This window comes from Streptomyces sp. IMTB 2501, assembly GCF_001953885.1.
GTDB lineage: Bacteria > Actinomycetota > Actinomycetes > Streptomycetales > Streptomycetaceae > Streptomyces.
Genome location: NZ_MQUS01000020.1, coordinates 1 through 171,463, shown reverse-complemented (window position 1 = coordinate 171,463; position 171,463 = coordinate 1). Strand labels below are relative to the sequence as shown.

The following is a 171,463-nucleotide window of genomic DNA, read 5'->3' as shown; positions in this document are numbered from 1 at the left end:
ATTTTTGGCACGCTGTTGAGTTCTCAAGGAACGGTCGCTTCCTTTGTACTCACCCTCTCGGGCTTTCCTCCGGGCGCTTCCCTTCGGTGTTTCCGACTCTATCAGATCCTTTCGGTGTCTGATTCCCTGTCGGCGGGATGTCTTCGAGGTTTTCGGCTTTCGCCGTCCGCCCTTTCGACATTCACTACGTTAGCTCATTCTCTCGGCGACTCATAATCGAGTCTCGCGGCTTCGAATTCGGGCATACGGGCGCACCGAAATCGACCCCGCTGAGGGGCTGTAGCTGAGTAGTGGGGTGGCCGCTCCGGCTGCAGGCGATTGCCGTACCCGGTTCAGCGGCTCGGGATACGTTACGCACCTTCGCAAGGCGCGTCAACTTGAGCGGCGCCTCGGCACATGGGCCCGATAGGGGCTCACCGTCGGGTCGTTGGCCACCCAGTAGCGCCAGGGATGGATGTCCCCGTTCCCGCCGTCGCCGGAGACTCCGGTGCGCGGGCCGCTTCGTACCTGGTCAGCGGGTACGGGCGTGCCCGTCAGCATCCGCAGCGGGGTCTCGCCGCCGGCGCACGCGTCCGTGCCGTCCAGGGCGCGGTCGACTTCCAGGGCCGTCGCCAGGCGGGCCGGACCCTTGGCCAGTTCCTTGTCACTCCGGGCCGAAAGTCGCCGTTTGCGGGCCAGTTCGACGCCCTCGACGACCTCGCCGGCTCGGAGCAGAACGGCGCTCGCCCGGCCCTCTGGTCCGCAGACGAGGTTCATGCAGTGCCACATGCCGTAGGTGAAGTAGACGTACACATGTCCGGGCGGGCCGAACATCACCGCGTTGCGGGCGGTGCGGCCGCGGTAGGCGTGTGAGCCGGGGTCGTTCGGGCCGTCGTACGCCTCGACCTCTGTGAGGCGCAGGGCGATCGGGCCGTCGGGGGTCGTACGCACCAGGATGCGGCCGAGCAGGTCCGGTGCCACGTCGAGGACCGGGCGGTCGAAGAACTCTCGGGGCAGTGGCATACGGTCCGGGGGCGCGATCATGCCGACCGAGGGTAGTGCAGCCGGGGCACCGGGCCGGCGGAACCGGTCGAGGGCACATCGCGTTTGTAGGGGTCGAGGGTCCTTCGTAAAGGGAGAGTCAATGGCGTTCAAGAAGCTGCTCGCGAGCCTCGGTGCCGGTGGGGCGTCGGTCGAGACGGTGCTGACCGAGGTGAATGCCGTGCCGGGCGGTGTCGTCCAGGGTGAGGTGCGCATCCAGGGCGGTTCGGTGAACCAGGCCATCGAGGGGCTGTCCGTCGGACTGCAGGCCAAGGTCGAGGTGGAGAGCGGCGACCAGGAGTACAAGCAGGACATCGAGTTCACGAAGGTGCGGCTCGGCGGTGCCTTCGAGCTGCAGGCCGGTGCCGCGCACGCGGTGCCGTTCGGGCTGGAGATCCCCTGGGAGACGCCGGTCACCATGATCGACGGGCAGGCGCTGCGCGGGATGCACATCGGCGTGACGACCGAGCTGGCGATCGCTCGGGCCGTGGACTCGGGCGATCTTGACCCGATCAATGTCCACCCGTTGCCGGCGCAGAAGGCCATCCTGGACGCCTTCATCCGGCTGGGCTTCCGATTCAAGAACGCGGACATGGAGCGCGGTCACATCCGGGGCACGCGGCAGACGCTCCCCTTCTACCAGGAGATCGAGTTCCACCCGCCGTCGCGGTACCGGGGTCTGAACCAGGTCGAGCTGAGCTTCGTGGCCGACGAGCACGCGATGGACGTCGTACTGGAGATGGACAAGAAGCCGGGTCTGTTCACGGAGGGCTCGGACACCTACCGGTCCTTCCAGGTGGGGCAGCACGACTGGATGGGGACCGACTGGGCGGCTTATCTGAACCAGTGGCTGTCCGAGGTCGGCAGCAGGCGCAACTGGTTCTAGGCTCGGGAACTGCTGGTTCCAGATCATCGATCAGGAGGTACCGAGGTGACCGAGCTCAAGCGGCGGCCGCTCCCCCACGACTTCCATCCACCCGTGCCGTCGTTCACCGTGACGAGCGCGGACATCGAGGAGGGGGCGACGCTCAGGAGCGCACAGGTCCACGCGGAGGGCAACACCTCTCCGCAACTGCGCTGGGAGGGTTTCCCGCCGCAGACCAAGAGCTTCGCCGTGACCTGCTACGACCCCGACGCGCCCACCGGCAGCGGGTTCTGGCACTGGGTCCTGTTCGACATCCCGGCCTCCGTGACGGAGCTGCCGGCAGGCGCGGGCAGTGGCAAGTTCGAGGGCCTGCCCGAGGGCGCGGTGCATGTGCGCAACGACTACGGCTCGAAGGACTTCGGCGGTGCCGCGCCGCCGCCCGGGGACGGGCCGCACCGCTATGTCTTCACGGTGTACGCGGTGGACCAGGAGAAGCTCGGTCCGGATGCCGATGTCTCGCCCGCCGTCGTCGGCTTCAATCTGCGGTTCCACGCGATCGCGCGGGCCCAGCTCATCGGTGAGTACGAGAATCCCGCGCGGGGCTGACCGCATAGCAGGGCTGACCGCATAGTACGGATTCAGCCGAGCGTTCATTGAACGTTTGCCCGCCTCCGGTCTTGGAAGTGATCGGAGGCGGGCATTTTTTATTGCGTTGTCCATCTCGGCGCGCCCGTCCAGAGTTGATCCGAAGCCCGCCGGGGGGTGGGCAGGTGCGCACGGGAGGTGGGCTGGATGCGGGACACGCTGGTTCTGAACGCGAGCTTCGAGCCGCTGTCGACGGTGACGTTGAATCGAGCCGTCGTTCTGGTGCTCCAGGACAAGGCCGTCGTCGAGCAGGCCCATCCCGAGCTGCGTATGCGCGGTGCCGATGTGGACATACCCGCGCCTCGGGTGATCAGGTTGTGCAGATACGTACGGGTGCCGTTTCGAAGACAAGCTCCGTGGTCGAGGCGGGGTGTGCTGGTCCGTGACCGGCACCGGTGCGCGTACTGCGGGCGCAGGGCCACGACCGTGGACCATGTGCTGCCGCGGGCACAGGGTGGGCAGGACACGTGGCTGAATACGGTGGCCGCGTGCGCGGAGGACAATCACCGGAAGGCCGACCGGACTCCGCAGCAGGCCGGTATGGAGCTTCTCCGGGAGCCGTTTGAGCCGACGCCGGCCGATGCGATGTTGCTCGCGCTGGGCGCCGAGGAGTTCGAGGCTCTGCCCGAGTGGTTGGCTCGGGATGCTGCCTGACTATTCGCCCTGGAGGCGTGAGTCGTACGTCGGCTGCAGGTCGTATCGCGTTGCTCGCGCAGTTCTGCCGCGCCCCATCGAGGCGCGGCAGAACTCGGCGTCGTAGAAGCAGCCCTCAGTCGATGTTCGGCTTTTCCCAGCGGTCCGGGCCGTTGTTCTGGGGTGGGACGGACTTGCCGTTGTTGCCCGAACCGCCGCCCAGGGGGCCGAAGTTGCCCATGGCGCCGGAGAGGCCCTTGAGGGCGTCGCCGATTTCGCTGGGGACGATCCAGAGCTTGTTGGCGTCGCCCTCGGCGATCTTCGGGAGCATCTGGAGGTACTGGTAGCTCAGGAGCTTCTGGTCCGGGTCGCCGGCGTGGATGGCCTCGAAGACCGTGCGGACCGCCTGGGCCTCACCTTCCGCGCGGAGCGCCGCTGCCTTGGCCTCACCCTCGGCGCGCAGGATCTGGGACTGCTTCTCACCTTCGGCGGTGAGGATGGCTGCCTGGCGCGTACCTTCGGCGGTGAGGATCGCGGCGCGCTTGTCACGGTCGGCGCGCATCTGCTTCTCCATCGAGTCCTGGATGGAGGTCGGGGGCTCGATGGCCTTCAGCTCGACGCGGTTGACGCGGATGCCCCACTTGCCCGTCGCCTCGTCGAGGACGCCGCGCAGGGCGGCGTTGATCTCCTCGCGGGAGGTCAGGGTGCGTTCGAGGTCCATGCCGCCGATGATGTTGCGGAGCGTGGTGACCGTCAGCTGCTCGATCGCCTGGATGTAGCTGGCGACTTCGTAGGTGGCCGCGCGGGCGTCCGTCACCTGGTAGTAGATGACCGTGTCGATGTTGACGACCAGGTTGTCCTGGGTGATCACCGGCTGGGGCGGGAACGGTACGACCTGTTCACGTAGGTCGATACGGTTGCGGATGGTGTCGATGAACGGGACCACGATGTTCAGGCCCGCGTTCAGGGTCCGTGTGTAGCGGCCGAAGCGCTCGACGATGGCGGCGCTGGCCTGTGGGATGACCTGGATGGTCTTGATCAGGGCGATGAAGACCAACACCACCAGAATGATCAGGACGATGATGACCGGTTCCATCGTGTTCCCCGTACCCCTCTCCGCCTCGGCGCCTTCGGCAGATCACATGGTTGCAGAAGATCTTGCTGGTCGAGTCTGACAGACCTTCGCCCAACTCGTGGGCCGGATGCCTCAGATGACGATGGCGGTGGCCCCTTCGATGTCCACGACGTCCACTTCCTGACCCACCTCGTAGGCGCGGCCGGTGTCGAGGGAGCGGGCCGACCAGATCTCTCCGGCGAGCTTGATACGGCCGCCGGAGCCGTCGACGCGTTCCAGGACGACTGCCTGCTTGCCCTTCAAGGCGTCGACGCCGGTGGCGAGTTGGGGGCGTTGTCTGCTGTGCCGGGCCGCGATGGGGCGGACGACGGCGATGAGTGCGACGGAGACGACGACGAACGTGAGGACCTGGATCACGGCGCCGAAGCCGAGTCCGGCCACGACGGCGGCCGCGACGGCTCCCACCGCGAGCATGCCGAACTCGGGCATCGCGGTGACCACGAGCGGGATTCCGAGCGCCGCCGCGCCGACAAGCCACCACACCCATGCGTCGATGTCGTCCACACGGTCATGGTAGGGCCGTGGTCGGGCGGCGGACAGGGCGCGAGGCGAAGCGCCGAGGGGTCAGGACAGCGGCAGGCCCTGGGCGGTCCAGCGGTCGCCGACCTGCTCGACGACGAGCGGGAGGCCGAAGCAGCGGGAGAGGTTGCGGGAGGACAGTTCCAGCTCGATCGGGCCGGCGGCGAGGACCTTGCCCTGGCGGATCATGAGGACGTGGGTGAAGCCCGGGGCGATCTCCTCGACGTGGTGCGTGACCATGATCATCGAGGGGGCGATGGGGTCGCGGGCGAGTCGGCCGAGGCGGCGGACCAGGTCCTCGCGGCCGCCGAGGTCGAGGCCGGCGGCGGGCTCGTCGAGCAGGAGCAGCTCGGGGTCGGTCATCAGGGCGCGTGCGATCAGGGTGCGCTTGCGCTCGCCCTCGGAGAGGGTGCCGAACTTCCGGTCGAGGTAGTCGGTCATGCCGAGGCGGTCGAGGAAGGCGCGGGCGCGCTGCTCGTCGACCTCGTCGTACTCCTCGTGCCAGCCGGCGGTCATGCCGTAGGCGGCGGTGAGGACGGTCTGGAGGACGGTCTGGCTCTTGGGGAGCTTCTCGGTCATGGCGATGCCGGCCATGCCGATGCGCGGACGCAGCTCGAAGACGTCGACCTTGCCGAGGGTGTCGCCGAGGATGGTGGCGGTGCCCTTGCTGGGGAAGAGGTAGCTGGAGGCGACGTTCAGGAGGGTGGTCTTGCCGGCGCCGTTGGGGCCGAGGATGACCCAGCGCTCACCCTCCTTCACCGACCAGGAGACCTGGTCCACCAGAGCCCGGCCCTCGCGGACCACGGATACGTCCTGAAGCTCCAGAACATCGCTCATGAGCGCGTTGTCTCCCCTTGCAGTGTGCCGGTGTCGGCTGTCGCAGTCGCCAGTGGGTCGGTCCGCCACGCCGGTGGGCGCAGCCCTTATGAAATCTACGCCACGAGTGCGCCGGTCCATTCCTGCGGTCCGGTCCTTAGGGTGGGGGCATGCTCTCGGAACCGCGTTCAGGACGCCTCGCCGCTTGGGGAAATGCCCTTTTGGCCGGACTTGTCTCACCGGATGACGCCGTGCTCGCCATTGTGGGCGAGGACACGGTGCACCGAGTGGAGGGGCTGCCCGGGGAGTCCGCGCCGGTCGGGCTCACGCTCGCGCTGGGGCGGCTGCGCACGCTGGGGGTGACCGGTCTGCGGGTGGCGCTGCCCGCGCCGGGGCATCCACTGGGCCTGAGCGGGCCGCCGGAGTTCAACGCGCGGGCCCTGGACGCCGAGGAGGCGGTGGTGTGCTTCGGGGCCGCGTTCGGTCTGGTGCCTGAGGTGTACGAGGCCGGGCCCGTCGGTGATGTACACGCCGAGGTGGTCTGGCATGTACTGCCGGTGCGGGAGGCGCCGCCCGCGGACGTGCCCTCGCTGGGTGAGGCCGAGCGGGAGCTGGCGGAGGCGCTGCGCGAGGCGACCCTGGTGCTGTCGAAGCTGGATGTCGCCGGGTCGGGTCCGGTGGCCGAGGCGGCGATCGACGCGTACCGGGCGCGGGCCGAGCGCGGGCAGGAGGTGCTCGCGCCCGGTTATCCGCCGCGTGCGGTGCGGGTGTTGGAGCTGGCGCAGCGGGTCGCGCTGCTGGTGTCGCTGGCGTACGACAACGGGCACGGTGCGGCGGTCACGTCCGCCGAGATGGCCGCGCGGTCCGAGGCGCTGCGGCCGGTGGAGCGGACGGCCCGTCGGGCGCAGGTCGCGGCGTACAACTCCATGGTGGAGGAGCGGGAGCGGGGGGCGGGCTGAAGGCCGGCCCGCAGCAAGCCGACAGGCCTCCCGGTGTGCCCGGGAGGCCTGTGGTCGTTGGCTGCGGGACCTCAGTAGTTGATGCCGCTGTTGCCGAAGGCCGGGTTGAGCAGGCCGACCACGCTCACGCTGTTGCCGACCACGTTCACCGGGACGTGCACCGGGGCCTGGATGACGTTGCCCGAGACGACGCCCGGGGAGCCCTGGGCGTCACCGCAGGCGTGGGCGCCCTCCGTGGCGGAGGCCATCCCCGCTCCGGCGGCCACCAGGCCACCGGCCACCATCGTCACGGCCGCGACCTTCTTCAGGTTCTTCACTTTCCAACCCCTCCTAGACGTTCACCGCGGCGGTTCGCCGCAGCACGCACTGGAGAACGGCGGAGATCGGCGGTGGTTGCGCCGTCCGGGGGACATTCCCACGACGGTATGAATCTCAGTCCATAGCCTGACCCTTCCGGTTGCCCCCGGTGATGCGTTGGTGAGGGCGTATCAGCCGGTCACGCCATGGCGAACGGCCCACAGCGCCGCCTGCGTCCGGTCGGCGAGGTCGAGCTTCATCAGGATGTTGGAGACATGCGTCTTGACGGTCTTCTCGGACAGCACGAGGGCGCGGGCGATCTCGCGGTTGGAGCGGCCGTCCGCGATCAGGTCGAGCACCTCGCGCTCCCGCTCGGTGAGTGAACCGCCTCTGCTCTGGGCGGAGTTGTTCTCCTCCTGGGAGAGCAGGGCGCCGGCGACCTCCGGCTGGAGCAGGATGTGTCCGGCGTGCACGGAGCGGATGGCGCCGGCGAGGGCGTCGGGGTCCACGTCCTTGTAGACGTATCCGGCGGCGCCCGCGCGCAGGGCCGGTACGACCGTGCGCTGCTCGGTGAAGCTGGTGACGATCAGCACGCGCGCGGGGTTGTCGAGTTCGCGCAGCCGACGCAGGGCGTCGATGCCGTCCATGCCCGGCATCTTGACGTCCATCAGCACGACGTCCGGTCGCAGTTCCTCGGCGCGGGCGACGCCCTCGGCGCCGTCGGCGGCCTCGCCGACGACCTCTATGTCGTCCTGGACTTCCAGGAAGGTGCGCAGGCCCCGGCGGACGACCTGGTGGTCGTCGACGAGCAGCACCCTGATCGCGTCAGCCACCGGGGACCTCCATCTCGATCGTGGTGCCCTTGCCGGGCACCGATTCCACGGTCAGCGTGCCGCCGACACCGTTGGCGCGGTCCCGCATCGAGACCAGGCCCAGATGCCGGCCGGCGCGGCGGACCGCCTTCGGGTCGAAGCCGCCTCCGTCGTCGGTGACGCGCAGTACGGCTCCGCTGCCGCGCCGGCCGACGCTCACGTCCACGTGTGCGGCGCCGGAGTGGCGCAGTGCGTTGTGCAGGGCCTCCTGGGCGACCCGGAGCAGGGCCTCCTCCTGGGCGGCGGGCAGGGCGCGGAAGCCGTTGCCGGCGAAGGTCACGCGCGCGGTGTGGGCGCGGTCGAGCACCTGGATCTGGGTGCGCAGGGTGGCGATCAGGCCGTCCTCGTCCAGGGCGGCTGGGCGCAACTCCACGACGGCGGCACGCAGTTCGTCGACCGCCTCGGCGGCGAGGGCGGCGACCTGGTGCAGTTCGCCCTTGGCACGGGCGGGGTCGCGGTCGACGAGGGCCGCCGCGGCCTGGGCGGTCAGGCGCAGCGAGAAGAGCTTCTGGCTGACCGCGTCGTGCAGTTCATGGGCGAGGCGGGAGCGCTCCTCGGCGATGGTGAGTTCGCGGCTGCGTTCGTAGAGCCGGGCGTTGGTGAGGGCGATGGCGGCGTGCTGGGCGAGGGTGGCAAGCAGTTCCTCGTCCTCCTCGGTGAAGCCGCAACTCCCCTCCGGTTTGGGGCAGTTCTTATTGGCGAGGAACAGTGCGCCCATGACCTCGTCGCCGTCGCGGATGGGCAGGCCGAGGAAGTCGGCCAGGTCCGGGTGCGCGGCCGGCCAGCCTTCGAAGCGGGGGTCCTTGCGCACGTCGGCGAGGCGCTCGGGGCGGGCCTCGTGCAGCATCGAGGCGAGGATGCCGTGCTGCCGGGGCAGCGGGCCGATGGCCTTCCACTGGGCGTCGCTGACGCCGTCGACGACGAACTGGGCGAAGCCGCCGTGGTCGTCCGGGACGCCGAGGGCTGCGTACTGCGCGTCGAGCAGTTCGCGGGCGGAGGAGACGATCGTCTTGAGGACGTCGCGCACCTCCAGATGCCTGCTCATGGCCAGCAGCGCGGAACTGACCGCGGCGAGGCCGGACCGGGGGCCTTGACTCATGACCTCACGGTACCGGCGGGGTGTGACAGCGGGGATCGGACCTGTGACGGCCGGGCCCGGTCCGCTGGTCCTAGGGCCGCCGGGGTAGGTCCCCGGGCCCCGGGCCTGCGGTGTACGCCGAAGGGCCCCTCTGTTTTGCGGCCCGCGTCCGAGGCGGCCGGGGCGGTGCCGTTCCTACGTTGTGGTCACCGTCCGGCGGTGGACGGTGGGCGACGAGGGGACGGTAGTCATGCCGGTAGCGATCATCACGGGAGCCTCGAAGGGCCTCGGGCGGGCGCTCGCCGAGGCGCTGGCGGCGCGGGGCTGGGATCTGGTGCTGGACGCCCGGGGTGCCGCGGCCCTCAAGGAGGCCGCGGAGAGCGTCGCCGGGCACGGCACGCGCGTGGAGGCGCTGGCCGGGGATGTGACGGATGCCGGGCACCGGGCCGCGCTGGTGGCGGGCGCGGGCCGGCTGGGCGGTGTCGATCTGCTGGTGAGCAATGCGAGCGCGCTGGGTGCCGAGCCGCTGGTCCGGCTGGCCGAGCTGCCGCTGGAGGGGCTGCGGCGGGCGCTGGAGGTGAACGTGGTGGCCGCGCTGGGCCTGGTGCGGGAGGCGCTGCCGCTGCTGCGCGAGTCGCCGGCCGGCACGGTGGTCGCGGTCAGCTCGGACGCGGCGGCCGAGGCGTATGCGACATGGGGCGGCTACGGCGCCTCGAAGGCGGCCCTGGACCAGCTCGCGGCGGTGCTGGCCGTGGAGGAGCCCGGCCTGCGGGTGTGGGCGGTGGATCCCGGGGACATGGCGACCGGCCTGTACGCGGCGGCCGTACCCGACGACGACGATCCGCGTCCGGCGCCGGCCACGGTCGTACCGGCGTTCCTGCGGTTGCTCGAAGAACGGCCGGCCAGTGGGCGGTACGGGGCGCCGGCGCTGCTGGAGGAGCGGTGAGGACGTTCACGCGGGTGCCGGAAGGGCTGTCCGCGCGCGTGCCCGCCGAGCAGCGCGGTCCGGGGCTGGACCGGGACGCCGTACGGCTGCTCGTGTCGCGCGGTGAGGAGGTGACGCATCACGCGTTCCCCGAGTTGCCGCGGCTGCTGCGGGCCGGGGACCTGCTCGTGGTGAACACCTCGCCCACGCTGGCCTCGGCGGTGGACGGGCGGATCGGGCACGCGCGCGTGGTGGTGCATTTCTCCACGCGCGGGGACGACGGCCGGTGGGCGGTCGAGCTGCGGGAACCGGACGGGCGGGGCACCACGCGCGCGCGTACGGGTACGCGTGCGGGTACGGAGGTGGAGCTGCCGGGGGCGGGGCGGCTGGTGCTGGAGGAGCCGTTGAGCCCGCACGGGGAGCGGCTGTGGTGGGCGCGGGCGGCCGGGGACGTTCTCGGGGTGCTGCGCGCGTACGGGCGGCCCATTCGTTACTCCTATACAGAGCGGGATCAGCCGCTCTCGGCGTACCAGACGGTGTTCGCGCTGCCGTCGCCGGACGGGGTGGGCAGTGCGGAGATGCCGAGTGCGGCGCGGCCGTTCACCGCGCGGCTGGTGGCGGAGCTGGTGAGCCGGGGGGTGCAGTTCGCGCCGATCACGCTGCACACGGGGGTGGCGTCGGCGGAGGCGCACGAGCCGCCGTATCCGGAGCGGTTCGCGGTGCCGGAGGCCTCCGCGCGGCTGGTCAACGCCGTCAGGGCGGGCGGGGGAAGGGTCGTCGCGGTCGGTACGACGGCTGTGCGGGCCGTGGAGTCGGCGGCCGGTCCTGACGGGGTGGTGCGGGCGGCCGAGGGGTGGACCGACCTGGTTGTGACGCCGGAGCGCGGGGTGCGGGCGGTGGACGGGCTGCTGACCGGGCTGCACGAGCCGGAGGCCTCGCATCTGCTGATGCTGGAGGCGGTCGCGGGGCGGGCCTGGGTCGGCCGTGCGTACGAGGAGGCGCTGCGGGGGCTCTACCTGTGGCACGAGTTCGGGGACGTCCACCTCATCCTCCCGGAGGAGCACCCTCACACAGAGCGTTGCGACGGCAACTCCTGGTGAAACTGTTACGTCTTCGATGTGAGCCCGCACATAGGGCCCACATCACGTACGAAGGGCGATAGGAGATAAACCGCCCTTTATGAACGGGACAGACGGTCCAGTCTGTCCCGTTTTGCCCTTCCCTGATCCACTATCGGGGATCGTACGTCACACCTTTGCCTGGGCATTTTGCGGCCGCTAAGAATTGCTCCCGTCGCTCAGCGCCGCGGGTCATCGGACCCCGGTTCGTGCGGGAGGAACCGATTCCCCCGGCGGACGCAGGAGCGACCTCCGCGCTCACGAGAGGTCCATCAGCCATGCCCAAGAACGTTCTCAACCGAGCTCATAGTCGCGCCCTGACGAAGCAGGGCAAGATCGCCATCGCCGGTGTCGCCGCTCTCGGTGCAGCCGCCGTGGCCCTCTCGGCCGTCCCCGGCAACACGGGCACCGTCATCAACGGCGCCCCGGTCGCCGACGCGAAGGTCGCCACCGGCACGCAGCTGAAGAACGTCAAGGGCACGGTCACCGACCAGCTCGCCACCGAGTCGGTCAAGCTCGACACGTTCGCCGCGCAGAAGAAGGCCGCCGACGAGGCCGCCGCCTCGAAGAAGGCCGCCGACGCCGCTGCCGCGGCCAAGAAGGCCGCGCAGGAGCGCGCCGCCCAGCAGACGGCGAGCCGCTCCACCGAGCGTCTCGACATACAGCCCGTCGCCGCGAAGACGTACGCGGACAACCTCGACGGCTGGATCCGGCAGGCGCTGGACATCATGAAGCAGCACAACATCCCGGGCTCCTACAGCGGCCTGCACCGCAACATCATGCGGGAGTCCTCGGGCAACCCGATGGCCATCAACAACTGGGACATCAACGCCATCAACGGCGTCCCGTCCAAGGGCCTGCTCCAGGTCATCCAGCCGACCTTCAACTCGTACCACGTGTCCGGCACGTCGTGGAACATCTACGACCCGGTCGCCAACATCACCGCCGCCGCCAACTACGCGGCCCACCGGTACGGCTCGATGGACAACGTCAACAGCGCGTACTGAGGTCGGCGCGGACCTCTGACGTACGCGGAAGGGCGGCACCCCGTTGCGGGGTGCCGCCCTTCGGCATTGCGAAACCTGCGCAGCGGTTACTTGCGCATGACCTCCGGCTCGTGGCGGCGCAGGAAGCGGGCCACGAAGAAGCCGCAGATCACACCGAGCAGGATCAGGATGATCATGTCCATGGTCCAGGCGCCGGCCGTGTGGTTCCACAGCGGGTCGGTGCTGCCCGGGTTGTCGGTGTTCGGGGCGATGTTGTTGAAGTCCAGCGAGGTGCCGGCGGCGGCCACGCCCCAGCGCGACGGCATCAGGTACGAGACCTCGTCCACACCGAGCGTGCCGTGCAGGGTGAAGAGGCAGCCGGTGAACACGACCTGGATGATCGCGAACATCACCAGCAGCGGCATGGTCTTCTCGGCGGTCTTCACCAGCGAGGAGATCACCAGGCCCACCATCATCGAGGTGAAGCCGAGGGCCATGATCGGCAGGCACAGTTCCAGGAGGGTGGAGCTGCCGAGGATGAGTCCCTGGTCGGGGACGGCACGGCTGGAGAAGCCGATCAGGCCGACCATCAGTCCCTGCAGCAGGGTGACGGCGCCGAGCACGACCACCTTGGACATCAGATACGCCGACCGGGACAGACCGGTCGCCCGTTCGCGCTCGTAGATCACCCGTTCCTTGATCAGCTCACGCACGGAGTTCGCGGCGCCCGCGAAGCACGCGCCGACCGCGAGGACCAGCAGTACCACCGTGGCCGTGCTGTTGGGGACGTGGAGGCCGGTCTGCGGGTTGATCGCCCCGTTGACCAGCAGACCCTTGCTGTGCTGGATCGGCAGGCTGACCACGCCGAGGACCGCCGGCAGGACCACCGACAGCAACAGGAAGCCCCGGTCGGAGGCGATGACCGACACATAGCGCCGGATCAGGGTCAGCAGCTGCGAGCCCCAGGCCTGCGGCTTCGGGGGCCTGATGGCCTGCGGCGGAGGCATGTGGTGGACCGACTGCGGGGCGACGGAGTCAATGTCCGCGGCGTACATCTGGTAGTGCTGCGAGCCCTTCCAGCGGCCCGCCCAGTCGTAGTCGCGGTAGTTCTCGAAGGCCGAGAAGACATCGGCCCAGGTGTCGTAGCCGAAGAAGTTCAGCGCCTCCTCCGGCGGGCCGAAGTAGGCCACCGAGCCGCCCGGCGCCATCACCAGCAGCTTGTCGCACAGGGCCAGCTCGGCCACCGAGTGGGTGACCACGAGGACCGTACGGCCGTCGTCGGCGAGGCCGCGCAGCAGCTGCATGACATCGCGGTCCATGCCCGGGTCGAGGCCGGACGTCGGCTCGTCCAGGAAGATCAGCGACGGCTTGGTGAGCAGCTCCAGGGCCACCGAGACACGCTTGCGCTGGCCGCCGGAGAGGGAGGTGACCTTCTTCTCCTTGTGGATGTCCAGCTTGAGCTCGCGCAGCACCTCGTCGATACGGGCCTCGCGCTCCTGCGCCGTGGTGTCGGCGGGGAAGCGCAGCTTGGCCGCGTACTTCAGGGCCTTCTTTACGGTCAGCTCCTTGTGCAGGATGTCGTCCTGCGGGACCAGACCGATGCGCTGGCGCAGCTCCGCGAACTGCTTGTACAGGTTGCGGTTGTCGTACAGCACCTCGCCCTGGTTTGCGGGCCGGTAGCCGGTGAGCGCCTTCAGCAGGGTCGACTTGCCGGAACCGGACGGGCCGATGACCGCGACCAGGGACTTCTCCGGGACGCCGAAGGAGACGTCCTTCAGGATCTGCTTGCCGCCGTCGACCGTGACGGTCAGATGGCGCGCGGAGAAGGAGACCTCACCGGTGTCGACGAACTCCTCAAGCCGGTCGCCGACGATACGGAAGGTGGAGTGGCCGACGCCGACGATGTCGGCCGGGCCCAGCTGCACCGAGCCGCCCTTGGGGATCGGCTGGCCGTTGACGTAGGTGCCGTTGTGCGAGCCGAGGTCGCGGATCTCCAGGCGGCCGTCGGGCGTGGCGTGGAACTCGGCGTGGTGGCGGGAGACTTGCAGGTCGGAGACGACCAGCTCGTTCTCCAGAGCACGGCCGATGCGCATCACCCGGCCGACGGCGAACTGGTGGAACGTGGTCGGGCTGCGGTCGCCGTGAACCGGCGGCGCCCCCGCGCCACCACCGGGTGCCTGCTGCGCGTACTGATCGGCGGGAGCCGACTGCTGGTGCGGAAACGCGGGCGCCGCCTGCTGCTGCCAGTCCGGCTGCGGGGCCTGCGGCTGCGCCGGCGCCCGGTGCGGTACGGCCTGCTGCGGTACGGCCTGCTGGGGGGCCGGTGCCTGCGGCTGGGCTGCGGCTGCCTGCTGGGCCCAGCCCGGCGCACCGGCGCCCTGCGCGGCGTACGGCGCCGGCTCCTGTTGGCCCACCGCGGCGCCGGACAGGTTCAGCCGCGGTCCGTCGGTCGCGTTGCCGAGGTGCAGCGACGCGCCCGGCCCGATCTCCACCTGCTGGATCCGCCGCCCCTGCACGAACGTGCCGTTGGTGCTGCCGTGGTCCTCGATCACCCAACTGCGGCCGTTGAAGCTGACCGTGGCGTGCCGCCAGGACACCCTGGCGTCGTCGAAGACGATGTCACCCTGCGGGTCGCGCCCGAGGGTGTAAGGCCTGGACGGGTCGAGCGTCCAGGTCTGTCCGTTTGATTCCAGTACGAGTTCCGGCACTCCATGCCCCACTGAGTTGTCCCCCGAGTTACCCCCATCGCAGGGAGTCTAGGGATGTCGAACATCGTGGGGAACTATTTCAGGCTCCGCCCCCTGACCGAAAGCCGGGCCTTGTCACGAGCGCCCTCACGCGCTCCAACTCGCCCCGTGGACGGGGTTGAAACCGGGCCGGAGAGTGGTAATCCCGGCGAGGGGGACAGCCTCGGAGGCGGTGTCGCGCCGCGAACCGGGGGTCTGCGATGAGAGCGGACCGGGGAGTCCGCCGTGAAATCAGGGGGTCCGCCGTGAAAATCGGGGGGCTGTCATGAAGGCTGCCGCAAGTGGCGGGAGCGTGCGGCGCGCTGCGGCGGTGCCCTGGAAGGCCGTCCTGCTGTCCGCGATCGCCTCGGTGAGCTGGGCGTTGACGGGGATGACGGGCACGGCAGCGCTCGGCCTGCACCTCCTGAGGGCGAACGCAGCGGGCTCACCGGGCCCCATGACGGCCGCCGTTGTGGCACTCGGGGCAGATGGTTCGGTCGCACCGTCGGGCACTGTGTCCGCCTTCGGTGTGAAAGGCGACGACCTTCACACCACCATCGAAATCACGCCACTCGGGGTGAGCCCGGTCGGTGCCCTGCTGTTGTCCTGGTTCGTCCTACGGTCCCTGCACACAGCCGGAGTTGTCGTTTCCCCCGCCGAACTCCTCGCCCGCGCGGGCACGGTGGTCGTGCCCTTCGCGGGCGCTGCTGGGAGCTCTCGCCCGGGCCGGTCACGGCGTCGTCACCGTCGACGGCGGCACGCTCGGGCCGGAACGGATCGGACGTCTCGTCCATGCCAGGGCCGCGGTCGGCTTCACCATGGACACTGCGGCCACGCTCCTCGGCGGCGTGGGCTGGCGTGCCGGTGTCCTGCTGATGGCCCTGCTCGCCTCCCGCGCTTCCCGCCCGGCTGGTCCGCCGTGCACCGGGTGGTACGGCCGACGGTCTCGGCGCTCGTCACCGTGCTGCTGGTGGCCGTTGCGGCGGGGCTCGCGGCGGCGGCGTAGGCGGCGTAGGCGGCGATCGACGACGGCCATCCGGGGCGGATCGCCGGCGCGGCCCTGCTCGGCGCGCCGAACGGCGTCTGGCTCTGCCTCCCGCTCGGCCTCTTCGTCCCCTGGAACGGCCATGCCGCCGGCGCCCTCGCCGGGTTCCTCCCCACCCGCTGGACCAGTTCCTCGGCGCACGCTCCGACCAGCCTGCGGTGACGCTGGGCCGACTGGCCGAGCTGGACGGCCGGGGCTGGCTACTGGCCGTGACGGCGGCGCCGACCATGCTGCTGACCGGCGTCCTGACGGCCGTCCGCACGCCGGTGGTACGACTGCCGGATGACGCCCTCGGGCTACGGCCGTCCGACAGGGTCCTTGGGCTTGGGCCGCCGGGCAGCGCCTTCGGACCCGGGCCGTCCGACCGTGCCATCGGACTGCGACCGCCCGACAGCGCCCGCGGGCTGGCCGCTCGGTGCGCGGTGCGCCTCGGCGTCGCCACCGCGGTCGCCCTGCCCCTGCTCGCCCACCTGACAGACGCGTCCGTGACCGCGTCCTTGCCCGTGCCGGGCTTCGACGCTTTCGGCTCGGGCCTCGAACTGCACGGCCATCTCGGTACGGCCCTGCTGCTCGGCGCGGCGTGGGGCGCTGGCGCGGGGGCGTTCGGTGCAGTGGCGGCGTGGCGAGCGGCGCGGCGGGGGCGCGGGTGGTGTGGGAGCGGTGGGGGCGGAGCGGGGGGGTGATGATGACCGGGCAGGGCGAGGAGGAGGGGCTCGGACATCGAGGGGACACCTGCATGGGCGAGGGCGGAGGCTCGTCGAAGTACAGGGGCGCGGGGCGCGGGCGCCGGGGCGCCGGAGTGCCGGGGGTGATGATGACCGGGCAGGACGAGGAGGAGGGGCTCGGACATCGAGGGGACACCCGCATGGGCGAGGGCGGAGGCTCGTCGAAGTACAGGGGCGCGGGGCGCGGGCGCCGGGGCGGCGGGGGCGGCGGGGGTGATGGTGGCCGGGCAGGGCGAGGAGGAGGGGCTCGGACATCGAGGGGACACCCGCATGGGCGAGGGCGGGGGCTCGTCGGTGTACGGGGGCGCGGCGGGGTGCTCTCCCCGCAGCGGCTCCGGGGGCGGGAACGCCGGGCGCCATGGACACGGCGGCGGTCCCGAGCCGTACGTGCCGAGTACGCCGTATCGGCCGCCGACCCCGGACGCGAATCCCTGTCTCCGGATCCCGGAGGACCTCCAGGTGCCGGAGGACCTGCGCGAGGAACCGCCGGACGATGGACCGCCGGGGAAGCCGAAGCACCGCGGGTGACCGGCACCACACCCGCCTTCGCCCCGACCCTGCCCGTCAGGGCTTCTCGTGGCACAGTCGAGGTGGAGACGGGGGCCGCTGTGTGTCGGGCGCGGGCGTCTCCCGATGGCAAGATCCCTGACACCGGCGCGACATCCATTGTTCCGTGTCCGTCAGGCGGACCTCGGCGGCGGACGGCACTGGGTGCCGGATACGGTGGTGACACCATGAGCGCTTCGCAGACCTCTGCTTCACAGACCCCCGAGGTCCCCACTCTCCTCGTCAAGATCTTCGGCAAGGACCGGCCGGGCATCACGGCGGGCCTCTTCGACACCCTCGCCGCGTACCTCGTCGATGTGGTCGACATCGAGCAGGTCGTCACCCGGGGCCGTCTGGTCCTGTGCGCGCTGGTGACCCAGCCGCCGGCCGGTCTGGAGGGCGATCTGCGGGCCACCGTGCACAGCTGGGCCGAGTCGATGAAGATGCAGGCGGAGATCATCTCGGGGCACGGCGACAACCAGCCGCGCGGCCTCGGGCGTTCGCTGGTGACCGTCCTCGGCCATCCGCTGACCGCCGAGTCGACGGCCGCCATCGCCGCTCGGATCGCCAAGACCGGCGGCAACATCGACCGAATCTTCCGGCTCGCCAAGTACCCGGTGACAGCCGTGGAGTTCGCGGTCTCCGGTGTGGAGACCGCGCCGCTGCGCACCGCGCTCGCGTCCGACGCGGCGGCACTGGGTGTCGACGTGGCCGTGGTGTCGGCGGGGCTGCACCGGCGCGCCCAGCGGCTCGTGGTGATGGACGTGGACTCGACCCTGATCCAGGACGAGGTCATCGAGCTGTTCGCGGCGCACGCCGGCTGCGAGGACCAGGTGGCCGAGGTCACGGCGGCGGCGATGCGCGGGGAGCTTGACTTCGAGCAGTCGCTGCACGCGCGGGTGGCGCTGCTGAAGGGACTGGACGTCTCGGTGGTGGAGAAGGTGCGCAACGAGGTCCGGCTGACGCCGGGTGCCCGCACCCTGATCCGCACGCTGAAGCGGCTCGGTTACCAGGTCGGGGTCGTCTCGGGTGGCTTCACCCAGGTCACGGACGATCTGAAGGAACGGTTGGGCTTGGACTTCGCGCAGGCCAACACGCTGGAGATCGTCGACGGCAAGCTCACCGGGCGGGTCACCGGCGAGATCGTGGACCGCGCGGGCAAGGCGCGGCTGCTGCGCCGGTTCGCCGCGGAGGCCGGGGTGCCGCTGTCGCAGACGGTGGCGATCGGCGACGGTGCCAACGACCTGGACATGCTGAACGCGGCCGGTCTGGGCGTCGCCTTCAACGCCAAGCCGGTGGTCCGCGAGGCGGCACACACGGCGGTGAACTTCCCCTTCCTCGACACAGTGCTGTATCTGCTGGGCGTCACCCGCGAAGAGGTCGAGGCGGCCGACACGCACGACGAGGGCTGAGCGGGTCCGATCACCCGGCTACGGCAGGCCCGTCCGATCGCCCGGATCCGGCAGGGCCCGGTCCCGGCCGCGTGGCGCCGGGCCCTTGGTCCGTCGGCTGTCCGTCAGCTGTGCGGGGCCCAGAAATCGACCAGCTTGCCCACGCCGTGTTCCACGGACTTCCAGGAGCCCTCGAAGGTGAGCATCGCGTAGGCGGAGGTCGGGAAGCCGCTGCGGTTCATCCGCGCGAGGACATCGCCCTCGGCCTCTCCCGCGAGGGCGTCGGCGAGAGCGTGGACGCCCGGGTTGTGGCCGATCAGGACGAGGTTGCGCACGTCGTCCGGTGTCTCGTTGAGCAGGGCGATGAGCTCGCCCAGGGATGCCTCGTAGACCCGCTCCTCGTAGACGGTCCTCGGCCGCTGCGGAAGCTCCTGGACGGCGAGCTTCCAGGTCTCCCGGGTCCGGACCGCGGTGGAGCACAGAGCCAGGTCGAAGGCGATCCCGGTGTCCGCCAGCTTGCGGCCCGCGACGGGGGCGTCCTGACGGCCGCGCTCGGCGAGGGGCCGTTCGTGGTCGGCTTCCTGGCCCCAGTCGGCCTTCGCGTGTCGGAGGAGGACGATCCTGCGAGGTTCTTCAACGCTCATGGCGCCCAGCTTCGCATGAAACGGTCCATGCGGTGCAGGGAGTTGACATGCGGCTTCACCGCGCACAGGGGCTCCGGGTCAGCGCGCGAGGAGCTGCTGGGCGCGCTCGACGAGGTGCGTGATCGCCGGGTCGCCGCTCGCCGCGTGCGCGTCCGACGGGTTAAGTATCAGCACGAGCAGCGCGATGAAGGCGAGCGCGGGCAGGGCGAGAGCCCACCAGGGCAGCCGGATGTCCACGCCGCCCGTGGTCGCCGGATGGGGCCGGGAGTGGGTGCGGGCCGACATGATCGCCTCCGTGGGTCTTCGAGCGGGTCCGTGACCGCGTGCTGCGGTCACATCTCGAAGCTACGGAATCCGGGGCCGCCAACCCATCCGGACTTCCACCCAGTTGACCCTGACCCTCACCCCCTAGGGGATGGTGGGGCTAGCCCCACCGTCCGCGCGGAGACGCGGTCCGGGACACCGCCGTCACGGGGAGGCGAGGGTCGCGATGACGGCGATGATCACGAAGATGGCGAAGAACGAGCCGAAGACGAGCAGCATCTTCTTCTGACCGTTCTGCGGGTTCGGGTCGAGCACAGGCTGCATGCGCCCAGTCTCGCACCCTCCCTCCGGCCCCCGCCGGGAGGGGTCGGCGCGTCGCCCCTGCGAGCCCCTTCCGCGGTGGTCAGCGCGCCGCCGCGTCCAGGGTCCCCCGCAGGGTCAGCGCGTGGCTGCCTCGTCCTCCACCGTGCGGTCGCGGCCCGCCAGGAAACCGACCACCATCTGCGGCACCATCAGGGCCGCCATGAGGGCGATCGGCAGCCCCCAGCCGCTGCTCCGCTGGTAGAGCACACCGACCAGCAGCGGGCCGGGGATGGAGATCAGATAGCCGGTGCTCTGCGCGAACGCGGACAGCTGGGCCACACCCGGCCCACTGCGGGCCCGCATCCCGACCATCGTCAGGGCCAGCGGGAAGGCGCAGTTGGAGACACCGAGCAGCAGGGCCCAGGCCCAGGCGCCGGCGGCGGGCGCGAGGTACAGGCCGGCGTATCCGGCGAGCCCGCACACGCCCAGGACCAGCACGATCGGCCCCTGCTGGGGCAGCCGGGTGGCGACCCGCGGGATGACGAAGGCCAGCGGTACGCCCATCACCATGGTGACCGCGAGCAGTACGCCCGCGGTGCCGGCCGGAACACCGGCGTCCCGGAAGATCTGCGGCATCCAGCCCATGGTGATGTAGGCGGCGGTGGCCTGGAGACCGAAGAAGACGGCGAGCGCCCAGGCGGTGCGGCTGCGGGTGATACGCACCGGCACCTGCTGCGTCACAGGCGCCTGCTGCGTCACGGGCGCCTGCTGCGTCACGGGCGCGTGCTGTGCCTTCGCCGGACGGTCCTGCGACTGTGCGGGCGCGCTGCCGCGGTCCCGTACGAGCGGTAGCCAGGGCAGGACGGCGGCGCCCGCGATGACGGCCCACACGGCGAGGCCGGACTGCCAGCTGCCGCCCATCGCGTCGGTCAGGGGCACGGTCACCGCGGCGGCGAGGGACGTGCCGAGGGCGAGCGCCATCGAGTACAGGCCGGTCATGGAGCCGACCCGGTCGGGGAACCAGCGCTTGACGATGACCGGCATCAGCACGTTGCTGACGGCGATGCCCATCAGGGCGAGCGCGCTGGCGGCCAGGAATCCGGCCGTGCCGCCGGCGAAGGGGCGTATGAGCAGGCCCGCGGTGATGGCGGCCATGCCCGCGCACACCACGGCGGCCGCCCCGAAGCGGCGGGCGAGCCGGGGGGCAGTGACGCCGAAGACCGCGAAGCAGAGCGGGGGTACGGAGGTGAGCAGGCCAGCCACGCTGCCGCTCATGCCGAGCCCGTCGCGGACCTCCTCCAGGAGCGCGCCGAGGCTCGTGATGGCCGGGCGGAGGTTCAGCGCGGACAACACGATGCCCACGACGACCAGGCGGGTCGCCCACGCGCGCGTGCGGCCCGCGCCGGGCGCTGTCTCGGGTGTGTGCGTCGCGGGGGCCGTACCGCGTTCGGTCGGCGACATCGCCGTACGGGTCTCCACTGTCCTGGTTTCCTCACATGCCATGAAACCCATCATAGAATCATGGGATGATTGGTTGTCCATCCCCGGAACGTCCAGGCCCGGGACTGTCGTGCGAAGGTGTGCCATGCCCTTGAGCCATCCACGCCGTTCGGCCCTGTCCGAGCAGGTCATCGCCGCACTGCGAGGCCAGATCACCTCCGGCGAGTGGCCGGTCGGCTCGCGCATTCCGACGGAACCGGAGCTGGTCGAGCAGCTCGGTGTCGCCCGTAACACCGTCCGCGAGGCCGTCCGCGCGCTCGCGCACAACGGTCTGCTGGACATCCGGCAGGGCTCCGGCACCTATGTGGTGGCGACGAGCGAGCTGGCCGGTGTGATGCACCGCCGGTTCGCCGATGCCGACCCCCGGCACATCGCGGAGCTGCGCGCGGCTCTGGAGTCGGCCGCGGCGAAGCTGGCCGCCGAGCGGCGCACCGAGAAGGACCTCAAACAGCTGGACGCGCTCATGGAGCGACGCGAGGAGGCCTGGGAGAGGGGCGACGCGGAGGCTTTCGTGACGGCCGACGCCACCTTCCACATGGCCGTCGTGGCCGCCTCCCACAACGATGTGATGACGGCGATGTACGCCGATCTGGGCGAGGTGCTGCGGGACTGGCTGCGCGCGGACGTGGGCGCGGAGCTGACACCGGAGACGCACATGGATCACACACGCCTGGTGGACGCGATCCGTACCGGGGACGCGGAGGCGGCGGCCGCCGAGGCCGCGAGCTATCCGTTCCTGTGCCGGCCGGGCCGGTTCAGTGCTCGTTCTGGTGGCTGATCCAGGCCGAGCGGACTTCCTTCCAGCACCGGCCCTTGAGCCGTACGGTCATGGCGGGCCCGGTGTCGACCGGTGCGCTGTCGGTGTCGATGTCCCACCAGCGGGCGCACTCGATGTGCAGCCGCACGCGATCGGTGTCGACATAGGGATTGTGGCAGTAGGCCACCACATGGGAGCCGCGGACGGCCGTACGGCAGGCGGCCCCGAAGAGGCTCGGCGCGGGTGGCTCTCCGTCGTCCACGCGCGCGTAGGGCATCGCGTCGTACGGCAGGGAGAGCACGAGGGCCGCGGCCAGGGTCACCGGGGCCAGGCTGCGAGACAGGCGCAGGCGCACCAGGGGACCTCCTCGGCCGGGCTGCGAGGGGCGCGTGGATGAACGCGTAATTCAGAGTGCGCCGCCCGCACCGGTGGGCGCCCGGCCGGTGAACCGAACGAGTGACGCCCCGCTCCCCGCGCACTGCGGGAAACGAGGCGTCACCTGTGTTCTGCTGTGTTCTGCTGTGTTCTGCGAAGATCAGGCTCCGATGGCGTGCAGACCGCCGTCGACGTGGATGATCTCGCCGGTGGTCTTCGGGAACCAGTCGCTCAGCAGGGCGACGATGCCGCGGCCGGCCGGCTCCGGGTCCTTCAGGTCCCACTCCAGCGGGGCGCGGGAGTCCCACACGGAGGCCAGCTCGGCGAAGCCCGGGATGGACTTGGCGGCCATGGAGCCGATCGGACCCGCGGAGATGAGGTTGCAGCGGATGTTCTGCTTGCCCAGATCGCGCGCCATGTAGCGGTTGGTCGCCTCCAGGGCGGCCTTGGCCGGGCCCATCCAGTCGTACTGCGGCCAGGCGTACTGCGCGTCGAAGGTGAGGCCGACGACCGAGCCACCGTTCTGCATCAGCGGCAGGCAGGCCATGGTCAGCGACTTCAGGGAGTACGCCGAGACGTGCATGGCGGTGGCCACGGACTCGAACGGCGTGTTGAGGAAGTTGCCGCCGAGCGCGTCCTGCGGCGCGAAGCCGATGGAGTGCACGACGCCGTCGAGGCCGCCCAGTTCCTCGCCGACGATGTCGGCCAGCCGGCCCAGGTGCTCGTCGTTGGTGACGTCCAGCTCGATGACCTTGGTGGGCTTCGGCAGCTTCTTGGCGATGCGCTCGGTCAGCGTGGGCCGCGGGAACGCGGTCAGGATGATCTCCGCGCCCTGCTCCTGGGCCAGCTTGGCCGCGTGGAAGGCGATGGAGGACTCCATCAGCACACCGGTGATCAGGATGCGCTTGCCCTCGAGGATTCCACTCATGGTGATCAGTGACCCATTCCCAGTCCGCCGTCAACGGGGATGACGGCTCCAGTGATGTACGAGGCGTCGTCCGAGGCGAGGAACCGCACCGTCGCGGCGATCTCCTCCGGCTGCGCGTAACGGCCGAGCGGCACCTGCGAGACGATGTTCTGGCGCTGCTCGTCGCTGAGCACCTTGGTCATGTCGGTGTCGACGAAACCGGGCGCGACGACGTTGAAGGTGATGTTGCGCGAGCCCAGCTCACGGGCGAGAGAGCGCGCGAAGCCGACCAGGGCGGCCTTGGAGGCGGCGTAGTTCGCCTGCCCCGCGGAGCCGAGCAGGCCGACCACGGACGAGATCAGGACGACGCGGCCCTTCTTGGCGCGCAGCATGCCACGGTTGGCCCGCTTGACGACCCGGAAGGTGCCAGTGAGGTTGGTGTCGATGACCGAGGTGAAATCGTCCTCGGACATGCGCATCAGGAGCTGGTCCTTGGTCACGCCCGCGTTGGCGACCAGGACCTCGACCGGACCGTGCTGGTCCTCGATCTCCTTGTAGGCCTGCTCCACCTGCTCCGGGTCGGTGATGTCGCACTTGACGGCCAGAAAGCCGGCCGGCGGCTCACCCGAGCGGTACGTGATCGCGACCTTGTCGCCGGCGTCGGCGAATGCGCGGGCGATGGCGAGGCCGATGCCCCGGTTGCCTCCGGTGACGAGAACCGAGCGGCTCAACGGATCACCCTTTCGATAGCGGTCTGCAGATGTTCCGACACCCGCCCGAACACCTGGATGACAGGCGGCTTCATCGGAAACCTATCGGTCCGGCCGGGTCCGTGGGCAATCGGGCACCGACAGTGGCTCGGGGGAGTCGCTGTCGGATCCCTACAGAAACGCCCCCGCTCCGGGCCGGAAAGGTGTGGTCCGCCGGACCGCCGCCACGACATGATCGGACCGACAGGCCACGACAGCAGGGAGACCTCCGTGCCCCATTCCATCGACGAAGCCTTCACGGCGCTTCCCCTACGGGCCCTCGCCGACGCCGCGCTGGCACGCGCGCGTGCGCTCGGGGCCGAGCACGCGGACTTCCGGTTCGAGCGGGTGCGCAGCGCGTCCTGGCGGCTGCGGGACGCCAAACCCGCCGGATCGTCGGACACCACCGACCTCGGGTACGCGGTCAGGGTCGTGCACGGCGGTACGTGGGGCTTCGCCTCCGGTGTGGACCTGACCATGGACGCGGCGGCCCGGGTGGCCTCCCAGGCGGTGGCCATGGCCAAGCTGTCCGCGCAGGTCATCAAGGCCGCAGGGGCGGACGTGGGGGTACCTCCCACGCCTTTCGGGCAGTGGGGGAGGGTCGAGCTGGCCGACGAGCCGGTGCACACGGACCGGACGTGGGTGTCGTCGTACGAGATCGACCCGTTCTCCGTGCCCGACGAGGCGAAGGCCGCGCTGCTGGCGGAGTGGAGCACACGGCTGCTGGCCGCCAACGGCGTCAGCCATGTGGACGCCTCACTGCTCACCGTGCACGAGAACAAGTTCTACGCCGACACCGCCGGGACCGTGACGACCCAGCAACGGGTGCGTCTGCACCCGGAGTTGACCGCGGTGTCGGTGGACGAGTCGAGCGGCGAGTTCGACTCGATGCGAACCCTCGCGCCGCCGGCCGGGCGGGGCTGGGAGTATCTGACCGGCACCGGCTGGGACTGGGACTCGGAGCTGGAGCGGATCCCGGAGCTGCTCGCCGAGAAGATGCGGGCGCCGAGCGTGGAGCCGGGCCTGTACGACCTGGTGGTCGACCCGTCCAACCTGTGGCTGACCATCCACGAGTCCATCGGCCACGCCACCGAGCTGGACCGCGCGCTCGGCTACGAGGCCGCCTACGCCGGCACCTCCTTCGCCACCTTCGACCAGCTGGGCAAGCTGAGATACGGCTCCGAGCTGATGAACGTCACCGGCGACCGCACCGCCGAACACGGCCTCGCGACCATCGGGTACGACGACGAGGGCGTCGAGGCGCAGTCCTGGGACCTGGTGAAGGACGGCACACTGGTCGGCTACCAGCTGGACCGGCGGATCGCGCGGCTCACCGGGTTCGCCCGCTCCAACGGCTGCGCGTACGCCGACTCCCCCGCGCACGTACCGGTGCAGCGCATGGCCAACGTGTCGCTGCAGCCGGATCCCGCCGGGCTGTCGACCGAGGACCTGATCGGCGGTGTCGACCGGGGCATCTACGTGGTCGGCGACCGGTCCTGGTCGATCGACATGCAGCGGTACAACTTCCAATTTACGGGTCAGAGGGCATACATGATCCGGAACGGCCGCCTTGAGGGACAGGTTAAGGACTTTGCATATCAGGGGGTAACCCCCCAGTTCTGGGGCTCGATGGAAGCTGTCGGAGGCCCCCAGACCTACGTACTAGGAGGGGCATTCAACTGCGGAAAGGCCCAACCTGGGCAGGTCGCTTCCGTGTCTCACGGATGCCCGTCAGCAATGTTTCGGAGTGTAAATATCCTGAACACTGCGAACGAGTCCGGCCGCGCCTGAGAGGGCGACCGATCCGACTCGAAGTCTGCACTGGGTCGACACGCGATCACACCCAACCACCTACGCCACGTCGTCCCAGTCCTCGATGTCGTCCTCAGAGGGCGTCAGCGAGGGCGGGGCGATGAGGCCCTTGAAGGGCTGCAGCTTCAGCCCCAGGCGGTTGTGCATCGTGCGGGCCCCCCGGTCCATGGCACGGCGGACGAGGTGGCCGTAGACCAGCTCCGTGGTCCGAGTGGTCCGGTGACCGACCCACGCCGCCACCTCGAAGAGCGGGATCTGAGCGTGGATGGCCTCGGAGACGAAGAAGTGCCGGAAGCTCTTCGGGGTGTACTGCGGAGTCCCGGCCAGCTTGGCCGCAGCCTTGAACTGATCCAGAAACCAGTCATAGGACGGGTGGCGATCATTCAGCCGAGGAGACTCGAAGAACCAGCCCCGGTCTCCCCACGTCCCGAACGCGTCGAGCCGCACGGTGGTGGTGAACCGGTCCCACAGGCGCCCGGCGTGCGCGTGCCACAGCACGTGGCCCACGTAGTCGTAGCAGTCCGGGCACAGCGGCAGACCCACCAGGGGGTCATCCTCGGTGTGGGCCAGGCCGCAGCCGAGCCGCCGCCCATGCTCGCAGCGCGGATCATCACGGCGAGGACGGCAGGGTTCCCCGTCCAGCACGCGATGCACCGGCCCGAACGAGGGGGCAGTGAGCGTGACGAACAGCCGGGGGCGATCTTTCACGCCCTCGGGGACCCCCTTGCCGCCGGACAGGCCCGCACGAACGAGCTGGAACGTGTCCCCCGCGTGCAGGCGAGAGCACGGCTCACACACCGAGGCACGCCGGTTGCGGCAGCGCACGGCCAGCCGCTCACCAGGTTCCCCAGCGGTCGAGTAGGACGAGATCACCTCACCCGTAACCGCATCACGAGTGACCGTGGAACCGGACAGGTAAATCGGGTGGGCACAGCCACCGATGGCTTTGATCTGCTCCCGCCAGCGCGGATAGAGCGGATCACTGACGAGCCGTATGAGATCACGGTCCGCCTCTGAGAGAGCTTGTAGACGTAGTTCGCGTGCCAGCGCGCCGGAACGCTCGGCCGGAGCGGACGACGCGGCGGACAGGCGGGTTTTGCGTGTGGTTTCGTTGCCGGAGTCGGCAGACATGACGCGGCCTCCAGAGCCTCAAGTCGGGAAGTAGATAGCGGGTGTTCATGACTTTTCTCCTTTGCGCTTACAGGGCGCTTATCCTGCGTACGCCCTGACCAGGCGCAGCTAACTTGCCTTGGAATTATATGAGTTGCCACCGACAGGAGGCCTGTGATTTTCCGGGGCCCACGGCTCAGCGCAGCGTCCCGGACCGTGGGAAATCCGTACCAGAATCGGCCGGAGTAAGAACAGCATCAGCAGGTGCCGACTCAGGGCGGGGGCCGATTGTCAACCTGATTTCCGTCGCAGACAGGGCATCTGAGGGTGCGCCCGGAGAGAGAAAGTCGTACGGCCCGGTAGTGGTGAACTGAGCGTGTCTGTCTGGCCGGTTGCGCAACGTGCCATGCACCCATCGGGAGCCCGGAGCGGTCAGCGGTTCGGGGCGTGGCGGAATCTGGCTTTACTTTTTCCAGGGCGCGCCTTCGGCGCGCCGCCGCCCCGGCGCATACCAGGCGACCCCGCAGACGTGCGCCAGATCCAGCACGCCCCACCTTGCCCGCCCCGATCCCGAGAACTCTGGCCCGAGGCTCACGGCCTCCTGCAGGCCAGCCACCGATCCAGGCCGCGCCGCCCTCACCGGCAACATGCCTGTCCGACGGGTCGGGCGACTGGCTTGTACGTGGGCGCGTCAACAGCACGGTCCACCTTTCCCGAAGGAATGGGTTTGCGTTCCCGTTCAAGTGAGAGGCGTTTCTCGGATCATCCGACGGTGCAGAACCCGGGCGACCTACCACACAGGAGGAACCATGCGCGCACGCACCGTCTTTGCCACGACCGGCCTGATCGCAGCTGCTCTGCTGACCAGTACTGGATTTGCAATGGCCCATGGAGGAGCCAACGCCGACGGCAAGGCCGAACACTCCCCCGGCATCGTCTCCGGCAACCTTGTTCAGGCCCCCGTGCATGTTCCCGTCAACGCCACGGGTAACACACTCAACGTGGTCGGCCTTCTCAACCCGGATTTCGGCAACGAAAGTTCTAATTCCTGAGGTCGCGGGTAGACGCCGCATTGCCCCTGCCCAGCCCTACCAGCCGGGGACAGGGCGGGGGCACGCTCGTTGCGTAACACGGTTGCCACTACGTCCCGCAAGGGCATCAGGCTCGGACGGGCAGGTACCACGACTCGTCGGACGTCCCTAGCCCAAGAGCCCGTCCCGTGCAGTATCAGGCGACTCGACCCCGCTCCGGAGGGACGAGGCTGTGTTCACCCTCTGGGGCTGGGGCCGACGGCCTACGAGGCTTTTAGGCAGCCACCATGGGGCGAGCCTCGAAGAACAGGGAGCCGATCGGGCTACTGCGGGCAGGTCCCAAAGACTGCCCGATCCGCTGGCGAGCGTAAGGCCCCCTGTTCACTCGCCCCATGGCAGCTCCCGCCCAAAAGCCTCTACGGCCGGCGGCGTGCCCACAGCGCGCCATCACGGCACCACAGGTTCATGCGACAAAGACCGATAGGTGGCCCCGGCGGGGTTCGATAGGTGGCCCCCATGGGCATTGGGGCCGTTCACCCTCGCATTCCGACGCCACCCGCAGGCTGAACATCGATCCGCTCGGGCGGACCTGCCAGCAGGGGCATCGCCTGTCCGATCAGTTCCTTCACCCCGGCCACTGACAGCGAGTCCTCATGGTCAGCCGCACTGCGCCAGATCTCCGTGACCCACACCATATCCTCCTCGCCGGAGGCGGTATTCACTACGTACAACTCGCAGCCCGGAGCGCCAGCCATGAGGTCCGCAGCCCCTAGCAGCACCTTCACTAGGGCGTCGCGCTGCCCCGACTGCGCGCGGAATTTCACGTACAGACCGACCTTGGCCATACCTATCTCCACCTACCAACGTGCTCACCTTGGAGAAGCGATCCTCGCATGGGCCAACAATCGATCGGAGGGGCCGTCTATCGGTCTTCGTCACTGCTCAAACAGCGGAGAGCCCCGTCCGTGAACCACCGGATGCGAAGCTACGGTCGGGGAAGCCGACGCACTGAGTCCTGATTCGCCGTCACCCAGCGCGCCGGGGTCTACTCGTCTCGCATCACGTGGGCGTGATCGCCTACGACGCGGCCGTCCGGCAACGTCTTGACGTACGCAGGTGACGCCATCAGATGCGCCGCTACCCTCTGCACCACGTCAGCGTTCCACGTGCCCATGGCCACCATCGGACAGCCGTCCGGCGCTACGCGCGGAGCCAGCCAGCCAAGATCCCGCCTCGGAATCCCGATCGCCAACAGCGCCTGACACAGCATCTCGTGCGCGTCAGCAGCGGCCTTCTTGCTGCTCTTGTAGATCTCCATCGGGATCACTGCCCCGCCTCCTTCGGTGCGCAAGCCGTGTGCCAGTAGGCCACGATCGGAGACGAGCCCCGGCGAGCCAGCATCCCCCGGCGACAGCTCTCAAGGCCCTTGATCGGCTTCCCGCACGCCGGGCACGTCTCACCGCCGGGGGCATAGGTCGTGTACTCCCACTGACGCGCATCGGCATCGACCGTGGTCATGCACTCACGGACAGCTGTCTCTGCTGCTCTACCTTGGGTCGCCATGCATATGACGCTATGTAACGGCAGGAACACACCTCAATGGCACTTCGATGAGCGGCCAGCCTGAAGTGCCACACCAAGTCACACCGGTACGCCGATCGCGTCAGCCAGGTCCCGCATCTCCTGCGTGAGGGTGCGCCGACGCGCGATCACTCGGCCGAAGATGTCCCGCGCGTAGCGTTGGTTGGGCAGCCACTGTGGAGCGTCCGCGCGGATCCCTTGCAAGACCTCAACCGTCTTCGCGTAGTCACGCGACCGAGCATGTGCCTCTGCCACGTCCAGGAGGTGACGGTTGCGGTTGTTGGACGTGGGCCGCATACCGCTGGTCGGGATGCGCTTTGAGAGCTTGAGCACCAAGTCCGGCTTGTCGACGATCATGGCATTCTCGGCCCGCTTCAGAGCCACCGTGACCGGCCCGAACGCCTGCAAGAAGTCGTCGCGCGGAGCGAACTCCCGCCCCATCGCGACCGCCGCCGAGTTGGCGTAGCGCAACGCGTCTTCGGCCTCCCCAGGCCGGTTGTCCCGGATCGCAGCAGCGGAGGCCCGCAGCAGCAGCCAGCCCCACGCGCTCAGCTCCGCCGGAGTCGCCCGCGAAATACGGGGCTCGACCTCATCCGCCCACCGCGTCGCCAGCTCCCGCGCCTCAGCCAGCCGACCGCGCCGCAGCAAGAGCCAGCACTGTGTGCTCACCGTCGCCGCCGCCTGAAGCCGGTCCGACGACTCCTCCAGCGACCGGGACAGAGCGATGTCGGCCGCCTCGAACTGTCGAGTCTGGGTGAGCAGCCAGCCTGTGAGCTGTGAGAGCCGGACGCGTACGGCGCGCCCCTCCGGGCCACTTTCGGCGATCAGATCAGCTTCCCGCAGCAGGGGCGGAAGGATCACACTCAGCTCCGCGAAACGATCACCGGAGAAGAGCGGCAGGGCCGATTCCAGCGCGTCCCGAACACCGCCCACGGTCGGCTCTTCCGCCGTCCCGTTCGCCCGTACCGGCGCCACGAGCGCACGCCGGACAGCCTCCCAACGATCATCAGCGCCAGGCGCCGTCTCGGGATCGTCCTCATGATCAGCAATGAGGTTCGTCGTAGGCACTCGGAGGACCTTCGCCAGCCGACGCGCAGTCTCCAGGCGCGTGTCAGCCCGCTCCCCTTGCTCCAGCTTCCTGATCAAGGACAGGGACACGCCGGACTCGGTCGCTAGCTGACGCTGCGTCATGCCGCGTCGCTTGCGTACGTCCTGAAGCCGCTTGCCAATGTCGGCACTCATGATTCGAGCGTACGGCGCCCGCCGTCCGTCCGGGCAGCCTTCACCGCTCGTCACTCCCGCAGGCTGCCTTGTCATGTGGCTGGAGAGTCTGAGGTCAGGGCGATATTCGCATCCCAGTCCGGACCGCCGATGGGTAGTCTCTGATCCGATCTGGAGCCAGTCTCCAGGACCCGCCCCAGGTAGCCCCGAGGCGGGTCCCGGAGGTCGACACCAGGTCATCACCAGACCCCGTACAGTCCGGTTTCACCCCGTATGAACAGGGATTGAGGGCAGACCGTGAATGACCGCCTGACCTGCACGAACGCCGATCAGAGAGGTATGCCCCCTGACCCTGCTGTGAACTTCCAATTTACGGGGCAGCGCTTCTTCAGGATCGAGAACGGGCGGATCACCGGACAGCTGAAGGACGTCGCCTACCAGGCGAACACGACCGACTTCTGGGGCTCCATGGCGGCTGTCGGCGGTCCGCAGACGTACGTCCTCGGCGGCGCCTTCAACTGCGGCAAGGCCCAGCCCGGCCAGGTGGCCTCCGTGTCGCACGGGTGCCCGTCCGCCGTCTTCAGATCTGTCAACATCCTCAACACGACCCAGGAGGCCGGTCGATGAGCGCGCGTACCCACAAGCCGCACGAGATCGTCGAGCAGGCGCTGGCGCTGTCCCGGGCCGACGGCTGTGTCGTCATCGCCGACGAGCACTCCACCGCCAACCTGCGCTGGGCGGGCAACGCGCTCACCACGAACGGTGTGACGCGCGGTCGTACGCTCACCGTGATCGCGACCGTGGACGGCAAGGAGGGCACCGCCTCCGGTGTCGTGTCCCGCTCGGCGGTCACCGCGCAGGAGCTGGAGCCGCTGGTGCGGGCCGCCGAGACCGCCGCGCGCGGGGCCGGGCCCGCCGAGGACGCACAGCCGCTGGTCGGCGATGTGCCACCGGCAGCGGACTTCACGGACGCGCCGGCCGAGACCTCCTCCGCCGTGTTCGCCGACTTCGCGCCGGCGCTCGGTGAGGCGTTCGCACGCGCGCGTGCGGGCGGCCGCGAGCTGTACGGCTTCGCCAACCACGAGATGGTGTCGACGTACCTGGGTACGTCCACCGGGCTGCGCCTGCGGCACGACCAGCCCACCGGCACGCTGGAGCTCAACGCCAAATCGCCCGACCGTACGCGCTCGGCGTGGGCCGGCCGCTCCACGCGGGACTTCAAGGACATCGACGCGGGCGCGCTCGACGCCGAGCTGGCCGTACGGCTCGGCTGGGCCGAGCGGCGGGTGGAGCTGCCGGCGGGCCGCTACGAGACGCTGCTGCCGCCCACGGCCGTGGCGGACCTGCTGATCTACCAGCTGTGGTCGGCGTCGGGCCGGGACGCGGCCGAGGGCCGGACGGTGTTCTCCAGGCCGGGCGGCGGCACGCGCGTGGGCGAGAAGCTCTCCGGGCTGCCGCTGACGCTGCGCAGCGACCCGAACGAGCCGGGCCTGGAGTGCGCGCCCTTCGTGGTCGCCCACTCCTCGGGCGGCGACCAGTCGGTGTTCGACAACGGTCTGCCGGCCCGCGCCACCGAGTGGATCGGTGAAGGCGTGCTCAAGAACCTCACGACCACCCGGCACAGCGCCGCCCTGACCGGGCTGCCGGTGGCCCCGGCGCTCGGGAACCTGATCCTGGACGGCGGAAACGAGCGCTCGCTGCCGGACATGGTCGCGGACATGGAGCGCGGGCTGCTGCTGACCTGCCTGTGGTACATCCGCGAGGTCGACCCGGCGACGCTGCTGCTCACGGGTCTGACCCGGGACGGCGTCTACCTCGTGGAGAACGGCGAGGTGACCGGGCAGGTGAACAACTTCCGGTTCAACGAGTCGCCGGTGGACCTGCTGCGGCGGGCCGCGGAGGCGGGGCGTACGGAGAAGACGCTGCCGCGCGAGTGGAGCGACTGGTTCACCCGGGCCGAGATGCCCGCGCTGCGGATCCCGGATTTCAACATGAGCTCTGTCAGTCAGGGCGTATAACCTCGTAGTCGTTCGTGGTCGGGTGTCGCCCGGCCACCCGAAGATCACCGAGGAGACACGAGAACCGTGACGGACATCGTCGACGAGCTGAAGTGGCGGGGGCTCATCGCCCTCTCCACGGACGAGGACGCACTGCGCAAGGCGTTCGCGGACGGCCCCGTCACGTTCTATTGCGGCTTCGACCCGACCGCGCCCAGTCTGCACCTCGGCAACCTGGTGCAGATCCTGACGATGCGCCGCATCCAGCAGGCGGGCCACCGCCCGCTGGGCCTGGTCGGGGGTGCCACGGGTCTGATCGGTGACCCGAAGCCCACCGCCGAGCGCACGCTGAACGCGCCGGAGATCGTCGCCCAGTGGGTGGAGCGGCTGCGCGCGCAGATCGAGCCGCTGCTGGACTTCGAGGGCCCGAACGCCGCGGTCATGGTCAACAACCTGGACTGGACCCAGGGCCTGTCGGCCATCGAGTTCCTGCGCGACATCGGCAAGCACTTCCGGGTCAACAAGATGATCGCCAAGGAGGCCGTCTCCCGGCGGCTCAACTCCGACGCGGGTATCAGCTACACCGAGTTCAGCTACCAGATCCTGCAGGGCATGGACTTCCTGGAGCTGTACCGGCGGTACGGCTGCACGCTGCAGACCGGTGGCAGCGACCAGTGGGGCAACCTCACCTCCGGCACCGACCTGATCCACCGGGTCGAGCCGGACGCCGTGGTGCACGCGCTCGGCACCCCACTGATCACCAAGGCGGACGGCACCAAGTTCGGCAAGACCGAGTCCGGCACGGTGTGGCTCGACCCCGAGATGACCACGCCGTACGCGTTCTACCAGTTCTGGGTCAACGCCGATGACCGGGACGTCTCGAAGTTCCTGCGCATCTTCAGCTTCCGGTCCCGAGAGGAGATCGAGGAGCTGGAGCGGCAGACCGAGGAGCGGCCGCAGGCCCGCGCGGCACAGCGCGCGCTCGCCGAGGAGCTGACGACGCTGGTGCACGGCGCCGGCCAGACGGCAGCGGTGGTCGCCGCGTCGAAGGCCCTTTTCGGGCAGGGTGAGCTGGCGGAGCTGGACGGCCGGACGCTGGCCGCGGCGCTGTCCGAGGTGCCGCACATCCAGGTCACGGAGCTTGGTCCGGTGGTCGATCTGTTCGCCGAGGTCGGGCTCGTCGCCAGCAAGTCGGCTGCGCGGCGGACCGTGAAGGAGGGTGGGGCCTACGTGAACAACGTGAAGGTCGCCTCCGAGGACGCGCTGCCCTCCTCCGAGGATCTGCTGGACGGGCGGTGGCTGGTGTTGCGGCGGGGGAAGAAGAACCTTGCCGCGGTGGAGGTCACGAGCGCCTGAGCACCGTAGGGGCGTGGGTGATCTGGCGACTGCGGCTTCGTCGTGGCTGGTCGCGCAGTTCCCCGCGCCCCTTTTGGGGCGCCTCCCACCAGCGTGTTTTCAAGCCCCGGCCCGCTGTTGTCTCCTCTTGCCCAGCGTCGCCATGTACAGGGCGTCCACGGCCGCGACGATGATGATCGCGGCCACCAGCTGGAAGATGTGCCGGCTCCAGTCGATGCCGCGGGTCGCCGCGACTCCTACGGCGCGGGCGACCGCGTTGCCGACGATGGCGCCCAGCATGCCGCAGATGGTGGTCAGCCACAGCGGGCTGTGCTGCTTGCCGGGGATGACCGCCTTGGCGATGACGCCCAGTACGAATCCCACGATGACCGCCCACAACCAGCCCATGGCTGCCTCCTCGTACGGCTCGACGTGAGCATTACGGCCAGTGTGGGTCGGTGGGCCGTACGGCGCATGTCGGGGTCTCCGTGCGCGGCAGGGCCGAAGGCGTTACCGCAGGCAGTGGGCGACCCGGTCTCGTAGGCGGCGGACACGCGGCGTAACGTGGGAGATGTCCCGACCGGTTCCCCGCCGGCCGTGGGACGACGGTGCGGGCCGGGGAGAGTCCGATGCGGGCGGATGGTGGAATGTGATGCGGAAACAGCACGGTGGCGGCGCCCAGGTGTTCCGGATCACGGGAGCCCGGACGGGACTCGCGGAGGATGTACGGGGCCGGCAGCGACGGTACGTCATCTCGATGACGATCCGCACGGCTTCGGTGATCCTCGCTGTCGCGCTGTGGAACGTCGAGCGGCACGTCGCCTTCGTCGCCCTCGTGGCCGGTGCGCTGCTTCCCTATGTCGCTGTGGTGATCGCGAACGCGGGCCGGGAGCGGCCGCCGTCGCTTCCCTCGACGTTCATCGTCGCGCCGACCCGGCCGATGATCACACCGCCGCGGGCGGAGGAGGCACAGGCGGAATCCGTTCCGGAGGACGCGGCGGCTCATCCGACGGGGGCACGTGGTGAGCGATCCGACCCCGCGTGACGGCTGTGGGCGGGGCGGAAGCGGAACGCGCCCTCCCGTCAAGCTCAAGAAAAGCTCAGATCAATCGTGTAGTTCCAGTGCCGGGCGGCGGGGTACCCGTGACATACTGCGTACGCGCTCCGCATCCCCCGTCGGAGCGACGGACCGACGCCGGGCAGCTCCCCCCGTGGCTGCTCGGCGTCGCCTTGTCCGGGCCTCTTTCTGCGAGACGAACCTGTGAGTGACGAGACCCCGATCTGCTCCGCCAAGGGCTGCCGTGCCGCTGCCGTATGGGTCCTGGCGTGGAACAACCCGAAGATCCATACGCCGGAGCGGCGCAAGACATGGCTCGCCTGTGAGGAACACCGCGAGCATCTTTCGCAGTTCCTCGGGGTGCGGGGGTTCCTCAAGGACGTCGTGTTGCTGAAGGAGTGGGAGGAGGAAGGGGGCGGCTGAGGTCTCTCCCTCACTGCGGGCCGTGGTGGGCCGGGCGCGCAGTTCCCCGTGCCCCTTGAGTTGGCTGCTCAGCCGCCAATCGCCGACATCGGCCGGTCCGGCTGCACGAACGACGGGTCGTCCAGTCCCGCCCCCGCCTTCTTCCCCCACATCGCGAGCTTCCAGATGCGGGCGATCTCCTCGTCCGGGGCGTCGGAGCGCAGGGCCGCGCGGAGGTCGGTTTCCTCTGTCGCGAACAGGCATGTGCGTATCTGGCCGTCGGCCGTGAGGCGGGTGCGGTCACAGGCCGCGCAGAATGGGCGGGTGACCGAGGCGATGACGCCGACCCGGTGCGGGCCGCCGTTCACCAGCCAGCGCTCCGCCGGTGCCGAGCCGCGTGCGTCGGCGCCCTCGGGGGTGAGGTCGAAGCGGGTGCGCAGAGAGGCGAGGATGTCTCCGGCGGTGACCATGCCCTCGCGCTTCCAGCCGTGCTGGGCGTCCAGGGGCATCTGCTCGATGAATCGCAGTTCGTAGCCCTGCTCCATGGCCCAGGACAGCAGGTCGGGGGCCTCGTCCTCGTTCAGGCCCGGCATCAGGACCGTGTTGATCTTGACGGGGGTGAGGCCTGCCGCGTGGGCGGCTTCCAGGCCATCGATGACGTCCTTGTGCCGGTCGCGGCGGGTCAGGGCCTTGAAGACCTCGGGGCGGAGGGTGTCCAGCGAGACGTTGACCCGGTCCAGGCCGGCGGCCTTCAGGGCGGTCGCGGTGCGCTTCAGGCCGATGCCGTTGGTGGTGAGGGACATCTGGGGGCGCGGGGCGAGGGCCGCGACGCGCTCCACGATGCCGACCAGGCCCGGGCGCAGCAGGGGCTCGCCCCCGGTGAAGCGGACCTCCTCGATGCCGAGCATGCGTACGGCGATGTCGATGAGGCGGACGATCTCGTCGTCCGTGAGCAGGTCGGGCTTGGCCAGCCACTGCAGGCCCTCCTCGGGCATGCAGTACGTGCAGCGCAGATTGCAGCGGTCGGTCAGCGAGACCCTCAGGTCGGTGGCCACTCGGCCGTAGGTGTCGATGAGCACGTGGGCCCCCTCCCTCGATACCGGAACCATTGTTTCCCGTCACTGGCGAGCCTACGTGACACCACTGACATCGACAGCGGCCCGATCAGACGAGGTACGACACGGCCGCGTCGTAGGACCCTACAGCCCCGGACGACGCGGCCGTCGTACGAATGTCAGTGTGCCCCGGTGCCGGTCAGGGACCGCACCTCAAGTTCGGCGTACTTGCCGGTGTCCGGGACCTCCTTCGACAGCAGGCTGCCCACGGCGCCGAGCAGAAAGCCGACGGGGATGGAGATGACGCCGGGGTTCTCCAGCGGGAACCAGTGGAAGTCGACGTGGGGGAACATCGAGGCCGGGCTGCCGGAGACCACCGGTGAGAACAGCACCAGGCCGACCGCGGTGACCAGGCCGCCGTAGATCGACCACAGGGCGCCCGAGGTGGTGAACCGTTTCCAGAACAGGCTGTAGAGGATGGTCGGCAGGTTCGCGGAGGCGGCGACCGCGAAGGCGAGGGCGACCAGGCCGGCCACGTTCAGGTCGCGGGCCAGGGCGCCGAGCACGATCGAGACCGCGCCGATGCCGACGGTCGCCCAGCGGGCCGCGCCGATCTCCTCCTTCTCTGTGGCCTGCCCCTTCTTGATGACGTTGGCGTAGATGTCGTGCGCGAAGGAGGACGACGAGGCCAGGGTCAGGCCCGCGACGACCGCGAGGATCGTGGCGAAGGCGACCGCGGAGACGCTGGCGAGCAGGACGGCGCCCCAGTTGGAGTCGACGCCGCCGAGGTGCAGCGCGAGGAGCGGTGCGGCCGTGTTGCCCGCCTTGTTGGAGGCGATGATCTCGGCCGGCTTGATGAGGGCCGCCGCGCCGAAGCCGAGGGCGAGGGTCATCAGGTAGAAGGCGCCGATCAGGCCGATCGCCCAGATGACCGACTTACGCGCGGCCTTCGCGGTGGGCACGGTGTAGAAGCGAATCAGGATGTGCGGCAGACCCGCGGTGCCGAGGACCAGGGCGATGCCGAGCGAAATGAAGTCCAGCTTGGTGGTGCCGGTGGCGCCGTACTTCAGGCCGGGCTCCAGGAAGGCCGAACCCTTGCCGCTGTTGTCGGCGGCCTTGCCGAGCAGGTCGGAGATGTTGAAGTGGAACTTCAGCAGGACCAGGAAGGTCAGCAGCAGGGCGCCCAGGATCAGCAGCACCGCCTTGACCATCTGGACCCACGTGGTGCCCTTCATGCCGCCGATGGTGACGTACACGATCATCAGGACGCCGACCAGGGCGACGATGCCGATCTTGCCGCCGTCGCTGGTGATGCCGAGCAGGAGCGAGACGAGGACGCCGGCGCCGGCCATCTGCGCCAGCAGGTAGAAAATCGAGACCACGATGGTGGATGTGCCCGCCGCCGTGCGGACGGGGCGCTGGCGCATCCGGTACGCCAGTACGTCGCCCATGGTGTAGCGGCCGGAGTTGCGCAGCGGCTCGGCGACCAGGAGCAGGGCGACGAGCCAGGCGACGAGGAAGCCGATGGAGTACAGGAAGCCGTCGTAGCCGAAGAGTGCGATGGCGCCGGCGATGCCGAGGAAGGACGCGGCGGACATGTAGTCGCCGGAGACGGCGAGGCCGTTCTGGAAACCGGTGAACTGCCGCCCGCCGGCGTAGAAGTCGGCGGCGTCCTTGGTCTGGCGGCCCGCCCAGACGGTGATGACGAGGGTCGCGGCGACGAACACCGCGAACAGGGTGATGATCAGCGGCCGGTGCTGGGTCGCCTCGCCGGCGGCCAGCAGCGTGTGCGGTGCGGGGCTCATGCGCCGCCCTCCATACGGGACTTGATGGCCTCGGCCTTGGGATCGAGCTTTGCCGCGGCGTGCCGGGCGTACCACCAGGCGATGAGGAACGTGGTGAGGAACTGGGCGAGGCCCAGGAGGAGGGCGACGTTGATGTTGCCGGCGACCTTGGTGCCCATGAAGCCGTCCGCGTAGTTGGAGAGCAGCACGTAGAGCAGGTACCAGGAGATGAACGCGATGGTCAGCGGAAAGGCGAAGGAGCGGTGGGCGCGGCGCAGTTCACCGAACTCCGTGCTCTGCTGCACCTCGGCGAACTCCTCGGTGGAGGGAAGGGGGGTCCCCGGTGTGGCGGGGGGCGGTGTCTCGGTGGCCACGGAGTCTCCTCGCGTTGCGGATGCAATGACGAACGGGGGGATCGATCGTGCTCGGGCTCCCTGCCCAAGGTCCACGGCGCCACGCGAAGACCGGTTCAAGTCCTATGAGTTCTTTCGCAAGCGGTCTGGGCAAGCCATTGCCAAGACATTGCTGTCCGACGAGCCGTGGGGATAGCTTCTGCCTGCACCACTCGTCATGTACCTGCCCGAGCGCCACCGTGTCTCGGGCTGTTTCGTATCCCGATGAAGTGGAGATCCCATGGCTCATCTGCGTTCCAGACGCCGGCTCGCGCTCGCCGTGCCCGTCGTCCTGTCGCTGACCGCCTCGCTCGGTTTCCTGCCGGCGGCGGCCTCGGCGGCGCCGGCGACGGCCCCGGCGGTGCGGGCGGCCGACGACGGACCACACCTCTCGTACGTGGTCAACACCCGTACGGATCACCGCACGATCGAGTCCGTGCAGCGCGAGATCCTCCGCAACGGCGGTTCCGTCGTGGCCAGTTACGACACGATCGGCGTCACCGTCGCCCACTCCGCGAACCCGGACTTCGCCGCGCGGATGCGCTCGGTGCGCGGGGTGGACTCGGCGGGCGCCACGCGCACCGCGCCGCTGAGCGCCGCGGGAACGACCGACGAGGGCGCGGTGCAGGTCCTGTCGAAGGCGCAGGCCGCGAAGCTCGCCGCGAACGCGACGCCGGGCGAGGAGCCGTACGAGGCGGACCAGTGGGACCTGCGGGCGATCGGCGCCGACCAGGCCGCGCGGATCAACCCGGGCAGCAGGAACGTGACCGTCGGCGTCATCGACACCGGCGTCGACGACACCCACCCGGACATCGCCCCGAACTTCTCCGCGGCCCAGTCGGCGAACTGCGTGAGCGGCAAGGCGGACACGACGTACGGCGCGTGGCGCCCGGTGGACGCCGGCCACTTCCACGGCACCCATGTGGCCGGCGAGATAGCCGCGGCCCGCAATGGCATAGGCGTGGCCGGTGTGGCGCCCGGCGTGAAAGTCGCGAGCATCACGGTGGCCCAGCCGGACGCGACATCGCTGTTCTATCCGGAGAGTGTGGTCTGCGCCTTTGTGTTCGCCGCGGACCACGGTATCCAGATCACCAACAACAGCTACTACGTGGATCCGTGGATGTACAACTGCATGGACGATCCCGATCAACGCGCCATCGTTGACGCGGTCAACAGGGCACAGCTGTATGCACAGCGCAAGGGCACGCTCAATGTGGCCTCGGCCGGCAACTCCAACCACGACCTGGACGCGGACGCGATCACGGACACCTCCAGCCCCGACGACTCGACCGCCACGACACGCACGGTCGACCCGCACGAGTGCTTCGACGTGCCGACCCAGCTGCCCGGCGTGGTGACCGTGAGCGCGGTGGGCGTGAAGGGCGCCAAGTCGTACTACTCCAGCTACGGCCTGGGCGTGATCGACGTGGCGGGTCCGGGCGGCGACAAGTACCAGATCCCGGACACCCCGTCGAAGAACGGCCGCATCCTGTCGACGCTGCCGAACAACCAGTACGGCTTCCTCCAGGGCACCTCGATGGCTTCCCCGCACGTGGCCGCGGTCGCCGCGCTGCTGAAGTCGGCGCATCCGCATGCCACTCCGGCCGAGCTGCAGGCGCTGCTGAAGGCCGAGGCGGACAACCCGGGCTGCCCGAGCGGGCCCTACGACGGCGACGGGGACGGGGTCGTGGACGCGACCTGCGTCGGCGGCAAGCGTGTCAACGGCTTCTACGGCTTCGGCGTGGTGGACGCGCTGGCCGCGGTGACCAAGTAGGCCCGCCCGACCCACTCGCGACCCGATCCACCCCACACTTGAAGTATTGATTCAATCAACATTGATCAATCAATACTGCATAGTGTAGTGATGGCAATAGACATCGAGTCGGCATGGACCGCACTGGGCGGCGATCCCGCCCTCGTCTCCCGGGTGACGACGGTCGAGCGCCCCGGCACTCTTCCGGCCAGGCTTCCCGTGCGGGAGCTGGCGCGCGCGTGCGTCGGCGCGTGCGCGCTGGCCGCCGCGGAACTGGCGGCCCGCCGGGCCGGATTCGCCGAGGTGCCCGAAGTCCGGGTCGACGACGGCGCCGTGGCGGCCGCCTTCCTCAGCGAACGGCACCTGCTGGTCGGCGGGCGGGCGCCGGTCGCCTTCGCGCCGTTGTCGCGGTTCTGGCGGACCACCGACGGCTGGGTGCGCACCCACGCCAACTACCCGCACCATCAGGCCCGGTTGCTCGGCGCACTGGACCTGCCGGCGGACGCCTCGGCGGACACGGTGGCCGCCCGGCTCGCCGAGCACACCGCGCGGGAGGCCGAGGAGGCCGTCTACGCCGCCGGTGGCCTCGCGGTGGCCCTGCGCACTCCCACGGAGTGGCAGGCGCACGAGCAGGCCGCCGAGGTGGCCGCACGGCCGCTCATCGAGCGCGAGCGGCCGACCACTGCACCTACGCGCGTGCTCGCGCCACTGGACCCGGCCGCCGCTCCTCTGCTGCCCGCCGCCGGGCTGCGCGTGCTGGACCTGACCCGGGTGCTCGCCGGCCCGGTGGCCACCCGTACCCTCGCCCTGCTGGGCGCTGACGTGCTCCGCGTGGACGCCCCCTGGCTGCCCGAACTCCCGGACCTGCACGCCGACACGGGCTTCGGGAAGCGGTCCGCCACGCTCGATCTGAGCGCCGTTCCCGGCACCTTCGAGGAGCTGCTGGCCTCCGCCGACGTCGTCGTCACGGGCTACCGGCCGGGCGCCCTCGACCGGTTCGGGCTCTCTCCGAAGGCGCTGTCCGCGCGCCGGCCCGGGCTGGTCGTGGCGCAGGTCTCGGCGTGGGGCGCGTACGGCCCCTGGGGCGCGCGACGCGGCTTCGACAGCCTGGTGCAGGTCGCGACCGGCATCGCCGCCACCGAGGGTTCGGCCGAGCGGCCGGGCGCACTGCCCGCGCAGGCGCTGGACCACGGCACCGGCTATCTGCTCGCGGCGGCCGTCCTGCGGGCGCTGACCGAGCAGTCGTACGACGGCGGCGGCCGGTTCGTGCGGCTGGCGCTGGCCCGGACCGCGCACTGGCTGACGGACGGGATCCGGCCGGCCTCGGCCTCGGGAGCGCCGTACGAGGGGCCGGAGGCCTGGCTGGCCGAGACGGACGGCCCGCTGGGGCGGCTGCGGCACGCACGGCCGCCGGTGGCCTTCGCGGGCGGCCCCGCCGGCTACGCGCGGCCTCCGGTGCCCTGGGCGTCGGACAGCGCGCGCTGGCGGTGAATGAGCGGGCGGCTGGAAACGTATGTATGCGTGGAATGCCGTACAGCCGTTTGTTTTCCGGGACTTGCCCGGTTCTGCGGCGACTGGCGAAGATCACGGGGTGAGTTCGATACGACCGACCGCCGAGGTGACCGGCGAGAGGGGACCCGCCCGGCGGCCCGGTACCGGCCGGGCCGTCGCCCTCCTCGTCCTGGTGGCGCTCGGCGCCCTGATCCCCCTGCTCGGGCCGTCGGCCGCACTGCACGGCACCGGGGAGGCCGCCGCGCCGGGGGCCGGCGGCATCGGGCTGCTGCGCGCCGTGCTGTTCGCCGCGGTGAGCGTGCCGCTCGGCGAGCTGTTCGTGCACCGGCTCGCCCGGCGCCTGCCCGGTGTCCCGCCCGAACAGCCGTGCAGCTGGGCGCCGTTCGTGACCGCCGCCGGTTTCGTGGCCGCGCTGGCGCTCGCCGCGGTGGTGTCCGCCGGCAATCTGATCCCGCACCGCCTCGGCCAGCTGGACGTCGGCGGCCTGTACGGCTCCCGCGACGGCAGGCTGGCGCTGCTGGAGGTCAACGGCCTTCTGCTGGCGGCCCTGTGCGCGTCCTCCCGGCGCCCGGCGGCACAGGTGTGGCCGCTGGCCGCGGTGATCGTGGCGGAGGCGCTGCGCGCACATCCCCCGACCGAGCAGAGCCCCCTGGTCGGCTCGGGTCTGACGCTGGTGCACCTCACGTGCGCGACGCTGTGGACCGGCGGTCTGCTGCACGCGCTGCGGCTGCTCAGGCTGTGGCGCGGCGACCCGGCCGGGGCCGCACTGCTCGCCCGCTACGCGCGCGTGGCGGGCGTTCTGCTGGCGGCCATCACCGCGACGGGCGTGTGCAGTGCGCTGCGCCGCATGCCGTCGGCCACGATCCTGGACCAGCTGACGACGACGGCGTACGGACGCACCCTGCTGGCCAAGGTGATCCTGGTCGCCGCCGTCGCGCTGCTCGCCCTGTGGGCACGGATCCGGCTGGGCCGCGCCGCCGACCCGCTGACCGCGTACACGCCCGCGCGGGCCGAGGTGATCGCCCTGGGCGCGGTCGTCGCGACCTCGGGCCTGCTCACGGCACTGCCGCTGCCGATCCGCTGGTCCTGACGGGGATCTGAGACCTGTCCGGCCCACTAGCCGTTGGTGACGAGCACCTTGAGGGCGGTGCGCTCGTCCATCGCCTTGTAGCCGTCGGGTACGCCCTCGATGCCGACGGTCAGGTCGAACACGGGCGAGGGGTCGATCGTGCCGTCCAGGACGTCGGGCAGCAGGTCGGGGATGTAGGCGCGGACCGGGGCGACACCACCGCGCAGGGCGATGTTCCGGTCGAACATGACGCCGAGGTCGAGGCCGGTGCCGCTGCCGTGGGGCACGCCCACGAAACCGATCGCGCCGCCGTCGCGGGTGATGTTGACCGCCGTACGCATTGATTGCTCGGTACCGACGGCCTCGACAACGGCGTGCGCGCCCTGGCCGCGGGTGAGTTCCCGGACGGCCTCGACGGCCGCGTCCCCGCGCTCGGCGACGACGTCGGTGGCACCGAAGCGACGCGCGATGTCGGTACGGACCTCGTGCCGGCCGAGCGCGATGATCCGCTCGGCGCCGAGCCGCTTGGCCGCCAGGACGGCGCACAGGCCGACCGCGCCGTCACCGACGACGGCGACCGTGGCGCCGGGCCGGGTGCCCGCACCGAGGGCCGCGTGGTGGCCGGTGCCGAGGACGTCGGAGAGGGTCAGCAGGGCGGACAGCAGGTGGTCGTCGGAGGCCGCCTCCTTGGGCAGCTGGACCAGGGTGCCGTCGGCGAAGGGCACGCGCACGGCCTCGCCCTGGCCGCCGTCATAGCCGACGGAGCCCCAGAAGCCGCCGTGCTCGCAGGACGTCGTCAGGCCCTCGCGGCAGTAGTCGCAGACGCCGTCGGACCACATGAAGGGCGCGACCACCAGGTCACCGCGCTTGACGGTGCTCACCTCCGAGCCGGTCTCCTCGACGACGCCGAGGAACTCGTGCCCGATCCGCTGGCCCGGCTGCCGGGCCGCCTCGCCGCGGTAGGCCCACAGGTCGCTGCCGCAGATGCACGCGCGCAGCACCCGGACGACGGCGTCGGTGGGCAGCTGCAGCACGGGCTCGGGGACGTCCTCCACGCGCATGTCGAACGGGGCGTGGATGGTGGTGGCGCGCATGGCGAGGGTCCTTCTCGTGCGGGGTCGTACGGTGCGCTCCGAGGGTGGTCGAGCGCACTTCACGGTACGACGGGACGGGTGTGCACCGCTCGGCGAGGGTGCCCACCGGGCCGGTCAGACGCCCGCCGCGCCCAGCAGGCTGCCCGCCGCGTAGGTGACCCCCATGGCCAGTGCCCCGCCCACGACGTTGCGCAGGACCGCCCGCTTCCCGTCGGCCGAGCCGAGCCGGGCGCTGGCCCACCCGGTGAGGACGAGCGCGGCCAGGACGGAGACGACGGTCACGACCAGCCGCAGGCCGGCCGGGGGCAGGACGATGGCCAGCAGCGGCAGCAGCGCGCCCGCCGTGAAGGCCAGGAAGCTCGCCCAGGCCGCGTGCCAGGGGTTGGTCAGCGCGTCCGGGTCGATTCCGAGCTCCACGCGCGCGTGCGCCTTCAGCGCGTCCCGCGCGGTGAGCTGTTCGGCGGCCTCCCTGGCCACCGGGCGGGACAGCCCGCGCTCCTGAAGCAGCGTGGTCAGCTCCTGCAGCTCGGCCTCCGGCTGCTCCCGCAGTTCGCGTTTCTCCACGGCCAGCGCGGCCACCTCGGAGTCGCGCTGGGTGGAGACGGAGACGTACTCGCCGGCCGCCATGGACATCGATCCGGCGAGCAGGCCGGCGAGTCCGGCGGTGAGCAGGGCGGACCGGCTGTCGGTCGCGCCGGCCACGCCGACGACGATGCCCGCGGTGGAGACGATGCCGTCGTTCGCGCCGAGCACGGCGGCCCGCAGCCAGTTCAGCCGCGAGCCGAGCGCGCCCCCGTGGGGCTCTTCGTGCATGGGTTCGGTCACAGCAGGGAGGATCGCACCCCACGGGCCGCCCGCGCCGCACCGACGCTCCCCGCCGCCGACGACAGCCGTCACCACACCCGAAGCGACGCCCCTCGGGCGAACACCGGGCTGGTCGCGTCGGCCGGGGGTTCCGGAAGGGGCTCGGCGACCTCGGTCACCGTGGGGCCCACCTTCGCCGCGATGGGGTCGAGGAGGGCGAGGTCGAAGCCGTAGACACGGGCCGCGTTGCCGCCGAGCATGGCGGCCAGCTCCTCGCGCGGGACTCCCGCGAAGGCGAACCGCAGGGCCTCACGGGTGTAGGGATGGGTGCCCTCGTCGTGCGGGTAGTCGCTGCCCCACATGATCTTGTCGACGCCGATGCGGTCGCGCAGCGGCACCTCGTGCGGGCGCATGAAGCTGGCGCCGACGAAGCAGTGGTCCCGCCACACCTGGGAGGGCGCCGCGCCCATGCCGGCGGCCAGACCGGTGCCGAACCTGGCCTCGGCGGTGTCGGCCTGCGAGGCCGTCGCGACCAGGCGGCCGTGGTAGTAGTCCAGCATGCCGAGCACTCCGGGGATCCAGCCGGAGCCCTGTTCGGTCAGGACCAGTCTCAGCTCCGGGTGGCGGCGGAAGGCGCCGCCGAACACCAGGTGCCACAGGGCGCGGTGGGAGAACCAGGTCGTCTCCACCATGAAGACCGCGCGGGCGGCCGGTTCCGCGCCGAGCGGCGGGGAGGCCGAGCCGGCGTGGTGGTTGACGGGGACGCCGAGTTCCGCGCACGCGGCCCAGATCGGGTCGTACACCGGCGAGTGCAGCTCGGGCAGGCCGGAACCGGGCGGGGTGCCGGGCAGCATCAGGCCACCCCTCAGACCCGCCGAGGCGGCCCAGCGGATCTCCTTCACCGCCTCCTCGACGTCGCCCAGCAGGATCTGGAAGACGCCCGCGCGGCGGCCCGGCGCCGCCGCGCAGAAGTCCGCGAGCCAGCGGTTGTGGGCGCGCAGTCCGGCCCAGCGGCGTACGAGGTCCTCGGCGGTGGGCGGCGGGGCCATCAGGGAACTCGACGGGAAGAACGGCGGGATGGTGTTCGGGAAGATCACCTCCGCCACGATCCCGTCCGCCTCCAGCTCCGCGAGACGCCGCTCGGAGTTCCAGTTGCGGTCGGCGGAGTCGGCGAGCAGGTCCTCGTGGGGGTTGACGTAGGTGGCCGCCCAGACGTCGAAGTCGTCGTGGTGGCGCTTGTCCAGATACGGCTTGTAGTCGAGGAGGTCGGCGCCGGCGTGGCAGTCGGCGGAGATCACGGTGTAGCGGTCGTCGCTCATCGGGTCACCCCCGGCAGCGTTGTTCATCGGGTCACCCCCGGCACCGGGAAGCCGGGGTCGGTCCCCAGCACCGGGAAGTCGTGGTCCGTCAGCCAGTGCCGGCCCGTCTCGCGCGAGCGTGCCCAGGACGCCTCGACGGCCGTCTGGTCGGCCGGCTGGCCGAGGTCGGCGGGGGTGGGGCCGATGCGGCGGGCCAGGGGCGCGAGCTTCGTCACGTCGAAGCCGAAGACCTCGGCGGCGGCGAGGCCGAGCATGCGGCGGGTCTCGGCGACGGGGATGTCGTGGAAGGTGCGGCGCAGCCACGCGCGCGTGTCGGGCCAGGTGCCCTCGGGGTGCGGGAAGTCGCTGCCCCACAGGATGTTGTCGACGCCGATCTCGTACCGCTGGGCCAGCTCGCGCCGCTTGGTGTTGGTGGCGCAGACGAAGATCTGCCGGTCCAGGTACTCGTGCGGCGGGCGCTTCAGCTCCTGGAACGGGGAGAGCTTCTTGCCGCCGTGCGCGCCGAGGTAGAGGCGGTCCATGAACCACAGCAGGTTCGGCAGCCACCAGCAGCCGGACTCGGCGACGCCGAAGCGCAGCCCCGGGTGGCGTTCGAAGACGCCGGACCAGAGCAGGAACCACAGCGGCCGGGCGGGCCACCAGGTCACCTCGCTCACGAAGATGCCGAGGTGGTCGCCGTACTCCTCGCGCGGGGCGGCGCCGGAGTGGGTGAGCACCGGCATGCCGCACTCGGCGGCGGCCGCCCACACGGGGTCGTAACGGCGGTCGTGGTACGGCTCCTTGCCCGCCCACATGGCCGGGATCATCAGGGCACCGAGGCCGGACTCCTTGGCCCGGTGGACCTCGGCGACGACCTCGGGGACCTCGCCGGTGATCGGCAGCAGGGCTACTCCGCAGTGCCGTTCGGGGTGTTCGGAGACGAAGTCGGCGAGCCAGCGGTTGTGGGCCCTCGCGCCCGCCATGCCCAGCTCGGGGTCCTGGTCGCCGGAGAGGCCGAGGCCCACACCGAACGGGGCGGCGGTACGGCTGTCGACGGCGTCGGCGTCCGGGAAGACCACCTCGGCGGCCACGCCGTCCCCGTCCAACTCCTTCACGCGCTGCGCGGTGTCCCAGCCGCCGCGCAGGCCTTCCTCGTTGTCCCGGAACCACCGGTCGGCGAATTCCTCGTTGCGGATGCCGAGCCGGGTCATCTCCTCGCGGCGCCGGCCCTGGCCCGTGAGGAACTCGTCGAAGTCCCGGTGGAAACGGGACTCCAGATAGGGCCGGTACTCCTCGGTGGGCAGCCCGGCGTGGCAGTCCGAGGAGATGATCAGATACGGGTCCCCGCCGGATACGGCGTCGGTCACAGCAAGCCTCCCGGTCAGTCGAGTACGAAGCTTTCGAGGTACGACGGGTTCGCCCGGTCCAGCATCGAGCGGGAGCGCGCGCGGATCCGGGCGTCGCTGTGCTCACTCGCCGGCAGCAGCCAGAAGCGGTCCTCGCGGATGCCGGCCACGACGAGGTCGGCGACCTCCCCGACGGGCGTGAAGCGGACCTCCTCGCCGGCCGCCCGCATCGCCGCCTCCCACTGGTCGAGGCTGCGGTACGGGGTCCTGCGCGGGCGCTGTTTGGCGTAGCGGGCGGGGCGGTTGCGGTGCGACTCCCACAGGCCGGTGCGCAGCATGTGCGGGCCGGGGAAGAGCACCGAGGCACCCACGCGCGCGTGCTCGGCCTTCAGATGCGCGTACAGGGACTCGGTCAGGGTGACGACGGCCGCCTTGGTGACCGCGTACACGGAGGCGGTCGGCAGGGGGGCGATACCGCCGTCGCTGGAGGATGTATTGACGACATGACCGGGTTGACCCGACTTGATCATCCTGGGTACGAATGCCTGGACGCCATGGAAGACACCCCACACATTGACGGCGAAGGCCCATCGCCAGTCGTTCGGGTCGTGCTCCCACATCCGGCCCTCGGCGCCCGAGCCGACGCCCGCGTTGTTGCACAGGACGTGCACGGCGCCGTAGGTGTCGTACGCCGCCTCGGCCAGCTCCATGACCTGGGCGCGTTCGCCGACGTCGACCACGCGCGCGTGCACGTCGGCGCCCTCGGCCCGCAGACCCGCCGCGGCCTTGTCCAGGGCGCTCTCCTCCACGTCGGCGAGGACCACCTTCAGGCCCTCGGCGGCGAACCTCCGGGCCATCGCGAGCCCGATCCCGCTCGCCGCGCCGGTGACGACGGCGACCTGTCCGGCCTGGAGGTCCATCACGAACTCCCCTCGGGCGGCGCGTCGAGGATCTGCAGCGGATCGTCGTAACGCTGGTGGACGTACGGCAACAGGGCCTGGGCATCGGCCCGTTCCACGACCCGGCCGCTCTGGTCGCTGGTCTTCTCGCCGATGGTGATCTCGCGCAGCCGCAGCACCGGAAGGTCGGCCACGGGGTCGTACGCCGACTCGCGCAGGACGACCTCCCCGGTGATCCGCTCCAGCCGGCGCACCTTCTCGTGGCGCACGCAGTGCACCAGCACCGGGTCGATGTCGAAGCCCGAACCGTCCACGGCGGGAAGGAACTTGAAGTAGAAGTCGGTCTTCCGCGAAGGCTCCGGCAAGGGCAGCTCGCCGGCCACCGTGCCCTGCACCTCGACGAACGCGATGCCGTGCCGGGACAGCGTCGCGCGCACGCCGGGGCCGTAGCGTTCGACCGTCACCTCGCCGAGCTTCTTGGGCTCGCCGAAGACCTCCCGCCCGCCGGTGAGGGCGCGCTCATGGGTCATCGGCATGACCAGCGGATACCAGCCCTCGACCGTGCCGTGCGCGGCGGCGACCGCGAACGAGCCGGCACCGAGCGGGTATCCGGGCAGGTCGACGGTGCTGATGTTCACCCGCACGAGCGGGCTTCCGGTGGGTTTCAGGGGTGGTGGCAGCACCGCGGCGACCGCGTCCGGGTCGGTCTCCCAGACGGCCACCACTCCGGTGGACCAGATGTCGGGAAGCCGCGCGCTCGCGGTGCGGGTCGCGGCGATCTCCCGCTCGGTCCGTGCGCCGTACCGTACGCGTGCCATACGTCGTACCGCCCTTCTTCCGACAGCCCGTTCCTGACGGACCGTCACCTGTAACACAGTTACAGCAGACCTCGTGCGGGGTAAAGACACGCGTACGGAGGAGAGTTGGGGGGATCATGGCGGGTGGGACGAGAAGCGCGCTGACCCGGGAGGCGGTGCTGGAGGCCGCCGCCGGTCTGGTGAAGCGGCACGGGCCGGACGCACTCACCATGCGGGGGCTCGCCGCCGCGCTGGGTACGGCCGTGACCTCGATCTACTGGCATGTCGGCGGCCGCGAGGCCCTGCTCGACGCCCTCGTGGAGCGGACCGTGGCCGAGCTGGGCGAGATCCGGCCCTGCGGGAACACACCCGAGGAGCGCGTGGTCGGTGTCGCGCGCGACCTGCGCCGGCAACTGCGCGACCATCCGCATCTGGTGGCCCTGGTGCACGAGCGGGGACTGACCGAGCGGATGTTCCTGCCGGCCCAGCGGGTGCTGGTGCGCGAGGCGCACGCGGCAGGTCTGCGCGGTGCCCGGGCCGCCGAGTTCGTACGGGCCGTGCAGTTCCAGGTGGTCGGGCATGTACTGGTGGAGCGCAACCGCGAGCGGGCCCCGGCACAGCACCCCGACGAGCAGGAGCTGTGGAGTACCGAGGCCGCCGGGGACGACCCCGCGCTGGCGCGTGCGCTGGCCCTGCCGGTGGACACGGAGCGGCTGTTCCTGACGGCGGTGAGCGCGCTGGTGCGGTCGCTGCTGGCACCGGCTCCGCCCACCGGCCCACCCGGCTCGGTCGGCTGATGGGCACAGGACAGGCACACGCGCGCGAGGCACGAACAGTCAGGCGACCCCACGGGGCGGGGGACGGCCCTGAAGGTCAGGACTGTCAGTCGCGGCCCGTATCCTCAGTGACCATGCTCGAAGACCGTGCGACCGCAGTGTCCTCCCCCACCCAGTGGCCGGCCGCGTATCCGAAGGGATACGCGGTCGTTGACGTGGAGACCACCGGCCTGGCCCGGGACGACCGGATCATCTCGGCGGCCGTTTACCGGCTGGACGAGCGCGGCGAGGTCGAGGACCACTGGTACACAATGGTCAACCCGGAGCGGGATCCGGGACCCGTGTGGATACACGGCCTGACGAGCGAGGTACTCGAAGGGGCGCCGCTCTTCGCGGACATCGCCGAGGAGTTCGCGGCCCGGCTGGACGGCCGGGTGCTGGTCGCGCACAACGCCGTCTTCGACTGGCAGATGATCGCGCGGGAGTACGCGCGCGCGCAGCGCGAGGCGCCGGTGCGTCAGCGGCTGTGCACCATCGCGCTGTCGAAGGAGCTGGGGCTGCCGCTGCCCAACTTCAAGCTGGAGTCGCTGGCGGCGCACTACGGCGTCGTACAGCAGCGGGCGCACCACGCGCTGGACGACGCGCGGGTGCTGGCGGAGGCGTTCCGGCCCAGTCTGCGGGCGGCCGCAGCGGGTGGCGTACGGCTGCCGCTGCTGGAGTGCCGGCCGCTGACGGAGTGGTCGGACCGTCCGGTGCCCCGGCAGTCGTCCGGCGGATTCGGGGGCTACGGCGGCTACCGGTCGAGCAGTTGGCGCCCCTCCCGCAAAAGGCCCGCATGCCCCTACCCCAATCCGGGGCGCTACGAAGACGGCAAACGCCTCAAACAGGGCATGCGGGTGGCGTTCTCCGGCGACACCTCCGTCGACCGCGAGCTGCTGGAGGACCGGGCCACCGAGGCCGGTCTGCATGTGGCGTCCAGCATCTCCCGGCTGACCAGCCTGCTGGTGACCAACGACCCCGACTCGGGCACGTCCAAGCTGGTCAAGGCGCGGCAGTTCGGCACGCCGGTCGTCGACGAGGCCGCGTTCGGGCAGCTGCTGCGGGATGTCGAGCCCGCCGACGGGTGAGCGTACGCATGCGAGTGATCACGCCGATGAGAGTGATCGTACGAATGAGTGATCGGCACACGACTCACCCGGAACGCGCTCGCCCTGGTCTCGGCGACGGCTCACCCTGTGGCGCATGGCGAAATGTGAAGTTTGCGGCAATGACTACGGGATGACCTTCGAGGTCCACGCTCAGGGTGCGGTTCATGTGTTCGACTGCTTCTCCTGTGCGATCCACCGCATGGCACCCCTCTGCGAGCACTGCCGGGTGCAGATCATCGGTCAGGGGGTGGAGGCCGACGACAAGTGGTACTGCGGCGCGCACTGCGCCCGGGCGGACGGGAAGACGGGAATCGTCGACCGGGTGTGACCCGGTACCCGCCTGAATGCACCCCACGGCCCGGAGGTACCGTCGTGGGGTGCATCGCTACCGCTTCCTGTTGTCCCGCCAGTGGGTGATCCTCACCATCGTCGCGATCGCGCTGATCCCGACGATGATCCGGCTGGGTTTCTGGCAGAAGCACCGCTACGAGGAGCGCACCGCGCGCAACGACCTGGTCTCCTCGGCGCTGCACGCCAAGCCGGTCCCGGTCGAGCGGCTGAGCTCCCCGGGGCACACCGTGACCCGCGTCGAGAGGTACCGCACGGTCACCGCGACCGGCACCTTCGACACCGCGAAGGAGGAAGTGGTCCGGCGCCGGACCAACTCCGACAACGAGGTCGGCTTCCATGTGCTCACCCCGTTCGTCCTCGGCGACGGCAAGGTGCTGCTCGTCAACCGCGGCTGGATCCCCGCCAACGGAGCCCAGACCGCCTTCCCGAAGATCCCCGCCCCGCCGGCCGGCCGGACCACGATCACCGGGCGGCTGATGGCCGACGAGACGACCGCTGCGAGCGGCATCAAGAACGTCGAGGGCCTCCCCGAGCGGCAGATCATGCTGATCAACAGCACGGAGGAGGCGCACCGGCTCGGCGCGCGGGTGCTCGGCGGCTACGTCGAGCAGACGGGGCCCCAGACCGACTCCCCGGAGCAGATCTCCGACCCGGGCAGCGAGGACGCCCCACTGAACTACGCGTACATGATCCAGTGGTGGCTGTTCGCCGCGGCCGTCCCGGTCGGCTGGTGGTTCCTGGTCCGGCGGGAGATCCGCGACCAGGAGGAGGCCGCCGCGGAGGCGAAGCCGGAGGAGACGGAACCGGCCGCCGTCTAGGGCCTGTCCGGCGGAACAGGTCGCAGGACATCGGCGGCACCTTGCAGGCACTGTGAGCGGGGGTGCGTCCAGCTGCGAGGCGGAGGAGGGCGGCGACGCGATGGGGCCCTCGCGGGCGAAGGCGCGCGTGGGGGCGGCAACCGACGACAACGCCGCAGATGGGCCTGCGGGGACCGGCGCGCCCTCCCCCACTGCCTCATCAAGGGCGCGGGTGCACCCCCAGCGGCGTTGCCGTCGGTCACCGACGCTCCCCCACACACTCGAATACGCTCGCGCGGGGCACCCCCATCGCCCCCCGCTCACCCGCGCTGATGAGGCGCCGCCGATGTCCCCCTGATCCGGCGGACAGGCCCTGGCCCCCGCCGTATCGCCACGCACACGGGCCAGTCACTCCCCCGGCGCACCACCTGGTTGTCCCTCTGGCGCGCCGGGAAACCGGATCCCGTGAACGCGCGCATCGAGGACTACGCCCTCATCGGTGACGAGCAGACCGCCGCGCTGGTCGGCAGGGACGGCTCGATCGACTGGCTGTGCCTGCCCCGCTTCGACTCCGGTGCCTGCTTCGCCCGACTGCTGGGCGACGAGGACCACGGCCACTGGCGGATCGCCCCCAAGGGAGCGCGCACCTGCACCCGCCGCGCCTACCGGCCCGACACCCTGGTCCTCGACACCGAGTGGGACACCCACGACGGCACGGTCCGCGTCACCGACCTGATGCCGCAGCGCGACCGCGCCCCCGACGTCGTACGCATCGTCGAAGGCGTCAGCGGCCGGGTCACCGTGCACAGCACCCTGCGCCTGCGCTTCGACTACGGCTCGATCATGCCGTGGGTGCGCCGCTCGGACGGGCACCGGGTGGCCGTCGCCGGACCGGACTCGGTCTGGCTGCGCTCGGAGCCGGCCGTGCACACCTGGGGCGAGGACTTCGGCACCCACTCGGAGTTCACCGTCGCCGAGGGCCAGCGGGTCGCGTTCGTGCTCACCTGGCACCCCTCGCACGAACACCGCCCGCCGCTCGTCGACCCCTACGAGGCGCTGAGCAACAGCGTCCACGACTGGCGGCGCTGGGCGTCCCGCTGCCGCTACGACGGGCCGTACCGGGACGCCGTCGTACGGTCCCTGATCACACTCAAGGCACTCACCTACGCCCCGACGGGCGGGATCGTCGCCGCGGCCACCACCTCGCTGCCCGAGGAACTGGGCGGCGTACGCAACTGGGACTACCGCTACTGCTGGCTGCGCGACTCCACCCTCACCCTCGGCGCCATGCTCGCCGCGGGCTACCACAGGGAGGCCGAGGCCTGGCGCAACTGGCTGCTGCGCGCGGTCGCCGGCGATCCGGCGGACCTGCAGATCATGTACGGCCTGGCGGGCGAGCGCCGGCTGCCGGAATGGGAGCTGCCCTGGCTGCCCGGCTTCGCCGACTCCACGCCCGTGCGCATCGGCAACGGCGCCGTCGGCCAGCTCCAGCTGGACGTGTACGGCGAGGTCATGGACTCGCTGTCGCTGGCCCGCGACAAGGGCCTGCCCACCAGGCCGCACATGTGGGCGATCCAGCGCGCGCTGATGACGTTCCTGCAGTCGTCCTGGCGGCAGCCCGACGAGGGGCTGTGGGAGGTGCGCGGCGGCCGGCGCCAGTTCGTGCACTCGAAGGTGATGGTGTGGGTGGCCGCCGACCGCGCCGTACGGACGCTGGAGAAGTACCCGGAGCTGCAGGGCGATGCGGACGGCTGGCGGGCGATGCGCGACGAGGTGCACCGGGAGGTGTGCGAGCAGGGCTACGACGCCCGGCGCCAGACCTTCACCCAGTACTACGGCTCGCGCGAACTGGACGCCGCCCTGCTGCTGATCCCCCGGGTCGGTTTCCTGCCGCCCGACGACCCCCGGGTGACCGGCACGGTCGACGCCATCCGCGCGGACCTGGGCCATGGCGGCTTCGTGCGCCGTTACGACACCGACGCCGTCGGCGTCGACGGGATGCCGGGCGGCGAGGGCGCCTTCCTCGCCTGCTCGTTCTGGCTCGCGGACGCCCTGCATCTGACGGGCCGCACGGCCGACGCCCGGGCGCTCTTCGAGCGGCTGGTGGCACTCACCAACGACGTGGGGCTGCTGGCGGAGGAGTACGACCCGGGACTGGGCCGCCAGGTGGGCAACTTTCCGCAGGCCTTCAGCCATATCGCCCTGGTGAACACCGCGCTCACCCTTTTCGGGGACAAGCAGGCAGGATAGGGCCATGGATCTTGGACTGAAGGACCGGGTGTACGTCGTCACCGGGGCGACCCGCGGGCTGGGCAACGCCGCCGCACGGGAACTCGTCGCCGACGGGGCGAAGGTCGTGATCAGCGGCCGGGACGAGAAGCGGGTGGCCGACGCCGCCGCCGAACTGGGCCCGAACGCGGTCGGCGTGGCCGTGGACAACGCCGACCCGCGGACTCCGGAGCGGCTGATCGCGGTCGCCCGCGAGCACTTCGGGGCGTTCGACGGCGTGCTGGTGAGTGTGGGCGGGCCGGCGCCGGGATTCGTCGCGGACAACACCGACGAGCAGTGGCAGAACGCGTTCGAGTCGGTGTTCCTCGGTGCGGTGAGGCTCGCTCGCGCGGCGGCCGGCGAACTGGAGCCGGGCGGGGTCATCGGGTTCGTGCTGTCCGCGTCGGTGTACGAGCCGATTCCGGGGCTGACCATCTCCAACGGGCTGCGGCCCGGGCTCGCCGGCTTCGCCAAGTCGATCGCCGACGAGCTGGGGCCGCGGGGGATCCGGGTGCTGGGGCTGCTGCCGTCGCGGATCGACACGGATCGCGTGCGCGAGCTGGACGGGTTGTCCGCGGATCCTGAGGCCACTCGGGCTGCGAACGAGGCGCGGATCCCGTTGCGGAGGTATGGGGCGCCTGAGGAGTTCGGGAAGGTGGCGGCGTTCTTGTTGTCCCCGGCGGCTTCTTATCTGACGGGGGTCATGCTGCCCGTGGACGGGGGCATGCGGCACGGGTTCTAGCGTGCGGGCGAACTGTCAAGTGACCCTTTCCGCGCGGTGCTTGACTGTCCTCAGTCGTATCTCCGCCGGCAGAGACGGGAGCCGTGCCGACTCGCGGGCGTGAGTGAGGACCTGGGCCGTGAAGTCGTTCAGGGCCGTCGACGGGTCCACGTGGGGCTCCAGTTGGAGCCAGATCTTTGCCGTGGGTTTCGTGCGGCGGCCGCGCAGGAGGATCTCCGCGTGGGCCACACCCCGCTGCTGGACGGCTTCCTGGGCCAGGGCCGACTCCAGGGCGCGGCCGCGCAGGAGGGCGGACTCGCCGTCGCCGGTGTCGATGAGGATCTCGCCGAGCCGGCGGCGGCGCAGGACCGTGGTCAGCCAGCAAAGGGTGAGCAGGACGAGGACGGCCAGGGTGGCGAGGACGGCCGGCCACCACCAGCCGGTGCCGCGCCAGTGGGTGCGTTCGGCCCGGGTGAGCAGGACGTCGTGCGGGCCGGTGTGGATCCACCAGGAGGGCGCCGGTGCGCCCAGGCCGACGGCCAGGACCGAGCCGCCGAGCGCGAGCAGGAGGAGGCCGACGAGGGCCAGCAGGACACGGTGGAGACGGCCGCTGCGCATCGCCGTCACCCCTTCTGTCCGGGCCGTGTCACATGGACGGACAGCGCGGGCGGCCGGCCGAGGCCGAGGCCCCGGATCGTGTCCGTGAGCACCGTGTCCAGGTCGGCGCGTACGTCGTCCAGGTCACGGAAGTGCGAGACGACACGGACGTCGGCCCTCCTGCGGCGCATCCGCACCCGCACCGACCGGACCCCGGAGATGTCCATGGCCCGGTCGCGCAAAAGAAGCGCCGCGGCGTCGCGCCGGAGTGCGGCGCGGACGTCGGGGTGCGGGCGCCGCATGGGCAGCAGACCGCGCAGGCCGGGCGTGGCCGCGAGGGCGATCAGCCAGAGGCCGAGTGCGGCGGCGACGGCCGCTCCGGTCAGCACCCAGGTGTCGTCCAGGGGCCGTTCGGCCAGTTGCCGGGCCAGTGCGCGGCGCCAGTGCATCGCGGGGTGGTGGACGCGCACGGCGGCGATGTCGTACAGCAGGAGGCCGGCGCCGGCCAGCAGCAGTACCGCGACGACGGCGGCCGGGACGCGGCGCGCCGACCAGAAGCGGCCGCTGCTCTCGGCGGCGGGCGGCGTGGGGGTGGGGTCCTTGTGGAGCGTCTGGATGATGGTCTGCGGCTCGCTCATCACGCCCTCCCGTGCGGTGCCGGGTGCAGCCGTTCCACTTGTACGGCGACCTCGGCCACCGTCATGTCCACCAACGCGCCTACCCGCTCGGCGACATGACGACGCACGGCGGCGCAGTGCGCGCCGATGTCGCAGGGGTAGCCGAGTTCGAGGTGCACGCGTACGCGGGCTGTCGCCACGGGGGTCTCCCCGCTCGGGCGAGGCCGAGAGTGGGGGAGTACGACGACGGTGGCGTGCGGGGCGGCCGCGTCGGCGGGCAGTGGTGGCAGCGCCTCGCGGGCGGCCTGCGCGGCGATCTTCGCGACGACCCGGTCGGCGATCCGGGTGGCGCCGCGCTCAGCAGGCGGCACGAGGGCCGACGGCGGGCGCGCCGCGCCGGTGTCGGCGGTCACCGCCGGTCACCGCCGCCGATCGCGCCGGTCGTCGCGGGTACGGAAGAAGTCACCCAGTTCCAGGTCGCCCTCCGCGAACCGGCCGACGACGAACCCGATCGCGCCCAGCGCCGCCACCAGCAGGAAGGCTCCGAAGCCGCCGAAGTACCCGGCGAACCCCAGCGCCATTCCGGCGATCATGCCGACCACGGCCATGCTCATGCAGCACTCCTCAGCTCGTCGGGGGAGCGGTGTCGGGTCGCCGGTGCGTCACTGGATGCGCGGCGGCTCGGGCTCCTCGTCCTCTTCGTCGGGCAGCTTCACGTCGCTGACCGCGATGTTGACCTCGACCACCTCAAGTCCGGTCATGCGCTCCACGGAGGCGATCACGTTCTCCCGTACGGCGCGGGCGACATCGGCGATCGAGACTCCGTAGTCCACGACGATCTCCAGGTCCAGCGCGGTCTGCAACTCGCCGACCTCGGCCTTCACGCCCCGCGCCACCGACCTGGAGCCGCCCGGCACCCGGTCGCGCACGGCGCCGAAGGTGCGGGCCAGACCGCTGCCCATGGCGTGCACTCCGACGACGTCCCGCGCCGCGAGGCCCGCGATCTTCTCCACGACACCGTCGGCGATGGTGGTCCGTCCCCGGGTCGCCGGATCACCGCCGCCGCGCTGGGTGGCCTTACGGGTCGACACCTGCGGCTCCTGGTCGCCTCCGGGGGTCGTCGTCATGTCGGTCATCGCCGTACGTCCCTTTCGGTCGTCGTCCCCGTCGATCGTCCCTTGCCCACCGTATGCAGGGTTCCCCGGCGGTGCGCCGGTGATACGGCAGGCTGGAGGAATGACGGCGGACCGGTGGACAGAGTTGGTACGGCGCCAGGTCGGGCTCGGCAGGCTGCTGCCGCTCGGTGGGCCGCGCGACGGCGCGTGGATCGCGGAGGTCGCGGCGGGGGCGGTACTGGAACGTGCGGCGGCGGCCGGGGTGCCGGGGGTGCGGCTGGGCACGCTGCGGCTCATGCTCGCCGATCCGGAGGAGGCGGCGCAGCCCGTCGTACCGGCCCCGCCGAGCGCACTGCCGCCGGGCCCGCTGCGGCTGACGGCGGACTTCGCCGCGAGCGCCGCGGAGCCGCTGCCCGCGGTGGCGTCCCGGCTGCGGCTGACGCTGGCGACGGCCGCCGCGCAACGGCTGGGGCTCGCGCTGTCGGAGATGGACCTGCGGGTGACCGACCTGCTGGACACGGAGGAACCGGCCACGGCGGTACGTGCGCCACGGCCGGTGCCCGCGCGGGAACCCACGGACCCGGACGAGGCCCGTGCGGCCGCTGCCGCCCTCACCGTCCCCGGTGTGACCAGCCTGACGGCTTCCCTCGGCGGCCCCGGCCGCGCGGTGCACCTGGAGGAACGCCCGGCCGGCACGGCGCTGCCGCACCGGCACGTGCGCGTGGAGGTGTCGACGGGTGCCGACCACCGGGCCGTCGACGTAGCCCGACAGGTCCGCACGGCCGTACGGGACGCCCTGGAGGACCGGCCGACGGTGGCGGTGCTGATCACGGCGGTGGGTTGACACGCCCCTCAGGGGCGCGGGGCTGTACCGCCATGCGCCGTCCGAACGACCGCCCGTGCCGACTGCTACTCGCCGAGGCCGGCCAAGTCCCGAAGCCGGCGTGCCTGAGCAGCCCGCTCAGCCGCCCGCTGCTCGTCGTACGTACGGTCCGCCGCACCCCGCAACAGCGCCTTGGTCTCAGCGACGGCGTCCCGCGGCGCAGCCAGCAGCGCCGAAGCCAAGTCCCGCACGGCGTCGTCCAGTTGGCTGCCGGGCACGGCGATGTTGGCGAGCCCGGACGCCACGGACTCCTCCGCGCCGACAAACCTTCCCGTGGCGCAGATCTCGAGCGCGCGGGCGTACCCGACGAGACCGACCAGCGGATGCGTACCGGTCAGGTCGGGCACGAGGCCGAGGCTGGTCTCGCGCATGGCGAACTGCACGTCGTCCGCGACGACCCGAAGGTCGCACGCGAGCGCGAGCTGGAAGCCGGCTCCGATGGCGTGTCCCTGGACGGCGGCGATGGACACGATGTCGTTCCGCCGCCACCAGGTGAACGCCTCCTGGAACTCGGCGATGCTCGCGTCGAGCCCGGCGTCGTCACGGCGCGCGAGATCGATGAAGGTCGGCTCGCCCGGGATCCCCTCCGGGGTGAACATCTGCCGGTTGAGACCGGCGGAGAAGGACCTGCCCTCGCCGCGCAGCACAACGACACGGACGGAGCCCGGCAGCAGCCGCCCGGCCTCGGCGAGCGCCCGCCACAGTGCGGGGCTCTGCGCGTTGCGCTTGGCCGGGTTGGCCAGCGTCACCGTGGCGAGCGCGTCGTCAACGGTGAGCCGTACGCCGTCCTTGTCGAGTACAGGAGCGAGGTCCTGGTCGGGCGAAGCCATGGGGCGCCTCCGATGGGTGCGGTCATCCGAGCATGCCAGGCATGCTTAAGTGACTGCACAGTAACCACCCGGCCGATCAGCTGGCCGACCGGGTGGCCACCATCGAAGTCGATGGACCGCCCGGCGTCAGACCGACGCGGCCTTCTTGCCCCGGGTCGCTCCGCCGCGCCCGCGAAGGACGACGCCCGACTCGCTGAGCATTCGGTGTACGAAGCCATACGAGCGGCCGGTCTCCTCGGCCAGCGCCCGGATGCTCGCACCACCGTCGTACTTCTTCTTCAGGTCTGCCGCGAGCTTCTCGCGCGCGGCGCCGGTCACCCGGCTGCCCTTCTTCAGAGTCTCGGCCACCCGTGCCTCCTCATGGGAAGTGCGCTCTGGTCTCCTCATGATCACCCCTCTTGGGCGTGATGGCCACCCATTCGGCAAGGTCCGTGGGACATCGTTGTGACGACAGGAGTGGATCCCCACAAGCGGAACACGCAATTCCATGGGGTGGTGTCCATGGGACCGAACGGGTGGATTCGCGAAGTACCAGGTCAGCGACGCGAAACGGCCGACCCCTTGGCGCGCGAGGGATCGGCCGGAAAATCCGTGTAGGACACACCCCGATACGAGGAGATCTCACACAGATGATGGATCACGGATGAGCCGAATGATCCATACGCAGTGGATCACGCCAGGGCGACGAGATCCGCGTAGTCGGAGCCCCACAGGTCCTCGACGCCGTCCGGCAGCAGGATGATCCGCTCGGGCTGGAGCGCCTCGACGGCACCCTCGTCGTGCGTGACGAGGACGACCGCGCCCTTGTAGGTGCGCAGGGCGCCGAGGATCTCCTCGCGGCTGGCGGGGTCGAGGTTGTTGGTCGGCTCGTCGAGGAGCAGCACGTTCGCCGAGGAGACGACCAGGGTGGCCAGGGCGAGACGAGTCTTCTCGCCGCCCGAGAGGACACCGGCGGGCTTGTCGACGTCGTCGCCGGAGAAGAGGAACGAGCCCAGCACCTTGCGCACCTCGACCAGGTCCATGTCGGGGGCGGCCGAGCGCATGTTCTCCAGGACGGTGCGGTCGGGGTCCAGGGTCTCGTGCTCCTGGGCGTAGTACCCGAGCTTGAGGCCGTGGCCGGGGACGACCTCGCCGGTGTCGGGCTTCTCGACGCCGCCGAGGAGGCGCAGCAAGGTCGTCTTGCCGGCGCCGTTGAGGCCGAGGATGACGACCCGCGAGCCCTTGTCGATGGCGAGGTCGACGTCGGTGAAGATCTCCAGCGAGCCGTACGACTTCGACAGGCCCTCGGCCATCAGCGGGGTCTTGCCGCAGGGCGACGGCTCCGGGAAGCGCAGCTTGGCGACCTTGTCGGACATCCGGACCTCTTCGAGACCGGAGAGCAGCTTCTCGGCGCGGCGGGCCATGTTCTGCGCGGCGACCGTCTTGGTGGCCTTGGCGCGCATCTTGTCGGCCTGGGCGTTGAGCGCGGCTGCCTTCTTCTCCGCGTTGGCCCGCTCCCGCTTGCGGCGCTTCTCGTCGGCCTCGCGCTGCTGCTGGTAGAGCTTCCAGCCCATGTTGTAGATGTCGATCGTGGAGCGGTTCGCGTCCAGGTAGAACACCTTGTTGACGACCGTCTCGACCAGGTCGACGTCGTGGGAGATCACGATGAAGCCGCCGCGGTACGTCTTCAGGTAGTCCCGCAGCCAGATGATCGAGTCGGCGTCGAGGTGGTTGGTCGGCTCGTCGAGCAGCAGGGTGTCGGCGTCCGAGAAGAGGATGCGGGCCAGCTCGATACGGCGGCGCTGACCTCCGGAGAGGGTGTGCAGCGGCTGGCCGAGGACGCGGTCGGGCAGGTTCAGCGCGGCGGCGATGGTGGCGGCCTCGGCCTCGGCGGCGTACCCGCCCTTGGTGAGGAACTCCGTCTCCTGGCGCTCGTACTGCTTGAGGGCCTTCTCGCGGGTGGCGCCCGTGCCGTTGGCGATGCGCTGCTCGTTGTCGCGCATCTTGCGGATCAGGACGTCGAGGCCGCGCGCGGACAGGATCCGGTCCCGGGCGAGGACGTCCAGGTCGCCGGTACGGGGGTCCTGCGGGAGGTAGCCGACCTCGCCGGAGCGGGCGATCTGGCCCCCGGCCGGGATGCCCTCGCCGGCCAGGCACTTGGTGAGGGTCGTCTTGCCGGCGCCGTTGCGGCCGACGAGGCCGATGCGGTCACCCTTGGCGACACGGAAGGTGGCGTTCTCGATGAGGACGCGCGCACCGGCGCGCAGCTCGATACCGGAGGCGGAGATCACGGACAGACTCCAGGGCGTACAGGGATTGACGGGTGGGCGGCTGAGGACGTTCCCGCCGTCTAATGCGCGAGGAGAATGGCCATGGGGAGAAGTCTAACGGGGGTGTGCAAGCGGTTTTTCTACGTCCGCGCGTTCGGTCCGTGACGCCGGAGATCGTTGCCGAGGGGCATGCGATCCGGGGTGATCAGCAGGGCCGCGCCGAGCCGTACGGCGGCCTCGGGCCGGAAACCGCAACCTGTGCCGGCGGGCAGCACCCTGCGCAGGCCGCCGTCGGCGATGCGGTACGCGGTGACGGGGTGACGGGGTGACGGGGTGACGGGGTGACGGGGTGACGGGGTGACGACGGCGAGCGTGCCGTGGTGCAGGGGGCGTGGGACGTCGGTGCCGCGTCCGTGAGCAGCCGGTCGTCCCAGAGAGCGATCCCCTCCCCGCCCACGGGCACCACGGCGACCGGCCGATTGCCCCACGCGCGCGTACCACCGCCGCGGCACACCCCTCCGGGTGCCATGGCCGACCACGGCGCCACCCTGCGCCCGCACCTCCCGCACTCCGGCGCGCGCCTGCCCCTGCCGGTCCGCGTACGGGACGCGCCGCACGTGGTGGGCCGACCCGAGGAGCCCGAGGACGAGCAGTACGCCGCCCAGGACACGCAGGGCACGGAGAGCGAGGGGCGACGGGTCGCCGGGGCCGACGTGCCATGCGTCGCTGCGCGCGGTGTGACGTGCGTCGTCGGGGCCCGTGTGCCGTTGTTCGTCATGTCCGGTCCCGGGGTGGTGGGGTGGCCGCCTCTGCCCTTTCCGTTCCGTGTCCTCCGCCTCGGATCAGGCGCGGGCGTGGTGGCGGGAGGCGGGCGGGGCGGGGTGCCGCGGGGGGGGAAGTCGCCCGGTCGGGTGTTTCGTCCGGCGGTGGGGCAGCGCGGCGGGCAGGGATGCCGCCAGGGTTCGGACGCCGAGCACGACGGCGCGGGCCGAGGGCGGTGACGCGCCGGCAGCAGCGCGATCACCCCGGCCAGGCAGCCGGGGGTACGGCTGCCGCGCCGGACGGCCGTGACGTACAGGATCTGCAGGGGGCTCGCGGCCGCTCGCAGGACTGGCCGGCCGGCGCGAACAGCGACTCGGTGCGGACCCAGCCGCAGGCGGACCGCTGCGCGGGGTGTGGGCGCGGCACGCGACGAGCACGACGGACGCGTCGACCGGGCGGCCGCTGATCACCGCCCTCACCATCGCCGGCAGCAGTGGTTCCGGCAGGGCTGCCGCACCGGCGACACGGGGCGGTGCGGCACGTTCCGCTGAGGCGTTGTCAGTGGCGGCTGCAAGACTGAACGGGACGCCACAGAACCGGCGTACGAAGGCGTACGAAGCCGTACGAAGGAGTGATCGGCAATGGCAGGCATGGGCGGCGGACGGCCGAGCATCTACCCCTCGCTGCTGTACGCGGACGCGAAGGCGGCGATCAGGCAGCTGACGGAAGCCCTCGGCTTCACCGAGCTGTCGGTGTACGAGACGGAGGACGGCAAGGTGATGCACGCCGAGCTGACCCAGGGCAACGGCGCGGTGATGATCGGTTCCAAGGGCCGGGGCGGCCGTTTCGACGCGGCGATGAAGGACGCCGGGCCCACCGGGGTGTACGTCGTCGTGGACGACGTGGACGCCCACCACCAGCGGGCCCTGGACCACGGCGTGGAGATCCTGCTGCCTCCGACGGACCAGGACTACGGCTCGCGGGACTACATGGCCCGCGACGCCGAGGGCAACATCTGGAGCTTCGGGACGTACGCCCCGGAGATCGGCGCCTGAGCGGCCCCCGCGCCGCTCATCCCCCGGTGTGCACCTGAAAGGCGGCCCGGCGCACGGCCTTGGCGAGGGCCGGGTCGGGGTGTGCGGCGGCGAGCGCGACCAGGACCTGCACGGTGCGCGGGTGGCCGACGGCGCGAACCTCGTCGAGCAGCTGGGGAACCGTGGGCTGCACCGCGGACTCCAGATGCCGGACCAGCATCGGCGACTCGCCGTGGTCGGCGACGGCGGCCGCGGTGTCCACCCACAGCCAGGTCGCCTCTTCCCGGGTGAGGACCTCGTGGGCGTCCTCCGGGTCGACCCCGTCGTGCTCGGCGAGCCACAGCAGGGCGTACGGCCTGAGGGCGGGTTCGTCCACGACGGCGTGTACGTCGGGCTCGGCGGGGGCGCCGACGACGCGCAGCGCCTCGAAGGCCAGGCCCCGCAGCAGGGCGTCCTCGCCACGCGCGGCGTGGATCAGCTCGGTGACGGCGTTGCCGACGGGGCGGGCGGCGAGCCAGGCGCGGTATTCGGCACGGGCGGCGTTGGGGCGGAGCTGGGCGCAGCCGCGGAGCATGTCCTCGGCGGCCTGCTCGATGTTGCCGGCGGGGCTCTGCGCGGCCACGCAGATCTGCTCCAGCTTGACCCACACCGCCCAGCTGCCCAGCGGGGTGAGGGTGGCCTGGCCGTCGCCGTAGGTCAGCGCGCCGACGAAGACGAGGGCCCGCAGCGCCCAGTCGAGGAGCGGGGCGAGCGGGGTGTCGCCGACGGACGCGAAGTCGGGGTCGGCGCCGGGGTCCGCCGGGTTCGGGGCATCGGCCGCCGGGCGGGCGGGGCCGGACTCGGGCGACTGCCGGGCCCCGGGCAGGGCCGGATGTGCGATCCCGGGCTCGTAGGGGACCTCGCAGCGCTCGGTGCGCAGTTCGGTGACCCGCTGCTGGAGCAGGTCGAGGAGCTGCTCGACCGGGACGGGACCGGCGGACAGCTGGAGGAAGGAGAGCACCTGGGGCATGGCGGAGACGACCTCGGCGACGGCGGCCGGCTCCTGCTCCTCGGGTTCCGGGGAGGCGAGCGACCAGGCGTCGAAGAGGGCGACCCAGCCGCGCAGTACGGCGCTGTCGTCGCGGTCCCAGGCGCGCAGCCGCCAGCCGGGACGCGCGCTGTCGCCGTGCACCTCGACGAGTCCGGCGAGCCGGGCGGTGTCCCAGTCGGCGCGGACCTGAGCGGTGCTCAGGCCCAGGTCGGCGGCGGCCCGTTCGGCGGTGGCTGCGGAGAGGGTGGCCTTGCCGTCGGCGGTGGCGCCGGCACTGCCGGGGCCGAGTGCGGTGTCGGCCCAGCGGGCGACCCGGACCGGGCCGGCCAGCCCGGTGCGGGCCAATCCGGCCAGTTCCGCGGGGGCCGGGGTGCCCTCCGGCGGCCGGGGTGCGGGGCGGCGCGGGCGCCGCTGGTTCACAGCTCTGGGGGCGGCGGCCAGGGGTCGCGGTCGGACGAGTCGGAGCCTGGAGTCGCGCGGGATACGGGACGTCACGGGTGCAGTCTTCCGGTTGACGGTCGGAAAACCCAAACGGAATGTCACTGCGGGCAACGGGGCTGGCCAAGGGACAGGGTGCGACGCGGGGTGATGAGGCATGATCAGGCCAGTCGTACGACCTTAAACGGAATGTCCGGCACCGGGGCGGGCCGGGGATGATGCCGGGGTTGACGCCGGAGCCGGTGGCCCAGGTCGCGGGCGTGGTCGACGACCGTGATCGGTAGCCGTGATCGGCGGCCTTGGTCGGGGCCGTGGTCGGTGGCCGTCAGACCAGCGGGGTCAGGAAGCGGCGCAGCCGCTCCTGGTACTCCCCCGGATCGGCGTTCCACATCGCCGCGTGCGGGGCCTGCGGCACGGTGTGCAGGGCGACCAGATCGGCGCGGCGGCGGGCCAGGCTGCGGGAGAGCTCCCAGGGAGCCACCTGGTCGTCGGGTCCGTGGAAGATCAGGGTCGGCACGGTGAGCCGGTCGGGGTCGGTGATCTCGGCGACCCGGTCGGCGTGCAGGCCGGCCCGGCCCTGCCCGGCCCTGCGCGGCCCTTACGGCGAGCGGCAGCAGCGGCTGCGGGGTGTGGCGCGCCCGGGCGAGGGCGCGCAGCGTGGCCTCCCAGCTGAGCACGGGCGAGTCGAGGACCAGTCCGGCGATCCGCTCGCGCACCGGGGAGCGCTCGGCGGCGCGCAGCGCCATGGTGGCGCCGGTGGACCAGCCGAGCAGCACGACCCGGCGGGCGCCGTGGCGGACGGCGTAGCGGATGGCCGCGTCCAGGTCGCGCCACTCGGTCTCGCCGAGGTGGTTCAGTCCGTCCGGCGGGCGCGGGGCGCCGAGGTCGCCCCGGTAGGCGAGCGCGAGGACCGGCACCCTGCGGGCGTGCAGCGGGGCCATGAGGTTCATGACCTGTTCCCGGGTGGTGCCGAGGCCGTGCACGGCGATCACCCAGGTGTCCCGGGCGCCGGGCACGAACCAGGCGGGCAGTTCGCCGAGTTCTCCGGGCACGTCGATGTCGGCGTGGTCGAGGCCGAGGGCGGTGCCGGGGTTGCCGACGTGCAGGTTCGGGGTGAGCCACACCGCGTCGCCGGCGGCGAGGGCGCCGTGCGTCACGCGTTCCAGACGGCGTACGACGGTGTCGGCCGCGTGCTGGGCCGCCTCCAGCACGGGGCCCACGACCGCGTGGGAGCCGTCGCCGGCGAGGCCGTAGGTGCCGGGGCGCAGCGAGGCCAGATCGCGGGTGAGGGCGATCTGGCCGGCGGCCGTGCCGTGCACGGTGAGGCGGGGTTCGGTGGGCAGCGGGCGGCCGGCGGGCGCCTTCAGCGCGGCGTCGCTGGCGAGGCGGCCGGCGGCGACGGACGCCATGCCGGCGGCGAGGACCGCGGTCACTGCGGTGGCGGTCGCTTTGACTGGGCGCACGGGTCCAGTGTCGTGTCGGTTGCGGCCACCGGCCAGCCGAAAAGCGGGCCAGGTGGCGAGCGGCGGGGTGCGGGTGAGTCCGGCACCTCACTTCCGTTGGCCGTACCCCTGCAAGCGTTCCCCCGCCTCGGCCAGTTGTGTCTCCGTCAACAGGGACGGGGCCAGGCCCGGTACGGAGGACGCCGTCAGCCACAGGCGGCACATCCACTCCAGCTGGGCGGTGCGGTCGTAGGCCTGGTCGAGGGTGGCGCCGTAGGTGATCGTGCCGTGGTTCTGCAGGAGGCAGCCGGAGCGGTCGGCCAGGGCGCGGAGCATGTGCTCGGCCAGTTCGTCGGTGCCGTAGGTGGCATAAGGGGCGACACGGACCGGGCCGCCGAGTGCGGCCGCCATGTAGTGGACCAGCGGCAGCTCGGGCACGAGGGTGGAGACCGCGGTGGCGTGCACGGCGTGGGTGTGGACGATCGCGCGGGCGCCGGTGGTGCGGTAGACGGCGAGGTGCATGGGCAGCTCGCTGGTCGGCATCAGCGTGCCGAGCACCTGGCGGCCGGTGAGGTCGACGCCCGTGAGGTCGTCCGGGGTGAGCCGGTCGTACGGCACGCCCGACGGGGTGACCAGGACGAGGTCGCCGATGCGCGCCGAGACGTTGCCCGAGGTGCCGACCACCAGTCCGTCGGTTACGGTCCGCCGTGCCGTGGCGACCAGTTCCGCCCAGAAGTGTTCCCGTTCCGCGTCCCGCCGCTGTTCAGCCATGCCGCGATCCTGCCAGCCGCGCCCTCGGCACAGGGGTGCGTGGGTGCTTCCGGCCGGAAGCACGTGCCCCCGAACGGCGGAAGTCGGGGTGAATCGCCGTAAAAAGGCGCTCGATTCGGTAATCGCCAGGCCTTCAATGGTCCCCCTTGACCGTCGGACGATCTTGAGTCCGCCGACCCGGGGAGACACATGGCCAGTGAACGCCCACCCTTCCGTCGCCGCGCCGGTGTCCTCGTGGCGGCCACGGCGGCGCTCGCCCTCACGGGCACCGCGAGCACCGCGGCCGCGGCTCCGGCGCTGGCCGTGGGCAAGCCCCGCGGTCACGACGTCTCGTCCCATCAGAAGCGCGTCGGCTGGTCCGCCTCCCGTTCCAGGGGCGCGCGGTTCGTCTACGTCAAGGCGACCGAGTCCACGAACTACCGCAACCCCTACTTCGCCCAGCAGTACAACGGTGCGCGCAAGGCGGGCCTGGTCCGGGGCGCCTACCACTTCGCCCGGCCGGACAGGTCCTCCGGCGCCCGGCAGGCCGCGTACTTCGTGCGGCACGGCGGCGGCTGGCGGGCGGACGGCTGGACGCTGCCGCCCGCGCTCGACATCGAGTACAACCCGTACAACAAGAAGCACAGGTGCTACGGGCTGAACAAGAAGCGGATGGTCCGCTGGATCCGGTCCTTCAGCGACGAGGTCAGACACAGGACCGGCCGCCGCCCGGTGATCTACACGACGATCCAGTGGTGGAAGCTCTGCACCGGCAACAGCCGCGCCTTCTCGAAGACCAACCCCCTGTGGATCGCCCTGCACGGCACCAGGAAGCCGGGGGCGCTGCCGGGCGGGTGGCGGTACTGGACGTTCTGGCAGTACCAGTCCGAAGGCACGCTGCCGGGTGACCAGGATCTCTTCAACGGGTCCGCGAGCCGACTGCGGGTCTTCGCGCGTAGCAGGTAGCCAAGGGACGTCTGGGGCGCCGGTGCCGAACCGGAGCGAAACGGAACATCAACCCCCCTCCCCAGACACTCCCATGCCTACCTCAGTTCACCTTCCGTTCATCCAGGTTGCCTACGTTCGTCCAGCCAATGACCTCGAAAGATTGCCTGGGTAAATGGAAAGCTTCTCGCTGATCCTCGCGATTGTGGTGGTAACCGCACTCGCGTTTGATTTCACGAACGGTTTCCACGACACCGCGAACGCGATGGCCACCACCATCTCCACAGGCGCTCTGAAGCCCAAGATCGCGGTAGCCATGTCAGCCGCCCTCAATCTGGTGGGCGCCTTCCTCTCCGTGGAGGTCGCGAAAACGATCTCCAAGGGTCTCGTCAACGAGAGCGGCATCCGTCCCGAGGTCATCTTCGCCGCCCTGGTCGGCGCGATCCTCTGGAACCTGGTCACCTGGCTGGTGGGCCTGCCCTCAAGTTCCTCGCACGCCCTGATGGGCGGTCTGATCGGCGCCACCGTCGCCTCCGCCGGCTTCGGCGCCGTACACGGTGACGTCCTGGTCACCAAGGTGCTGCTCCCGGCGGTCGCCGCGCCCGTCGTGGCGGGCCTCGCCTCGATGCTGGCCACCCGGTTCTCCTACGGCATCGGCGGCAAGGCCGAGGGCGAGGCCACCCGCAAGGGGTACCGCGCCGGTCAGATCGCCTCCGCCGGCCTGGTCTCCCTCGCCCACGGCACCAACGACGCCCAGAAGACGATGGGCATCATCACCCTCGCGCTGATCGCGGGCGGCGCCATCGCCCCCGGCTCCAACCCGCCGGTCTGGGTCATCCTCTCCGCCGGCCTGGCCATCGCGCTCGGCACCTACATCGGCGGCTGGCGCATCATCCGCACCATGGGCACGGGCCTGACCGAGCTGGAGCCGCGCCAGGGCTTCGCCGCCCAGACCAGCGCCGCGACCGCCATCCTGGCCTCCTCGCACCTGGGCTTCTCCCTCTCCACCACGCACGTCGTCTCCGGTTCGGTGATGGGTGCGGGCCTCGGCCGCAAGGGCGGTGTGGTCCGCTGGTCCACCGCGACCCGGATGGCCGTCGCCTGGGTGCTCACCCTGCCGGCCGCCGCTCTGGTCGGCGCGGGCGCCGAGTCCGTCACGGACCTGGGCGACTGGGGCACCGCCGCCGTCGCCGTCTTCCTCGTCGCCGCCAGCGCCGCGATCTGGAAGCTCTCCCGCCGCGAGGTCATCGACCACACCAACGTCGTCACCGAGACGGGGGAGCCGGCCGGCGTGGTGACCACCGCCATCGCCGCCGTGACCCCGCCCCCGGCGGGCACGGTCACCGAGGGCCTGACGGCCACCATCGCCGCCCCGGCCGCCGCCGAGTCCACGCCCCAGTCCGCCCCGCCGGCCGCCGCCGTCTGACCCCGGCCACCCGGTTACCGAAGGAAGCATCATGAAGATCGACTGGGCAGCCATCGGCTCCGTCTTCGGCGTCAGCCTCGTGTTCACCGTGGCCCTGGTGTCCCTGTTCACCCTCGGCGTGGGCGGTCTGGCCCGGCGCGAGAAGGCGGCCACGCAGGGCGGCTCCGCCGCACTCGCCGTCACCGGGGCCTACGTCTGCTTCGCCGCCTGCGCGGCGGCGGTGGCGTACGGCATCTACCTGATCGTCGCCAAGGCCTGACGGAACACCAGGAACCGGTCGGCACCACCACAGGCACCACGAACCGGGCATCACCAAGGCTCCTCTCCGTCCGTCGCGGAGGGGAGCCTTCGCCGTGCGCACAGGCCACGGGCGCCCCGCGATGTGGGGATCGGCACACTCTCCCCGTGCAGGTCAACAGCAAGTTGACGGCCGTTCCGGGCGCGTGGTGGACTGCCCACGCCATGTACGGCGGCAGGAGAGGAAGCCGGTGCGAATCCGGCGCGGTCCCGCCACTGTCACCGGGGAAGAACCCCCGGGAGCCAGGAACTCTCACCGCCGAATCTCGTCGAACCAGGGCGCGGACACCCTGAGTGAGGACACCGATCGCCATGCCCGGCTGCCGAAGGACCCGTACCAGGCCCGCTCCTGTCCCCACGGCCGGCTGAGCCGATGGGTGCCGATCGCAGCTACGCGTACGGCGCCGCCGCCGGCCTTCTCGGTGACCTGCTCCTCGGCGATCCGCGCCGCGGGCATCCGGTCGCCGCGTTCGGGCGTGCGGCCGCTGCCGTGGACGGCGCGTTGTGGCACGACCACCGCGGCTGGGGCGCCCTGCACACCGTGGTGTGCGCCGGTGGCGCCGTCGCACTCGGCACGGTGGCCGTACGCGCCGTACGCCCCTCCCCCGCCGCTTCCGTCGCGCTGACCGCCGCCGCCACCTGGGCGGTGGTCGGCGGCACTTCACTCGCGCGCGAGGCCCGCGCCATCGGCAGCGCCCTGGAGCGCGGGGACGTCGAGGCGGCGCGGGCGCGGCTGCCGCATCTGTGCGGCCGGGACCCGCAGGCGCTGGACGCCGACGGGATCGCCCGGGCCGTGGTCGAGTCGGTCGCCGAGAACACCTCGGACGCCGTCGTGGGCGCGCTGGTGTGGGGCGCGGTGGCCGGGGTGCCCGGGCTGCTCGGCTTCCGGGCCGTCAACACCCTGGACGCGATGGTCGGTCACAAGTCCCCCCGCTACCGCCGTTACGGCTGGGCCTCGGCCCGCCTCGACGACGTGGCGGGCTGGCCGGGGGCCCGGCTGACTGCCGTACTCGCCGCCGCGGCCGGACCCGACCCGCGAGGCGCCCTGCGCGCCTGGAAGGCCGACGCCCCCAAGCACCCCAGTCCCAACGCGGGCCCCGTCGAAGCGTCGTTCGCGGGCGCGCTCGGCGTCCGCCTGGGCGGCACCCTCTCCTACGGCGGCCGGGTCGAGCACCGGCCCGTGCTGGGCGGCGGCACCGGCCGGGCGGTCCAGGTGACCGACATCGACCGGGCGGTACGGCTCTCCCGCCGCGTCGGCCTGCTCGCGCTCGGCACCACGGTCGCCGCGCGCCTCCTCGTCAAAGGTCTCGCCAAGGGTCTGAAGGGACGTGGAAAGTGAACGGGGGACTCCTCGTCGCCGGCACCACCTCCGACGCCGGCAAGAGCGTCGTGACGGCCGGGATCTGCCGGTGGCTGGTGCGTCAGGGCGTGAAGGCCGCGCCGTTCAAGGCGCAGAACATGTCGCTCAACTCCTTCGTGACCCGGGAGGGCGCGGAGATCGGGCGGGCGCAGGCCATGCAGGCCCAGGCGTGCCGGATCGAGCCGACCGCGCTGATGAACCCGGTGCTCCTCAAGCCGGGCGGCGAGCAGAGCAGCCAGGTGGTGCTGCTGGGCAAGCCGGTGGGCGAGCTGAGTGCGCGCGGCTATCACGGTGGGCGGCAGCAGCGGCTGCTCGGCACGGTGCTGGACTGCCTGGCCGAGTTGCGGGGCACGTATGACGCGGTGATCTGTGAGGGGGCGGGCAGCCCGGCCGAGATCAATCTGCGGCGGACCGACATTGTGAACATGGGGATCGCGCGCAATGCGCGGCTGCCCGTGCTGGTGGTCGGTGACATCGACCGCGGCGGCGTCTTCGCCTCCTTCTTCGGCACCGTCGCCCTCCTCTCGCCCGAGGACCAGGAACTGGTCGCCGGGTTCCTGGTGAACAAGTTCCGGGGCGATGTCTCCCTGCTGGAGCCCGGGTTGGAGATGCTCCAGGACCTCACCGGGCGGCCTGCGTACGGCGTACTGCCCTTCCGGCACGGGCTCGGCATCGACGAGGAGGACGGCATGGGGGTCCCCCCGCGCGAGCGAAGCCGAGCGTGGGGGAGCGTGTCGCTGCGCGGCACGGTCCGCGAGTCGGCCGTCGCTCCCCCGGTCGGCGAGGACGTGCTGCGCGTCGCCGTGTGCGCGATCCCGCTGATGTCCAACTTCACGGACGTGGACGCGCTGGCCGCCGAACCGGGGGTCGTGGTGCGGTTCGTGGACCGCCCGGAGGAGCTGGCGGACGCGGACCTGGTGGTGATCCCGGGCACGCGGGGCACGGTGCGCGCGCTGGAGTGGCTGCGCGAGCGGGGGCTGGCGGAGGCGCTGAAGCACCGGGCCGCCGAAGGCCGCCCCGTTCTCGGCGTCTGCGGCGGCTTCCAGATCCTCGGCGAGCACATCGAGGACGAGGTCGAGAGCCGCGAGGGGCATGTGGCCGGCCTGGGGATCCTGCCCGTACGGGTGCGGTTCGCCCGCGAGAAGACCCTGACCCGGCCGGAAGGGGAGGCCCTCGGCGAGCGGGTCGAGGGGTACGAGATCCACCACGGCGTCGCCTCCATAGAGGGAGGAGAAGCCTTCCTCGACGGCTGCCGGGTCGGCCAGACCTGGGGCACCCACTGGCACGGTTCACTGGAGTCGGACGGCTTCCGGCGGGCCTTCCTGCGCGAGGTGGCCGCGGCCGCGGGCCGCCGATTCGTACCGGCGCCGGACACCTCCTTCGCCGCGCTGCGCGAGGAGCAGCTCGACCGGCTCGGCGACCTGATCGAACAGCACGCGGACACGGACGCGCTCTGGCGGCTCATCGAGTCGGGCGCGCCGCAAGGACTGCCTTTCATCCCACCGGGAGCGCCTGCATGAGCACAGTGTTGTTGTTGTCGACCGCCGACACGGATCTGCTGGCGGCCCGTGCCTCCGGCGCGGACTACCGCATCGGCAACCCGACCCGGGTGGACGTCGCCGAGGAGCTGCCGGGGCTGCTGGAGGGCACGGACCTCGCCGTCGTACGGCTGCTGGGCGGCAAGCGCGCCTGGGAGGAGGGGCTGGCCGCGCTGAAGGCGGCCGGGATCCCGACCGTGCTGCTGGGCGGCGAGGCCGTACCGGACGCCGAGCTGATGGCCGAGTCGTCGGTGCCGGCCGGTGTGGTGGCGGAGGCGCTGAAGTACCTGGTCGAGGGCGGGCCGGCGAACCTGCTGGAGCTGTCCCGGTTCCTTTCCGACACCGTGCTGCTGACCGGCGAGGGCTTCGAGGAGCCGCGGAAGATGCCGGAGTACGGCGTCCACGGCTCCTACGAGGTCCGGGACGGCCGCCCGACCGTGGGCGTGCTCTTCTACCGGGCGCACGAACTGAGCGGCAACACCGCCTTCGTGGACACCCTGTGCGAGGCGATCGAGGCGAAGGGCGCCAATGCCCTGCCCGTGTACTGCGGTTCGCTGCGCGGCGCGGACGCCGGGCTGTACGAGCTGCTCGGCCGGGCCGACGCGCTGGTCGCCACCGTGCTCGCGGCCGGCGGCACCCACGCCTCGCAGGCCTCGGCGGGCGGTGACGAGGAGTCCTGGGACATCGGCGCACTCGCCGATCTCAACATCCCGGTGCTGCAGGGCCTGTGCCTCACCTCCTCGCGGGCAGCGTGGGAGGAGTCGGACGCGGCCCTGTCCCCCATGGACGCGGCGATGCAGGTCGCCATCCCGGAGTTCGACGGCCGCCTGATCACCGTGCCGTTCTCCTTCAAGGAGCAGGGCCCCGACGAGGTCCCGGTGTACATCGCCGACCCGGAGCGGGCCGCGCGAGTGGCCGGAATCGCCCTGCGCCACGCCGGGTTGAAGCACAAGCCGAACGCGGAGAAGAAGATCGCCCTGGTCTTCACGGCGTACCCGACGAAGCACTCCCGGGTCGGCAACGCGGTCGGCCTGGACACGCCCGCGTCGGCGGTCCGGGTGCTGGACGCCCTGCGCGACGCGGGTTACGCGCTCACCGAATACCCTTCCGGCGGTGACGAGTTGATCCACCGGCTGATCGAGGCCGGCGGCCACGACGTCGAGTGGCTGACCGAGGACCAGCTGGCCGCCGCGCCCGCGCGGGTGCCGCTGGCGGGCTACCGGGCGTGGTTCGAGAAGCTCGACCCGGACCTCAAGAACGCCATGGTGGAGGCGTGGGGCGAGCCGCCGGGCGGCCTGTACGTCGACGGCGAGGACATCGTGCTGGCGTCGCTGCAGTTCGGGAACGTCGTCGTGATGATCCAGCCGCCGCGCGGCTTCGGCGAGAACCCGATCGCGATCTACCACGACCCCGACATGCCGCCCTCGCACCACTACATGGCGGCCTACCGCTGGCTGGACAACAGCTTCGGTGCGGACGCGATCGTGCACATGGGCAAGCACGGCACGATGGAGTGGCTGCCGGGCAAGGGCCTCGGCCTGGGCGCCGGTTGTGCCCCGGACGCGGTCCTCGGCGACCTGCCCCTCATCTACCCGTTCATCGTGAACGACCCCGGTGAGGGCACCCAGGCCAAGCGGCGCGGGCACGCCACGGTGGTCGACCACCTGGTGCCGCCGATGGCGCGCGCCGACACCTACGGCGACCTGGCCAAGCTGGAGCAGTTGCTGGACGAGTACGCGCTCGTCTCGGACCTGGACCCGGCGAAGGCCCCGGCCGTCCGCGCCCAGATCTGGACGCTGGTGAAGGCGGCCGAGCTGCACCACGACCTGCATGTGGACGAGCAGCCGGGCGACGACGACTTCGACGAGTTCGTCATGCACATCGACGGCTATCTGTGCGAGATCAAGGACGTGCAGATCAGGGACGGTCTGCACATCCTGGGCGGCGGCCCGGTCGGCGAGCCGCGTGTGAACCTGGTGCTGGCCGTGCTGCGGGCGTCCCAGGTGTGGGGCGGACAGGCGAACGCCCTTCCGGGGCTCAGGGCTTGCCTCGCCGCTCATTTCGGGCTGGTCGAGAAGGAGCTGCTGGCCGAGCCGGGTGCGCCGGTGAAGGTGCCGGTGGAGCTGACGGACCTGGCAGAAGGTCCGTCCCGTACGGCCTCCGACACGATCGACCTGCTGGAGCAGCTGTGCCGGCGGATCGCGGAGAGCATGGAGGCACGGGCGTGGGACCGTGCGGTCGTCCCCGCCGTCCTGCGGGACGTGCTCGGCACCGAACTCCCGGACGGCGTCGCCGTGTTGGAGTTCGCGTGCGACGAGGTCGTACCCCGACTCGCCCGCACCACCGACGAGATCGGGCACATCCTGCGCGCCCTGGACGGCGGTTATGTCCCGGCGGGTCCGTCGGGTTCGCCGACCCGGGGTCTGGTGAACGTCCTGCCGACCGGCCGGAACTTCTACTCGGTCGACCCCAAGGCCATTCCGTCCCGGCTGAGCTGGGAGGTCGGCCAGTCGCTGGCCGACTCGCTGGTGCAGAGGTACCTCCAGGACACCGGCGAGTACCCGAAGTCCGTCGGCCTGACCGTCTGGGGTACGTCCGCGATGCGCACCCAGGGTGACGACATCGCCGAGATCCTGGCGCTGCTGGGCTGCCGTCCGGTGTGGGACGACGCCTCGCGCCGGGTGACGGGCTTCGAGATCGTGCCCCTGGCGGAGCTGGGCCGGCCGCGCATCGACGTCACGGTCCGCATCTCCGGCTTCTTCCGGGACGCGTTCCCGCACGTCGTCGGGCTGATCGACGACGCCGTACGGGCTGTGGCGGACCTGGACGAGCCCGCCGGGCGCAACTTCGTGAAGGCGCACGCCGACGAGGACACCGCCGAGCACGGTGACCGGCGGCGCGCCACGGCCCGTGTCTTCGGCTCAAAGCCGGGCGCGTACGGCGCCGGTCTGCTGCCGCTGATCGACGCCCGCAACTGGCGCAGCGACGCGGACCTGGCCGAGGTGTACGCCGTCTGGGGCGGCTACGCCTACGGGCGCGGGCTCGACGGGCGGGCGGCGCGCGGGGACATGGAGACCGCGTTCAAGCGGATCGCGGTCGCCGCGAAGAACGTCGACACCCGTGAGCACGACCTGGTCGACGCGGACGACTACTTCCAGTACCACGGCGGCATGGTCGCGATGGTCCGGCATCTGACCGGCGCCAACCCCGAGGCCTACGTGGGCGACAGCGCCGTACCGGACCAGGTGCGGACGCGCACGCTCGGCGAGGAGACCCACCGCGTCTTCCGGGCCCGGGTGGTCAACCCGCGCTGGATGGCGGCCATGCGCCGGCACGGCTACAAGGGCGCCTTCGAGATGGCGGCGACCGTGGACTACCTGTTCGGCTACGACGCCACGGCGGGCGTGGTCGACGACTGGATGTACGAGAAGCTCAGCGCGGAGTACGTCTTCGACCCGGAGAACCGGGACTTCATGAAGAAGTCCAACCCGTGGGCGCTGCGCGGCATCACCGAGCGGCTTCTGGAGGCGGCGGACCGGGGCCTGTGGGCCGAGCCGGACGCGGACACGCTGGAGCGGCTGCGGGCCACCTACCTGGAGCTGGAGGGCGACTTGGAGGGCGACGACCAGTGACAACCCCCTTTCCTTTCACGGCCGTTGTCGGCCAGGACGACCTGCGGCTCGCCCTGCTGCTCAACGCGGTCAGCCCCGCCGTCGGCGGTGTGCTGGTGCGCGGCGAGAAGGGCACGGCCAAGTCGACGGCCGTACGCGCTCTTTCGGCGCTGCTGCCGGAGGTCGCCGTCGTCCCCGGCTGCCGGTTCTCCTGTGACCCGGCGGCCCCGGACCCGTCGTGCCCGGACGGTCCGCACGAGGCCGGGGCCGGTGCGGCGCGGCCCGCGCGGATGGTCGAACTCCCCGTCGGCGCCTCCGAGGACCGGCTGGTCGGCGCGCTGGACATCGAGCGGGCGCTCGCCGAGGGAGTGAAGGCGTTCGAGCCGGGCCTGCTGGCCGACGCGCACCGGGGCATCCTCTACGTCGACGAGGTCAACCTGCTCCACGACCACCTGGTCGACCTGCTGCTGGACGCTGCGGCGATGGGCGCCTCGTATGTGGAGCGCGAGGGCGTCTCCGTGCGGCACGCGGCGCGCTTCCTGCTCGTCGGCACCATGAACCCCGAAGAGGGCGAGCTGCGGCCGCAGCTGCTGGACCGCTTCGGGCTGACCGTGGAGGTCGCGGCCTCCCGCGAGCCGGACCAGCGGGTCGAGGTGGTACGGCGCCGGCTGGCGTACGACGACGATCCGGCCTCGTTCGCCGCGCGGTGGGCCGAGGAGGAGGCCGGCGTACGGCAACGGATCGTGGCGGCACGGGAGTTGCTGCCGCAGGTGCGGCTGGGCGACGGTGCGCTGCGGCAGATCGCGGCGACCTGCGCGGCTTTCGAGGTGGACGGCATGCGGGCCGACATCGTGATGGCGCGTACGGCGACCGCGCTGGCCGCGTGGGCCGGGCGGACGGATGTGCTCGCGGAGGATGTGCGCCAGGCGGCGCTGCTCGCCCTGCCGCACCGCAGGCGGCGCAACCCGTTCGACGCCCCCGGTCTGGACGAGGACAAACTGGACGAGACGCTGGAGCAGTTCTCGGGGGACGAGTCCGAGGGGGACGAGGATCCCGATCCCGACGGTCCCGGCGGCGGTGGACAGCCGGCGCCCGACGACGGCCCGCAGGGCGGCGGGGACAGCGCCGCGCGGCCCGAGGCCGGCCAGGACGGACAGCCGCAGGCCTCCGGTGCGCGGGAGCAGTCGGCCGTACGGGCCGCCGAGCCGTTCCGTACCAAGGTGCTGAGTGTGCCGGGGATCGGCGAGGGTGCCGCCGGGCGGCGGTCGCGGGCGCGTACCGAGCACGGGCGGACGACCGGGGCCCGGCGGCCCCGGGGCGCGCTGACCAAGCTGCATCTGGCCGCGACCGTACAGGCGGCGGCCCCGCACCAGCGGGCGCGTGGCCGTTCCGGGCCGGGGCTGGTGGTCCGCCGGGACGATCTGCGGCAGGCGACCCGGGAGGGCCGCGAGGGCAACCTCGTGCTGTTCGCGGTGGACGCCTCGGGGTCGATGGCGGCGCGGCAGCGGATGAGCGCGGTGAAGGGTGCCGTGCTGTCGCTGCTGCTGGACGCCTATCAGCGTCGGGACAAGGTGGGTCTGGTGACCTTCCGGGGCTCCGGTGCGGAGGTCGCGCTGCCGCCGACCTCGTCCGTCGATGCCGCCGCCGTACGGCTGGAGTCGCTGCCGACCGGCGGTCGTACGCCGCTGGCGGCCGGGCTGCTCAAGGCGCACGACGTGCTGCGCGTGGAGCGGCTGCGGGATCCGGCGCGGCGGGCGCTGGTCGTGCTGGTGACCGACGGGCGGGCCACGGGTGGCCCCGAGCCGGTCGCGCTGGCCGGGCGGGCGGCGCGGCTGTTCGCGGCCGAGGGGATCGCCTCGGTGGTGGTGGACTGCGAGTCGGGGCCGGTACGGCTCGGGCTCGCCGGGCAGCTCGCGGGTGAGCTGGGCGGTACGGCCGTCACGCTGGACGAGCTGCGGGCCGACTCGATCGCCGGGCTGGTCAGGGATGTGCAGGGGACGCACGGGACTTCGAGGAGGGCCGCTTGATGCCGCAGGGACAGCCGAGTGTCGTACCCGATGACGGCCTGACGACTCGTCAGCGGCGGAACCGGCCGCTCGTCGTCGTGCACACCGGCATCGGCAAGGGCAAGTCCACCGCCGCGTTCGGGCTCGCACTGCGCGCCTGGAACCAGGGGTGGCCGATCGGGGTGTTCCAGTTCGTCAAGTCGGCGAAGTGGAAGGTCGGCGAGGAGAACGCGCTGCGCGTGCTCGGTGTCTCCGGCGAGGGCGGCACCGTCGACTGGCACAAGATGGGCGAGGGCTGGTCGTGGGTCCAGCGGGACGCCCAGATGGACAACGAGGAGAAGGCCCGGGAAGGCTGGGAGCAGGTCAAGCGGGACCTGGCGGCCGAGACGTACACGCTGTACGTGCTGGACGAGTTCGCGTACCCCATGCACTGGGGCTGGGTCGACACCGACGAGGTCGTGGACGTGCTGCGGAACCGGCCGGGCACCCAGCATGTGGTGATCACCGGCCGGAACGCGCCGGAGAAGCTGGTGGACTTCGCGGATCTCGTCACCGACATGTCCAAGGTCAAGCACCCCATGGACGTGGGGCAGAAGGGCCAGAAGGGCATCGAGTGGTGATGTCGTCGGTGCCACGGCTGGTCATCGCCGCGCCCTCCTCGGGCAGCGGCAAGACCACCGTGGCCACGGGGCTGATGGCCGCGTTCGCCGCGCGGGGGCTCGCCGTGTCCCCGCACAAGGTCGGGCCGGACTACATCGACCCCGGGTATCACGCGCTCGCCACCGGGCGGGTGGGGCGGAACCTGGACGCCTATCTGTGCGGGCCCGAGCTGGTCGCTCCGCTGTTCCTGCACGGGGCACACGGGTGCGATCTGGCCGTGGTCGAGGGTGTGATGGGGCTGTACGACGGGGCGGCGGGGGAAGGTGAACTGGCCTCCACCGCGCAGGTCGCCAAGCTGCTGCGGGCACCGGTGGTGCTGGTGGTCGACGCGTCCTCGCAGTCTCGGTCCGTCGCCGCGCTGGTGCATGGGTTCGCCTCCTGGGACCCGGAGGTACGGGTCGGGGGCGTGATCCTGAACAAGGTGGGCTCCGATCGGCATGAGGAGCTGCTGCGGGAGGCGCTGGATTCGGCCGGGGTGCCTGTGCTGGGTGCCTTGCGGCGGGTTCAGCAGGTGGACACACCTTCTCGGCACCTCGGGCTGGTGCCGGTTGCCGAACGGCAGTCTGCGGCGGTGGAGACCGTCGAGGCCATGGCGGCGCTGGTGGCCCGTGGTTGTGACCTGACGGCGTTGGAGGCACTTGCCCGTACTGCCGGTCCCGTACCAGGGGGCTCTGCCCCCTGGACCCCCGTCCCGACTCGGTCGGCTGAGAGGCCGGACCAACATCCGGCCGCCGCCCGACCGGTAGTCGCTGTCGCCGGTGGTCAGGCATTCACCTTTTCCTATGCCGAACACACGGAGTTGCTCGCCGCCGCCGGTGCCGAAGTCGTCGCCTTCGACCCGCTCCATGACGAGCAACTGCCCGAAGGCACGGCCGGGTTGGTCATCGGTGGCGGCTTCCCCGAGGTGTACGCCGGTGAGCTGTCCGCCAACGAGCCGTTGCGCAAGGCGATTGCCGGGGTGGCCCTCAGTGGTGCGCCCGTCGCCGCCGAGTGCGCCGGGCTGCTCTATCTGTGCCGGGAGCTGGACGGCCGGCCCATGTGCGGCGTGCTCGATGCCACCGCGCGGATGACGGAGCGGCTCACCCTGGGGTACCGGGACGCCGTGGCCCTCGGGGACAGTGCGCTGGCCGTCGCCGGCACACGGATGCGGGGGCACGAGTTCCATCGCACGGTCGTCGAACCCGGCGCCGGGGCCGCTCCCGCATGGGGGGTGCGGACACCCGCGCGGCGGGTCGAAGGTTTCGTACAGCAGGGCGTGCACGCGAGTTACCTGCACACGCACTGGGCGTCCGAGCCCGGTGTGGCCCGTCGGTTCGTGGAGAGGTGCCGGACGTCATGAGCAGCAGGCTGGTCGGAGTCGGGGTCGGTCCCGGTGATCCGGAACTGGTGACCGTCAAGGGGGTCAATGCCCTGCGCGCGGCCGATGTCGTCGTCGTCCCCGTCATGGCCGCGTCCGATGGAAAGGACATGGGCGAGCGGGGGCGCGCCGAGGCGACCGTGTTGCACTACGTGCCCGAGGACAAGGTCGTCCGGGTGGTGTTCGCGCTGAACGAGCGGACCGACCGGGCGCGCCGGGAGACCGCCTGGGACGCGGCGGGCGAGACCGTCGCCGAGCTGCTGCGGCGGCACGGCTCCGTCGCCTTCGCCACCATCGGCGATCCCAACGTGTACTCGACGTTCACGTACCTCGCGCAGACCATCGCGGAGCTGGTGCCGGGGGCCGTCGTGGAGACCGTGCCCGGGATCACCGCCATGCAGGATCTGGCGGCGCGGTCCGGTGCCGTGCTGACGGAGGGCACCGAGCCGCTGACGCTGGTGCCGGTGACGGCCGGGGCGGCGGTGCTGAAGGAGGCGCTGGCCGGGCCGGGGACCGTCGTCGCGTACAAGTTCGGGCGGCAGGCCGCCGAGGTCGCGGATGCGCTGCGGGAGACCGGGCGGCTCGGCGACGCCGTATGGGGTTCGGCGCTGGGTCTGCCGGAGGAGTCGGTGCGGGCGGCCGCCGAGCTGGACGGGACGCCGCTGCCGTATCTGTCGACGCTGATCGCGCCGCCGCGCCGGGACGGCGGACGGGGCGGGAAGCTGTGAGGCGCCCGAGACGGCCGGCCGGGTCGGCCGCCCGGGAGGCCGGCCACCGGCCACCGGTCCGTTCAGCCGCCGGAGAGGCCCACCACCAGCCAGATGAAGGCCGCGCCCGCCACCGTGCACAGCAGGGTGGAACGTGCGGGGTGTTCGTGGTGGGCCTCGGGCAGGATCTCGGCGGCGGCGAGGTAGAGCAGAACGCCGCCGAAGAGACCGAGATAGCCGCCGAGCACCGCTTCGGGGATGTGGAAGAACGCGGTCGACAGCGCGCCCACCAGGGGTGCGCAGGCGTCGGCCACCAGCATCGCGATCGCGCGGCGGCGGGCGTTGCCGTACAGGCTCGTGATGGTGAAGGTGTTGAAGCCGTCAGCGAAGTCGTGCGCGATCACGGCGAGCGCGACGGCCGTGCCCATGCCGCCGCCGACCTGGAAGGCCGCGCCGATCGCCACGCCGTCCATGGCGCTGTGCCCGACCATCGCGGCGGCGGCCGTCAGGCCCACCTCGGGCGCCCGGTGGTTGTGTCCCTCGGCACCGCCGTGGGCCGCCTGGCGTGCGGCCAGCGTGCGCTCCACCAGATGGGCCAGCAGGAATCCGGCCACGAACAGCAGCAGGGCGGCGGGTACGCCGAAGATCTCGCGGTCGGCGGTGTGCAGCGCCTCCGGCAGCAGATCCAGGCCGACCACGCCGAGCATCAGACCGCCGGCCAGACCCAGGACGAGGTGCCGACGGTCGGTCACGCGCTGTGCCGTCCAGCCGCCGGCCAGCGTCATCAGGAACGCGCCGAGCGCGACGAAGACCGCCATAGGCCCTTGCTATCCGATCGAGGCACCTTCGCGCACATCCGGCGCCGCCCACACTCCACCAGACCCTGACATTTCACCGATTCCGACTTGCGTCTCCGACGTCTCCAGATGTTTCCGCACGAGAGGACCTTTCCCATGGCCGATGCCCCCACCGGCAAGGTGACGTTCGTCGGTGCCGGCCCCGGCGCCGCCGATCTGCTGACGTTCCGCGCCGCGCGCGCGATCGCGGAGGCGGACGTGGTGATCTGGGCGGCGAGCCTGGTCCAGGCGGAGGTCCTCAAGCACGCGCACGAGGACGCGGAGATCCTGGACTCGGCGGCCATGTCCCTGGAGGACGTCGTCGCCGTCTACCGGCGTGCCCGGACCGAGGGACTGAAGGTGGCCCGCATCCACTCCGGCGACCCGGCGCTGTGGGGCGGCACGCAGGAGCAGCTGGACCGGTGCGCGGAGCTCGGGATCACCACGGAGGTCGTACCGGGCGTCTCGTCCTTCTCCGCCGTCGCCGCGCTCGCCCAGCGCGAGCTGACCATCCCCGAGGTCGCTCAGTCCGTCGTGCTCACCCGGCTGGGCGGCGGCAAGACGCCGATGCCGCCCGGCGAGGAGGTGCGCGAGTTCGCCCGGCACGGCACCACCATGGCGATCTTCCTGTCGGCGGCGCGCAGCGGGCAGCTGGTGCGCGAGCTGCTGGAGGGCGGCTATCCGACGGACACCCCGGTCGTCATCGCCCATCAGGCGACCTGGCCGGAGGAGCTGATCGTCAAGTGCACGATCGGCACGCTGGAGGAGACGGTCAAGGAGCACAAGCTCTGGAAGCACACGCTCTTCCTGGTCGGACCGGCGCTGGACGCGCACGGCACCCGCTCGCACCTGTACCACCCGGGTCACTTCCACGGGTACCGCAAGGCCGACCCGGAGGCCCGGCGGGCCCTGCGCGAGCAGCGGGCGAAGAGTTGATCACGGTCGTCGGCACGGGCACGGGCGCGCCGGTCCCGGAGGGTCTCCTCGCCGGGGCCGCCCTCGTCGTCGGCGGGCGCCGGCACCTGGACGCCGTACGGCTGCCCGAGGGCGCCGAGCGGGTCGTGCTCGGGCCGCTGGCGCCCGCGCTGGACTCGATCGCGGAGTGCCTCGGCAAGAAGGTCGTGGTGCTGGCCTCCGGGGATCCCGGGTTCTTCGGGATCGTGCGGGCACTGGCCGAGCGGTTCGGCGCCGAGCGGCTGGATGTGCGGCCGGGGGTGTCCTCCGTGGCCACCGCGTTCGCGCGGCTCGGGCTGCCCTGGGACGACGCGGTGGTGGTGAGCGCGCACGGGCGGGACCTTCGTACGGCGGTGAACGTCTGCCGGGCGCATCCCAAGGTGGCCGTGCTCACGGGGCCGGGGGCCGGGCCCGCCGAGCTGGGAGCCGCGCTCGGCGACGGGCGTGTCCTCGTCGTGGCGAGCGCGCTCGGCGATCCGGAGCGGGAGCGCGTGGAGCGGGTGACGCCCGCCGGGGCGGCGGCCCGGGACTGGGGTACGGCGGTGAGCGTGGTGCTGTGCCTGGACGAGGCCGGGGCACTCGGCGCGGTGCGCACCGTCGCCGGTGTGCCGGACCGGCCGACGCGCTGGGCGCTGGACGAGGGCGCGTTCGCGCACCGGGACTCGATGATCACCAAGTTCGAGGTACGGGCGCTCGCGCTGGCCCGGCTCGGTCCCCGGCTGGGCGACCTGGTGTGGGACGTGGGCGCCGGCTCGGGCTCGGTGGCGGTGGAGTGCGCGCGGCTCGGCGCGGCCGTCGTCGCCGTCGAGAAGGCGGCTGACGGGGTCGAGCGGATCCGCGCCAACGCCGAAGCCCACGGGGTCGAGGTGCGGGCGGTGCACGGCTCGGCGCCCGAGGCGCTGGCCGGCCTCGCCGACGACCCCGACGCCGTGTTCGTCGGCGGCGGGGGGCGCGAGCTGCCCGCCGTCGTGGGCGCGTGCGCCCGGCGGGCGCGGCGGACCGTGGTCGTCGCCATGGCCGCCCTCGACCGGGTACCGGCGGCCCGCGAGGCGCTCACGGCCGCCGGGTTCACCTGCGACGGGGTGCTGCTGCAGTCGTCGCGGCTGGCGCCGCTGCCGGGGGATGTGACCCGGCTCGCGGCGACCAATCCTGTGTTTCTGCTCTGGGGCGTCAGAACCCCGGTGTCTAGTGAAGGAGTTACCGAGTGATCGGCCTGATTTCCGCCACCGCGGCGGGGGCGGCGGCACGGGACCGGCTGGCCGCGGCCTGGCCGGACCGGACGCGGGTGTACGAGGGTCCTGTCGGGGAGGCGGTGCGGGCCGCGTTCGCCGAGTGCGCGCAGCTGGTGTGCTTCCTGGCGACGGGCGCGACGGTACGGCTGCTCGCGCCGCTGCTCGGCGACAAGACGGCCGACCCGGGTGTGGTGTGCGTGGACGAGGGCGGCCGGTTCGCCGTGTCACTGGTCGGCGGGCATGGCGGCGGCGCCAATGAACTCGCCGAGGCCGTGGGCGAGTTGCTGGGCGCCGAGCCGGTGGTGACGACCGCCACGGACTCCGTCGGGCTGGCCGGCCTGGACACGCTCGGGCTGCCCTGCGAGGGCTCGGTCGCCCTGGTCTCCCGGGCTCTGCTGGACGGCGAACCGGTCGCGCTGGAGGCGGAGGTGGCGTGGCCGCTGCCGCCGCTGCCGGCCTCGCCGCAGGGGGCGTACACCGTCCGGCTCACCGACCGGGACGCCGTACCCGGCGAGCGCGAGGTGCTGCTCCGGCCGCCGTCGCTGGTGGTCGGGGTCGGCGCGTCCAGGGGCGCGCCGGAGGCTGAGGTCCTCGGACTGATCGAGGAGGCACTGCGGGAGGCGGGACTCTCGGTGCGGTCGGTGGCCGAACTCGCCACCGTGGACGTCAAGTCCGAGGAGCCCGGCATCGTGGCGGCCGCCGAACGGCTCGGGGTGCCGCTGGTGACGTACTCCGCCGAGGAGCTGGCAGCGGTCGAGGTCCCGAACCCGTCCGATGCCCCGCTCGCGGCCGTCGGCACGCCGTCCGTGGCGGAGGCGGCCGCCCTGGTGCGCGGGGGCGAACTGCTCGTACCCAAGCGGAAGTCCACGGCACAGCCCGCCATGGCGACCTGTGCCGTCGTACGACGCCCCGGGCGCGGGCGGCTCGCGGTGGTGGGGCTCGGACCCGGCGCCCGGGACCTGCTCACCCCGCGCGCGGCGGCCGAACTGCGCCGGGCCTCCGTGCTCGTCGGGCTCGACCAGTACGTCGACCAGATCCGCGACCTGCTCAGGCCCGGCACCCGGGTGCTGGAATCAGGGCTCGGCGCCGAGGAGGAGCGGGCCCGTACGGCGGTCGCGGAGGCCCGCGAGGGGCAGGCGGTGGCGCTGATCGGCAGCGGGGACGCGGGCGTGTACGCCATGGCCTCGCCGGCGCTCGCCGAGGCCTCGGACGACATCGACGTGGTCGGGGTGCCCGGGGTGACGGCCGCGCTGGCCGCCGGGGCGATCCTGGGCGCGCCGCTGGGCCACGACCACGTCTCCATCAGTCTGTCCGACCTGCACACGCCGTGGGAGGTCATCGAGCGACGGGTGCGGGCGGCGGCCGAGGCGGACCTCGTCGTCACCTTCTACAACCCGCGCTCCCGGGGCCGCGACTGGCAGCTGCCCAAGGCGCTCGCGATCCTCGCCGGGCACCGGGAGCCGACGACACCGGTCGGTGTCGTGCGCAACGCGTCCCGGCCGGACGAGTCGAGCCGGGTGACGACCCTGGCCGTGCTCGACCCGGCGACGGTCGACATGATGACGGTCGTGACCGTGGGCAACACCGCGACCCGCATCATCGCGGGCCGCATGGTGACCCCGCGCGGCTACCGCTGGCAGGCATCGCAGGAGGAGGCGAAGTGAACCGTGTCGTCCACCCGATCGAGCAGGAGTCCTTCCGGCGGCTGCGCGCCCGCCTGGACACCTCGTACCTCCCGCCGCTGACCCGGGCGGTGGTGGAGCGGGTCATCCACTCCGCCGCCGACCTGGAGTACGCGACCGACCTCGTGACCGACGAGGGTGACCTGGTGACGGCGCATGCCGCGCTGCACGCCGGGGCACCGGTCGTCGTGGACGTGGAGATGGTCGCCGCCGGGATCACCCGGCGGGAGACGGTCTGCCGGCTGAGGGACGCCAGCTCCGGTCCTGGGCTGACCCGTTCGGCGCATGCCGTCCGCCTCGCGTACGAGCAGGTGGGGCCCGGTGCCCTCTGGGTGATCGGCTGTGCGCCGACCGCCCTGGAGGAGCTGCTCACCCTGGACGCCTCCCCCGCGCTCGTCATCGGTCTGCCCGTCGGCTTCGTCGGCGCGGCCGAGTCCAAGGCCGCGTTGCGCGAGAGCGGGCTGCCCGCTGTGAGCAACGTGTCCGAGAAGGGCGGCTCGGCGGTCGCCGCCGCCGCGCTCAACGCCCTGCTGTACCACCCCGTTTCGCCTGAGGAGACCTCGTGACCACCCCGCCCGCCCTGCTCATCGCCGGACACGGCACCCGTGACGACGCCGGCGCCGAGGCGTTCCGCGACTTCGTCCGGGAGCTCGGGCGCCGCCACCCCGAGCTGCCCGTCGCGGGCGGCTTCATCGAACTGTCCCCGCCGCCGCTGGGCGACGCCGTCACCGAGCTGGTCGAGCAGGGTGTACGCCGGTTCGCTGCGGTCCCGCTGATGCTGGTGTCCGCCGGGCACGCCAAGGGTGACATCCCGGCCGCGCTGGCCCGCGAGAAGGAACGGCACCCGGGCATCTCGTACACCTACGGCCGCCCGCTGGGCCCGCACCCGGCGCTGCTGGGCGTGCTGGAGCGGCGGCTGGACGAGGCGCTCGGCGCTGCGGCCCGCACGCCCGAGGACCGGGCCGATGTGACCGTGCTGCTGGTGGGACGCGGTTCCACGGACCCCGATGCCAATGCCGAGGTGTACAAGGCGGCGCGGCTGCTGTGGGAGGGCCGTGGGTACGCCGGGGTGGAGACGGCGTTCGTGTCCCTGGCGGCACCGGACGTGCCGAGCGGCCTCGACCGGTGCGCGGCGCTGGGGGCGCGCAGGATCGTCGTCCTCCCGTACTTCCTGTTCACCGGGATCCTGCCGGAGCGGGTGCGGCAGCAGACCGAGGGCTGGGCGGCCGCGCATCCGGAGGCCGAGGTGCGGTCGGCCGACGTCATCGGGCCCGAGCCGGAGCTGCTCGACCTGGTGATGGAGAGGTACGAGGAGGCGGTGAAGGGCGATCTGCGGATGAACTGCGACTCGTGCGTGTACCGGATCGCGCTGCCGGGCTTCGAGGACAAGGTGGGGCTGCCGCAGCAGCCGCACTTCCACCCGGACGACGACGGCCACCACGACCATGGGCACGGCCACGGGCACCACCATCACGGGGGGCACTCGCACAGCCATGCGCACTGACGACACCGGTGGGTCCGGGCTCGATCTGCGGCATCACGGGGATGCCGAAGTACGCGACGACGGGGCCGCGTTGACCGACCTCGCCGTCAACGTGCGCGCGGACACCCCTCCCGTGTGGCTCCGGGAGGAGATCGCCGGCTCGCTGTCGTCGCTCGCGGCCTACCCGGACGGGCGGGCCGCGCGGGCGGCGGTGGCGGCGCGGCACGGGCTGCCGGTGGAGCGGGTGCTGCTGACGGCGGGCGCGGCGGAGGCGTTCGTGCTGCTGGCCCGCGCGTTGAAGGTACGGCGACCGGTTGTCGTGCATCCGCAGTTCACCGAGCCCGAGGCGGCGCTCCGGGACGCGGGACACAGCGTGGACCGGGTGCTGCTGCGGGAGGAGGACGGGTTCCGGCTGGATCCGGCGGCGGTGCCGGAGGATGCCGATCTGGTGGTGATCGGGAATCCGACGAACCCCACGTCCGTGCTGCATCCGGCGGGAGCGGTCGCCCAACTCGCCCGTCCTGGACGGGTACTGGTGGTCGACGAGGCGTTCATGGACGCGGTGCCGGGTGAGCGGGAGGCGCTGGCCGGGCGGACGGATGTGCCGGGTCTGGTCGTGCTGCGCAGTCTGACCAAGACCTGGGGGCTGGCCGGGCTGCGGATCGGGTACGTGCTGGCTTCTTCGGAGATCATCGCCGAACTGGAGCGGGCGCAGCCGCTGTGGCCGGTGTCGACACCCGCGCTGGCCGCGGCCGAGGCCTGTGTGACGTCGCGGGCGCTGGCTGAGGCGGGGCACGCGGCGCATCGCATCGCGGCGGACCGGGCCCATCTGGTGGCGGGGCTGGCGGAGTTCGCCTCACGCGGAGTACGGGTGGTGCAGCCTGCGGAGGGCCCGTTCGTACTGGTCGGGATGGCGGGGGCGGCTGCTGTACGGCGACGGTTGCGTGACCTTGGCTATGCGGTGCGGCGTGGGGACACGTTTCCGGGGCTCGGGGAGGAGTGGGTGCGGGTCGCTGTACGGGACCGCGGAACAGCGAACGGCTTCCTGAAGGCACTGTCAGCCGCACTGCCGTAACCGGGGCTCCGCCTCGCCCACCCTTCCCCGTCCCGACTCGGCCGGCTGAGAAGTGGGGCCGCTCCCCGCACGGTGGGACCGTCGAGCAGGGAGCGGCCGGGAACTCGGCGTCAGTTCCTGCGGCGGCGGGCCACCGTCACCGCTCCCCCGCCGACCAGCACCAGCGCCAGCGCGCCGCCCGCGATGTACGGGGTCGTGGAACTGCTGCCCGTTTCCGCGAGGCCGGACTTCGAGGCGCTGCCCTGGGGCTTCGGGTCGGCGGGCGGGGCCGTCGGGGACTCACAGGTCGCCTTGGCCAGGGTGACCGTTCCTTCGACGTCGGCCACGTTGAGCTTCAACGGGTTGACGGAGACCTTGAGTTCGAGGGCGGTGGCGGCCGCCGTGCGGGTCGTGGTGTCGTGCTGGGCGAGGTCGAGACGGACCTCGCCGACGCCGGGCACCTTCACCTCGGTCGGGCCGCCCGCGGTGAGCGTGACGCGCTTGCCGAGGACCGTGACCGCGCCGAGGACGTTCGCCGAGGCGGCCGGTGCCCTGCCGGGCTCGCAGGTCGCCCTGGCGGTGACCGTGCCGACCTCGATCAGGGACAGCAGGGGCAGGCCGGGGACATGCAGCCGGGCGTCGACGAGCCGGACCGAGCCCTCGGCGCGCTGTGACGTCACCGTGGCCTTCGCGGAGGCGACATGCGCGCCGAGGACCGTGAACGGCTTGCCGCCGGCCACGCCGTCGAGCCGGGCGGACAGCGCGGTCCTGTCGGCGCTCTGCGGTGCCTGGACCTCGTTGAGGGAGACCGCGAGTGGGACGTCGACGGTCTTGTTGAGCAGGGACACGTCGAGCCCGGTGCGCAGGACGACGGCGGAGGCGCGACCGTGGTCGGCGGTCGCGTGCGCGGCGCCCGCGCCCAGGACCGCGGGACCGGCGGCCAGGGCGGTGACCGTCAGGGCGGTGGCGAGACGGCGTGCGGGCATGCGGAAGTTGTTGCTGTTCAAGGTGGTGGGACCCCCAAAGGAAACTTGCTTGGGACCCGTCAACCTTGTACACCCCGTGGGTGAACGGTCAGCAATCCTCGGTTACTTCACTCAATCGAGGAGAATCGGCACAGCCCTTCGAATCGTGAAGGACATGCGTTCCCTTACGCCTCGGCTACTCCACGACTTGCCCGTCGAGCACCACCCGGCGCGGCGCGGCCAGCACCCGTACGTCGGCCCGCGGGTCGCCCTCGTACACCACCAGGTCGGCCGGCGCGCCCTCCTCCAGACCGGGGCGGCCGAGCCAGGCGCGGGCGCCCCAGGCCGTCGCGGACAGGGCGGCCACGGGCGGTATGCCGGCGGTGACCAGCTCCGCCACCTCGCCCGCGACCAGGCCATGGGCCAGTGAACCGCCGGCGTCCGTGCCGACGTACACCGGGATCCCGGCGTCATAGGCGGCGCGCACGGTGTCGTAGCGGCGCTCGTGCAGTCGGCGCATATGCGCCGACCAGCGCGGGAACTTGGACTCGCCGCCGGCCGCGAGCTGCGGGAAGGTGGCGATGTTGACGAGGGTGGGGACGATCGCCACGCCCCGTTCGGCGAAGAGCGGGATCAGCTCGTCGGTCAGGCCCGTGGCGTGCTCGATGCAGTCGATGCCGGCCTCGACCAGGTCGCGCAGGGAGTCGGTGGCGAAACAGTGGGCCGTGACGCGGGCGCCGAGCCGGTGCGCCTCCGCGATGGCCGCCCGGGCCGCCTCGCGCGGCCAGCAGGCGGACAGGTCGCCGAGGTCGCGGTCGATCCAGTCGCCGACCAGCTTGACCCAGCCGTCGCCGCGCCGGGCCTCCTGGGCGACGTAGGCGACCAGGTCCTCCGGTTCGATCTCCCAGGCGTAGTTGCGGATGTAGCGGCGGGTGCGGGCGATGTGCCGGCCGGCCCGGATGATCTTCGGGAGGTCGGTGCGGTCGTCGATCCAGCGGGTGTCGGAGGGCGAGCCCGCGTCCCGCAGCAGCAGGGCGCCCGCCTCCCGGTCGGTGAGCGCCTGCTTCTCGGCGGTGTCGGCGTCGACCGGGCCGTGCGCGTCGAGGCCCACATGGCAGTGGGCGTCGACCAGGCCGGGGAGCACCCAGCCCTCGACGGTACGGATGTCCCGGGCCGCGGCGGGGCGGTCGTAGGACACCCGGCCACCGACCACCCACAGCTCGTCGCGGACGTCCTCGGGTCCGACGAGGACCCGCCCCTTCACGTGCAGCACGGCACCATCGCTCATGCTCGCACCTTAACGACCTGGGGCTAGTCCTTCCCCACCCGGTCGGAGGTCCCCTCCTCCACCTCGGCCATCGCCGGGTCGAGGAGACGGGAGAGGAAGTGGCGGGTGCGCTCGTGCTGGGGGTTGCCGATGACCTGTTCGGGGGTGCCGTCCTCGACGATCACGCCGCCGTCCATGAAGACGACCCGGTCGGCGACCTCACGGGCGAAGGTCATCTCGTGAGTGACGACCATCATGGTCATGCCCTCCCGGGCGAGCCTGCGCATGACCGCGAGGACGTCCCCGACCAGCTCGGGGTCGAGCGCGGACGTCGGCTCGTCGAAGAGCATCACCTGGGGGCCCATGGCGAGGGCGCGGGCGATGGCCACGCGCTGCTGCTGGCCGCCGGAGAGGGAGGAGGGGTAGGCCTCCGCCTTCTCGGAGAGGCCGACGCGGGCCAGGTTCTCGGCGGCGATCCTCGCGGCCTCGGCCTTGCCCCGCCTGAGGACCCGGCGCTGCGGGAGCGTGAGGTTCTCGGTGACGTTCAGGTGCGGGAAGAGGTTGAACTGCTGGAAGACCATGCCGATCCGGCGGCGTACGGCGTCGATGTCGACGTCGGGGTCCGTCACCTCGGTGCCGCCGACGAAGACCTGGCCCCCGGTCGGCTCCTCCAGCAGGTTGACGCAGCGCAGCAGTGTCGACTTGCCGGAGCCGGAGGGGCCGATGACGCAGACGACCTCGCCCTGGCCGATCTCCAGGTCGATGCCGCGCAGGACGTGGTTGTCGCCGAAGGACTTGTGCAGGTCCTGGACGCGGATCTCGGAGCGGGTCACCGGATCTCCCTTAGGGCCTTGGATTCCATACGGCGCACGACGAGGCTGAGCGGGATCGTGATCAGCAGATAGCACAGGCCCGCGACCAGGATCGGCGTGGAGTTCGCGGTCGAGCTGGCCAGGTCGTTGCCGAACTTGGACAGTTCGCGCTCCTCCAGGGTGACGCCGAGGAACAGCACCAGTGAGGAGTCCTTGAAGAGCAGGACGAGTTCGTTGGTCAGCGGCGGCAGGATGATGCGGAAGGCCTGCGGCAGGATGATGGAGATCATGGCCCGGGCCGGCGAGAACCCGAGCGAACGGGCCGCCTCCATCTGTCCCTTGGGCACGGCCTGGATGCCCGCGCGGATCGTCTCGGCCATGTAGGCGGCGGAGACCAGTCCGAGGGCGACGGCGACCTTGCCGTAGGTGCCGCCCGGGTACTGGATGCTCGGGAAGGCCAGCGGCACGCCTACGCCGACGAAGATGAAGATCAGCAGCGCGGGCAGGCCGCGGAAGATCTCGATGTAGATACCGGCGAGCCAGCGATAGGGCCCCACGGACGACAGGCGCATCAGGGCGATGACCATGCCGAGGGCCAGGCCGACGACAAAGCCGGACAGCGTGTACAGCACGGTGTTCTTGAGGGCCACCGTGATGAGGTCAGGGAACAGCTGCCTCGCGATGTGGGCCTGCGCGAACTGGTTCTGCAGCCGCCCCCAGTCCGCGCTGACCGCGAAGGCGATCACCGCGGCGACGAAGACGGCGTACTGCGCCGCACGCGAGAGCCGGCGCTTCTGCCGGCGGGTCAGCCCGGTCTTCTTCGGCTGGATACGTGAGTCCGTGTCGGTCATGGGGGTCAGGAGGCGGCCGGGGAGGCGACGGAGGCGTTGTACGGGCCGATCCACTGCTCGTAGATCTTCTTGTACGTGCCGTCGGCCTTGGCGCCCTTGAGGGCCTTGTTGATGGCGTCGAGCAGGGCCTTGTTGCCCTTCTTGACCGTGAAGCCGTACTGCTCGCCGGTCTTGAGGTTGTCGACGACCTTGAACCTGCCGGCGTTGGCCTTGTCCTTCAGCCAGCCCTGGACGACCGGGTAGTCGATGATGACGGCCTGGACCTGTCCGGTGCGCAGGCCGTTGAGGACCGCGTCGGAGGAGGCGAAGGAGACCGGGTCGAAGCCCTTGCTCTTGGCGTAGTCCTCGCCGGTGGTCTGCGCCTGGGCGCCGAGCTTCCTGCCCTTGGCCTTGACGTCGGCGAGCGAGTTGATCCCGCTGCTCTTGTCGACCAGGACGGCCTGGGTGGCCTCGAAGTACGGGTCGGAGAAGTCGACGTTCTTCTTGCGCTCGGCGGTGATCGTCATGCCGGCGGCGGCCAGGTCGCACTGGCCGGAGTTCAGGAAGGCGCCGGTCTTGAAGTTCTCGAACGGCGTGTCGAGGATCTGCTGCTTGACGCCGAGGTCCTTGGCGACGAGGTCGATGAGGGAGACGTCGAAGCCCTGCACCTTGCCGTTGATCTCCGACTGGAACGGCGGGTACGGCAGGTGGGTGCAGGTGGTCAGCTGACCGGCCTTGGCGAGGTGGACCCCCTTGACGGTCGTCGGGCCGCTCCCCGAGCCGCTGGAGGAGCAACCGGCCACGAGCACGAGCCCGGCCGTCGCGGTGGTGGCGGCCAGAAGGCGGGTCCGGCGTCCGAGCGTTTTCATGGGGGATCTCCGTCTGGGGGACCTTGTGCGGGAACTGTGGGTTCCGATTATAAGGAAGAGTTTGAGTCTCTCAAATCAAACCCATGGTTTCGGGGCGGTTGGACCTAAGATCGGGGGAGTCCCGACCTCCGTGAACGAAGAGAGAGCACCAACGTGAGCCACCCGTTCCTCGATCTGCCCCCGCTGAGTGCCGAGCGCTTCGCCGCCATCGAGGACGGGGTCGCCCGGCTGCTGGACACCCGCCAGGACGTGCTGATCACCCAGGGCGAGGCGCTGCTGCCGCTGGAGGGCGCGATCCGCGCGGCGGCCGGTCCGGACACGGTGGCCCTGAACGTGATCACGGGACCGTACGGCCAGACCTTCGGCAACTGGCTGCGCGCCTGTGGCGCGACCGTGCACGACATCTCCGTCCCCTTCCATACCGCGGTGACCGCCACGCAGGTCCGGGAGGCGTTCGCCGAGCACCCGGAGATCGACTTCGTGTCGCTGGTGCACGCGGAGGCGGCGACCGGCAACACCAACCCGGTCGCGGAGATCGGCGCGGTGGTACGGGAGCACGGCGCCCTCTTCTACCTGGACGCGGTCGCCTCGGTGGGCGCGGAGCCGGTGCTGCCGGACGCGTGGGGCGTGGACCTGTGTGTGATCGGGGCACAGAAGGCGATGGGCGGCCCGGCGGGTGTGTCGGCGATCTCGGTGAGCGAGCGGGCCTGGGCCCGGATGGCGGCGAACCCGCACGCGCCGCGCCGCTCCTATCTGTCCCTGCTGGACTGGAAGGAGCGCTGGATCGACGCCGGCCGCGTAGTACTGCCGCACGCTCCGGCCCAGTTGGAGATGCTGGCGCTTCAGGCGTGTCTGGAGCGGATCGAGTCGGTGGGTCTGGACGCCGTGATGGACCGGCATCGGCGCGCCGCGCTGGCCACGCGGGCCGGTGCGGTGTCCCTGGGCGGGGGCCTTGAGCCGTATGTGTACGAGGCTTCCGACGCCGCGCCGGTGGCTACGACGCTTCGGGTGCCGCCGGGGGTGGTGGCGTCGGAGCTGGTGGCCCGGGCGCTGTCGAGTGATCCCTCGTTGCCGCTGGCCGCGGGTGGGGGCGCGTTGGCCAAGGAGATGATCCGGGTCAACCACTACGGGGCGGACGCTTCGCCGGAGACGGTGCGGAGGTGTCTGGCGGCGATCGGGGAGGCGCTCGGCGTCTGACGCCGGGCGGGGTGCTCCTTCGCGACGCTCGGCCGCGTCGATGTCAGTGGTCCATGCCATCCTCCCCACATGACCCACAACACACCCCAGCCCCCGCACACCCTCCCCGACGGCCGCCCCGTTCCCCCGATGACCGGGCCCGAGCGCGCCATGCTGGAAGGCTGGCTGGACTTCCACCGGGCCACCCTGGAGCTGAAATGCCGGGGGCTGGACGACGGGCAAGCGCGGCTCGCCTCGGCCGAGCCGTCTTCGTTGACCCTGCTGGGGCTCGTCCAGCATCTCGCGGAGGTCGAGCGGAACTGGTTCCAGCGGGTGCTCGCCGGGCTGGACGTGCCGCGGGTCTTCGGGGAGGAAGCGGAGTACGGGCTCGATGCGGAGTGTGGGCTGGAGGACGCGCTGGCCGTGTGGCGGGCGGAGCTCGCGCGCGGCCGGGAGCTGCTGGCCGAGCGGGACCTGGCGGACACCGGACGGATCGTCGACGAGCCGATGATCGGTGTCGAGGTCAGCGTGCGCTGGGTGCTGATCCACCTCATCGAGGAGTACGCCCGGCACAACGGCCACGCCGACATTCTGCGTGAACGAATCGACGGAACCACCGGAACCTGAATTCAATTTAACTTCACAATTCCCGCTAATTTCCTGGACGATAGCTTCCCGTATCCTTCTGCCCGCTTTTTGCGAAGCTAAACGGGGGAGTTTTCCAACAGGTTTCTGGCGAGATCTTGACGATCTGCTTACTGTGACGCACTCCACATCCGAGTTAATTTGCCCAGGTTTGCCATGGTGCAATCCGGACATTTCAGTGTGATCCCTGTGCGGCACAGCGACGGCGCCCGTGCATTTCCCAATTCACCTCGCTAAATTCGTGCCGCATGACTGCCGCACCCGCAGACCTTCTGATCGACCAGCCGGCGGTGACCGACGGAGCCGCGCTCTGGCGTCTCGCCAAGGAATCGAAAACCCTCGACTTGAACTCCTCGTACAGCTATCTGCTGTGGTGCCGGGACTTCGCCGGCACCTCGGCGGTGGCGCGCGGTGCGGACGGGGAGCCGGTCGGTTTCATCACCGGCTACGTGCGGCCGGAGCGCCCCCGCACCCTGCTCGTCTGGCAGGTGGCCGTCGACTCCGGCCACCGGGGGCTCGGCATCGCCGCCGCGCTGGTGGACGGGCTGACCGCACGGCTCACCGCCGAGCGCGGCATCACCGACGTGGAGACGACCATCACCCCCGGCAACACCGCCTCCGAGCGGCTGTTCACCTCGTTCGCCGCCCGGCACGGGGCACGCCTGGAGCGCGAGGTGCTGTTCGCCGCCGAGCTGTTCCCCGACGGTCCGCACGACCCCGAAGTCCTGTACCGCATCGGCCCGTTGACCTCCGTCACAGCGGCCCGTTGACCCCCTTCACCTCGCCTGAGGAGCGATTCACCGTGACCATCACCCAGCCCGACCTCAGCGTCTTCGAGACCCTTGAGTCCGAGGTGCGCAGCTACTGCCGCGGCTGGCCCACGGTCTTCGACCGCGCGCAGGGCAGCCGGATGTACGACGAGGACGGTCATGTGTACCTCGACTTCTTCGCCGGCGCCGGCTCACTCAACTACGGCCATAACAACCCCGTACTCAAACGGGCGTTGATCGACTATCTGGCACGGGACGGGGTGACCCACGGCCTCGACATGTCGACCACGGCCAAGCGGTCCTTCCTGCAGGCCTTCCAGGATCTGGTGCTGCGCCCGCGCGATCTGCCGTACAAGGTCATGTTCCCGGGGCCGACCGGCACCAACGCCGTGGAGTCGGCGCTGAAACTGGCCCGGAAGGTGAAGGGCCGCGAGGCCATCGTCTCGTTCACCAACGCCTTCCACGGGATGTCGCTGGGCTCACTCGCCGTGACCGGCAACGCCTTCAAACGGGCCGGCGCCGGGATCCCGCTGGTGCACGGCACACCGATGCCGTTCGACAACTACTTCGACGGCACGGTCCCGGACTTCCTCTGGTTCGAGCGCCTTCTTGAGGACCAGGGCTCCGGGCTGAACAAGCCCGCCGCCGTGATCGTGGAGACCGTGCAGGGCGAGGGCGGCATCAACGTCGCCCGGCCCGAGTGGCTGCGCGCGCTGAAGGAACTGTGCGAGCGGCAGGACATGCTGCTGATCGTCGACGACATCCAGATGGGCTGCGGCCGTACCGGCGCCTTCTTCTCGTTCGAGGAGGCGGGGATCGCGCCGGACATCGTCACGGTGTCCAAGTCGATCAGCGGGTACGGGCTGCCGATGTCGCTGTGCCTGTTCAAGCCCGAGCTGGACGTCTGGGAGCCGGGCGAGCACAACGGCACCTTCCGGGGCAACAACCCCGCGTTCGTGACCGCCACCGCGGCGCTAGAGACGTACTGGGCGGACGGCTCGGCCATGGAGAAGCAGACCCGCGCCCGGGGTGAGCAGGTCGAACAGGCGCTGATCTCCGTCACCGAGGAGAACCTCGCCGATGTGAAGGAGTACCGCGGCCGCGGTCTGGTGTGGGGCATCGAGTTCCACGACAAGGGCCGGGCCTCACGGATCGCCCAGCGGGCCTTCGAACTCGGGCTGCTCATCGAGACGTCCGGACCTGAGAGCGAGGTCGTCAAGCTGCTGCCCGCCCTCACCATCACCCCCGACGAGCTCGACGAGGGCCTGCGCGTTCTCGCCCGTGCCGTCCGGGAAACCGCCTGAACCGTACTGACCGCACGACCGACCAGGAGGAAGAGCACCACCGTGATCGTCCGATCGTTCAAGGACATCGAAGGCACCGACCGGCACGTCAAGGCGAAGTCCGGCACCTGGGAGAGCAAGCGGATCGTCCTGGCCAAGGAGCGGGTCGGCTTCTCCCTGCACGAGACCATCCTCTATGCCGGGACCGAGACGTCGATGTGGTACGCCAACCACATCGAGGCCGTCGTCTGCACCCAGGGTGAGGCCGAACTCACCGACCGCGAGACCGGGGAGACGTACATCATCACCCCCGGCACCATGTACCTCCTCAACGGCCACGAGCGGCACACACTGCGCGTCAAGGAGGACTTCCACTGCATCTGCGTGTTCAACCCGCCCGTGACCGGTCGGGAGGACCACGACGAGAACGGCGTCTACCCGCTGCTCACCGAGCCCGAGGAGGTGTGAGAACCCATGACCACTGCCGGCGTCACCGATCTCTACCCGACCCGCGGCACCACCGAGGTGACCGTCCCGCGTCAGGACCCGGTCGTCTGGGGTTCCCCGGACACGCCGGGCCCGATCCCCGCGGCCGATCTGCAGGGGTACGACCGTGACGGCTTCCTCGCCATCGAGCAGCTGATCACCCCGGACGAGGTCGAGGTCTACCGGCGCGAGCTGGAACGGCTGGTCACCGACCCGGCGATCCGCGCCGACGACCGCTCCATCGTTGAGCCCAAGTCGAAGGAGATCCGCTCGGTCTTCGAGGTGCACCGGATCAGCGAGGTGTTCGCGAACCTGGTGCGCGATGAGCGGGTGGTCGGCCGGGCCCGGCAGATCCTCGGCTCGGACGTGTACGTCCACCAGTCCCGGATCAACGTCAAGCCGGGCTTCGGGGCGAGCGGCTTCTACTGGCACTCGGACTTCGAGACCTGGCACGCCGAGGACGGCCTGCCCAACATGCGCACGGTGTCCGTCTCCATCGCCCTGACGGAGAACCACGACACCAACGGCGGCCTGATGATCATGCCGGGCTCGCACAAGACGTTCCTGGGCTGCGCCGGTGAGACGCCCCGGGACAACTACAAGAAGTCGCTGCAGATGCAGGACGCGGGCACGCCGTCCGACGAGGCACTGACCTCGCTGGCGGGCGCGCACGGCATCCGGCTGTTCACCGGCAAGGCCGGCTCGGCGACCTGGTTCGACTGCAACTGCATGCACGGCTCCGGCGACAACATCACCCCGTTCCCGCGCAGCAACGTGTTCATCGTGTTCAACAGCGTGGACAACGCCGCCGTGGAGCCCTTCGCGGCTCCGGTGCGGCGACCCGAGTTCATCGGGGCGAGGGACTTCACTCCCGTCCGGTGAGATCGGCCGGGGGCCCGGGGGTCGCCCCCCGGAGAATGCAGCATCGGGGCGAGGGACTTCACTCCCGTCCGCTGAACCCCGTGGGTCTCTGAACCCACGCGCCGCAGGGGCCTCCACCGGCTGGGTGGAGGCCCCTGGCGTGTGCGCGCCGCGGGCCCCTGAGCGGGGTCAGTCGGCCAGGGCGTTCAGCAGGCGGTCCACGTCCGTCCCGGTGTTGTAGAGGTGGAAGGCGGCACGCAGGTTGCCGGCGCGGTCGGAGACCTCGATACCGGCGCGGCTCAACTCCTTCTGACGGGCACCGAGTCCGGGGACGGAGACGATCGCCGAGCCGGGAGCGGGCACCGCCTCGTGGCCGAGCGTGGCGAGTCCGGCGCGGAAGCGGGCGGCGAGGCGCACGGCGTGCTCGTGCACCGCGGACGCCCCGAGCTCCTCCAGCAGTTCGAGGGAGCTGCGCAGTCCGGCGTAGGTGAACAGGGCGTGGGTGAGGTCGAACCGCCGTGCGGAGTGGGCGAGTTCGGCCACCGGGCCGTAGCAGCTGTCCCAGGGCGCCTCGGCCGCGACCCAGCCCGCGAGCAGCGGAGTGAGCCCGCCGAAGTCCTCGGGAACGGTGAGGAAGGCCGCGCCGTGCGGGCCGAGCAGCCACTTGAAGGAGACGGTGGCGGTGAAGTCGTACTGGGACGCGTCCACCGGGAGCCAGCCGACGCACTGGGAGAGGTCGACGTAAGTGCGGGCGCCGTGCTCACGGGCGGCCTCGCGCACCGCGGGCAGGTCGGCGACCCGCCCGTCGGCGGACTGGACGGCGCTGACGGCGACGAGCGCGGTGCCCGGGCGGACGGACTCGGCGATCCGCTCCAGCGGAACCGAGCGCACCTTGAGGTCACCGCGGACGTGGAACGGGTTCAGCACGGAGGTGAAGTCCTCCTCCGCGGTGAGGACTTCTGCGCCCGGGGGCAGCGAGGCGGCGATCACTCCGGTGTGGGCGGCGACCGAAGCGCCCGCCGCGACCCTGGTGGCCGGGACGCCGGCCAGCCGGGCGTACTGCTCCCGGCAGATCTCCACGCCCTCGTAGAGCGGGAGCAGCGGGCGGCCCTCCGCCCGCATCAGGGCCGCCTCGTGCAGGGCGGCGACCGCGCGGGCGGGCAGCAGGCCGTTGCTCGCGGTGTTCAGGTAACTGGTCTTCGGGTGGAACTCGGCGCGGACGAGGCCGTCGAACGTCTCCGTGGTGTCCATGGGACCACTCTGCGGCCCAGGGAACTACCCGTCCATTGCCGATTTTTACGTGGTTCCCCTTAGGGATGCTTATGCAATCGCCCCGGCCTGCGGTTTCAGCCCTGCGGGGGCACCGCGCAGCCGTCGGGTCCGCAGGCGTCCCCATCCTCTTGGCTCCCCTGCTCGACCAGCGTCAGCGCGGAGTGCTCGCCCCAGGCCTGGGTCAGCGCCCGGGTGAAGACCTCGGCGGGCTGGGCGCCGGAGACGCCGTACTGCCGGTCGAGGACGAAGAACGGCACGCCGGTCGCGCCGAGCTGGGCGGCCTCTCGCTCGTCGGCGCGGACCTCGTCGGCGTAGCGGGACGGGTCGGCGAGCACCGCGCGGGCGGCCCCGGCGTCCAGTCCGGCCTCGGCGGCCAGCTCCACCAGTCGCTCGTCACCCTCGGTGAAGACGGACCGCTCCTCGGCGAAGTTCGCCCGGTACAGGAGCTGGATCAGCTCGTCCTGCCGGCCCTGCTCCTTGGCGAAGTGCAGCAGGCGGTGCATGTCGAAGGTGTTGCCGTGGTCGCGGCCCCGGGTGCGGTAGTCCAGGCCCTCGGCGGCGGCCTGGGCGCCCAGGTTGTCCTCGCCGGCCTCGGCCTGCGCCTCGCTCATGCCGTACTTCCTGGTGAGCATGGTGATCACCGGCTGGACGTCACCCTTGGCGCGGCCCGGGTCCAGCTCGAAGGAGCGGTGCACCACCTCGACGTCGTCGCGGTGCGGGAAGGCAGCCAGCGCCTTCTCGAAGCGGGCCTTGCCCACGTAGCACCAGGGGCAGGCGATGTCGCTCCAGATCTCGACGCGCATGTCTTCGGCTCTCCAGGTCGTACGGGCGCGGAGACTCTCTCCGGCCGGTACGTGAACGTTCAAACAAGCGCGTTCATTCCCGGGTACGGCTCACTTGCCGGGCACGGAGAAGCGCAGGGGGACGTGGTGGTCGCCCTCGGCCGGCGGGTTCTCCGGATCCGGGATCCAGCCCTGGCGGGCGTAGAAGCCCTGGGCGCGCAGGTTGTCCGTGTGAACGTCGAGCACCGCCGTGCGCTTGCCATCGGCCCGCCACTCCTCCACGCAGGCCTCGTGCAGGGCCGTACCGATACCGGCGCGCCAGTGGCCGGGGTCGACGTGGAACTGGAACAGCTTGACCCTGTCGGCGGGTGCGCCCTCCGGCGTGCGGAAGGAGGCGATGCCGACGATCCGGCCCCGGGCGACGGCGCACAGCACATGGCCGTCGGGGCGCTCGATGGAGCCGCGCCAGCCCTCGACCCAGTCGAAGTCGGCCTGCGGGAGGCCGTCCGGGTAGTACGTCGAGCGGGCCCGGACATGCAGATCGGCGATGGTCTCGGCTTCGGCGGACAGGGCGGTGCGGATCACCAGGGCGCCGGTCACACGTTCACTGATCATGCAACGGAGGACGTGACGGCGCCGCCTCCGGTTCCTAGGCGGCTGAACTGGGCCCGGTACGCGGTCGGGGTGAGGCCGGTGCGGCGGACCAGGTGGGCGCGGAGTGAGTCGGCGGTGCCGAGACCGCAGGCGGCGGCCACCTGGTCCATGGGCAGGGTGGTGGTCTCCAGCAGTTCCCTGGCCCGTTCGACGCGCTGGTGCAGTAGCCACTGCAGCGGGCTGACCCCGCTCTCGGCGTGGAAGCGCCGGGTGAGGGTGCGTACGGAGACTCCGGCGTGCCGGGCCAGGTCGGTGAGGGTGAGCGGCTTGTCGAGGTTGCGCATGGCCCAGCCGCGGGTGTCGGCGCAGGCGGTACCGCGCTCGGGTGGCAGCGGGGTGTGGGTGAACTGGGTCTGGCCGCCGGGACGGACCGGGGCGACCAGCGCGAGCCGGGCCACCTCGTTGGCGACGGCGGCGCCGTAGTCGGTGCGGATGAGGTGCAGGCACAGGTCGATCCCGGCGGCGTAGCCGGAGGAGGTGACGAACGGGCCGTCCTGGACGTACAGGACGTCTCCTTGCAACTCGACGTGCGGGTAGCGCTTGCGCAGTTCGCCGGCGTGCGCCCAGTACGTCGTGGCCTTGCGGCCGTGGAGCAGGCCCGCCTCGGCGAGTTGGAAGGCCCCGGTGCAGATGGAGGCGATCCGCTTGCCGTCGGCGGCGGCCTCGCGGACGGCGGCCACGATGCGCGGCTCGGGCTCGAACGGCTCCCCGGTCCCCGCGACGACCACCGTGTCGGCCTCCCGCACGGCATCGAGCCCGTTGCGTACATACAGGTCGAGACCGCCGGTGGTGGGGACCGGGCCGGGGTCGGCGGCGCAGACGAGCACCTCGTAGCCGGGCCGGCCCTCCACCACCACCTTGCCGAACAGCATCTCGGGGATCGCCACGTTGAACATCGAGACGGGCGAGGGTGCGATGACGACGACTCGGTGCGGCACGGCCAGAACCTCCGGATCCATGGCATTCAGGCCACTACTCTACGGCCGAGGAGCTCCGCAGTATGGAGACATGTCAACGAACCAGATGCCCGGGGTGGCGCAACTCGCCTCCACCAATGGCGACTTGGAGCCCACGAGGTCCTCCGCCGCGCTCACCCTCACCGCCTCCCTGCTCGGCTTCGCACTGATCTGCCTCGACGCGTCCGTGGTGAACGTGGCCCTGCCGGCGATCGGCACCTCCCTGGGCGGCGGTATGTCCGGGCTCCAGTGGGTGGTGGACGCCTACACGCTGGCCTTCGCGGCTCTGATGCTGTCCACCGGGGCCTTCTCGGACCGGGCCGGGGCGAGCCGGGCGTTCGCGCTCGGCGCCACGGTGTTCACCCTCGCCTCGGCGGCCTGCGGACTGGCGCCGAACCTGCCGGCCCTGATCGGCGCGCGGGTGGTGCAGGGCGTAGCGGCGGCCGTGGTGCTCCCGGCCTCTCTGGCACTGGTGCGGCAGGCGTACCCGGAACCGGTACGGCGGGCCCGCGCCGTGGCCGCCTGGGCGGCGGGCGGTTCGCTGGCGGTGGCGCTCGGCCCGGTGGCGGGCGGTGCGCTGACCACGGCCTGGGACTGGCGCGGGATCTTCTTCGTCAACCTGCCCCTCGGCGCGGCGATCCTGGCGCTGCTGGTCCGCGCCCCGCGCTCGCGCCCTCGCCCGGCACCGCTGGATCTGCCCGGCCAGCTGACGGCGGTGGTGGCCCTGGTGGCCCTGACCTTCGCGGTGATCGAGGGCGGGACGGCGGGCTGGGCGGTGCTGGGGGTGGCCGTCGTCGCGGGCGCCGCGTTCCTGCGCGTCGAGGCACGTCAGCCGCACCCCGTGGTACCCCTCGGGCTCTTCCGCGACCGGACCGTGGCCACCGCGGTCGCGGCGGGGGCCGCGGTCAGCGTCGCCTTCTACAGCATGGTGTTCGTCTTCTCGCTCTTCTTCCAGCGGGTCCAGGGGCGCTCCGCGCTGTTCGCCGGACTCATGTTCCTGCCGATGACGGGCCTGATCGCGGTGACGAACGTGGTGGCGGGCAAGCTCGCGGGGCGGTACGGCCCGCGGCTGCCGATGCTGGTGGGCCAGCCACTGGCCGTCGCCGGTCTGCTCGTGCTGCTGTACGTCGACGCCGGCACGCCCCCGGCCCTGGTGGCCGTGCTGCTGATCCCGCTGGCGCTGGGATGCGCGCTGACGGTGCCGCCGCTCACCGCCGCGATGATGGACGCCGTACCCGCCGAACGGGCGGGCCTGGCGGCCGGGGTGCTCAACTCGGCCCGGCAGGTGGCCGGCGGCCTGGGGATCGCGGTGTTCGGGACACTGATCGCCGACGGTTTCGAGGCCGGTATGCGGTGGAGCCTGGCCGTCAGCGCGGCCCTGCTCACGGTGACCTTCGCCCTCAGCTTCCGTCTCGGAGGTCGGCCGGCCAGGCAGCCGTGAACCGGACGCGATCGTAGGTGACCACGCACCCCTCCCCCAGCGGCGACTGGGTCATGAAGCCGACCAGCGCGGCGCCGGTCTCCTTCTCGTCGCCGAGGGTGAACAGCCGGACGAAGGTCCACCGCTCGCCGTCCCGCGAGGCGTGGAAGGCGAAGGCCCGCCCGGTCCGGCTGATCCGCAGCCACACCGAACTCCCTTCCACGGTGAAGGAGTTGCAGTCGTCGGAGTGCCCCCGGGTGACCACCGTGCAGACGGTGGGCACGTCCGGGGAGTACTCCAGACACAGCTTGGCCCAGGCCCGCTCGCCGACATGGACGTACAGCACGCCCGCGTCGAAGGCCGCGCCGAACCCCACGGTGACCCGCGCGATCAACTGGAAGTCCCCCTCCGGCGCCCCCAGCAGCCGCGGCGCGTCCGAGGCGGGATCCAGGGCTTCCCCGGTGGGCGTGACGAACCGGTCCTGCCGGGGCCCGGCCCACCCGGTCAGTACGCCGTCCTCGTACGACCAGTGGCCATCGGGCCCGTACGTACGGAGGGGGAAGGGAATTTCGGGGAGTTCCACGTCCATGGTCCGATTGTCGCAAGAGAAGATGTGAGCCCCGGCTACCGCTCCAGGACCCCGTTGAACCTCCGAGGAAGCCCCAGCGGATTCTCGTCACGAAGTTCCCTCGGCAACAACGCGGTGGGCGCGTTCTGGTACGCCACCGGCCGCAGCCACCGCTCAATGGCCGTACCGCCCACGGACGTCGACGTGGAGGTCGTCGCCGGGTACGGCCCCCCGTGATGCTGCGCGGGCGCCACCGCAACCCCCGTGGGCCACGCGTTCACGACCACCCGCCCCGCCAGCGGAGTCAGCTCGGCGAGCAGTTCGGGCCCGCGCCCCTCCCCGGCCGCCTCCTCGGCCGACAGCTGAACGGTCGCCGTCAGGTTGCCCGGCAGACGCGACAGAACCGCCGCGGCCTCCCCCGCGGAGGAATAGCGGGCCACGACAGTGACCGGCCCGAAGCACTCCTCCAGCAGCAGGTCGTACTCCCCCTCCTCGGCCAGCTTCTCCGCCGGCACCGAGAGGACCCCCGCGCTGACCGTGTGCTCGCCGCCCGCGCCCGGTGTGACGGGCGAGTCGACCTCCTCCAGACGGGCCCGCTCCCGCACGCCGGCGACGAAGTTGTCCCGCATCCGGTGGTCGAGCAGCACACCCGCCTCGGTGTCGCTGACCGCGTCGGTGAGGGACTTCACCAGCCGGTCGCCGCCCGCGCCGGACGGCACGAGGACCAGACCGGGCTTGACGCAGAACTGTCCGACGCCGAGCGTCATGGACCCGGCGAGCCCGACACCGATCGTCTCGCCGCGCTCGGCGGCGGCGGCCTCCGTCACCAGCACCGGGTTCAGCGACCCCAGCTCGCCGTGGAACGGAATCGGCACCGGACGCGCCGCGGCCGCGTCGAACAGCGCCCGCCCGCCCCGTACCGAACCGGTGAAGCCGGCGGCTGCGACCAGCGGGTGCCTGATCAGCTCGATGCCCGCCTCGAAGCCGTGCACGAGGCCGACGACGCCCTCGGGGATGCCGTGCTCGGCGGCGGCCCGGCGCAGCACCTTGGCGACCAGCTCGGACAGGGCCGGGTGGTCGGGGTGGGCCTTGACCACGACCGGGCAGCCCGCGGCCAGCGCGCTCGCGGTGTCACCGCCGGCGACGGAGAAGGCGAAGGGGAAGTTGGAGGCGGAGTAGACGGCGACGACGCCCAGCGGGACCTTGTAGCGGCGCAGGTCGGGGATGGGCGGGGTCGCGGTGTCATCGGGGTGGTTGACGACGACGTCGAGGAAGGCGCCCTCGTCGACGATGTCGGCGAAGGCCCGCAACTGGTATCCGGTCCGGGCCAGTTCGCCGGTCAGCCGGACCGGGCCGAGGGCGGTCTCGGCGTCGGCGGTCTCGATCAGGCCGTCCCTGGCCGCGTCCAGGCCCGCGGCGGCCGAGCGCAGAAAGGCCGAGCGCACCGCACGGTCGGCGAGGGCGCCGCGCGCGGCGTGCGCCGCCCGGACCGCGGTGTCCACCTCCTGGGCTGTGGCCTCCACCGCAACCTGCTCCCGCTCCTTCCCGGTACGCGGGTCGACACTCCAGACTGGTGCTGCTGCCACCGCGGGTCCCCTCCAAACAAGGCCGCACTAACTGGGTCACCCATCAGCCGCGTTCGATATACTGAACACTGTCTCTGATGATGAATATGCTGCTCGGAGACTACATATCCGGGTCCTCAAATATCCAGGGGCCTCGTCGAACGAAGGGGTCAAGGGCGATGACGGCAGCCGACGCAGGGGGCGGAGCGCAGGTCAAGTCCGCGGTACGGACCGTTGAGCTGCTGGAGTACTTCGCCGGCCGGCCCGGTATGCACTCCCTCGCGGCCGTACAGGAGGCCGTCGGGTACCCCAAGTCCAGCCTGTACATGCTGCTGCGCACGCTCGTGGAGCTGGGCTGGGTCGAGACGGACGCGACCGGCACGCGGTACGGCATCGGGGTGCGGGCGCTGCTGGTCGGTACGTCGTACATCGACGGCGACGAGGTGGTGGCCGCCGCGCGGCCCACCCTGGACCGGCTGTCGGACGACACCACGGAGACCATCCACCTGGCCCGGCTCGACGGCACCAACGTCGTCTATCTGGCCACCCGCCAGTCCCAGCACTATCTGCGCCCCTTCACCCGGGTGGGGCGCAGGCTGCCGGCCCACTCCACCTCGCTCGGCAAGTCGATCCTCGCCACGTACAGCGACGAGCAGGTGCGCAAGCTGCTGCCGGAGACGCTGCCCGCGCTGACCGACAACACCATCACCGACCGGGAGAAGCTCATCGAGGAGCTGCACCTGGTGCGGGAGCAGGGCTTCGCGGTCGACCGCGAGGAGAACACGCTGGGGCTGCGCTGCTTCGGCGTGGCGATCCCGTACCGCACCCCGGCCCGGGACGCGATCAGCTGCTCGGTGCCGGTGGCCCGGCTGACGCCCGCCCATGAACAGATGATCAAGGACGCCCTGTTCGACGCCCGCGACCGGCTGACGCTGGCAACGCGCCGGCTGTAGGCCCGGTACGGAACCACGGGTCACGCCGGGTGCCGTCTCCTCCTCGGCGCCCGGCGTCTCCCCCGTCCGGCGGAGGCGGATCGTCGGTGGGCAGGAAGTGAACTCACGGCTCGGCGCGGGAGCGTTGAGGCATGACGCACTCGACCGCTCTCGCCCCGGCCGGCGCCGGTGTCTCCGCACGGCGCCGGCTGCTGCGCCTCGTGGCCATCGCCGCCTGCCTGCCGTATCTCTCCCTCAAGGTCGCCTGGATCGCCGGGAGTCATGCCGGGATCCCGGACGGGAGCCCGTTGCTGGCGCACCGGGTGACCATGATCGTCGCCAATGGGCTCACCGTGCTGATGGACGCGGCCGTCGTCGTGCTGGCGCTGTTGCTGACCCGTCCGTGGGGGCGGCGGGTGCCCGCCTGGCTGCTGGCCGTACCGATGTGGATCGCCACCGGCCTGCTCGTGCCGATCATGGCTGGATTCCCGGTGCAGTTGGTGCTGGATGCCGTCCATGGGGGCGGCGGGCGCGGGGGCGGGGACAAGCCGTTCCTGGCCGGCTGGGTGTTCGACGTGGTGTACGGCGGGTTCATCGTGCAGGGTCTGGCCCTCGGGACGCTGTTCGCCGCGTACGCCCGTGACCGGTGGGGGCACCTGTGGCGGGGCCGGGTGCGGGAGGTGCCGCGCCGCGGCACCTCGGCCGGCCGGTGGGGACCGGCCGTGACGGTGACGGTGCTCGCGCTGTTCCCGGCCGGCACCAGACTGCTGTGGGCCTGCGGCGGCACGGCGGGTCTGGGCACGGGCCACCCCGGAGGCCGGCTGATGGACGCGCTGATGGCCGTCTCCCTGGCCGCCGCCGTACTCGGCGTCTGGCAGCTGGCGCCCCAACAGGCGACGTTCGCCCCGTCGCGACGCCCGGCACGCCCCCTCGCCGCACCGGCCGAAAGCCCACGGACGCCCGGCCCCTCGGGTACGGCCCCCGGCCGGCACGCCGACAGCACGCACCGGACGCCGCTCCCTGACGGGCAGACGTCGCCTGCCGGGGCATCAGCGCTCCCCCGCACCGGTGCGCTGCCGGTCGCCGTGCCGCTCGCCCTTGCCTGGACCGGCTCCGGCGCGGCCGCCTGCTGGGGTGCCTGGATGGCCCTCGGCGCCCTCGCCACCACGCAGGACGTCGCCGATCGTCCGACACCGATGCTGACTCTCACCTACGCTGGGCAGGTGATCACCGGCTTGCTCGTGGCTGCACTCGCCGCCCGCTTCCTCGCGGACCGATCCGTCAAGGACCCACGGTGCGCGAGGCGTTGAGGCTGCTCTTCGGCGGGCGGGCGCGGCGTCGCTGGGTCCATCTGATCCTGGGCGGGGCGCTCGCCATGCCGTACGTCCTCGTCGGCTCGGTGATCGTCGGACCGCTCACCGGCGTGAACGACGTCTTCCAGTCCCTGCCCCTCCAACTCGGCTCGTTCACCGTCGGGTTGCCGATCGCGACCGTCACCTCGCTGTTCCCGCTGACCCGGCCGCTGGAGTCGGCCGCCGTGCGCGCCCTGTGCGGGATCGACGCGGACTCCCTCGCCCACGGCCCGGCCCGCACCCGCGCCGAACGGGGCCGTACGGCCGCCTGGTTCACGCTGCATCTGGGGTTCGGCGGCATCATCGCCGGGATGTCGCTGGCCGTGCCGCCGTTCGCGGTGATGCTGCTCGTCCTGCCGCTGTTCGCCGGGCTGCGCCACTCACCCCTCGCCCCGCCCGAAGCCCTCGGCCACGGCTGGGTGCTGGCCCTGTCCCCGGTCGCCGGGCTGGCCATGCTGCTCGCGCTCGCCGCGTGTGCCGCGGGCTGCGGGGCGCTGCTGGCCCGCTGGGCGCCGGCGCTGCTCGGGCCCACCCCCGAGGACCGGCTGGCCGCCGCCGAGGCCCGCGCCGCCGACCTCGCCGTACGCAACCGGCTCGCCCGCGAGCTGCACGACTCCGTCGGCCATGCCCTGAGCGCCGTCACCCTGCAGGCGAGCGCGGCCCGCCGGGTCCTCGACAGCGACCCGGAGTTCGTCCGCGAGGCACTCGCCGCCATCGAGGAGACCACCCGGCAAACGGTCGGCGAACTGGACGCCGTGCTGGGCGTGTTGCGGGACGGGGACGCACCGGGCACCGCGCCCGCGCCGAACCTCGCGACCGGCCTGGACGGACTGCTGCGCCGCACCCGGGCCGCCGGGCAGCCCGTGACGGCCACCGTCGCCGCCGACCCCTCCGCGCTGCCCCCGCTGGTCTCCCGGGAGGCCTACCGGATCGTGCAGGAGGGCCTGAGCAACGCCCTGAAGCACGCCGGCACACCGGTCGCGGTCCGTATCGCCGCCGCGGACGGGCATCTGGAGATCACCGTCGAGAACGTCCTGGCCGCCGTCCGGGCGCCGCGGCCCGGCGGCGGGCACGGCCTGCGGGGCGTCGCCGACCGGGTGCGGCTGCTGGGCGGCACGGCGGAGGCCGGCCCGTCGGGGGACGCCTGGCGTCTGTCCGTACGGCTGCCCCTGACCACGCCGATGACGACCGCCCCGCCCGCGGCTCACACACGTCCCCGACCGCTCCCGAAAGGCTCCGCATGACCCAGCCCGCCCTCCGGATCGTCCTCGCCGACGACGAGCGCATGGTCCGCACCGCGCTGCGCGCCATCCTCTGCGCCGAACCGGACCTGGACGTGGTCGGCGAGGCGACGACCGGTGCCGAGGCCGTGTCGGTGGTCCGGGAGCTGCGGCCCGACGTCGTGCTCATGGACGTCCGCATGCCGGAGATCGACGGCATCCGGGCCACGGAACAGATCGTCGGCACCCTGCAGCACCCGCCGCGGATCGTCGTCGTGACCACCTTCGAGAACGACTCCTACGTGTACGACGCCCTGCGCGCCGGCGCCGCCGGCTTCCTGCTGAAGCGGGCCGACGCCGACACCCTGGTGCAGGCGGTACGGCTGGTCGCGCGCACCGACAGCCTGCTGTTCCCGTCGGCCGTACGGTCCCTCGCGGCCGAACACGCGCGCCGGGCCGCCCCGTCCGCGCCCTGGGTGAGCAAGCTCACCGGACGCGAGCGCGACGTGTTGCGGCACATGGCCGACGGACTGACCAACGCCGAGATCGCCCGCCGCCTGGATGTGGGCCCCGCGACCGTGAAGTCGCATGTGGCAGCGGTCCTCGCGAAGACCGGCGCCCGGGACCGCACCCAGGCGGTGATCGCCGCGTACGAGGCCGGTTTCCTGAACGCACGATGAGAAAACGGGGCGTACGGGAACGATCAGGCCCTTCTCGAACGTCTTTCCAGCGGGATGAACAAGACGATCAGGCGGGCGTCCGTCTTCGCGCTGCTGCTCGTGCTCGCTCTGCTGGTCAGGGCGACGTGGGTGCAGTTCTACGACGGCAAGGCCCTCGCGGACGACAACGACAACCGGCGGAACGCGATCAAGACGTACTCGCAGCCGCTCGGGAACATCATCGTGGCCGGAAACGCGGTCACCGGCTCCGCGCGGACGACGAAGGGCGACCTCGCGTACAAGCGGACGTACACGGACGGCAAGCTCTACGCCGCGGTGACGGGCTACGCCTCGCAGGCCTATGCCCCCACCCAGCTGGAGGGCGTCTACAAGGAACTTCTGAACGGCACGGACAACCGGCTGAAGAACGTGATGGACGCGCTCACCGGCAAGCGCTCCGGCCCGGGCAACGTCCTCACCACGATCGACCCGGACGTGCAGAAGGCGGCCTACCGCGCGCTCGGCGACAAGAAGGGCGCGGCCGTCGCGATCGACCCGAAGACCGGCAAGCTCCTCGCGGTGGTGTCGACGCCGTCGTACGACCCGTCCTCGCTCACCGACGCCAACACCGCCGGGAGCGCCTGGAAGCAGCTCAACGCGAACGAGGACAAGCCGCTCACCAACCGCGCGTTGCGCCAGCCGCTGCCGCCGGGTTCGACGTTCAAGCTGGTCGTGGCGGCGGCCGCGCTGGAGAACGGGCTGTACAAGAACGTGGCCGACCCCACCGACAGCCCCGACCCGTACATCATGCCGGGTACGACGCGCCCGCTGGCGAACGAGAACAAGTCGGCGCCGTGCAAGAACGCCCCGATCCGCACGGCCCTGCGGTACTCCTGCAACAACGTCTTCGGCCATATGGCCGTCCAGCTCGGCCAGGACAAGGTGAAGGCCATGGCCGAGAAGTTCGGCTTCAACAACGACCAGCAGGACGTGCCGGTGCGGGCCTACGCCAGCGTGTACCCCTCGGGCATGGACAAGGCGCAGACCGCGCTGTCCGGCATCGGCCAGTTCGACGTCACCGCCACCCCGCTGCAGATGGCCATGGTGTCCGCGGCCATAGCCAACGGCGGCAAGCTGGTCTCGCCGCATATGGTGTCGCAGATCACCGACAGTGGCGGTGATGTGTTGCAGAACTACGACGACAGCACGGGCAGCAAGGAGATCCTCAGCTCCTCCACCGCCGAGCAGCTCCAGTCGGCGATGGAGACGGTGGTCAAGGACGGCACGGGCACGAACGCGCTGATCGACGGGGCCACCGTCGGCGGCAAGACCGGCACCGCCCAGCACGGCGAGAACAACAGCAAGACGCCGTACGCCTGGTTCACGTCCTTCGCCAAGTCCGACAGCAACGGCAAGGAGGTCGCCGTGGCGGTGATGGTGGAACAGTCGGACGCGGCGCGGTCGGAGGTCAGCGGCAACGGCCTGGCGGCACCCGTGGCCAAGGCGATGATGCAGGCGGCACTGAAGTAGGCGGCCTCTCACTTCACCCCGAGAACCTGCTCGACCGGGTCGATCGCGAAGTACACGAGGAACAGCACCGAAACCCCCCACAACAGCCAGTTGACCTCCCGGGCCTTGCCCAGCACCGTCTTGATGAGCACGTAGGACACGAACCCGGCGCCGATGCCATCGGTGATGGAGTACGTGAACGGCATCGCCGCGATGGTCACGAACGCCGGGATGGCGATCTCGTACCGGTCCCAGTCGATGTGCTTGACGTGGGTCATCATCAGGAAGCCGACGGCGATCAGTGCGGGCGCCGCGGCCTGGAGCGGGACGATGGTGAGCAGCGGGGTGAGGAAAAGGGCGAGACCGAACAGGCCGCCGGTGACGAGGTTGGCGAGGCCGGTGCGGGCGCCCTCGCCGACACCGGCCGCGGACTCGATGTAGGCGGTGTTGGAGGAGGCGGAGCCGAGCCCGCCGGCGACGGCCGCGGCGCCGTCGATGAACAGCACACGGCCGATGCCGGGCACCTGCCCCTTCTCGTCCAGCAGCCCGGCCTCCGCGCTGATGCCGACGATCGTGCCCATGGCGTCGAAGAAGTCGGACAGGATCAGGGTGAAGACCAGCAGGACGGCGGTGAGGACGCCGGCCTTGGCGAAGCCGCCGAAGACGCTGAAGTGACCGATCAGCCCGAAGTCCGGTGCGGCGACGATCCTGTCGGGAACCTTGGGCGTGGTCAGGCCCCAGCTCTTGATGTCGGCGACGGCGTTGATGACGATCGCGACGACGGTCATCGTCACGATGCTGATGAGGATCGCGCCCTTCACCTTCCGCGCGAGCAGCGCGATGGTGAGGAGCACGCCGAGGCAGAAGACGAGCACGGGCCAGCCGGTGAGCCGTCCGACGGCGCCCAACTGCACGGGCACGGTGGTGTTCGCGGCGTCGGGGACGCGGCTGACGAATCCGGCGTCGACGAAGCCGATGAACGCGATGAACAGGCCGATGCCGACGCCGATGGCCTGCTTCAGCTGATGCGGGATCGCGTTCATGATCGCTTGCCGGAGCCCGGTGAGCACCAGCAGACAGATGATCAGGCCCTCCAGGACCACCAGGCCCATCGCGTCGGGCCAGCTCATCAGCGGCGCCAGCTGGAAGGCGACGACGGCGTTGAGGCCGAGGCCGGCCGCGATCGCGAGCGGCAGATTGCCGCCGACGCCCATGACGACCGTCATCACACAGGCCACCAACGCCGTGGCGGTGACGAGTTGGCCGGTGTCGAGGGAGTGCCCGTACTTGTCCTTGGCGCTGCCCAGGATGATCGGATTCAGGACAAGGATGTAGGCCATGGTGAAGAACGTGGCGACGCCGCCGCGTATCTCCCGGCCGACCGTGGATCCCCGCTCGGAGATCCTGAAGTACCGGTCCACTGACATGGGTCTCACTCCTCGTCACCTGATGATCGGCGGGCGGATGCTGGCTGGATTGTTCCCCTGTCGAACCCGTTTCAGGTTTTCGGCGTGTTACGGATTCGGGTTCGGTCTGCCATACGTTGTCCGACACCCCGTACGACGGACACAAAAAGATCACTGCTACGCTCCCGGTCTCCGTCCGACGTCTCCGGACGCTCGCATGTCATTCACATGACATCCACAGCCACAGAGTCGCACCGAGAATCGCACTGAGAAGAGGTCACCCCGTGGGCACAGTCGTCGACGACGCCGCCTCCGTGGAATTCCATGCCTTCTTCGAACGGCACTACGCCGAACTCGCCCGCTTGGCCCACCTGTTGACCGGCGAGGCGGACGCCGCCGACGACCTGGCGGCGGATGCGCTGCTGGCGCTGTGGCACCGCTGGGACCGGGTGCGCGCGGCCGACCATCCGGTGGCGTACGCGCGGGGCGTGGTCGCCAATCTGGCCCGCACCCGGATCCGCAGCGCGGTGCGCGAGCGCCGGCGGATCGCGCTGTTCTGGGCGCACCGCGAGGAGAGGACCGAGACCCCGGACGTGGCCGGGGTGGTGGATGTCCAGGAGGCGCTGCGCAGACTGCCGTTCCGCAAACGGGCGTGTGTGGTGCTCCGGCATGCGTTCGACCTCTCGGAGAAGGACACCGCGCTCGCGCTCGGGGTCTCGGTGGGTACGGTTAAGAGCCAGACGTCCAAGGGCATGGCCGAACTGCAGCGGCTGCTAGGCCCCCGGAGCGATGCGCGGCGGGTGCACGCGGCGATGGCGGCCCGGGTCGGCGAGAGCGGAGGAAGGAACCAATGACGCGGCAGGACGTGCACGACGAGCTGCGCGCCCGGCTGCACGAGGCGGCCGAGGCCCACGAACCCGACCGCGCGCGCATCCTGGCCCGCGTGGAACGCGGTATGGCCGCGCCGCCGCCCCGGCCCGGCCATGGGGCCACGCGCCCGCCGGTGCTGGGCTGGGTGCGGGTCGTCGGCGCCACGGCGGCGGTGGCCGGGGTGCTCGCGATCGGCGGGTACGCGGTGGCGTCCGCGGTCCGCGGCGACCAGCCGGCCCAGCAGACGGTCGCGGTCTCCCCGACTCCCGCCTCGTCACCGGCCGCGACGACACCACCGTCGGCGCACACGGCCGCCCCGGCACCCACCACCGGCGCAACGCACCCCTCCCGCACCCCGAGTTCCCCACCGGCCGGGGCACCGCAGAGCTCCGCGCGGCCGCCCGTGGCACACGGCGACCAGGACGGACCGCTGTGGTCGGACGGCTCGGTGGACCCGCACAGCAACGACTTCTGGGCGCAGAGCGATCTGACCCTGAAGACATCGACCCGACTGACCGCGCTCACGGTTCAGTTGAAGGTCGCACAGACCGGCGGGGTCGCCATGGCCGGCGCCTGGCGGTCACTGCCGGAGACGGACTTCACGCAGACCGCCGAGGAGAAGGGCGGTTTCCTCGTCTACATCTGGACGCTCAAGGAGGGCCGTACGGTCCCGGCCGGGCAGTGGGTGTTCGCGGGGCAGTACCAACACGAGCGCGGCGGCCGGGACGCGAAGGACGACAGTTACACGATCACGGGTGCGGCCGGGGGCCGTTCCTACACGGTGACCGGTGACTTCGCCGCCCACGCCGGCTCGAACGGCGGCTCATAGGCTCGGTTCACGGCCGCCCAGGAGGGCTCGATGGCCACCGGCGAGAAGAACTGCCAGAGGCCGGGGCCCCGCGAAAGCAACCGAAACTTTCGGCCGCCCCAGTCGCCCGCACACCGATTGACGCGCTGTCCCCCGCTGGCCACACTCCGAGAGCACAGATCGCACAGCACTCAACAGAACCCCTCACGATCCCTCAGGACTGCCAATGCGTCTGAGAATCCTGCTGGCTCCCGTGTTCGCCCTCCTCCTCACCCTGCTGGCCGCCCAGCCGGGCTCCGCGCACGCGTCGCATGCCCCACGCACCAAGTACGCCGGCTATCTCTTCGTCTACTTCACCGGCGAGGGCACGGCCGACGGCGAGCAGATCCACTTCGCCCTCAGCCGGGGCGACGACCCACTGCACTGGCGTGAGTTGAACGGGGGCAAGCCGGTGCTGACGTCGACCATCGGCGAGAAGGGGCTGCGCGACCCGTTCGTGATCCGCTCCCCCAAGGGCGACAGGTTCTATCTCATCGCCACTGACCTGCGTATGTACCAGAACAGCAGCGGCAGCTGGGACTACGTGCAGCGGCACGGCAGCAAGTCCGTCATGATCTGGGAGTCCACCGACCTGGTGCACTGGACCGACCAGCGGCTGGTGAGGGTGGCTCCGGACGACGCGGGCAACGCCTGGGCGCCGGAGGCCTATTGGGACGGCCGGCTGCACGAGTACGTCGTCTTCTGGGCGTCCAAGCTGTACGCGGCCGACGACCCCGGCCACACCGGCTCGACGTACAACCGCATGCTGTACGCGACCACGAAGGACTTCCGCACGTTCAGCGCGCCGAAGGTCTGGGACGACCCCGGCTACTCGGTGATCGACTCGACGGTCATCGAGGACAAGGGGACGTACTACCGCTTCACCAAGGACGAGCGGGATCCGAGCTCCAGCTCCCCGTGCTCGAAGTTCATCACCGAGGAGAAGGCGCGGGACCTGACGGCCACGAAGTACGGCTTCGTCGCCGACTGCGTCGGCAGCGGTGCCATCCAGCGCGGCGAGGGCCCGACCGTCTTCCGGTCCAACACGGAGAAGAAGTGGTACCTGTTCATCGACGAGTACGGCCTGCGCGGCTACGTCCCCTTCGAGACCACGGACCTCGCCTCGGGCAGGTGGACGCCGTCCACGGACTACTCGCTGCCCGCCAGCCCCCGCCACGGCACGGTGCTGCCGGTGACGGGGGCCGAGTACGAGCGCCTGCTCAGGACCTACGGATGACGGTCGGGCCCCGCCGGGTCGTCAGGAGACGAAGTACATCGGGTTCGGGATCTTGTACGTGCGGTCGGCATGGCCGCCGTCGAGGTCCGAGTACTGGTCGCCGAAGTTGGCGATGATCTCGTACCCGAGGTCGTCCTCGATGTGCTTGCGGGTGCCGGACTTGTACTGGACGGTCGTGCAGTTCCAGGTGCCCGGGGTGGCGCAGTCGCTCAGGTAGGCCGGCGGGTTGGCCTTGTCCTTGAGGAACATGTGGTCGGCGTCGAGGTTCACATCGGCGCCGACCTTCCTCAGGTTGGCGACGGCGGCGGCGCGCTGCGCCTCCGACAGGCCCGAGTTGTAGAAGACCTCGACGCCCTTGGACTCGGCGTACCGCACCAGCTCGGGGCTGCCGAAGACGGCCGGCCGGTCGGCGCGGTTCACGTAGTCGTTCCACGTGGTGGGGTTGAACGTGTAGTTGTAGCGCTTCTCGTAGTCGAGGCTGAGCAGCAGCGTGTCGTCGATGTCGAACATGACGGCCGGCTTCTCGCCGTGGCGGTGCGCCTTGCGGGCCGCCTTGTCGATGTACCGCTCGGCGCCGGTGTCGAGCTGCGCCAGGTCCTTGGCGTACGGGCTGTCCGGGGACGCCTGGTAGACGCCGTTGCTGTCGGCGGTCGTGCCGTAGTAGGTGTCGATGTCCTTCACCAACTGCCCCATGTTGTAGGGCTCGTGGGTGGAGTTCGCCGTCGACTGCCCGGCGGTGGCCACGCCCGCGCTGTACAGCGCAACGCCGGCAAGAGCACAGGCGGCACCGGCGGCGATGACTCTGTGGGACTTCCGCATGGATTCTCCGGATCTGGTGGATGAGAGTGATGTACCAGGTCAGAGACTGTCTACGCGCATAACACCGGTGCCTGCGAGTGCTGTTATCCGATCGATACGCTTTTTGCCGCCGGCGGTCAGTTCATCGTCGCGCCGATCGTCGAGCTTCCCGTTGTCAGGAACGTCGTGGCAGGCAGGGAGCCGTCCGGCTTGCGGGCGTTGTACGTCGTGGTCGCGTCCGTGGAGATGAAGGACGGGGTGGAGACACCGGAGTCCCATTGCCGAAGCGGACGCGCGGAGCGCGCTCCAGCACGTTCCGGTACAGGTTGTGGTGCAGGGTGACCCTGAGGTGCCCTCGGTCGACGGCGTCCGTGGACGCGCCGTCGCTGTTGCCGATGAGCGTCGTCTTGTCGTGGTCCTCGAAGATGTTCCAGGACGCGGTGATGAGGTCGGCGCCCTTGACGATGTCCAGCTCGCCGTCGTGCTGCTCGTAGATCCGGCCGTAGTAGGACGTCTCGTCCAGGCGGAGCCGCGGATCGAGGGCTATGTCGGGGGCGACTCAGCCCGCGTACGGGTCCGGCACCTTGCCGGGCCGGGCGAGGAACTCGAAGTCGCAGCCGGTGTCGGCCTGGGTGATCTGCCCGTTGTAGAGGACGCCGTAGCCACGCTCGTGCCGGGCGGACGGGGGGGTCCACCGGGACCTGCGCCGGGCCAGCTCCGCGTCGTCCACATGGAGATGGAGACTGCGGGCGTCGACGTCCAGGGTGATGAGATCCCCGGTCCGGACGAGCGCCAGCGGACCGCCGATGTACGACTCCGGGGCCACGTGCAGCACACAGGTGCCGTAACTCGTGCCGCTCATCCGGGCGTCGGAGATCCGGACCATGTCCCGCACGCCCTGCTTCAGCAGGTGGTCCGGGATGGGGAGCATGCCGTACTCGGGCATGCCGGGGCCGCCCTTGGGCCCGGCGCCCCGCAGCACCAGCACGCTGTCGGCGGTGATGCCGAGCGCGGGGTCGTTGATGGTGCGCTGCATGGTCCTGTAGTCGTCGAAGACGACGGCCGGGCCGGTGTGCTTGAGCAGGTGGGGCTCGGCGGCGATGTGCTTGATGACCGCGCCGTCCGGGCAGAGGTTGCCGCGCAGCACCGCGACCCCGCCCTCGCTCGCGACCGGGTTGTCGCGGGGGCGGATGACGTCGTCGTCGTGCACCCGCGCGCCGTCCAGCTGCTCGCGCAGGGTGTCGTAGGACACCGTCGGCCGGTCCAGATGGAGCAGGTCGGTGATCCGGGACAGGAAGCCGGGCAGGCCGCCCGCGAAGTGGAAGTCCTCCATCAGGTACCGCTGTCCGCCGGGGCGGACGTTGGCGAGGACGGGCACGGTCCGGGCGATGCGGTCGAAGTCGTCCAGGGTGAGCCGCACGCCGGCACGGCCGGCCATGGCGATCAGATGGATCACGGCGTTGGTGGAGCCGCCGAGGCCGAGGACGGTGGTGACGGCGTCCGTGAAGGCCTCGCGGGTGAGGATCTCACTCAACTTCCGTTCCTGGTGGACCAGTTCGACAATCGTCAGGCCCGCCCGAGCCGCCATTCGCTCGTGTCCCGAGTCGACCGCCGGGATGCTGGACGCGCCCGGCACCGTCACCCCGAGCGCTTCGGCGGCGGCCGTCAGCGTGGACGCCGTACCCATGGTCATGCAGTGGCCGGGCGAGCGGGCCAGGCCACTCTCCAGCTCGGCCATCTCGCAGTCGCCGACGAGGCCCGCGCGCTTGTCGTCCCAGTACTTCCACATGTCGGTGCCGGAGCCGAGCGCCTCGCCGCGCCAGTGGCCCGGCAGCATGGGCCCGGCCGGCACGAAGACGGCGGGCAGGTCCACGGAGGCGGCGCCCATGAGCAGCGCCGGGGTCGACTTGTCGCAGCCGCCCATCAGCACCGCGCCGTCGACCGGATAGGACCGCAGCAGCTCCTCGGTCTCCATCGCGAGCAGGTTGCGATAGAGCATCGGGGTCGGCTTCTGGAAGGTCTCGCTGAGGGTGGAGACCGGGAACTCCAGCGGGAAGCCGCCCGCCTGCCACACCCCGCGCTTCACGGCCTGGGCGCGGTCGCGCAGATGGACATGGCAGGGGTTGATGTCGGACCAGGTGTTGAGGATCGCGACGACCGGCTTGCCGAGGTGCTCCTCGGGGAGATAGCCGAGCTGGCGGGTGCGGGCGCGGTGGCTGAAGGAGCGCAGGCCGTCGGTGCCGTACCACTGGTGGCTTCTGAGTTCCTCCGGGCGCTTCATATCGACCATCCGGTGGCAATGGCGGCGACCTCGGCGCGTTCGTCCTCGGGCAGCAGCCGGCTCGGCGGGCGGACGTCGCGGCGGCACAGGCCGAGCGCGGCGAGCGCTTCCTTGACGACGGTGACGTTGTTGGCTGAGCCGTGGGCGGCACGGAGTTCCTCGAAGCGGCGGATCTGCTCCCAGACCTTCATGGCGGCCGGGTAGTCGCCGGATCGAAGCGCTTCCATCATGTTCAGCGAAACGGCCGGGGCGACGTTCACGAGACCGGAGGTGAAGCCGGTGGCGCCCGCCGAGAAGTGGGACGGGGCGTACGGCTCGGCGAGACCGGCGACCCAGACGAGGCGGTCGAGGCCGGCGTCGCGGGCGAAGGCGGCGAAGCGGGCGGCGTCGGGGACGGCGTATTTGACCCCGATGACGTTCGGGCAGTGGTCGGCGAGTTCGGCGAGCCGCGCGCCGGACAGCCGGTCGCTGCGGATGTAGGGCACCACGCCCAGCTCGGGCACGGACTCGGCGATGGCACGGTGGTAGTCGACCCAGCCGGCCGCCGAGACGTACGGGTGCACAGGCTGGTGGACCATGACCATCGGGGCGCCGAGATCGCGGGCGTGCCGGGCGGAGGCGATGGCGGTGGGCAGGTCGTGACCGACGCCGACGAGGATCACCGAGCGGTCACCGGCCTCGTCGATCGTCAACTCGGTGACCAGGAGGCGCTCTTCGGGGGTGAGCGTGTAGAACTCGCCGGTGTTGCCGTTCGGGGTGAGGGTCCGGATCCCGCCGTCGAGCAGGCGACGCAGCAGGGCCCGGTGGGCGCCGGTGTCGACGGAGCCGTCCGCGGCGAAGGGCGTCACCGGGATGGCCACCACGTCGGCCAGGGCCGCCCGTTGGGTCTCGAACGTCACGCCGCTCATCGATGGCCTTTCTCTGCCTGGGGGACTGCGTCCTCGGGGTCCTCGCGGTCCTCGGGGTCCTCGGTGGCCGAGGGAAAAGCCCGCTGTACGAAGGACGCGATATGGGCGTGCAGGGCGAGGGCGGCACCGTCGGCGGCGCCGTCGAGTGCGAGCCGCAGGATCTCCCGGTGCTCGGCGGCCTCCCGCTCCCAGGAGGGGTCGGCGGCCCAGGCGACGGCGGAGACCAGGGCGGCCTGGTCACGGACCTCGTCGAGCATCCGGCCGAGCAGCGGGTTGCCGCAGGGCAGATACAGGGCGCGGTGGAACTCCCGGTTGGCGAGGGAGCGTTCGGCGGTGTCGGTGGCGGCGTCGGCCCGGGTCAGCGCGTCGCGCGCGTCAGCCAGGGACGCGCCTCGCCTGACGGTCCTTCTCAGCGCCTCGGGCTCCAGCAGCAGCCGTACGTCGTAGACCTCGCGTGCCATGTCTGCGTCCACCATGCGCACCGTGACGCCCTTGTACTGGCTCATCACGACGAGTCCGGTCCCTGCGAGGGTCTTCAGCGCCTCCCGCACCGGGGTCTTGGACACCCCGAACAGCGCGGCCAGCTCCGTCTCGACCAGGGCCTGACCGGGCGTCAACTGCCCGGTCAGGATCCGGTGTTTGATCGCGTCGAGCACGAACTGTGTGCGGGACGGGATCGGAATGGGCACAGAGGTCATGCGGCCCTCTCGGATCTCATATCGCGTCTCATATATGACGTACGAAGTACGACGCGACGAAAGTAGGAGGGGGCCTGCCATTCGTCAATGCTTCTGACAAAGGGAGTGAGCTTCGGGCAGCGGGAGTCGGGGCTCCCCAGACCGCGAGGGTGAGCGGCAGGCCCGGGAAAGTACGAGGGTCCGTGCGTGTCGGGTGCCCGGTACCGGGGTGTACTGGGCCGCGTAGAGGGCAGCTCGTCCACGACGAGCAGCGGTGCGGGTACGGCGTCCGGGGCGGCGCGGACGGCCGGGGTGTGGCGCACGCTGACCTCGCGTACGGGCTCGGTGTCCTCGGTGCCCAGGTCCGGGAGGCAGGAGAGCACCAGCCGGTCGCACGCACCCGGCACGGGTTGTCGGCCGTGAGCCTCAGACAGCGCAGCGCCTCTGGCCGCCGGTCCGGGAGGCCGTCAACGCCGTGACCCAACCGCGTTCCAGCCGGACCGACTTGCGCATCGACGGCCCCAGCCGCACCGGAGCGTCCTGCGCACGGTCGGTGAAGCGGGCCACCCCCATCCCGGCCGTGATCCCGAACGGCGGGCACCGGGTCGCCATGCGCGGCCGGTACGAGGTGACCGCGCGGACGGCCCGCCGGACCTCGGCGACCCCGCGTTGGTCCCCGCGCAGAATCTCGTCCCAGCGGCGGGCGAGCGACGCACTGGAGATCTCCACTGCCGCACGCAGCAGTGCAAAGCCGCTGCAGGCGTACAGAACTGGAAGTGCTAAGAGCGCCACCCCGGATCCCGGCCGCTCAGGCCGACCGCCCGGTCCAGCAGGGGCGCGTTCTCCGGGACCGGGACGACCGGGCCGAAGAGGCCGCCGCCGCGGTTCGGGTCGTCGGCCGCGGCGGCCAGGAAGACGAGGGCCGAGTCCAGGGCGGCGGGGTCGGGGGCGTAGGACAGGCCGGTGGCGCGGGCCAAGTCCCAGCCGTGGATGACCAGTTCGTCGGCGACGACGGCACCGGCGAGCTCGCCCGGCAGATCCACGCCGCCCGCACGGGTCATGCCGGTCCATGCCTGAGGGGCGCGCCAGGCGTCGGCGAGTTCGTCGAGGGCCTTGGGCAGTTCCTCGCGCCAGCCGGGGCCGATGTCCGGGACGGCGGCGGTCGGGTTGGTGTCGGTCGTCGTACCGAGGTCCTTGCGGGCGGCGTCACGGAACGCCACGGACAGCATCTGGATATGGCCCAGCAGGTTCCGCACCGCGCACTCCGGGCACGGGGTGGGGCCGGTCAGCTGGTCGTCGGTCACGGACTCGGCGAGCCGTGCCACGATCCGGGTCTGCGGGCCGAGGTCGACCATGGTCATGTCTCACTCCTTGACGGTTGCGGTCCTCGTACGAAGGGTTGACCGGCCGGCGCGCCGGAACTCATCGGTGGCGCGCAGCCGCCGCCACGGTGACCGGCCGCCGCCGAGGCACCACACCGCGATCACCGGGTCGCACAGCGCGCAGCCGAACGAGGAGTCGTGGGCGAACGGGATGATCGGGTGGCCCTTGAGGTGGTGCACGACGTCCCACGCGGTGTGCAGCAGCCAGCCGACGCCGATCCAGGCCCAGGAGTCCAGGCCCTTGTAGGCGACGAAGGTGGCCACCGCGGTGAACGCGAACTCCCAGCCGCCGAGGCCGCCACCGCTGAGGTAGGCGGCGCCCGCACCGGCCACCATGACCGCGTTGAAGCGGCGCCGGTGCGGTTCGGGGATCAGGGACATGAGGAGGACGTAGAGGAGACCGATCAGGATCGGGGCGAGGTAGCGCATGGCGCCGACAGTAGGTTCGGGCCGGGGCACGCCCCAGAGGCATTACCGACAGGTTCCGACGGATTGCCGCCGTCGGGGACAGGACCCGCGTAAGGCACCTTGCCGATCCGGCCGGGCCCGCCTTAGAACCACGATGAGCGGGCATGACGACTTCCTGGACGCTGCTGCGCGTGCTGCGGGAGCGCAACGCGCGGCTGTATCTCACGAGCCTGGTGGTGTCGGCCTTCGGCACCTCCTCGCTGTCGCTGGCGGCGGGCGTGTGGGTCAGGGACCTCACCGGGTCCGACGGCCTGCCCGCCCTGTGCTTCCTCGCCGCGTGGGCCCCCACCCTCGCGGGTCCGGCCCTGGGCACGCTCGCCGATCGCGTGTGCCGCAAGCCCCTCCTCATCGCCCTGAACCTGGGGCTGGCCGCCGTACTCCTGACGCTCTTCACCGTCCACTCGCCCGACGGACTGTGGCTGCTGTTCACCGTCCTGCTCCTGTACGGCACGGTCGGCGTCGTCGGGGACGCCGCCGAGTCGGCCCTGGTCACCGCCGCCGTCCCGGGTGACCTCCGCGGCGACTTCAACGGACTCAGGATGACCGTCACGGAGGGCATGAAGCTCGTCGCTCCGCTGACCGGGGCGGGCCTGTACACGGCGTTCGGCGGACCGGCGGTCGCCTCTCTGGACGCGGTCACCTTCGTGCTCGCCGCCGGGCTGTGCGCCCTGCTGCGGGTGCGCGAGGAACGGCCCGAGAGGTCCGGCGGCGGCTGGCGGAAGGAGACCGCCGTGGGCGTCCGGCATCTGTGGGGTCACCCGGGGCTGCGCACACTGGTCCGAACCGGAGGCACGACGATGCTCCTCGCCTCGCTGAGCAGCACGACGGTGTACGCCGTGGTGGACCGGCTCGGCCACTCCCCCGCCTACACGGGCGTGCTGTACGCCTTTCAGGGCGCCGGTTCGGTGACGGCCGGGGTCGCCTCGGGGGCGGCGCTGAGGCGGCTGGGCGGGCGGCGGTTCGGGGCGGCGGGGATCGCGCTGACGGCGGTCGCGGTGGCCGCGCGGGCGGTGCCGTCGGACGCGGTGGCCCTCGCGTCCGCCGTGGCGATCGGTCTGGGCCTGCCCTGTGTGCTCGTCGCGACGTTCACCGCCGTCCAGCAGCAGACGCCCGGCCCGCTGCTGGGCCGGGCGACTGCCACCGCCAACACGCTCGTCTTCACGCCCAACGTCATCGGGCTGGGCGTCGGGGCGGGCCTGATCGAACTCACCTCCCCCGGCCTGCTGTTGCCCCTCTACGGCCTGGCGCTGCTGCTGACGGCAGCCTCGCTGGCCCGGCACTCCGGCCGTAGATCGTGATCTTCATGCTGAAGGGCGGTGAACAGGCGCCGGATCTCGTCACGCCCTCGAACACCGCCTTCCGCCGGACAGGCGGAGTGCTCAGGCCCCGGACTCGCGACGGGAGCGATGTGCGGTGTCAGTGGCCGGAAGCACCGGCTCCTGTGCCTCTCGGCCTGACGCATCGCCCCGGACGTTCACCCTCGCGGACAGTCTGACGTGCGCGGCCCACAGGATCGGCGTGGAGACCACCCATGTGACCGGTAGCAGCCAGGTATCGGTGGTGCCTTCGCTGCCGGAGATCTTCAGCTCGGGGAACGCGAGGACCATACACACGCACAGCGCGATGATGGCGGCGAACGCCCAGGTCTTCGCGGCTCGGTCCCAGCCCACGCCGTACTCGGTCCAGCGATAGTGGGCGCCGATGATGAGGAGGAGCACGATTCCGATGATCGAGTCGCTGGGTCCCCAATTTCCGGGGTCGCTGTTGACTGTGATGGTGGCGACGAGGACCGTGCCGAGGAGGACGGCTTGATCAGTGCCGTGTCCTGCGGCTGCTCCGGTCCGCTGCTGTGTTGCTTCCCTTTCCGGTGTCATAGGTATCCCCCGGTCGCATGACCTTCCCCGCCTACGTCACTGTCGCCGCCCGAGGCCGATCGCGCCAGTCCTGCGCGCCCTGGCGCGCCGACAGCGCCTCGCGCACTGTGGCGAGATCGGCGTCCGACGCCAACCCGGCATGATAGAGCCGCAGTTCCGTCGCGCCCTGCGCACGCGCGCGTGCCGCGTCCGCCGCGAGCGTGCCGGGGCTGCCGCCCATCCCGGAGACCACGGTGAGGTTGGCGGCCAGCACCGTGTCCTCCCGGGCGTGTTCGGCGAAGGGCGCCAGCAGGGCCGTACCGCCCGCGCAGGGCACCACCACGCCGTCGGCGGCGGAGAGGACGCGCGCGGGGTCGACGCCGACGTTGGCTCCGCAGTGGTAGGAGACCGGGTCGGCGTGCAGCAGCACCTGGAAGCCGGCCGGTGCGGTGGCGCGTACGGCGGCGACGGCCTCCTCCTGGAGGGTGCCGGCGGTTTCCTCGCGCCACGCGCGCGTGCGGGCCGCCGTCTCCTCGCCGAGGAGCTTCGCGACCGTCGGCCAGCCCTCGTCGCCCGCCGCGCCCCGCCACAAGGGCTCCAGCGCGGCCCGGACGGCGGCGGCCAACTCGTCGGCGTCCAGGCCCTGTTCGGCGTACCCGGCACGACAGGACCGGCAGAAGCACAGGGACATCAGGTACTGCCCGGCCTCGCCGAGACCGACGCCGGAGATCTTGTCGTGGGCGTGCAGGTGCGCGAGCCCGTACCAGCCGAGCGACTCCAGCTCGGTGCCGTGCGCCCCGGGCCGTACGGCGGCCTCGGCGGCCAGGTCCACCAGGTACGCGCGCGTGGCCGGCTGGGCGATGCAGGGCGCCCACGGGTAGTGGTCACCGTAGGCGTTGACGACCGAGGTGTCCGGATGTTCGGCGCCGAGGCGGGAGTTGTGGGCGAGGACGACCCAGGTGTGCACCTCCAGACCGGCCGCCGCGAGGGCCCGCGCGGCCTCGCCGTAGGCGTCGCCCGGGGCCCAGCGCCCGGCGGGGCAGGGCCTCAGGCCCCGGCCCGCCCAGCGGTCGCCCGGCGGGTAGAGGACGGCCGCGTACTCGGCGGTGACGATGCGGTGGCGGGGGTGGCGCGGGGTCAGGGCGCGGGTGGAGTGATAGGCGGCGGCGAGGGTCACCTGCTCCACGCCGAGGCCGGCGATCCGCGCCGGGGCCTTTGGGTCCCCGTTGACGTCCCAGGGATAGACGAACGCCGACGCCTTCACGCGTGCTCCCTCCAGCCGTACGGACGCTCGCTCACGCGTCCTCCTCCAGCAGCGCGTATCCCCGCTCGATCAGCTGGGCGAGCTGTTTGACGTGGTCCTCCGCCGGCTCGTGCAGCGGGGGCCGGACCTCGCCGACGTCCAGGCCGCGCAGCCGTACGCCCGCCTTGACGAGCGAGACGGCGTAGCCGCGGCCCTGGGCGCGCAGTTCCACGAACGGGCGGTAGAAGCCGTCCAGGAGGCGCCGCACGGTCGCCGTGTCACCGGAGGTCAGGGCCCGGTGGTAGGCGAGGGCGAGTTCGGGGGCGAAGCAGAAGACGGCCGAGGAGTACAGCGTGACACCGAGGGCGTGGTAGGCGAGCTGGGTCTGCTCGGCGGTGGGCAGGCCGTTGAAGTACATGAAGTCGCCGGGGACTTCGGTGCGTACGGCGCTGATGATCCGCTGCATCAGGTCGAGGTCCCCGAGGCCGTCCTTGAGGCCGGCGATCCCGTCGGTGCGGGCGAGTTCGACCACCGTCCGCGGGGTGAAGACCGCGTTGTCGCGCTGGTAGACGATGACCGGCAGCGCGGTGGCCGCGGCGATCTCCCGGTAGTGCCGCAGCAGGCCCTCCTGGTCGGCGAGGACGAGGTAGGGCGGCATGGCGAGGAGGCCGTCGGCGCCGGCCGCCCCGGCGAGACGCGCGTAGCGGACGGCGAGCGCGGTGCCGTAGCCGGCGCCCGCGACGACCGGGACGCGTCCGTCGGCCGCCTCGACGGCCACCCGGACACAGGCCTCGAACTCCTCCGGCAGCAGCGCGTGGAACTCCCCGGTGCCACAGCAGGCGAACACGGCGGCCGCACCGGCGGCGACGCCCCGGCGGACATGGGTGCGGTAGACGTCGAGATCGAGTGAGCCGTCGGGGCCGTAGGCCGTGACGGGGAAGAAGAGCGGCCCGCGCGGGTCGCGGAGCCGTTCGGTGAGAGGGGCTGGCGTCACGGGCTCTCCCTTGAGACATGCCGGTGCATGCTTCTGATCCACGTCCATATGTCTGAACGCATCCACGCTACGGATCTCCTTATGGCGGGTCAAGCGGCCAAATCCGCGCCCCGGGAGCGGATTCACGCACGCCACGCGACACTTGACGGTGCACGGCAACCCTTCTTAGCTTGTCCATGAATGTGAATGTCGTACACAAGGAGAACCGAGGATGCCCGCTCCCCGCACCGTTCTGCTCACCGGCGCCGCCGGCGGGCTCGGCACCCTGATGCGGTCCCTGCTGCCGGAGTACGGCTACACACTGCGTCTGTTCGATGTGCGCCCCGTCGACGGCGAGCCGGACGCGATCACCGCCGACCTCGGCGACACGGCGGCGCTGCGCGAGGCCGTGCGGGGCGTGGACGCGGTCCTCCACCTCGCGGGCATCTCCCTGGAAGCCCCCTTCGAGAAGATCCTGAAGTCCAACATCGAAGGCACCTACAACCTCTACGAGGCCGCCCGCCGGGAGGGCGTCCCGCGGATCGTCTTCGCCTCCTCCAACCACGCCGTCGGCTACACCCCGGCCCCGCTCGCGGGCCGGCCACTGATCCCGATCGACACCCCGCGCCGCCCGGACACCTTCTACGGCCTGTCCAAGTCCTTCGGAGAGGACCTCGCCCAGCTGTACTGGGACAGGCACGGCCTGGAGACCGTGTCCGTGCGCATCGGCTCCTGCTTCCCGGAGCCGACCAGCGTGCGCATGCTCTCGGTATGGATGAGCCCGGCCGACGGCGCCCGCCTCTTCCACGCGGCCCTGACCGCCGAGGGGGTCGGCCACACCGTCGTCTACGGCTCCTCCGCCAACACCCGGCTGTGGTGGGACCTGACCAGCGCGCGTGCGCTCGGCTACGCGCCGCAGGACGATTCCGAGCCGTACGCCGAGAAGCTGATCGCCGAGCAGGGCGAACTGGACCCGGGGAACCCGGCACACAGTCACCTCGGCGGGCACTTCGTGAACGATCCGCCGATCTGGCCGTACTGAACCGCTGAGGGCTCGTACGGAACCCGCTGGGGGCTCGCACGGGACCTAGTGCCCCGACAGGCAACGTTCGCCCCGTCGCGACGCCCGGCACGCCCTCTCGCCGCACCGGCCGAAAGCCCACGTACGTCCAGTACGAGGCCTTCTGCCCGGCACTCCCCCAGCCTTCGGCCGGGGGACCCCCAGAGCACGCACCGGACGCCGCTCCTTGACGGGCAAACGTTGCCTTCCGGGGCACCAGTGGGGGTCCGCACGGAACCCGCTGAGGGCTCGGGCGGCCCACTGGGCACCCCTCGACGCCCCGGAGCGAAACCCTGGGCGGCCAGAAGTAGACCCGGGGCGGCGGAAAACGCATCCTCAAACGCGCGGGCGGGCACCGAACGGGCCCGCCCACCACGGCATCCGGGCATCGGGGACGCCCGCTCTCACCCCGCCCCGCACGACCCCGCAGGTCCGCGGCGGGCACCCCGCCCCGCGAACGGACACAGACGGGCAGGATCGGGCTCACAATAGGCCTGGTAAGCGCCGCGCGCCCCCGGTAGAACTTCCCCCAAGAGCCCGAACGGGCAGCTCCACGGGAAGGTGGGTGACGACATGGGCGAGAGGACGGCGGAAGAACGCCAGCGCGCGATCGTGCTGGCCGCGCGTGCGACCGGCTCGGTCGACGTCACCGCGCTGGCCGCCCAGCTCGGCGTGGCCAAGGAGACCATCCGGCGCGATCTGCGGGCCCTGGAGGACCACGGTCTGGTCCGTCGTACGCACGGCGGCGCCTATCCGGTGGAGAGCGCCGGCTTCGAGACGACGCTCGCCTTCCGGGCCACCAGTCATGTCCCGGAGAAGCGCCGGATCGCGGCCGCCGCGGCCGAGCTGCTCGGGGACGCCGAGACGGTCTTCGTGGACGAGGGCTTCACCCCGCAGCTCATCGCCGAGGCCCTGCCGGCCGACCGGCCACTGACCGTGGTCACCGCCTCCTTGCCGGTGGCAGGCTCCCTCGCCGAGATCGAGAACATGTCGGTCCTGCTCCTCGGCGGGCGGGTGCGGGCCGGCACGCTGGCCACCGTCGACCACTGGACGACGAAGATGCTCGCGGGCTTCGTCGTCGACCTCGCCTTCATCGGCGCCAACGGCATCTCCCGTGAGCACGGTCTGACCACGCCCGACCCCGCGGTCAGCGAGGTCAAGGCGCAGGCGATGCGGGCCGCCCGGCGCACCGTCTTCGCGGGCGTGCACACCAAGTTCGGCGCGGTCAGCTTCTGCCGGTTCGCCGAGATCAGCGCCCTGGAGGCGATCGTGACGAGCACCCAGCTCCCGGCCTCCGAGGCCCACCGCTACTCCCTGCTGGGCCCGCAGGTCATCCGGGTCTGACTGGTCGGCTCGTCCACCCCGACGGGCACCCCCAGCATCAAAATGTCCATTATGTTCATATAAGTCCAGGAGCGATCCATGCGAACCCAGAGCCGACGGAGGCCGCGAGTCACGCTCGCCATGGCCGCCGCAGGGACGCTGCTCGCCCCGCTGCTCTCCGGCTGCTGGGTCGGTGCGGGCGGGACCGGTTCCGGCGGCAAATCCATCAACGTACTGATGGTCAACAACCCCCAGATGACCGAGCTGCAGAAGCTCGCCCCCCGCTTCACCCAAGAGACCGGCATCAAGGTCAACTTCACGGTCCTGCCCGAGAACGACGTCCGCGACAAGATCAGCCAGGACTTCGCCAACCAGGCCGGCCAGTACGACGTGGCGACCTTGAGCAACTACGAGATACCCATCTACGCCCGCAACGGCTGGCTGCACGAGATGAACTCGTACGTCGCCAAGGACCCCGCATACGACGAGCAGGACGTCCTGGCACCCATGCGCCAGTCCCTGACCGCCGCCGACGGCAAGCTCTACGGCCAGCCGTTCTACGGCGAGTCGTCCTTCCTGATGTACCGCAAGGACGTGTTCGCGGCGAAAGGCCTCACCATGCCGGCCCACCCCACCTGGCAGCAGGTCGCCGGCCTCGCCGCGCAGGCGGACGGCGCCCAGCCCGGCATGAAGGGCATCTGCCTGCGCGGCCTGCCCGGCTGGGGCGAGCTGATGGCGCCGCTGACCACGGTGGTGAACACCTTCGGCGGCACCTGGTTCGACAAGAACTGGAAGGCGCACCTCGACTCCCCCGAGTTCGAGAAGGCGACCAAGTTCTATGTCGACCTGGTCCGGGGACACGGCGAGTCCGGCGCCGCCCAGTCCGGCTTCGCCGAGTGCCTCAACGACATGACCCAGGGCAAGGTCGCCATGTGGTACGACGCCACCTCCGCGGCCGGACTGCTGGAGGCGAACGGCTCCCCCGTCAAGGGCAAGCTCGGCTACGCCCCCGCACCCGTCGAGAAGACCCCGGCCTCCGGCTGGCTCTACACCTGGGCCTGGGGCATCCAGAAGGCCTCCCGAAACCCGGACCAGGCCTGGAAGTTCGTGTCCTGGGCGTCCAGCAAGGAGTACGAGCAGCTGGTCGGCCGGACCAGCGGCTGGTCCAACGTCCCGGCGGGCAAACGGGCCTCGACGTACACGAACGCCGACTACCGCAGGACGGCCGCCGCCTTCCAGGACATGACCAAGCAGGCCATCGAGAACGCCCGGCCGGGTGACCCCGGCGTGCAGCCGCGCCCCGCGCCCGGCATCCAGTTCGTCGACATCCCCGAGTTCACCGACCTCGGCACCAAGGTCTCCCAGGAGATCAGTGCGGCCATCGCCGGACGCCAGTCCGTCGACTCGGCCCTGAAGAACTCCCAGCAACTCGCCGAGAAGATCTCCAAGGAGTACGAGGGACGATGACCGCGACGACAGCCCCCTATGCAGCAACACCGGTACGCGCCACGCGGCAGCCCTCCGCCCGACTGCGAGCCTGGGCCACCCGGGCCCCCCTCCTGCCCGCCCTGATCTTCATGATCATCGTGACCCAGCTGCCGTTCGTGGCCACGCTGGTGATCTCCTTCTTCCACTGGAATTCCCTCTACCCGAAGGCCCGCCACTTCGCCGGCTTCGACAACTACCACGAGGTCCTGACCGACCCGGACCTGCGCCACTCGGTGTGGACGACGGTGCTGCTCACGGTGACGGTGGTGCTGGTCAGCCTGGTCCTGGGCCTGGCGCTGGCACTGCTCCTGGACCACAGGTTCGCCGGCCGGGGCGTCGTACGCACCCTGCTGATCGCACCGTTCCTGGTGGTGCCCGTGGCCGCGGCCCTGCTCTGGAAGCATGTGCTCTTCAATCCCGAATACGGCCTGCTCAACGGCCTGTTGCACTACGTCGGCGGACCACAGCCCGACTGGATCTCCAACACACCGCTCATGGCGGTCGAGGCCGCCCTGGTGTGGCAGTGGACACCGTTCATGATGCTGATCCTGCTCGCCGGTCTGCAGAGCCGTGACCCGGAGCAGATGGAGGCCGCGCGGGTGGACGGCGCGAACGAATGGCAGGTCTTCCGCTATCTGACCCTCCCGCACCTGCGCCGCTATCTCGAACTCGGCGCCCTGCTGGGCTCGATCTACATCGTCCAGAACTTCGACGCCGTCTTCACGATCACTTCCGGCGGCCTGGGCACCGCGAACCTGCCGTACACCGTCTACCAGACCTTCTACCAGGCCCATGAGAACGGCCTCGCCTCGGCCGCCGGCGTCCTGGTGGTCATCGGCTCCATCGTCATCGCGACCTTCGCCCTGCGCGTGGTGTCGTCCCTCTTCCGCGAGGAGGTGTCCCGCGCATGAGCGGCATCGCCGTAACTCTCAAGAAGCACCGGGGCCTGAGCATCGGCCTGCTGGCCTGGCTGGTCGGTGTCGTCTTCTTCCTGCCCATCGCCTGGATGGCGCTGACGTCCTTCCACTCCGAGGCGGACGCGGCGACCAACCCGCCCTCCTTCGCCGCGTCGCTGACCCTCGACGGCTACCGCGAGTTCTTCGGCGCGGGCGGCGGCGCGAGCCCCTGGCCGCCGCTGATCAACTCGGCGGTCGCGTCGGTGTTCTCGACGGCCTGCGTGCTGCTCCTCGCCCTGCCGGCGGCGTACGCGCTGTCGATCCGGCGGGTGAAGAAGTGGACGGACGTCCTGTTCTTCTTCCTGTCCACGAAGATGCTGCCGGTCGTCGCCGGTCTGCTGCCGATCTACCTGTTCGCGAAGAACACCGGGATGCTCGACAACATCTGGTTCCTGGTCATCCTCTACACCTCCATGAACCTGCCGATCGCGGTGTGGATGATGCAGTCCTTCCTCGCCGAGGTCCCGGTGGCGATCATCGAGGCGGCGCAGATCGACGGTGCCCGGCTGCCGACGATCCTCGCGCGCGTGGTCGCCCCCATCGCCCTGCCCGGGATCGCCGCGACCGGCCTGATCTGCTTCATCTTCAGCTGGAACGAGCTGTTGTTCGCCCGAGTCCTGACGGGCGTGGTCGCCGAGACCGCCCCCGTCTTCCTGACCGGCTTCATCACCAGCCAGGGCCTGTTCCTGGCCAAGGTGTGCGCCGCGTCGCTCGTCGTCTCCCTGCCGGTGCTCGCCGCGGGGTTCGCCGCCCAGGACAAGCTGGTCCAGGGCCTGTCGTTGGGAGCTGTGAAATGAAGGCCGCCGTCATCGAGTCCGTGGGCCGCGCCGTCGTCAGCGAGGTGCCGGACCCGACGCCGGGCCCCCGCGAGGTCGTCGTGGAAGTGGCCGCCTGCGGTCTGTGCGGCACCGATCTGCACATCCTCCAGGGCGAGTTCGCGCCCAAGCTGCCGATCGTGCCCGGACACGAGTTCGCGGGCGAGGTGGTCGGCGTCGGCACCCAGGTCACCGAGATCGCGGTCGGCGACCGGGTCGCCGTGGACCCGTCCCTGTACTGCTACGAGTGCCGTTACTGCCGGGACGGCCACAACAACATGTGCGAGCGGTGGGGTGCGATCGGCGTGACGACGGCGGGCGGTGCGGCACAGTACGCCGTCGCCCCCGTGGCGAACTGTGTGAAGCTGCCGGAGCACGTGCGCACCGAGGACGCGGCCCTCGTGGAGCCTCTGTCCTGCGCGGTGCGCGGTTACGACGTGCTGCAGTCCCGGCTGGGCGCCCATGTCCTGATCTACGGCTCCGGAACCATGGGCCTGATGATGCTGGAGCTGGCCAAGCGCACCGGCGCGGCGAGCGTGGACATGGTCGACCTCAACCCGGCCCGGCTGGAGACCGCCCGGGGGCTCGGCGTCTCGGGGGCGGCGGGCAGCGCGGACGAGCTGGACCGGCCGCGGGGCTGGGACGTGGTCGTGGACGCGACCGGCAACGCGAAGGCGATCCAGGACGGCCTGGAGCGGGTGGCGAAGGCGGGTACGTTCCTGCAGTTCGGGGTGGCCGACTACGCGACGCGGGTGACGATCGACCCGTACCGGATCTACAACCAGGAGATCACGATCACGGGATCGATGGCGGTCCTGCACAGCTTCGAGCGAGCGGCCGAGCTGTTCGCCAACGGGGTCCTGGATCCAGAGGTGTTCATCAGCGACCGGATCCCGCTGGAGCGGTACCCGCAGGCGCTGGAGCAGTTCGCGGCCGGGGTGGGCCGGAAGATCGTGGTCGTGCCCTGAGCAGGCTCGGCCGGGACCCTGAGGCGGCTCGGGGTGAGCACCCTGAGCCGAATGGGGGTCGGGTAAGGGAACGGTAAAGCGGTGTCGTTCGTTCACCCGGCATGACAGCTATGACCCCTGGCTCGAACATCCCTCTCCCGGCCGCGCGCGTGACGGTGGACGTCGCCGCTCCGGTGCGGCTCGACGTGTCGGGCCTGCTGCTCACCGCCGACGGCAAGGTGCGCTCGGACGCCGACTTCATCTTCTACAACCAGCCGACGGGACCGGGCGTGGCCTACACGTCCGGCGGCGGTGCCGCGCCGGACGCGATCACGGTCGACACCGCGGCCGTCCCGCCGGACATCGAGAAGATCGTGGTCACCGCCAGCCCGGACACGGCCGGCCAGACCTTCCAGGGCATCGAGCCGACGGCCACGATCCGCGACGCGGACGCCGGCGCCGAGCTGGCCACGTTCACCCCGCCCCAGCTCGGCGCGGAGACGGCGCTGGTCGTCGTGGAGATCTACCGCCGGGGCGGCGCCTGGAAGGCCCGCGCGGTGGGCCAGGGGTACGCCGACGGCCTGGCCGGCATCGCGACGGACTTCGGGGTGACGGTGGAGGAGCCGGCCGCGGCACCCGCCGCCCCGCCGCAGCCGGCGACTCCGCCGGCGCCCACCGTGCAGACCCCCGTCACCCCGCCCGCCCCGCCGGTGCCCCCGGCGCCGCCCGCCCCGGTGCCCGGCGCCGGGAAGATCAATCTGGACAAGGGCCGGGTCAGCCTGCAGAAGAACCAGACCGTGTCCCTGGTCAAGGGCGGCCGGCCGCTGCTCTCCCAGGTGCGGATGGGGCTCGGCTGGGAGCCCGCGTTCCGCGGCAGGGACATCGACCTGGACGCCTCGGTCATCGCCTACGGCCCGCAGCGCAACCCCATCGACAGCTGCTACTTCGGCAAGCTGACGATCCTGAACGGCGCGATCAGGCACTCCGGCGACAACCTCACCGGGGAGGGGGCGGGCGACGACGAGGTGATCACGGTCGACCTCGGCCGTCTGCCCCAGGAGGTCACCGGCCTGGTCTTCACGGTGAACTCCTTCTCCGGCCAGAAGTTCACGGAGGTGGCCAAGGCGTACTGCCGCCTGGTGGACGCCGCCACGGGCGAGGAACTGGTCCGCTTCGACCTCACCCACGCCGAGCCCCAGACCGGGGTGATGATGGCCAAGCTCATCCGCCAGTTCTCCGGCGAGTGGGACATGACAGCCATGGGCGACTTCGTGAAGGCCCGCACAGTCCGGAACATGGTGGAGCCGGGCGCGAGAGCCCTGTGAACCACCGCCTGCCGCAGCGGGCGGCACAAGCCGCCCGCCGGCCCGGAAGGGCCCTGGAGCCCCTGCCTGTTGGGGCCCTAGGCCCGCAGTCCCTCCATCAGCAACGTCAGATACCTCTGGATCTCCCGCCCTTGACCGTCCGCCAGCTCCGACGCCGTAGCCACCCCGTGCGCCAGCCGCAGCACCTCGATCGGCTCCAGGTCGGCCCGCAGGACTCCCTCCCGCTGCGCCGCCTCCACCAGCCGGGCCGCCGCCCCCTGCACCGACGCACCGCACGCCGTCCTGGCGACCGAGCCACCGTCCGTGACCGCCGAGCCCAGCAGGGACTTCAGCCCCCGCACCTGGATCGTGGCCACGCACAGCTCGTTCAGCCACGCCATGAGCGCCTCCCCCGGCTCCAACTCCCGCGCCAGTTCCTCGGCCCGCGCCCCCAGCGCCTGGAAATGGTCCACGTACGCGGCCTCCAGCAGCTCCTGCCGGGTCGGAAAGTGCCGGTAGAGCGTGCCCGCGCCGACGCCCGCACGCTTGGCGATGTCATCGAGCGACGCGTTCTCCCCGTGCTCGGCGAAGGCCGCCACCGCCGCCTTCAGCAGCCGCTCGTAGTTGCGCCGAGCATCCGCGCGCATGGGTCTGGCCTGCGGCATCCAGATACTCCTCGCCCATCGGGGATCCTCTCCGCAGCCTACCGAGCATCCGTCGAAGGCGGCCCGGGGTCCGGCCCGAGGCGGGGGCGCACGTCGCCGGTGCCCAGGCCGATCGTGGCCCGCGTCCGCATGGGGCCGTCACCGCGGCGCGAGAGCAGTTCGATCTCGGTCACACGCGCCTGCAGCACACCGAGCCGGGCGGCGCATTCGGCCGCGAGAATGCGCGGAGCGCGCGTGCGGCCGAGCGAGAGGTGCGGGATGAAGCGCGGGAAGCGCTCCGTGCAGTACGGGAACGGCTCCGCCAGCGCGCGCCGCAGCTCCGTCCAGGGCGCGACGCCGGCCGCGGCGGGGTCGAGCCACACGGTGGCATAGGAGCGGTGGCGGAAGGCATGGACCCCGCTGAGCCGGATGTCGAACGGCTCGCACTCCGCGGCCGCGGTGGCCAACAGCGGGAGCGCCGCCGGGAAGTCCTCTTCCGGTACGAAGCCGTAGATCAGGTTCACATGGGGTGGCCAGCGGCGGATCTGCGGGTCGTGTACGACGCGGATGCGCTGGATGGCGGGCCAGAGTTCGGCCGGAGGCAGCCAGGCCACGGCCGTCCGGGGCGTGGGGGCCGACTCCAGGCGGCCGAGGGCTTCGGCCGGGCCGGGCGTCGGAGGACAGGGCACACCGCCATCATGGCCCCGCCCGCCGACGGCCGCCGCCCCTGGACCTTCGGCGGGTGGCTCACGGCCTGCGGACGCCGACGATCCGGACTCTCACTCAACCGAGGTGCTCACGGATACCCAGGCGTCGGAGAAACGCTTGTGAACGTGCTTGAACACATGGTGCTCGTGACCGTGCTTCTTCCCGTGGTGCTTCTTCCCATGGTGCTTGTGCCCGGGCTTCGTCTGGTGGTGCTCGTGCTCCGGCTTCACGTCATCGTCCTTGTGACCGGGCTTCGACTCGTCCTCCCTGTGACCCGGCTTCGCCCCCTCGTCCTTGTGGTCGTGCTTCCCGCCCGGATGCTTGTGCTCATGCTCCGTCGGCTTGTCGTGGTCGTGGTCCTCCTCCGGGTGCGGATGCCGGTGCGGGGGAGCCGCCACGACCACGGCGTTGGCCTCGGCGGAAGCCACCGCGGTGACCTGGTGCGGACCGTCGTCGTCATCGGCGAAGCCGGCGCCGGCGCCGTAGCCGGACAGTCCCGCCACCACCGCGGCCACGAGCGCGGCGCGTTGAAACGTGCGCATGGTTCGACCCTTTCTCAGCTGAGTGTGAAGTCCGTATTGACTACTCAGCGCGAGAATAGACACACGGATCGTAGGGATGTGCGATCTACGGCCAGACGCGTCGTGTCGGCCGCGAGCCCGGCGGAGCGCCCCCTCCCACGGCTGGAAAAGGGCGCTGTGAGCGTTCGCGTCCGGCTCGACGTCCGCTTCTGTCAACTCACCCTCGTTCCCGGTGAGTTCACCGTCGCAGACAAGGGTGTGGCCCGCACCCCCCTAGAAGTGCGGGCCACGTCCAGCGCCGGATGCCGCTCAGGCCTGCCACGGCCACCGTGTGTCGCGGGCCGCTTCGAGCAGCGGCACCATCCGGAAGGCGGCGTCGGAGAGGCCGCCGAAGGTGTGCCGGTTGCCCGTGCCCGACGGGCCGTGGCCCGCCCGGTAACCCTCCAGGTTCCACGTGTAGACCGGGACGTGGGCCGGAATCTGGGACGTCGGGTCGCCGTGGTGGTTCGGGGCGTACTGCTCGTCGGTGATGATCAGCACCCGGTCGTGCTTCCTGTAATGCCGGCGCACCGCTTCGGTGGTGTCGGTGCCGCCCAGGTCGCTGAAGCGGTCCAGGATCTTCAGCACCGACTCGCCCTTGCGGAACTTCACCGCGTTGCTCGTCGTACCGAACTCCGCCAGGTCCGCGTCGGCGGCCCGCAGCGCGAGCGCCGTGCCGAAGATCGCCGCCGCGTCGGCCCGGTTGAGCTGCGAGCGCTCCCCCGCCGACGACCAGAACATCGAGCCCGAGCGGTCGACCAGCACCAGCGTCCGGCCCGGCAGCGCAGGCACGTTGGCCAGCGAGTGGCCGAGCGCCTGCTCCAGCGGGTAGGACCAGCGCAGCGACGGCGCGTGCTGGTACGCGGCGAGGTACCGGAACGGGAACTGCCGCGAGCGCGCGACCTCCGCCGGGTCGCTGATCCGGGCCGCGACCTGCGCGGCGACCTCGTCGGAGACCCCGGCCTCGTCGAAGTTCCGCAGGTTGCGGACGAGCGCCATGGTCCCCATGGACGGAATGACCGCCTCCCAGGCCGCCTTGTCCATCGGCCCCTGGAGCCAGCCGGCCAGTGCCTCCCAGGTGATCCCGGCCGCCGCCAGCCGCTCGGCGCCGCCCTCCGACGTGACGACCGCACGCCGCTCCGCCACCGGCAGCTCCATCAGCCCACGGTGCGCGGAGAGCACCGGGAGCGACGCGGGCGGCACGGCCGTGTCCGGGTTGTGCCGCCGGTCGAGCGCGTACCGGAACAGGTCGCCCTGCCACGGCTTGTCCGCGTCCGGCGCCGCGTGCACCAGGTTGAGGATGTCGCCGAAGCGGTAGCCCTTGGACGCGGTGTCGTACTTCAGCAGCGACTTGGCGTGGTAGAGCCGTCGTACGGCGTCGGCGACGCCCCGCTTGACCGGCTTGGGGATCGCGCGTCCGTACGTCGACGTCCAGTACGCGAGCAACTCGCCGGGCTCGTCCGGGCGCCGCAGCACGGAGGCCACGACCTGCCGGTTCGACGGGCCGTCGGTCGCGCCGGCGGCCAGCCGGGCGTGCACGTACTCGGCGGCGCCCACGATCGACGCCGTCCGCATGTTGCCCTCACCGCGCAGCCAGCCGAGCAGACCGGCCGTCCACTCCGGGTCGCTGACGGCGAGGTCGCGGACCAGGCGGATGAAACGGTCGTCGCGGTCCTTGGCGTTCTCGTAGAAAGTGCCTGAAACAAAGTGGGACACCGCGAGCAGAAAGAGCTCGGAGCGCGGCTCGCGCTCCTGTCCCCGGCCGCCCTCGTAGGTCCGCAGGACCCGGCCGGTCGAGGTGACCGCCGACTTCAGCTGCGCCTTGACGGCAGGCGTGTTGAATCGCGCCATGGTGAATTCCCCCGAATTCATCGTCTTTACGGATTTCGGTGGGAGGCGCGGCAAAAGGAGGGTGCCCGAGGTCGGAAGTCGGCGACGGGACTATAACCTGGCGCGTCTTCCGTTCCGCCACACCGGCCGTGAGCCGGTGACGGGATTCGAACCCGTACCCTTTCGGACCAGGGCCCTGAAGTAACCGCTGCCTGCGCACCGGACACCCACCATGTGCCACGCCTCCCGAGATCAACCCGGCGACGGCTGTTTTTCATTCCAGGAAAGGGAAGTAGCCGCTGCCCTCGCACCGGGAGGTGCGTGAAGTTTTTCGGTGTCCAGAGATCGAGGCCGGCGGAACCGACGTTTGGTGCTCTGACCCCTGAGCTACACCGGCCTGTTGGAGCCGGTGGCGGGACTCGAACCCGCGGCCTCCCCATTAAGAGTGGAAGTAGGTCCTGCCTGTCGCACCTGGACGTGCATCACTCTAGGAGGGAAGCCGCGGGACGGGCGAGCGAATTAATTTGGGGCCCAGGTGTTCTGACGACGCTGCCGATTCCACGGTCCCGTGATGGCCAGCATGATGCCGGGTGTCTGGATGTTGGCGAACAGGGTGCGGCCGTCGGGTGAGAAGGTGACCCCGGTGAACTCGCTGTATTCCGGGGCGGCTTCGGTACCGATGTTGAGTTCGTTGCGGGCGATGGGGTAGGTGCGGCCGGTCTCGGTGGCGCCGAACAGGTGCTGGACGCCCTCGCCGTCCTCGGCGATGACGAGGCCGCCGTACGGGGAGACGGTGATGTTGTCCGGGCCGTCGAAGGCTCCGTCCTCGGCGGGATCGGGGTTCACGCCGAGCAGGACCTGCAGGGTGAGGGTGCGGCGCCCCGGGTCGTAGAACCACACCTGGCCGTCGTGCTGGACCGGGCTCTCCGCACGGGCGTAGGAGGAGACGATGTAGGCGCCGCGTCGCCCCACCACATGCCCTCCAGCTTGCGGGCGCGGGTGATCCGGCCGTCGGCGAACTGCTTGCGCACCGACACGGCCTCGGCGTCACGGTCCGGGACATCCACCCAGTCGACGCCGTAGACCGTGCCGGTCTTCGTGGCGCGGGAGAGGTCGTCCACGAACTTGCCGCCGGAGTCGAAGCACTTGAAGGCCTGGAGCGCGCCCGCGTCGTCGGCGAGGGTGCGCAGCCTGCCGCGGCCGTGCCGGAAGCCCTCCGGCGGGGTCCAGCGGTAGAGCAGGCCGTTGGGGCCGGCCGCGTCCTCGGTCAGGTAGAGGTGGCCGCGCTTGGGGTCGACGACGACGGCCTCGTGGGCGTAGCGGCCGAGGGCCTTGACCGGCTTGGGGTCGCGGTTGGCCCGGCGGTCCTCGGGGTCGACCTCGAAGACATAGCCGTGGTCCTTGGTGAAGCCGTTTCTGCCGGCCTTGTCCTCGGTCTCCTCGCAGGTCAGCCAGGTACCCCAGGGGGTGCTGCCGCCCGCGCAGTTGGTGACGGTGCCGGCGATGCCCACCCATTCGGCGACCTCGCCCCGGTGGCGGACCTCGACGACGGTGCAGCCGCCGGCGGCCGCCGGGTCGTAGACGAGGCCCTCGGTGAGCGGCACCGGGTGCGGCCACTGGGCGCGGGCGCCGGCCAGCTCGTGGTTGTTGACGAGGAGCGTGGCGCCGCGGGGGCCGTCGAAGGTGGCGGTGCCGTCGTGGTGGGACGGCGTGAACTCGCCCGACTCCAGCCTGGTCCTGCCGCTGTAGGTGATGATCTTGTATGTGAAGCCCGCGGGCAGGGCGAGGATGCCGTCCGGGTCGGCGATCAACGGGCCGTAGCCGACGCCCTGGTGGCCTCCGTGCGCCGGCTCCGCCTCGGTGCCGTCGCTGTCCGTCGCGGCGAGGGCGTTCGGGGCGGTGGCGAGCGCGCCGACGCTGCCCGCCAGGGCGACCCCGGCACCGGTGATCGCGGATTTCCTGGCGAAGTCCCTGCGGGTGAGCGACATGGTGTGTCTCCTGAGACGGTGGGAGTGCCGTGGAGGGTGGCGGACCTCGGTTCGGCGCACACGCTCTCGCCGCACCTTGAACAGGAGGGGAACAACGGCCTACTTCAGACACCATTGTTCAAGAATCCGTATGCTCCACCCCACGGCTTACCCAGGAGACTTTCAACCGCCCTGCTGCGACCGCGCCTTGAAGGCCGCCTTCCGTGCCTCCTTGGCCACCTTCTTGTCCGGGTGCAGCCGTCCCATCGCCTCCAGCACATCGGCGGTGGCCGGATGCTCCACGCGCCAGGCGGTGGCGAAGAACCCGCTGTGCTGTGCCGCCAGCCCCTCCACCAGCGCCTGGAGTTCCTCGGAGTTGCCCTCGGCGGCCAGCTGTGCGGCAACCGTGTCGATGGTCAGCCAGAACACCAGCTCCTCGGACGGCGCCGGCACTCCGGCGGCACCCCGCTCGCTCAGCCACACGCGGGCCAGGCCGCCCAGTTCCGGATCGTCCAGCACCTCGCGCAGCGCCGGCTCGGCCTCCGCGCCGATCAGGGACAGGGCCTGCTGGCAGCGCAGGCGTCGCAGCGGCGCGCCGGCGTCGGCGCCGCGCGCCGCGGCCAGCAACTCCCGTGCCGCGGCGGGCGATTCACGCCGGGTGAGCCACTGCTCGGTCTCGGCCTGCGCCGCCGCCTGCCCGAACCGCGCCGTACCGTCGAGCAGCGCGTCCGCTCCCTTGTCGGCGAGTTCACCGACGGCCGGCGCCTCGAACCCGGCCTCCAGCAGCCGGGCCCGCAGCCCGTACACACCGAGCGGAGTGAGCCGGACCATGCCGTAGCGCGACACGTCGGTGTCGTCGACCGGCGCCGCGGGCTCCTCGTCGGTGTCGGCCATCAACGCCTCGTCCACCGGCTGGTACTCCACCAGCCCGACCGGCTCCAGCATCCTGAACTGGTCGTCGAGCCGCATCATCGCGTCGGAGACCTGCTCCAGGACGTCGTTGGTGGGCTCCCCCATGTCATCGGGGACGATCATGGACGCGGCCAGGGCGGGTAGCGGGACCGCCCCGTCACCGGCGCCGTCCTCACTCACCGTCAGCAGATAGAGGTTGCCGAGGACGCCGTCGAGGAACTCGGCCTCGGCCTCCGGGTCCCAGTCGAGTGACGAGAAATCGATCTCGCCGCCCTCGTCCAGGGCGCCGACCAGATCATCCAGATCGGGGACACCCGCGTCGGCGATGACGGTCTCCAGAGCGGCGAGCCACACACCGAGCACATCGGCCGGAGAGCCGCCGGTGAGCAGCGTCAGCTCCTCGCCCGCCCGCACGGTCCCGGCCTCCTCGTCCACGATCTCGACCAGCCCGGCGTCCACGGCGACCCGCCAGGCCTCACTGGCGTAGGCGGCCGCGTCGTCACCGCTGAGCCCGAGCAGGTCGGCGGCGGCCGGAAGCTGCTCCTCGACCAGTTCACCGCCGGCGTCCACGCGGGTGTCGGGTCCGGCCCAGCGGGCCAGGCGGGCGGCGCGGGAGAGCAGGGGCGTGGACAGCGCTGCGCGTGCCAGCTCCGGTTCGGGGTGCAGCCGTACGGGCGGCAGGGGGGAGCTGTCTGACATCGGCTGGTTCTCCTCGGACCGTGAACGGGCTCAGCCGCTCAGCCTAGACGGATTTCCACCCATGCCGCCCGGTTCATCTCTCCGTCGGCCGTCATACATGGCCGAAACCTTGACAACTCCCTTGCTCAGGCTGGAGATTGACGCGCGTAGAAGTTCGGGGGACAACTGTTCACTGGGCTCTACGCGTGTCACGGAGGGCCACGGGCCCCACACGCTCCTGTTCCGTCCTTGTCCCGGCACTTTGTCATGTCCCCGGAGGGATCCCTTGCCGAGCAGGTCTTCCACGCGCCTTGCCGCGCTCACTGTCGCCGCCGTCTGCAGCGCGGCCGCAGCCAGCCAGATCGTCGCCCTCCCCACGCCCGCGCACGCCGACTCGGTGCGCATCCACGACATCCAGGGCACGACCCGGATCTCGCCGTTCGCCGGGCAGAAGGTGACGGACGTACCCGGCATTGTCACGGCCACGCGCACGTACGGCTCCTCCAGAGGCTTCTGGCTCCAGGACCCGAACCCGGACGACGACCCGCGCACCAGCGAGGGCGTCTTCGTCTTCACCGGCTCCACGCCGAAGGTCGCGGTCGGCGACTCGGTGACGGTGACCGGCACGGTCTCCGAGTACGTCCCGGGCGGCGCCTCCTCCGGCAACCAGTCGGTCACGGAGATCACCAAGCCGACGACCACCACCGTCTCGACGGGCAACGCGGTCCCGGCGCCGGTCGTCATCGACGAGGACTCGGTGCCGGACGAGTACGCCCCGGAGGGCGACCCCGCCGCGAACGGTTCGATCAACAACCTGACACTCAATCCGTCGAAGTACGCCCTGGACTACTACGAGTCCCTGGAGGGCATGAACGTCCAGGTCGAGGACGCCCGCGTGGTCGGCCGCACCGACCCGTACAGCGAGCTGTGGGTCACGGTGAAGCCCTGGGAGCACCGCAGCCGCCGCGGCGGCACGGTCTACGGCTCCTACGAGTCGCAGAACTCCGGCCGACTGCAGATTCAGTCGCTGGGCTCGACCGCCGACTTCCCGAAGGCGAACGTCGGTGACACGCTCACCGGCACCACCACCGGCCCGCTGGACTACAACCAGTTCGGCGGCTACACCCTGGTCGCGAACCAGCTCGGCACGGTGAAGAGCGGCGGCCTGGAGCGTGAGACCACGCGGAAGCAGTCGAGCCGCGAGCTGGCGGTGGCGACCTACAACGTCGAGAACCTCGACCCCTCGGACAACACCTTCGACCAGCACGCCGCCGCGATCGTGAACAACCTGCAGTCGCCGGACATCGTGTCCCTGGAGGAGATCCAGGACAACAACGGTGCCACGGACGACGGCACGGTCGACGCGAGCGTGACGGTGCACAAGCTGATCGACGCGATCGTCGCGGCGGGCGGCCCGAAGTACGACTGGCGCTCGATCAACCCGGTCAACGACCAGGACGGCGGCGAGCCGGGCGGCAACATCCGCCAGGTGTTCCTGTTCAACCCCGAGCGGGTGTCCTTCGTGGACCGCGCGGGCGGCGACTCCACCACCGCGGTCGGCGTCACGAAGGTGGACGGCAAAGCCCATCTGTCGGTCTCGCCGGGCCGGATCGACCCGGCGAACGCTGCCTGGAAGGACAGCCGCAAGCCGCTGGCCGGTGAGTTCGTCTTCCGCGGCAAGACCGTCTTCGTGATCGCCAACCACCTGATCTCCAAGGGCGGCGACCAGGGCCTGACCTCGCAGTACCAGCCGCCGACGCGCAGCTCGGAGATCCAGCGTCATGCCCAGGCGACCGAGGTGAACGCGTTCGTCAAGGACATCCTGAAGGTCCAGAAGAACGCGAACGTCGTCGCGCTCGGCGACATGAACGACTTCGAGTTCTCCGACACCGCGAAGATCCTCGAGGGCGACGGCGAGCTGTGGTCGGCGATCAAGTCGCTGCCGAGGAGCGAGCGTTACACCTACGACTACCAGGGCAACGAGCAGGTCCTGGACCAGATCCTGATCAGTCCGGCGATCCGGCGCGGCTGCGACTTCGAGTACGACAGCGTGCACATCAACTCGGAGTTCAACGACCAGATCAGCGACCACGACCCGCAGGTGCTGCGCTTCCGTCCCTGATCGGGGTGGTCACGCCTGGCTGAACACCTGGTTCAGCCAGGCCTGCCACGCGCTCTCGTTCGCCTCGGCGTCGGCGTCCGGCGCGAAGTCGTGGATGCTGATGCCGAGCGGGGCGCCCCAGGGGCCGCGCCCGAAGAACCGGATGAGGGCGCTGTCGGTGCGCAGCCCGATGAAGTACGGGTTCCGGTAGTCGAGTACGGCGTCCAGGGTCCGCCCGCCGGGTCCCTGGACGGCGGCCTTCGTGCCGGCGGCCGCGTCGTCCGCGAGGCCGAGGGCGTGCGCGGCGGCGGCGAGCGCCTCCCGGGTCGCCGAGGCCGCGGGCCCCTGCAGCTGGGCGAAGGTGACCGGCCGCGGCGCGAAGTGTGTGAGGTACTCGCACAGGGTGTGCAGATAGAAGTTGGTGTGCTTGCTCGCGCCGTCGTACTGGTTGTTCCAGTCGTCGGTGAAGATGCCGCTGTGCACATAGCGCACCCAGGCGCGGCGGCCCTCGTCGCGGGGCTCGATGGTGTAGTCGAGCTGGTTCAGGGACTGGGTCGGGAATCCGACGTCCTCGCTGCGGTTGGTGTAGCGGTGCGGCGGGTCCCAGGCGGTGACGGTCGATCCGAAGGGTCCGGAGCCGCCGACCCGGGGCTCGGGCGGGTCCATCGGCCACAGATAGGCGCCGGTGCCGGTGGTGATCGCCTCCCAGACCTTCTCGGGCGGGACGTCGACCTCGAACTCGCGGACGATCTCGAATTCCTTGGACATGGTGGGGCTCCTGCTCACTGCTGTGGTTCGGGGGTGGGCCGGTCCTCGACCGCGGGGTCCTTGACCGTGGGGTGGAGGGCGACGACGATCCGGTGGTCGCGGCCGTCCTCGGCGTGGGGGGCGTCGTACTTGCGGATCAGCGCGCTCACGCCCGCCGTCAGCTCCTGGACGAAGGCCGCGCGGTCGGCGGCGGAGGCGAAGCGGACCTGGCCGTCCAGGGCGTAGGTCGCCAGCCGCTTCCTGGCCCTCGCCGCGCCGGTGATCAGCGTGCCGACGTCCCGTACCAGGCGGGCGCCTAGCGCGAGCAGCCAGCGCGCCGAGAGCTGGTCGCGGAAGCGGTCCGGGTCCGGCTGCACGGCGGGCAGGGCGGCCGGCGAGATGACGTACGACGCGGCGGTCGCGCGCATCAGCCGCTCGGTGACATTGCCCTTGCGGCGCTCTCCGGCCAGCTCGACCAGGCCGTGCCGCTCCAGCGCCTTCAGGTGGTAGTTCACCTTCTGCCGGGGCAGTCCGACCTTGCCGGCCAGCATCGCCGCCGACGCGGGTGCGGCGGCCAGCTCGGCGAGCAGCCGGGCCCTGATGGGGTCCAGCGACACGGCGGCGGCCTCGGGGTCCTCGATCACGGTCACGTCCAGCATGCGTTCAGCCTTCCACCGAAAACTTTTTTTGTCCAGACGGATCGAGTTTTCGGTGAGGGAGTGCTGTTCCGGCTAGCCCTGTTCCCCCCGTTCCCCGAGGCGGGCGAGCTGGCTCTGGAACCAGTCGAGGCGCGCCTGCAACAGGGCTGCCTCCGCGACGAGTTCGGGCACGCCCGGCTCCGCACCGGCCGTAGAGCCGGCGGACGGGAATCCCGCACCACCGCCCTGAGCCACCACCCGCAGTCCGTCCCCGGCCAGCCGGGCGAAGCCTGCGAGCGAGACGGACGTACGGCCGCACACACAGCCGGCACAGACGGGGGCGAGGACCCGCCAGCCGGGCCTGCCCCAGCCGTCGTCTGCGAGCGCGACGGCGGTGGTGCCGCAGACGCACGGGCCGGCGGTGGCGGTGCGCACCCGCTGCCGGGCGTAACGGAAGCCGCGCTCGAAGCGGATGTAGGCGCCGAGCACGGAGACCTCCAGCAGGAGGGCCGCGCGGTGCTCGGCGATGCACAGCATGGCCTCGGCGGCGGCTCGCTCGTGGACGCAGTGGAAGCCGCAGTCGCACAGGCGCGCGGGCGGTCGGTGCCGCCTGCCGTAGACGCAGGCAGCGTCGTCGAGCACGCCGTACGGCAGCGCGCCGCCGAGCGACACACCGGTGAACCCGGCCCGGGTGCCGTCCTGGGACAGCACCGGGTGGGCGATCTTGTATCCGGTCGGCGGCTCCGTCGGGCGTTCCGCCGGGAGCCGCAGTCTCATCGGACGGCCGGGACCTCTTCGCGGGCCGGCTCGGCCGGTTCGACGCGGGCGGCCTCCTCCAGGAGCGGGGTCCCCTCCTCGCGAACGGCCTCTTCGTGGACGAGCGGCCGCTCCTCGGCGACTCCGGTGGCCAGTGCCTTGCCGAGCTTCATGGTGCCTCCCATGACGGACGTCGGTGACCCTTGGGCCATAGTGACCCATGAGGGGCCGAGTTGGACACAGCGCCTTCGGCCGCCACCCGAACGTCTCAGCAATGCTTAGGTATATCTCGTAGAAGAATTAAGTAGAGCTTCATCGACGTGTTGCCGAGACTACTCCCATGACGAGCACACGCACGGCCGCGCGGCCCTTCGGCCGCACTCTCTGCGCGATGATCACGCCGTTCACCGAGGAGGGCGCCCTCGACCTGGCCGGCGCCCGGAAGCTGGCCGCGTGGCTGGTGGCCGAGGGCTGCGACGGCCTGGTGCTGAGCGGCACCACCGGCGAGTCACCCACCACCACGGACACGGAGAAGGCGGAGCTGATCGCCGCCGTCCGCGAGTCGGTCGGGGACCGGGTGCCCCTGGTCGCGGGCGTGGGCACCGCCGACACCCGGCACACCGTCGAACTGGCCCGCGCGGCCGAGGCGGCGGGCGCCGACGGGGTGCTGGTGGTGACGCCGTACTACAGCAGGCCGCCTCAGGAGGCGGTGGAGACGCACTTCCGCACGGTCGCCGACGCGAGCGGCCTGCCCGTGATGCTCTACGACATCCCGGGCCGCACCGGCACCCGGATCGAGCCGGAGACGATCCTCCGGCTGGCCGCGCACGAGCGGATCGTGGCCGTCAAGGACTGCTCCTACGATTTCCTCGGCACCCAGAAGGTCCTGGCGCAGACGGACCTGGCGTACTACGCGGGCTGCGACGAGCACGTACTGGCGCTGTACGCGATCGGCGCGGCCGGGTGCATCAGCACGGTCGCGAACGCCGTCCCCGGTGCCATCGCCGCGATCCTCGACGCCTTCGACGCCGGCGACACCGCCCGGGCGACCGAACTCCAGCTGCGCGCAACGCCGTTGATCGAGGCGATGATGGGCGCGGGCCTGCCGGGCACGGTCACCGCCAAGGCCCTCCTCGCCCGCCTCGGCCTGCCCGGGGGCCCGGTGCGCGCACCGCTGCTGCCCGCCGGACACGAGGCGGACGACGAACTGCTGGCGCGGTACGAGACGCTCACTGCGGCCTGATCGGCGGCCGGTGAACACCGGCTCGCCGTCCGGCTGCCGTACGGTGTCCGCGTGAGTCGCCCCTTGCTGTTCCTGGACGTCGACGGCCCCCTCAACCCGTACGCGGCGCGGCCGGAGCGGCGGCCCGAGGGCTACACGACGCTCCGGGTGCCGTTGGACTCCCGGCGCTCCCTGCGGGTCTGGCTGAATCCGGAGCACGGCCCGGCACTGCTCGGGCTCGGCTACGACCTGTGCTGGGCGACGAGCTGGATGGAGGAGGCCAACATCTGGATCGCACCTGTTGTCGGCCTGCCCCGCGACCTGCCGTACGTCGACTTCGGCAGCGGCCTGTTCGCCGTGCGCCCGGACGGCGTCCACTGGAAGACGGAGGCGATCGTGGCGTACGCCGAGGGCCGCCCGTTCGCGTGGGTGGACGACGAGCAGAGCCCGGCGGACACGCGGTACGTCCGGGCCCGTCATCCCGGCCCCGCCCTGCTCCATCACGTCGATCCCCGACTCGGGCTGCGCGCGGGCGACTTCGCGGTGCTGCGGGAGTTCGCGCAGGCCATGCCCGTATGACGAAGCGCCCTTCACGGTGTGGTGCAGGGCGCTACGGACGTGTGACGTGTCAGTTGCGGGTCCGCCGAACACCGGTGCACGCGATCAGCCTGCTGCCGTCCTCGTTGAGAAACAACATGAACGTCCAGGAGCCATCAGCAGCTCCGATCTGCCCCAGGCGAACCGGCTGTTGATGCCGGCCGAGCAACTCCACCGCACGTTCCAGGTTCATGGTCTCGATGCCCCGGCGGCGCATGCGCCGCAGCCGACGCCCATAGGTAAGGGCGAGCGGCTCAGCAGGTGCAGTCCCGTCCCAGACCACGTGGGAACCGCCGCAGCGGAGCGCAGCCAGAGCGGCCACGGACGCCTCGTCGTTGCCGACCAGCAGCCGTTCGAGTAGTTCCCGCTCCATGCCGCCACCCCCACCAGGATCCTGATGTACAGCAGCCGGATACAGCAACCATGGCAACCGGCCCCAACCCGCAGCGTCCCCTTGGGGCCGATGCGCGACCTGTATGACCGTCTCCCGACTGATCTCTGTAGAGCTACGGATCAGAAGGTCGCAGGTTCGAATCCTGCCGCGGGCACAGAAGATCAGAGGCCCTGTGGAGCGATCCACAGGGCCTCTGGCTTTTGCTTTGGCGGCGGTGATTGACGGCAACCGCCCGGCCGTGCACCGGCTACCGCACCGATGGTGTCAGGTCCGTGCTCGGCGGGCCGTCTGTCAGTCGGAGATGCGGGCGTACTGGTAGCGGGTCGGGCCGTTCTCGTCGCCGGAGTGCTGCCGCCCCACCAGGACCTCGTACTCGCCCGCCTTGGAGTAGCTGTTGCTTTCCCTCTGATCCGGGCTCCAGCGGTAAGAGGTCAGTTCGACCGGCCGTCCCCACGCAGACAGAGAGGCGGCCGCGTACCTCGTCGGGCCGTTCTCGTCGCCGGAATGCTGCCGCCCCACCAGGACCTCGTTGGGCGGGGCCGCGAAGAAGGAGTTGCTCTCCCTCTGGGAATAGCTCCAGTTCGGCGCGCTCACCTGGACCTGTTGTCCGTCGATGAGGATGAGGCCGCAGTAGTACGTGGTGTTTCCGTTCTCGTCGCCGTAGTGCGCCCGGCCGAGCAGGACTTGGTTGGTGGGACACGTGACGGGGGTTCCCGCGGACTCCCGCACCGTCTGGGTGTAGCCGTCGATGATGATGATCTCCGACGCTGCGGCGGCGTGCGCTTCAGCGGCTGACGTCGTGGCAAGCCCTCCGGACAGGAGAGCGGCGCTCACAAGGGCCAGGGCCCGCCTGGCAACACGCGAGAAGTGGCTCACGAGTGTCCTTTCAGTTGCTTGAGCGGGGCAGCAGCTGCGGCCCTCAGTCGGCTGGAGTCATCCCCTTCACCTGCATGAATGACGCTTTGCATTCGATCTATGACTTGAAGTAGTTGCCGTGTCCGGGGATGCGCCGTTGCCCGCGCCAGAACGGCGCATCAGGGGCGTGACCTCCATGAACACCGCACTGAACCAGCGCGGCGACACTGTCTCGGAGCGCCGGACTTTGGTGCAAGACACTCGTTGGAGCGCATTGAAAGCGCGACGCAGGGCTCTTGCCAGTCGCACGCCCGGAGCTCTTGCATGCAAGCTGCGCGCCGCTGGTGTCTGCCACTCCACCAACTACGCAGCCGCGCTCAGCGATCTGGAGGAAGGCAAGCTCGACGACCAGGTTCACGACGTCGTCGCCGCACGCCTCGGAATGGAAAGCAACCCGCGGAGCGATCATGCCCGGGGTGAAGTCATCGAGCCGATACCCGACTTCCGTCACTGAGCACGCCGCACCACAATCGCACCAGATCGAGCGGGGAACAGCGGGGAACCACGGTGAATGCGGCCCAGCCTGCCGAAGCCAGGAACCGTCCGTTCGCCCAGCTCGGCGCCCAAACCGCTCCCAATTGTCCGCAGCTGGCGCAGGTCTGTGTTCTGATGCGCGACCGCCCCTCTGGTCTTCGCGCCAGGCCCAACCGACCCTCCCTGCGAGTGTTGCACTTCTCTCTCAAGATGTAGTAGTTCTTATACATGAGCGAGCAGGTACACAACAGGTTGGCCATGGTGCGCGCCGAGCGGAAGGTGTCGCGGCAGAGCCTGGCTGAAGCGGTGGGAGCGCACTACCAGACCATCGGCTACATCGAGCGGGGGCAGTACAACCCGAGCCTCGACCTGGCACTGAAGATCGCGAGGTTCTTCGAGCTGCCGGTGGAGGCGCTGTTCTCGCTCGAACCGTTCCGGCCGCTCACGGATGAGATCTACGGGAGGAAAACGTCATGACCACGACGCCGCTCACGCGCTACGACCGCAGCATGCTGCGGCTGATGAACGATCGCCGAGGCCGGCCCCTGTACGCCACGGCCGCCCGTCGCCGCTCGGTCGTCGCCGCGCACCTGGTACTGACGGCAGCAATCGGCGCCCTCATGGCCTACAGCTCCCTCACGGAGAGCAAACCGATCTGGGCCGTCGTCGTCATGGTGGTGCTGCTGCTGCCATGGATGGTCGCGACCGGAGCGATCAATGCGGCCACCCGTGGCCTGCTCGAACTGCGCGGACGAGCGCTGGATGAACGGCAACTGGCCGAACGCGCGCGGGTACAGGCCTGCTCCCACCGGATGATGACCCTGCTCCTCGCCGCAACCGCCGTCGGCCTGTTGGTCACGGGCGCGACAATCGGTCATGCCCCGACGACGTACACCGCACCAGCGCTCATCGCCGTCCTCGCAGTGCACTGGCTGATGCCCTTGTGGGTGGCCGGCCTGACGGCTCAAGACGAACCAGCCGAGGACGACACCCCCGCGGCCTGACCAGTTCGCTCCGCCCGGCCGACAACTCGCCACCGAGAAGCAAGAGCAAGCGGCCGGGCCAACCCGAACACTCAGAGGCCGGCCGGCACGCGCAGCCACAGCCACCCGCCAACAGCGTGGCCGAGACCGGTGCGAGTGCAGCGAGGCACACGCGCGCCTGATCGGTCGACGCACCCGCCATCGTGGCTGACTGTCGTCGGCTCAGACTCAAACCTCCAAGATCGAGCTTCCGCTCAGGGGTTCTTCGGAGCGAACGGGTCGTGCCATTCGCGTGCCAGATCGTGCGGGGCACCACGGGGAACAGGGGGGTGGCCACGGGTGCGACCTGAATCCAACACGGCTCCGCCGCAGGTCAGCGGAGCAACTGCCCCCAGAAAACCCAGGCTTCCCAAACGCGGCCGAAGCCGCTGAGGGTCAGGCCGGGGCGTCGGCGTCCTGCATGGAGGCCGCGAACGCCTCGGGGCCCTGCTCCGCGGCCGCCGGATCCATCCACATGACCTGCCAGCCGTGGCCGTCGAGGTCGAAGAAGCTGCGTGAGTACATGAAACCGTAGTCCTCCGCGCCATCCGCCTCGGAGCCACCCGCCGCGAGTGCAGCGGCGCTGACCGCGTCGACCTCATCGCGGGACGACACGCTGAAGCAGTACAGCGCCAGCGTGTGCGTGGTGGGATCGGCCATCGGCAGTTTCGCGAACTCCGCGAACTTCTCACGGCTGAGCAGCATGACAAAAGCGTGCTCGCCGACCAGCATGCAGGCGGCGGTCTCGTCGGTGAACTTCGGGTTGAAACCAAACCCGAGCTTGGCGAAGAACGCCTTGCTGCGCTCAAGGTCCGCTACGGGGATGTTCACGAACAGCATGCGGCCGGGGTGTGCGGGATTGGTCATGGTGGGTCTCCAGTCGGCGTCTCGATGGCGTACGTCCTGGTGGACCGGCCCGGCCGGCGGAACTCATCGGTGGTTCGCCGGCTACCCGAACAGCAGACGCCTTCGTTTGGACATCTTGGCCCACCGCTTCGAATTGGCCTCCAGGGCAAGGCGATCAGCCACTGGCCCGGCTGCGTGTCCAACTGCGTGACAGCGCCGACGAACACCGGCGGACGACTGGAACGTCAGCGGACCATCAGTACAGCTCAGGGCGACACCAGCCCAAACGGCCTGTCGAGACGGCGGACATCGTGGTGCCCGCCGTTCACCGCGAGAGCGTCTACGAGATCCCGATCAACCGTCACCAGCCCTGACTCGGCCGCCGGCCACTCGTCCCGCTCAGCGCCTTCCGGCTTCCCCCTCACCCGGTCTGTGCGACGGATCGGACCGCTGAGAGCGGGGCCTACGCACGAGCGCCCTCCCGGGCCGGCCTGGGGCCGTGGAAGGGCGCTCGATGGTGACCAACGTCGACAACTGACAACAGCTCAGCAGCAGGTCGGAGCGTTGATCAATGTGGCGGCCGCAGGTCACGGCCGCCCAAGGTCAGTTGTGGCTGTGCAGGATGTCGTTCAGGCCGCCCCAGACCGCGTTGTTCGGGCGGGCCTCGACCTTGCCGGTGACCGAGTTGCGGCGGAAGAGGATGTTGGAGGCACCGTTCAGCTCGCGGGCCTTGACGATCTGGCCGTCGGGCATGGTGACCCGGGTGCCCGCGGTGATGTACAGGCCGGCCTCGACCACGCACTCGTCGCCGAGCGCGATGCCGACGCCCGCCTCGGCGCCGATCAGGCAGCGCTCGCCGATGGAGATGATCACGTTGCCGCCGCCGGACAGGGTGCCCATGGTGGAGGCGCCGCCGCCGATGTCGGAGCCGTTGCCGACCACGACGCCCGCGGAGATCCGGCCCTCGACCATCGACGTACCGAGCGTGCCGGCGTTGAAGTTGACGAAGCCCTCGTGCATGACCGTGGTGCCCTCGGCGAGGTGCGCGCCCAGGCGGACCCGGTCGGCGTCGGCGATGCGCACGCCCTTCGGGGCGACGTAGTCCGTCATCCGCGGGAACTTGTCGATCGAGGTGACCTGCAGATGCAGGCCCTCGGCGCGGGCGTTCAGCCGCACCTTCTCGATGTCGTCCACGGCGACCGGGCCGAGCGAGGTCCAGGCGACGTTGGCGAGGTGGCCGAAGATGCCGTCCAGGCTCTGGCCGTGCGGCTTGACCAGGCGGTGCGAGAGCAGGTGCAGACGCAGGTAGACGTCATGGGCGTCGAGCGGCTTCTCGTCCAGCGAGGCGATGACCGTACGGACCGCGACCACCTCGACACCGCGGCGGGCGTCCGGGCCGACCGCCTTGGTCGCGCCCTCGCCCAGCAGCTCGGCCGTCCGCTCGGCGGTCAGCCGCTCGGTACCGGCGGGGCCCGGCTCCTCGACCAGCTCGGGGGCCGGGAACCAGGTGTCGAGAACGGTGCCGTCGGAGGCGATGGTGGCGAGGCCGGCGGCGACGGCGCCGGTGGTACGGGAAGCAGAGTCGGTCATGCGGGCAAACCTAACGCGGGCGGGGCGGTCAGGGCGAACCGCGTCTCACGTGCCGGGCGCGACTCAGGTGATCGGCCAAGCCGGCGGGGCACGGGGTCAGCGGATCAGCCGAGCCGGTGCCACACCGGTTCCTCGACACCGGTTCAGGGAATCAGCCGGGCCAGGGCGGCTCGGGCGTACTTCTCGTCGTAGGAACCGCCCGTCAGCAGCACCTGCAGACAGATGCCGTCCATCAGCGCGAGCAGGGCGCGGGACGTGACCGGGTCGGTGTGCCGGGCGAGCAGGGCCGCCGCGTCCTCGGTCCACTCGGCGGCGACGGGGCGCAGCGCGGGGCGGCGCAGCGCGGCCAGATACAGCTCGTACTCCAGCTCCACGCCCGTGCGGTCGCCGCCCAGCCACTCCCCCAGTGCGCGGGCCAGGTCCGCGGCGAGTTCCTCCCGGTCCTGCTGTTGCTCCGGCAGCCGCTCGGCCAGAACCCGGGCGAAGTTCTCGTTGGCCTGCCGCAGCGCGGCCACCATCAGCTCTTCCAGGGTGGCGAAGTGGTACGTGGTGGAGCCGAGCGGGACGTCGGCCTCGGCGGCGACCGAGCGGTGACTCAGGCCGGCGATGCCGTCCCGGCCGACCACGCGGATCGCGGCGTCGATGATGCGCCGGCGCCGGTCGGGGTCGTAGCGGCGGGGCATCAGTGGCTCGCCCCGCCCAGGTTCAGCACGACCACTCCCCCGATGATCAGCAGGATCCCGCCGACCTTGGCGACGCTCAGCCCCTCCCCGAACAGCAGCAGGCCGAGGACGGCGATGGTCGCGGTGCCGACCCCGGACCAGATCGCGTAGGCCGTGCCGATCTGGACGGTCTTCAGCGTCTGGGCCAGCAGCGCGAAGGAGACGAGGTAGCCCAGTGTCGTCACGAGCGAGGGCCAGAGCCGGCTGAACCCCTCGCTGTACTTCATCGCCGTCGTCGCGGCGACCTCGGCGGCTATGGCGCCGGCGAGCGTCAGGTATCCCATGTGTACGAGCGTACACAACGCCGGGCTGCGCAGATGACCGTCACCCCTGGCCATGAAGTCGCCTGCATGACGAGCATCATGCCGATGTCGTACACCGGCAGTTGATTCCCCTCTTGTCTCCTCTTGTCTCCTTTTGACGCCTCGGACGCCTCGGACGCCTCTCGCCGTCGGAGCCAGGAGCCCGCCGGCGCGAGAGCGGCCCACCCTGCCGTGCGCGGAGTGTGCGCTGTCGAAACCGCCCTGATGCCCGGCGGTTCGGAGTCCGGTCGGGGCCTGGACCGCGGGATATGCGAAACGGCCGTACCGCGAACGGTACGGCCGTTTCCCGCAGGTGCCCGCAGCGTGGCCGCCGCGGGATCGGACGTCGCAGGAGAGGGGACGTCGGAGAAGGATCAGACGTTGAACCCGAGCGCCCGGAGCTGCTCTCGGCCGTCGTCCGTGATCTTGTCGGGGCCCCACGGCGGCATCCAGACCCAGTTGATGCGCAGCTCGTTGACGAGGCCGTCCGTGGCGGACTTGGCCTGGTCCTCGATGACGTCGGTCAGCGGGCAGGCCGCCGAGGTCAGGGTCATGTCGACGGTCGCGATGTTGGACTCGTCGACGTGGATGCCGTAGATCAGGCCGAGGTTGACGACGTCGATGCCCAGCTCGGGGTCGACCACGTCCATCAGGGCCTCGCGCAGCTCCTCCTCGGAGGCCGGCTTCATCTCAGCGGTGTCGGTCATGCCGTCTTCCTTTCGGCGTCGGCGCCACCCAGCGCCTGGGCCGTCGCGTCCTTCCACGCCATCCAGCTCAGGAGGGCGCACTTGACCCGCGCGGGGTACTTGGAGACACCGGCGAACGCGACCGCGTCCTCCAGAATGTCCTCCATCGCGTCGTCCGGCTCGATCCTGCCCTTGGACTGCATCAGCTCCAGGAAGGTCTCCTGGATCTTCTGCGCCTCGGTCAGGTCCTTGCCGACAAGGAGCTCGTTGAGCACAGACGCGGATGCCTGGCTGATCGAGCAGCCCTGGCCCTCGTAGGAGACGTCCGCGATCTTCGTGCCGTCGTACTTCACACGGAGGGTGATCTCGTCGCCACACGTCGGGTTCACGTGGTGCACCTCGGCGTCGCCATCCCTCAGACCACGCCCGTGCGGGTTCTTGTAGTGGTCCAGGATGACTTCCTGGTACATCGAATCCAGCTTCACCGTTTCAGCACGCCCCTCAGCCGAAGAAGTTCCGTACGTGCTCCAGGCCGTCGACCAGTGCGTCGATCTCGGCCAGCGTGGAGTACAGATAGAACGACGCTCGCGTGGTCGCAGGAATTCCGTAGCGGAGGCAGACGGGCCGTGCGCAGTGGTGGCCGACGCGGACCGCGATGCCCTGCTCGTCGAGGACCTGGCCCACGTCGTGCGGGTGGATGTCGCCCAGCGTGAAGGAGATCGCCGCACCCCGGTCCTCGGCCGTGGTCGGGCCGATGATCCTCAGGTCGGGGACCTCGGCCAGCCGCCGCACCGCGTACTCGGTGAGCGCGTGCTCGTGGGCGAGGATCTTCTCCATCCCGATCGAGTTGAGGTAGTCGATCGCCGCGCCCAGGCCGACGGCCTGCGCGATCGGCGGGGTGCCCGCCTCGAACTTGTGCGGCGCCGGGGCGTACGTGGACGAGTGCATCGAGACCGTCTCGATCATCTCGCCGCCGCCCAGGAAGGGGGGAAGGTCCTCCAGCAGCTCCTGGCGGCCCCAGAGGACGCCGATGCCGGTCGGGCCGCACATCTTGTGGCCGGTGAAGGCCACGAAGTCGGCCTGCAGGGCCTGCACGTCCAGCGGCATGTGCGGGGCGGCCTGGGAGGCGTCGATGCAGACGAGGGCGCCGACCTCCTGGGCGCGGCGGATTATCGTCTCGACCGGGTTGACCGTGCCCAGGATGTTCGACACCAGCACAAAGGAGACGATCTTCGTCTTCTCCGTGATGATCTCGTTGATGTTGGACAGGTCGAGGCGGCCGTCGTCGGTCAGGCCGAACCACTTCAGCTTCGCACCCGTGCGCTGCGCGAGCAGCTGCCACGGCACGATGTTGGAATGGTGCTCCATCTCCGTGATGACGATCTCGGTCTCGTGGTCCACCCGGTAGGGCTCCTCGGCCCAGCCCAGCATGTTGGCCACGAGGTTCAGCGACTCGGAGGCGTTCTTGGTGAAGATCACCTCGTCGCGGCTGGGCGCGTTGATGAACTCGGCGACCTTGTCGCGCGCGCCCTCGTACAGCGCCGTGGCCTCCTCGGCGAGCACATGCACGCCGCGGTGGACATTGGCGTTGTAGCGCTCGTAGTACTCGCTCAGGGCGTCCAGCACCTGGCGCGGCTTCTGCGAGGTCGCCGCGTTGTCCAGGTACACGAGCTTCTTGCCGTCGTGGACCACACGGTCCAGCACGGGGAAGTCCTTGCGGATCGCCTCGGTGTCGAGGAGGCCCGGCAGCTGTGTCACGCGGATACGCCACCCTTCGTGTACGCCTCGTAGCCCTCGTCCTCCAGCTTGTCGGCGAGCTCGGCACCGCCGGACTCGACGATCCGGCCGCCGGAGAAGACGTGGACGAAGTCGGGCTTGATGTAGCGCAGGATGCGCGTGTAGTGCGTGATCAGCAGGGTGCCGACCTCGCCGGTCTCGCGGACGCGGTTGACGCCCTCGGAGACGATGCGGAGCGCGTCGACGTCCAGGCCGGAGTCCGTCTCGTCGAGGATCGCGACCTTCGGCTTGAGCAGTTCGAGCTGGAGGATCTCGTGGCGCTTCTTCTCACCGCCGGAGAAGCCCTCGTTGACGTTGCGCTCGGCGAAGGACGGGTCCATGTTGAGGCGCTCCATGGCCTCCTTGACCTCCTTCACCCAGGTACGCAGCTTGGGGGCCTCGCCGCGGACGGCGGTGGCGGAGGTGCGCAGGAAGTTGGAGACCGAGACGCCGGGGACCTCGACCGGGTACTGCATCGCCAGGAACAGGCCCGCGCGGGCGCGCTCGTCGACGGACATCTCCAGGACGTCCTCGCCGTCGAGCAGCACGGTGCCCTCGGTGATCGTGTACTTCGGGTGACCCGCGAGGGAGTAGGCGAGGGTCGACTTGCCCGAGCCGTTGGGGCCCATGATGGCGTGCGTCTCGCCCTGCTTCACGGTGAGGTCGACGCCCTTGAGGATCTCCTTCGTGGCGTTGTCGGCCTCGACGGTGACGTGCAGGTCTCGGATTTCAAGCGTTGCCATGGGTGCCTCAGGACTCCTGGGTGAGGGAGACGAGAACGTCGTCCCCTTCGATCTTTACGGGGTATACGGGGACGGGGCGCGTGGCCGGGAGGCCGGACGGCTTGCCGGTGCGGAGGTCGAAGGAGGATCCGTGCAGCCAGCACTCGATCTGGCAGTCCTCCACCTCGCCCTCGGAGAGGGAGACGTTCGCGTGGGAGCAGATGTCGTAGATCGCGAACACCTCGCCCTCGGTCTTCACGACCGAGACCGGCGTGCCGTCGAGTTCCACCCGCTTCGGGGTGTCCTCCTCCAGCTCGCTCAGCCCACAGGCGCGTACGAAGGTCGTCATGCGACGGACGCCTCCAGCTCCTCCTCGATCTTGGCGAGCAGGCGCTCCTCGATGTCGGTGACACCGATCTGCTGGACCAGACCGGCGAAGAAGCCGCGGACCACGAGGCGGCGGGCCTCGTGCTCCGGGATGCCGCGGGCCATCAGATAGAAGAGCTGCTCGTCGTCGAAGCGGCCGGTGGCGGAGGCGTGGCCGGCGCCGACGATCTCGCCCGTCTCGATCTCAAGGTTCGGCACCGAGTCGACGCGCGCGCCGTCCGTGAGGACCAGGTTGCGGTTCATCTCGTAGGTGTCCGTGCCCTCGGCCTTGGCCTCGATGAGCACGTCGCCGATCCAGACCGCGTGTGCGTCGTCGCCCTGGAGCGCGCCCTTGTAGACGACGTTCGACTTGCAGTGCGGGGTGTTGTGGGTGACCAGCAGGCGGTGCTCCTGGTGCTGCCCGGCGTCGGTGAAGTACAGGCCGAACAGCTCGGCCTCGCCGCCGGGGCCGGCGTACTCGACGCGCGGGTGCAGGCGGACGACGTCGCCGCCGAAGGTGACGACGACCGACTTGAAGGAGGCGTCCCGGCCGATCAGGGCGTTGTGCTGGGCGATGTGGACGGCCTTGTCGTCCCAGTCCTGGACGGAGACGACGGTCAGCTTGGCGCCGTCACCGAGGACGTAGTCGACGTTGGCCGCGAGCACCGCGTCACCGGTGTGGTCGATGACCACGACGGCCTCGGCGAAGGCGCCCAGCTCGATGACCTGGTGGCCGAAGGCGGTGCCGCCCTCGCCGTGCACCGCGATGCGGATCGGCTCGGTGAGGACGGTCTCCTTCGGGACGGTCACGACCGAGGCCTTCTCGAAGGCGGAGAACGCCTGGGCGGCGATGCGGTCCACGGGGGTGCCCGCCTTGCCGACGCGCGCGTCGTCACGGCCGACGGTCTCGACGGAGACGCCCTCGGGGGCCTGCACGTCGACCTTCACGCCCTCGCCGGTGGCGACGGCGGTGCCGTCGTGCAGCCCGCGCAGACGCTCCAGCGGGGTGAAGCGCCACTCCTCCTCGCGGCCGTGCGGGACCGGGAAGTCCGCCACGTCGAAGGACGGGGGCGCGCTCATGCGCGAGACGACGGTCGACTCCGCGGCGACCGCGATCTGGCCGGCGGTGGTCGAGCCCACCGGGATGTTCTGGGCCTCAGCCATGGCTGTCGTAATGCTCGCTTTCTTGCGTATGGGCCTGACGGGGAGTGCGGAGCGGCGATCAGCCGACCGCGCCCTCCATCTGCAGCTCGATCAGCCGGTTGAGCTCAAGGGCGTACTCCATCGGCAGCTCCTTGGCGATCGGCTCGACGAAGCCGCGCACGATCATCGCCATCGCCTCGAACTCGGACAGACCACGGCTCATCAGGTAGAAGAGCTGGTCCTCGGAGACCTTGGAGACGGTCGCCTCGTGGCCCATGGACACGTCGTCCTCACGGACGTCGACGTACGGGTACGTGTCGGAGCGGGAGATGGTGTCGACGAGCAGCGCGTCGCACAGCACGTTCGACTTCGAGCCGTGGGCGCCCTCGCCGATCTCGACCAGGCCGCGGTACGAGGTGCGACCGCCGCCGCGCGCCACCGACTTGGAGACGATGTTGGAGGAGGTGTTCGGCGCCATGTGGACCATCTTGGAGCCGGCGTCCTGGTGCTGGCCCTCGCCGGCGAAGGCGATGGACAGGGTCTCGCCCTTGGCGTGCTCGCCCATCAGGTAGACGGCCGGGTACTTCATCGTCACCTTGGAGCCGATGTTGCCGTCGATCCACTCCATGGTCGCGCCCTCGTAGGCCACGGCGCGCTTGGTGACCAGGTTGTAGACGTTGTTCGACCAGTTCTGGATGGTCGTGTAGCGGCAGCGGGCGTTCTTCTTGACGATGATCTCGACGACCGCGGAGTGCAGCGAGTCCGACTTGTAGATCGGGGCCGTACAACCCTCGACGTAGTGCACATAGGCACCCTCGTCGACGATGATCAGGGTCCGCTCGAACTGGCCCATGTTCTCCGTGTTGATGCGGAAGTAGGCCTGGAGCGGGATCTCGACGTGCACGCCCTTCGGGACGTAGATGAAGGAGCCGCCCGACCACACGGCGGTGTTCAGGGCCGCGAACTTGTTGTCACCTGCGGGGATGACGGTCCCGAAGTACTCCTTGAAGAGCTCCGGGTGCTCCTTCAGGGCGGTGTCGGTGTCGAGGAAGATGACGCCCTGCTCCTCCAGGTCCTCGCGGATCTGGTGGTAGACGACCTCCGACTCGTACTGGGCGGCGACGCCGGCGACCAGGCGCTGCTTCTCGGCCTCCGGGATGCCCAGCTTGTCGTAGGTGTTCTTGATGTCCTCGGGCAGGTCCTCCCAGGACTCCGCCTGCTTCTCCGTGGAGCGCACGAAGTACTTGATGTTGTCGAAGTCGATGCCCGAGAGGTCGGAGCCCCAGTTCGGCATCGGCTTCTTCTCGAAGAGCTTCAGGCCCTTCAGACGCAGCTTGGTCATCCACTCCGGCTCCGACTTCTTGCCGGAGATGTCGCGGACGACCTCCTCGTTCAGGCCGCGCCTGGCTGAGGCACCGGCCACGTCGGAGTCGGCCCAGCCGTATTCGTACTTGCCCAGGCCCTCGAGCTCAGGGTGGACAGTCTCCGTGGGGAGAGTCATGCGGGGTTCCTCCCGGCCGTGCTTGCAGGTGCGTCAGTGGATGTCTTGGGGATGAACGTCGTGCAGACGCCGTCGCCGTGCGCGATGGTCGCCAGTCGCTGGACGTGGGTGCCCAGCAGCTCGGCGAAGATCTCCGTCTCCGCCTCGCACAGCTGCGGGAACTGCTCCGCGACATGGGCGACCGGGCAGTGGTGCTGGCACAGCTGCTCGCCGACCGGTGCGGTGCGCGCCGTAGCAGCGTACCCGTCGACGCTCAAGGCCTTGGCCAGCGCTTCGGCGCGCCTGTCCGGGGTGACGGCCTCGATCGCCTTGCGGTAGGCGCTCGCCTGGGCGGCGATCCGGGCGCGGGCGAAGGCGGCGACCGCCTCGGGGCCACCGCCCTGCTCGGCGATCCAGCGGAGCGCGTCCGCGGCGAGCTTGTCGTACGACTGGTCGAAGGCGTCCCGGCCGCAGTCGGTGAGCGCGAAGACCTTGGCGGGCCGGCCGCGGGTGCGCGTGCCGTACACCCGCTGCTCCCGCGCCTCCACGACGTCGTCGGCGACCAGCGCGTCCAGGTGGCGCCGGACGGCCGCGTGGGTCAGTCCCAGCCGGCCGGCGAGTTCGGCGACGGTCGACGGGCCGTGGTCCAGGATGGATCGCGCGACGCGGTTGCGCGTGGAGCGCTCACCGGTCGCGAGTTCCTCCTGCGGGGCCCCCAGGGGGGTCTCCCGAGCCTCGCCGACGTTTTTCACAACGCCATTGTTGCGTAATTCTTCAGAGCCTGACAAGCGCCGCCGGGATCATCGAGCGGTGCCCTGCGTCACTTAGGCATACCTAATCCGACCTGCGAAAATGATCTTTGATCGATCATTCCGGAAAGGCTGAGCGGCCAATTCGGTGGCATCGCGCGGGCCCGTCGGGAAGACTCCCGAACCATGCCGACACCCCCTCCGACCGGCCCTCTTGTCACCCGGGACACCGTCGCCACTCAGCTGCGCCTGCTGGGTGTCGAGTCCGGCGAGATCCTGCTCGTCCACTCCTCGCTCAGCTCCCTCGGCTGGGTCAGCGGAGGAGCCGTCGCGGTCGTCCAGGGATTTCTGGACACCCTGGGCCGGTCGGGCACGCTGGTCGTCCCGACCCAGTCCGGCGATCTGTCCGACCCGGCGGTGTGGGGAAACCCGCCGGTGCCCGAGGAGTGGTGGGAGCGGATCCGGGCGACCATGCCGCCGTACGACCCGCTGATCACCCCCACCCGGGGCGTCGGCGTGATCCCGGAGACCTTGCGGACCTGGCCCGGCGCCCTGCGCAGTGCCCACCCGCAGACCTCCTTCGCGGCACTCGGCCCGCACGCGCGCGAGATCACCGACGGCCACGCCCCGGACTGCCGGCTCGGTGAGCACAGCCCGCTGGCCCGGCTGGAGAATCTGGGCGCCCGGGTCCTGCTGCTGGGCGCGGGCTACGACGCCTGCACCAGCTTCCACCTGGCCGAGTACCGCATACCGGCGCCGCGCGTGGCGGTCGGCCGGCCCGCTCCCGGCGGCGGCTGGGAGACCGTGATCGAGGTGTCGATCAGCTCCGACCGGTTCGACGAGCTGGGGCACGACTTCGAGCGGGACCGGCCCGTCATACGGGGCACGGTGGGTGCGGCGGACGTGCGGCTGTTTCCGGTGGCGGACGCGGTGGCCTACGCGGAGCGGTGGCTGCCCCTGCACCGCCCCCGTGAGGAGGAGTTCCTGCACCCGCCCGTCTGAGCGGTCCGGCCTCTCCCTAGACTCTGGGTCCATGCGAAGTGAGCCCGTGGTCCAGGTCCAGGCCCTGGTGAAGCGGTATGGCACGAAGACCGCGGTGGACGGCCTCGACCTGGTGGCCGAGGCGGGCGTGACCGCCGTACTCGGTCCGAACGGGGCGGGGAAGACGACCACGGTCGAGACCTGCGAGGGGTACCGGAAGCCGGATGCCGGCACGGTGCGCGTCCTGGGCCTCGACCCCGTACGTCGGTCCGCCGAGTTGCGGCCCCGTATCGGTGTGATGCTCCAGTCCGGCGGCGTCTACTCCGGCGCCCGGGCCGACGAGATGCTCAGGCACGTGGCCAAACTGCACGCACATCCGCTGGACGTCGACGCGCTGATCGAGCGGCTCGGGCTCGGCTCCTGCGGGCGCACCTCCTACCGGCGGCTGTCCGGCGGCCAGCAGCAGCGCCTCGCGCTCGCCATGGCCGTCGTGGGGCGCCCGGAGCTGGTCTTCCTCGACGAGCCGACCGCCGGGCTCGACCCGCAGGCCCGCCGGGCCACCTGGGACCTGGTGAAGGACCTGCGCGCCGACGGCGTCTCGGTGATCCTCACCACCCACTACATGGAAGAGGCCGAGCAGCTCGCCGACGACGTGGCGATCATCGACGGCGGCCGGGTCATCGCCCAGGGCTCCCCGGAGGAGCTGTGCAAGGGCGGCGCCGAGAACACCCTGCGCTTCACCGGCCGCCCCGGCCTCGACGTGGGCTCCCTGCTGAAGGCGCTCTCGGCCGACTGCACGGCCGCCGAGCTGACCCCGGGCAGCTACCGGGTCGTCGGCAAGGTCGACCCGCAGCTGCTGGCCACCGTGACCTCGTGGTGCGCCCAGCACGGCGTGATGCCGGACCGCATCTCGGTGGAGCGGCACACGCTGGAGGACGTCTTTCTGGAGCTCACAGGCAAGGAGCTGCGCTCATGACCACCGCCACGGGTACCTACTCCCCGCAGCCGGGCGCGGCGCCCCTGCCCCGCATGATCGCGGCGCAGGCGGCGCTGGAGACCAGGATGCTGCTGCGCAACGGCGAGCAGCTGCTGCTGACGGTCGTCATCCCGACGCTGCTGCTGGCGCTCTTCAGCTCCGTGGACATCGTCGACACCGGCAAGGGCAAGGCGGTGGACTTCCTCGCCCCCGGCATCCTGGCTCTCGCGGTGATGTCGACGGCGTTCACCGGGCAGGCCATCGCGACCGGCTTCGAGCGCCGCTACGGCGTGCTCAAGCGGCTCGCCGCCTCGCCGCTGCCCCGCTGGGGCCTGATGACCGCGAAGACGGTGTCCGTGCTGGTCACCGAGGTTCTCCAGGTGATCATGCTGACGGCGATCGCCTTCGCCCTGGGCTGGTCCCCGCACGGCGACCCCGCCGCCGTCCTGCTCCTCCTCGTCCTCGGTACGGCCGCCTTCTCCGGGCTCGGCCTGCTGATGGCGGGCACCCTGAAGGCGGAGGCGACCCTGGCCGCCGCGAACCTCGTCTTCCTGCTGCTGCTCGTCGGCGGCGGCGTCATCGTGCCGCTGGACAAGTTCGGCCCGGCCGCACAGCACGTGCTGGGGCTGCTGCCCATCTCCGCGCTCTCGGACGGCCTCCGGGGCGTGCTGCAGCACGGCGCCGGCATGCCATGGGGTGACCTGGGGATCCTCGCGGTGTGGGCGGTCGCCGGTCTCGCGGCGGCGGGAAGGTTCTTCCGCTGGGAGTGAGGGCACGGTGGACCCTCGTGAACGCGTGCACAAGCGGCGGCCTACGATGGTGCGCGTGCCCAAGCTGAACCCCGCCGACGCCGCCGCGGCTCTGCGCAACCCGCTCGCCTTCATCGCCGCACGCTGGACCCCGCAACCGAGGACCGTCCAGCGGGCCGCCCTCGCCGCGCTCGTGATGTCCGTGGTCATCGTCGTCACCGGGGGTGCCGTACGCCTGACCGGGTCGGGCCTCGGCTGCCCGACCTGGCCGGAGTGCACCGACGGCTCGCTGACCCCGACGAACGCGCTGAGCTATCACAGCGCGATCGAGTTCGGCAATCGCATGCTGACGTACGTGCTGTGCGCCGCGGTCGGCTGGGCGATCATCGCCGCCCGCTCCCAGAAGCCGTACCGGCGCAGTCTGACCCGGCTGGGCTGGGCGCAGTTCTGGCTGGTGATGGGCAACGCGATCCTCGGCGGCATCGTGGTGCTGGTGGGTCTCAACCCGTACACCGTCGCGGCGCACTTCCTGCTGGCGACGGCGCTGATCACGGTTGCCGCGGTGATGTGGCAGCGCACCCGCGAGGGCGACACCGCGCCCCGGCCGCTGGTCGGCAAGGCCGTGCAGCAGCTGGTGTGGTTCCTCGTCGTCGCCTCCGTCCTGCTGATCGCGGCCGGCACGATCGTCACCGGCGCGGGCCCGCACGCGGGCGACTCCAGCGACGTCAAGCGCATCCCGATCGACTGGGAGACCGTCGCCAAGCTGCACGCCGTGTTCGCCTGGATCGTGGTGACCCTCACCTTCGCCCTGTGGTTCGTCCTCAAGGCGGTCGACGCCCCCAAGGGGCCGCTGGACCGCACCCGGGACCTCTTCGTGCTCCTGCTCGCCCAGGGCGTCATCGGCTACGTCCAGTACTTCACGCACCTGCCCGAGGCCATGGTCGGCCTCCACATGCTCGGCTCCTGCCTGGTGTGGATCGGAGTGCTGCGGGTGCTGCTGTCGCTGCGCGAACGCCCGGACGCCACGCTGGACCTGTCCGGCCCTTCGGCCGAGGTGCCGATGGGCACGCGCGCCTGAGGCCCGTCCGGCGGACCCTGTCGCGGACGGCGGGGCGGCACACCCTCCCCCACTGCCTCAAGGGCATGGGGACCTCAGCGGCGTTGTCGTCGGTCGCCGACGCTCGAACATTCCCCCACGCCCGGCTGCGCTCGCGCGGGAGGGACCTCTGACGCGGGGGCCATCGCCCCCGCTCACCTGCGCTGATAAGGCGCCGCCGGCTTCCTGCGACCTGATCCGCCGGACAGGCCCTGGCCGCGGGGGCGGCTCAGCCGGTGCGGCCGGTGCCGCTCAGCCCGTACACCCGGCGGGCGTTGTCCGCCGCGACCATCCGGGCCACCCGCTGCCCGTCCTCCAGGGACCAGGCGCCGTCGGCGACCCAGGTCCCCAGGACCCGGCCCAGGGCCTCACGGAACAGGCGGGCGCCGACGACGTGCAGTTCGGGCAGGCCGTGGGCGCCGGTGGAGAAGAGGATCTTGCCGAAGGGGGCGAGCTCCAGGATCTCGGCGAGGACGGTGGCCGCACGGGCGCCGGTGCGGACGAGTGCGGCGCCGGAGTCGGTGTAGACGTGCGGGAAGACACCGGCCAGGTGGGCGGCGTGGCGGTGGTACGGGTAGCCGTGCAGCAGGATCAGGTCGGTGCCGAGGCCGGCCGTGGCGCGCACGAAGTCGGAGAGCAGCACGGGGTCGGTGCGGTCGATGCGGGAGCCCGGCTCGCCGAGCCCGGCGTGCAGTTGGAGGGGCAGGCCCGAGGCTACGCCGATCCACAGCAGGTGCCGTAGCAGCACGGGGTCCGTGAGCGCCCCGCCGACCCGCCGCCCGGCGAACCAGCGGCCCGCCGCGCCCCGCACCTCCCCCGGCCCCGGTGGCTCGGGCGCGAGGGCCAGGCCGTGTCTGAGGCCCGCGACGGAGGTGAAGGCGACGGCGTTCGCGGCTGCGCCGTGCACGGACTCGGCGAGGTTGGCCAGGAAGGACTCGACGGTGCCGGACGTGTCGGCGACCTGCTCCGCGAGCAGTTCGAGCCGGACGATCTCACGGGCTTCGGCGGCCCCGTCGCAGGCCATCTCGGCGGGGCCGGTGAGGTCGCCGGGCAGGCCGGTGTCGACGAGATAGGTCGTGATGCCGCTGCCGCGCAGCAGCCTGCGGCCCGCTTCCAGGACGCCCAGTTCGCGGCGCCGGGCCAGATAGCGGGCGGGCGCGCAGTGCGGTTCCAGGCCGAGCAGGGGCGGGCACCAGCGCCGTACGGCGAATCCTGTCTGGGTGTCGAAGAGCGTGGTGCCGGGGGCCGGTGGGCCCTCGGTGCGGGCGAGTTGGGCCTCGAAGGTGCCGAGGCCCAGTTCCGTCCGCAGTACGCCGTGGCAGTACTGGTCCACGAGGGACGGCGTTTCGATCATCCCGGCCTCCCCGCGTGCGCTGGCTTTTGCGGCCTAACGAGTGAACGGGGTTCGAGGTCGCGGATCAGCTCGGGGAGTGCGCTGGTTTGGCGGCTTACGGTCGTCCGTGGCTGCTCGCTCCCACGCGGCGGAGCCGCATGTCGATACAGCCCCGCGCCCCTGCGGGTTGGCTGTTCAGCCGCCGATCTGAATGCCGGCCATCCGCTTCCACTCGTACGGGCCCGTCTTCACCTTCGCCGCGAACTCGCCGTCGAAGGACTCGTGGACGGTGATGCCGGACTTCTCCACTGCCTTCTCGGCGATCTCGGTGCTGGGAGCGACCAGGTCGCCCCAGCCGCCGTCCTCGCCGACGAGGACGATCCGGGCGCCGCGCTCGCCGATGTGGGCCACCTGGCCCTCCGCGCCGCCGTGTGCCTTGGCGAAGGCGCTGATCTGGTGGGCGAGCCGGGCCGCCGTGCGCTCGGCCTTCGGGTCAACCTGCTGCGTGTCTGCCATGGCCAGGATGCTACCCACGAGTAGATCAAACGGCGACGGGAGGGGTGCGTGGCCTTGACCACGCACCCCTCCCGCCAGGGACACGAGGAGCGTCAGCGCAGGAACGGGTCCACTGCGACGGCGACGAAGAGGATCGACACATAGGTGATCGACCAGTGGAAGAGGCGCATCTCCTTCAGCTTCACGCCGGTCACCTCGGCCTTCGCCCGGTTCTGCAGGCCGTGCGCCTCCCAGAGCCAGTAACCGCCGGCCGCCAGGGCGACCGCCATGTAGAACCAGCCGGTGTAGCCGAGCGGGGTGGGGAGCAGCGAGACCAGGACCATCACCCAGCTGTAGATGACGATCTGCCGGGCGACGACCTTGTTGGAGGCGATGACCGGCAGCATCGGCACGCCCACGCGCGCGTAGTCCTCCTTGACCTTCATGGACAGCGGCCAGTAGTGCGCCGGCGTCCAGAAGAACATGACGAGGAAGAGGATGACCGGCGCCCAGGACATCGAGTTCGTGACGGAGGACCAGCCGATCAGCACCGGCAGGCAGCCGGCGATGCCGCCCCACACGATGTTCTGCGACGTGCGCCGCTTGAGGATCATCGTGTAGACGACGACATAGAAGAGGAGCGCGCCGAGCGAGAGCCAGGCGCTCAGCCAGTTGACGGTGAGGCCGAAGAGCAGCGTCGAGACGACCGCAAGGGTGATGCCGAAGGCCAGGCACTCACGCGGGCTGACCATGCCGGTCACCAGCGGCCGCTGTGCGGTGCGGTCCATCAGGGCGTCGATGTCCCGGTCGATGTACATGTTCAGCGCGTTGGCGCCGCCCGCCGAGAGGTAGCCGCCGACGCAGGTCAGCAGGACCAGCTTCAGGTCGGGCACACCCTGCTGTGCGAGGAACATGACCGGAACGGTGGTGATGAGCAGCAGCTCGATGATCCGCGGCTTGGTCAGCGCCACAAACGCCTTGACACGGGCCCCGAACGGCCGGTGAACCGGGCCCTGGCTCGCACCACCGAGCACACCCGGTGGACGGGATTCGACGGCCGTCACGCACACCCCTGACAGAGACATCCCAGCAAGCCTCCCCGTGTGAAGTCCCGGTAAAGGCTCGCGCGTACCACGCCACTTTAGACGTTGCCCATACCCCGGCCTTCGCGGGGGTGGGGTCGTGTTGGCACCCGTCCCATAAGAGGGGTCCTACCTCTCGATTGAGCGCTCAGATGACAGGCGCCGTATTCATGTGCCAAATGGCGTGTCGGCCAGTCGGGAGGCGGATCGCACAGACTCCCGGCAGTCTGGATTGAGTCGAAAAAACGCACGTCCTCACGGGGGTAGGCTCGGCAGCGGCCGGCGGGCAGAAGCACGTCGGCGGCCGGGTGGGCGTATGCCCCGATCGACCGGCGAACGACATGTGGAGAGGAGCCCTGACCCAGGGTGAGCACCAAGCCGACCACCACAGACCTTGAGTGGACCGACCTGGACCAGCGGGCCGTGGACACCGCCCGTGTTCTGGCCGCCGACGCCGTACAGAAGGTCGGCAACGGCCATCCCGGTACGGCGATGAGCCTGGCTCCGGCCGCCTACACCCTCTTCCAGAAGGTGATGCGGCACGACCCTGCCGACCCGGAGTGGGTCGGGCGCGACCGCTTCGTGCTGTCCGCCGGCCACTCGTCCCTGACCCTCTACACCCAGCTCTACCTGGCCGGTTTCGGCCTGGAGCTGGAGGACCTGGAGTCCTTCCGCACCTGGGGTTCGAAGACCCCGGGCCACCCGGAGTACGGGCACACCAAGGGCGTCGAGACCACCACCGGTCCGCTCGGCCAGGGCGTCGCCAACGCGGTGGGCATGGCGATGGCCGCCCGCTACGAGCGCGGCCTGTTCGACCCGGAAGCGCCGCAGGGCGAGTCCCCCTTCGACCACTTCATCTACTGCGTCGCCGGTGACGGCTGCCTCCAGGAGGGCATCTCCGCCGAGGCGTCCTCGCTGGCCGGCCACCAGAAGCTCGGCAATCTGATCCTGCTGTGGGACGACAACCACATCTCGATCGAGGGCGACACCGAGACGGCCGTCTCCGAGGACACCGTCAAGCGCTACGAGGCCTACGGCTGGCACGTGCAGCGCGTCGAGGCCCAGGACAACGGCGACCTGGACCCGCAGGCGATCTTCGCCGCCGTACAGGAGGCGAAGAAGGTCACGGACCGGCCGTCCTTCATCGCGATGCGCTCGATCATCGCCTGGCCGGCCCCGAGCGCCCAGAACACCGAGGCCGCGCACGGCTCGGCGCTCGGCGAGGAGGAGGTCGCGGCCACCAAGCGCGTCCTCGGCTTCGACCCCGAGCAGCACTTCGCCGTCGAGGACGAGGTGATCACGCACACCCGCAAGGCCCTGGAGCGCGGCGCGCAGGCGAAGGCCGAGTGGGAGAAGTCCCTGCAGCTGTGGCGGGACGACAACCCGGAGCGCGCCACCGAGTTCGACCGCATCAGCAAGGGCGAGCTGCCCACCGGCTGGGAGGAGAAGATCCCGGTCTTCGAGCCGGGCAAGGGCGTCGCCACGCGTGCCGCCTCCGGCAAGGTGCTGCAGGCGCTCGGCGCGGTGGTCCCCGAGCTGTGGGGCGGCTCCGCCGACCTCGCCGGCTCGAACAACACCACCATCGACAAGGAGAGCTCCTTCCTGCCCGAGGGCAACCCGCTGCCCGAGGCCAAGCCGTACGGCCGTACGATCCACTTCGGCATCCGCGAGCACTCGATGGGTGCCGAGATGAACGGCATCACGCTGCACGGCAACACCCGTGTCTACGGCGGTACGTTCCTCGTCTTCTCCGACTACATGCGCAACGCGGTGCGGCTGTCGGCCCTGATGCACCTGCCGGTGACCTACGTGTGGACGCACGACTCCATCGGTCTCGGCGAGGACGGCCCCACCCACCAGCCGGTCGAGCACCTGGCCTCGCTGCGCGCGATCCCCGGTCTGAACGTCGTCCGCCCGGCGGACGCCAACGAGACCGCGATCGCCTGGCGCGAGATCCTGGGCCGCTACACCAAGGAGTTCGGCAAGGGCGCCCCGCACGGCCTCGCGCTGACCCGCCAGGGCGTGCCGACGTACGAGCCCAACGAGGATGCCGCGCGCGGCGGTTACGTGCTCTTCGAGGCCGAGGGCGGCCAGCCGCAGGTGATCCTGATCGCCACCGGTTCCGAGGTGCACGTGGCCGTCGAGGCGCGTGAGCAGCTGCAGGCCGAGGGCGTTCCCACGCGTGTCGTGTCGATGCCGTCCGTCGAGTGGTTCGAGGAGCAGGACCAGGGGTACCGGGACTCTGTGCTCCCGCCGTCCGTCAAGGCCCGCGTGGCCGTGGAGGCGGGCATCGGACTGACCTGGCACCGCTATGTCGGGGACGCCGGCCGCATCGTTTCCCTGGAGCACTTCGGTGCTTCCGCCGACGGCAAGGTGCTCTTCCGTGAGTTCGGCTTCACTGCCGAGAATGTGGCTGCCAAGGCCCGGGAATCCATCGCCGCCGCCCAGCGCTGACGCTCATATACGACACGTAGGAGATGTAATTCCATGACAGACGCACTCAAGCGCCTCTCCGAAGAAGGCGTCGCGATCTGGCTGGACGACCTGTCGCGCAAGCGGATCACGTCCGGCAACCTCGCCGAGCTGATCGACCAGCAGCACGTCGTGGGCGTCACCACCAACCCGACGATCTTCCAGAAGGCGATCAGCGGGGGTGACGGCTACCAGCAGCAGGTCACGGACCTCGCCGCCCGCAAGGTCACCGTCGAAGAGGCCATCCGCATGATCACCACGGCGGACGTCCGCGACGCCGCCGACATCCTGCGCCCCGTCTTCGACGCCACCGGCGGTCAGGACGGCCGGGTCTCCATCGAGGTGGACCCGCGTCTCGCGCACAACACGGCGGCCACCGTCGCCGAGGCCAAGCAGCTGGCCTGGCTGGTCGACCGGCCCAACACGCTGATCAAGATCCCGGCCACCAAGGCGGGTCTGCCGGCGATCACTGAGGTCATCGGCCTCGGCATCAGCGTCAACGTGACCCTGATCTTCTCCCTGGAGCGCTACCGCGAGGTCATGGCCGCCTACCTGGCCGGCCTGGAGAAGGCGAAGGAGCGCGGCCTGGACCTGTCGCTCATCCGTTCCGTGGCGTCCTTCTTCGTGTCCCGTGTGGACACCGAGATCGACAAGCGCCTGAACGCCCTCGGCACCGACGAGGCCAAGGCGCTGCGCGGCAAGGCCGCCGTCGCCAACGCGCGCCTCGCCTACCAGGCGTACGAGGAGGTCTTCTCCTCGGACCGCTGGAACCCGCTGGAGAACGCGGGCGCCAACAAGCAGCGTCCGCTGTGGGCGTCGACCGGTGTGAAGGACCCGTCGTACCCGGACACGCTGTACGTCACCGAGCTGGTCGCGCCGAACACGGTCAACACCATGCCGGAGGCCACGCTGGAGGCCACCGACGACCACGGCGAGATCACCGGCAACACCGTCGCCGGCACCTACGAGCAGGCCCGCACCGAGATCGACGCGATCGAGAAGCTCGGCATCTCGTACGACGACGTGGTGCAGGTGCTGGAGGACGAGGGCGTCGAGAAGTTCGAGGCATCCTGGAACGACCTGCTGAAGTCCACCCAGGCGGAGCTTGAGCGCCTCGCCCCTTCGGAGGGCTGACTTGTCACCCCTTACCGGTTCCGGAGCGAACCCGCTTCGTGACCCGGCCGACCGACGGCTCCCGCGTATCGCGGGGCCGTCGGGTCTGGTCATCTTCGGTGTCACGGGCGACCTGTCCCGCAAGAAGCTGATGCCCGCGGTGTACGACCTCGCCAACCGGGGTCTGCTGCCGCCGGGCTTCTCGCTGGTGGGCTTCGCCCGCCGCGAGTGGGAGAACGAGGACTTCGCCGCCGAGGTCCACGACGCCGTCAAGGCGCACGCCCGTACGCCGTTCCGGGAGGAGGTCTGGCAGCAGCTCATCCAGGGGATGCGCTTCGTCCAGGGCACCTTCGACGACGACGATGCCTTCGAGCGGCTGCGCGCCACCATCGAGGAGCTGGACAAGGCACAGGGCACGGGCGGCAACTTCGCCTTCTACCTGTCGGTGCCGCCGCGCTCCTTCCCGGTGGTCATCCAGCAGCTGAAGAAGCACGGCCTGGCCGACCAGACGGGCGGTTCCTGGCGGCGCGCGGTCATCGAGAAGCCGTTCGGCCACGATCTGGAGTCGGCCGAGGAGCTGAACAAGGTCGTGCACGAGGTGTTCGAGCCGGACCAGGTGTTCCGGATCGATCACTACCTCGGCAAGGAGACCGTCCAGAACATCCTGGCGCTGCGCTTCGCCAACACCATGTTCGAGCCGATCTGGAACCGGTCCTTCGTGGACCATGTGCAGATCACCATGGCCGAGGACATCGGCATCGGCGGCCGCGCCGGCTACTACGACGGCATCGGCGCCGCCCGTGACGTCATCCAGAACCACCTGCT

Annotated in this window: 166 protein-coding genes, 8 pseudogenes and 1 riboswitch; of the genes and pseudogenes, 82 read left to right on the top strand and 92 right to left on the bottom strand. The window is 70.9% G+C overall.

What is annotated here, in order from left to right; all coding sequences use genetic code 11:
• Nucleotides 1–372: 372 nt before the first annotated feature.
• On the bottom strand, nt 373–1,023 hold the full coding sequence (locus AV521_RS30210) for a DNA-3-methyladenine glycosylase (protein WP_076092716.1): 651 nt from the start codon (nt 1,021–1,023) through the stop codon (nt 373–375).
• 100 nt (nt 1,024–1,123) lie between these two features.
• Here AV521_RS30210 and AV521_RS30205 point away from each other — a divergent pair, with 100 nt between their 5' ends.
• From AV521_RS30205 to AV521_RS30195, 3 genes are all read left to right on the top strand, one after another.
• On the top strand, nt 1,124–1,906 hold the full coding sequence (locus tag AV521_RS30205; RefSeq protein WP_076092714.1) for a sporulation protein: 783 nt from the start codon (nt 1,124–1,126) through the stop codon (nt 1,904–1,906).
• Between the two features lie 45 nt (nt 1,907–1,951).
• A complete protein-coding gene (locus tag AV521_RS30200; RefSeq protein ID WP_076092712.1) occupies nt 1,952–2,491 on the top strand; it encodes a YbhB/YbcL family Raf kinase inhibitor-like protein in 540 nt (179 codons plus the stop codon).
• A 186-nt stretch (nt 2,492–2,677) separates the two neighbouring features.
• A complete protein-coding gene (locus AV521_RS30195) occupies nt 2,678–3,184 on the top strand; it encodes an HNH endonuclease (protein ID WP_076092710.1) in 507 nt (168 codons plus the stop codon).
• A 115-nt stretch (nt 3,185–3,299) separates the two neighbouring features.
• Here AV521_RS30195 and AV521_RS30190 read toward each other — a convergent pair whose 3' ends face one another.
• From AV521_RS30190 to AV521_RS30180, 3 genes are all read right to left on the bottom strand, one after another.
• On the bottom strand, nt 3,300–4,259 hold the full coding sequence (locus AV521_RS30190) for an SPFH domain-containing protein (RefSeq protein ID WP_076092708.1): 960 nt from the start codon (nt 4,257–4,259) through the stop codon (nt 3,300–3,302).
• Between the two features lie 111 nt (nt 4,260–4,370).
• On the bottom strand, nt 4,371–4,802 hold the full coding sequence (locus AV521_RS30185; RefSeq protein WP_076092706.1) for an NfeD family protein: 432 nt from the start codon (nt 4,800–4,802) through the stop codon (nt 4,371–4,373).
• Nucleotides 4,803–4,862: 60 nt separating this feature from the next.
• Entirely contained in the window at nt 4,863–5,654 is a 792-nt protein-coding gene (locus AV521_RS30180; protein WP_076092704.1) for an ABC transporter ATP-binding protein, read from the bottom strand.
• 149 nt (nt 5,655–5,803) lie between these two features.
• On the opposite strand from AV521_RS30180, the gene AV521_RS30175 reads away from it, so the two are divergent.
• Complete coding sequence (locus AV521_RS30175; protein WP_076092702.1) at nt 5,804–6,592, top strand: hypothetical protein; 789 nt, start codon at nt 5,804–5,806, stop codon at nt 6,590–6,592.
• A gap of 71 nt (nt 6,593–6,663) precedes the next feature.
• Here AV521_RS30175 and AV521_RS30170 read toward each other — a convergent pair whose 3' ends face one another.
• The 3 genes from AV521_RS30170 to AV521_RS30160 all read right to left on the bottom strand — a co-directional run bounded on the left by AV521_RS30170 (nt 6,664) and on the right by AV521_RS30160 (nt 8,860).
• Nucleotides 6,664–6,909, bottom strand: coding sequence for a chaplin (locus tag AV521_RS30170; RefSeq protein ID WP_076092700.1), 246 nt, complete (start codon nt 6,907–6,909; stop codon nt 6,664–6,666).
• 171 nt (nt 6,910–7,080) lie between these two features.
• Entirely contained in the window at nt 7,081–7,722 is a 642-nt protein-coding gene (locus AV521_RS30165) for a response regulator transcription factor (RefSeq protein WP_076092698.1), read from the bottom strand.
• On the bottom strand, nt 7,715–8,860 hold the full coding sequence (locus AV521_RS30160; RefSeq protein WP_076092696.1) for a GAF domain-containing sensor histidine kinase: 1,146 nt from the start codon (nt 8,858–8,860) through the stop codon (nt 7,715–7,717). The genes AV521_RS30165 and AV521_RS30160 overlap by 8 nt, the downstream gene beginning before the upstream one ends.
• A gap of 229 nt (nt 8,861–9,089) precedes the next feature.
• On the opposite strand from AV521_RS30160, the gene AV521_RS30155 reads away from it, so the two are divergent.
• The 3 genes from AV521_RS30155 (at nt 9,090) to AV521_RS30145 (ending at nt 11,889) form a co-directional block, all read left to right on the top strand.
• Nucleotides 9,090–9,785: an SDR family oxidoreductase gene (locus AV521_RS30155; RefSeq protein WP_076092694.1), complete on the top strand. Its 696-nt coding sequence runs from the start codon at nt 9,090–9,092 to the stop codon at nt 9,783–9,785.
• On the top strand, nt 9,782–10,864 hold the full coding sequence (locus tag AV521_RS30150) for an S-adenosylmethionine:tRNA ribosyltransferase-isomerase (protein ID WP_076092692.1): 1,083 nt from the start codon (nt 9,782–9,784) through the stop codon (nt 10,862–10,864). The genes AV521_RS30155 and AV521_RS30150 overlap by 4 nt, the downstream gene beginning before the upstream one ends.
• 296 nt (nt 10,865–11,160) lie before the next feature.
• Complete coding sequence (locus AV521_RS30145; RefSeq protein ID WP_076092690.1) at nt 11,161–11,889, top strand: transglycosylase SLT domain-containing protein; 729 nt, start codon at nt 11,161–11,163, stop codon at nt 11,887–11,889.
• Between the two features lie 86 nt (nt 11,890–11,975).
• Here AV521_RS30145 and AV521_RS30140 read toward each other — a convergent pair whose 3' ends face one another.
• Complete coding sequence (locus AV521_RS30140) at nt 11,976–14,576, bottom strand: FHA domain-containing protein (protein ID WP_076092688.1); 2,601 nt, start codon at nt 14,574–14,576, stop codon at nt 11,976–11,978.
• Nucleotides 14,577–14,880: 304 nt separating this feature from the next.
• On the opposite strand from AV521_RS30140, the pseudogene AV521_RS46790 reads away from it, so the two are divergent.
• Together AV521_RS46790 and serB are read left to right on the top strand one after the other, a co-directional pair.
• Nucleotides 14,881–16,892, top strand: a pseudogene (locus AV521_RS46790) (streptophobe family protein).
• Between the two features lie 206 nt (nt 16,893–17,098).
• On the top strand, nt 17,099–18,322 hold the full coding sequence (serB, locus tag AV521_RS30130) for a phosphoserine phosphatase SerB (RefSeq protein ID WP_076092684.1): 1,224 nt from the start codon (nt 17,099–17,101) through the stop codon (nt 18,320–18,322).
• Between the two features lie 104 nt (nt 18,323–18,426).
• Here serB and AV521_RS30125 read toward each other — a convergent pair whose 3' ends face one another.
• The 4 genes from AV521_RS30125 to AV521_RS30115 all read right to left on the bottom strand — a co-directional run bounded on the left by AV521_RS30125 (nt 18,427) and on the right by AV521_RS30115 (nt 21,015).
• Entirely contained in the window at nt 18,427–18,945 is a 519-nt protein-coding gene (locus tag AV521_RS30125) for a histidine phosphatase family protein (protein WP_076092682.1), read from the bottom strand.
• 78 nt (nt 18,946–19,023) lie between these two features.
• Nucleotides 19,024–19,230: a hypothetical protein gene (locus tag AV521_RS30120; RefSeq protein ID WP_076092680.1), complete on the bottom strand. Its 207-nt coding sequence runs from the start codon at nt 19,228–19,230 to the stop codon at nt 19,024–19,026.
• Between the two features lie 183 nt (nt 19,231–19,413).
• Complete coding sequence (locus AV521_RS51205) at nt 19,414–19,533, bottom strand: SGM_5486 family transporter-associated protein (protein ID WP_023551744.1); 120 nt, start codon at nt 19,531–19,533, stop codon at nt 19,414–19,416.
• 114 nt (nt 19,534–19,647) lie between these two features.
• Nucleotides 19,648–21,015 (bottom strand): CynX/NimT family MFS transporter, encoded by a 1,368-nt coding sequence (locus AV521_RS30115; protein WP_371917077.1) that lies wholly within the window; start codon nt 21,013–21,015, stop codon nt 19,648–19,650.
• A gap of 82 nt (nt 21,016–21,097) precedes the next feature.
• Between AV521_RS30115 and AV521_RS30110 the strand changes: the two genes are divergently transcribed.
• A complete protein-coding gene (locus AV521_RS30110) occupies nt 21,098–21,790 on the top strand; it encodes a FadR/GntR family transcriptional regulator (protein ID WP_076092678.1) in 693 nt (230 codons plus the stop codon).
• Here the strand turns inward: AV521_RS30110 and AV521_RS30105 are convergent.
• The 3 genes from AV521_RS30105 to fabG all read right to left on the bottom strand — a co-directional run bounded on the left by AV521_RS30105 (nt 21,768) and on the right by fabG (nt 23,782).
• A complete protein-coding gene (locus tag AV521_RS30105) occupies nt 21,768–22,118 on the bottom strand; it encodes a hypothetical protein (RefSeq protein ID WP_076092742.1) in 351 nt (116 codons plus the stop codon). The genes AV521_RS30110 and AV521_RS30105 overlap by 23 nt on opposite strands.
• Nucleotides 22,119–22,304: 186 nt before the next feature.
• A complete protein-coding gene (fabI, locus tag AV521_RS30100; protein WP_076092676.1) occupies nt 22,305–23,072 on the bottom strand; it encodes an enoyl-ACP reductase FabI in 768 nt (255 codons plus the stop codon).
• Between the two features lie 5 nt (nt 23,073–23,077).
• Nucleotides 23,078–23,782, bottom strand: coding sequence for a 3-oxoacyl-[acyl-carrier-protein] reductase (gene fabG / locus AV521_RS30095; RefSeq protein ID WP_023551739.1), 705 nt, complete (start codon nt 23,780–23,782; stop codon nt 23,078–23,080).
• 249 nt (nt 23,783–24,031) lie between these two features.
• Here fabG and AV521_RS30090 point away from each other — a divergent pair, with 249 nt between their 5' ends.
• On the top strand, nt 24,032–25,591 hold the full coding sequence (locus AV521_RS30090) for a TldD/PmbA family protein (RefSeq protein ID WP_076092740.1): 1,560 nt from the start codon (nt 24,032–24,034) through the stop codon (nt 25,589–25,591).
• A gap of 60 nt (nt 25,592–25,651) precedes the next feature.
• Here AV521_RS30090 and AV521_RS52805 read toward each other — a convergent pair whose 3' ends face one another.
• The gene (locus tag AV521_RS52805; protein WP_371917076.1) at nt 25,652–26,743 is read right to left on the bottom strand and encodes a replication initiator; all 1,092 of its coding nucleotides are present in this window, start codon (nt 26,741–26,743) and stop codon (nt 25,652–25,654) included.
• A gap of 788 nt (nt 26,744–27,531) precedes the next feature.
• Here AV521_RS52805 and AV521_RS30080 point away from each other — a divergent pair.
• The gene (locus AV521_RS30080) at nt 27,532–27,774 is read left to right on the top strand and encodes a chaplin (RefSeq protein ID WP_076092674.1); all 243 of its coding nucleotides are present in this window, start codon (nt 27,532–27,534) and stop codon (nt 27,772–27,774) included.
• Nucleotides 27,775–28,286: 512 nt separating this feature from the next.
• On the opposite strand, the gene AV521_RS30075 is transcribed toward AV521_RS30080, so the two are convergent.
• The 3 genes from AV521_RS30075 to AV521_RS30060 all read right to left on the bottom strand — a co-directional run bounded on the left by AV521_RS30075 (nt 28,287) and on the right by AV521_RS30060 (nt 30,576).
• The gene (locus AV521_RS30075) at nt 28,287–28,598 is read right to left on the bottom strand and encodes a putative quinol monooxygenase (protein ID WP_076092672.1); all 312 of its coding nucleotides are present in this window, start codon (nt 28,596–28,598) and stop codon (nt 28,287–28,289) included.
• A gap of 200 nt (nt 28,599–28,798) precedes the next feature.
• Nucleotides 28,799–29,080, bottom strand: coding sequence for a hypothetical protein (locus tag AV521_RS30070; RefSeq protein ID WP_076092670.1), 282 nt, complete (start codon nt 29,078–29,080; stop codon nt 28,799–28,801).
• A 314-nt stretch (nt 29,081–29,394) separates the two neighbouring features.
• Entirely contained in the window at nt 29,395–30,576 is a 1,182-nt protein-coding gene (locus AV521_RS30060) for a helix-turn-helix domain-containing protein (protein ID WP_076092666.1), read from the bottom strand.
• 339 nt (nt 30,577–30,915) lie between these two features.
• Between AV521_RS30060 and AV521_RS30055 the strand changes: the two are divergent.
• From AV521_RS30055 to tyrS, 3 genes and pseudogenes are all read left to right on the top strand, one after another.
• Nucleotides 30,916–31,182 (top strand): annotated as a pseudogene (locus tag AV521_RS30055) (metallopeptidase TldD-related protein); the annotation flags it as partial.
• Nucleotides 31,179–32,573 (top strand): TldD/PmbA family protein, encoded by a 1,395-nt coding sequence (locus AV521_RS30050; protein ID WP_076092664.1) that lies wholly within the window; start codon nt 31,179–31,181, stop codon nt 32,571–32,573. The pseudogene AV521_RS30055 and the gene AV521_RS30050, both read left to right, overlap by 4 nt.
• 66 nt (nt 32,574–32,639) lie before the next feature.
• Nucleotides 32,640–33,908, top strand: coding sequence for a tyrosine--tRNA ligase (tyrS, locus tag AV521_RS30045; RefSeq protein WP_076092662.1), 1,269 nt, complete (start codon nt 32,640–32,642; stop codon nt 33,906–33,908).
• A gap of 99 nt (nt 33,909–34,007) precedes the next feature.
• Here the strand turns inward: tyrS and AV521_RS30040 are convergent, their stop codons facing one another.
• Entirely contained in the window at nt 34,008–34,295 is a 288-nt protein-coding gene (locus AV521_RS30040) for a GlsB/YeaQ/YmgE family stress response membrane protein (RefSeq protein ID WP_076092660.1), read from the bottom strand.
• 244 nt (nt 34,296–34,539) lie between these two features.
• Between AV521_RS30040 and AV521_RS30035 the strand changes: the two genes are divergently transcribed.
• Complete coding sequence (locus AV521_RS30035; RefSeq protein WP_076092658.1) at nt 34,540–34,932, top strand: DUF3099 domain-containing protein; 393 nt, start codon at nt 34,540–34,542, stop codon at nt 34,930–34,932.
• A 216-nt stretch (nt 34,933–35,148) separates the two neighbouring features.
• The gene (locus AV521_RS30030) at nt 35,149–35,367 is read left to right on the top strand and encodes a hypothetical protein (RefSeq protein ID WP_023551733.1); all 219 of its coding nucleotides are present in this window, start codon (nt 35,149–35,151) and stop codon (nt 35,365–35,367) included.
• Between the two features lie 68 nt (nt 35,368–35,435).
• On the opposite strand, the gene moaA is transcribed toward AV521_RS30030, so the two are convergent.
• From moaA to AV521_RS30015, 3 genes are all read right to left on the bottom strand, one after another.
• Complete coding sequence (gene moaA / locus AV521_RS30025; protein WP_076092656.1) at nt 35,436–36,425, bottom strand: GTP 3',8-cyclase MoaA; 990 nt, start codon at nt 36,423–36,425, stop codon at nt 35,436–35,438.
• Nucleotides 36,426–36,580: 155 nt separating this feature from the next.
• Complete coding sequence (locus tag AV521_RS30020; RefSeq protein WP_076092654.1) at nt 36,581–38,206, bottom strand: cation acetate symporter; 1,626 nt, start codon at nt 38,204–38,206, stop codon at nt 36,581–36,583.
• Nucleotides 38,203–38,559 carry a DUF485 domain-containing protein gene (locus AV521_RS30015; RefSeq protein ID WP_076092652.1) on the bottom strand — a complete coding sequence of 119 codons (357 nt, stop codon included), beginning with the start codon at nt 38,557–38,559 and terminating at the stop codon, nt 38,203–38,205. The genes AV521_RS30020 and AV521_RS30015 overlap by 4 nt, the downstream gene beginning before the upstream one ends.
• A 259-nt stretch (nt 38,560–38,818) precedes the next feature.
• Here AV521_RS30015 and AV521_RS30010 point away from each other — a divergent pair, with 259 nt between their 5' ends.
• From AV521_RS30010 to AV521_RS30000, 3 genes are all read left to right on the top strand, one after another.
• A complete protein-coding gene (locus AV521_RS30010; protein WP_076092650.1) occupies nt 38,819–40,351 on the top strand; it encodes a S8 family serine peptidase in 1,533 nt (510 codons plus the stop codon).
• Nucleotides 40,352–40,441: 90 nt separating this feature from the next.
• Nucleotides 40,442–41,821: a CoA transferase gene (locus tag AV521_RS30005; protein ID WP_076092648.1), complete on the top strand. Its 1,380-nt coding sequence runs from the start codon at nt 40,442–40,444 to the stop codon at nt 41,819–41,821.
• Nucleotides 41,822–41,921: 100 nt separating this feature from the next.
• The gene (locus AV521_RS30000) at nt 41,922–42,932 is read left to right on the top strand and encodes a CopD family protein (RefSeq protein ID WP_076092646.1); all 1,011 of its coding nucleotides are present in this window, start codon (nt 41,922–41,924) and stop codon (nt 42,930–42,932) included.
• A 26-nt stretch (nt 42,933–42,958) separates the two neighbouring features.
• On the opposite strand, the gene AV521_RS29995 is transcribed toward AV521_RS30000, so the two are convergent.
• The 6 genes from AV521_RS29995 to AV521_RS29970 all read right to left on the bottom strand — a co-directional run bounded on the left by AV521_RS29995 (nt 42,959) and on the right by AV521_RS29970 (nt 49,170).
• The gene (locus AV521_RS29995) at nt 42,959–44,005 is read right to left on the bottom strand and encodes a zinc-dependent alcohol dehydrogenase family protein (RefSeq protein WP_076092644.1); all 1,047 of its coding nucleotides are present in this window, start codon (nt 44,003–44,005) and stop codon (nt 42,959–42,961) included.
• Between the two features lie 114 nt (nt 44,006–44,119).
• Nucleotides 44,120–44,830, bottom strand: coding sequence for a VIT family protein (locus tag AV521_RS29990; protein WP_076092642.1), 711 nt, complete (start codon nt 44,828–44,830; stop codon nt 44,120–44,122).
• A 68-nt stretch (nt 44,831–44,898) separates the two neighbouring features.
• Entirely contained in the window at nt 44,899–46,128 is a 1,230-nt protein-coding gene (locus tag AV521_RS29985; protein ID WP_076092640.1) for an amidohydrolase family protein, read from the bottom strand.
• A gap of 23 nt (nt 46,129–46,151) precedes the next feature.
• Nucleotides 46,152–47,474: an amidohydrolase family protein gene (locus AV521_RS29980; protein ID WP_076092638.1), complete on the bottom strand. Its 1,323-nt coding sequence runs from the start codon at nt 47,472–47,474 to the stop codon at nt 46,152–46,154.
• A 14-nt stretch (nt 47,475–47,488) separates the two neighbouring features.
• Entirely contained in the window at nt 47,489–48,373 is an 885-nt protein-coding gene (locus tag AV521_RS29975; RefSeq protein ID WP_076092636.1) for an SDR family NAD(P)-dependent oxidoreductase, read from the bottom strand.
• Entirely contained in the window at nt 48,373–49,170 is a 798-nt protein-coding gene (locus AV521_RS29970; RefSeq protein ID WP_076092634.1) for an acetoacetate decarboxylase family protein, read from the bottom strand. The genes AV521_RS29975 and AV521_RS29970 overlap by 1 nt, the downstream gene beginning before the upstream one ends.
• A gap of 116 nt (nt 49,171–49,286) precedes the next feature.
• Between AV521_RS29970 and AV521_RS29965 the strand changes: the two genes are divergently transcribed.
• The 6 genes from AV521_RS29965 (at nt 49,287) to AV521_RS29940 (ending at nt 55,231) form a co-directional block, all read left to right on the top strand.
• Nucleotides 49,287–49,946, top strand: coding sequence for a TetR/AcrR family transcriptional regulator (locus tag AV521_RS29965; protein ID WP_076092632.1), 660 nt, complete (start codon nt 49,287–49,289; stop codon nt 49,944–49,946).
• Between the two features lie 113 nt (nt 49,947–50,059).
• Nucleotides 50,060–51,052 carry a DEDDh family exonuclease gene (locus AV521_RS29960; RefSeq protein WP_107481059.1) on the top strand — a complete coding sequence of 331 codons (993 nt, stop codon included), beginning with the start codon at nt 50,060–50,062 and terminating at the stop codon, nt 51,050–51,052.
• Nucleotides 51,053–51,167: 115 nt separating this feature from the next.
• A complete protein-coding gene (locus tag AV521_RS29955; RefSeq protein ID WP_076092630.1) occupies nt 51,168–51,401 on the top strand; it encodes a hypothetical protein in 234 nt (77 codons plus the stop codon).
• 16 nt (nt 51,402–51,417) lie between these two features.
• Nucleotides 51,418–52,242, top strand: a complete 825-nt coding sequence (locus AV521_RS29950; RefSeq protein WP_076092628.1) for an SURF1 family protein — start codon at nt 51,418–51,420, stop codon at nt 52,240–52,242.
• Between the two features lie 444 nt (nt 52,243–52,686).
• Nucleotides 52,687–54,471 (top strand): glycoside hydrolase family 15 protein, encoded by a 1,785-nt coding sequence (locus AV521_RS29945; RefSeq protein WP_076092626.1) that lies wholly within the window; start codon nt 52,687–52,689, stop codon nt 54,469–54,471.
• Between the two features lie 4 nt (nt 54,472–54,475).
• Nucleotides 54,476–55,231, top strand: coding sequence for an SDR family oxidoreductase (locus tag AV521_RS29940; RefSeq protein ID WP_076092624.1), 756 nt, complete (start codon nt 54,476–54,478; stop codon nt 55,229–55,231).
• A 15-nt stretch (nt 55,232–55,246) separates the two neighbouring features.
• Here AV521_RS29940 and amaP read toward each other — a convergent pair whose 3' ends face one another.
• Genes amaP through AV521_RS29915 form a run of 5 tightly spaced genes read right to left on the bottom strand, consistent with a single transcriptional unit; the run spans nt 55,247 to nt 57,560 of the window.
• The gene (amaP, locus tag AV521_RS29935; RefSeq protein WP_076092736.1) at nt 55,247–55,828 is read right to left on the bottom strand and encodes an alkaline shock response membrane anchor protein AmaP; all 582 of its coding nucleotides are present in this window, start codon (nt 55,826–55,828) and stop codon (nt 55,247–55,249) included.
• A 5-nt stretch (nt 55,829–55,833) separates the two neighbouring features.
• Entirely contained in the window at nt 55,834–56,445 is a 612-nt protein-coding gene (locus AV521_RS29930) for a DUF6286 domain-containing protein (RefSeq protein ID WP_076092622.1), read from the bottom strand.
• Complete coding sequence (locus tag AV521_RS29925) at nt 56,445–56,837, bottom strand: Asp23/Gls24 family envelope stress response protein (protein WP_076092620.1); 393 nt, start codon at nt 56,835–56,837, stop codon at nt 56,445–56,447. Before AV521_RS29925 ends, AV521_RS29930 begins: the two co-directional genes overlap by 1 nt.
• 6 nt (nt 56,838–56,843) lie before the next feature.
• Entirely contained in the window at nt 56,844–57,038 is a 195-nt protein-coding gene (locus AV521_RS29920; RefSeq protein WP_053654947.1) for a hypothetical protein, read from the bottom strand.
• 48 nt (nt 57,039–57,086) lie between these two features.
• Nucleotides 57,087–57,560, bottom strand: a complete 474-nt coding sequence (locus tag AV521_RS29915; protein ID WP_076092618.1) for an Asp23/Gls24 family envelope stress response protein — start codon at nt 57,558–57,560, stop codon at nt 57,087–57,089.
• Between the two features lie 100 nt (nt 57,561–57,660).
• Between AV521_RS29915 and AV521_RS29910 the strand changes: the two genes are divergently transcribed.
• Entirely contained in the window at nt 57,661–58,383 is a 723-nt protein-coding gene (locus tag AV521_RS29910; protein ID WP_076092616.1) for a nucleopolyhedrovirus P10 family protein, read from the top strand.
• Between the two features lie 65 nt (nt 58,384–58,448).
• Here the strand turns inward: AV521_RS29910 and AV521_RS29905 are convergent, their stop codons facing one another.
• From AV521_RS29905 to AV521_RS29895, 3 genes are all read right to left on the bottom strand, one after another.
• A complete protein-coding gene (locus tag AV521_RS29905) occupies nt 58,449–59,252 on the bottom strand; it encodes an enoyl-CoA hydratase/isomerase family protein (protein ID WP_076092614.1) in 804 nt (267 codons plus the stop codon).
• Between the two features lie 126 nt (nt 59,253–59,378).
• A complete protein-coding gene (locus AV521_RS29900; RefSeq protein WP_179023475.1) occupies nt 59,379–59,600 on the bottom strand; it encodes a helix-turn-helix domain-containing protein in 222 nt (73 codons plus the stop codon).
• Between the two features lie 323 nt (nt 59,601–59,923).
• Nucleotides 59,924–61,522, bottom strand: a complete 1,599-nt coding sequence (locus tag AV521_RS29895) for an ABC-F family ATP-binding cassette domain-containing protein (RefSeq protein ID WP_076092612.1) — start codon at nt 61,520–61,522, stop codon at nt 59,924–59,926.
• A 140-nt stretch (nt 61,523–61,662) separates the two neighbouring features.
• Here AV521_RS29895 and AV521_RS49495 point away from each other — a divergent pair, with 140 nt between their 5' ends.
• Complete coding sequence (locus AV521_RS49495; protein WP_179023473.1) at nt 61,663–61,830, top strand: hypothetical protein; 168 nt, start codon at nt 61,663–61,665, stop codon at nt 61,828–61,830.
• A 1,074-nt stretch (nt 61,831–62,904) separates the two neighbouring features.
• The gene (locus tag AV521_RS29880) at nt 62,905–63,318 is read left to right on the top strand and encodes a VOC family protein (protein WP_076092608.1); all 414 of its coding nucleotides are present in this window, start codon (nt 62,905–62,907) and stop codon (nt 63,316–63,318) included.
• Between the two features lie 16 nt (nt 63,319–63,334).
• Here the strand turns inward: AV521_RS29880 and AV521_RS29875 are convergent, their stop codons facing one another.
• From AV521_RS29875 to AV521_RS29865, 3 genes and pseudogenes are all read right to left on the bottom strand, one after another.
• A complete protein-coding gene (locus AV521_RS29875; protein ID WP_179023471.1) occupies nt 63,335–64,822 on the bottom strand; it encodes a hypothetical protein in 1,488 nt (495 codons plus the stop codon).
• A gap of 268 nt (nt 64,823–65,090) precedes the next feature.
• Nucleotides 65,091–66,228, bottom strand: a pseudogene (locus AV521_RS29870) (alpha/beta hydrolase).
• 87 nt (nt 66,229–66,315) lie between these two features.
• Nucleotides 66,316–66,978, bottom strand: coding sequence for a class II aldolase/adducin family protein (locus AV521_RS29865; RefSeq protein ID WP_076092604.1), 663 nt, complete (start codon nt 66,976–66,978; stop codon nt 66,316–66,318).
• Between the two features lie 189 nt (nt 66,979–67,167).
• Here AV521_RS29865 and AV521_RS29860 point away from each other — a divergent pair, with 189 nt between their 5' ends.
• The 10 genes from AV521_RS29860 to cobI all read left to right on the top strand — a co-directional run bounded on the left by AV521_RS29860 (nt 67,168) and on the right by cobI (nt 80,885).
• On the top strand, nt 67,168–67,923 hold the full coding sequence (locus AV521_RS29860) for a lysozyme (protein ID WP_076092602.1): 756 nt from the start codon (nt 67,168–67,170) through the stop codon (nt 67,921–67,923).
• Nucleotides 67,924–68,077: 154 nt separating this feature from the next.
• Nucleotides 68,078–69,328, top strand: coding sequence for an inorganic phosphate transporter (locus AV521_RS29855; RefSeq protein WP_076092600.1), 1,251 nt, complete (start codon nt 68,078–68,080; stop codon nt 69,326–69,328).
• 31 nt (nt 69,329–69,359) lie between these two features.
• Nucleotides 69,360–69,587: a hypothetical protein gene (locus AV521_RS29850; protein ID WP_076092598.1), complete on the top strand. Its 228-nt coding sequence runs from the start codon at nt 69,360–69,362 to the stop codon at nt 69,585–69,587.
• Between the two features lie 171 nt (nt 69,588–69,758).
• A riboswitch (cobalamin riboswitch) is annotated at nt 69,759–69,901 on the top strand.
• A gap of 97 nt (nt 69,902–69,998) precedes the next feature.
• Nucleotides 69,999–70,964, top strand: coding sequence for a cobalamin biosynthesis protein (locus AV521_RS29845; RefSeq protein ID WP_076092596.1), 966 nt, complete (start codon nt 69,999–70,001; stop codon nt 70,962–70,964).
• Nucleotides 70,961–72,505, top strand: a complete 1,545-nt coding sequence (locus AV521_RS29840; RefSeq protein WP_076092594.1) for a cobyric acid synthase — start codon at nt 70,961–70,963, stop codon at nt 72,503–72,505. Before AV521_RS29845 ends, AV521_RS29840 begins: the two co-directional genes overlap by 4 nt.
• Nucleotides 72,502–76,155 carry a cobaltochelatase subunit CobN gene (cobN, locus tag AV521_RS29835; protein WP_076092592.1) on the top strand — a complete coding sequence of 1,218 codons (3,654 nt, stop codon included), beginning with the start codon at nt 72,502–72,504 and terminating at the stop codon, nt 76,153–76,155. Before AV521_RS29840 ends, cobN begins: the two co-directional genes overlap by 4 nt.
• Nucleotides 76,152–78,161 carry a putative cobaltochelatase gene (locus AV521_RS29830; RefSeq protein ID WP_076092590.1) on the top strand — a complete coding sequence of 670 codons (2,010 nt, stop codon included), beginning with the start codon at nt 76,152–76,154 and terminating at the stop codon, nt 78,159–78,161. Before cobN ends, AV521_RS29830 begins: the two co-directional genes overlap by 4 nt.
• Complete coding sequence (gene cobO, locus AV521_RS29825; protein ID WP_076092588.1) at nt 78,161–78,760, top strand: cob(I)yrinic acid a,c-diamide adenosyltransferase; 600 nt, start codon at nt 78,161–78,163, stop codon at nt 78,758–78,760. The genes AV521_RS29830 and cobO overlap by 1 nt, the downstream gene beginning before the upstream one ends.
• On the top strand, nt 78,760–80,139 hold the full coding sequence (locus AV521_RS29820) for a cobyrinate a,c-diamide synthase (protein WP_179023469.1): 1,380 nt from the start codon (nt 78,760–78,762) through the stop codon (nt 80,137–80,139). The genes cobO and AV521_RS29820 overlap by 1 nt, the downstream gene beginning before the upstream one ends.
• The gene (gene cobI / locus AV521_RS29815; protein ID WP_076092732.1) at nt 80,136–80,885 is read left to right on the top strand and encodes a precorrin-2 C(20)-methyltransferase; all 750 of its coding nucleotides are present in this window, start codon (nt 80,136–80,138) and stop codon (nt 80,883–80,885) included. Before AV521_RS29820 ends, cobI begins: the two co-directional genes overlap by 4 nt.
• Nucleotides 80,886–80,947: 62 nt before the next feature.
• Here cobI and AV521_RS29810 read toward each other — a convergent pair whose 3' ends face one another.
• Nucleotides 80,948–81,682 carry a ZIP family metal transporter gene (locus AV521_RS29810; RefSeq protein ID WP_076092586.1) on the bottom strand — a complete coding sequence of 245 codons (735 nt, stop codon included), beginning with the start codon at nt 81,680–81,682 and terminating at the stop codon, nt 80,948–80,950.
• A gap of 135 nt (nt 81,683–81,817) precedes the next feature.
• Here AV521_RS29810 and cobM point away from each other — a divergent pair, with 135 nt between their 5' ends.
• From cobM to cobC, 6 genes are read left to right on the top strand one after another with little or no spacing between them, the layout of a single operon-like run.
• On the top strand, nt 81,818–82,636 hold the full coding sequence (cobM, locus tag AV521_RS29805) for a precorrin-4 C(11)-methyltransferase (RefSeq protein ID WP_076092584.1): 819 nt from the start codon (nt 81,818–81,820) through the stop codon (nt 82,634–82,636).
• The gene (locus AV521_RS29800; protein WP_076092582.1) at nt 82,633–83,862 is read left to right on the top strand and encodes a bifunctional cobalt-precorrin-7 (C(5))-methyltransferase/cobalt-precorrin-6B (C(15))-methyltransferase; all 1,230 of its coding nucleotides are present in this window, start codon (nt 82,633–82,635) and stop codon (nt 83,860–83,862) included. The genes cobM and AV521_RS29800 overlap by 4 nt, the downstream gene beginning before the upstream one ends.
• On the top strand, nt 83,859–85,550 hold the full coding sequence (cobJ, locus tag AV521_RS29795) for a precorrin-3B C(17)-methyltransferase (RefSeq protein ID WP_076092580.1): 1,692 nt from the start codon (nt 83,859–83,861) through the stop codon (nt 85,548–85,550). Before AV521_RS29800 ends, cobJ begins: the two co-directional genes overlap by 4 nt.
• Nucleotides 85,547–86,134, top strand: coding sequence for a precorrin-8X methylmutase (locus AV521_RS29790; RefSeq protein ID WP_076092578.1), 588 nt, complete (start codon nt 85,547–85,549; stop codon nt 86,132–86,134). The genes cobJ and AV521_RS29790 overlap by 4 nt, the downstream gene beginning before the upstream one ends.
• Nucleotides 86,131–87,072, top strand: coding sequence for a sirohydrochlorin chelatase (locus AV521_RS29785; RefSeq protein WP_076092577.1), 942 nt, complete (start codon nt 86,131–86,133; stop codon nt 87,070–87,072). Before AV521_RS29790 ends, AV521_RS29785 begins: the two co-directional genes overlap by 4 nt.
• Nucleotides 87,062–88,126: an Rv2231c family pyridoxal phosphate-dependent protein CobC gene (gene cobC / locus AV521_RS29780; RefSeq protein WP_076092728.1), complete on the top strand. Its 1,065-nt coding sequence runs from the start codon at nt 87,062–87,064 to the stop codon at nt 88,124–88,126. Before AV521_RS29785 ends, cobC begins: the two co-directional genes overlap by 11 nt.
• Nucleotides 88,127–88,236: 110 nt before the next feature.
• Here cobC and AV521_RS29775 read toward each other — a convergent pair whose 3' ends face one another.
• From AV521_RS29775 to AV521_RS29755, 5 genes are all read right to left on the bottom strand, one after another.
• On the bottom strand, nt 88,237–89,112 hold the full coding sequence (locus AV521_RS29775; protein ID WP_076092576.1) for an SCO1860 family LAETG-anchored protein: 876 nt from the start codon (nt 89,110–89,112) through the stop codon (nt 88,237–88,239).
• A gap of 154 nt (nt 89,113–89,266) precedes the next feature.
• Nucleotides 89,267–90,358, bottom strand: coding sequence for an amidohydrolase family protein (locus AV521_RS29770; protein ID WP_076092575.1), 1,092 nt, complete (start codon nt 90,356–90,358; stop codon nt 89,267–89,269).
• 23 nt (nt 90,359–90,381) lie between these two features.
• The gene (locus tag AV521_RS29765; RefSeq protein ID WP_076092573.1) at nt 90,382–91,170 is read right to left on the bottom strand and encodes an amino acid ABC transporter ATP-binding protein; all 789 of its coding nucleotides are present in this window, start codon (nt 91,168–91,170) and stop codon (nt 90,382–90,384) included.
• Nucleotides 91,167–92,000 (bottom strand): amino acid ABC transporter permease, encoded by an 834-nt coding sequence (locus AV521_RS29760; RefSeq protein WP_076092571.1) that lies wholly within the window; start codon nt 91,998–92,000, stop codon nt 91,167–91,169. Before AV521_RS29760 ends, AV521_RS29765 begins: the two co-directional genes overlap by 4 nt.
• Nucleotides 92,001–92,005: 5 nt before the next feature.
• Nucleotides 92,006–92,848, bottom strand: a complete 843-nt coding sequence (locus AV521_RS29755; protein ID WP_076092569.1) for a transporter substrate-binding domain-containing protein — start codon at nt 92,846–92,848, stop codon at nt 92,006–92,008.
• Nucleotides 92,849–93,001: 153 nt separating this feature from the next.
• Here AV521_RS29755 and AV521_RS29750 point away from each other — a divergent pair, with 153 nt between their 5' ends.
• The 6 genes from AV521_RS29750 (at nt 93,002) to thpD (ending at nt 98,090) form a co-directional block, all read left to right on the top strand.
• Nucleotides 93,002–94,045 (top strand): alanine--glyoxylate aminotransferase family protein, encoded by a 1,044-nt coding sequence (locus AV521_RS29750; RefSeq protein ID WP_076092567.1) that lies wholly within the window; start codon nt 93,002–93,004, stop codon nt 94,043–94,045.
• Between the two features lie 69 nt (nt 94,046–94,114).
• On the top strand, nt 94,115–94,651 hold the full coding sequence (locus AV521_RS29745) for a DinB family protein (RefSeq protein ID WP_076092565.1): 537 nt from the start codon (nt 94,115–94,117) through the stop codon (nt 94,649–94,651).
• A 266-nt stretch (nt 94,652–94,917) separates the two neighbouring features.
• Nucleotides 94,918–95,439, top strand: coding sequence for a diaminobutyrate acetyltransferase (ectA, locus tag AV521_RS29740; RefSeq protein ID WP_076092563.1), 522 nt, complete (start codon nt 94,918–94,920; stop codon nt 95,437–95,439).
• 32 nt (nt 95,440–95,471) lie between these two features.
• Nucleotides 95,472–96,743 carry a diaminobutyrate--2-oxoglutarate transaminase gene (ectB, locus tag AV521_RS29735; RefSeq protein WP_076092561.1) on the top strand — a complete coding sequence of 424 codons (1,272 nt, stop codon included), beginning with the start codon at nt 95,472–95,474 and terminating at the stop codon, nt 96,741–96,743.
• A 42-nt stretch (nt 96,744–96,785) separates the two neighbouring features.
• On the top strand, nt 96,786–97,190 hold the full coding sequence (locus AV521_RS29730; protein WP_023551675.1) for an ectoine synthase: 405 nt from the start codon (nt 96,786–96,788) through the stop codon (nt 97,188–97,190).
• Between the two features lie 6 nt (nt 97,191–97,196).
• Complete coding sequence (gene thpD / locus AV521_RS29725) at nt 97,197–98,090, top strand: ectoine hydroxylase (protein WP_076092559.1); 894 nt, start codon at nt 97,197–97,199, stop codon at nt 98,088–98,090.
• Nucleotides 98,091–98,258: 168 nt separating this feature from the next.
• Here the strand turns inward: thpD and AV521_RS29720 are convergent, their stop codons facing one another.
• The 4 genes from AV521_RS29720 to AV521_RS29705 all read right to left on the bottom strand — a co-directional run bounded on the left by AV521_RS29720 (nt 98,259) and on the right by AV521_RS29705 (nt 101,736).
• Nucleotides 98,259–99,320 carry an aminotransferase class V-fold PLP-dependent enzyme gene (locus AV521_RS29720; protein WP_076092557.1) on the bottom strand — a complete coding sequence of 354 codons (1,062 nt, stop codon included), beginning with the start codon at nt 99,318–99,320 and terminating at the stop codon, nt 98,259–98,261.
• 95 nt (nt 99,321–99,415) lie between these two features.
• Nucleotides 99,416–100,144, bottom strand: coding sequence for a DsbA family oxidoreductase (locus AV521_RS29715; RefSeq protein ID WP_076092555.1), 729 nt, complete (start codon nt 100,142–100,144; stop codon nt 99,416–99,418).
• Nucleotides 100,145–100,234: 90 nt separating this feature from the next.
• The gene (locus tag AV521_RS29710) at nt 100,235–100,738 is read right to left on the bottom strand and encodes a GNAT family N-acetyltransferase (protein ID WP_179023467.1); all 504 of its coding nucleotides are present in this window, start codon (nt 100,736–100,738) and stop codon (nt 100,235–100,237) included.
• A complete protein-coding gene (locus AV521_RS29705; RefSeq protein WP_076092553.1) occupies nt 100,735–101,736 on the bottom strand; it encodes a GlxA family transcriptional regulator in 1,002 nt (333 codons plus the stop codon). Before AV521_RS29705 ends, AV521_RS29710 begins: the two co-directional genes overlap by 4 nt.
• Before the next feature lie 49 nt (nt 101,737–101,785).
• On the opposite strand from AV521_RS29705, the gene AV521_RS29700 reads away from it, so the two are divergent.
• Complete coding sequence (locus tag AV521_RS29700; RefSeq protein WP_076092551.1) at nt 101,786–103,174, top strand: MFS transporter; 1,389 nt, start codon at nt 101,786–101,788, stop codon at nt 103,172–103,174.
• Here the strand turns inward: AV521_RS29700 and AV521_RS29695 are convergent.
• Together AV521_RS29695 and AV521_RS29690 are read right to left on the bottom strand one after the other, a co-directional pair.
• Complete coding sequence (locus AV521_RS29695; RefSeq protein WP_076092549.1) at nt 103,134–103,742, bottom strand: DUF1349 domain-containing protein; 609 nt, start codon at nt 103,740–103,742, stop codon at nt 103,134–103,136. The two genes, AV521_RS29700 and AV521_RS29695, sit on opposite strands and share 41 nt — an antisense overlap.
• Nucleotides 103,743–103,777: 35 nt before the next feature.
• Nucleotides 103,778–105,307: an aldehyde dehydrogenase (NADP(+)) gene (locus tag AV521_RS29690; protein ID WP_076092547.1), complete on the bottom strand. Its 1,530-nt coding sequence runs from the start codon at nt 105,305–105,307 to the stop codon at nt 103,778–103,780.
• A gap of 158 nt (nt 105,308–105,465) precedes the next feature.
• On the opposite strand from AV521_RS29690, the gene AV521_RS29685 reads away from it, so the two are divergent.
• The 5 genes from AV521_RS29685 (at nt 105,466) to AV521_RS29665 (ending at nt 110,979) form a co-directional block, all read left to right on the top strand.
• Entirely contained in the window at nt 105,466–106,239 is a 774-nt protein-coding gene (locus AV521_RS29685; protein WP_076092545.1) for an IclR family transcriptional regulator, read from the top strand.
• Nucleotides 106,240–106,370: 131 nt separating this feature from the next.
• Nucleotides 106,371–107,528, top strand: a complete 1,158-nt coding sequence (locus AV521_RS29680; protein WP_076092543.1) for a hypothetical protein — start codon at nt 106,371–106,373, stop codon at nt 107,526–107,528.
• The gene (locus AV521_RS29675; RefSeq protein WP_079249456.1) at nt 107,513–108,814 is read left to right on the top strand and encodes a sensor histidine kinase; all 1,302 of its coding nucleotides are present in this window, start codon (nt 107,513–107,515) and stop codon (nt 108,812–108,814) included. Before AV521_RS29680 ends, AV521_RS29675 begins: the two co-directional genes overlap by 16 nt.
• Entirely contained in the window at nt 108,811–109,470 is a 660-nt protein-coding gene (locus AV521_RS29670) for a response regulator transcription factor (protein WP_076092541.1), read from the top strand. Before AV521_RS29675 ends, AV521_RS29670 begins: the two co-directional genes overlap by 4 nt.
• 54 nt (nt 109,471–109,524) lie before the next feature.
• Nucleotides 109,525–110,979: a penicillin-binding protein 2 gene (locus AV521_RS29665; RefSeq protein ID WP_076092539.1), complete on the top strand. Its 1,455-nt coding sequence runs from the start codon at nt 109,525–109,527 to the stop codon at nt 110,977–110,979.
• 8 nt (nt 110,980–110,987) lie between these two features.
• On the opposite strand, the gene AV521_RS29660 is transcribed toward AV521_RS29665, so the two are convergent.
• Complete coding sequence (locus AV521_RS29660; protein ID WP_076092537.1) at nt 110,988–112,385, bottom strand: NCS2 family permease; 1,398 nt, start codon at nt 112,383–112,385, stop codon at nt 110,988–110,990.
• A 263-nt stretch (nt 112,386–112,648) separates the two neighbouring features.
• Here AV521_RS29660 and AV521_RS29655 point away from each other — a divergent pair, with 263 nt between their 5' ends.
• From AV521_RS29655 to AV521_RS29645, 3 genes and pseudogenes are all read left to right on the top strand, one after another.
• The gene (locus tag AV521_RS29655; RefSeq protein ID WP_076092535.1) at nt 112,649–113,218 is read left to right on the top strand and encodes a SigE family RNA polymerase sigma factor; all 570 of its coding nucleotides are present in this window, start codon (nt 112,649–112,651) and stop codon (nt 113,216–113,218) included.
• Complete coding sequence (locus AV521_RS29650; protein ID WP_076092533.1) at nt 113,215–114,063, top strand: hypothetical protein; 849 nt, start codon at nt 113,215–113,217, stop codon at nt 114,061–114,063. The genes AV521_RS29655 and AV521_RS29650 overlap by 4 nt, the downstream gene beginning before the upstream one ends.
• A 205-nt stretch (nt 114,064–114,268) precedes the next feature.
• Nucleotides 114,269–115,312, top strand: a pseudogene (locus AV521_RS29645) (glycoside hydrolase family 43 protein); the annotation flags it as partial.
• 27 nt (nt 115,313–115,339) lie between these two features.
• Here AV521_RS29645 and AV521_RS29640 read toward each other — a convergent pair.
• The 9 genes and pseudogenes from AV521_RS29640 to AV521_RS29605 form a co-directional block, all read right to left on the bottom strand.
• The gene (locus AV521_RS29640) at nt 115,340–116,137 is read right to left on the bottom strand and encodes an HAD family acid phosphatase (RefSeq protein ID WP_076092531.1); all 798 of its coding nucleotides are present in this window, start codon (nt 116,135–116,137) and stop codon (nt 115,340–115,342) included.
• A gap of 116 nt (nt 116,138–116,253) precedes the next feature.
• Nucleotides 116,254–116,394 (bottom strand): annotated as a pseudogene (locus AV521_RS51195) (pectate lyase); the annotation flags it as partial.
• A 2-nt stretch (nt 116,395–116,396) separates the two neighbouring features.
• Nucleotides 116,397–116,627 (bottom strand): annotated as a pseudogene (locus AV521_RS29635) (pectate lyase); the annotation flags it as partial.
• 48 nt (nt 116,628–116,675) lie between these two features.
• Nucleotides 116,676–118,406 carry an L-arabinonate dehydratase gene (gene araD, locus AV521_RS29630; protein WP_076092529.1) on the bottom strand — a complete coding sequence of 577 codons (1,731 nt, stop codon included), beginning with the start codon at nt 118,404–118,406 and terminating at the stop codon, nt 116,676–116,678.
• Complete coding sequence (locus tag AV521_RS29625; RefSeq protein WP_076092527.1) at nt 118,394–119,305, bottom strand: dihydrodipicolinate synthase family protein; 912 nt, start codon at nt 119,303–119,305, stop codon at nt 118,394–118,396. The genes araD and AV521_RS29625 overlap by 13 nt, the downstream gene beginning before the upstream one ends.
• Nucleotides 119,302–120,003 (bottom strand): GntR family transcriptional regulator, encoded by a 702-nt coding sequence (locus AV521_RS29620; RefSeq protein ID WP_076092525.1) that lies wholly within the window; start codon nt 120,001–120,003, stop codon nt 119,302–119,304. Before AV521_RS29620 ends, AV521_RS29625 begins: the two co-directional genes overlap by 4 nt.
• Nucleotides 120,004–120,408: 405 nt before the next feature.
• Nucleotides 120,409–120,774 carry a lantibiotic dehydratase gene (locus AV521_RS29615; RefSeq protein WP_076092523.1) on the bottom strand — a complete coding sequence of 122 codons (366 nt, stop codon included), beginning with the start codon at nt 120,772–120,774 and terminating at the stop codon, nt 120,409–120,411.
• Nucleotides 120,762–121,343 (bottom strand): TIGR03086 family metal-binding protein, encoded by a 582-nt coding sequence (locus tag AV521_RS29610; protein WP_076092521.1) that lies wholly within the window; start codon nt 121,341–121,343, stop codon nt 120,762–120,764. Before AV521_RS29610 ends, AV521_RS29615 begins: the two co-directional genes overlap by 13 nt.
• A 3-nt stretch (nt 121,344–121,346) precedes the next feature.
• A complete protein-coding gene (locus AV521_RS29605) occupies nt 121,347–121,793 on the bottom strand; it encodes a DUF6010 family protein (protein WP_076092519.1) in 447 nt (148 codons plus the stop codon).
• A gap of 143 nt (nt 121,794–121,936) precedes the next feature.
• Here AV521_RS29605 and AV521_RS29600 point away from each other — a divergent pair, with 143 nt between their 5' ends.
• Nucleotides 121,937–123,130: an MFS transporter gene (locus AV521_RS29600; RefSeq protein WP_076092517.1), complete on the top strand. Its 1,194-nt coding sequence runs from the start codon at nt 121,937–121,939 to the stop codon at nt 123,128–123,130.
• An 81-nt stretch (nt 123,131–123,211) separates the two neighbouring features.
• Here AV521_RS29600 and AV521_RS29595 read toward each other — a convergent pair whose 3' ends face one another.
• The 3 genes from AV521_RS29595 to AV521_RS29585 all read right to left on the bottom strand — a co-directional run bounded on the left by AV521_RS29595 (nt 123,212) and on the right by AV521_RS29585 (nt 125,922).
• Nucleotides 123,212–123,550 carry a hypothetical protein gene (locus tag AV521_RS29595; RefSeq protein WP_076092515.1) on the bottom strand — a complete coding sequence of 113 codons (339 nt, stop codon included), beginning with the start codon at nt 123,548–123,550 and terminating at the stop codon, nt 123,212–123,214.
• Between the two features lie 187 nt (nt 123,551–123,737).
• The gene (locus AV521_RS29590; protein ID WP_076092513.1) at nt 123,738–124,949 is read right to left on the bottom strand and encodes a hypothetical protein; all 1,212 of its coding nucleotides are present in this window, start codon (nt 124,947–124,949) and stop codon (nt 123,738–123,740) included.
• A 31-nt stretch (nt 124,950–124,980) separates the two neighbouring features.
• A complete protein-coding gene (locus tag AV521_RS29585; RefSeq protein WP_076092724.1) occupies nt 124,981–125,922 on the bottom strand; it encodes a 5-dehydro-4-deoxyglucarate dehydratase in 942 nt (313 codons plus the stop codon).
• A gap of 211 nt (nt 125,923–126,133) precedes the next feature.
• On the opposite strand from AV521_RS29585, the gene AV521_RS29580 reads away from it, so the two are divergent.
• From AV521_RS29580 to AV521_RS29550, 7 genes are all read left to right on the top strand, one after another.
• Complete coding sequence (locus AV521_RS29580; RefSeq protein WP_076092511.1) at nt 126,134–126,943, top strand: NAD(P)-dependent oxidoreductase; 810 nt, start codon at nt 126,134–126,136, stop codon at nt 126,941–126,943.
• Nucleotides 126,944–127,534: 591 nt separating this feature from the next.
• Nucleotides 127,535–128,305 carry a DeoR/GlpR family DNA-binding transcription regulator gene (locus AV521_RS29575; RefSeq protein WP_076092509.1) on the top strand — a complete coding sequence of 257 codons (771 nt, stop codon included), beginning with the start codon at nt 127,535–127,537 and terminating at the stop codon, nt 128,303–128,305.
• A 78-nt stretch (nt 128,306–128,383) separates the two neighbouring features.
• A complete protein-coding gene (locus tag AV521_RS29570) occupies nt 128,384–129,751 on the top strand; it encodes a sugar ABC transporter substrate-binding protein (protein ID WP_076092507.1) in 1,368 nt (455 codons plus the stop codon).
• Nucleotides 129,748–130,683, top strand: coding sequence for a carbohydrate ABC transporter permease (locus AV521_RS29565; RefSeq protein ID WP_076092505.1), 936 nt, complete (start codon nt 129,748–129,750; stop codon nt 130,681–130,683). Before AV521_RS29570 ends, AV521_RS29565 begins: the two co-directional genes overlap by 4 nt.
• Nucleotides 130,680–131,525 (top strand): carbohydrate ABC transporter permease, encoded by an 846-nt coding sequence (locus AV521_RS29560; RefSeq protein ID WP_076092503.1) that lies wholly within the window; start codon nt 130,680–130,682, stop codon nt 131,523–131,525. The genes AV521_RS29565 and AV521_RS29560 overlap by 4 nt, the downstream gene beginning before the upstream one ends.
• Complete coding sequence (locus AV521_RS29555; protein ID WP_076092501.1) at nt 131,522–132,511, top strand: zinc-dependent alcohol dehydrogenase family protein; 990 nt, start codon at nt 131,522–131,524, stop codon at nt 132,509–132,511. Before AV521_RS29560 ends, AV521_RS29555 begins: the two co-directional genes overlap by 4 nt.
• A 110-nt stretch (nt 132,512–132,621) precedes the next feature.
• Nucleotides 132,622–133,815 carry a TerD family protein gene (locus AV521_RS29550; protein ID WP_107481057.1) on the top strand — a complete coding sequence of 398 codons (1,194 nt, stop codon included), beginning with the start codon at nt 132,622–132,624 and terminating at the stop codon, nt 133,813–133,815.
• A gap of 77 nt (nt 133,816–133,892) precedes the next feature.
• On the opposite strand, the gene AV521_RS29545 is transcribed toward AV521_RS29550, so the two are convergent.
• From AV521_RS29545 to AV521_RS29520, 6 genes and pseudogenes are all read right to left on the bottom strand, one after another.
• On the bottom strand, nt 133,893–134,459 hold the full coding sequence (locus tag AV521_RS29545; RefSeq protein ID WP_076092497.1) for a TetR/AcrR family transcriptional regulator: 567 nt from the start codon (nt 134,457–134,459) through the stop codon (nt 133,893–133,895).
• Nucleotides 134,460–134,497: 38 nt separating this feature from the next.
• Nucleotides 134,498–135,127, bottom strand: coding sequence for a 2'-5' RNA ligase family protein (locus AV521_RS29540; protein ID WP_076092495.1), 630 nt, complete (start codon nt 135,125–135,127; stop codon nt 134,498–134,500).
• A 90-nt stretch (nt 135,128–135,217) separates the two neighbouring features.
• Nucleotides 135,218–135,688: a hypothetical protein gene (locus AV521_RS29535; protein WP_076092493.1), complete on the bottom strand. Its 471-nt coding sequence runs from the start codon at nt 135,686–135,688 to the stop codon at nt 135,218–135,220.
• A gap of 288 nt (nt 135,689–135,976) precedes the next feature.
• Nucleotides 135,977–137,557: a TROVE domain-containing protein gene (locus tag AV521_RS29530; RefSeq protein ID WP_076092491.1), complete on the bottom strand. Its 1,581-nt coding sequence runs from the start codon at nt 137,555–137,557 to the stop codon at nt 135,977–135,979.
• A 498-nt stretch (nt 137,558–138,055) separates the two neighbouring features.
• Nucleotides 138,056–139,524 (bottom strand): annotated as a pseudogene (locus tag AV521_RS29525) (alkaline phosphatase PhoX).
• A gap of 162 nt (nt 139,525–139,686) precedes the next feature.
• A complete protein-coding gene (locus AV521_RS29520) occupies nt 139,687–141,114 on the bottom strand; it encodes a hypothetical protein (protein WP_076092489.1) in 1,428 nt (475 codons plus the stop codon).
• Between the two features lie 265 nt (nt 141,115–141,379).
• On the opposite strand from AV521_RS29520, the gene AV521_RS29515 reads away from it, so the two are divergent.
• Nucleotides 141,380–143,215 carry an endonuclease/exonuclease/phosphatase family protein gene (locus AV521_RS29515; RefSeq protein ID WP_076092487.1) on the top strand — a complete coding sequence of 612 codons (1,836 nt, stop codon included), beginning with the start codon at nt 141,380–141,382 and terminating at the stop codon, nt 143,213–143,215.
• A 9-nt stretch (nt 143,216–143,224) separates the two neighbouring features.
• On the opposite strand, the gene AV521_RS29510 is transcribed toward AV521_RS29515, so the two are convergent.
• The 4 genes from AV521_RS29510 to AV521_RS49490 all read right to left on the bottom strand — a co-directional run bounded on the left by AV521_RS29510 (nt 143,225) and on the right by AV521_RS49490 (nt 145,508).
• Nucleotides 143,225–143,962: an SRPBCC domain-containing protein gene (locus AV521_RS29510; RefSeq protein WP_076092485.1), complete on the bottom strand. Its 738-nt coding sequence runs from the start codon at nt 143,960–143,962 to the stop codon at nt 143,225–143,227.
• 14 nt (nt 143,963–143,976) lie between these two features.
• Nucleotides 143,977–144,600 carry a helix-turn-helix domain-containing protein gene (locus tag AV521_RS29505; RefSeq protein WP_076092483.1) on the bottom strand — a complete coding sequence of 208 codons (624 nt, stop codon included), beginning with the start codon at nt 144,598–144,600 and terminating at the stop codon, nt 143,977–143,979.
• Between the two features lie 72 nt (nt 144,601–144,672).
• A complete protein-coding gene (locus tag AV521_RS29500) occupies nt 144,673–145,356 on the bottom strand; it encodes a hypothetical protein (protein ID WP_076092481.1) in 684 nt (227 codons plus the stop codon).
• Nucleotides 145,353–145,508, bottom strand: coding sequence for a hypothetical protein (locus AV521_RS49490; protein WP_179023463.1), 156 nt, complete (start codon nt 145,506–145,508; stop codon nt 145,353–145,355). The genes AV521_RS29500 and AV521_RS49490 overlap by 4 nt, the downstream gene beginning before the upstream one ends.
• Nucleotides 145,509–145,675: 167 nt before the next feature.
• Between AV521_RS49490 and dapA the strand changes: the two genes are divergently transcribed.
• Together dapA and AV521_RS29490 are read left to right on the top strand one after the other, a co-directional pair.
• Nucleotides 145,676–146,578: a 4-hydroxy-tetrahydrodipicolinate synthase gene (dapA, locus tag AV521_RS29495; RefSeq protein ID WP_076092479.1), complete on the top strand. Its 903-nt coding sequence runs from the start codon at nt 145,676–145,678 to the stop codon at nt 146,576–146,578.
• 51 nt (nt 146,579–146,629) lie between these two features.
• The gene (locus AV521_RS29490; protein ID WP_076092477.1) at nt 146,630–147,136 is read left to right on the top strand and encodes a hypothetical protein; all 507 of its coding nucleotides are present in this window, start codon (nt 146,630–146,632) and stop codon (nt 147,134–147,136) included.
• Between the two features lie 49 nt (nt 147,137–147,185).
• Here the strand turns inward: AV521_RS29490 and AV521_RS29485 are convergent, their stop codons facing one another.
• Together AV521_RS29485 and AV521_RS29480 are read right to left on the bottom strand one after the other, a co-directional pair.
• Entirely contained in the window at nt 147,186–147,527 is a 342-nt protein-coding gene (locus tag AV521_RS29485; RefSeq protein WP_076092475.1) for a hypothetical protein, read from the bottom strand.
• 312 nt (nt 147,528–147,839) lie between these two features.
• Nucleotides 147,840–148,382, bottom strand: a complete 543-nt coding sequence (locus tag AV521_RS29480) for a hypothetical protein (RefSeq protein WP_256725714.1) — start codon at nt 148,380–148,382, stop codon at nt 147,840–147,842.
• Between the two features lie 217 nt (nt 148,383–148,599).
• Here AV521_RS29480 and AV521_RS48755 point away from each other — a divergent pair, with 217 nt between their 5' ends.
• The 3 genes from AV521_RS48755 (at nt 148,600) to AV521_RS29470 (ending at nt 149,941) form a co-directional block, all read left to right on the top strand.
• Nucleotides 148,600–148,917, top strand: coding sequence for a hypothetical protein (locus AV521_RS48755; protein WP_143658665.1), 318 nt, complete (start codon nt 148,600–148,602; stop codon nt 148,915–148,917).
• Between the two features lie 248 nt (nt 148,918–149,165).
• Nucleotides 149,166–149,414 (top strand): helix-turn-helix transcriptional regulator, encoded by a 249-nt coding sequence (locus tag AV521_RS29475; RefSeq protein ID WP_076092473.1) that lies wholly within the window; start codon nt 149,166–149,168, stop codon nt 149,412–149,414.
• Nucleotides 149,411–149,941 (top strand): hypothetical protein, encoded by a 531-nt coding sequence (locus AV521_RS29470; protein ID WP_076092471.1) that lies wholly within the window; start codon nt 149,411–149,413, stop codon nt 149,939–149,941. The genes AV521_RS29475 and AV521_RS29470 overlap by 4 nt, the downstream gene beginning before the upstream one ends.
• 414 nt (nt 149,942–150,355) lie before the next feature.
• On the opposite strand, the gene AV521_RS29465 is transcribed toward AV521_RS29470, so the two are convergent.
• A complete protein-coding gene (locus tag AV521_RS29465) occupies nt 150,356–150,826 on the bottom strand; it encodes a VOC family protein (protein ID WP_179023461.1) in 471 nt (156 codons plus the stop codon).
• Between the two features lie 266 nt (nt 150,827–151,092).
• Between AV521_RS29465 and AV521_RS49485 the strand changes: the two are divergent.
• Nucleotides 151,093–151,179 (top strand): annotated as a pseudogene (locus AV521_RS49485) (GntR family transcriptional regulator); the annotation flags it as partial.
• 229 nt (nt 151,180–151,408) lie between these two features.
• Here AV521_RS49485 and dapD read toward each other — a convergent pair.
• From dapD to AV521_RS29410, 11 genes are all read right to left on the bottom strand, one after another.
• Nucleotides 151,409–152,395, bottom strand: a complete 987-nt coding sequence (gene dapD / locus AV521_RS29460; protein WP_076092469.1) for a 2,3,4,5-tetrahydropyridine-2,6-dicarboxylate N-succinyltransferase — start codon at nt 152,393–152,395, stop codon at nt 151,409–151,411.
• Nucleotides 152,396–152,538: 143 nt separating this feature from the next.
• Complete coding sequence (locus AV521_RS29455; protein WP_076092467.1) at nt 152,539–153,078, bottom strand: TetR/AcrR family transcriptional regulator; 540 nt, start codon at nt 153,076–153,078, stop codon at nt 152,539–152,541.
• Entirely contained in the window at nt 153,078–153,401 is a 324-nt protein-coding gene (locus AV521_RS29450; RefSeq protein WP_076092465.1) for a multidrug efflux SMR transporter, read from the bottom strand. Before AV521_RS29450 ends, AV521_RS29455 begins: the two co-directional genes overlap by 1 nt.
• Nucleotides 153,402–153,793: 392 nt before the next feature.
• Nucleotides 153,794–154,126, bottom strand: coding sequence for a metal-sulfur cluster assembly factor (locus AV521_RS29445; RefSeq protein ID WP_076092463.1), 333 nt, complete (start codon nt 154,124–154,126; stop codon nt 153,794–153,796).
• Nucleotides 154,123–154,590 carry a Fe-S cluster assembly sulfur transfer protein SufU gene (gene sufU / locus AV521_RS29440; protein WP_076092461.1) on the bottom strand — a complete coding sequence of 156 codons (468 nt, stop codon included), beginning with the start codon at nt 154,588–154,590 and terminating at the stop codon, nt 154,123–154,125. Before sufU ends, AV521_RS29445 begins: the two co-directional genes overlap by 4 nt.
• A 16-nt stretch (nt 154,591–154,606) precedes the next feature.
• Nucleotides 154,607–155,863, bottom strand: a complete 1,257-nt coding sequence (locus AV521_RS29435; protein WP_076092459.1) for a cysteine desulfurase — start codon at nt 155,861–155,863, stop codon at nt 154,607–154,609.
• A complete protein-coding gene (sufC, locus tag AV521_RS29430; protein ID WP_067048602.1) occupies nt 155,860–156,624 on the bottom strand; it encodes a Fe-S cluster assembly ATPase SufC in 765 nt (254 codons plus the stop codon). Before sufC ends, AV521_RS29435 begins: the two co-directional genes overlap by 4 nt.
• Before the next feature lie 7 nt (nt 156,625–156,631).
• On the bottom strand, nt 156,632–156,952 hold the full coding sequence (locus AV521_RS29425) for a non-heme iron oxygenase ferredoxin subunit (protein ID WP_067048599.1): 321 nt from the start codon (nt 156,950–156,952) through the stop codon (nt 156,632–156,634).
• A complete protein-coding gene (gene sufD / locus AV521_RS29420) occupies nt 156,949–158,133 on the bottom strand; it encodes a Fe-S cluster assembly protein SufD (protein ID WP_076092457.1) in 1,185 nt (394 codons plus the stop codon). Before sufD ends, AV521_RS29425 begins: the two co-directional genes overlap by 4 nt.
• Before the next feature lie 58 nt (nt 158,134–158,191).
• A complete protein-coding gene (sufB, locus tag AV521_RS29415; RefSeq protein ID WP_076092455.1) occupies nt 158,192–159,613 on the bottom strand; it encodes a Fe-S cluster assembly protein SufB in 1,422 nt (473 codons plus the stop codon).
• Nucleotides 159,610–160,344: a metalloregulator ArsR/SmtB family transcription factor gene (locus tag AV521_RS29410; RefSeq protein WP_076092453.1), complete on the bottom strand. Its 735-nt coding sequence runs from the start codon at nt 160,342–160,344 to the stop codon at nt 159,610–159,612. Before AV521_RS29410 ends, sufB begins: the two co-directional genes overlap by 4 nt.
• Nucleotides 160,345–160,527: 183 nt before the next feature.
• On the opposite strand from AV521_RS29410, the gene AV521_RS29405 reads away from it, so the two are divergent.
• Genes AV521_RS29405 through AV521_RS29390 form a run of 4 tightly spaced genes read left to right on the top strand, consistent with a single transcriptional unit; the run spans nt 160,528 to nt 164,125 of the window.
• Nucleotides 160,528–161,343, top strand: coding sequence for an aminoglycoside N(3)-acetyltransferase (locus tag AV521_RS29405; protein WP_076092451.1), 816 nt, complete (start codon nt 160,528–160,530; stop codon nt 161,341–161,343).
• Nucleotides 161,344–161,374: 31 nt separating this feature from the next.
• Entirely contained in the window at nt 161,375–162,298 is a 924-nt protein-coding gene (locus AV521_RS29400; RefSeq protein ID WP_076092449.1) for an ABC transporter ATP-binding protein, read from the top strand.
• A complete protein-coding gene (locus AV521_RS29395; protein WP_076092447.1) occupies nt 162,295–163,068 on the top strand; it encodes an ABC transporter permease in 774 nt (257 codons plus the stop codon). The genes AV521_RS29400 and AV521_RS29395 overlap by 4 nt, the downstream gene beginning before the upstream one ends.
• Before the next feature lie 46 nt (nt 163,069–163,114).
• A complete protein-coding gene (locus AV521_RS29390) occupies nt 163,115–164,125 on the top strand; it encodes a heme A synthase (protein WP_076092445.1) in 1,011 nt (336 codons plus the stop codon).
• A 247-nt stretch (nt 164,126–164,372) separates the two neighbouring features.
• Here AV521_RS29390 and AV521_RS29385 read toward each other — a convergent pair whose 3' ends face one another.
• The 3 genes from AV521_RS29385 to AV521_RS29375 all read right to left on the bottom strand — a co-directional run bounded on the left by AV521_RS29385 (nt 164,373) and on the right by AV521_RS29375 (nt 167,041).
• Nucleotides 164,373–165,497: an amidohydrolase family protein gene (locus AV521_RS29385; RefSeq protein ID WP_076092443.1), complete on the bottom strand. Its 1,125-nt coding sequence runs from the start codon at nt 165,495–165,497 to the stop codon at nt 164,373–164,375.
• A 174-nt stretch (nt 165,498–165,671) separates the two neighbouring features.
• A complete protein-coding gene (locus AV521_RS29380) occupies nt 165,672–165,992 on the bottom strand; it encodes a hypothetical protein (protein ID WP_076092718.1) in 321 nt (106 codons plus the stop codon).
• A gap of 92 nt (nt 165,993–166,084) precedes the next feature.
• A complete protein-coding gene (locus AV521_RS29375) occupies nt 166,085–167,041 on the bottom strand; it encodes a heme o synthase (protein WP_076092441.1) in 957 nt (318 codons plus the stop codon).
• A 378-nt stretch (nt 167,042–167,419) separates the two neighbouring features.
• On the opposite strand from AV521_RS29375, the gene tkt reads away from it, so the two are divergent.
• From tkt to AV521_RS29355, 3 genes are all read left to right on the top strand, one after another.
• Nucleotides 167,420–169,507 carry a transketolase gene (tkt, locus tag AV521_RS29365; protein WP_076092437.1) on the top strand — a complete coding sequence of 696 codons (2,088 nt, stop codon included), beginning with the start codon at nt 167,420–167,422 and terminating at the stop codon, nt 169,505–169,507.
• A 33-nt stretch (nt 169,508–169,540) separates the two neighbouring features.
• Complete coding sequence (gene tal, locus AV521_RS29360; RefSeq protein ID WP_076092435.1) at nt 169,541–170,659, top strand: transaldolase; 1,119 nt, start codon at nt 169,541–169,543, stop codon at nt 170,657–170,659.
• Nucleotide 170,660: 1 nt separating this feature from the next.
• Nucleotides 170,661–171,463, top strand: an 803-nt coding sequence (locus tag AV521_RS29355) for a glucose-6-phosphate dehydrogenase (protein WP_143658664.1), incomplete at its 3' end; no start/stop codon positions are given.

Coding starts and splice junctions, on each gene's coding strand:
- AV521_RS30210 (WP_076092716.1), bottom strand. CDS start 1,023: ATGATCGCGCCCCCGGACCGTATGCCACTGCCCCGAGAGTTCTTCGAC.
- AV521_RS30205 (WP_076092714.1), top strand. CDS start 1,124: ATGGCGTTCAAGAAGCTGCTCGCGAGCCTCGGTGCCGGTGGGGCGTCG.
- AV521_RS30195 (WP_076092710.1), top strand. CDS start 2,678: ATGCGGGACACGCTGGTTCTGAACGCGAGCTTCGAGCCGCTGTCGACG.
- AV521_RS30190 (WP_076092708.1), bottom strand. CDS start 4,259: ATGGAACCGGTCATCATCGTCCTGATCATTCTGGTGGTGTTGGTCTTC.
- AV521_RS30180 (WP_076092704.1), bottom strand. CDS start 5,654: ATGAGCGATGTTCTGGAGCTTCAGGACGTATCCGTGGTCCGCGAGGGC.
- AV521_RS30175 (WP_076092702.1), top strand. CDS start 5,804: ATGCTCTCGGAACCGCGTTCAGGACGCCTCGCCGCTTGGGGAAATGCC.
- AV521_RS30160 (WP_076092696.1), bottom strand. CDS start 8,860: ATGAGTCAAGGCCCCCGGTCCGGCCTCGCCGCGGTCAGTTCCGCGCTG.
- AV521_RS30155 (WP_076092694.1), top strand. CDS start 9,090: ATGCCGGTAGCGATCATCACGGGAGCCTCGAAGGGCCTCGGGCGGGCG.
- AV521_RS30145 (WP_076092690.1), top strand. CDS start 11,161: ATGCCCAAGAACGTTCTCAACCGAGCTCATAGTCGCGCCCTGACGAAG.
- serB (WP_076092684.1), top strand. CDS start 17,099: ATGAGCGCTTCGCAGACCTCTGCTTCACAGACCCCCGAGGTCCCCACT.
- AV521_RS30125 (WP_076092682.1), bottom strand. CDS start 18,945: ATGAGCGTTGAAGAACCTCGCAGGATCGTCCTCCTCCGACACGCGAAG.
- AV521_RS30120 (WP_076092680.1), bottom strand. CDS start 19,230: ATGTCGGCCCGCACCCACTCCCGGCCCCATCCGGCGACCACGGGCGGC.
- AV521_RS51205 (WP_023551744.1), bottom strand. CDS start 19,533: ATGCAGCCTGTGCTCGACCCGAACCCGCAGAACGGTCAGAAGAAGATG.
- AV521_RS30115 (WP_371917077.1), bottom strand. CDS start 21,015: ATGGCATGTGAGGAAACCAGGACAGTGGAGACCCGTACGGCGATGTCG.
- AV521_RS30110 (WP_076092678.1), top strand. CDS start 21,098: ATGCCCTTGAGCCATCCACGCCGTTCGGCCCTGTCCGAGCAGGTCATC.
- fabI (WP_076092676.1), bottom strand. CDS start 23,072: ATGAGTGGAATCCTCGAGGGCAAGCGCATCCTGATCACCGGTGTGCTG.
- AV521_RS52805 (WP_371917076.1), bottom strand. CDS start 26,743: ATGTCTGCCGACTCCGGCAACGAAACCACACGCAAAACCCGCCTGTCC.
- AV521_RS30080 (WP_076092674.1), top strand. CDS start 27,532: ATGCGCGCACGCACCGTCTTTGCCACGACCGGCCTGATCGCAGCTGCT.
- AV521_RS30075 (WP_076092672.1), bottom strand. CDS start 28,598: ATGGCCAAGGTCGGTCTGTACGTGAAATTCCGCGCGCAGTCGGGGCAG.
- AV521_RS30060 (WP_076092666.1), bottom strand. CDS start 30,576: ATGAGTGCCGACATTGGCAAGCGGCTTCAGGACGTACGCAAGCGACGC.
- AV521_RS30050 (WP_076092664.1), top strand. CDS start 31,179: ATGAGCGCGCGTACCCACAAGCCGCACGAGATCGTCGAGCAGGCGCTG.
- AV521_RS30040 (WP_076092660.1), bottom strand. CDS start 34,295: ATGGGCTGGTTGTGGGCGGTCATCGTGGGATTCGTACTGGGCGTCATC.
- AV521_RS30035 (WP_076092658.1), top strand. CDS start 34,540: ATGCGGAAACAGCACGGTGGCGGCGCCCAGGTGTTCCGGATCACGGGA.
- AV521_RS30020 (WP_076092654.1), bottom strand. CDS start 38,206: ATGAGCCCCGCACCGCACACGCTGCTGGCCGCCGGCGAGGCGACCCAG.
- AV521_RS30010 (WP_076092650.1), top strand. CDS start 38,819: ATGGCTCATCTGCGTTCCAGACGCCGGCTCGCGCTCGCCGTGCCCGTC.
- AV521_RS30005 (WP_076092648.1), top strand. CDS start 40,442: ATGGCAATAGACATCGAGTCGGCATGGACCGCACTGGGCGGCGATCCC.
- AV521_RS29995 (WP_076092644.1), bottom strand. CDS start 44,005: ATGCGCGCCACCACCATCCACGCCCCGTTCGACATGCGCGTGGAGGAC.
- AV521_RS29985 (WP_076092640.1), bottom strand. CDS start 46,128: ATGAGCGACGACCGCTACACCGTGATCTCCGCCGACTGCCACGCCGGC.
- AV521_RS29975 (WP_076092636.1), bottom strand. CDS start 48,373: ATGGACCTCCAGGCCGGACAGGTCGCCGTCGTCACCGGCGCGGCGAGC.
- AV521_RS29970 (WP_076092634.1), bottom strand. CDS start 49,170: ATGGCACGCGTACGGTACGGCGCACGGACCGAGCGGGAGATCGCCGCG.
- AV521_RS29965 (WP_076092632.1), top strand. CDS start 49,287: ATGGCGGGTGGGACGAGAAGCGCGCTGACCCGGGAGGCGGTGCTGGAG.
- AV521_RS29960 (WP_107481059.1), top strand. CDS start 50,060: ATGCTCGAAGACCGTGCGACCGCAGTGTCCTCCCCCACCCAGTGGCCG.
- AV521_RS29955 (WP_076092630.1), top strand. CDS start 51,168: ATGGCGAAATGTGAAGTTTGCGGCAATGACTACGGGATGACCTTCGAG.
- AV521_RS29950 (WP_076092628.1), top strand. CDS start 51,418: ATGCACCCCACGGCCCGGAGGTACCGTCGTGGGGTGCATCGCTACCGC.
- AV521_RS29940 (WP_076092624.1), top strand. CDS start 54,476: ATGGATCTTGGACTGAAGGACCGGGTGTACGTCGTCACCGGGGCGACC.
- amaP (WP_076092736.1), bottom strand. CDS start 55,828: ATGCGCAGCGGCCGTCTCCACCGTGTCCTGCTGGCCCTCGTCGGCCTC.
- AV521_RS29930 (WP_076092622.1), bottom strand. CDS start 56,445: ATGAGCGAGCCGCAGACCATCATCCAGACGCTCCACAAGGACCCCACC.
- AV521_RS29920 (WP_053654947.1), bottom strand. CDS start 57,038: ATGAGCATGGCCGTGGTCGGCATGATCGCCGGAATGGCGCTGGGGTTC.
- AV521_RS29915 (WP_076092618.1), bottom strand. CDS start 57,560: ATGACCGACATGACGACGACCCCCGGAGGCGACCAGGAGCCGCAGGTG.
- AV521_RS29910 (WP_076092616.1), top strand. CDS start 57,661: ATGACGGCGGACCGGTGGACAGAGTTGGTACGGCGCCAGGTCGGGCTC.
- AV521_RS29905 (WP_076092614.1), bottom strand. CDS start 59,252: ATGGCTTCGCCCGACCAGGACCTCGCTCCTGTACTCGACAAGGACGGC.
- AV521_RS29880 (WP_076092608.1), top strand. CDS start 62,905: ATGGCAGGCATGGGCGGCGGACGGCCGAGCATCTACCCCTCGCTGCTG.
- AV521_RS29865 (WP_076092604.1), bottom strand. CDS start 66,978: ATGGCTGAACAGCGGCGGGACGCGGAACGGGAACACTTCTGGGCGGAA.
- AV521_RS29860 (WP_076092602.1), top strand. CDS start 67,168: ATGGCCAGTGAACGCCCACCCTTCCGTCGCCGCGCCGGTGTCCTCGTG.
- AV521_RS29855 (WP_076092600.1), top strand. CDS start 68,078: ATGGAAAGCTTCTCGCTGATCCTCGCGATTGTGGTGGTAACCGCACTC.
- AV521_RS29850 (WP_076092598.1), top strand. CDS start 69,360: ATGAAGATCGACTGGGCAGCCATCGGCTCCGTCTTCGGCGTCAGCCTC.
- AV521_RS29845 (WP_076092596.1), top strand. CDS start 69,999: ATGGGTGCCGATCGCAGCTACGCGTACGGCGCCGCCGCCGGCCTTCTC.
- cobN (WP_076092592.1), top strand. CDS start 72,502: ATGAGCACAGTGTTGTTGTTGTCGACCGCCGACACGGATCTGCTGGCG.
- cobO (WP_076092588.1), top strand. CDS start 78,161: ATGCCGCAGGGACAGCCGAGTGTCGTACCCGATGACGGCCTGACGACT.
- AV521_RS29820 (WP_179023469.1), top strand. CDS start 78,760: ATGTCGTCGGTGCCACGGCTGGTCATCGCCGCGCCCTCCTCGGGCAGC.
- cobI (WP_076092732.1), top strand. CDS start 80,136: ATGAGCAGCAGGCTGGTCGGAGTCGGGGTCGGTCCCGGTGATCCGGAA.
- AV521_RS29810 (WP_076092586.1), bottom strand. CDS start 81,682: ATGGCGGTCTTCGTCGCGCTCGGCGCGTTCCTGATGACGCTGGCCGGC.
- cobM (WP_076092584.1), top strand. CDS start 81,818: ATGGCCGATGCCCCCACCGGCAAGGTGACGTTCGTCGGTGCCGGCCCC.
- cobC (WP_076092728.1), top strand. CDS start 87,062: ATGCGCACTGACGACACCGGTGGGTCCGGGCTCGATCTGCGGCATCAC.
- AV521_RS29770 (WP_076092575.1), bottom strand. CDS start 90,358: ATGAGCGATGGTGCCGTGCTGCACGTGAAGGGGCGGGTCCTCGTCGGA.
- AV521_RS29760 (WP_076092571.1), bottom strand. CDS start 92,000: ATGACCGACACGGACTCACGTATCCAGCCGAAGAAGACCGGGCTGACC.
- AV521_RS29755 (WP_076092569.1), bottom strand. CDS start 92,848: ATGAAAACGCTCGGACGCCGGACCCGCCTTCTGGCCGCCACCACCGCG.
- AV521_RS29745 (WP_076092565.1), top strand. CDS start 94,115: ATGACCCACAACACACCCCAGCCCCCGCACACCCTCCCCGACGGCCGC.
- ectA (WP_076092563.1), top strand. CDS start 94,918: ATGACTGCCGCACCCGCAGACCTTCTGATCGACCAGCCGGCGGTGACC.
- thpD (WP_076092559.1), top strand. CDS start 97,197: ATGACCACTGCCGGCGTCACCGATCTCTACCCGACCCGCGGCACCACC.
- AV521_RS29720 (WP_076092557.1), bottom strand. CDS start 99,320: ATGGACACCACGGAGACGTTCGACGGCCTCGTCCGCGCCGAGTTCCAC.
- AV521_RS29715 (WP_076092555.1), bottom strand. CDS start 100,144: ATGCGCGTCGAGATCTGGAGCGACATCGCCTGCCCCTGGTGCTACGTG.
- AV521_RS29710 (WP_179023467.1), bottom strand. CDS start 100,738: ATGATCAGTGAACGTGTGACCGGCGCCCTGGTGATCCGCACCGCCCTG.
- AV521_RS29705 (WP_076092553.1), bottom strand. CDS start 101,736: ATGGATCCGGAGGTTCTGGCCGTGCCGCACCGAGTCGTCGTCATCGCA.
- AV521_RS29700 (WP_076092551.1), top strand. CDS start 101,786: ATGTCAACGAACCAGATGCCCGGGGTGGCGCAACTCGCCTCCACCAAT.
- AV521_RS29695 (WP_076092549.1), bottom strand. CDS start 103,742: ATGGACGTGGAACTCCCCGAAATTCCCTTCCCCCTCCGTACGTACGGG.
- AV521_RS29685 (WP_076092545.1), top strand. CDS start 105,466: ATGACGGCAGCCGACGCAGGGGGCGGAGCGCAGGTCAAGTCCGCGGTA.
- AV521_RS29680 (WP_076092543.1), top strand. CDS start 106,371: ATGACGCACTCGACCGCTCTCGCCCCGGCCGGCGCCGGTGTCTCCGCA.
- AV521_RS29670 (WP_076092541.1), top strand. CDS start 108,811: ATGACCCAGCCCGCCCTCCGGATCGTCCTCGCCGACGACGAGCGCATG.
- AV521_RS29665 (WP_076092539.1), top strand. CDS start 109,525: ATGAACAAGACGATCAGGCGGGCGTCCGTCTTCGCGCTGCTGCTCGTG.
- AV521_RS29660 (WP_076092537.1), bottom strand. CDS start 112,385: ATGTCAGTGGACCGGTACTTCAGGATCTCCGAGCGGGGATCCACGGTC.
- AV521_RS29650 (WP_076092533.1), top strand. CDS start 113,215: ATGACGCGGCAGGACGTGCACGACGAGCTGCGCGCCCGGCTGCACGAG.
- AV521_RS29640 (WP_076092531.1), bottom strand. CDS start 116,137: ATGCGGAAGTCCCACAGAGTCATCGCCGCCGGTGCCGCCTGTGCTCTT.
- araD (WP_076092529.1), bottom strand. CDS start 118,406: ATGGTCGATATGAAGCGCCCGGAGGAACTCAGAAGCCACCAGTGGTAC.
- AV521_RS29625 (WP_076092527.1), bottom strand. CDS start 119,305: ATGAGCGGCGTGACGTTCGAGACCCAACGGGCGGCCCTGGCCGACGTG.
- AV521_RS29620 (WP_076092525.1), bottom strand. CDS start 120,003: ATGACCTCTGTGCCCATTCCGATCCCGTCCCGCACACAGTTCGTGCTC.
- AV521_RS29610 (WP_076092521.1), bottom strand. CDS start 121,343: ATGACCATGGTCGACCTCGGCCCGCAGACCCGGATCGTGGCACGGCTC.
- AV521_RS29605 (WP_076092519.1), bottom strand. CDS start 121,793: ATGCGCTACCTCGCCCCGATCCTGATCGGTCTCCTCTACGTCCTCCTC.
- AV521_RS29600 (WP_076092517.1), top strand. CDS start 121,937: ATGACGACTTCCTGGACGCTGCTGCGCGTGCTGCGGGAGCGCAACGCG.
- AV521_RS29580 (WP_076092511.1), top strand. CDS start 126,134: ATGCCCGCTCCCCGCACCGTTCTGCTCACCGGCGCCGCCGGCGGGCTC.
- AV521_RS29575 (WP_076092509.1), top strand. CDS start 127,535: ATGGGCGAGAGGACGGCGGAAGAACGCCAGCGCGCGATCGTGCTGGCC.
- AV521_RS29570 (WP_076092507.1), top strand. CDS start 128,384: ATGCGAACCCAGAGCCGACGGAGGCCGCGAGTCACGCTCGCCATGGCC.
- AV521_RS29565 (WP_076092505.1), top strand. CDS start 129,748: ATGACCGCGACGACAGCCCCCTATGCAGCAACACCGGTACGCGCCACG.
- AV521_RS29560 (WP_076092503.1), top strand. CDS start 130,680: ATGAGCGGCATCGCCGTAACTCTCAAGAAGCACCGGGGCCTGAGCATC.
- AV521_RS29555 (WP_076092501.1), top strand. CDS start 131,522: ATGAAGGCCGCCGTCATCGAGTCCGTGGGCCGCGCCGTCGTCAGCGAG.
- AV521_RS29550 (WP_107481057.1), top strand. CDS start 132,622: ATGACCCCTGGCTCGAACATCCCTCTCCCGGCCGCGCGCGTGACGGTG.
- AV521_RS29545 (WP_076092497.1), bottom strand. CDS start 134,459: ATGCCGCAGGCCAGACCCATGCGCGCGGATGCTCGGCGCAACTACGAG.
- AV521_RS29535 (WP_076092493.1), bottom strand. CDS start 135,688: ATGCGCACGTTTCAACGCGCCGCGCTCGTGGCCGCGGTGGTGGCGGGA.
- AV521_RS29530 (WP_076092491.1), bottom strand. CDS start 137,557: ATGGCGCGATTCAACACGCCTGCCGTCAAGGCGCAGCTGAAGTCGGCG.
- AV521_RS29520 (WP_076092489.1), bottom strand. CDS start 141,114: ATGTCAGACAGCTCCCCCCTGCCGCCCGTACGGCTGCACCCCGAACCG.
- AV521_RS29510 (WP_076092485.1), bottom strand. CDS start 143,962: ATGTCCAAGGAATTCGAGATCGTCCGCGAGTTCGAGGTCGACGTCCCG.
- AV521_RS29505 (WP_076092483.1), bottom strand. CDS start 144,600: ATGCTGGACGTGACCGTGATCGAGGACCCCGAGGCCGCCGCCGTGTCG.
- AV521_RS29500 (WP_076092481.1), bottom strand. CDS start 145,356: ATGAGACTGCGGCTCCCGGCGGAACGCCCGACGGAGCCGCCGACCGGA.
- AV521_RS49490 (WP_179023463.1), bottom strand. CDS start 145,508: ATGAAGCTCGGCAAGGCACTGGCCACCGGAGTCGCCGAGGAGCGGCCG.
- dapA (WP_076092479.1), top strand. CDS start 145,676: ATGACGAGCACACGCACGGCCGCGCGGCCCTTCGGCCGCACTCTCTGC.
- AV521_RS29485 (WP_076092475.1), bottom strand. CDS start 147,527: ATGGAGCGGGAACTACTCGAACGGCTGCTGGTCGGCAACGACGAGGCG.
- AV521_RS48755 (WP_143658665.1), top strand. CDS start 148,600: ATGAACACCGCACTGAACCAGCGCGGCGACACTGTCTCGGAGCGCCGG.
- AV521_RS29475 (WP_076092473.1), top strand. CDS start 149,166: ATGAGCGAGCAGGTACACAACAGGTTGGCCATGGTGCGCGCCGAGCGG.
- AV521_RS29470 (WP_076092471.1), top strand. CDS start 149,411: ATGACCACGACGCCGCTCACGCGCTACGACCGCAGCATGCTGCGGCTG.
- AV521_RS29465 (WP_179023461.1), bottom strand. CDS start 150,826: ATGACCAATCCCGCACACCCCGGCCGCATGCTGTTCGTGAACATCCCC.
- dapD (WP_076092469.1), bottom strand. CDS start 152,395: ATGACCGACTCTGCTTCCCGTACCACCGGCGCCGTCGCCGCCGGCCTC.
- AV521_RS29455 (WP_076092467.1), bottom strand. CDS start 153,078: ATGCCCCGCCGCTACGACCCCGACCGGCGCCGGCGCATCATCGACGCC.
- AV521_RS29450 (WP_076092465.1), bottom strand. CDS start 153,401: ATGGGATACCTGACGCTCGCCGGCGCCATAGCCGCCGAGGTCGCCGCG.
- AV521_RS29445 (WP_076092463.1), bottom strand. CDS start 154,126: ATGACCGACACCGCTGAGATGAAGCCGGCCTCCGAGGAGGAGCTGCGC.
- sufC (WP_067048602.1), bottom strand. CDS start 156,624: ATGGCAACGCTTGAAATCCGAGACCTGCACGTCACCGTCGAGGCCGAC.
- AV521_RS29425 (WP_067048599.1), bottom strand. CDS start 156,952: ATGACGACCTTCGTACGCGCCTGTGGGCTGAGCGAGCTGGAGGAGGAC.
- sufD (WP_076092457.1), bottom strand. CDS start 158,133: ATGGCTGAGGCCCAGAACATCCCGGTGGGCTCGACCACCGCCGGCCAG.
- sufB (WP_076092455.1), bottom strand. CDS start 159,613: ATGACTCTCCCCACGGAGACTGTCCACCCTGAGCTCGAGGGCCTGGGC.
- AV521_RS29405 (WP_076092451.1), top strand. CDS start 160,528: ATGCCGACACCCCCTCCGACCGGCCCTCTTGTCACCCGGGACACCGTC.
- AV521_RS29400 (WP_076092449.1), top strand. CDS start 161,375: ATGCGAAGTGAGCCCGTGGTCCAGGTCCAGGCCCTGGTGAAGCGGTAT.
- AV521_RS29395 (WP_076092447.1), top strand. CDS start 162,295: ATGACCACCGCCACGGGTACCTACTCCCCGCAGCCGGGCGCGGCGCCC.
- AV521_RS29390 (WP_076092445.1), top strand. CDS start 163,115: ATGGTGCGCGTGCCCAAGCTGAACCCCGCCGACGCCGCCGCGGCTCTG.
- AV521_RS29385 (WP_076092443.1), bottom strand. CDS start 165,497: ATGATCGAAACGCCGTCCCTCGTGGACCAGTACTGCCACGGCGTACTG.
- AV521_RS29380 (WP_076092718.1), bottom strand. CDS start 165,992: ATGGCAGACACGCAGCAGGTTGACCCGAAGGCCGAGCGCACGGCGGCC.
- tal (WP_076092435.1), top strand. CDS start 169,541: ATGACAGACGCACTCAAGCGCCTCTCCGAAGAAGGCGTCGCGATCTGG.